This window comes from Gilliamella sp. G0441, assembly GCF_050589305.1.
In the GTDB taxonomy this organism is placed as follows: domain Bacteria; phylum Pseudomonadota; class Gammaproteobacteria; order Enterobacterales; family Orbaceae; genus Gilliamella.
The window spans coordinates 115,344-313,300 of record NZ_JBNRJF010000002.1 but is presented as its reverse complement, the minus strand read 5'-3'; the positions used below and the strand labels follow the sequence as shown (position 1 = coordinate 313,300).

158 protein-coding genes, 5 tRNA genes, 1 other RNA gene, 3 pseudogenes, 1 CRISPR repeat array and 1 other annotated feature (1 of these 169 only partly in view) are annotated in these 197,957 nt (G+C 33.7%); of the genes and pseudogenes, 106 read left to right on the top strand and 61 right to left on the bottom strand.

What is annotated here, in order from left to right; genetic code table 11:
* Positions 1 to 660: 660 nt before the first annotated feature.
* From ACKJXD_RS03585 to ACKJXD_RS03555, 7 genes are all read right to left on the bottom strand, one after another.
* Entirely contained in the window at positions 661 to 5,604 is a 4,944-nt protein-coding gene (locus tag ACKJXD_RS03585) for a DNA repair ATPase (protein ID WP_430875542.1), read from the bottom strand.
* Between the two features lie 116 nt (positions 5,605 to 5,720).
* Positions 5,721 to 7,814: a hypothetical protein gene (locus ACKJXD_RS03580; RefSeq protein WP_430875550.1), complete on the bottom strand. Its 2,094-nt coding sequence runs from the start codon at positions 7,812 to 7,814 to the stop codon at positions 5,721 to 5,723.
* Between the two features lie 54 nt (positions 7,815 to 7,868).
* Entirely contained in the window at positions 7,869 to 8,522 is a 654-nt protein-coding gene (locus ACKJXD_RS03575; RefSeq protein ID WP_220217049.1) for an OB-fold-containig protein, read from the bottom strand.
* A 99-nt stretch (positions 8,523 to 8,621) separates the two neighbouring features.
* On the bottom strand, positions 8,622 to 9,314 hold the full coding sequence (locus ACKJXD_RS03570; RefSeq protein ID WP_220217050.1) for a PspA/IM30 family protein: 693 nt from the start codon (positions 9,312 to 9,314) through the stop codon (positions 8,622 to 8,624).
* 31 nt (positions 9,315 to 9,345) lie between these two features.
* Positions 9,346 to 9,990 (bottom strand): YjfI family protein, encoded by a 645-nt coding sequence (locus ACKJXD_RS03565; RefSeq protein ID WP_220217051.1) that lies wholly within the window; start codon positions 9,988 to 9,990, stop codon positions 9,346 to 9,348.
* A 329-nt stretch (positions 9,991 to 10,319) separates the two neighbouring features.
* Positions 10,320 to 12,623, bottom strand: a complete 2,304-nt coding sequence (locus tag ACKJXD_RS03560) for a TonB-dependent receptor domain-containing protein (protein WP_430875541.1) — start codon at positions 12,621 to 12,623, stop codon at positions 10,320 to 10,322.
* 138 nt (positions 12,624 to 12,761) lie between these two features.
* Positions 12,762 to 13,619, bottom strand: coding sequence for a heme/hemin ABC transporter substrate-binding protein (locus tag ACKJXD_RS03555; RefSeq protein WP_430875540.1), 858 nt, complete (start codon positions 13,617 to 13,619; stop codon positions 12,762 to 12,764).
* Positions 13,620 to 13,964: 345 nt separating this feature from the next.
* On the opposite strand from ACKJXD_RS03555, the pseudogene hutW reads away from it, so the two are divergent.
* The 8 genes and pseudogenes from hutW to ACKJXD_RS03515 form a co-directional block, all read left to right on the top strand.
* Positions 13,965 to 15,269 (top strand): annotated as a pseudogene (gene hutW / locus ACKJXD_RS03550) (heme anaerobic degradation radical SAM methyltransferase ChuW/HutW); the annotation flags it as partial.
* A gap of 125 nt (positions 15,270 to 15,394) precedes the next feature.
* Positions 15,395 to 15,895, top strand: coding sequence for a heme utilization cystosolic carrier protein HutX (hutX, locus tag ACKJXD_RS03545; protein WP_220217055.1), 501 nt, complete (start codon positions 15,395 to 15,397; stop codon positions 15,893 to 15,895).
* An 18-nt stretch (positions 15,896 to 15,913) separates the two neighbouring features.
* Positions 15,914 to 16,552: an NAD(P)H-binding protein gene (locus tag ACKJXD_RS03540; protein ID WP_220217056.1), complete on the top strand. Its 639-nt coding sequence runs from the start codon at positions 15,914 to 15,916 to the stop codon at positions 16,550 to 16,552.
* 46 nt (positions 16,553 to 16,598) lie between these two features.
* Positions 16,599 to 17,585: a FecCD family ABC transporter permease gene (locus ACKJXD_RS03535; RefSeq protein WP_220217057.1), complete on the top strand. Its 987-nt coding sequence runs from the start codon at positions 16,599 to 16,601 to the stop codon at positions 17,583 to 17,585.
* A gap of 16 nt (positions 17,586 to 17,601) precedes the next feature.
* Positions 17,602 to 18,375 carry a heme ABC transporter ATP-binding protein gene (locus ACKJXD_RS03530; RefSeq protein WP_220217058.1) on the top strand — a complete coding sequence of 258 codons (774 nt, stop codon included), beginning with the start codon at positions 17,602 to 17,604 and terminating at the stop codon, positions 18,373 to 18,375.
* Positions 18,376 to 18,459: 84 nt separating this feature from the next.
* Complete coding sequence (gene zntB / locus ACKJXD_RS03525) at positions 18,460 to 19,461, top strand: zinc transporter ZntB (protein WP_220217059.1); 1,002 nt, start codon at positions 18,460 to 18,462, stop codon at positions 19,459 to 19,461.
* 299 nt (positions 19,462 to 19,760) lie between these two features.
* Positions 19,761 to 20,072 carry a GNAT family N-acetyltransferase gene (locus ACKJXD_RS03520; protein WP_430875549.1) on the top strand — a complete coding sequence of 104 codons (312 nt, stop codon included), beginning with the start codon at positions 19,761 to 19,763 and terminating at the stop codon, positions 20,070 to 20,072.
* A gap of 39 nt (positions 20,073 to 20,111) precedes the next feature.
* Positions 20,112 to 22,004 carry a DNA topoisomerase III gene (locus tag ACKJXD_RS03515; protein WP_430875539.1) on the top strand — a complete coding sequence of 631 codons (1,893 nt, stop codon included), beginning with the start codon at positions 20,112 to 20,114 and terminating at the stop codon, positions 22,002 to 22,004.
* Between the two features lie 89 nt (positions 22,005 to 22,093).
* Here ACKJXD_RS03515 and ACKJXD_RS03510 read toward each other — a convergent pair whose 3' ends face one another.
* Entirely contained in the window at positions 22,094 to 22,801 is a 708-nt protein-coding gene (locus tag ACKJXD_RS03510; RefSeq protein WP_430875538.1) for a hypothetical protein, read from the bottom strand.
* A gap of 704 nt (positions 22,802 to 23,505) precedes the next feature.
* Between ACKJXD_RS03510 and mgtA the strand changes: the two genes are divergently transcribed.
* On the top strand, positions 23,506 to 26,214 hold the full coding sequence (gene mgtA, locus ACKJXD_RS03505) for a magnesium-translocating P-type ATPase (protein ID WP_220217062.1): 2,709 nt from the start codon (positions 23,506 to 23,508) through the stop codon (positions 26,212 to 26,214).
* 468 nt (positions 26,215 to 26,682) lie between these two features.
* Here mgtA and ACKJXD_RS03500 read toward each other — a convergent pair whose 3' ends face one another.
* On the bottom strand, positions 26,683 to 26,895 hold the full coding sequence (locus ACKJXD_RS03500) for a YdcH family protein (protein WP_294828194.1): 213 nt from the start codon (positions 26,893 to 26,895) through the stop codon (positions 26,683 to 26,685).
* A gap of 106 nt (positions 26,896 to 27,001) precedes the next feature.
* Between ACKJXD_RS03500 and ACKJXD_RS03495 the strand changes: the two genes are divergently transcribed.
* Entirely contained in the window at positions 27,002 to 28,519 is a 1,518-nt protein-coding gene (locus ACKJXD_RS03495; RefSeq protein ID WP_430875537.1) for a helicase HerA-like C-terminal domain-containing protein, read from the top strand.
* Between the two features lie 70 nt (positions 28,520 to 28,589).
* Positions 28,590 to 29,672, top strand: a complete 1,083-nt coding sequence (locus ACKJXD_RS03490) for an AI-2E family transporter (RefSeq protein ID WP_220217065.1) — start codon at positions 28,590 to 28,592, stop codon at positions 29,670 to 29,672.
* A gap of 21 nt (positions 29,673 to 29,693) precedes the next feature.
* Here ACKJXD_RS03490 and bcp read toward each other — a convergent pair whose 3' ends face one another.
* Positions 29,694 to 30,170 carry a thioredoxin-dependent thiol peroxidase gene (gene bcp / locus ACKJXD_RS03485; protein WP_430875536.1) on the bottom strand — a complete coding sequence of 159 codons (477 nt, stop codon included), beginning with the start codon at positions 30,168 to 30,170 and terminating at the stop codon, positions 29,694 to 29,696.
* A gap of 69 nt (positions 30,171 to 30,239) precedes the next feature.
* On the bottom strand, positions 30,240 to 31,535 hold the full coding sequence (gene hemL / locus ACKJXD_RS03480; RefSeq protein WP_294828200.1) for a glutamate-1-semialdehyde 2,1-aminomutase: 1,296 nt from the start codon (positions 31,533 to 31,535) through the stop codon (positions 30,240 to 30,242).
* Between the two features lie 157 nt (positions 31,536 to 31,692).
* Here hemL and erpA point away from each other — a divergent pair, with 157 nt between their 5' ends.
* The 12 genes and pseudogenes from erpA to ACKJXD_RS03420 all read left to right on the top strand — a co-directional run bounded on the left by erpA (position 31,693) and on the right by ACKJXD_RS03420 (position 38,315).
* A complete protein-coding gene (gene erpA, locus ACKJXD_RS03475) occupies positions 31,693 to 32,031 on the top strand; it encodes an iron-sulfur cluster insertion protein ErpA (RefSeq protein ID WP_220217068.1) in 339 nt (112 codons plus the stop codon).
* 687 nt (positions 32,032 to 32,718) lie between these two features.
* Positions 32,719 to 33,366, top strand: coding sequence for a hypothetical protein (locus tag ACKJXD_RS03470; RefSeq protein WP_430875535.1), 648 nt, complete (start codon positions 32,719 to 32,721; stop codon positions 33,364 to 33,366).
* Between the two features lie 103 nt (positions 33,367 to 33,469).
* Positions 33,470 to 33,721, top strand: coding sequence for a hypothetical protein (locus tag ACKJXD_RS03465; RefSeq protein WP_430875534.1), 252 nt, complete (start codon positions 33,470 to 33,472; stop codon positions 33,719 to 33,721).
* Positions 33,722 to 33,733: 12 nt separating this feature from the next.
* Positions 33,734 to 33,841 (top strand): annotated as a pseudogene (locus ACKJXD_RS03460) (hypothetical protein); the annotation flags it as partial.
* A gap of 163 nt (positions 33,842 to 34,004) precedes the next feature.
* On the top strand, positions 34,005 to 35,057 hold the full coding sequence (locus ACKJXD_RS03455; protein WP_430875533.1) for a HEAT repeat domain-containing protein: 1,053 nt from the start codon (positions 34,005 to 34,007) through the stop codon (positions 35,055 to 35,057).
* Between the two features lie 21 nt (positions 35,058 to 35,078).
* Entirely contained in the window at positions 35,079 to 35,573 is a 495-nt protein-coding gene (locus ACKJXD_RS03450; protein WP_430875532.1) for a hypothetical protein, read from the top strand.
* 142 nt (positions 35,574 to 35,715) lie between these two features.
* Positions 35,716 to 36,102 (top strand): DUF6334 family protein, encoded by a 387-nt coding sequence (locus ACKJXD_RS03445; RefSeq protein ID WP_220217074.1) that lies wholly within the window; start codon positions 35,716 to 35,718, stop codon positions 36,100 to 36,102.
* A gap of 377 nt (positions 36,103 to 36,479) precedes the next feature.
* Positions 36,480 to 36,917, top strand: a complete 438-nt coding sequence (locus tag ACKJXD_RS03440; protein WP_294828214.1) for a hypothetical protein — start codon at positions 36,480 to 36,482, stop codon at positions 36,915 to 36,917.
* Between the two features lie 50 nt (positions 36,918 to 36,967).
* Positions 36,968 to 37,408 (top strand): hypothetical protein, encoded by a 441-nt coding sequence (locus tag ACKJXD_RS03435; RefSeq protein WP_430875531.1) that lies wholly within the window; start codon positions 36,968 to 36,970, stop codon positions 37,406 to 37,408.
* Positions 37,409 to 37,430: 22 nt separating this feature from the next.
* A complete protein-coding gene (locus ACKJXD_RS03430; protein ID WP_294828217.1) occupies positions 37,431 to 37,847 on the top strand; it encodes a tetratricopeptide repeat protein in 417 nt (138 codons plus the stop codon).
* Between the two features lie 29 nt (positions 37,848 to 37,876).
* A complete protein-coding gene (locus ACKJXD_RS03425; RefSeq protein WP_430875530.1) occupies positions 37,877 to 38,017 on the top strand; it encodes a WapI family immunity protein in 141 nt (46 codons plus the stop codon).
* Positions 37,983 to 38,315 (top strand): WapI family immunity protein, encoded by a 333-nt coding sequence (locus ACKJXD_RS03420; RefSeq protein ID WP_430875529.1) that lies wholly within the window; start codon positions 37,983 to 37,985, stop codon positions 38,313 to 38,315. The genes ACKJXD_RS03425 and ACKJXD_RS03420 overlap by 35 nt, the downstream gene beginning before the upstream one ends.
* A 189-nt stretch (positions 38,316 to 38,504) precedes the next feature.
* Here the strand turns inward: ACKJXD_RS03420 and ACKJXD_RS03415 are convergent.
* Positions 38,505 to 38,592, bottom strand: a tRNA-Leu gene (locus tag ACKJXD_RS03415).
* A 425-nt stretch (positions 38,593 to 39,017) separates the two neighbouring features.
* Here ACKJXD_RS03415 and ACKJXD_RS03410 point away from each other — a divergent pair.
* The 3 genes from ACKJXD_RS03410 (at position 39,018) to plsY (ending at position 43,469) form a co-directional block, all read left to right on the top strand.
* On the top strand, positions 39,018 to 39,488 hold the full coding sequence (locus tag ACKJXD_RS03410) for a YhcH/YjgK/YiaL family protein (RefSeq protein ID WP_430875528.1): 471 nt from the start codon (positions 39,018 to 39,020) through the stop codon (positions 39,486 to 39,488).
* Positions 39,489 to 39,862: 374 nt separating this feature from the next.
* On the top strand, positions 39,863 to 42,703 hold the full coding sequence (gene uvrA, locus ACKJXD_RS03405; RefSeq protein ID WP_363317434.1) for an excinuclease ABC subunit UvrA: 2,841 nt from the start codon (positions 39,863 to 39,865) through the stop codon (positions 42,701 to 42,703).
* A 169-nt stretch (positions 42,704 to 42,872) separates the two neighbouring features.
* Entirely contained in the window at positions 42,873 to 43,469 is a 597-nt protein-coding gene (gene plsY / locus ACKJXD_RS03400; RefSeq protein ID WP_220217082.1) for a glycerol-3-phosphate 1-O-acyltransferase PlsY, read from the top strand.
* Positions 43,470 to 43,505: 36 nt separating this feature from the next.
* Here the strand turns inward: plsY and priC are convergent, their stop codons facing one another.
* Both priC and yfbV read right to left on the bottom strand, forming a co-directional pair.
* Positions 43,506 to 44,012, bottom strand: a complete 507-nt coding sequence (gene priC, locus ACKJXD_RS03395; protein ID WP_220217083.1) for a primosomal replication protein PriC — start codon at positions 44,010 to 44,012, stop codon at positions 43,506 to 43,508.
* An 11-nt stretch (positions 44,013 to 44,023) separates the two neighbouring features.
* The gene (gene yfbV / locus ACKJXD_RS03390; RefSeq protein WP_220217084.1) at positions 44,024 to 44,479 is read right to left on the bottom strand and encodes a terminus macrodomain insulation protein YfbV; all 456 of its coding nucleotides are present in this window, start codon (positions 44,477 to 44,479) and stop codon (positions 44,024 to 44,026) included.
* Positions 44,480 to 44,673: 194 nt separating this feature from the next.
* On the opposite strand from yfbV, the gene ACKJXD_RS03385 reads away from it, so the two are divergent.
* Both ACKJXD_RS03385 and pta read left to right on the top strand, forming a co-directional pair.
* Positions 44,674 to 45,879 (top strand): acetate kinase, encoded by a 1,206-nt coding sequence (locus ACKJXD_RS03385; RefSeq protein ID WP_220217085.1) that lies wholly within the window; start codon positions 44,674 to 44,676, stop codon positions 45,877 to 45,879.
* A 69-nt stretch (positions 45,880 to 45,948) separates the two neighbouring features.
* Entirely contained in the window at positions 45,949 to 48,099 is a 2,151-nt protein-coding gene (gene pta / locus ACKJXD_RS03380) for a phosphate acetyltransferase (RefSeq protein WP_430875527.1), read from the top strand.
* A gap of 214 nt (positions 48,100 to 48,313) precedes the next feature.
* On the opposite strand, the gene ACKJXD_RS03375 is transcribed toward pta, so the two are convergent.
* On the bottom strand, positions 48,314 to 49,063 hold the full coding sequence (locus tag ACKJXD_RS03375) for a glycosyltransferase family 25 protein (protein ID WP_430875526.1): 750 nt from the start codon (positions 49,061 to 49,063) through the stop codon (positions 48,314 to 48,316).
* Positions 49,064 to 49,350: 287 nt separating this feature from the next.
* On the opposite strand from ACKJXD_RS03375, the gene ACKJXD_RS03370 reads away from it, so the two are divergent.
* Positions 49,351 to 49,827 (top strand): toxin-activating lysine-acyltransferase, encoded by a 477-nt coding sequence (locus ACKJXD_RS03370; RefSeq protein ID WP_430875525.1) that lies wholly within the window; start codon positions 49,351 to 49,353, stop codon positions 49,825 to 49,827.
* A gap of 128 nt (positions 49,828 to 49,955) precedes the next feature.
* Positions 49,956 to 53,279 carry an autotransporter outer membrane beta-barrel domain-containing protein gene (locus ACKJXD_RS03365; protein WP_430875524.1) on the top strand — a complete coding sequence of 1,108 codons (3,324 nt, stop codon included), beginning with the start codon at positions 49,956 to 49,958 and terminating at the stop codon, positions 53,277 to 53,279.
* A gap of 244 nt (positions 53,280 to 53,523) precedes the next feature.
* On the opposite strand, the gene ACKJXD_RS03360 is transcribed toward ACKJXD_RS03365, so the two are convergent.
* Together ACKJXD_RS03360 and ACKJXD_RS03355 are read right to left on the bottom strand one after the other, a co-directional pair.
* Positions 53,524 to 53,988 (bottom strand): MarR family winged helix-turn-helix transcriptional regulator, encoded by a 465-nt coding sequence (locus tag ACKJXD_RS03360; RefSeq protein WP_430875523.1) that lies wholly within the window; start codon positions 53,986 to 53,988, stop codon positions 53,524 to 53,526.
* Positions 53,989 to 53,991: 3 nt separating this feature from the next.
* The gene (locus ACKJXD_RS03355) at positions 53,992 to 54,423 is read right to left on the bottom strand and encodes a hypothetical protein (protein WP_430875522.1); all 432 of its coding nucleotides are present in this window, start codon (positions 54,421 to 54,423) and stop codon (positions 53,992 to 53,994) included.
* Positions 54,424 to 54,741: 318 nt separating this feature from the next.
* Between ACKJXD_RS03355 and guaA the strand changes: the two genes are divergently transcribed.
* Positions 54,742 to 56,325 (top strand): glutamine-hydrolyzing GMP synthase, encoded by a 1,584-nt coding sequence (guaA, locus tag ACKJXD_RS03350; RefSeq protein WP_267351889.1) that lies wholly within the window; start codon positions 54,742 to 54,744, stop codon positions 56,323 to 56,325.
* 638 nt (positions 56,326 to 56,963) lie between these two features.
* Here the strand turns inward: guaA and ACKJXD_RS03345 are convergent.
* Positions 56,964 to 57,362, bottom strand: coding sequence for a cell division inhibitor SulA (locus ACKJXD_RS03345; protein WP_220217093.1), 399 nt, complete (start codon positions 57,360 to 57,362; stop codon positions 56,964 to 56,966).
* 98 nt (positions 57,363 to 57,460) lie between these two features.
* Entirely contained in the window at positions 57,461 to 57,838 is a 378-nt protein-coding gene (gene crcB, locus ACKJXD_RS03340; protein WP_220217094.1) for a fluoride efflux transporter CrcB, read from the bottom strand.
* Between the two features lie 308 nt (positions 57,839 to 58,146).
* On the opposite strand from crcB, the gene ACKJXD_RS03335 reads away from it, so the two are divergent.
* Both ACKJXD_RS03335 and ACKJXD_RS03330 read left to right on the top strand, forming a co-directional pair.
* Entirely contained in the window at positions 58,147 to 58,758 is a 612-nt protein-coding gene (locus ACKJXD_RS03335; RefSeq protein ID WP_430875521.1) for a riboflavin synthase subunit alpha, read from the top strand.
* 87 nt (positions 58,759 to 58,845) lie between these two features.
* Positions 58,846 to 59,400 (top strand): YbhB/YbcL family Raf kinase inhibitor-like protein, encoded by a 555-nt coding sequence (locus ACKJXD_RS03330; RefSeq protein ID WP_220217096.1) that lies wholly within the window; start codon positions 58,846 to 58,848, stop codon positions 59,398 to 59,400.
* Positions 59,401 to 59,542: 142 nt separating this feature from the next.
* Here ACKJXD_RS03330 and mmuM read toward each other — a convergent pair whose 3' ends face one another.
* The 6 genes from mmuM to mfd form a co-directional block, all read right to left on the bottom strand.
* Positions 59,543 to 60,484 carry a homocysteine S-methyltransferase gene (gene mmuM / locus ACKJXD_RS03325; RefSeq protein ID WP_220217097.1) on the bottom strand — a complete coding sequence of 314 codons (942 nt, stop codon included), beginning with the start codon at positions 60,482 to 60,484 and terminating at the stop codon, positions 59,543 to 59,545.
* Entirely contained in the window at positions 60,477 to 61,874 is a 1,398-nt protein-coding gene (gene mmuP / locus ACKJXD_RS03320; RefSeq protein WP_220217098.1) for an S-methylmethionine permease, read from the bottom strand. The genes mmuM and mmuP overlap by 8 nt, the downstream gene beginning before the upstream one ends.
* Before the next feature lie 53 nt (positions 61,875 to 61,927).
* Complete coding sequence (locus tag ACKJXD_RS03315) at positions 61,928 to 63,472, bottom strand: DUF945 family protein (RefSeq protein WP_430875520.1); 1,545 nt, start codon at positions 63,470 to 63,472, stop codon at positions 61,928 to 61,930.
* A gap of 336 nt (positions 63,473 to 63,808) precedes the next feature.
* On the bottom strand, positions 63,809 to 65,341 hold the full coding sequence (locus ACKJXD_RS03310; protein WP_430875519.1) for a DUF945 family protein: 1,533 nt from the start codon (positions 65,339 to 65,341) through the stop codon (positions 63,809 to 63,811).
* 218 nt (positions 65,342 to 65,559) lie between these two features.
* Positions 65,560 to 67,095 (bottom strand): YdgA family protein, encoded by a 1,536-nt coding sequence (locus tag ACKJXD_RS03305; protein ID WP_430875518.1) that lies wholly within the window; start codon positions 67,093 to 67,095, stop codon positions 65,560 to 65,562.
* Positions 67,096 to 67,506: 411 nt separating this feature from the next.
* Entirely contained in the window at positions 67,507 to 70,974 is a 3,468-nt protein-coding gene (gene mfd, locus ACKJXD_RS03300; RefSeq protein WP_430875517.1) for a transcription-repair coupling factor, read from the bottom strand.
* Between the two features lie 158 nt (positions 70,975 to 71,132).
* Between mfd and lolC the strand changes: the two genes are divergently transcribed.
* Genes lolC through lolE form a run of 3 tightly spaced genes read left to right on the top strand, consistent with a single transcriptional unit; the run spans position 71,133 to position 74,286 of the window.
* Positions 71,133 to 72,335 (top strand): lipoprotein-releasing ABC transporter permease subunit LolC, encoded by a 1,203-nt coding sequence (gene lolC, locus ACKJXD_RS03295; RefSeq protein ID WP_430875548.1) that lies wholly within the window; start codon positions 71,133 to 71,135, stop codon positions 72,333 to 72,335.
* The gene (gene lolD / locus ACKJXD_RS03290) at positions 72,328 to 73,035 is read left to right on the top strand and encodes a lipoprotein-releasing ABC transporter ATP-binding protein LolD (protein WP_294826612.1); all 708 of its coding nucleotides are present in this window, start codon (positions 72,328 to 72,330) and stop codon (positions 73,033 to 73,035) included. Before lolC ends, lolD begins: the two co-directional genes overlap by 8 nt.
* Positions 73,036 to 73,038: 3 nt before the next feature.
* A complete protein-coding gene (lolE, locus tag ACKJXD_RS03285; RefSeq protein WP_363317370.1) occupies positions 73,039 to 74,286 on the top strand; it encodes a lipoprotein-releasing ABC transporter permease subunit LolE in 1,248 nt (415 codons plus the stop codon).
* Between the two features lie 64 nt (positions 74,287 to 74,350).
* Here the strand turns inward: lolE and ACKJXD_RS03280 are convergent, their stop codons facing one another.
* Both ACKJXD_RS03280 and ACKJXD_RS03275 read right to left on the bottom strand, forming a co-directional pair.
* Complete coding sequence (locus tag ACKJXD_RS03280; RefSeq protein ID WP_430875516.1) at positions 74,351 to 75,085, bottom strand: rhomboid family intramembrane serine protease; 735 nt, start codon at positions 75,083 to 75,085, stop codon at positions 74,351 to 74,353.
* A 53-nt stretch (positions 75,086 to 75,138) separates the two neighbouring features.
* Positions 75,139 to 75,633 carry a GNAT family N-acetyltransferase gene (locus tag ACKJXD_RS03275; RefSeq protein WP_220217107.1) on the bottom strand — a complete coding sequence of 165 codons (495 nt, stop codon included), beginning with the start codon at positions 75,631 to 75,633 and terminating at the stop codon, positions 75,139 to 75,141.
* A 562-nt stretch (positions 75,634 to 76,195) separates the two neighbouring features.
* Positions 76,196 to 77,204: direct repeats of the CRISPR family, unit length 29 nt; unit sequence GTGTTCCCTGTATACACAGGGATAAACCG.
* 77 nt (positions 77,205 to 77,281) lie between these two features.
* On the opposite strand from ACKJXD_RS03275, the gene ACKJXD_RS03270 reads away from it, so the two are divergent.
* On the top strand, positions 77,282 to 77,545 hold the full coding sequence (locus ACKJXD_RS03270; RefSeq protein ID WP_430875515.1) for a hypothetical protein: 264 nt from the start codon (positions 77,282 to 77,284) through the stop codon (positions 77,543 to 77,545).
* A 321-nt stretch (positions 77,546 to 77,866) separates the two neighbouring features.
* Here ACKJXD_RS03270 and ACKJXD_RS03265 read toward each other — a convergent pair whose 3' ends face one another.
* A complete protein-coding gene (locus tag ACKJXD_RS03265; protein WP_430875514.1) occupies positions 77,867 to 78,448 on the bottom strand; it encodes an IMPACT family protein in 582 nt (193 codons plus the stop codon).
* A 54-nt stretch (positions 78,449 to 78,502) separates the two neighbouring features.
* Between ACKJXD_RS03265 and nfi the strand changes: the two genes are divergently transcribed.
* Both nfi and ACKJXD_RS03255 read left to right on the top strand, forming a co-directional pair.
* Positions 78,503 to 79,174, top strand: a complete 672-nt coding sequence (nfi, locus tag ACKJXD_RS03260; protein ID WP_430875513.1) for a deoxyribonuclease V — start codon at positions 78,503 to 78,505, stop codon at positions 79,172 to 79,174.
* Complete coding sequence (locus ACKJXD_RS03255) at positions 79,164 to 79,910, top strand: tRNA1(Val) (adenine(37)-N6)-methyltransferase (protein WP_430875512.1); 747 nt, start codon at positions 79,164 to 79,166, stop codon at positions 79,908 to 79,910. Before nfi ends, ACKJXD_RS03255 begins: the two co-directional genes overlap by 11 nt.
* Positions 79,911 to 79,923: 13 nt before the next feature.
* On the opposite strand, the gene ACKJXD_RS03250 is transcribed toward ACKJXD_RS03255, so the two are convergent.
* From ACKJXD_RS03250 to apt, 3 genes are all read right to left on the bottom strand, one after another.
* Positions 79,924 to 81,333, bottom strand: a complete 1,410-nt coding sequence (locus tag ACKJXD_RS03250) for a basic amino acid/polyamine antiporter (protein ID WP_430875511.1) — start codon at positions 81,331 to 81,333, stop codon at positions 79,924 to 79,926.
* A 45-nt stretch (positions 81,334 to 81,378) separates the two neighbouring features.
* Positions 81,379 to 82,149, bottom strand: a complete 771-nt coding sequence (gene ddaH, locus ACKJXD_RS03245; RefSeq protein WP_267359862.1) for a dimethylargininase — start codon at positions 82,147 to 82,149, stop codon at positions 81,379 to 81,381.
* Positions 82,150 to 82,432: 283 nt separating this feature from the next.
* Positions 82,433 to 82,984 carry an adenine phosphoribosyltransferase gene (gene apt / locus ACKJXD_RS03240; protein WP_220217113.1) on the bottom strand — a complete coding sequence of 184 codons (552 nt, stop codon included), beginning with the start codon at positions 82,982 to 82,984 and terminating at the stop codon, positions 82,433 to 82,435.
* A 305-nt stretch (positions 82,985 to 83,289) separates the two neighbouring features.
* Between apt and ACKJXD_RS03235 the strand changes: the two genes are divergently transcribed.
* The 12 genes from ACKJXD_RS03235 (at position 83,290) to yegQ (ending at position 93,351) form a co-directional block, all read left to right on the top strand.
* Positions 83,290 to 84,627 (top strand): vWA domain-containing protein, encoded by a 1,338-nt coding sequence (locus tag ACKJXD_RS03235; RefSeq protein WP_430875510.1) that lies wholly within the window; start codon positions 83,290 to 83,292, stop codon positions 84,625 to 84,627.
* Between the two features lie 7 nt (positions 84,628 to 84,634).
* Positions 84,635 to 86,104: a sensor histidine kinase gene (locus ACKJXD_RS03230; RefSeq protein WP_430875509.1), complete on the top strand. Its 1,470-nt coding sequence runs from the start codon at positions 84,635 to 84,637 to the stop codon at positions 86,102 to 86,104.
* Positions 86,085 to 86,768: a response regulator transcription factor gene (locus ACKJXD_RS03225; RefSeq protein ID WP_430875508.1), complete on the top strand. Its 684-nt coding sequence runs from the start codon at positions 86,085 to 86,087 to the stop codon at positions 86,766 to 86,768. Before ACKJXD_RS03230 ends, ACKJXD_RS03225 begins: the two co-directional genes overlap by 20 nt.
* A gap of 129 nt (positions 86,769 to 86,897) precedes the next feature.
* The gene (recR, locus tag ACKJXD_RS03220) at positions 86,898 to 87,503 is read left to right on the top strand and encodes a recombination mediator RecR (RefSeq protein WP_220217117.1); all 606 of its coding nucleotides are present in this window, start codon (positions 86,898 to 86,900) and stop codon (positions 87,501 to 87,503) included.
* 123 nt (positions 87,504 to 87,626) lie between these two features.
* A complete protein-coding gene (locus ACKJXD_RS03215; RefSeq protein WP_430875507.1) occupies positions 87,627 to 88,445 on the top strand; it encodes a pyridoxal phosphatase in 819 nt (272 codons plus the stop codon).
* 13 nt (positions 88,446 to 88,458) lie between these two features.
* Positions 88,459 to 89,166 (top strand): tRNA pseudouridine(65) synthase TruC, encoded by a 708-nt coding sequence (truC, locus tag ACKJXD_RS03210; protein ID WP_430875506.1) that lies wholly within the window; start codon positions 88,459 to 88,461, stop codon positions 89,164 to 89,166.
* Positions 89,167 to 89,285: 119 nt separating this feature from the next.
* Positions 89,286 to 89,693, top strand: coding sequence for a DUF4878 domain-containing protein (locus tag ACKJXD_RS03205; RefSeq protein WP_220217120.1), 408 nt, complete (start codon positions 89,286 to 89,288; stop codon positions 89,691 to 89,693).
* Between the two features lie 271 nt (positions 89,694 to 89,964).
* Positions 89,965 to 90,375 (top strand): DUF4878 domain-containing protein, encoded by a 411-nt coding sequence (locus tag ACKJXD_RS03200; protein WP_220217121.1) that lies wholly within the window; start codon positions 89,965 to 89,967, stop codon positions 90,373 to 90,375.
* Positions 90,376 to 90,614: 239 nt separating this feature from the next.
* Complete coding sequence (locus tag ACKJXD_RS03195) at positions 90,615 to 91,073, top strand: hypothetical protein (RefSeq protein WP_363317368.1); 459 nt, start codon at positions 90,615 to 90,617, stop codon at positions 91,071 to 91,073.
* A gap of 242 nt (positions 91,074 to 91,315) precedes the next feature.
* Positions 91,316 to 91,389: transfer RNA gene (locus ACKJXD_RS03190), tRNA-Cys, on the top strand.
* Positions 91,390 to 91,529: 140 nt separating this feature from the next.
* Positions 91,530 to 91,721 carry a hypothetical protein gene (locus ACKJXD_RS03185; protein WP_220217123.1) on the top strand — a complete coding sequence of 64 codons (192 nt, stop codon included), beginning with the start codon at positions 91,530 to 91,532 and terminating at the stop codon, positions 91,719 to 91,721.
* 286 nt (positions 91,722 to 92,007) lie between these two features.
* Entirely contained in the window at positions 92,008 to 93,351 is a 1,344-nt protein-coding gene (gene yegQ, locus ACKJXD_RS03180; RefSeq protein ID WP_430875505.1) for a tRNA 5-hydroxyuridine modification protein YegQ, read from the top strand.
* Between the two features lie 47 nt (positions 93,352 to 93,398).
* Here yegQ and proA read toward each other — a convergent pair whose 3' ends face one another.
* From proA to gpt, 7 genes are all read right to left on the bottom strand, one after another.
* Positions 93,399 to 94,652: a glutamate-5-semialdehyde dehydrogenase gene (proA, locus tag ACKJXD_RS03175; RefSeq protein ID WP_430875504.1), complete on the bottom strand. Its 1,254-nt coding sequence runs from the start codon at positions 94,650 to 94,652 to the stop codon at positions 93,399 to 93,401.
* 11 nt (positions 94,653 to 94,663) lie between these two features.
* Entirely contained in the window at positions 94,664 to 95,194 is a 531-nt protein-coding gene (locus tag ACKJXD_RS03170; RefSeq protein WP_430875503.1) for a hypothetical protein, read from the bottom strand.
* Between the two features lie 192 nt (positions 95,195 to 95,386).
* On the bottom strand, positions 95,387 to 95,806 hold the full coding sequence (locus tag ACKJXD_RS03165; RefSeq protein WP_430875502.1) for a hypothetical protein: 420 nt from the start codon (positions 95,804 to 95,806) through the stop codon (positions 95,387 to 95,389).
* Positions 95,807 to 95,843: 37 nt separating this feature from the next.
* A complete protein-coding gene (locus tag ACKJXD_RS03160; RefSeq protein ID WP_430875501.1) occupies positions 95,844 to 96,134 on the bottom strand; it encodes a hypothetical protein in 291 nt (96 codons plus the stop codon).
* A gap of 428 nt (positions 96,135 to 96,562) precedes the next feature.
* The gene (gene proB, locus ACKJXD_RS03155) at positions 96,563 to 97,681 is read right to left on the bottom strand and encodes a glutamate 5-kinase (RefSeq protein WP_430875500.1); all 1,119 of its coding nucleotides are present in this window, start codon (positions 97,679 to 97,681) and stop codon (positions 96,563 to 96,565) included.
* 24 nt (positions 97,682 to 97,705) lie between these two features.
* Positions 97,706 to 98,962, bottom strand: coding sequence for an esterase FrsA (frsA, locus tag ACKJXD_RS03150; RefSeq protein WP_430875499.1), 1,257 nt, complete (start codon positions 98,960 to 98,962; stop codon positions 97,706 to 97,708).
* Between the two features lie 30 nt (positions 98,963 to 98,992).
* Positions 98,993 to 99,526, bottom strand: a complete 534-nt coding sequence (gene gpt, locus ACKJXD_RS03145; protein WP_220217131.1) for a xanthine phosphoribosyltransferase — start codon at positions 99,524 to 99,526, stop codon at positions 98,993 to 98,995.
* 150 nt (positions 99,527 to 99,676) lie between these two features.
* On the opposite strand from gpt, the gene ACKJXD_RS03140 reads away from it, so the two are divergent.
* The 6 genes and pseudogenes from ACKJXD_RS03140 (at position 99,677) to serC (ending at position 107,476) form a co-directional block, all read left to right on the top strand.
* Positions 99,677 to 101,140 carry an aminoacyl-histidine dipeptidase gene (locus tag ACKJXD_RS03140; RefSeq protein ID WP_267378789.1) on the top strand — a complete coding sequence of 488 codons (1,464 nt, stop codon included), beginning with the start codon at positions 99,677 to 99,679 and terminating at the stop codon, positions 101,138 to 101,140.
* A gap of 182 nt (positions 101,141 to 101,322) precedes the next feature.
* Entirely contained in the window at positions 101,323 to 102,333 is a 1,011-nt protein-coding gene (gene argC, locus ACKJXD_RS03135; protein ID WP_267359836.1) for an N-acetyl-gamma-glutamyl-phosphate reductase, read from the top strand.
* Between the two features lie 71 nt (positions 102,334 to 102,404).
* Positions 102,405 to 103,184: an acetylglutamate kinase gene (gene argB / locus ACKJXD_RS03130; RefSeq protein ID WP_430875498.1), complete on the top strand. Its 780-nt coding sequence runs from the start codon at positions 102,405 to 102,407 to the stop codon at positions 103,182 to 103,184.
* A gap of 121 nt (positions 103,185 to 103,305) precedes the next feature.
* Positions 103,306 to 104,523 (top strand): annotated as a pseudogene (locus ACKJXD_RS03125) (argininosuccinate synthase); the annotation flags it as partial.
* A gap of 291 nt (positions 104,524 to 104,814) precedes the next feature.
* On the top strand, positions 104,815 to 106,191 hold the full coding sequence (gene argH, locus ACKJXD_RS03120) for an argininosuccinate lyase (RefSeq protein WP_430875497.1): 1,377 nt from the start codon (positions 104,815 to 104,817) through the stop codon (positions 106,189 to 106,191).
* A gap of 199 nt (positions 106,192 to 106,390) precedes the next feature.
* Positions 106,391 to 107,476: a 3-phosphoserine/phosphohydroxythreonine transaminase gene (gene serC, locus ACKJXD_RS03115; RefSeq protein ID WP_430875496.1), complete on the top strand. Its 1,086-nt coding sequence runs from the start codon at positions 106,391 to 106,393 to the stop codon at positions 107,474 to 107,476.
* A 53-nt stretch (positions 107,477 to 107,529) separates the two neighbouring features.
* Here the strand turns inward: serC and ACKJXD_RS03110 are convergent, their stop codons facing one another.
* The gene (locus ACKJXD_RS03110; RefSeq protein WP_065557704.1) at positions 107,530 to 107,889 is read right to left on the bottom strand and encodes a DUF4156 domain-containing protein; all 360 of its coding nucleotides are present in this window, start codon (positions 107,887 to 107,889) and stop codon (positions 107,530 to 107,532) included.
* Between the two features lie 221 nt (positions 107,890 to 108,110).
* Between ACKJXD_RS03110 and ACKJXD_RS03105 the strand changes: the two genes are divergently transcribed.
* The 23 genes from ACKJXD_RS03105 (at position 108,111) to ACKJXD_RS02995 (ending at position 134,976) form a co-directional block, all read left to right on the top strand.
* Positions 108,111 to 108,187 (top strand) — tRNA-Ile (locus tag ACKJXD_RS03105).
* 719 nt (positions 108,188 to 108,906) lie between these two features.
* Entirely contained in the window at positions 108,907 to 109,734 is an 828-nt protein-coding gene (locus tag ACKJXD_RS03100; protein ID WP_430875495.1) for a hypothetical protein, read from the top strand.
* Positions 109,735 to 110,126: 392 nt separating this feature from the next.
* A complete protein-coding gene (locus ACKJXD_RS03095) occupies positions 110,127 to 111,470 on the top strand; it encodes a hypothetical protein (RefSeq protein WP_430875494.1) in 1,344 nt (447 codons plus the stop codon).
* An 841-nt stretch (positions 111,471 to 112,311) separates the two neighbouring features.
* Positions 112,312 to 113,853: a phage tail tube protein gene (locus ACKJXD_RS03090; RefSeq protein ID WP_411622966.1), complete on the top strand. Its 1,542-nt coding sequence runs from the start codon at positions 112,312 to 112,314 to the stop codon at positions 113,851 to 113,853.
* A 37-nt stretch (positions 113,854 to 113,890) separates the two neighbouring features.
* On the top strand, positions 113,891 to 114,310 hold the full coding sequence (locus ACKJXD_RS03085; RefSeq protein ID WP_267352273.1) for a hypothetical protein: 420 nt from the start codon (positions 113,891 to 113,893) through the stop codon (positions 114,308 to 114,310).
* A gap of 26 nt (positions 114,311 to 114,336) precedes the next feature.
* The gene (locus ACKJXD_RS03080) at positions 114,337 to 114,642 is read left to right on the top strand and encodes a phage tail assembly chaperone (protein WP_430875493.1); all 306 of its coding nucleotides are present in this window, start codon (positions 114,337 to 114,339) and stop codon (positions 114,640 to 114,642) included.
* Between the two features lie 246 nt (positions 114,643 to 114,888).
* Positions 114,889 to 116,505, top strand: coding sequence for a hypothetical protein (locus ACKJXD_RS03075; protein WP_430875492.1), 1,617 nt, complete (start codon positions 114,889 to 114,891; stop codon positions 116,503 to 116,505).
* Positions 116,506 to 116,735: 230 nt separating this feature from the next.
* Positions 116,736 to 117,914: a hypothetical protein gene (locus ACKJXD_RS03070; protein WP_220217142.1), complete on the top strand. Its 1,179-nt coding sequence runs from the start codon at positions 116,736 to 116,738 to the stop codon at positions 117,912 to 117,914.
* Complete coding sequence (locus ACKJXD_RS03065; protein WP_220217143.1) at positions 117,898 to 118,683, top strand: phage BR0599 family protein; 786 nt, start codon at positions 117,898 to 117,900, stop codon at positions 118,681 to 118,683. Before ACKJXD_RS03070 ends, ACKJXD_RS03065 begins: the two co-directional genes overlap by 17 nt.
* 9 nt (positions 118,684 to 118,692) lie before the next feature.
* Positions 118,693 to 118,932, top strand: coding sequence for a hypothetical protein (locus tag ACKJXD_RS03060; RefSeq protein WP_065557716.1), 240 nt, complete (start codon positions 118,693 to 118,695; stop codon positions 118,930 to 118,932).
* Positions 118,932 to 119,150, top strand: a complete 219-nt coding sequence (locus tag ACKJXD_RS03055) for a hypothetical protein (protein ID WP_430875491.1) — start codon at positions 118,932 to 118,934, stop codon at positions 119,148 to 119,150. The genes ACKJXD_RS03060 and ACKJXD_RS03055 overlap by 1 nt, the downstream gene beginning before the upstream one ends.
* Positions 119,120 to 121,933 carry a phage tail protein gene (locus tag ACKJXD_RS03050; protein WP_430875490.1) on the top strand — a complete coding sequence of 938 codons (2,814 nt, stop codon included), beginning with the start codon at positions 119,120 to 119,122 and terminating at the stop codon, positions 121,931 to 121,933. Before ACKJXD_RS03055 ends, ACKJXD_RS03050 begins: the two co-directional genes overlap by 31 nt.
* Before the next feature lie 8 nt (positions 121,934 to 121,941).
* Positions 121,942 to 122,772 (top strand): carboxypeptidase-like regulatory domain-containing protein, encoded by an 831-nt coding sequence (locus tag ACKJXD_RS03045; protein ID WP_220217146.1) that lies wholly within the window; start codon positions 121,942 to 121,944, stop codon positions 122,770 to 122,772.
* A gap of 249 nt (positions 122,773 to 123,021) precedes the next feature.
* Complete coding sequence (locus ACKJXD_RS03040; protein WP_430875489.1) at positions 123,022 to 123,867, top strand: hypothetical protein; 846 nt, start codon at positions 123,022 to 123,024, stop codon at positions 123,865 to 123,867.
* Positions 123,868 to 124,631: 764 nt separating this feature from the next.
* On the top strand, positions 124,632 to 126,227 hold the full coding sequence (locus tag ACKJXD_RS03035) for a hypothetical protein (RefSeq protein ID WP_430875488.1): 1,596 nt from the start codon (positions 124,632 to 124,634) through the stop codon (positions 126,225 to 126,227).
* A gap of 161 nt (positions 126,228 to 126,388) precedes the next feature.
* Positions 126,389 to 127,387, top strand: coding sequence for a 3-oxoacyl-[acyl-carrier-protein] synthase III C-terminal domain-containing protein (locus ACKJXD_RS03030; protein ID WP_430875487.1), 999 nt, complete (start codon positions 126,389 to 126,391; stop codon positions 127,385 to 127,387).
* A complete protein-coding gene (locus tag ACKJXD_RS03025; RefSeq protein WP_430875486.1) occupies positions 127,384 to 128,400 on the top strand; it encodes an NAD-dependent epimerase/dehydratase family protein in 1,017 nt (338 codons plus the stop codon). Before ACKJXD_RS03030 ends, ACKJXD_RS03025 begins: the two co-directional genes overlap by 4 nt.
* Entirely contained in the window at positions 128,393 to 129,199 is an 807-nt protein-coding gene (locus ACKJXD_RS03020) for an MBL fold metallo-hydrolase (protein ID WP_430875485.1), read from the top strand. The genes ACKJXD_RS03025 and ACKJXD_RS03020 overlap by 8 nt, the downstream gene beginning before the upstream one ends.
* Positions 129,196 to 130,488 (top strand): F390 synthetase-related protein, encoded by a 1,293-nt coding sequence (locus ACKJXD_RS03015; protein ID WP_430875484.1) that lies wholly within the window; start codon positions 129,196 to 129,198, stop codon positions 130,486 to 130,488. The genes ACKJXD_RS03020 and ACKJXD_RS03015 overlap by 4 nt, the downstream gene beginning before the upstream one ends.
* Before the next feature lies 1 nt (position 130,489).
* Positions 130,490 to 131,098, top strand: coding sequence for a phosphatase PAP2 family protein (locus ACKJXD_RS03010; RefSeq protein ID WP_430875483.1), 609 nt, complete (start codon positions 130,490 to 130,492; stop codon positions 131,096 to 131,098).
* A gap of 14 nt (positions 131,099 to 131,112) precedes the next feature.
* The gene (locus tag ACKJXD_RS03005) at positions 131,113 to 132,207 is read left to right on the top strand and encodes a sterol desaturase family protein (protein ID WP_430875482.1); all 1,095 of its coding nucleotides are present in this window, start codon (positions 131,113 to 131,115) and stop codon (positions 132,205 to 132,207) included.
* A gap of 37 nt (positions 132,208 to 132,244) precedes the next feature.
* Positions 132,245 to 133,345 carry a fatty acid desaturase family protein gene (locus ACKJXD_RS03000; protein WP_430875481.1) on the top strand — a complete coding sequence of 367 codons (1,101 nt, stop codon included), beginning with the start codon at positions 132,245 to 132,247 and terminating at the stop codon, positions 133,343 to 133,345.
* Between the two features lie 116 nt (positions 133,346 to 133,461).
* On the top strand, positions 133,462 to 134,976 hold the full coding sequence (locus ACKJXD_RS02995) for a tannase/feruloyl esterase family alpha/beta hydrolase (RefSeq protein ID WP_430875480.1): 1,515 nt from the start codon (positions 133,462 to 133,464) through the stop codon (positions 134,974 to 134,976).
* A 259-nt stretch (positions 134,977 to 135,235) separates the two neighbouring features.
* Here ACKJXD_RS02995 and ACKJXD_RS02990 read toward each other — a convergent pair whose 3' ends face one another.
* Entirely contained in the window at positions 135,236 to 138,217 is a 2,982-nt protein-coding gene (locus tag ACKJXD_RS02990; RefSeq protein WP_430875479.1) for a DEAD/DEAH box helicase, read from the bottom strand.
* A gap of 738 nt (positions 138,218 to 138,955) precedes the next feature.
* On the bottom strand, positions 138,956 to 139,927 hold the full coding sequence (locus ACKJXD_RS02985) for a helix-turn-helix transcriptional regulator (RefSeq protein WP_430875478.1): 972 nt from the start codon (positions 139,925 to 139,927) through the stop codon (positions 138,956 to 138,958).
* Between the two features lie 126 nt (positions 139,928 to 140,053).
* Here ACKJXD_RS02985 and ACKJXD_RS02980 point away from each other — a divergent pair, with 126 nt between their 5' ends.
* From ACKJXD_RS02980 to ACKJXD_RS02960, 5 genes are all read left to right on the top strand, one after another.
* Positions 140,054 to 140,434 (top strand): VOC family protein, encoded by a 381-nt coding sequence (locus tag ACKJXD_RS02980; protein WP_430875477.1) that lies wholly within the window; start codon positions 140,054 to 140,056, stop codon positions 140,432 to 140,434.
* Between the two features lie 476 nt (positions 140,435 to 140,910).
* The gene (locus tag ACKJXD_RS02975) at positions 140,911 to 142,731 is read left to right on the top strand and encodes an AAA family ATPase (RefSeq protein WP_430875476.1); all 1,821 of its coding nucleotides are present in this window, start codon (positions 140,911 to 140,913) and stop codon (positions 142,729 to 142,731) included.
* Entirely contained in the window at positions 142,732 to 143,379 is a 648-nt protein-coding gene (locus tag ACKJXD_RS02970; RefSeq protein WP_430875475.1) for a 4Fe-4S single cluster domain-containing protein, read from the top strand.
* A 10-nt stretch (positions 143,380 to 143,389) separates the two neighbouring features.
* Positions 143,390 to 149,647 (top strand): protein kinase domain-containing protein, encoded by a 6,258-nt coding sequence (locus ACKJXD_RS02965; RefSeq protein ID WP_430875474.1) that lies wholly within the window; start codon positions 143,390 to 143,392, stop codon positions 149,645 to 149,647.
* Positions 149,644 to 150,993, top strand: coding sequence for a hypothetical protein (locus ACKJXD_RS02960; RefSeq protein ID WP_430875473.1), 1,350 nt, complete (start codon positions 149,644 to 149,646; stop codon positions 150,991 to 150,993). The genes ACKJXD_RS02965 and ACKJXD_RS02960 overlap by 4 nt, the downstream gene beginning before the upstream one ends.
* Positions 150,994 to 151,201: 208 nt before the next feature.
* Here the strand turns inward: ACKJXD_RS02960 and ACKJXD_RS02955 are convergent, their stop codons facing one another.
* Positions 151,202 to 151,603, bottom strand: coding sequence for a hypothetical protein (locus tag ACKJXD_RS02955; protein ID WP_294829193.1), 402 nt, complete (start codon positions 151,601 to 151,603; stop codon positions 151,202 to 151,204).
* A 746-nt stretch (positions 151,604 to 152,349) separates the two neighbouring features.
* On the opposite strand from ACKJXD_RS02955, the gene ACKJXD_RS02950 reads away from it, so the two are divergent.
* The 4 genes from ACKJXD_RS02950 (at position 152,350) to ACKJXD_RS02935 (ending at position 156,759) form a co-directional block, all read left to right on the top strand.
* The gene (locus ACKJXD_RS02950; protein WP_430875472.1) at positions 152,350 to 153,216 is read left to right on the top strand and encodes a hypothetical protein; all 867 of its coding nucleotides are present in this window, start codon (positions 152,350 to 152,352) and stop codon (positions 153,214 to 153,216) included.
* Between the two features lie 569 nt (positions 153,217 to 153,785).
* Positions 153,786 to 154,445 (top strand): hypothetical protein, encoded by a 660-nt coding sequence (locus tag ACKJXD_RS02945; RefSeq protein ID WP_430875471.1) that lies wholly within the window; start codon positions 153,786 to 153,788, stop codon positions 154,443 to 154,445.
* A gap of 387 nt (positions 154,446 to 154,832) precedes the next feature.
* On the top strand, positions 154,833 to 155,402 hold the full coding sequence (locus ACKJXD_RS02940) for a DKNYY domain-containing protein (protein ID WP_430875470.1): 570 nt from the start codon (positions 154,833 to 154,835) through the stop codon (positions 155,400 to 155,402).
* 670 nt (positions 155,403 to 156,072) lie between these two features.
* Positions 156,073 to 156,759, top strand: coding sequence for a DKNYY domain-containing protein (locus tag ACKJXD_RS02935; RefSeq protein WP_430875469.1), 687 nt, complete (start codon positions 156,073 to 156,075; stop codon positions 156,757 to 156,759).
* 102 nt (positions 156,760 to 156,861) lie between these two features.
* Here ACKJXD_RS02935 and ACKJXD_RS02930 read toward each other — a convergent pair.
* From ACKJXD_RS02930 to ACKJXD_RS02865, 14 genes are all read right to left on the bottom strand, one after another.
* A tRNA-Gly gene (locus ACKJXD_RS02930) sits at positions 156,862 to 156,937 on the bottom strand.
* A 19-nt stretch (positions 156,938 to 156,956) separates the two neighbouring features.
* Positions 156,957 to 157,044 (bottom strand) — tRNA-Leu (locus ACKJXD_RS02925).
* A gap of 226 nt (positions 157,045 to 157,270) precedes the next feature.
* Positions 157,271 to 157,822 (bottom strand): CDP-diacylglycerol--glycerol-3-phosphate 3-phosphatidyltransferase, encoded by a 552-nt coding sequence (pgsA, locus tag ACKJXD_RS02920; RefSeq protein ID WP_220217166.1) that lies wholly within the window; start codon positions 157,820 to 157,822, stop codon positions 157,271 to 157,273.
* Between the two features lie 108 nt (positions 157,823 to 157,930).
* Positions 157,931 to 159,766, bottom strand: a complete 1,836-nt coding sequence (uvrC, locus tag ACKJXD_RS02915; protein WP_294828056.1) for an excinuclease ABC subunit UvrC — start codon at positions 159,764 to 159,766, stop codon at positions 157,931 to 157,933.
* A gap of 1 nt (position 159,767) precedes the next feature.
* Entirely contained in the window at positions 159,768 to 160,445 is a 678-nt protein-coding gene (gene artM / locus ACKJXD_RS02910; RefSeq protein WP_430875468.1) for an arginine ABC transporter permease ArtM, read from the bottom strand.
* Positions 160,446 to 160,454: 9 nt separating this feature from the next.
* Positions 160,455 to 161,186, bottom strand: coding sequence for an arginine ABC transporter permease ArtQ (artQ, locus tag ACKJXD_RS02905; RefSeq protein WP_430875547.1), 732 nt, complete (start codon positions 161,184 to 161,186; stop codon positions 160,455 to 160,457).
* 134 nt (positions 161,187 to 161,320) lie between these two features.
* Positions 161,321 to 162,055, bottom strand: coding sequence for a transporter substrate-binding domain-containing protein (locus ACKJXD_RS02900; RefSeq protein WP_220217170.1), 735 nt, complete (start codon positions 162,053 to 162,055; stop codon positions 161,321 to 161,323).
* Positions 162,056 to 162,078: 23 nt separating this feature from the next.
* On the bottom strand, positions 162,079 to 162,807 hold the full coding sequence (gene artP / locus ACKJXD_RS02895) for an arginine ABC transporter ATP-binding protein ArtP (RefSeq protein WP_220217171.1): 729 nt from the start codon (positions 162,805 to 162,807) through the stop codon (positions 162,079 to 162,081).
* Positions 162,808 to 162,951: 144 nt separating this feature from the next.
* On the bottom strand, positions 162,952 to 163,599 hold the full coding sequence (locus ACKJXD_RS02890; protein WP_294828043.1) for an ElyC/SanA/YdcF family protein: 648 nt from the start codon (positions 163,597 to 163,599) through the stop codon (positions 162,952 to 162,954).
* A 1-nt stretch (position 163,600) separates the two neighbouring features.
* Positions 163,601 to 164,290, bottom strand: coding sequence for a CidB/LrgB family autolysis modulator (locus ACKJXD_RS02885; protein ID WP_220217173.1), 690 nt, complete (start codon positions 164,288 to 164,290; stop codon positions 163,601 to 163,603).
* Entirely contained in the window at positions 164,287 to 164,742 is a 456-nt protein-coding gene (locus ACKJXD_RS02880) for a CidA/LrgA family protein (protein ID WP_430875467.1), read from the bottom strand. The genes ACKJXD_RS02885 and ACKJXD_RS02880 overlap by 4 nt, the downstream gene beginning before the upstream one ends.
* An 80-nt stretch (positions 164,743 to 164,822) precedes the next feature.
* Entirely contained in the window at positions 164,823 to 166,256 is a 1,434-nt protein-coding gene (gene sbcB / locus ACKJXD_RS02875) for an exodeoxyribonuclease I (protein ID WP_430875466.1), read from the bottom strand.
* A gap of 346 nt (positions 166,257 to 166,602) precedes the next feature.
* Complete coding sequence (gene ubiT, locus ACKJXD_RS02870; RefSeq protein ID WP_220217176.1) at positions 166,603 to 167,109, bottom strand: ubiquinone anaerobic biosynthesis accessory factor UbiT; 507 nt, start codon at positions 167,107 to 167,109, stop codon at positions 166,603 to 166,605.
* Positions 167,110 to 168,738: a Na+/H+ antiporter gene (locus ACKJXD_RS02865; protein ID WP_220217177.1), complete on the bottom strand. Its 1,629-nt coding sequence runs from the start codon at positions 168,736 to 168,738 to the stop codon at positions 167,110 to 167,112.
* A gap of 157 nt (positions 168,739 to 168,895) precedes the next feature.
* Between ACKJXD_RS02865 and recO the strand changes: the two genes are divergently transcribed.
* Positions 168,896 to 169,588, top strand: coding sequence for a DNA repair protein RecO (gene recO, locus ACKJXD_RS02860; protein WP_220217178.1), 693 nt, complete (start codon positions 168,896 to 168,898; stop codon positions 169,586 to 169,588).
* A gap of 42 nt (positions 169,589 to 169,630) precedes the next feature.
* On the opposite strand, the gene ACKJXD_RS02855 is transcribed toward recO, so the two are convergent.
* On the bottom strand, positions 169,631 to 170,083 hold the full coding sequence (locus tag ACKJXD_RS02855) for a YaiI/YqxD family protein (protein ID WP_220217179.1): 453 nt from the start codon (positions 170,081 to 170,083) through the stop codon (positions 169,631 to 169,633).
* A gap of 241 nt (positions 170,084 to 170,324) precedes the next feature.
* On the opposite strand from ACKJXD_RS02855, the gene thrS reads away from it, so the two are divergent.
* From thrS to ACKJXD_RS02795, 12 genes are all read left to right on the top strand, one after another.
* Positions 170,325 to 172,250: a threonine--tRNA ligase gene (gene thrS, locus ACKJXD_RS02850; RefSeq protein WP_430875465.1), complete on the top strand. Its 1,926-nt coding sequence runs from the start codon at positions 170,325 to 170,327 to the stop codon at positions 172,248 to 172,250.
* A gap of 27 nt (positions 172,251 to 172,277) precedes the next feature.
* Positions 172,278 to 172,817, top strand: a complete 540-nt coding sequence (infC, locus tag ACKJXD_RS02845; RefSeq protein ID WP_065556355.1) for a translation initiation factor IF-3 — start codon at positions 172,278 to 172,280, stop codon at positions 172,815 to 172,817.
* 84 nt (positions 172,818 to 172,901) lie between these two features.
* On the top strand, positions 172,902 to 173,099 hold the full coding sequence (gene rpmI / locus ACKJXD_RS02840; RefSeq protein ID WP_065557738.1) for a 50S ribosomal protein L35: 198 nt from the start codon (positions 172,902 to 172,904) through the stop codon (positions 173,097 to 173,099).
* Between the two features lie 32 nt (positions 173,100 to 173,131).
* A complete protein-coding gene (gene rplT / locus ACKJXD_RS02835) occupies positions 173,132 to 173,485 on the top strand; it encodes a 50S ribosomal protein L20 (protein ID WP_024496189.1) in 354 nt (117 codons plus the stop codon).
* A 61-nt stretch (positions 173,486 to 173,546) separates the two neighbouring features.
* Positions 173,547 to 173,662 (top strand) — a sequence feature (Phe leader region).
* A 27-nt stretch (positions 173,663 to 173,689) separates the two neighbouring features.
* The gene (gene pheS, locus ACKJXD_RS02830; protein ID WP_220217181.1) at positions 173,690 to 174,673 is read left to right on the top strand and encodes a phenylalanine--tRNA ligase subunit alpha; all 984 of its coding nucleotides are present in this window, start codon (positions 173,690 to 173,692) and stop codon (positions 174,671 to 174,673) included.
* A gap of 16 nt (positions 174,674 to 174,689) precedes the next feature.
* Positions 174,690 to 177,077, top strand: coding sequence for a phenylalanine--tRNA ligase subunit beta (pheT, locus tag ACKJXD_RS02825; protein WP_430875464.1), 2,388 nt, complete (start codon positions 174,690 to 174,692; stop codon positions 177,075 to 177,077).
* Positions 177,078 to 177,082: 5 nt separating this feature from the next.
* Positions 177,083 to 177,376, top strand: coding sequence for an integration host factor subunit alpha (locus tag ACKJXD_RS02820; protein WP_220217183.1), 294 nt, complete (start codon positions 177,083 to 177,085; stop codon positions 177,374 to 177,376).
* A 144-nt stretch (positions 177,377 to 177,520) separates the two neighbouring features.
* Positions 177,521 to 177,616: signal recognition particle sRNA small type (gene ffs / locus ACKJXD_RS02815), an RNA gene on the top strand.
* Positions 177,617 to 177,860: 244 nt separating this feature from the next.
* On the top strand, positions 177,861 to 178,730 hold the full coding sequence (htpX, locus tag ACKJXD_RS02810; protein ID WP_220217184.1) for a protease HtpX: 870 nt from the start codon (positions 177,861 to 177,863) through the stop codon (positions 178,728 to 178,730).
* Between the two features lie 139 nt (positions 178,731 to 178,869).
* Positions 178,870 to 180,807 (top strand): peptidase U32 family protein, encoded by a 1,938-nt coding sequence (locus tag ACKJXD_RS02805; RefSeq protein WP_430875546.1) that lies wholly within the window; start codon positions 178,870 to 178,872, stop codon positions 180,805 to 180,807.
* 1,479 nt (positions 180,808 to 182,286) lie between these two features.
* Entirely contained in the window at positions 182,287 to 183,000 is a 714-nt protein-coding gene (locus ACKJXD_RS02800) for a helix-turn-helix domain-containing protein (RefSeq protein ID WP_220217185.1), read from the top strand.
* A 65-nt stretch (positions 183,001 to 183,065) separates the two neighbouring features.
* Positions 183,066 to 184,088 (top strand): YdgH/BhsA/McbA-like domain containing protein, encoded by a 1,023-nt coding sequence (locus ACKJXD_RS02795; protein WP_430875463.1) that lies wholly within the window; start codon positions 183,066 to 183,068, stop codon positions 184,086 to 184,088.
* Positions 184,089 to 184,152: 64 nt separating this feature from the next.
* On the opposite strand, the gene hrpA is transcribed toward ACKJXD_RS02795, so the two are convergent.
* On the bottom strand, positions 184,153 to 188,034 hold the full coding sequence (gene hrpA, locus ACKJXD_RS02790; protein ID WP_430875462.1) for an ATP-dependent RNA helicase HrpA: 3,882 nt from the start codon (positions 188,032 to 188,034) through the stop codon (positions 184,153 to 184,155).
* A 73-nt stretch (positions 188,035 to 188,107) separates the two neighbouring features.
* Between hrpA and ACKJXD_RS02785 the strand changes: the two genes are divergently transcribed.
* The 4 genes from ACKJXD_RS02785 to ACKJXD_RS02770 all read left to right on the top strand — a co-directional run bounded on the left by ACKJXD_RS02785 (position 188,108) and on the right by ACKJXD_RS02770 (position 193,953).
* Positions 188,108 to 188,527: an META domain-containing protein gene (locus ACKJXD_RS02785; RefSeq protein WP_220217188.1), complete on the top strand. Its 420-nt coding sequence runs from the start codon at positions 188,108 to 188,110 to the stop codon at positions 188,525 to 188,527.
* Between the two features lie 291 nt (positions 188,528 to 188,818).
* A complete protein-coding gene (pykF, locus tag ACKJXD_RS02780; RefSeq protein WP_220217189.1) occupies positions 188,819 to 190,231 on the top strand; it encodes a pyruvate kinase PykF in 1,413 nt (470 codons plus the stop codon).
* Between the two features lie 125 nt (positions 190,232 to 190,356).
* Complete coding sequence (gene ppk1 / locus ACKJXD_RS02775) at positions 190,357 to 192,417, top strand: polyphosphate kinase 1 (RefSeq protein WP_294827735.1); 2,061 nt, start codon at positions 190,357 to 190,359, stop codon at positions 192,415 to 192,417.
* 12 nt (positions 192,418 to 192,429) lie between these two features.
* Positions 192,430 to 193,953, top strand: coding sequence for an exopolyphosphatase (locus ACKJXD_RS02770; protein WP_220217191.1), 1,524 nt, complete (start codon positions 192,430 to 192,432; stop codon positions 193,951 to 193,953).
* 75 nt (positions 193,954 to 194,028) lie between these two features.
* Here the strand turns inward: ACKJXD_RS02770 and ACKJXD_RS02765 are convergent, their stop codons facing one another.
* From ACKJXD_RS02765 to ACKJXD_RS02755, 3 genes are all read right to left on the bottom strand, one after another.
* Positions 194,029 to 195,492, bottom strand: coding sequence for a DASS family sodium-coupled anion symporter (locus ACKJXD_RS02765; RefSeq protein ID WP_430875461.1), 1,464 nt, complete (start codon positions 195,490 to 195,492; stop codon positions 194,029 to 194,031).
* Positions 195,493 to 195,568: 76 nt separating this feature from the next.
* Complete coding sequence (locus tag ACKJXD_RS02760; protein WP_430875460.1) at positions 195,569 to 196,537, bottom strand: FAD:protein FMN transferase; 969 nt, start codon at positions 196,535 to 196,537, stop codon at positions 195,569 to 195,571.
* 17 nt (positions 196,538 to 196,554) lie between these two features.
* Positions 196,555 to 197,957, bottom strand: partial view of a flavocytochrome c gene (locus ACKJXD_RS02755; RefSeq protein WP_430875545.1) — the 3' portion only. It continues 1,372 nt past the right edge of the window; 1,403 of the gene's 2,775 nt are visible here — the last part of the coding sequence; its start codon lies beyond the right edge, outside the window; it ends in the stop codon at positions 196,555 to 196,557.

Here is a 197,957-nt window from a genome sequence, read left to right as displayed (position 1 = left end):
TCCCGACATAATAGGCAGGTTCTTGCTTGTACTGCTTTGGCACTTCAATTGCTTGCATAGTTTCTTGAATTATTTGTTTATCTGTTTTTTGTGCTTGTCCGCAAGAAAACAAAAAACAACTAAGTAGAAATAAACTGATTAATTTTTTCATGATTACCATACCTTCAACTCATTGCTACCTTGTGGCAAATATAAGAAAATACCTCATCCTCATAAGGAGACGAAATTTTTTCTAAAGATTCTTAATTATAATTACCCTTAAATTTAGATGAAAAGATATCGATAGGGACGAAAAAACCGAGGTGTCTAATATCAAAAGGTTTTCCATTGATGATTTTAAAACTTTTTGGTTGTAGGACTTGATTGCATCCGATCCTCAAAATAAGGTCATACAAATAATAAGTTTTTTTAAGTAGCTTCAATGTATTCTTTTCCGGAATTATAAATTTCTCTTTCATCATATAATGTAATTTGTTTTCTTTATATAAGTCATATGTTTTCCTTACTCATTTGTATATTTTTATCGTTATTTTAGCCCTCCCCAAATTATTGTCTGGTTTAATTGTTTATCAATTTTATTTTAACTTAACTGACTCATGATCATCATTCTCTAAGAAAAAGCGGAAATTAAATTTCCGCTTTTTTGATAAATCAACCACTTTATAATTTTAATGCCTGTACACTTTGTACTAAGTCAGCTAATTGGGTGACAATTTGGTTTCCGGTATTCGCTTCGTCACCACCTAGTGTTTTATTGCGCATAAAGTCAGCTTTGATTTGTTGCCAACGTTTAGTTTGTTCTTTTGTTAACACACCTCGAATTTCAGCAAGTTTAAGCAGATTTTCTTCTGCGCCGTTGGTCAGCAGTTGTGCCTCGCCCAAGTAGTGATCTTCAATAATTTGATTGAGTTCTTCATCATTCATTACTGAAGAGACTTTTTCAGCAAGTTTGTTCATGTTTCGATAACTACCTTGTAACTTGAACGGCGGTTCTGTTCGGTATTTATCTGATTGCGCTGCACTAATAATATATTGCTGATTGACTTTAAAGACGACCTCTCGAATTTTCAGTAAATGACGCAGTACAGCTACAATTTCGCTAATTTCCGCTTGGCTATAGGCATAGCTAAGTTCATTGCTGTTTAACGGTTTTCCTTGCGCATGGTCGATAAATTGATATAAGTCATTAAGATCACGCAGTGCCAATGGCGATAATACCGGATTTGATGTTAAGCAGTTTTCAATATAACTTGATGCGAACACTTCATCCATGCCACCTAAAACTTCACCTAAGTTGTAAATATCTGCACGGTTGGCTAGCATGTCAGGGATTTTGAAAACCTCACCTGATTCGGTATAAGGGTTACCCGCCATAATGACACAGAATTTTTTTCCTCGAAGATCATAAGTTTTGGTTTTATTTTTCCAAACCCCTTCAATACGACGAGAACCATCACATAATGAAATAAATTTTTGTAAAAATTCAGGATTAGTATGTTGAATATCGTCAACATATAACATGACATTATTACCCATTTCCAGCGCTAAATTCAGCTTTTCAAGTTCCTGGCGAGCGGTAGCATTTGGCGCTTGCTGAGGATCAAATGATAACACGCTGTGTCCTAGTGCTGGGCCGTTAATTTTCATAAAAATTAAGCCGAGCCGATTTGCAACATACTCCATTAGGGTTGTTTTACCGTAACCTGGCGGAGAGATGAGTAATAATAAGCCCATTAAGTCAGTACGACGACTTTCTCCAACTGTTCCCATCTGTTTGGCTAGATTGTCACCTATAATAGGTAGGTAAACTTGGTTAATCAACTTATTACGTACAAATGAGCTTAGAGGTTTTGCTTTAAATTCATCTAAGTGTAAAAAGTCTCGTTGTTCATCTAGTACTTCTTGACGAAGGCTTTGATAATGTTGGAATTCTGGAATGATGACTCTAGATTGTTTACGCATACGGCTAAAGAAGTCATCTAAATTAATTTTTAACACGCCTTGAGAAATACTTGAATGTTCACCTAATAAGTCATTAACTGTAATATCAAGCTCAATTTCGCTAATTTCCAAGTCTATATTACTTTCTTTATCAAACATGCATAAGATCGTTGCTTCAGCAATATACCCTGATAACTTTTGATAATCTGGAAGGGTACAGAGTCCTTTAAACCAGCTTTCAATCAGATTCCAACGATCCGCTAGTCGTTTTTTAAGATTGCATTGAGATTGGTTAAAGTCTCCGAGTATGTGAGATTCTTCAAGTCGAGCTTTTAATCCTTCATACAAATAGCTACTATATTTACTTAAAGTAAATTGTAGAGGCGTTTCAGCTAAAACATAACTTAGGTACTCAGTTGCTTGTTTGATATGATAATGCTCATGTTGAATTGGATATTTTTCCAAAAATTGAGTGAGTTCAACTGACATTTCAGCTTGTAAGTTTTTTAATCCTTCATCATGACCAAATAAAGCTTGAATATCTTTACAGGTTTTTGCTCGTTCAGGCCATAATTTGGCGATATCATTTTTTTGATTATTATGCCAAAAGAGCATTGCTAAGCTACGTGCAAGAGGGTTATAGCGTAGTAATCCAGCCGCTTCACCTAAAGGAATTAATTTTGATAATATTTTTACCGCATCATGATCATGAATACCTTTTTCGTAGCCTTCACGATATCGCATCGCTGCATAGTCACGAACGGTTTTATTTAACATATCAGGTTGAGTTAACTGACTGGATAAATCTTCGTAACTAAAATTATGTTCCTTTTTTAGCGCCGAATTGATAATTGAGTAGGCTAGGTACTCTGCTCGGTATACAGTTGGGGATTCCGATTCTAATGAAATTGTCCAGAAAGGTTTAAAACTTTCTAATTTTGGATGGTCAATTTTTTCTTGATAATCTGTACCTGTTAATTGTAAGTAAAGATGATGTTCTTTAGGTACAATAGTAAGATCGAGCTCTTGAGTGTTAACGCTAAATTTATGTCTTGGACCAAGTTTAATGACATTACCACCCGATTCAAAAATTTCAGATTTGTCACGTAAAGAACGTATTGCTTGATCTCTAGCACTTTTGAATCGAGATTCAATATCATCAGCTTTGACATTATCAAAAAGCGCACGTAATTTCTCGACTATTTCACGAATTTTGAGCGCTAAAGGATCGGCAACAAAAAATGCATTAAGTTCGTTTTGATCTGAAAATTTTGCTGTTCGTCGTGGAATACTGTCTAAAATTCTGTCAGCAGCAGTCAGTAATGTTTCGGTTCGTCTTGTTCGATCTTCAAGTAGCGCTTGTTTGTGCGTTTCGAATGATTCTAAGATTTCTTCACGTTTAGCCAGTATGTCATTTAAGAACTCTTCACTTTCGCTAAATTGGTTTTCGAGTTCTTCAAGTTGAACTAATAGCCTTGATAGTTCATCGTCACATTTTTCAGGTGTCGTGGCTAAGCTTAATGCGCTGGCAATACTTTGACTAAAGAGTTTGAATTGAGCACCAAATTGCGCAACCATTTCAACGCTGGAAAGATTTTTCCGTTTTTGGTTAATGCGTGCTTTCGTTTGGTTGAGTTTGGCATAAACTTCGGCGATCGATTCAATGATTTTTGTTTGTAATGTGACATCATCAAATTTTAATGACGCCATTAATTGAGAAAGCATATCTAAGTTTTCTGACATTTGGTCAGCGGTTTTTATCGGTTCGACAAGTTTGGCAACTGTGTCCGCTTTAGTAAGATACTTTTCAATTTCCTCTATTTTAGATATGAATGGTTCTAATGCTTTATCACTGCCTAAAAATTTGGCTGTTGCTAATGAAACTAAAGTTTGACGTTCTTTTAGCTCATTTTCCATTATATCTATTTGATTTAAATCTATATATCGATATGTTCGTAATGTAACCAAACTTCCTAATTGCAATTTTATCGCATTAAGTGCATCGACGTATTCATGAGTTTCCTGCCAACTATCTGGATATAATTTTGCTAATAAGTCTTGTTGATTGGTGATCGCTTCACGCATCGCACTATCCGATTGACGGCGTATGCTTTCAACTTTTTCATATTCATCAAGGACTAATTCACTTGTTTGCGAGATATTACGTAAAATTGGAGAGAATGATAAATTCTTTTCATCAGAAAGCCAGAAATAGCTATCAAAAAGTCGTTTAGTATCCTCACTTAATTTGCTATAAAGTTGAGATGAAACAGATTGGTTATCTATTTCACGCGATATAAAGTAAAGATCAGATATACCGCGTACTAATTCAGCGTTACCGATTTTACCTAAAAAGCTGTTATTTGTTGGTTGCGTCGCAGCATATTCGTCACTATAAAAAGGCGTTTGCCAAATTTGCATTGGATGAACTCGTGTTGGTTCATTATTTTCGCCTTCAAATACGACCATCCTTCCATCTTCAAAAACTGCATAACCGTGACCTAGAATAGGGTTATCAAGTTTTCGTTCAATCATGTTGTAATTAAATAATGCTAAACGACCAGAATTTGGATCATAAAATATATAAAGAACATCTTCACCGTTTGGGGAACGCCTGATGCGTCTAAATCGCATACCTGACATAGACTGATCAAAGGTTTTATATTCACCATTTTGCAAATAATAACCACCAGGAAAGATTACACCATGATCTTCAGGTAGCTGAATACAAGCTTGTCCAATAAAATCAATTCGTTGGGCTTTTTGGGTGAGGGTGTTATAGATTAAATAACGCCAGTTTTCTTCACGATAAGGTAGAACTTTGATCAGAATTAATGATCCAACTTTTGCGTATTCAATTTTTGCATCGTTGATCGATTGGTTTTTATCAAGCACTTCTTCACGATAAATTCCTAGTCCATCATTCGTATTGTTTTCACATTTGATGGTTAGGTCACCACCAATAGTTTCAACAAAAACAGTATCTAAGATATTAATATGTGGAAATCGACCATTGACAATATTTTCTCGTGTGGTTTCTATCCATTCAAAATCATAAGCAGGAGGAAGTGCAATATCACGTTCACCACGATTATCAATATAATTAATGGTTTTTTTATCGCTCGAAATTGACCATCGGAAAACCCGAATATCGCTAACTCGTTCACCAATCTGGAAACTTGCAAGTAGTTTTCCATCGCGTTCCACTAACTGAAGTAATTGCGCGTTTTTATAATAAGTATAAAGTTCATTAAAATCTTGAACAAATCGATCAATATTTAAAAATGTATTAGATAGATCAACTGAATCGGCTTCATAATTTCCATCCCGCTCAACAAGTTGATAAAGTGAAAATACATCTTCAATTTTGGTTTCTTTTTTTAATCCTAGAAAAACGTTATAACCGAAAAGTAACCAATCACCAAAACGGACAATATCTCTTGCTATACAGTTATTTTCAGTTCTTATACGAATTCGTCCAATGATGGACATATCACTTTTACCAAATTCAGTAAGACGCTGTAGATTTAACGCTTCTGTTTTTTGGTTTAATTCTTGTCCTAATGAGGTTAGACGTTTACGAAGGATTTCATAAGCTCCGCCTTCAGCGACCGCTTTATCAAGTGTTGTTTGTTGTTCGTTTTCTTGTTCTATTTCTGCCATTTTAAACTCATTGATCATTATACAGAAAGGGAAGCTGTTTTCGATAGAAACGTATTTTCTACCGAAAACAGATGATAGTGATAATCATTATGTACGATTATCTTTAAAGTGAAGCATTATTCACTATCACTTTGTTTTTTATTACTATCGGATGGTAAAAATTGTTGTGCTAACGCTTTTAGATCAGTATTTTTTAGCGTTTCTTTTAAATTGATATCTTTATTGCCTGATAAGCGTGATAGCACAGATTGCAATGCTGATTGGAGGACAGGGCTTTGATTAACAGTTCCTTCAATTGCTTTACCAACACTAATTGCTTTGGAGAAACTATTAAAGAAGTTGTCATTGCCACCGACAATTTCAATGTTTGCTTTACTGAATGCAGCAGCAAGAACTTCAGCTTGTTCTTTAGCAATTTCTTTATTAGCAGCAATTGCAGCCATAGCTTGTTCAAAGCCTTTTTCAAGTGCCAAGCGGAACTCTTCATGATTTTTAGATTGCTCATTCATTGTGCCCATTGCTTGGAATTTCTCAACTAAACCATTCGCTTCAGCAGTTAGGCGTTCACGAATAACTAAAGCTTCGGCAAGACCTTGCTCTTTGGTAGCAGCTGCTTTAGCAAAACCAATTCGCTCATCACCACGAGCTTGAGCTGATAGTTTTTCTTCAAGAACTTTTGCCTCAGTTAAACCTTGTTTTTCGGTCGCTAAAGCTTTTGCTTCAATCACTTTTGCTTCGGATAATCCTTTTTCTTGATTTCCTCTGGCTTCTGCTAATAAAGTTTCGGCTGTAATGTTAGCTTTGACTAATCCTTCTTTTTCTTCAGCTTCTGCACGTGCTTTACGTACTTTTGCTTCAGCAAGTCCAATTGCGGCTTCTTCTGCTTCAATTCCTTGAGCAAGTTGTTTTTTAGCTTCAGCTTGTTTAGCAGCAGCTTCAAGCTCTGCTTGAGCCATAGTACTAATTTCAATAGCACGATGTTTTGAAGATTGCTCATCGGCTTCTGCTTGTTTAACTTGTCTTACTAATTCTTGTTCAGCTCTAGCTTCAGCTTCAATGATTGTAGTTTGTTTATCACGATCTGCTTTTGAAACTTCTCGGACTTCTTTGATATTTTCTTCTTCAACGGCTACTGTTTTTTCAACAGCGACACGTTCACGAATAACGTTAGCAATTATTTTCTTTTCTTCTTCAAGAACTTTGTCTTTTTCGATACGTTGTAATTCAACTTCTCGTTCACGAGCAACTACTTCTAATGATCGCGCTCGTTCTACACGTTCTTCTTCAATTGCGATTGCTCTTAGGCGATTTTGTTGAGCAACTTCAACTTCACGCAAGCGATTTTCTTCACGCACTTCAATTTCTTGTTGTGATTGAATTCTAGCTTGTTCTGCTTTTAAACGTTCTTCTTCTTGAACTTTAAGTGTTTCAGCTTGTTCACGGGCACGGATTGTTTCGATTTCACGTTTTTGACGAGCCTCGGCATCTGCTTGTTGGCGTTCAAGTTCCAATTTAGCTTCAATTGTTTCGGTATCTTTCTTTTTTAAAGCTAACTCCAAATCTCTTTCACGCTTATTTGTTTCGTCTTTATGAACAGCAGTGATAGCGGTAATTTTATTAATACCTTCAGCATCAAATATATTATCTGGATCAAGTGATTTGATAGGTGTTTGTTCTAAGTAATCAATAGCAACATCTTCTAAAGCATAACCGTTAAGATCTTTACCAATGACGTCGATAATACGTTCACGGAAATTCATACGATCTTCAAAAAGTTTCGCTAATTCAAATTGTTTACCAACTGTTTTTAATGCTTCAGAGAATTTAGCACTGAATAGGGTACTAACCGCTTTTTGATCAGATGCACGATCTACACCAATCGATTTTGCTACTTTTAATACATCTTCAGTGGTTTCATTTACACGAAGGTAGAATGCTACACAAATATCTGCTCGAAGGTTATCTTTACAGATTAATCCATCTTTACCACGACGTTCTACATCGAAAGTAATTAATGAAATTTTCATAAATTCTTTTTTGTAGATGACAGGATAAACTAAAGCACCGGTAAAATGTACTTTAGGCTTTGAGGTCATATCATTTACGATAAGAGCCGTACCTTGTGGAACTTTTATATAAAATGCTTTAAATAATAAGAAAAATCCGATAATTACAAGGAATGCTATTCCTACAACTACCAGAAAAAACATTATAGTATCAGAATCGATTGACATAATTTACTTTCTCCAAAAAAATATACTTTACTAACCATTAAATTCTTCTATGCTAATTATTTCATAGCTGTTATTTGTTTGATCATAACGCAATAAGATGGCTTTATCTCCTCGTTTGAATTGATGAGAATCATGACATCTTACTTGCAGAATTAGACCAGCTCCTCCGTCTTCATAAATAGCTTCACCTTTGGTTTCATTCACAGAACTTGTACGAATTTCAACGGTTTGACCCAATAATGATTTGTGATCATTGGCAATATTAAGTTTAGTAAAAATGGGACGGAGAGGTTTTATGATATAAGCAGTAAGATAAACTGCAGAAATAAAGGCAATTATGAAAATGAAGGTACCCATTATGTAATAGTACAATGTAATATGACATAGCGGTAGGACTAAAAAACGAAAGGAAAAATAACTAATAGAAAAGCCTAACAAAGATATTAGTGTAATTACTAATGTCATTGGAACTTCATTAAATCCAAATTTCATTAATAAACCACCAAATCCTGATGTTGGCATATCAGTTGGCAGATCATCTATATCAAAATCAAAGTCGAAATCTAAACAATCGACACTTAATATACCAATTGCCGCGACTAACCAATACAAGACACAAAGTGTTAATAGCCCACTAAAGATAATCACAGGAAAAGAAAAAAATATTCCCCAGAAAAGCTCCATTGTAATTCCTTATATTTATTTCCAAATTAGCTAAAAAACTTAGTTAATTATATAATTGCTTTTTGTATTCTAACTTAAAAATTATCTTTGCTAAATAACTTATTTAGCTTGCTTTTCTTTTAATCTAGCTAATATAGCTGCTGCATTTTGATTACCAGGTTTTATTCCTGCTGCTTCAAGTTTATTATCTAGTGAGCTTTTGTTTTCATCAACAGCCAGTTCATTTTTTGCTTCAATAATTGCTGCTGTTTTTTCTTGACGTTTTTTGATACGTTCTAAAGAATCTAAAGCAGTTTGTAATTTAGCTGTAGAACCACCATAACGCTGTGCAATAGCTGACTGCGCTTTTTGTACACTTTCAGTTGCTTTGACGATATCCACTTGTTGTTTTAAATTACGGATGTTAATTTCAGTTTGTGAAATTGTTTGACGTAAATTCTTAGCATTTTCAGTAAAATAAGTTGCTTGTTTTTTGTGGTTATCATATTCATTTTCAAGAATCGATAATTTTTCAGCTACTTCTAAAGCTAATTCTTCATTTCCTGAATCTAAAGCTTTTAAAGCGTAGCTTTCGTATTCAGCAATTTTCTCTTGAGATTTTTTAACTTCTCTATCGGCTAATTTTTGTTGAGCAAGTATATTAGCAAGAGACTCTTTTGCTTGTTTTAATTCGTTGTCAGCATCACGAATTTCTTGATCAAGTATACGTAAAGCTTGTGAATCGACAATTGATTCTCCAGCCTCATTAATACCACCTCGAAGTGCTGTTACCAGTTTTTTGAAGATAGTCATTGTTAATCTCCTTATTAATAAATTCAGTTAATTAGTTAATATTAATGTAATGATCATAAGCTTCAGTGGCTTTGATTACATTATCAGATAATGTTTCTAATTCGTAAATGATGTTACTAAGTAATGAAGACGAACTTAAAGCACCATACATAATGTAGTTCACCGATCCATCACCAGAATTTTCAATAGCAATAGTTGATAAAGGGAAGAGTTTTCGAGAATGTAAAACCTCTTCATTAAATTTTGTTTGCTCTTTTATAACTTTAGTCGACCAGAGTAACGCTTCAACAATTATTTGTTGATTTGAAACACTTAAAAATAATGGTAAATCGCCATATTCATGCATAATAATATGTAAACATGCATCTACACCATCTATAATTTCAACGGTTGCATAACCTTGCTTAACTAATTCAGAATTATTCAGTTCTTCATAAAGATCTGTAATTAACCAAATTTCTTTTTTCTTCATTTCATTATATTCCTGTATATCATTTTTAAAACACTGGTTGTTTACTAACAAAGGTTCACGAAATTTTTTTTCAATTTCTAGTAACTTTGACGTATTTTCTGGCAAAATCCAAACTTCCTTTTTTATAAAACCTTGGTTGCGCAGTCGCTCACGATACTGCTGTTGGTAAAATGCTGAACTTTTGGTTTCTTTAGTTTTTTTCATAGAATTGATTTTGGATTTATTTCATTAATATTGACTATATGTTAACAGAAAAATATCACATGTAAATATTACATGTGATATTTTTTATTGTCTAATTAGGCTGAATAATTTCATTAAATCTTCAATCAATTACCCGATAGATGTTGAATTGATATTTCAATTTAGGTTATGGCACTAACGGGCTTACGCAATCTTAACATAAAATTAAAAGATTTTTTAACTAAATTTAAGTTCTGTAAAGATGTGGTGTATGAATGAAGATAAAATAGTCAAAATAGTTTCATGGCAAGCCCACCTAAGTGGGCTAGTTAGAGTGAATTAGGTTTGATTTAAAAATCAATATCTAACCCAATTTGGAAAGTTCTACCTGGTGCAGTGAAGAGATCGAGATATTTGTGATCTGAGTTACGATACAATTTATTATTACTTAAATAATCCCAATATTTTTGATCTGTAACGTTATACACACCACCATTTAATCTTATGTTTTTAGTTACGTTAACATAACCTGTAAAATCAATAACACCATGTCCTGCTATTCGGAAGTATTCTTCTTTTGAATCAGTAATTGGTTTGCCTTCGTTGTTATATGATTCACGTGAAGTTGGCTTGGTCTTTTTACCTTTTTGGAAAGTTGCAGTTAAGGCCAATCCATAATATTTATTAGGATCATCCCACGCTAGTCCTATGGTACTTTTTAATGGAGCAATGCTATCCATTTCTATATATTTATCACCTAAATAGCTTGATTTTGATTTACCTTGATTATAACCAATTCCCAATCTTGCACTTAGACCATTTACTTGTTCAAACCATGATCCAAAGTTAAATTCACTACTCAATTCTGCACCATATATATATGCTTTATCACGGTTTTCAGCTTGATACACAAGTCGGTTGCCAGTTCCAACAAAATCTTTTTTATACCGTGTATAAGCGATAAAATTTTTGTATTTATTGTAAAAAGCCGCTGTTGATAAGGTTATCCCTGTTATTGGATGACCCTTCAGACCTAGTTCAAAATTATCACTTGTCTCTGTTTTAAGATTCGAATCACCTACTAGAACATACATGGTGCTATGAGCTAAGTATGAACCGTATAATTGATTCTGATTAGGCATCTGAGCACTTCGTTTGTATTGCAGATAAGCGGTAAAAGTCGGATTGATGTCATACATCAATGCTAAAGATGGTAAAAGTTGAAAATCACTATTACTGTTATATTGCTTACCTAATTTAGAAGCATCAGCGATAGTAACTGCCATGTTTTCTAAATTTCGAGGTTTAGTGTTTTGATATATTGCTCGAATGCCAGGCACGAGGTAATAATTATGATCTCCATTGAAATTGAAACTTATTCTATCTTCAAAAAAACCACCTATTTGATAAGTACGACTGTCAGCTTGTGGTTTGGTATAATCACCATCAGGGAAAAGCTTTCCATACCTTGGTTTAGCAGAAGTATAAAAAGGGGATTCATCTTCACTCCATTTTGCATTCAAACCAGCACTAATTCTATGATTATCATGGTTTTTTAGCAGTGTGGAAATAAAATTATAAGCTTTGGTATTATAATTAGTTTGGATGTTATAGTTACCATTAGTCGTATGTCGAAGATACGTGCTGTCATACACATTAGTGCGTTGATAATTAAATTGAGTCGTTAGACTATCGATCCAGCTAATGTTAGTTGGAATCCATTGATCTTTGATTGCTAAATTAAAACGGTTATTTTTACTACGTTGGTGATCGTAGGATTCAATTTTTTTACCATACTTATCCCATGTATCATAATGGGAATTTTTTGTTTTATTGTTGTAATCAATAGTGGCATTTAAAAGATGCTCATCAGTCATTTGCCATCCAAAACCAGCAAGTATTGAATTAGAATGCCAATTTTCAGGATAATTATTAATTGAATCACCATGATTTCTACCTTGTTGTCCATCACGACGACTTAAAACAATAATACCATTTAGATAATCATCTCCGCCAGCCATCGTTATTCCTTGATGATAACTTCTATCGGAGCTGTCATAGTTATTTTGAAATCCAAAATAGCTCGTTTTTCCAGGATAAAGATAATAACTTGCTGTTTTAGTTTGGAACGATACCGACCCCCCAAGTGCATTGTTTGCGTTACTAACAGAAGTAGCACCCGATTGAATATCAACTTTGTTGTACATATAGGTATCGATGTAATCACGTCCTATCCCATAGGATCCAAAACCGGCTCGACCAACTGAATTTACACGACCTTGTGCAATGGGTAATGGCATACCATCAATGTCGATAGATACACGGTTTGCATCTAATCCTCGAATGTTGTAACCCGTAAATCCACCTCTATCCCAGCTACTTTTGCCACTGCCTGAGCCAGATATGTTAACTGGAGCTGATATCAAAGGTTGATAGCGCATGAGGGTACCGAAATTTGTACCACCATTTCGTCTGATATCATTTTCAGAAATTTCGGTATTGGTACCCGGTTGTTTAATCGATTCATGTGCTGTAATTGTCATGATATCACTAATTTTTTCATCATCATGTTTTTCAGTCGCTAATGCTGGCATTGTTAGTGTTAGACCTAAAGCTAACGTGCCAGTTTTTTTCAAATTTTTAATGTATAACATTTTTAACCTTCAATCTTAAAAACTAAATAAACTAAATTTTTTCAATATTTCATACAGATTTGATAATGTATTTAACTTAGCTGTATTGATTTTCTAATCGTTAATTAAATTTCACTTAAAATTTTTTTAACTTTTGGATTATTTATTTTCTGGGTAAAAACTTTGATAAAGTATATCTGCAACTTGATCCACTCTAGGTCCAATACCAAAAAGATAGCTGTCATCAATTGCTTTAATTCTCTGATTTTTATATGCTGAAGTTTCAGTTATTCCTGGTATAGTCTCTATTTTGTCAATTCCACCTAATTGCGTAATGGAATGAGAATTAAGTAAAATAACGTCAGGATTCATCTCGATTAACGATTCAGCACTGAATGTTTTGTAGCTATTGTGCTTGGCTAAGTTTTCGCCTCCAGCAATGGTTATGAGGGCATCAGCAGTGGTATTTTTTCCTGCAACAGAGTTACTTCCCCCCATACTCATCATAAATAATACTTTGGGCTTTTGAGGGTGAGCTGAGATTTTGTTTTCAAGCTGAGAAAGATTTGTTTTTATTTTTGTAATAAGTTGTTTACCTTCATTTTGCTTATTCAACTTTTCTGATATTTTTTCAATGTTTTGGTAAAGTAAATCAACTGTTCCTGGCACTCGTTGTAATGAAAGTATATCGACGTTGGTTTGAGATAATTGAGAAAATATGTAGTCTGGCTCAATATCGTTAAATGCAATAAATAAAGTTGGGTTAAGAGAGAGAATTCCTTCAATATTGAGTAGTTTCCAATAACCGATCTGAGGTAAATTTTTTGTTTCACTTGGATAATTACTGGTTTTATCTACGCCAGTAACTTGATTACCATCGCCTAATGCAAAAACAATTTCAGTTAATGAACCACCCGCAATAACAATCCTTTCCTTGGCATAACTTACATTAAAAAAGCCGTTAAGTGTAACAACAAGTAAAGCTAGACAAAAGGTTGTATATATTTTTTTAATCATTACAAAATCCTTATCACAAAAATACATCTATATAACACTATATTGAAAATGAGAACTATTATCAATAGAATTCTGATGATATTTTTATGATTTTTTTCGTTAGTCTTAACTTAGAATTGAAAGCTTGCTTCAAATTTCAGGAAATAAATAATTTTGGAGATTTTTTAAGCGCTAAAAAACAGACGAACCGTTTAAAAATTAGTTTATACTCTTGAAAACACCGATTGGTATACTAGTAATAATCATCAAAATATCAAGTAATTACAAAATAATCAATAAAATATATTGATAAATGATAATAATTATTATTTAATCTTTACAGTTTTTTTAATTAAAATGGTTGTTATGAAATCACTTGATGTTAGTCCTTTTTATGCGTTAAATTCCGCTCTTCCTTTCAAAGATCGCTGGGCAGTAATGCCTTTACAAGCTAGTTTACCAATAGCTCCCCCTGATATTGAACAAAATTGGCAAATTATTCAAAATGCAGATTTAAGTGGGCGAAAACGACTTATTTACATTCACATTCCTTTTTGTGATATTCATTGTCAATTTTGTGGCTTTTATCAAAATCCTCTACGCAAATTCGACACCAAAACTTATATTGACTATTTGTTACAAGAGATATCACTTGAGATTAATAATAATGCAATGCAATCGGCGCCAATACATGCGATTTATTTTGGTGGTGGCACTCCCTCAGCCTTAGCCGCAGGGCAATTAGCACGAGTCATTCGTTATTTGAAGCAACATGCACCATTAGCGCCTGACTGTGAAATCACTGTAGAGGGACGAATTTCGGATTTTGATGATGAAAAGGTGGATAGTTATATTGAGGCTGGTGCCAATCGTTTTTCAATTGGCATACAAACTTTCAATACGACTATCAGACAAAAGTTAGGACGCCAATCTACAGAACAACAAATTATCAAAAATTTTGAGCGTATAGCCTCACGTGATAGCGTTGCGTTGGTGTGCGATTTAATGTTTGGATTACCTAATCAAACCGTTGAGACTTGGCAACGTGATTTAGAAATAGCAAACAATCTTCCTTTAGATGGTGTCGATCTTTATTCACTAAATTTACTTCCAACTACGCCGTTAGCAAAAGGTGTCGAAAATAAACGGATTGAATTACCATCAGTGAGTGATAAATGTAATTTTTATCATCAAGGTGCAGAATTTTTAGCAAAACAAGGTTGGGTTCATTTGACGAATGCTCATTGGTCTAAAACTAGTCGAGAACGAAATTTATATAATTTCTTAATTAAGCAGGGCTCACATTTTTTTGGTTTTGGTTCGTGTGCAGGAGGAAAATTAGATACACATTCTTATATGTTACACCGTGATTTAAATCAATATTACGCCCAACTTGATCAAGGTAAAAAGCCGATAATGATGTTAACCGGAAAATCATTATTAGGTGATTGGTTACATCAGCTACAAGCAGGTATTGAGAAGGGGAGAGTAGATCTGACTAAATTGACAAATTGTGCAGATTTATTTGATCCATTAATTAAGCAATGGCATCAAGTTGGTTTGTTGCAAGATGAAGATCATTGTTTACGCCTAACATTATCTGGACGTTTTTGGTCAAGTAATATTTTACAGGCTCTACAACAATTACTACTACAACTCAACAATCCAGAACATATTGAGTTACAGCAAAAAATGGCTCAGGCAAAACAAGCTATGAAGGGGCATCCTGTTATGCCTGGTGCGCATTCTGACAAGAAAAATAATCAACATACTTCACATCAATAAAGGATAACAAAATGGTAGATAAGCAAACTCATCTCACTAATCTTTCAACTTATATGCAAACTAATCCAGAGGAATTATTGGAAAAAATTGCTCAAGATTATCAGGTAACATTAACGCAAGTTATTCAAGCCTTACCAGATGCTAAAATTGTTGATGGTTCTAATTTTGATATGATTTGGGAAGAGGTGACCACTTGGGGAGATGTGCTTTTTTTAATACATACTGGTGATATCATTGCTGAAATCTCGGGTGAATTACCACCAGGTAATCACAGCCAAAAATATTTTAACTTACGCCATCAAAAAGGATTAAGTGGGCATATTAAAGCTGAGCATTGTCAATATATTGCTTTCATTGAACGTAAATTTATGAAGATGTCAACAGCATCAATGATTTTTCTAAATCATATGGGACAATCAATGTTTAAGATTTTTGTTGGTCGTGATGAAAAACATCAATTAAAACCTGAGCAATTAGAAAAATTTAGAGCTCTAGCCCAAAAAGTCAATTAATTTTGAGATGATAATAGAATGAAAACAGTATTAGTTTTTGGCGTAAGTCCAAAATTAGGAACAGGTTATCAGATTTGTCAGTTAGTTAAACAGTGCCAACCAAGTTGGCGTTGTATTGCATTGGTACGAGACGAAACATTTGCCAAACAGTTAACTCAAGAAGGTATTGAATGTCACGTCGGTGATGCGACCGATTCATCCATGGTTAGCCAGCTTTGTGCATTAGCCGGATCTGAAGCTACAATTATTTCAACGTTGGGTGGAGAAACCGGAAATTATCTAGCACAACGTATCATTATTGATTGTGCTGAACAAGCCAATATAAAGCAGATGGTATTAGTTACATCATTAGGTTGTGGTGAAACATGGTCAACATTATCTCAGCGAGCCAAACACGCTTTTGGGCATGCTGTACGTGAAAAATCATTAGCTGAAGTTTGGTTACAAACTAGTGCACTGAATTTTGTAATATTGAGACCAGGTGGATTACAAAATGGTGAACTGACAGGAAATGCAAAATGCTACTATCAACAAGAAGTTCATGGACTGATTCATCGTATTGATTTAGCCAAAATTATCATCGAGAAAATAGCCAACCAACAATTTGATAATAAGGCTTATAGTGTTATTGATCCCAATCTTAAATTTGAACGTTAAAACAAGATGAGTGTAATTACAACAATATTATCGGAGAGGATAGTTAGTGCAGCGTTATAGTCATCGTTTTTTGTTATGGGGACTATTTGTCATTCTTTTGGTCTTAATCATTATTTCATCTAATGCTGGGCCATTGAAATCTCCATTTTCACAATTATCTTCATTATCATTGGATTTTAATTCATTAAACATCTGGCTAAATATACGTTTACCTCGCATCCTTTTAGCCGTGATTGTCGGTATGGCATTGGCAACCTCGGGTGCTGTTATGCAAGGATTATTTCGTAATCCTTTAGCAGATTCTGGTTTGTTGGGTATAAGTAGTGGGGCTGGATTGATGGTTGGTTTGTCAATTTTGTTCCCGGCAATCTTCCCTCCAATTATGATGTTATATGGTAAAATGGTTGCTGCTTTTTTAGGCAGTTTATTCATCTGTTTACTCATCTATATCTATAGTCTCAACGCCCAGTGCAATTTGGCAAAAATGGTATTATTAGGTGTGGCAATAAATGCAATCCTTGGCGCTGTTATGGGATGCCTTAGTTATATCAGTGACGAAGCTCAATTACGTCAAATATCATTGTGGTCGATGGGGCATTTGGGCAAGGGATCTTGGGAATTGGTCTTTGTTGCCGCATCTTTAATTATTCCTGCCTTATGCGTAGTTTTTTTGCTTTCTCATCAACTTAATATCTTACAGTTAGGAGATGAAGATGCCCATTACTTAGGTGTTAATGTCCTTCGCCTAAAACGATATTTATTGGTGCTAAGTGCTATATTGATAGGAACTTCGGTTGCGGTAAGTGGCAGTATTGCCTTTGTTGGTTTAGTGGTTCCTCATATGATTCGTTTACGTATTGGTGCAAATCACGCTGTGTTATTGCCTGCGTCTGCACTTGCTGGTGCAAGTTTGCTTTTATTAGCTGATACTCTGGCTCGAACAGTGGTTGCACCCACTGAAATACCCGTAGGACTATTGACAAGTTTAATTGGTGGTCCCTATTTTCTTTGGCTTATTTTAAGACATAAATAACGGTTAAAAGTAAAAGATGTTAACAGCTAAAAATATCACGTTTTGTTCAAGTAATCGCCGATTGATTGATGACGTTTCTTTAGAAATCAAAGCAGGAGAGATAGTCATTATTATTGGTCCAAATGGTGCAGGAAAATCAACCTTATTACGCCTTTTGACCGGTTACCAAATGCCATCATCTGGCGAAATTTACCTACTCGATAAAGCTGTATCACAATGGCGAGCCAAGCAACTTGCAAAAGTGCGAACGGTAATGTTACAAAATAGCCAATTAACCTTTCCTTTCAGCGTAAAAGAGGTGGTCGCTATGGGGCGAGCACCTTATGGTAGGTTGCATTGTGATAAAGCTATTAACGAAACCATGAAGCAAACGGATTGCTTAAAATTGGCAAACCGTGATTATCGTAGCTTGTCTGGCGGTGAACAGCAACGCGTACAATTAGCTCGAGTGCTTGCTCAATTATGGCAACCCGAACCTTCGGAAAAACTATTGTTTTTAGATGAACCTACTTCTGCATTAGATCTGTATCATCAACAACACACGTTGAGATTATTGAAACAACTTGCTAAAGACCAAAGATTAGCTGTTTGCTGTGTATTGCATGATCTTAATCTTGCAGCATTGTATGCGGATAAAATAATTTTACTAAATCAAGGCAAAATAGTTGAACATGGTACACCTTCTGAAGTATTGACCGTTGAAAAAATTAATCGTTGGTATGGGGTCGAATTAGGTATTATTCCTCACCCTAATAATGCTTTGACTCCGCAGCTCTATTTAATGCCTTAATTTTGATAAATTAAGTTAATCAATTGCTCCATTTTTAAGCAATTTCGGTATATAATTAAGAAAACTTAACAAATGGGGCTTATAATGACGAATGAAAATAGTGAAAATTCCGTTCCTGTTTCAGATCTTATATCAGCAAAACCTGTTTTTAGTTGTCAATTTGATGGTAAAGGTAAAGCCAATCCTTTAAGTAATGATTGCCAAGCGACGGTGCAAAAGCCTTGTTGGATCCATCTGGATTTTGCTAAATCCGAAACAATAAAGTGGATCAATCAGACAAAATTGATTCCAGATTTAGTTAAAAATGAGTTAATTAAACCCAACCAAATATCAAAAGAAATCCGTTTTGATACAGGTATTTTAGTCGTATTAAAAGGTGTAAATTATACGCCAAATGAATTACCCGATCCGATTGTTACTTTCCGTTTTTACATTACCGATAATTTAATTGTTTCGACCCGACATCAACAAATCGATGCGATTTTCCAATTAAAAGATAATTTAGAAAAAGGGATAGGGCCGGTTGATGTTGCTGATTGGTTAATCCAAGTATCCGAACTCATAAGTGATCAAGTCAATTTATCCTTTGATAGTGTACATAACAAGATTGTTAAACTTGAAGATTTAGTATTAAATCAACGGATTCTTTCACATAAAGAAATTGGTCGAGTACGTAGACAGTTGATTATACTTCGTCGATTATTATCACCGCAGCGGGATATTTTTGTTAAAATCTCAACCGAAAGGATTTCTTGGATTGATGATAACGATCGCCAACGTCTACATGATATTTCAAATCAACAAAGCCATTATGTGTCTGACATTGACAGTTGTTTATTACGTTTAGCATCGATTATGGAACAGATTAATAGCTTCTTAGCCGAATCGACCAATAAACGAATCTATTTAATGTCACTGTTTACCATTATATTCACACCGATCACTTTTATAACGAGCTTACTGGGTGTCAATCTTGCTGGTATACCGTTTAGTGAGCATCCATGGTCTTTTGTTGGATTGATTTTAATTCTTATTGTTATTTCCATCGTTTCTGCCATTTGGCTGAAGTACAAAAAATGGTGGTAGAAGTATTGGATGATTTTTTAACATGAGTAAATAAAAACAATCTTATTTAACGTTACTGATGATCAAACTAGTAACGTCATTGTGAATGTTTTTAATCAAACTTAATTGTAAACTTATAGGCAAAAAACATTATTTATGCATTCATCTGTATTTTTTTACAACCGAGTTTAGTAGTGAACTAACTTGGCTATTTCTAGTTTGATGGGTTGATTAATCAGGATTGGTTTAACCCTGTAATAGTCTCAGATAATAACCATTTTGCTTATTTGTTTGTAAATAATGAACACTACCATCAATAGATTATTACGCTTGAATGTGCTAAAGACTTATGTAACAATTTTCAACTTCATTTAGCATTTGTGACACTGTCATCAGGATTAATAATTATAAAGGATAATATGATATTTTATAGTGCGTTAACTTATTTGGCATATCACTATAGTATTGAATTTGAACGGGCAAAAGTTATACCAAAAAGCCAAAAACAACTGGTTGCAATTTGCTTTTCAAAACTAATTTCAAATTGTCTGTATCGTCAAAATTTGGCTTACTTGAATGGTTATAATAAGTTTTCCATGAAGATAGATTATAGACTGAATAAATCCTGTTAAGCTTCTAAAGCTTGAATTTTATGATTAAGAATAATAATTATGCAATCTAATCAATCCTATCGTCTGTTTATTGCAGAAAAGCCTAGTCTAGCTAGGGCAATTGCCGATGTTTTGCCTAAACCGCATCAAAAAGGAACGGGTTTTATCAAAGCCGCTAATGGCGATATTGTGAGTTGGTGTATTGGACATCTTTTAGAACAAGCGACTCCAGAGGTGTATAATGAGCGCTTTAAAAAATGGGTGATTGATGATCTGCCCATTGTTCCAGAAAAATGGGTCTTGATGCCAAAAGGCAGTACAAAAAGCCAATTTGATATTTTGGTTGAGTTGATTAAATCTGCCGATCAGATTGTACATGCAGGCGATCCAGACAGGGAAGGGCAATTATTAGTTGATGAAGTTTTAAATTATTGTCAATTACCACCAGATAAACGCAAAGCAATTAAGCGTTGCTTGATTAGTGATTTAAATGCCAGCGCAGTTGAAAAATCACTTGAACAATTACGTTGCAATCAAGATTTTATTCCGCTCTCTACGTCAGCGCTAGCAAGAGCCCGTGCTGATTGGTTGTATGGTATTAATATGAGCCGTCTTTGTACATTGGTGGGGCAACGAGGTGGGTATCGAGGGGTATTATCCATTGGACGTGTACAAACGCCTATTCTTGGTTTAGTAGTAAGGCGTGATTTAGATATCGAAAAGTTTGTGCCAAAGCCGTTTTATGAAGTTTTTGCTATTCTTCAAACTCAGCATAATGAAACATTTAAGGCTAAGTGGCAACCTAGCGAAGCCTGTGCACCCTATCAAGATGAAGAAGGGCGAGTTTTAGTTAAAGCATTAGCCGAAAATGTTTGTAGAAGAATTAAAGATCAGACAGGTATTGTTGAAAAAGTCAGTAACAAAAAGAAAGAGGTTGCGCCACCAATGCCATTTAATTTATCCGCTCTTCAAATTGAGATGGCTAAAAAAAATGGCTTAAGTGCACAAGATGTACTGGATATTTGCCAGTCATTATATGAAAAGCATAAACTAATCACTTACCCGAGATCCGATTGTCGTTTTTTACCTGAAGAACATCTTACCCAAATAACCAGTGTAAAATCAGCCATTGAAAATAATTGCTCTGATTTGAAGTCTGCTATTGAAAATGCTGATTTTAGTTTGCGTACCAAAGCTTGGAACGATAAGAAAGTTGAAGCGCATCATGCCATAATTCCAACACAGCGCAAGGCAAGAATGGAAAATTTAAATGATAATGAAAAATTAGTTTATCAAGTGATTGCAACCCAATATTTAGCACAATTTTATCCCGTATATAAATACGCTGAACTCCAAATTGATGTCGATATCCAAGGCGGAAAATTTATTGCTAAAGCTACGCAAATGCTTGATGCAGGCTGGAAAGTGTTGTTTGGAACGAAGACTTTACAAACTGATCAAGCCGAAGCGGATTTAGAGAATAATGGATTGTTAACTAAATTAGTGAAAAAAGGGGAGGCAGTACAATGTATTGATGCTGAACTACTCAGCAAAGAAACTCAACCGCCTAAACCCTTTAATGATGCAACCTTACTTTCTGCAATGACGGGCATTGCAAGATTTGTTAAAGATCCGGAGATCAAAAAAATATTACGTGAAACTGATGGTTTAGGCACAGAAGCAACTCGAGCAGGTATAATAGAACTGTTATTTAAACGTCAATTTTTAACACGACAAGGCAAATCGATTCGTGCCACCCCTGTTGGACGTAAATTAATTTTATCTTTACCGGATATTATGTCTATTCCAGACATGACCGCGCATTGGGAACGGCAATTGGATGAGATTAGTAAAAAGGCATTTTCTTATCAACAATTTATGGGGCAGTTAAATCATTCCTTACTTGATCTTGTTGAAAAGCTTAAAAATACACGATTGAATATTCGTTCTTAATACCCATATAAAAGGATGACTTAGTCATTGTCTTACCTTGTCATCCTTATAATACTTATTAATAATGAAAAAGGTTACTTTTAAGACTATTAATCTTGTTGTTTTGTGTCTTGTTCATTCATTGCGTCATCACTTGTGACTTCATCAGAACTCAAAGGTGTAACTTGGTTACATTCTTCAATTATCATCGATAATTGAACGTTTGCTCGCTTTAGAAAATCACGATCTTTCAAAATTAACCAATATGTTTTAAGTCTTTTCAACGGGCTAATACTAAATAATCCCGCTATCACAGTGACTATAAGTATTGTGATTATTGCAATGACAATGTTTACTAAATCTGTCGATCTAAATAACGTTTTTAGATTTGAGATAATAATCAACATTCCCAATAGCAATGCTATACCCCCGAAAAGTACTTCTTTTATCAAAAAAAGGTTAATTGGGATGATTTTATTTTGTTTTATTTTAAAGTAATGTGTAAGTAAATTTAATTGTGGTAAAGCAATAATATTATGCATATCTGCATTGATTAACGATATCGCAATTCTTTCTTTATTGATGTTACCTGATTGATAAAAACAAACCTTTTCCCAAAGTAATTTCTTCTTAAGATTATTTATATAATCTTTTTGATATTTTGGCTGTGGTGTTTTTTCTAGAATATCGGCGTATTTAATAATATTGTCAAAATATTGTTTTTTTGTCCTTTTTCTGTAAACAAACCCGATAAATGAAAGTACAAAAATTATAATCAAATTTAATGCGTTATCATTCAATAATGTTGTTATGTCCATTTTTTATATTCCTAATTTTCCAATGAGATGATAATTGTAACTGATATTCGATAAAACATGTATTAATTCTAGACAAAATAGAACTTTGTTGGGGCTTTAAGTGCTTTTTTTAAGCATTTACAGGGGATATTTAGGATATTGGGTTGACATGTTTTGTTTAAAGGCGTATAAATTGCCCGCCTTTGAGCTTTTCTTACTTTTTTAACTATTAGGTGGTTAAAAATGAGGGCTGAGAAAAGTTGAAATACAAAGTGTTGAGTTCAATTTTACAGGAGAACTATGGACGCTCAATCGGGTCACCCCATATATGGGGAGATAAATTCAAAAACAAATCATTATCGGTTAATGAACCTGTCTAAATAATCATTTTTTCAGTTCACGGGCCGAAATTGATCGAACGGTAATGGTGAACGATATGCAATTTTTTTCACGCTATCACACAAATTCAAAACATCATTGCGCACACATTTTAATGTTGTGTTCATTACATATTTCAGAAAAGCATTTAGAACCACCGAGTTGTATCTAATTCTTAATTACTCTTTTTGCTAATTTAATTTTTTTAAGCTCAGCAATTGTTTTTTGAGCAAGCTCTGCTTTGCATTAAATCCTTAGCAAATTTACTCATTTAAGTTCTTGTTGTTATTAATTAACAATGAGTAGGCATATTTTTGTCTAAAATATTATGAATATAGGTACATAAAATGACCAAAAACACAACCAATGTTAACACAGAAGATCGTTTAGAAATAAAAGCGATTACTGAAGCTCAAAACAGCTTAGATAGTATTTTATCTAAATTTCAATCTAGCTTATCAGGCTTAACCCAAGAAAATGCAAAATCCAGATTAGAACAATATGGCAAAAACGAAGTAGCTAGAGAAAAAGTTCCATCAGTTTTAATACAATTATTGATGGCTTTTAATAACCCCTTCATTTTTGTTTTATTAATACTTGCTATCGTCAGCTTCTTTACTGATTTTTGGTTACCTTTACAAAAGGGAGAAGAGACAGATCTTACCAGTATTATCATTATTCTAACGATGGTTTCGTTGAGTGGTTTGCTTCGTTTCTGGCAAGAGTTTCGTTCAAACAAAGCAGCTGAAGCACTTAAATCCATGATTCGGACAACTGCAACTGTGTTAAGACGTCCACACAAAGATGTGAATCCTGAACATATTGAAATTCCGTTAAGCGAAATTGTCCCTGGTGATATCGTTTATTTATCTGCCGGCGATATGATTCCAGCGGATATTCGATTGATTGAGTCTCGAGATCTTTTTGTTAGCCAAGCCGTACTGACAGGCGAATCCATACCTGTTGAAAAATATGATACTTTAGGTGCGGTATCCCAAAAAACAACGGAAGAAGTTAATGTCTCGAACATAAATAAAGACAATATTTTAGACGTGAATAATGTCTGTTTTATGGGGACAAATGTTGTCAGTGGAACGGCTAAAGCAATTGTCGTTGCAACCGGAGCCGATACACATTTTGGTTCGTTGGCAAAATCGATCGTAGGTTCACGTGCAGAAACATCGTTTGATCGCGGTGTCAATAGTGTCAGTTGGTTACTGATTCGCTTTATGCTTATTATGGTGCCAATCGTTTTTGTTATTAATGGTATTTCGAAAGGGGATTGGGGTGATGCAGCCTTGTTTGCTTTAGCCGTTGCAGTAGGCTTAACACCTGAAATGTTACCTATGATTGTCAGCGCAAATCTTGCTAAAGGTGCGGTTGCGATGGCTAAACGTAAAGTGGTGGTTAAACGATTAAATGCCATTCAAAATTTTGGTGCTATGGACATCCTGTGTACTGATAAAACAGGCACATTGACCCAAGATAAAATCATATTAGAGCACCATCTTGATATTAACGGGCAAGTGGATCCCGCTGTGTTGGAATATGCATGGTTAAATAGTTATTATCAAAGCGGTATGAAGAATCTTATGGATAAAGCGATTATTCGTTTTACAGAAGAAAAAACCAGTGTCAAAAAAGTTGGAATTGGACTCTATAAAAAAATCGATGAGCTGCCATTTGATTTTGTGCGTCGTCGTTTATCTGTTGTTGTTCAAAATGGAGATGATAACCATTTAATGATTTGTAAAGGGGCGGTTGAAGAAATGCTGTCGATTTCAAGTTATATTTATGAAAATGGTGAGTATTTGCCACTAGATGAGCAACGAAAACAGGCATTAATTGAACTTGCCCATAATTATAATAAAGATGGTTTCAGAGTTTTAGCCGTTGGTTTAAAAAATATTCCTGCATCACAAACTAAAACACAATATAGTGTTCAAGATGAACAAGCGCTTGCAATACGCGGATTTTTAACCTTTTTAGATCCCCCTAAAGAGAGTGCTTATGAAGCTATTTCTGCGTTGAATGAGCATGGTGTCGGGGTAAAAGTACTCACTGGCGATAATGAAATTATCACGATTAAAGTCTGTCGAGAAGTCGGTTTGGAACCCGGTATTCCACTTCTGGGTACTGAAATTGAAAAAATGGATGATGATGAACTCAAAGAACAAATTGAGCAACGTACTATTTTTGCTAAATTAACACCTTTACAAAAATCACGAATCATCCGTTTATTACAAGAAAATGGTCATACAGTAGGCTTTTTAGGCGATGGTATTAATGATGCGCCAGCATTACGTGATGCTGATGTTGGGATTTCGGTTGATACAGCAACTGATATTGCAAAAGAATCCGCTGATATTATTTTACTTGAAAAGAGTTTAATGGTTTTAGAAGAGGGTGTAGTTTGTGGTCGAGAGACTTTTGGAAACATTATGAAATATCTCAATATGACTGCAAGCTCAAACTTTGGAAATATTTTTTCTGTCTTAGTTGCTAGTGCATTTTTACCCTTTTTGCCAATGCTTGCTATTCATCTGTTAATACAAAACCTATTATATGATATTTCCCAATTATCATTGCCATGGGATAAAATGGATGATGAGTTTTTACAAAAGCCACGCAAATGGGATGCGCAAAATATCAAAAGATTTATGATTTGGATTGGACCAACTTCATCTATTTTTGATATCACAACTTATGCATTAATGTGGTTTGTTTTCAGTGCAAATAGTATTGAAGCACAATCATTATTCCACTCTGGTTGGTTTATTGAAGGGTTACTTTCACAAACATTAGTGGTGCATATGCTAAGGACACAAAAAATTCCATTTATACAAAGTACAGCCGCTTTCCCGGTTATTGTGATGACCATACTTATTATGGCTATAGGAATTTATATTCCATTCTCACCAATAGGAAATTTAATTGGACTACAGCCTTTACCTTGGTCTTATTTTCCGTGGTTAATTGCAACACTATTGTCTTACTGTTTTGTTGCTCAGTTCATGAAGCGAATCTATGTGAAACGCTTTGGTCAATGGTTCTAAATTCCATTATTGAAAAGAAAAACGACAGGGATGTCGTTTATAAAATCGTCAAAATAATTGGTAATGTCTAAAATTTATGCTAAAGTAACCGCCAGCTAAAAATTATTGGAATTTAATAAAGAGTTCTCGCGTTAGAGAAAGCTAATAACTTTTTTTGAAAACCAAAATCTGGTGGTGTAATAATAACAACAAAAAGAGGAAATCTAATAATGAAAACTCCACACAAAAATATTATTGTATTAATTAAAAGCCGTAAGAAAAAAAGTACGCAAGCGGAAAAAAATTAATCACAAGTTCGAATTTTTTCAAATCAATTATAATTAAGTTAGTTAGATTATATAAATAAACCCCTTTTTGGGGTTTATTTTTATAAAAGGTCAAATTTAAGTAATTTTAATCACTTTAAATGTGCTAAATTACCCAATAATAGTGTTCAGCTAAAAGTCCTTAAATAAAAACATAAAATATTTATTCATTATTTTTTAAGATAGTGTGTATTTCATCTTTAAGTTTTAATTTCTGTTTTTTTAGATTTTCAATTGATTCTGATGTATCGACTTCAATCCCAGATTCAATATTTTTTATTTTCTGATCTAAAGCATTATGTTGATCAAACAGTTTTTGAAAACGTAAATCATTATTTTTCAATTTAGAAATTAATTCTCGATATTCTGGAAACATAGTCACTCCTTATGTTGGCTAACAAATGATTAAATAGAAGTTACTGCTATTTAAGCTTACAGTATTACTGATTGTTTTAATAGCAATTTTAATGAGGATTTAATATATGACTGAATCTATCGTGATTGCCAAAAGTAATGGTAAAGACCTATCTATTATAACCGCCTTAGCTAATCGTCATGGTTTAATTTCAGGGGCGACGGGCACTGGCAAAACAGTGACACTTCAAAAGATGGCGGAAAGCTTTTCTAATATAGGTGTGCCAGTATTTTTGGCCGATGTTAAAGGAGACCTTACCGGTTTAGGAGAAGAAGGGATTTTAACTGATAAACTTAAAGATAGGTTAATCAATATTGGTGTCACTAATTGGCAACCAAAATCATCGCCAATCGAATTATGGGATGTTTTTGGAGAAAAAGGAATTCCTGTTCGAAGTACGGTATCAGACATTGGTCCTATCTTACTAGCTCGTCTTCTCAATCTTAATGACATTCAATCAGATGTATTACAATTAGTTTTTAAAATATCGGATGACAATAATTTATCTTTACTTGATTTTAAAGATTTACGTGCCTTAGTGCAGTTTATTGGTGATAATGCAAAAAAATTTACTTCGGAATATGGCAATATATCGCTATCATCGATTGGCGCCATTCAACGTAGTTTGTTATCGCTTGATCAAGAAGGAGCTGAATATTTTTTAGGCGAACCAATGCTAGATATTCAGGATCTGATACAAACCAATTCTGATGGGCGCGGTATGATCAATATCTTGTCAGCTGATAGATTATATAATTCCCCAAAATTATATTCAGTTTTCCTTTTATGGTTATTATCAGAACTGTTTGAACATATGCCTGAAATTGGCGATCCAGATAAACCAAAATTAGTATTCTTTTTTGATGAAGCCCATTTATTGTTTAACGATATTTCACCTGCTTTACTTCAAAAGATTGAGCAGGTGGTAAGATTAATTCGTTCTAAAGGGGTTGGCATTTATTTTGTTACTCAAAATCCTACCGACATTCCAGACACTGTCTTGGGGCAACTTGGTAATCGTGTACAACATGCTCTAAGGGCATTCACCCCTAAGGATCAAAAAGCGGTAAAAGCAGCTGCCCAAACAATGAGAGCTAATCCTAATTTGGATACCGAAAAAGTGATTATGGAATTAGCTGTCGGTGAAGCGTTGATCTCTTTTTTAGATGAAAAAGGGCGCCCTAACATGGTAGAGCGAGGCTTTGTGATTGCACCAAATTCGAAAATAGGCCCAATTTCACCTGAAAAAATTCCAGAAATTATTCATCAATCGCCATATTACAGTAAATATGCTAATACCATTGATCGGCAATCTGCTTATGAACGAATAAAAGCGGGATTTACATTAAATGAGGGGAGTGAGACTCAATCATCAGATAATGAAAACTCGACAACATCCACAGAAAAATCAAGTAGCGGTAATTGGTTAAATATGTTAAGTTCTCTTTTTTTTGGGACTAAAGGACCACGAGGTGGGCAACAAGATGGTTTTGCCCAGAAAGTTGCAAAAAGTGCAACAAGACAAGTCGCTAATGAAATAGGTAGACGGATTACACGTGGTATTTTAGGGGGATTTAAAAAATAAATTAACCCTATCTTAGGATTAATCCGATATAGATATTAATTAAAGTAGAAGCAAAATAGGAGTGTTTGCAATGTTTAAATTATTTTTGGACTGGTATAAAAGACGATTCAGTGATCCTCATGTAGTCTCTTTGATTATGGTCATTGTTTGCCTTTTTTTTGTCCTTTATTTTTTTAATAAAATACTATTACCCGTTTTAATTGCCATTGTCCTGTCCTATTTGCTTGATACACCTGTTAATTACCTACACAAAAAAAGAATTCCAAGAACATTGGCAGTCATTATTGTATTGTTTGTTTTTCTGTTTTTTGTTTTAGCTGGATTTATGATACTTGTTCCTTTAGTTTGGAATCAAAGTATTAGCTTAATAACGAATATTCCGAAAATGTTAAATTTTGCCAATAACTTTCTCAGTTCACTGCCCGAACACTATCCGGAACTTATTGACGTAAAATTATTTGATTCTATGATTCAAGGAATAACCAGCAAAGTAGTACAAACGGGTAATTCTTTATTACAATTCTCTATCGTTTCACTTTTTGGGCTTGTTTCGGTTGCAATCAATGCTGTTCTTGTGCCGATTATGATGTTTTTCTTTTTGAAAGATAAAGCAAAAATATGGGGTTATTGTTCTCGCCTCCTTCCTAAAAATCGTGGTGTCTTAAATAAAGTTGCCGCAGAAATGGATACGCAAATTGCTAATTATATTGTAGGCAATGTCTTGCATATTCTTATTCTCGGGATTAGCGTGTATATTCCATTTTGGTTTTTTGGTTTAGATTATGGATTATTATTAGCCGTGATTGTTGGGCTATCGGTTCTAATTCCTTATATTGGCATAATTATTTCCAGTATTCCGGTTGTTCTTATTGCGCTGTTTCAATGGGGAATTAGTCCTGAATTTGGATATTTAATGCTCTTTTATGTATTGATTCAAGCTTTAGATGGTAACTTGTTAGTGCCTTGTCTGTTTTCTGAAAAATTGAATCTTCATCCTTTAGTGATAATTTTAGCGGTCATTGTTTTTGGTGGGTTATGGGGATTTTGGGGAATATTTTTTGCTATCCCTCTGGCTACTTTGGTCAAAGCCATTATAAATGCATGGCCTAATCCGGATGAAATAAATAGTCGTAATAAGGTAAAAGCAGATTAGGCTAATCTGCTTTTGCGAATTTTATTTTGGGTGGTTTTTGAGATAATCTAAAACCACTTCATGATGATTACTGGTTTTAAAATCATCAAAAACTTGTTCGATTTTTCCATCTGTATCAATTAAGAAACTGATACGGTGAATACCATCATAAGTTTTTCCCATAAACTCTTTTTCACCCCAAGTACCAAAAGCCTCACATAATTCGTGATTTTCATCAGAAAGCAAAGTAAAGTTTAAAAGCTCTTTTTCTGAAAATCTTGATAATTTTTCGGGCTTATCTGTACTAATACCAATGATTACAACATTATATTTTTTTAAATCCTCGGCACAGTCTCGTAAATTACAGGCTTGCACGGTGCACCCTGGTGTCATGGCTTTGGGATAGAAATAGATCAACATACGCTGACCTTTAAAGTCTTTAGAGCTTATTTGCTCTCCATCTTGGTCAGGCAACGAAAATTGAGGTGCTTTTTCACCTTTTTTAAGTGGATTAACCATAAATTAATTACCTATGTTAATAGTTTAATATTCTAATCGCTAAAGGTATCAAAACTTTGTGTCATCAATTTAACTTATCTTACTAAAAAAACGACTTGCTGCTTCAATCGTATGATTGATTTCTTTATCTGAGTGCATAAGTGACATGAAACCTGCTTCAAAAGCTGATGGTGCAAAGTAAACACCTTCAGTGAGCATATGATGATAGAATTTTTTGAATAATTCAATATCACAATTCATTACATCTTGATAACTGCTTACTTCGAAAGCATTTGTAAAGAAAAATCCGAACATAGCACCAGCTTGATTGACAACAAAAGGGATTTTATGCTGTCTGGCAGCCGATAAAAGCCCATTGGTTAGCGTTTTGGTTTTCTCCTCTAATTCTTGATAAATACCTACATCCATTAATTTGGTTAAGGTTGCATAACCTGCTGCCATAGCTACTGGATTACCCGAAAGCGTGCCTGCTTGATAAATTGGGCCTGTCGGAGCAAGTTGTTGCATAATATCGGCTCGACCACCAAAAGCGCCAACTGGCATCCCTCCACCAATAATTTTACCTAGACAAGTCAAATCGGGGACAATGTCATAATAATCTTGCGCTCCACCTAGTGCTACCCTAAAACCTGTCATCACTTCATCAATAATTAACAATGCCCCATATTCATCACAAAGCGCTCTTAATCCTTGTAAAAACGATTTTTTAGCAGGTATGCAATTCATGTTGCCGGCTACAGGCTCAATAATAATTGCTGCAATATCATTTGGGTATTGTTCGAATTGCTTTTTGACCGATTCAAGATTGTTATAATCACATACTAAAGTATGTTTTACAAAATCATTAGGAACACCAGGTGAAGTAGGGTGACCGAAAGTAAGCGCTCCCGATCCAGCTTTGACTAATAGATAATCTGCATGTCCATGATAACAGCCTTCAAATTTAATGATTTTATCTCGCCCCGTAAAGCCTCGAGCCACACGTATTGCGCTCATTGTTGCTTCGGTACCAGAGTTTACCATACGGAGCATTTCAATCGATGGCATAATCTCTGTGACTAAATTTGCAACTTTAGTTTCGATTTCGGTTGGCGCACCAAAACTGAGTCCATGATGAACAGCTTGAATAACTGCGTTAGCAACATCAGGATCATTGTGTCCAAGAATCATTGGCCCCCATGAACCTACATAATCGATATAAGCATTTTGATCAACGTCATATATATAAGCACCATTGGCACGTTCAATAAATAATGGCGTTCCACCAACACCATTGAAAGCCCGTACCGGTGAATTTACTCCACCAGGCAAAACAGATAAAGCTTGGTGAAAATATTTTTCGGATTTTAATGACTTTGTTAACATATTCTGTGTTCTCATTGAAGAAATATGGTGGTATTTATTCATAGTTTTAAAATTATTTCAAGCAACCTAACAAAAATTTAAATAATAGAATTTTTCATTTTGTAATTTCATTTTTGGACAGTATATAATAAGCAGATCTAGATAGTAGGAGAAGAAAATGAGCAATGCTTTACCAATTAACTTTACTGATGCTGCTGCAAATAAAGTAAAGACTCTAATTACTGAAGAGGAAAACCCAAATCTTAAGTTAAGAGTCTATATCACTGGCGGTGGATGTAGTGGGTTTCAGTATGGTTTTACATTTGACGAAAAAGTAAATGAAGATGATTTGGCGATCGAAAAAAATGGTGTCTCATTAGTTATCGATCCTATGAGTTTACAATACTTAGTTGGCGGAACAATAGATTACGTAGAAGGTCTACAAGGTTCACGCTTTGTTGTCGATAATCCTAATGCAACAACGACTTGTGGTTGTGGCTCTTCATTTAGTGTCTAATGACTAGACTACTTGTATTGAATTTTCTAATCAAATTTATAAAACATTGATTTAGAAAAGTGACAATGTCACATTTGACTGGTTATCTATTCAAATTTTATCTCATATCAACTGCCATATGGCAGTTTAGCCAAAGTTTATTAAGTTTTTATCCAGTAATTAAAGTAAATTTTGTAGGATAACTTAAAGCGAATGGTTATGGGCAGCGCTGTTTTCTTAGAAGAATTAAATGTAATCAATATCTAATTAGTGGTTAGAAATATCCGCAAACAGATAGACACCACCTTACAAATAGAACCGGAAGACGAAACCATTTAAATCACCGCCGCCCCCTTTTTACACAAAAGATGGCTGGAAAGACGCCACCGACCTCACCGAACAAGACCAAATACAAACCAAAATAAAAAAATGGTACCGCGTAAAAAGACAAAACCTTTTTTATAAGTCTATAATTTTGAAGTAGAAGAGTGGCACACCTACTTTGTTGGCAAACTCGCTTGGCTAGTGCATAATGCGCAGCCTTGTTTTTCTACAATGATAAGAGAATCCCAAACATGGTATCTCTTGGTGATAAGGTTTACCTCCATGTAGATAATATGAAGGGGTATCGGGGGATATTTTAAAATATGCATCTAAAAAGGTGTAAGTATAATTGATGATATTTCAGTATTATTCAAAAAGTGATTAATGATGAGCAAATATAACTTTCAGTTTAAAGAATACAATTGGATAAAGAAGAGTTTAAATTCAGAAGAAAACACACTCAACAATATCAAAGAAAACTATTTAGATAATAATCTTAACAAAGAAGAATTAGAGTTAATTAAAAATCCTAAAAAATGGGCTGAATATGCCTTTTCAAGCCACAATCATCAACAATATTATGTGACAATCTTAGCCGGAGAAACTCCTTTAGCTTGCATAAACAATTCATTTTATGGAATTGACATTAGCTTTTTAAAATATAATCACGAAGGAGAATTGGTAAAATATTTATGGATGGTATACAACAGATACAATATGGATTTATATTTTAAAACAAATAAATTAATAAATTGGGATGATAATAATTTATTTTTATCTCAAGTGGAGGTAACAAAAGAAGATATAAAAAATAAAATCCATAATAAAGCATTATTTAAGTATAGTAAAAAATTGCTAAAATGGACATCAGTTCTTAACAATAAACAAGATGGTACTTATAAACGAGAAGATAAAGAAACAAAAGTCAATTTGACTGGTAATTTTATTCGTTCACCTAAACATTATTTAGATTACGAATATTTATTAGATTATCAAAACATTTTAAAACCTGAATATTTAAATTTACCATAATATTTTATAGTGCATTCTTTTAGTTATTAAAAAAACCGAACGTAATGCGGAAAAATTTTCAAAGAAGTTTTAAAATGAACTAAAAAGAATTAAGAAAATCATTATGATAAAGGTTGAAAATTTAATAGGATTATCCATAACGCAGTTTTTCTGTAAAAAATTTGATTCCAATTCGACAGGTTATACTGAAATAGTCGTGCAAATATCAAACTATTATCTACAAATTACTGTGAATGATTATACTGATGAACTTATCGTTCATATTCCTTCCCTAATAGAAACTAACCAATATTTTATTCCAGATTGGTCAAATAATTTCACAAATAAATCCCTAATGCAACTTTGGGGCATTTAAAATGAAAAAGGATATTCTGATTTAGTCTGTCTAGGTATTGATGAAGTCATACCTAGTATCGTTTTTTCTTCTTTAGCTTCTGAAATAAAAGTCGGATTAGTCAATTATGGTTCAGTTTAATGACAGCAATTAAAGAACTGATAAATAATACAAAAACTGAATTTTATTTCCTCGATCAGCCAACTAAAGTGATTTTGGAGAAGAAAGATCATCACCTTTCAATAATAATATATAATGATAAGAAAAATTTTGAATTTCTTAATCCTTTTAGGACACCAGTGGTATGAATATAGAAGAATTAAAAGCGAAGTATGAAAAATACATTGGAACAGATGAGTTTATGGATCATGTTTTTGAATTAAAAAAAGATTTGTTAGCGTCAGATTCCAATGAATTTTTAGAATATCATTATTTATTAATGAACAATAAGAATTTGGATAGTGGTGAAAGAGACTTAATAAAATCTTTCTTTTACTCAGAAGTCGTTAATGAAAGAGATAAAACTAAAGTCGGTGAGTTTCTATTAAAAAAATTTGAACAAGAAAAAACACACCAAAAGCAAGCAGAATTGATTAAAATTTTAGGACATCTAAGATATTCTAAAGTCAAAAAACTCGCCATCCAAGAAATAAAATCGCCTGAATATGAGTTACGCTTTGCCAGTATCATTGTATTGGGCTGGATTGGTAATTCAAAAGACTTAGGGTATTTGAATGAACGTATGTTAAATGATCCGGAAGGAACATTACGTCAATGTGGCGCTGCTGCGATGAGGCAAATTTGGTTTCGTCATAAATCAACGAAATTAAAAATAACCCAATATATCAATAGTGCGATAAGAAATGAAACAAATCCCGATGCTTTAACCGGCATGATTATCACGATTCAAGATTTATATAGAAAGAAATTAGGAATTAAAGAAAGTCATTATGGCGATCTATCGGGAGATGTTACCAAAGCAAAAGAAAAATGTATTAAAGAGTTAGATAAAATTGAGTTAAAGATGAAATTATTTTTATATGACATTGAAACAGACGAAGAAATAGAACCCGAAGAATATACATTAGATGAAGCATTAGATGAATTTTATTACCTGTCGGAAGAGGAAGACTCTTTTTTAGGAATTATAGATGATGAAGATAGATGTATTCAGTTTCTATTTGTTTCCGACAATAAATGGTTGGTAGACATTCCGCGAGTTGCTGAAAATTATACCCTACAAAAATATGCAGATTATGATGAATGTGTAGATATGATTGAAAAAGTATATGAATTAAAAGAAATAGTCCAGTTTTCGGGAATGAAAAAAGTAGAATTAAGGAAAATCAATGATTAACCTTATATTAAATACATCATTATGAAATTTGATTTAATCATTGAAAAACCATTAACGAAACTAACTGACTTTAAGTTTGAGTTATATGATAAAGATTCCTTAACAGAGGCACTTTCTATCATTGAAGATGCTATTTATGAAACTCATAAAATAAAGTTTTATTTCAATTCACTAGGTGAAGCATGGAACGTTACTGTATTTGGTGATCTCTCTGTTTTTCTGGAACAATTAGATGATATATTAAAAGTCACAAAAGGTATTAAAAAACAACATATCTTAGATTTTTACGAAGTAGGAACAAATAGAAAATTACTTTTAATTCATGATAAAAAAATAGTTGAAATTAAAAACATTTCAACTACTGGTTGGACCCCTTCTATAACCGCTGAAACACAAGATAATTTAGATATTCAAATATTATTTTTTGTTAACAAATTGAAAAGTATTATAGAAATAATATGCCCAGAAGTGAATCAAATAGCTAAAATAAAAGAATGGTATAATTCATTTCAATAAAATGAAAATACAAAACATAAAATATATTGATGAACTCACTAATAAATATGCTTCCGGTACGGTTATTTAAAATACCGAACATAATGCGGGAAAAATTCTGGAGAAGTTTTAAAATGTGCTAAAAAGAATTAAGAAAATCATTATGATAAAAATCGAAAACTTAATAGGATTATCCATAACTCAGTTTTACTGTAAAAAATTTGATTCCAATACCACAGGTTATATTGAAATAGTAGTACAAATATCCAAATATTTTTTACAAATTACTGTGAATGATGATACCGATGAACTTATTGTTCATATTCCTTCCCTAATAGAAACTAACCAATATTTTATTCCAGATTGGGCAAATAATTTTACAAATAAATCCCTCATGCAACTTTGGGGCATTGAAAATGAAAAAGGATATTCTGATTTACTCTGTCTAGGTATTGATGAAGTAATACCTAGTATCGTATTTTCATCTTTAGCTTCTGAAATAAAAGTCGGATTAGTCAATTATGAAATTGAGAATTGTAAAATTAAATGAGACAAGTAGAAAATTGGCATACCTACTTTGTCGGCAAACTCGCTTACCCGGTAAAAACAGCAAAACCGGCAGGGAGGTATTTGAAAGGATGATGCAAGGATTAGAAAGGCAGGAAATCAGCGAATTAAAGAATTTTGGGATAAACATTCTAATAAGTGGAGAAATATAAAAGATGCGGATATGTCCCATATAGAAGATGCCGTAAGTTGGTGGAACAGAGAAGGACGAAAATTTGGCCCCAAAAGCAAAGAAGTACGCAAATGGATGTTAGACAGCAAAAATTACGAACTCGAATATTATAGAATTAACCGTAGCAGGGGAGGAATGTTAAACGAAACGTATAAACCTCCGCTAAAATAAAAACAGAAATAAAAATTATGGCAAGTATAGAATTACCGGAAGAACTACAAAGTAAAATTAATACATTAGTTTTAAAAGCAAGAGATAGCATACAAAAGAAACACTATTCAGAATTTATCAAATTCCAATATGAAAAGTGGGATCTATTACCTGAACCTAAAAGTCAATGGGAAGAAAGTTATAGAATAGCAAAAACAATGATTACATTTTTCATAAAATATAATATTAATTTTTCAGAAGCTAAAAAATGGTTAATGACGTTAAAAAAACTAGATGATATCCAAAAACAACATCCAGGTGAATTTTTTTTAATGAAAGGTAAAATTGAATATGAGGAAAAAAAATATGATGAAGCTTTTAAATCTTTTTCTATTGCTTTTACAAAATCAGAAGGTCATTGTTTTGGACAAGAAGATGGAATTTATCAAGAGTTTTATTTAGAATACAAGAAGTAGTAACAAATATACCTACAAACCTCCGCTAAAATAAAAAAGGGATAAAAATTATGGCAGTATTGGACAAAAAATTACAGGATGAAATTGAAACATTAACCGATTTGGCCTATGAAAAGTTTCTAAACAATGAAATTGAAGAATCTTTTATTTTATCAGAACAAGCATGGGACTTATATCCAGATCCCAAAGAAAATTGGAATGAGGCTTATAATACAGCTAGTTCAATTGTTGATGATTGTCTTAAAATTAAAGATTTTGAACGTGCAAAAAAATGGCTTAATAATATGATTATGGTTAATAACAACTTGCATCTTAATGATGAAGACTTAAATTTCTATCTTGGAAAGTATTTTTTTGAAATAGGTGATTATTTAAAAGCTAAAGAAGAATGGGATAATGCTGTATCTTTAGCAGGATATAGAGTTTTTGAAGGTGAAGACCCTAGATACATAGATTTTTACCGACATCCTGAAAAGTATATAAAAAATTAGACATATAAAGGATATAAACGATATGGAATTAACAGATGAATTATACATTCAAATTGTTTCTGAATTAGAAGAAGGAGACCTATACGCCGAAGCAGGAAAATTTAAAAAAGCGATTGAAAAATACGAATCTGCTTTAAATTTAGTTCCTCTCCAAAAAGAAGACTGGGAAATTAGTTTACATATTTACACGGCAATGGCAGATAGTTATTTCAATCTAGGCAATTTTCAACAAGCCAATAACAACTATGAACAAGCTTTAAAATGTCCTGACGGATTAAGAAACGGCTATGTATGGTTAGGGCTTGGAGAAACGTATTATGAATTAAATAATATAGATAAAGCTAAAGATGCATTGATGAGCGCTTATATGCTTGAAGGAAAAGAAATATTTGAAGACGAAGACAATAAATACTTTTCTCTAATACAAGATTATATTTGATAAATAATTTGTTTATTAAACTCTGGTAAATGGTAATTCTAAAAAATAAGAATAAAGACCCTAAACTAAATGTAGAAGATTATGGTTATCCATTTTCCAGAGAATATTGGGATTCTAATTGGCTCAGTATTAATATTGAAATTAAAGATTTCAAGACAATCTTTTTTTGATAATAAAGACAATTGTCTTTTAACAATAGAATTAGTTAAATTAAAAGAATGGTTAAGTTATTTGAAAAATATCAATTTTGATGAAGCTGATGAAATTCTTTTTATGGAACCCATCTTATCGATTAAATTTAAGAATAATCAGCTTGAAATAGTTTTAAGGTATAAATTAAACCCTAAATACATAGAGGATTTTGATTCGGAATATTCATTGTTCTTTAGCGTTAATCAAAAAGAAATACTGAATATCATTGCACAACTAGAACGCTATATTAAAAAATATCCGGAAAAACAAATATGAACTATTCAGAATTTAAAGAAAACCTAAAAAAATAACGAATTAAAATGTACCCGTATTTGTACCCGTAAAAAATTTAGATTGATAGAAAAGTGATTAAATGGATTAGGATAGTCGAAATCTACAACGCTTTATATAATATAAGTTTTACAGAGATATGGATAAAAGTGAAGAAAAATAAGAAAATTATAATGGTGCCCGGGGCGAGACTTGAACTCGCACGGCCAAAAAGGCCGAGGGATTTTAAATCCCTTGTGTCTACCGATTTCACCACCCGGGCTCGAAACTGATTACTAAAAAGTAAATGCGTTTTGAATGGAGAGCATTTTACCCATCTTAATTTTAACGTCAATAGAAAAATAAAAAAAATTGATTAATTGCACAATGTTTATCATTTTTTCGGTTAAGGATTGAAGAATTTTCTAATCTGGTTGAATTTATGAGCGATAAAAAAAGATGAACAATGTTAAGAAAATAAACAATAGCTTTCTAACAAACAAAGGAATGGCAAAATTAAAAAAAGAGTTTTTGAACTTTAATAATTGAAAGTGTCATCAATTATAAATATTTATTGAAACTATAGTTATTTTGAACCTATTCATCGAGTGATTTAACTATAAATAATCGAGAGTAAAGTATATACTTCTAAAAAATTTATATTATTCCAGCTTGTAAATTATCATTGTTCAACAAGGATCAATAAATATGATTATAGGTAATATTAACCATTTAAATTTAGTCCCTTATTTGCCCGCTAAAATAAAACAATCGATCGAATATATCAAAGATAATGTTAATCAAAATACGCCTATTGGACGTTATGAAATTGACGGTGATAAAATATTTTTTATGCTATCAGATAGTACAACACGTCACATTGATCAGGCTAACCCTGAATATCATCAAAAATATATTGATGTACAAATTGTTCTAGATGGTCCAGAAGGTATGGCGATTAATACCTTACCACCTTATACCAACATGCTCGATGATCAACTTACAACCAATGATATTGCATTTGTTGAAACGCCGAAGGAAGAAACATTACTCGTTTTGCATTCAAACGATTTTATTATCTTTTTTCCTAATGAGGTACATAAGCCTTTGTGTGCGTTGGTCAATGAAATCACCAACGTACGTAAAGTTGTAATTAAAATTGCCTTAGATTGTCTCTAAATTAGGATTAATGCTCTAAATTGATTTATTTGGAGCAGGCTAATATCAGATGACTACTTAAACCTCATCTAAACAGATAAATTTATGATATAGAGATAGCGCGTTAAATATTATGCTAACCACGGAAAATAAGCTTATATAGGCACATTTAGCTTAAATGTTTAGATACGATTATCTTATTATGAAATTTAGCATTGTGTATTGCATATTGATTTTATTTATTAAATTAGTTGTTCAAATATAGATTTTGCATTGCATATTAACTTATCAAATATCAATTAGTACTATATTTCATCACTCATTACTGGTATAATATACAGTTAATTTTTCATTTGAATTGTTCAAAAAACATACTTAAGAAGAGATCTATGTCAATTAAAGATATCGATATTCGAGGTGCGAGAACGCACAACTTAAAAAATATTAATGTCATTATTCCACGCGATAAACTTGTCGTTATTACCGGGCTTTCAGGTTCTGGTAAATCTTCATTAGCATTTGATACGCTTTATGCAGAAGGGCAACGGCGTTATGTCGAGTCGTTATCTGCTTACGCACGACAGTTTTTATCATTAATGGAAAAACCCGATGTTGATCACATTGAAGGATTATCACCAGCGATTTCAATTGAACAAAAATCTACATCGCATAATCCTCGTTCAACGGTCGGTACGATTACTGAAATTTATGATTACCTCAGGTTACTTTTTGCCCGAATAGGGGAACCTCGTTGTCCGAATCATAATTTACCGTTAGCAGCGCAAACAGTATCGCAAATGGTCGATAGCATTATGGCATTACCAGTTGAAAATCGGTATATGCTACTCGCACCGGTGGTGACTGAACGTAAAGGTGAATTTGTTAAGCTATTTGAACAACTTTCAGCAAGTGGCTATATACGGGTAAGGGTAGACGGTGATGTATATGATTTATCTGATCCTCCACAACTTGAATTACAAAAGAAACACACTATTGAAGTTGTCGTCGACCGTTTTCGTATTCGTGACGATCTAAAATTACGTCTGGCAGAATCAATTGAAACAGCATTATCCATTACCAATGGTATAGTTAAAGTAGCCAACTTGGATGATCCAAAAGCTGAAGAAAAAATATTTTCGGCTAATTTTGCCTGCCCTATCTGTGGTTACAGCATTTCTGAATTAGAACCTCGTTTATTTTCATTTAATAATCCAGCAGGTGCATGTCCAGAATGTGATGGTTTAGGTGTTCAACAGTACTTTGATCCTAAACGCATTGTACAAATGCCTGAAGTTTCATTAGCTGCGGGGGCAATAAAAGGATGGGATCGTCGTAATTTCTACTATTTTCAGATGTTAAAATCGTTAGCAGATCACTATAAATTTGATATTGATAAGCCTTACGAAAAATTACCTGAAAAAATAAAAGATATTTTATTAAATGGTTCAGGTAGTACCGAAATTACGTTTGTTTATACCAATGATCGTGGTGATGTTGTTAAACGTAAACATACTTTTGAAGGTATTATAAATAACTTAACGCGTCGCTACAAAGAAACCGAATCACAAACGATTCGTGAAGAGTTAGCTAAATACATCAGTAACCGCCCATGTCCTTGTTGTCATGGTTCAAGGTTATGTACAACCGCAAGACATGTATTTATTAACGATACAAATTTACCGACAATTAGTGATTTAAGTACTCAACAAGCAAAAGAATTTTTTGACAACTTAGTGTTAACAGGTCAACGCGCCCAAATTGCAGAAAAAATTCTGAAAGAAATTAATGACCGATTGCAGTTTTTAATTAATGTTGGACTTAATTATTTAACGTTATCACGTTCGGCAGAAACCTTATCCGGCGGTGAAGCGCAACGTATTCGCTTAGCCAGTCAAATCGGTGCCGGTTTAGTTGGTGTAATGTATGTACTTGATGAGCCTTCTATCGGTCTCCATCAGCGTGATAATACTCGCTTAATTGATACATTGACTCATTTACGTGATTTAGGTAATACCGTCATTGTGGTTGAACACGATGAAGAAGCGATTATGGCTGCCGATTACGTGATTGATATTGGTCCAGGGGCAGGGGTTCACGGGGGCGAAGTTGTGGCTCAAGGAACACCTAAACAAATTATGGAAAATAATGCATCGCTAACAGGAAAATATTTATCCGGTAAAGAAAAAATCGAAATCCCCGCAACACGTACTAAAGTTGATAAAAAACGGATGTTATCGCTTATTGGGGCAACGGGTAATAATCTTAAAGATGTCACATTAAATATTCCGGTCGGACTTTTCACCTGTATCACTGGGGTATCGGGATCGGGCAAATCCACTTTAATTAATGATACTTTATACCCACTCGCTCAAAATGAACTCAATGGCGCTGAAAAAAGTGATATTGCACCTTATAAATCCATTAAAGGTCTTAACTTTTTTGATAAAGTTATCGCGATAGATCAAAGCCCGATTGGACGAACGCCACGTTCAAATCCTGCTACTTATACCGGATTTTTTACATCGATTCGTGAGCTTTATGCAGGGGTACCTGAAGCACGAGCCAGAGGGTATAATCCGGGGCGATTTAGCTTTAATGTAAAAGGTGGACGTTGTGAGGCTTGTCAAGGCGATGGCTTAATTAAAGTTGAGATGCACTTTTTACCTGATATTTATGTGCCATGTGATCAATGTCATGGTGCACGCTATAATCGTGAAACGCTTGAGATTAAATACAAAGGTAAATCTATCAACGAAATTTTAAATATGACCGTTGAAGAAGGGCGTGAATTTTTTGATGCGGTTCCAATGATCTCTCGAAAATTACAAACCCTGATTGATGTTGGTTTGGCTTACATTACCATTGGTCAATCAGCAACGACATTATCGGGTGGGGAAGCTCAGCGAGTTAAATTAGCTAAAGAACTATCAAAACGTGACACCGGTAGTACGCTCTACATTTTAGATGAGCCAACAACTGGTTTGCACTTTGCCGATGTTAAACAATTACTTGCACAATTGCATACTTTACGTGACAAAGGTAATACTATTGTCGTCATTGAACATAATTTAGATGTCGTCAAAACCGCTGATTGGATCGTGGATCTTGGGCCAGAAGGGGGAAATGGTGGCGGTGAAATAATTGCCGAAGGTACACCAGAAGAGGTTGCAAAATCGAAAATATCTTATACAGGACAATATTTAAAACCTCTGTTAGAAAAACAAAAAAATAAGTAAAATAGTCTGAACATAACTTAAAGTATTTATCAAAGTTGGGCGTTTCAACCCAACTTTGTTTTTTTGTTAATGTGAATATTAGGCTTATAATGAACGGTATTGATTGATTGTGTTATAGCTTGTAATTTTATATTTTATTTGAAAGTTGTTATATCTAAGGAGGGGTAATTTGACTTTGCAAGTTTTAATAATGATTATGATTGCTTATTTTTGTGGTTCCCTTTCTGGTGCTTTGATTGTTAGTCGCATCATGAAACTTCCTAATCCTCTCCAACATGGATCGCATAATCCAGGCGCTACCAATATTTTGCGGTTAAATGGAAAACTACCAGCCATAATTGTATTATTATTCGACATGCTTAAAGGCTCCATTCCAGTCTATATTGCTTATCGATTAAATATCTCACCTTTCTTTTTAGGTATTATTGGTATTGCTGCTTGTCTTGGTCATATATTCCCTTGTTTTTTTCAATTTCATGGTGGTAAAGGAGTGGCGACTGCTTTGGGAATTATGATGCCGATAGGTCTTGATTTTTCAGGGTGCTTTATTCTTACATGGGTACTAGCTTTAATCATTACAGGATATTCATCTGTTGCTGCAATTGTTGGGTTTTTATTAGCACCATTTTATGTTTGGTTGTTTAAACCTGAGCTTACCTTACCTGTAACAATGCTTTCGTGTTTAATCATTATTCGTCATAGTAGTAATATTTTACGGTTATCTCGAGGTGAAGAACCGAAAAGTAAGTTTTTTAAAAAACACTAACCGTGTTCTATAAAACTTGTTTAACAATATCATTATTCAAAGAGTATCATCTTCCATTTCTAATTCAATCGCTTTAATCGCTCGTTCACACCGGTAAATACGGTTATCGAGAGTCGCAATTTTGACAGGGTCTATAGACTCAGCAGAAAGTTCAAATTCGTATTTCATCTCTTGTAATCGTCGTAAATAATCTAAGTGTCTCGAATGTTTTTCATAGAGGGTTTCTTGAAATGATAGTTTAGATTTCTCTTCTTTGCGAAGTTGATGCGTCGCTAATTCACGAGTCAGGGCGGTGATTTGATTAACTATCATTTCAGATAAATAAGTAATTTGTTCATCTTTTTGAGACATTACATTATTGACTAATGACTGATAAGTTTGTTTGATTTTTTCTAAATAAAATGTGTTATCAGCGGTAATTTTGGTGGTATTAAACAAATGTTCATCAAAATAGTGTTCATGATAATTTTGTCGTTCGGATATATTGACTTGTTGTTCAAGTATATCAATTTGTTTTTTTAATGATGCCAGCTGTTTCTGCATGAATATTGATCTTAATTGTGAGTTTCTGAATTATCATCTTGAGCGAAGTAGTTGCCAAAATGCTTTTTGGATAAATTTATCAGCTTCATAAAAGATTCAAAGGTTAATTTTTCGTTCGTTTCTTTATTTTCTACCAAAATCTTTTTTTCAATTAGTTTTGATTGAATATGATTATAGCTATCGACTAAATTGAGTGGTAATGGAGATTGTGAACGTTTACCTAACCAATAGATCCCCTGAATGGGTAAACTTAACGCAAACAAGATAGTGATAACTGTCACGGCTAATTGTGCTGGCATATAATATTGCCAAACAGCTAACGCAATAATTATTGGTGGTAAATACTTTTTCGCGGTTTTTATGTGGTTTATGATTTTTAATTCCGGAAATGAATACGAAAGCGCTTTATCTTTTGGACAAAGTTCCATATATCGTTGACCAGACTTAAATGCTTTAATTAAATTCATAAATTTGTGATTCCTCGACATTCACCTATTATTGTCTTAAAATAGTGCCATCCAAATTAGGGGCTTTCTTTATTTTATCTCAAAATGCAGAATATCAGAAGCCACCTTGTATATTCACATCGATTATTAAATCATGTGTAGAGTTACCAATTTTGATTGGTATATATCTTTTTATTCAATTTATAGGAATTACTATGTCGTCAAGTAACAATGTTCTTGTTCTAAATTGCGGAAGCTCATCTTTAAAATTTGCTATTATCAATCCTGAAAATGGCGATGAATTTTTATCTGGGTTAGCTGAATGTTTTAATCTTCCTGATGCACGTATTAAGTGGAAACTTGATGGAAGTAAAAACGAAGCATCTTTAGGCGCAGGAGCTGCACATAGCGAAGCAATTAAATTTATTGTTAATAGCATCTTCCCACAAAAACCAGAATTATTAGATAGTATTAAATCTATTGGGCATCGAATCGTTCACGGTGGCGAAAAATACACGCAATCAGTTGTAATTGATGATTCTGTTCTAAAAGGAATTGAAGAAGCATCAGCATTTGCACCATTACATAATCCAGCGCATTTAATCGGTATTCGTGAAGCATTTGCTGCATTTCCTCATTTAAAAAATAAAAATGTAGCTGTGTTTGATACGGCATTCCATACAACCATGCCAAAAGAAGCTTATTTATATGCAATTCCTAACGAATTATATACTAAACATGGTGTTCGCCGTTACGGTGCTCATGGTACAAGTCATTACTATGTTAGCCGTGAAGCTGCAAAATTATTAAATAAACCAGTTGATCAAACCAATGTGATCACTTGTCACTTAGGTAACGGTGCGTCAATCACAGCAGTTAAAAATGGTAAATGTGTTGAAACCTCAATGGGTCTAACTCCGTTAGAAGGTTTAGTGATGGGAACTCGTAGTGGCGATATCGACCCTGCAATTATGTTCTTCTTACACGACAATTTAAAAATGTCTGTTGCTGATATCAATAACTTGTTAAATAAAAAATCAGGTTTATTAGGTTTAACTGGTGTAAGTAGCGATTGCCGTTATGTGACAGATCACTATGATACTGATGAAAATGCGAAAAATGCCCTAGATGTATTTGTTCATCGTTTAGTCAAATACATTGGTGGATATGCAATGTTATTAGATGGTCGTTTAGACGCGATTATCTTTACAGGTGGTATCGGTGAAAATGCAGAAGAAGTTCGTCGTATGGCGCTTCAAAAATTATCAATTTTAGGATTTGAACTTGACCAAGAACGCAATTTAGCTGCACGTTTTGGTAAAGGCGGCACAATCACTAAAGATGGTTCAGCAATTGCAATGGTTATTCCTACAAATGAAGAACTCGTCATTGCTCAAGATGCTGCGCGTCTAACAGCTTAAAAGACAAATAAAACCGCCTTTATGGCGGTTTGTTTTTATATTTAATAAAGAATTAAGAGGAAATTGATTATGTCTCGTACTATTATGCTAATCCCAACCGGAACCAACGTCGGGTTAACAGGTGTGAGTCTTGGTGTTATTCGAGCAATGGAGCGTCAAGGAATTAACTTAAATGTATTCAAACCTGTTGCTCAACCAAGAGCAGGTGGGGATGCGCCCGATAACACCACCACTTTAGTGAGCAGCAACACATCTATACCAGCATTAAAACCACTAAAAATGAGCCATGTTGAAAATCTATTAGGTTTAAATCAACAAGATGTGTTAATGGAAGAAATTGTCGCGCTATATGCTGAAAATACCAAAGGGGCAGATGTTGTTTTAGTTGAAGGTATTGTGCCTACCAGTGATTATCCTTTTGCTAACGAACTAAATAATAATATTGCTAAAACATTAGGCGCTGAGATTATTTTTGTTGTTAATATGGGCAAAGATACCCCAGAACAATTAAAAGAACGAATCGAAATTGCTCGTTCTAATTTTGGTGGTATCAAAAATGAAAAAATTGTAGGTGTTATTGTCAATAAAGTGAATGCACCCGTTGAAGAACAAAGCCTTGCACGTCCAGATGTGGCAGAAATTTATCACACACCAAAATTTGATGATAAAAAAATCACAATCGACGATTTAAATGCGCACAGTCCTTTACCGGTACTTGGTTGCATTCCTTGGAACATGGATTTAAGTGCATGTCGTGCAATTGATATCGCCAAACATTTCGATGCAAAAATCATTAATGAAGGTGGGATCAAAAACCGTCGTATAAAACACATCTCATTCTGTTCTCGCAGTGTGCCAAATATCGTTAACCATCTACAACCAAATGCATTACTTGTCACATCAGCTGACCGTGTAGATGTTTTAGTTGCAATCAGTTTAGCTGCAATGAATGGTGTGGCAATTGGGGGGGTATTATTAACAGGTGGTTATGAAATAGATGAAAAAATCTATAAATTATGCCAACCTGCATTTGATACAGGCTTACCGGTATTTACGGTGAAAACCAATACATTCCAAACTTCAATCAGTTTACAACAGTTTAATTTAGAAATCCCTGTTGATGATAAAGAGCGTATGGAAAACACGCAAAACTTTGTTGCTGATCATATTGATAGCAATTGGATCAAATCGCTAAATCAAGTGGTTAATTCTGTTCGTCGCTTATCTCCTCCAGCATTCCGTTATCAATTAACTGAACTTGCACGTAATGCGAAAAAAGTGGTGGTATTACCAGAAGGTGATGAACCAAGAACAGTTAAAGCAGCTGCTATTTGTGCGGAGCGTGGCATTGCAAAATGTGTATTAATTGGTAATCCAGATGATGTACGTAAAGTTGCTGCTTCACAGGGAGTGACATTAGGTGAAGGTGTTGAAATTGTCGATCCTGAAAATATTCGTGAAAAATATGTTCCGCGTTTAGTTGAGTTACGTAAAAACAAAGGTATGACCGAAGTGATTGCGCGAGAACAATTGGCTGATAACGTTGTGCTTGGAACCATGATGCTTGAAGCAAACGAAGTTGACGGCTTAGTGTCTGGTGCAGTACATACTACAGCGAATACAATTCGTCCACCATTACAATTAATTAAAACAGCACCAGGTAGCTCTTTAGTCTCTTCAGTATTCTTTATGTTAATGCCTGACCAAGTATACATTTACGGTGACTGTGCAATTAATCCGGATCCGAATGCGCAAGAACTGGCTGAAATCGCAATTCAATCAGCTGATACTGCTATTGCCTTTGGTATTGAACCAAGAGTTGCAATGATCTCTTATTCAACCGGTAGTTCAGGTCAAGGTGCTGATGTTGAAAAAGTGAAAGAAGCAACCCGAATTGCTCAAGAAAAACGTCCAGATCTCATGATTGACGGGCCTTTGCAATATGATGCGGCTGTCATGCCTGATGTAGCTAAATCAAAAGCACCTAACTCTCAAGTTGCAGGTAAAGCAACTGTATTTATCTTCCCAGATCTTAATACAGGTAACACGACTTATAAAGCCGTACAACGTTCTGCTGATCTTGTTTCAATTGGCCCTATGCTTCAAGGTATGCGTAAACCTGTTAATGACTTGTCTCGTGGTGCATTAGTGGATGATATCGTTTATACCATTGCATTAACGGCGATCCAATCAGCACAAGAACAAAACGTCACTAAATAAGCGTTGTTTTAAGTTCTAACCACAAAAAGAGGTGATTATGTATTGCCTCTTTTCTTATCATTTAAGTGAAAAAGTTTTTATAGAAAAAGCACATCAAATCGTTTTATTACTATTCAAATAATCAATTTTAAGGGAATTGTGTGCTATTTATAAAAGTGTAGGTAGACAAAAGATAATTTGTCATCTTATGTAAACAGTAAAAATAAGCTCTATTTTAATCTATATAATAATTGGTTTTTTCAGACCAACTAATAAAATGCTTCCAACACCAAAGTGCTATTACTCTGCGCTTTTTATCCTTTTTAAACAATTTTTTTCTATAATCTGAACGTTGTTTGATAACAGGTGCTCTGTCAGTATGTAGTGAAGAGTTTAAAAGATTTTTATCACTACTTGATATAAGATATGGTAATGTTGCATATAATTTGATGTTTGCACATAGTCTAAATATTTTAAACATATCTGCTTCATAACGAATCGGTAGTAGAAAATTAATTAGTTTTTTTGCTGCATCATTAGTTATGATATAACCGTTAGCTCTAACAGCTTTGGTCACCTTAACAATTTCGAAATTATCCAATTCATAACTACGATTAACAAGATAATGAAAATCTGCCGTTAATAAAAAAATTCCTTTTTTAGTATTTTGGGTTTCAAAACTATGTAAAAAATTGGGCAATTTTTCATCTAATAATGCATCATCCTCAAGAATTAACGCATAGGCTAAGTTATCTTCAACAATTTTTTTATAGATATTGTAATGGCTAAGCGCACACCCAACTTCGCCTTTAGTTAAAAAACTATTAGAGAAATCATAGACATTATTCTCAATGAATTTATCTGACAGCTTATTTCCATCTATAGCCTCAAAAAATTCAAAATTTAAACGATATGTTTCGCACTGTTTTCTTATTTTATTGCGTTTTACCAAGTCACTAGCTAAATTAATGATAAAAACTTTCATTATTTTCTATCTTTTTACTTAAATTGTGCAAAGTATAGCATATTAAAAAAAATGTGTAATTTATAAAAATTAAAGAGATAACAGCATAAGATATTAAGGAATTACAACTTAACAGGTTTGAAAACAGTCTAATATCTTTTAGGATTTTAATGATCATGAGTTTTGCTATTAATCCAAAGTAAAAACCTTTAGTTAATTACATGAAAATAAGAACAAAAAATAAATTGATGAATTTTTATCTTTTATGTAATACAATTGTATGTAAATGTTAACAAAGGTAAAGCTATATGAAAAGTCTTGAGCAAGACTTGATTAGAGTTATCGCGCCGAGTTTATATCATGATACCTCATGGAATGAAGCTGAGGTATTAGGGGCTATGATCTGGTTATGGAATCGAAACCCTGAATACAAAAAAGCGGAATTAAACTCTGCTTTAACCGTTTTGTTACCTATTATCCAGTCTAAAAATTTTGCTCTATTTATTCACAATAACCAACCGTTAGGTTATTTAAATTGGGCTTATCTCAATCGAGAACAAGAGCAACTCTATTTAAACAAAAAAAAGCCTTATATCAATTTTGTTCAATGCAATCAGCCAATGGAATCTACACGCTTGTGGATATTATCTTTTTTTTGCCCATTTGGACTGCATGAAGTGTTGTTAACCAAATCGTTAGGAAAAAAAGTCCTCAAAAATAATCTTTGTTTTTTTGGCTATCATAAGTCAAAAACAGAAACAGTCGTTAAAAAAGTTCAATGCTAATCATTAATATGCAGTTTAAATCTGTTTTTTCTCTATAGTTTCAGATGGTTCTTAAATAAATCGTTGTCATTCTCGATAGTAATTTGTGGTCGTACTTATTTTTTATCGTTAATTTGAAGGAAATTAATATGAACCAAATTTATCAAACGAAATTTAATGTTATCACGGGTACTACTATAGTGTGTTCTGAATTAGTACGACGAGCAAGTAAAGCAATGATAACGGTATGCGTTTTAGTTACCTCTGCTTCTTCGTTTGCTTTAGACTGTACCGCCAGTGCCGATGGCTCTTACTTGGTCGGTCAAAATAGCCCAAGCTGTAATAATATTAATGCAGCGACCGTTAACCAATCGGGTAATGCCAGTTTTTATATTCTTACTCGAAGCCGATTACATGAACAACTCAATGTCGGTGATACAACGCTTACCGCCAATGTAAACGGTGATTACACTGGTCTGGCTAATCAATATACCTATGGCGTGTCGGGCGGCTCAATTAATGCAGGTAATTTAAATTTTACATTGAATAACAACGGTAACATGCTAGGTCTTGCCACTTATCACAATGTTAATCTGACTGCAAAAAATGTGGAATTAAATATCAATGATAACTATACGCGTGGTGGCAATTCAAGTGGTACGGTTGCCTCTTATGGTTTATTAGCTGGTTCGTCCGTTAATGCCGGTGAGAGAGATACGTATAATGGTAAATACAGTACAATCACAGTGGATAGTTTGAAAATTAATCAAACAGCAAAGGGGGGCAAAACCCAGCCAATTTTAAACAACGGTATTCGAGCAATTCAAGGCGCCTATGATAATTCAGGCGATGGTTCAGCAGGACAAGTTATTATCAATGATAATTTAGATATGACATTAACGGGAAATCGCTCAATCGGTATTTATGTTTCGGGCAATCCAACCAATCATGGGGTTGCAGAAAATAAAGGACGAAACGGTCAGTTAACCCCAAAAGTAATTTTGAAAGGAGAGAAAAACACTATCATCATTAATAAAGGTAATGATAGCTCAAGGTTAAACTGGGATAGTGTGGGGATTAAACTGGGTAAAACCCGTAATACAGGTGAGGGGCCAGGTATTTTAGAATCACATGGGGAGTTGACTATTGATACCACTAACGCTTTAAATGGTAGTGGTATCAAAATGGTTAGGAATTCTTCATTAACAGCAAATTTTGATAATAGTAAAACGATCATTAAAACCAATGGTTATGCATTGGAAATTGGTACCCATGATGATGCGACTTCAAGTGGACAATTTGAACAAGCTGCATCACACAATATGAGTATCAGTTTAAATAATGCAATATTTACCACAACAGGAACAAGTGCTGATCCCGTAATTGAAGGTTCTGTTGCACGCAAAGATTTAATTTTTGTTGATCAAGGTCAACAAAATGTTAATTTTACAATTATGGGTGATGAAACCGATCTCCATGCTCATCAAGACGGCTATATTCTCAACGTCAGCGGTAATTACACTGCACCTAATTATCAATTTTTTTCTAATACGTATGATGCTAACGGTGTTGAACAAGGACATGATGACTATGAAGTTTCCTCTGTCAGCTTTTATGCTTATGGTAAAGGAAGAATGACCGGGTTAATTTCCAAAGGGCAAGTAAAAGCGGAGGAGGGTCAAGTTCTTGATGCAAATACAGAACCAGGAGTTTGGTTAGATTTAGCTTATGACTTTCGTTGGAATTTGCAAAAAAAAGGTAATGATAATATATCAAAATTAAATACGATTCTAATTGAATCTGGTGGAACAATCAATGCAGCTTATAATGATGATGGTGGTAATGATTTTATCATACAAGCTGATGTTTATAGCAATTCAGGCATTATTAATTTAGATAATTCCTCTCATCAAAAATATAATGATATATTAACTATCGAGGGTAACTATACCGGATCTAATGATGCTCAAATAAGATTAAACACATCGTGGAATAATGCCAGCGATACTTATGCGATGAATTCACAATCTGATGTGTTAAAAATCACAGGTACTGCATCTGGTTGGACTAAAGTGATACCGATAGATGCGAATGGCACAGAAAACGTGATTGATGGTAATATAAGCCAAATTGACGCAGTGATAAATACTGTTCCCGTGATTTATGTAGGACAAAGTAAAAGTGAACTTAATTTTCATGGTGAAGCGCACACAAACGGCGCGACTGAAATTCAACTAGCAAAACGTCAAACAGCTGATGGTGACGAATATTTCTGGACTATGCAAGCAGGTATAACACCACCACCACCGCCACCACCGCCGCCGCCGCCACCACCGCCGCCGCCACCACCACCGCCACCGCCAGAACCGCCGACGCCAGAACCGCCGACGCCAGAACCGCCGACGCCAGAACCACCGACGCCAGAACCACCGACGCCGCCAGAACCGCCGACGCCAATTAAACCTAAACCCATTTTTGCCAGTCCGGTAGCAGGCTATGTTGCTATGGCGAGAGTCAATCAGGAACAAGGATTGTTAAGTATTGGTTCTTTACATGAACGTCGGGGAGAATACACCAATTTTGATTTAGCAAATTGTAATACTTGTGACGAGTTTTTAAGTGAAACTTGGGGAAGGATTTTAGGCAAACATATAAAACAAGATGGCAAAGATCGATTAAATTTAGAGAGCGATATATATGGATTCCAATTCGGTCATGATTTGCTGAATAATGTAAGTGATGATGGAAGCCATAATTATACAGGTATCTACTTAACCTATAGCAAAGCGTATACCGACTTTTCCGATAAATATCGAGCTGTACATGGGATAATTGACCATAATAAACGAACAGGAAAAGGCAAATCAGAATCATTGAGCTTGGGATTAACCAATACTTATTTTTCAGTAGAGAATAACTATTTAGATTTAGTTGGACAGTTTTCCTATTTACGTAATAAATATGAAGCTCGTAATGGTAATAATCCACATACTCAAAATGGGTGGGCATTTGCCATTTCGGCGGAAGCTGGGCACACCTTTAAAATAAATCAGAATGATCTTGATAAAGACTATTGGATAGTTGAGCCTCAAGTTCAATTAGTGTACCAATATGTTGATTTAGATAGTTTTAAAGATAAATATCGTCGTGTTGATCAAAATAATCAGGATCTATTACGGGGTAGAATCGGTATTCGTTTGGGTAATAATAACCGAGCAACAGTTGAGCAGCATACCACATTCTATGCAATTGGTAATATTCTGCATGACTTTATCAAGCCAAGCCAAGTTACCATAGGTAGAGATAAACTGCGTGAAAATTATGCTCGTACATGGGGAGAATTGGGCGTTGGGTTAAAAACGCCTTTATTTGAAAAGACTTATCTTTATGGCGATGCTCGCTACGAACACGATTTTGGAAATACCAAACGGCAAGGTTATCGAGGAAATATCGGTATTGAACATAAATGGTAAGTGTAAATTAATAATGTAAATTATGATTTAGTTTCAAATTGTTATCAATGTTACACTCATCTTATACGTAATGGCTTGTTTAGCATTACGTATATTTTTTATCTAACATAATAGTCAGTTACATAATAAAAAATATTGATTTTTTTAGACTTATTAATCAACTAAGTTTGCAGCAAGATAACTCAATAATCATAATGAATAGCTTAAAAAAGCAAATACTTAAATTTTTAACTCAAGCTATTCTTCAATCAGTTTGGTTTTTTAAGAGTGTTAAAAGCATCGTCATAAAGTGCTTTTTATCCTCTTTTAATATTGAAAAAAATTCATGATCCATTTGTTCAACTAAAGGAACGGTTTCATTTGCCTTATCAAGCCCTTTTTGCGTTAATACAATTGATTTTGCACGACTATCTTTGATTGAACAAGTGCGTTTAATGTAATCTTTTTTTTCTAAATTCTCTAATATTTGAGAAATAGTCATGACATCAATATTCGTTTTATGGGATAGAATAACTTGTGTTATCTCATCAGGATATTGAGATAAATAAGCTAGGGTCGCTAGCACAATAAATTGGGGATGTGTGATAGACTGTTTTTTTAAACAATTTTTTATATTTGTATGCCAGGACGAATAAGTTTTCATAAAAAGAAAACCAACAGATTCTGAATCAGATTGGAATTGCGTCAAAAACTTATTGTCCTTTGCCATAACTTACCCTTCAACTAAACTATTTAATTTGTATGTTTTATCAATAATATCATCCGAAATCTGTTTAATAAAATTATAAGATGCATGAGTATCCATTTTCGGATCCGGTTTTAATGAAATTTCTGACTTCAATGCATATTGATTATGCGATAATTCAATAATTTGATGTGAAAAATAGAGTAAACCTATGTCAGGCATATCAAATTGTTCGGTAAATTCTTGTTCATTAATTATTTTAGATAACGTCACGTCCATTTCTGGCATATTTTGTAATTTAAAAATACCTTTAGAACCAGTTTTTAACTCGCCAGTGATACGAAAATCTTCAAGATCGGTTTCCCATAATTTTCTGAAATTAAGATCTGTATAGTATGGCCATATTTTAGAAGGTTTAGCCTTTGTTGGTAGTACAAAAGAAATTGAAATAGTATTCATCGTTTTTTCCTCTTTTTGATAAGTTGGCTTATTATAAGTATACTTATTAAATAAGTAAAGAAATTTTATTTATTAAAAAAATTTATATTCATTATTAAAATCAGTTGGTTAATTCAAAAAGAAAATAATTAAGATCTGACTAATTCATATAAGGATTGCCGTTTTATCAACATAATAAAATGCCGTATCAGGATATGTTGAAACTTGCAAAGTTAAAATATTTACAATTGTTTTTTTATTTAACCCGTTCAATTTAGTCGGTAAATGATACAATACCACCTTGATTTTGTAATAGACCATAGTTTAGGAACAAATTTGATGAAAAATGACATCCACCAGCAACGTATTTTAATTCTTGATTTTGGTTCACAAGTTACCCAATTAATTGCACGTCGGATTCGTGAAATTGGTGTTTATTGTGAGCTTTGGCCGTGGGATGTATCGGAAGAAAAAATTAAACAATTCAATCCTAAAGGGATTATTTTATCGGGTGGGCCAGAAAGTACGACAGCACAAAATAGCCCAAGAGCCCCCGAATATGTTTTTAACGCAGGTGTACCTGTTTTAGGTATCTGTTATGGTATGCAAACTATGGCAATTCAAGTTGGTCAAGGTGGACAAGTCACCGGTTCAAATCAACGTGAGTTTGGTTATGCTAAAGTCGACATTATCGGACGCTCAAAATTAACTGACGGCATTTTAGATAGTACTAACAACGATGGTATAGATCAACTTGATGTCTGGATGAGTCATGGTGATAAAGTCACAACTTTACCGGATAGTTTTACGGTCATTGGTCGAACAGAAACCTGCCCATTTGCCATCATGGCTAATGATGAAAAGCAATTTTATGGCGTTCAGTTTCACCCCGAAGTCACTCATACAATAAAAGGGTTTGAGTTGCTCCAACGGTTTGTAATCGATATTTGTCATTGTGAAAAGCTATGGACACCATCTTCTATTATTACCGATGCAATTACCCGAATAAAAGAAAAAGTCGGCAAAGATAAAGTATTACTAGGGTTATCGGGTGGCGTTGACTCTTCTGTTACGGCATTATTACTCCATCAAGCCATTGGTGATCAGCTGACCTGTGTTTTTGTCGATCATGGTTTATTACGTTTGAACGAAGCGCAACAAGTTATGGACATGTTCGGCAATAAATTTGGGTTAAATATTATAGCCGTGAATGCCGAAGACCGCTTTTTAGCAGCCCTAAAAGGGGAGGCCGATCCCGAAGCTAAACGCAAGATTATAGGGCGTGAATTTGTTGCTGTGTTTGATGAAGAAGCGGCAAAACTCAAAGATGTGAAATGGTTAGCACAAGGTACTATTTATCCTGATGTGATCGAATCTGCGGCAGCTGATACCGGTAAAGCACATGTGATTAAATCGCATCATAATGTCGGTGGTTTGCCAGAAGAGATGAAAATGGGGTTAGTGGAACCACTACGAGAACTTTTTAAAGATGAAGTACGTAAAGTTGGGTTAGAGTTAGGTTTACCATATGACATGTTATATCGTCATCCATTCCCTGGACCGGGTTTAGGCGTTCGAGTACTTGGCGAAGTGAAAAAAGAGTATTGTGACTTACTCCGTCAAGCTGATGCGATCTTTATCGAAGAATTGTATAAAGCCGACCTATACCACAAAGTCAGCCAAGCTTTCACCGTATTTTTACCGGTACGTTCAGTCGGTGTAATGGGGGATGGGCGTAAATACGACTGGGTTGTCTCGTTACGTGCAGTTGAGACTATAGACTTTATGACTGCTCACTGGGCACATCTGCCATATGACTTCTTAGGACGAGTATCAAATCGGATCATTAATGAAGTAAACGGAATATCTCGCGTTGTTTATGACATCAGCGGTAAACCGCCAGCGACGATTGAGTGGGAATAAAGCCCGATACTTTTATTCACATCTTTTAAAATTTATAAAAGCCAGTGATATCTATTTTGTCACTGGCTTTTTTTGTCCGCAAAAATGCGTCTTGTTTTAGTGAAATAATTAATTTTTACCGTTTAGTATTAGGGTAAAAAATTAAATAGCATTTAGGCAAGTATCTAAGTGTTAGCAGAAACCAAATTGTAGCGAATAAATAGGAAAAATAAAGTTTATCAAAACCTATATTGTATTCATTATCTTTTAGCGTTGAAAAGTCAGGTTTAGTAACATTAGGTTTGATTTAAAAAAATAAACGGCATATCACTAGAATATTTGGTGAGTACCATTTATTTCTTTAGTTGAGATGAGGAAGTAGCTCGATAACTGATAAGTAATGTTTGCCTAAACCTGCTCTTTATGGAAAGCAATGCATAATAAATCAGGAAAGTTTTGTCTATAAGTTGAAGTGATTTTCCCCCAACTCCTTTCATTATAAAAGCAGAAAAAGGGGGGATTGGTTTAGCTAAGATTGAGCTTTTTAACCTCTATTTTAGAGAGTATGATAAAAAAGTAAGCTAAAGTTATGCTATTTAAGATAGTTATTAGAATCCCATAAATGAATCTAAATTTACCCAAAATTTTACTTTTAACGATTAATGATATTGAGTAAATTGTTTTCCTGATTCATCATTTACTAAAAATAGTGTCGTATCACTGGCTAACACCGCTTGATGCAAACGTATTTTATCTTGTTCATTAAGATGCTTAATGCAAGCAACAACATAGCTACAATTTTTATTTTGTAAGGCTTTTTCAATAGTTGCTATTAGGTTTTCATTTTTGATATTGGTAATATGGATCACTTTTTGCTTATCTAAACCTGCAAAGTTAATCCAAGATCGTTTTAACATCGGTCTATCAGATAACCAAAGTTGCCATTTTTTTGCTTTATTAAATGATCGTAATAGCGGGCGTTGTTGTTGTATGACTTGTTGAAAAGGAGATTCAAACTCAAACGCCATCATTTGTTGTGTTGATTGTTCAATAAGCATAACGCCCTCTTAACTGTATTAATATACAGTGTATATTAATACAGTATTTTTAGGTTGTAAATATAATTTGTGGTAATTAATTATAACTAGCATTATGATTACGATCGAAAATATTGAAAAGTCAATATTCCTAAAAAAGTCATCAACACAGAACCAACAACATGAATACCTATTGTGGCTAGTCCCCAGGCTATTCGTCCTTCTTGCAATAGATTAACAATTTCAGCGGAAAAACTAGAGAAAGTTGACAATCCCCCACAAAAGCCAGTGACAATTAGTAAACGCCATTCAGGAGGAAGATTTGAATGATTAAAAAAAGCGATGGCAAAACCAATAATATAGCCAGCAATTAAATTAGATAATAGTGTCCCTAATGGAATAGTAAAGGCAATCACATTGCATTTAAGCGATAAAAACCATCGAAGTAAACCACCCGCTACAGAACCGAATGAAATGGCTAAAATAAGTTTTAGCATCAACAATCCTTAATAAAATGTGAGAAATAATCATTACTCAGTTAGAGAGAATGTCATTATAGAATGACTTAATGAATATTGGCTAGTTCTTGTCAAACAAAATCTAAAAACGCTACTTAAACAACTGAATTTCAATAGGATATTAAAAAAATAGAGTCGTTAGGGTATATCCAATAGTCATTAACATATGTTATTCAAACCTATCTTAACCGATTAAATTGATTTGTTAAGGAATGAATGATAATCATAGAAATTTATTATTAGATTACGATAGAATGGAGATCTCAAAAGATTCAAACGGAAATAATATGTTTACGGGTATTGTACAAGGTGTTGGTCAAATAATTGATATTAACGATCAAGATAAATTACGAACTTATAAAGTTAAACTTCCAAGTCAGCTAACGCAAAATATTGAAATTGGTGCGTCAATTGCGAATGATGGATGTTGTTTAACGGTAACCGGTTTTGCAGATGATTGGGTCTCATTTGATATCATGCAAGAAACGCTAGCTTTAACCACATTAGGCGATAAAAAACTGAATGATTATGTCAATATAGAACGTAGTGCAAAATATGGTGATGAAGTCGGTGGACATATCATGTCTGGACACATCTCTTGTTCAGCAATGATTGTTGATATTCAAAAAACGGCAACCAATTGCCAGATGCAACTCACACTACCCAAGCAGTTTATAAAGTATGTTTTATATAAAGGTTTTATCGGCATTGATGGCGCAAGTTTAACCGTGGGCGAAGTAGATGAAAATAGTTTTAAAATTCACCTTATTCCTGAAACATTAGCGATAACAACGTTTAAACATAAAAAAGTTGGTGATAAAGTCAATATTGAAATTGATTCACAGACTCAAGCGATAGTTGATACGGTTGAGCGAGTATTAGCAACTAAGTTTAAATGAGGTTGAAATAGAACATTGTGATGTAAACTGTCGATTAGTCAATAAGTTGGTTATTTATTTTATTCATTTAAAACATAAGGAGTAAACATGCGTCATTCTACTAAATTGAAACCCTTGTTTTACGGAGTATTATTGTTATTTACTAGTTACAGTTATGCATCTGAAATGCAGATATCCAGTCCTGACCTAAATAAAAATGGTTTTACAGATCAATTTATTTACAATCAATTTGGTTGTCAGGGTAAGAACCTTTCGCCAAGCATTGTATGGAATAATGTACCTAAAGAAGCAAAAAGTTTAGCATTCACCATGTATGATCCTGATGCGCCAACCGGATCAGGATGGTGGCATTGGACGGTTGTCAATATTCCGGTTGATACAACAGAGTTAAAGCAATCAGCAGGTAATCATATTGATTTATTGCCTAAGGGAAGTCAGCAAGTTCGTAATGATTTTGGTACGGCAAATTATGGCGGACCTTGCCCACCAGAAAACTCTAATCACCGTTATCAATTTACACTCTATGCACTTGATATAGACAATATCAATGTTGATGATAAAACAACCCCGGCTTTAGTTGGTTTTATCATCAATTCGCATCAAATTGCTAAAGCTTCCATTACCTTTAATTACGGTCGTTGATGAGAAAGTTATTAATCAACATAAAGCCTTATATTGGTTGAAAAATATAAAAGAAAAGGTTGATAATAGTAAAATCAACTAATCAAAAGAAAGTATACAAAATCAACATTATTTGGTTTTGTATACTAACTAAAAAAAAATTTTATTTGTCTTGCAGGAATCTAGCAATATTAGCAATATCATTAGGCGTGGTTTGACAACAACCACCAATTAATTTAGCGCCAGATTCGATCCAGTTTGTTAACTGATTAGCAAAGGTACAATTATGTTGCGAGTTAGGGTGCCATTGCTTGGTCAAAGGATCATATACTTCGCCAGAATTTGGGTAAACGATTAATGGTTTTGATGTGAGTTTATTTAACACATTTAGTGACGATGTCACTTTTTCTAATGCAATGCAATTGATGCCTACACTGGCAATTTGCTCAATATTATTTAAATATTCGACAACTAAAGATAAGGGTGTTCCATCACTGAGATGCTGATCATCTTTCAGTGTAAATGAAAACCAGCAACTTATTTTAGGAAATTGTTTAATCACTTTTGTTAATGCTTTTATTTCAGTAAAAGAAGGCAGGGTTTCACAAGCGAGTAAATCCACATTGGCATCGATAAGTGCTTTTATGCGGACATAATGAAACTCCATAAAGGCTTCTTCACTCAGTTGATAGTTGCCCGTATATTCGGAACCGTCAGCTAAATAGGCGCCATAAGGCCCAACAGACCCCGCTATGAGTAAAGGTCTAGGTTGGACTAATTCGCTTAAATACTGTTGCTTAGCTTGTTGTGCAAGTTCAACACTTTTTTGTATTAACGCAATAGAATCATTGAGATTAATCCCTTTTTTGGAAAATCCTAAGGGTGTTGCTTGATAGCTTGCTGTAATGGCACAGTCTGCGCCAGCTTTAAAATAGTCATAATGAACTTGCTGAATCAATTCAGGCTGCTCAAATAATACTTTTGCTGACCATAAACTATCATTTAAATCACATCCACGACGTTGTAACTCGCTGGCAAGTGCACCGTCAACAATGATAAAGTTTTTTTGGTTTAATAAATTCTTAAAAGGATTGTTATTAATCATTTTGAGTTACTCGAGTTTGATACTTATGCGTAAAATGGTAAGCAATAAAACAAACAATGACAAAAGGGATGCCACAATATAGCGCTATTCGTTGCTCAGGATCAAAAGCCAATCCAATACAGGCAATCACGCACAAAATCGTGCCTAGAATCGGGACTAAAGGGTAGTAGGGCGCTTTATATTTTAAATTAATGATTTGTTCTTGAGAAAGCTTTTGTCTAAAAAAGTAATGTGATACACAAATACTTAACCAAACAGCAACCACGGCAAAACCTGAAATAGCCGTTAATGCAACAAAGACTGTATCAGGTGCAATCACACTGGAGAACAGCGCCAGTAATCCACCTAACATACTCACTGTTATTGCGGTGGTTGGAATCCCTTTAGCGGTTAATCTTGAAAAACATTTTGGCAAGGTACCTTGATTTGATAACGACCATAACATTCGACCCGATGCATAAAGTCCTGAATTCGCCGCAGATAAAATGGCAGTTAAAATCACAAAATTAAAGATATCGGCAGCATATGGGATACCAATATTTTCAAAAACCATCACAAAAGGACTCTTAATGACGCCTGCTTGTTCCATGGGCAATAAAGCCGCCAGTACAAAAATAGTGCCAACAAAAAAGATGATTAACCGTAAAATGGTTGTTTTTATGGCTAAAGGAATACTTTTTTCAGGCTGCTTAGTTTCACCCGCGGCAATACCGATTAGTTCAGTACCAGAAAAGGCAAAATTAACCGATACCATTGTCATGATGATAGGTGTCAATCCATGTGGAAACCAACCATTATCTGTAATATTGTGTAGAAATGGGGCTGGCATATCGTTTTTCATCGGTATAAAACCAAAAATAGCTGCGCTGCCCGCAATAATAAAAACAATAATCGTGATGACTTTGATTATTGAAAACCAAAATTCACTTTCCGCAAAAAATTGTGCAGTCACAATATTCAAAACAAATATAACTGCACAAAAAATTAAACACCAAACCCAAACAGAAATACTCGGAAACCAATACTGCATACACATACCCGCAGCGGTTAGACTTGAACCCAAAGCAACTGTCCAGGTTAGCCAATATAACCAAGCAACGGTATAGCCAGTAGCGGGGCTAATGAAACGGGAAGCATAGGTATGAAAAGCACCGGTTTCGGGCATAGCAACCGCAAGTTCGCCAAGGCACAACATGACTAAAAAAACGACCAAAGCACCAATTAAATAGGCAATAATCGCTCCCACGGCTCCAGCGGTTGCAATAATATAACCGGTATTAAAAAATAATCCTGTGCCAATAACGCCACCTAACGATAACATAATTAAATGCCGAGTTTGCATAGTACGTTTAAATTGATTCTCAGGTGATTTAGGTAGATGATTGTTCATAACATGATATGTCCGCTAACGTATTAAAAAATTATTTATTGTCTCAATTCACATCAAAAATGAGTGAAAAAATATTTTTCACTATAAATTTTACCATTCACTTCTGCTTGATGTGTATCACTTGAATAGTTGGCATCTGAATATATCCCTTCCATTCCATTTTTTTCAAAAGTGAAAAGAATTGATTTATCTAACCACGATTTTATATCATTTCCTAATACTATTTTATCAATTTGTTCTTGTGTAACAATGTTTTGTTGATAATTTTCAAATTGAGCTGCAATATAATTTATAACGTCAAATGGCATATCAAGTTTAAGTTTGAAAAGATGAAAATTATCGTCACTAGATAATCCACGAAAACTCTCATTACTATCATAATCAATTAATAAATCAGCATTAATATCGCCGACATTAGTATGCCAATTAAATTTATAGGACATGCTCCTATTAAGTTTATCAGGATTAACATAATGAGGATCGCTCGATTCGAATCCATATCCAAATTTGCCTAATACAAACGACAGCATACTGATTCCATCCATATTTATAAATTCATTATTCGATGAGATTGAACCAAGGTTTTGGTTTCCATACGTTAATGAACCTATCTTAATGTCTATTGAATCATAATAATCCTCATCAGTTTGATTTATAGATTGATTTATTAATATTTGGTTTAATATAGCGGTTGCGTTGTCATTGAAAATATTCTGGGATATAACTTTATTAATGGCTAAATTGTTTTGTAATATTCCATTTTTGAAATCACCATTTCTGAAAGCTTTCACATCCTGAAAATTTAGCTCTTTTTTATATGTCATTTCATTTTTATCATTTCTGTCAACAAGATCATAATTTTCTTCTGAATAATAAAGATTTTTCAATTCCAATACATAATTTAAAGAGTTATGACTGCTTTCGGGCTCAGTTTTGATAGAAACTTGATCAAGTTTTAAGGATAGGTTTCTGAATTCCGATGTTAATTCTAATTTGTCCCAATGTGAATTTATGCTGACAGTTGAAAAATCTTTAGAAACGTTGAAAAAGCATTCACCTTCAGATAGGTAGAAATTATTTTCGCCAAACACATGATTGACCAGATTTATATTAATAGGGTTATTTTTCAAATAAATATTGAACTCTTTTTGAAAACTTAAACTGGCATGACCAGTGATGAATGATTGGTTATTCGACCATTTCCAAAGCTCGGGAAATGCTTTTTCAGTCATTTGATAATCTATCGTTGCGACTTGAGGCGTGAAATCACCTTTTGCGATATTGACGAAAGGAAAAGGGCCGTGATAAATCGTAATATCATCACTAAAGAGGATATTTTTATCATTATCAAGCTCCGTTTGATAATCTAATGATTCGGTGATAGTCAGGTGTAATTTCGTTGAAAATAGACCTTTATCATAATGACTTTTGGTTATATTGATCTTACTCATATCATTGCTGCTATTAATGTTTTCACTAATTAATGACAGGGTATTATCAATTTCTTTTTCAATTTTATTGCCAATGTACCAAGTTGAACCTAAATATCCTATGCTTAAAACTGTCACTATTCCTATCGTAAATTTAATTTTTTTCATTGTTTTCTCGCTTTAATTGCAATAATAACTGTTTATTATTGCATCGTTTATATTAATCTTGAACACAGAATAATAGTAGTTAATTCTAATGGATATGGTTGATATAACCTAATGATTTATTATAGCCTAAAGTATGAATAATTGAGGAATGATAAGTTGAAAAGAAGTTATTACAAAAAAGTATTTGCAATAACTTACAAGAAAAGAAATAGATTAGGTTTGCCCAAATTATTTAAATTAAACTAGTTACTATCAACAAAAATCTTACTGCTAATATCACTTTGCTGAATCTAAAATTGTAACCAATTTATTGGCTACATGTTAGTCACTGACTCATTAAGGCAGACGTTTGTTAAGATTGTTAAAAAAATCATGTTTACTTATTTCCTTTCCATTAATTAAGACCTCTTCACGGTTTTGGTCATAATCAATATCAGTATAAAACCCTTTATCGTTATCATTATTACTGAAAACTAAAAAAGGATTTTTTCGAAGAAAAATTATTTCCATTAATGTCAAATTTCGATATGTTTTCTTAAATTCTTCAGGAGAGATATTTTCATCACTATAATACTGAAATTGAGTTAGCAGGCGAGCTAATACTTTAAACGGTACATCAAATTTTAATTTAAACGTTTTAAGTTGGTTAAAATCGGTATTTAACGTTAATTTTTTATTATCTAGCAACTCAATATAAGCTTTAGCTTGTATGTCGCCTTCATCATTATGCCAATTAAAATTATCTAATGAAAATTTAAAATCAACGGGGGAATTAGTCGCTGATTCCTCTTTTTCAGAAGATGAAAAGATGGGATAGCCCATAAATGTCTTCTCTATTCCTTCATAATTTAGTGATAAAACTCCCGCTCCTAAATTTTGTTTACCCATACTTAACGAGCCAATATTAGTATTTATCAATCCGTTTATGCTATTTTGTGAATTTAAATAATTGTCCTGAGTGATTGATAAATTATCTATTTCAACCGCAGGTAGTTTAATGAAAGGTAAATTTGTTGAGTTGATTTTTATTTTATCAATACTTGTTTTGCTATTAGCAGGTAAAATATCTTTATTGTTTAAAGTATAGTTTCCATTGTTTTCAAAATTTTGGATTTCCAAACCAGAGATGTAATATTCAAGGATGTTAGCTTGTATCTTTTCAGCTGATATTTTATAATTTACCCCAGAACCATCTGGAGTAGGGGCTGTTGAAATATTGAAAGAATCTAATGAAATATAGTTATTATTATTTAGCATATAATTTAATTTATCAAATTTTGCTGTCGAAACAAAAGTTTGTTTTGGATTCGCTTCAACAATAAAATCTCCTTCTGAAATATCCAGTTTTCCTTCTAATGCATCTAACTCTGATTTTGTTGCGCTAATGGCTTTATTCATTAATTTTACCGTTAGATAATTTCCATAACTAAGACCACCATGCGCTGTAATAAAAGGTTTGTTACCGGATAATTTCCAAAGTATAGGAGATGTTTGTTCTTCCATCTCGTATTCGAACCAAGCCATTTTAGGTGTGAAAGACCCTTTAGCAAGTGCTGCAATCGGAAAAGGCCCATGATAAATGCTGATATTATCATCAAATATTTTTTGATGATGTTCCTTAGCATTGTTTGGATCAATGAAGGTAAGTGTCACTGTCAGATGAGATGTCGTCGAAAATAAACTTCTTTCATAATGATTTTTCGATATTTCGATACTAAATAAATGTTGATTGTCATTAATTTTTTGTGTTGTTTCTTGCAATAAATGATCGAAATTTTTTTCAATAACATTTCCTGTATACCAAGATGCACTAATATATCCTAAACTTAATAATGTAACTATTCCTAGTGCTAACCTACTTTTCTTCATTCATCATCCCTTATTTCGCTATTTAATATATTTGCGATGGTTATCATAATGTAACCGTCTATTTAATAATTAAAATTGTGACATATTATTTGTCAAATCGTATGGTTAATTATTGTAATAGAATATGTAAGGATAATCGAACAAATTTAAATGAATGATCTGAATATGCCTATTTTATTGTTACTCAAACAAAATAGGCATGTAATAAGCGTATCTGATTAGTTTAAATATTGTAATCCCCTAAAGAAATTCTCTTTATTGATATGTTTTCCGTTAAGAATAACTTCTTCTCGATCTTTCGCATATTCTAACTGTAAAGATAAATTTTTATCTTCATCCCCCTTGATATCGATATAAGGATTATTACCTAGAACCATTTTTGCCATCATGACAAGATTATTGTACTCATTGGCCATCTTTTCTGCGCTTACATCATCAAGATCTTGGTTCGTGCTGTCTAGTTGGGCATTAAGACGAGCTAGTACTTTAAAAGGGATATTTAAGTCAATACTTAAATTTTTTAATTTCTCGATATCGAATTCTTCTGAGAAATTAATATCATTTTGTGCAATTATGTTTGTTTTAGCGTTAATGCTTCCTTCAGCATTTTTCCATCTAAAATAATCTAAGGATACTTTTATATCTTCATTGGAAGGGGGATTTGAAATGTATTTATCTTTAGGATCTAATGCATAGCCTATTTTCTGAGCATCAATGCCGGAATAAGCAAGTGCTAATTCTCCAGAACCTAAATTTTGTTTACCATAATAAACTGATTCAATATCCGATCTTATTGATGCATTGATAGTATTATTTTCATTTAGTCTATAATCTTGATCGAATGACATATTATTTATTTCAACTGAATGTTGCTTTGATGGAGTAATGCTAAATTTTTCCATTTTGGTGTTGACTCTAATATTTTTAAATTTATAAATTCCTTTTAAATCAATATCGATATCATAAAAACCATTTATGTTTAAATTATTTATTTTGGCTTGAGCATCCATATCGTTATTTACATCGATATCAATATTATCAACTCCAGCATTTAATTTCACCTGATTGACTGAATCATTTTGGCTTAGTTCATAAATTGCATTAATATTATTCAATACTACATTTGTTTTATCTTCTGAATGATATTCTAATTTATCAACTGTTAATGTAAAAATTGGTAACGTTTGGATTTCATCTTTCTTTATCGTAAACATCAAACTACCTTTTGAAATATCTAACGTATGTTTAATGTTGCTTTTATTATCAAGAATCTTTATAGGTTTTGACTCAAACTTACTGGTAATAAGACCATCATAATTAATACTGATATAACCACTATAAAAAGGTTGGTTTCCAGCAAGTTCCCATAGTTTTGGCGATGTTTGTTGTTTCATTTCATTTTCAATCCAAACCATTTGTGGGGAAAATGTGCCTTTTAATAAGGCCGCCAATGGGAATGGACCATGGTGAATGGTGATTTCTTCATTCGTTAAAATATCAATTTTTTCATCAGGATTATTTTTAGGGATAAGCTCGATGTTTAAATTCAATTTAGTGGAAAAAATGTTTTTTTGATAATTATTTTTTTTAATTACAATATCAAAATCTTTTTGTTTACGACTCAACTGCTCATTAAATTGCTCAATAGATGTATCAACATTTTCTTCAATAACATTACCTGTATGCCATGATAGTCCAGTATATCCAATTCCTAACAATGCAATAATGCCAATAGCGAGTTTACTTTTCTTCATCGATTTTCTCTTTTAATTCATTATATTTAAGTTATTGTTTCTAATTCAAAAACAAGTTTTATTAATATTATTCAGAACCTAATTTTCATTAGGGGGGTTAAGTTTAATCGATTTTTATGGGATAAGCGACAATTTATGTAGGTGAAAAAGGTTTATCTATTGACATGTTAATGATGGTTAATTTTTAACTAATACATGGTGTGAGTATATTTATGCTAAATACTAAATACTAAAACGGCACTATTGATAATTTTCAATTAACAAATTTACAGCATTTTATCTGATAAATCCTATTTCCAAGTTATACTAAAACAGGTTGACTAATTAGGTTGCAATTAATCACCAAATTCTTATTATAAAACTTGAGACAAATAGCATTTAATAAGAATTTGGTTAATTATTGATTTTCGATCACTCTTTTCTATCTTGGTGCGCTGCAAAATCTGATAACAAACTTTTAATGTATTCAATGCGCTCGGTATGTTGTAAACCGGATTTTTGTAGTTTTAAACGGTTAGATCCCTCAAGACGGTAATTTTTTGGTTCTTTTTGAATTATTTCGATCAAATAATCTATTGATATTGTATTTTTGCTACCAAATTCGATGAATCCACCTTTTTCACCAAATTCAATCTTAATAATGCCTAACTCTTTGGCACAATAGCGAATTTTGGTTGTTTCTAATAAAAATAGGACTGCATCCGGTAATTGTCCAAAGCGATCACGCATTTCAACTTGTATATCGGTCAGTTCATCTAAATGATCAATGCTGGCAATTCGTTTATATAGTGACAAACGAGTGTTAACATCAGGAATAAAATCATCTGGAATTAATGTAGGTAAGCGTAATTCAACTTCCGTTTGCTGACTGGTCAGTAATGATTCAAGAGTTGGTTCTTTTCCTTCTTTCAACGATTTTACTGCATCTTCAAGTAGTTCAATATAAAGGTTAAATCCGATAGTTTCGATTTGCCCACTTTGATCGCTGCCTAACAATTCACCCGCACCTCGAATCTCAAGATCGTGCGTAGCTAAAGCAAAACCAGCACCTAAATCTTCCAAAGAGGCAATCGCATCAAGACGTTTTTTTGCATCTTTACTTAATAATTTAGGGTGTGGTGTTAATAAATAAGCATACGCTTGGTGATATGAACGACCGACCCGACCACGCAACTGATGCAATTGCGCTAAACCAAATTTATCTGCACGCTCGATAATAATCGTATTAGCGTTAGGAATATCAATGCCGGTTTCAACAATGGTGGTACAAACCAAAATATTAAAACGTTGATGATGAAAATCATTCATCACTCGCTCTAAATCCCGTTCATGCATTTGACCATGACCAACAGCAATACGAGCTTCTGGCACCAATTCGGCTAACTTTTCACTTACGGTATTTATATCAGAGACATCATTATGCAAATAATAAATTTGCCCACCACGCAAAATTTCACGTAATATTGCTTCTCGAATGACTAAATCATCGTATTCCCTGACAAAGGTTTTTACTGCTAATCGACGAGCAGGTGGGGTAGCAATGATTGAAAGATCACGCATGCCACTCATCGCCATATTCAATGTTCGAGGAATAGGGGTAGCAGTTAGAGTCAAAATATCGATATTGGCTCGCATTGCTTTGATACGTTCTTTTTGACGAACACCAAAGCGATGCTCTTCGTCAACGATTAATAGCCCGAGATCTTTCCATTTCACATCTTCTTGCAACAATTTATGCGTGCCAATAATGATATCAATTTTACCCTCACTAAGCGCCTGAATAATGGATTGTTGTTGTTTCGCTGTTTTGAAACGTGACAAGCATTCAATTCTTATTGGCCAATTGGCAAATCGGTCACAAAAACTTTCATAATGTTGTTGAGCAAGTAAAGTTGTTGGCACCAAAACTGCGGCTTGTTTTTGATTAATAACGGCTAAAAAGGCAGCTCGAATTGCAACCTCAGTTTTACCAAAACCAACGTCACCACAAACTAACCTATCCATAGCATAAGGCGAACACATATCACCAATAACAGCGCCAATAGCATTTTGCTGATCTTCTGTTTCTTGGTAAGGAAATGCTTGGCAAAACAACTCATATTGATCCCGATCTTGCTTAAATTCATAGCCCGGTTTCGTTTCACGTTCAGCATAAATATCCAATAGTTCAGCGGCGACATCACGCACTTTTTCGGCTGCTTTTTGTCTGGCTTTACTCCAAGCATCGGTTCCTAACTTATTTAACGGAGCATTTTCTTCATCGCCTCCTGAGTAACGACTGATTAAATTAAGTGATGAAACAGGCACATAAAGCTTTGTATCGTTGGCATAGAGCAAAATAAGATATTCAGCTGTAATTCCCCCTGTTTCTAAAGTCGTTAATCCCGCATATCTTCCTACGCCATGTTCTAAATGTACTACGGGTTTACCGGGTGTAAGCTCTGCTAAGCTACGAATTAAACTGTCGGTATTAATGGCTTGTTTACTCTCTTTTTTACGACGGATGACGCGTCGCCCAAAGAGTTCATTTTCAGTAATAAAAGCATAATGATGATGTTGATCAATAAAACCTTGTTCGCTGGCACCAATCATAACGCAAAAGCGATTATCCACATTATTTAGTTCATCCAATTGGTGAATTTGAGTAGGATGTATACGAATCCGACCTAGAATTTCCTGTAGTGCTTCTTTGCGACCTTCTGATTCGACCGAAAAGATGATTTTCCCATTAAATTGCTCAGTAAATAGGTTAAATTGTCGATAAGGATCTTTTTGTTGGATCTCAATTGCGATATCCGGTAAAGCAACAAATGGTAAATTGATACTTTTTGTTGATTCTTTGATTGATGAACTAGATAGGATCATCCGTGGATAATGCTTAAATTCGGTAAAAATTTCATCTGTTTTAGACCAAATGACTGAGGGAGCAAGAAGCGGTCGCATTGGATCAACTTTACGACTTTCAAATCGCTGATTAATATCTTGCCAATATTTGTTAGCAAATTGCTCAATATCAATTGTATTGATGATAAGTGTATTATCTAAAAAATAAGAAAAAAGCATTGTTAACGGTTCGTTAAAAAACAGTGCTTGCCAATATTCTATACCGGTCGGTAAAATATGCTTACTTACTTGCTGATAAATACTTTCGGGTTCTAATCTTACTTCAAATTTTTCACGCCATTGACTGCGAAATAGTTCGATTGCTGCTCTATCAAATGGAAATTCGTGAGCAGGTAAAAGTTCAATTTTTGTGATTTCTTCAAGTGTTCGTTGGCTGTCTACATCAAACGTTCGGATGCTATCAATTTCATCATCAAAAAAATCAATACGATAAGGTCTATTGCTACCCATCGGAAAAATATCAAAAAGTGCGCCACGAGTTGCATATTCACCGTGCTCCATAACTTGGCTTACAGAACGATAACCCGCATTTTCCAATTGCATTCTTAAATGTTCACGGCTAATTTGTAAACCCTTTTCCATGATAAAAACATGCCCGCCTAAATAACTTTTTGGGCAAACTTTTTGCATCAAAGTATTAATCGGTAAAATCAGAGCGCCTTTCTTTAAATGCGAAAGATGATACAGACAAGAAAGGCGTTCAGATACAATATCTTGATGAGGTGAAAAACTATCATAAGGCAAGGTTTCCCAATCAGGAAATGTAAAAGCCGTAAAATCGCTAAATTGCTTTAACTCTTCATAAATACGAGTAGTTTGTTGCATATCATCTGTGATAATGACAACTAATCCATTATATGCAGCAATAGCTTGTGCACATACTTGTGAAAGCGATGATCCTACAAGTTGACCAAACTGTTTTATTTCACCTGATTTTTGTGGAATAAGATCTGAAATATTAAGTATTTTCGACATGATAAGTTTTATTGATTTCGCAGCAAAATTATTGTTAGATTATAACGTAATTACTTGGTTGTTTTCTATAACTGTTTAATCCTGTATGATAAGCATCTTGCATTTAACTAGCAAAACTTTATTAAAAGTTTTAGGTATATAAATAATTTATGTCAAAAATATTTCGTCCATTAGCCTTTTATATCGGTCTTCGTTATGTTTACGGTCAAAAAACTGATGGTTTTGGTCGCTTTGTTTCATGGTTATCTATGATTGGTATTTTGCTGGGATCATTAGGTTTAATTTTAGTTTTATCGGTAATGAATGGCCTTGAAGATCAGATGCAAAATAGTATTTTGAAATTTTTACCACAAGCGCAAATTACGACTTCTCAAGGAAGGGTTAATGTTAATAACACGCCGAGTACGCCATTTGAAAAACTTAAAGGCGTTGTTCATGTCACAGAATTAGTTACCAGTGATGTTGTTTTACAAAGTGAGCACAGTATCACCGTCAGTACCTTAATGGGCATTAAACCTAACGAAGGTGATCCTATCACTGATTTTATTTACAGCGGTTCGATTTCTGATTTACAAGCTGGAAAGTATAATGTCATTTTAGGGCAAACATTAGCCAATCAACTTGGTGTTAGTGTGGGGGATAAAATCCGTTTAATGGTTACTGATGCAAGTCAGGTCACACCGGTTGGGCGTATACCTTCTCAACGTCTTTTTAATGTTGCAGGTTTGTTTTCAGTCAATCATGATATCAATCAAGCGCTAATTTATGTTAATCAATATGATGCAAAAAATTTGTTACGGTATCCGGCCGATACAATTACCAGCTGGCGATTATTTTTAGAAAAACCGCTAAAAATTGCTGAAGTAACAAATACCCCTTTACCCGAAGGGTTACAATTTAAAGATTGGCGAGTAAAACGAGGTGAATTATTTCAAGCGATCAAAATGGAGAAAAATGTAATGGGGCTTCTAATTAGTCTCATTGTAATAGTTGCTGCTTTTAACATTATCACTTCCTTAAGTTTACTGGTAATGGAAAAACAGGGCGAAGTGGCTATTTTAAAAACACAAGGTCTTTCTCGGTTTCAAATTATGTCGATTTTTATGATTCAAGGGGCTACATCTGGTGTAATTGGAACTATATTAGGTAGCGTTTTTGGTCTTCTTCTTGCTTATTACTTGAATGAAATTATGCAAGCGTTAGGTCTGTCATTTGCAGGGATAAAACTACCATCATTGATAGAACCAACGCAAATTGTGTTTATTATTATTGGATTACTTATGTTATCACTATTATCAACTTTATATCCTGCATATCGTGCAGCCAAAATTCAACCAGCCGAGGCTTTACGTTATGAATGATTTGCAACCACTTCTTTCAGCAAAAAATCTTTATAAGACTTATAATGAAGGCAAAATGGTGACAGAGGTTTTAAAAGACGTTTCATTTGATATTTATCCTCAATCATTATTAGCCATTATTGGTAGTTCCGGCTCAGGGAAAAGCACACTTTTACATCTGCTTGGCGGGTTAGATAAACCAACATCTGGCGAGATTACTTTTCAATCACAGCATTTAAGTCAACTTACTGAAAAAGAAAAAGCTCGATTACGCAATCAAAAAATTGGTTTTGTTTATCAGTTTCATCATTTATTACCCGACTTTACCGCACTCGAAAATATTGTTATGCCATTGTTGATAGGGGGGGTATCGCCTAATGAGGCTAAAAAACGCGCAATGGCAATGTTGGAATCGGTTAATTTGGTTAACCGTGCTAATCATCGACCATCTGAACTATCTGGTGGTGAGCGTCAACGTGTAGCAATTGGGCGAGCTTTAATTAACAATCCTGCACTAGTGATGGCTGATGAGCCGACAGGTAATTTAGATAAATCAACTGCAGATTCTATTTTTGATCTGCTAATAAAATTAAATCGAGAACAAGGTACAGCATTTTTAGTTGTAACACATGATTTAAATCTAGCTAAAAAGTTAGATAAACAACTCGTTATGAGCGATGGAAAACTTTCCGAGAGTAAATTAACAGACAACCTATTTTAGCGGATAAGCATTATGAATTTATCTTTAATGACGGCAATACGATTTCGTAAAGGACGCCGCAAGAGTGGTATGGTTTCTTTAATATCGATTATCTCAACGCTAAGTATTGCGATTGGTATCGCTGCACTTATCATAGGTTTAAGTGCGATGAATGGCTTTGAGAAAGAATTGAACAATCGTGTATTATCAGTAGTGCCACACGCTCAACTATATTCACAATATGGTAATTTGGATGATTGGAAACATATTCAAAAGGAGTTGAAAGGTGCCAAAAATATTGTTTCATCAGCTCCGTTTGTCAGTTTTACTGGGCTTATTGAAAATGGAAGCAAACTAGCTGCTGTTGAAGTTCAAGGCGTTGATCCTGAACAGGAGAAAGCAATCAGTACCTTGCCTAATTTTGTACTGAATAACAAATGGCAAGCTTTTAAAGCAGATAACCAACAAGTTATTATTGGTTCAGGTTTAGCCAATACTTTATCTGTAAAAGAAGGCGGATGGGTATCATTACTGATTCCTGTTTCAAGTAATCCCAATCAACTAAAACCCCCTAAACGAGTGCGATTACAGGTAATTGGTATTTTGGATTTGAATGGTAGCTTAAGTAATAATGTGGCTTTAGTACCATTATCAGATGCGCAAAAATTATTAAACATAGGTGACAGTGTCACGGGGTTAATGGTTAATGTTGAACACGTTTATCAAGCCAGCCAAATTATAGGTCGAGCTGTTTTAAATCTTGATGAAGATATCTCATTCACCAGTTGGGAAAACTCTTATGGTTTTATGTATCGCGATATCCAAATGATAAGGCAAATAATGTATTTAGCTATGATAGTCGTTATTGGAGTAGCATGTTTTAATATTGTGTCGACATTAGTTATTGCTGTAAAAGATAAACAACGTGATATTGCAATATTAAAAACGCTAGGCGCAACAAATGGCTTAATAAGAAATATTTTTATTTGGTATGGGGTCATATCAGGATTAGTGGGAAGTTTACTTGGCGTAATCCTGGGAGTATTGTCAGCCTGGCAACTTTCAAACATTATGAAATGTGTTGAATCCCTTTTGGGTCATAAGTTTTTAAACAGTAATATCTATTTTGTGGATTTTCTTCCTTCCCAAATTTATTTTTTTGATGTCGTAATTGTTTTTGTTACTGCAATGTTACTAAGTTTAATTGCTAGTTATTATCCGGCAAGAAGGGCATGTAAAATAGAACCGGCCAAAATATTAAATAGTTTTTGATTGGTGTTTTTGTCCTTTAAATCAAGGCGCTGGGTTTCATAATACTATCAGCGCCTAACAGTTTTTAGTTATATATTTGTTGAATTATCTCTGGCAGTTTAAAATGTTCATACACCAGATAAATACACCCTGTAGTAGCAATAAACACTATACTAATAAGAAAAGATGTTAATTTTGTAGAATAGTAGAACCATTTTATCAATAATGATATCAGAGCCCCTAGAATAAATCCTGCAAGTGCACCACCTAAGTGAGCCATGTTATTTATTGATGGCAGTAAACCTAACCCAGCGGTAAGAATTAAGCTTACTATGATTGCTCTAACTGGCATCTCTTTCAAACTTTCTCGATTAACCAGACTGTAAGCTAGTAAAGCAGAAATAATGCCTAAAATTGCGCCTGATGCTCCACAACTAATTACATTGTTATTAATGGTTGCGATATCACTGGTTAAACTACTGATTATGCCAGATAAGATATAAATTCCAAGAAAAGCAAACCAAGGTATTTGTCTTTCTAAAATGTTACCAACACTGAATAGAGCAAGCATATTCATTGCCAGATGAGTAATACTTACATGCATAAAAAGGCAGGTAAACATTCGCCAATATTGACCGGAAAAGGTTAATTGTGAGACATCTGCTCCCCACCGAATAAAAAAAATGCCGTTCAATGAATCGACAAAACTCAAGGGGTAAGATAAACGAGATATTGCAAACCATACAATATTAATAATGATTAATAAACTTGTAACTTTGGTTTGACGTCCTAAATAAATTAGATTTTTTAAAATGGTCATTTAAACTTGTATCCTCTAAATAAATTGAAAAACTTATTTGTTATGTACAACGTTTAGATAAGTGATTTCCCTAAAATGATTAAATCACGCTTAATACCATCAAGTTCGGCAACTTTTGGAAAAAATCCCCATTGTTGATACTGCATTTTATTAAAAAGACCAATACTAGGAATATTATGTCCAAATACATAACTTAATATTACGTTGATACCGATTTTGCGGGCATATTCTTCAATTTGAGCAAGCATATATTGCCCAATTTTTTTTCCTCGAAAATGTTCATGTATATATAAACTTACTTCAACCGTGCCAGAATAAGCGGGGCGCCCATAAAACGAAGATAAACTAATCCAACCACAAGACTGATTTTGATATTTAATTAACCAAAGAGGTCGGTTATTCGAATTATGTTGATGAAACCATGCCAATTTACTTTCTAAAGAAACAGGGGAAGTATCCGCAGTAACCATCCGACTGGCAATAGTGGAATTATAGACATCAACAATGAAAGGTAAATCATCTAAATTTGCATCGCAATAAGTGATCATAAATATTATGTGTCAATGGATAAGGGAAGGTATTGTAATGAGATTAAGTACAACAGACAACAAATTAATTATCACAATAGAATCAATTGTCATTTGGGTGAACTTAAAAAAGAATAACGAAACAATACGGGAAAACAGCGGAGATAAGGTACTTTTTTTACGCAGGGATAACCGTTTTTTGAATGATCAAAAAAAATTAATATATTGATCAAACTCCAAACTATTTTTTTACTATCACTTCTGTCAGCGTGTTAATAGTTATAACGTTCAGTATAGAGCTAATAAAACAGAGGAGCAATGGTGAGATCAACCTTCAGTAGTTCGTTAAAATCAACCGTCAAAAATTAATATGTTACGTTGTTATGAAAAATTGCTCGGTACATAGGAAAAGTTGCCAAGAAGTGTACCGCTAAAAAAACTAAGCAAACATAATTAACTATATGATAAATATGAAATTATATTTATAGAGCGTATTAAAATTAATCGCTTAAAAAAGCAACAAAAAATCGGTAGAATTTTACATCTAACTATTTTAATTAATAAACAATAGGTTATAATTAGAGTGTTCCCTGTATACACAGGGATAAACCGCGTCTTGATCCGACAAAAGATGATGGTCGTGCGTGTTCCCTGTATACACAGGGATAAACCGCGGATCGTATTTGTAATCCGAATGACCTGCCGGTGTTCCCTGTATACACAGGGATAAACCGGGTATCACTAATCACCCACATACCAACCAAGTGTGTTCCCTGTATACACAGGGATAAACCGGACTTTTAAGCAACAGTGGTTGCAGGCGTTTAGTGTTCCCTGTATACACAGGGATAAACCGGATGGCGGGCTATAACAGCCCCGCCGATTTTTGTGTTCCCTGTATACACAGGGATAAACCGAGCGGTTTTTACATCAAAAATTCTCGCCTCATGTGTTCCCTGTATACACAGGGATAAACCGGGGGGCTTTATTTATTTATTGTGCAATTTAACCGTGTTCCCTGTATACACAGGGATAAACCGGGGGGCTTTATTTATTTATTGTGCAATTTAACCGTGTTCCCTGTATACACAGGGATAAACCGAGCGAAAAAAATCAGGTAAAAATGGGTCAATTGTGTTCCCTGTATACACAGGGATAAACCAGGGGACGTATCCATTTTTTTCGGAGATAACCCGTGTTCCCTGTATACACAGGGATAAACCGTTCGGGGCGAATCGACGGCGTTGTCTCATTAGCGTGTTCCCTGTATACACAGGGATAAACCGCGCCCTTTATATATCAATAAATAAGCCCCTCATGTGTTCCCTGTATACACAGGGATAAACCGGGGATCGGTATATTGTTGATTCTATTTTTGATGTGTTCCCTGTATACACAGGGATAAACCGATACGGGTTCGCACCTTTAAATTCAACGAGGTGTGTTCCCTGTATACACAGGGATAAACCGTGCCGTCCACAGATATAACGATACTGCCTCGGGTGTTCCCTGTATACACAGGGATAAACCGCGGAGGAGGCGGCTTTTCAACAGTATTTACGAGTGTTCCCTGTATACACAGGGATAAGCCGATCAATGGTTCAAAGATCCTGACCCTGTTCAAGATAGTATAAATAAAAAAGAAAACTAAATTAAGGAGAAATCAAAAATGAGTATTAAAGCTATTCTTTTTTCGATTATATATATAAGTATTGCGGGGGGGGGGGTGATATGGTATTTAATTTTTAATAAAAAATATCCTTTATCTTTTAAAAAACAGGGAGATAATTGGATTAAAGATCAAGCAAAAGATTCTACGTTTGATGTAACTAATCCTAATGCTATTTTTTCACAAGGATATATGCAAGGGCTATGTTCGCCAGAACCTGATATAGAAAATCCACCTAGTACAACAAATATATTAGATCATTAGAAATAAAAATAAATGAGTTTTAACAATAAACACTTAACTCAAGGTGGGCAAGTCATTTTTTATATGATAAGCATGTTCTTGCAAATAAATAAAATCATATTTAGTGTTTCCTATATACACAGGGATAATCCAGCATAATAAATGAAAAACACATTCTATATTGCTTTATTTCTTGCTTGCTCAGAGTATAGAGTTATCGGTAGTGCTCAGTAATAACTTAAGAATTTCGTAGCAACCATTTTTTAATAAAAAAACTTTAGCAATATTAGAAAAAGAGTGACAGTTATGACTAGGTAAACATCCAACGCAAATTAATAGGATTTATACTGGTATTATCACTCTACCACGAGTAATATCACTGATGCTTTTTTGTAGTAAAAGCAATTTATCTTGCGTAATGGCAATATTGACGTTTACCCCAATGGCATCAAAATCTTGATTTTCAATTAGTGCATCCAGTTCTTTTAAGCGATTTTCAATAATTGGCCATTCATTATAATAGCAGTGAAATTGCAAAGGTATTCGGGCAATAAGTTCAATCAATTCTGCTTGTTGTAGACAATGACTTGCTGACCCACCATAGGCTCGTATCAAGCCTCCTGTGCCAAGTTTGATTCCGCCAAAATAACGAGTTACCACCACCACTACTTGATCACAATCTTGTCCTTCAATCGCTGATAGAATCGGACGCCCTGCGGTGCTGGTTGGTTCGCCATCATCATTAAATCGATACTGTTGACCAATTTTCCATGCCCAACAATTATGGGTTGCGTTAGGATCGCTAATTTGATCGATAAAATCCGTTGCTTGCTGGGCATTAATAACGGGCACCGCATTGACAATAAAGCGGCTTTTTTTAATTTCTTCTGTCAGTTCGGTCGGATTTGCTAATGTATATGGCATACTAATTCTGGTAAAATCATTTTATTGCCGTTAATAATACTCAGCAGAAAGAAAATGTCTATTAATTTAGAACAATTGAAACTAACCCAGCAGCAATTAGCTGAACAAGTAAACCTAACCGATGATTTTAATTCATCAATCACTTTAATTGGTGGTACCGACGTAGGCTTTGAAGATGAAGGTAATACCACCCGTGCTGCTATTGTGGTTTTAACGTATCCGGATTTTCATGTGATTGAATATCATGTTGCGCGATTGAAAACCGAGTTTCCTTATATCCCTGGTTATTTATCTTTTCGTGAGTATCCTGCTTTACTTTCTGCTTGGGAGCAGGTCGAACATAAACCTGATTTATTGTTGGTTGATGGTCAAGGCGTTGCGCATCCAAGGCGATTAGGTATTGCCAGTCATCTTGGTTTACTATTGGATATGCCAACCATTGGTGTCGCTAAAAAACGCCTTTGCGGTCATTATAATCCATTACCTAAAGTCGCCGGTCAAGTGACGCCACTCACCGATAAGCAGCAACAGATTGGTTGGGTATTACAAAGCAAAAATAATTGTAATCCGTTATTTATTTCATCGGGTCATCGTATCAGCCAAGATAGTGCGTTGAAATGGGTCAATTTATGTTTACGTGGTTATCGTTTGCCTGAACCTACACGCTGGGCGGATGCGGTGGCATCGAATAAACCGTTATTTAAAAAATTTATCCATGAAAAATAAATCACAATCGTTAAAAAAAGGGGGCTTTACGTTTAAACGCTTTTTTGTTGCGCATGACAAAAGTCCGATGAAAATCACCACTGATAGTTGTTTACTTGGGGCATGGGCTCCGATCTTGTCTTCAACTCATAAGGTGCTTGATATCGGTTGTGGTTGTGGCGTGATTGCGTTAATGCTTGCACAACGCCTTGAACATCAAGCTTGTCAGATTGATGCTATCGATATTGATTTACAAGCCGTTAACCAATGTCAACAAAATAGCCAACAAGCAGGCTTTACATCCATATCAACAATACAAGGGGATGTGAATCATTTTAATAGGGATGATGCCAATAGCTATGATTTGATTGTGACTAATCCGCCTTATTTTGAGTCGGCCGTGGATTGTCGAACGAACCAAAGGCAATTAGCCCGTTATACAGAAAGTTTAAACTACACACAGCTTATTGATTCAGTCAAACGATTATTAAAGCCAGACGGTCTGTTCTGTTTGGTGCTGCCTTATCATTTAGCAGATCAATTTAGGCAATTATGCGAATCAAATCATCTATTTTTACAACAGTTGTTGCAGGTGAAGTACACGGCAGATAAACAATTTTCTTTATCATTAATGGCGTTTGCTCCAAAGCCTAATGCGAATGTCATTGAACAACAACTGTGTATGCGTTGTGATGATGGGCAGTATTCGCCTGCTTTTAGAGCGCTATTAGCAGATTTTTATTTGTTCCAAAAATAGCGCCAAGGGTTAGTTAATCCAGTATGACATAAAAATGCATAACGGCAATAATGGCTAATATTATGATTGCGATTGCATAGATTTTGTCATGAACATAACTGAAGGCAGATAGGGATCGCTGCTTGCGTGCGTATAAATAAAATAGGAGTCCTATCGCATACAGTATCATTGATAATAATAGGTAAGACATCCCGCCAGCATAAATTAACCATACCCCATAAATCGATCCCGCAGCCCCAATAAAAATTAGGTAAGCTTTGCGAGATTTTATGGCTAATTTAAAGACGAATAGTGCTGATAATAAATAGGGTATCAGTACCATTGAAGTCGATAATTGGATTAAAGTGTTATAACCCGAATGGTAGAAATGTGCAAGCACAATCAATAGGCTGATCAAGCTTGATGTTAAGTATAATGCATTGGCAGGCGTGCCATTTTTATTTAATTTGCCAAAACAGCGTGCAACGGTATGATTATTGCCTTGTCCGGTTAAAAATAGCATTTCAGCGGCAAGCATTAACCAGGATAATAATCCACCACTAACCGAAACAATCAGCCCAATATTAATTAACGTTGCTCCCCAACTGCCAACTACATGCTCAATGACTAAAGCCATTGAAGGATTTTTCATTGCAGCCAGTTCTTGTTGAGGAACAATACCCAGCGACAAAACAGACACACAGATGAGCAATAAACTGGTAATCGCAAAACCAAAAAAAGTTGCCCGGCTTATGCTTAAAATGTTTTTGGCTCGTGAAGCATAAACAGTTGCGCTTTCGATACCTAAGTAAACCCAAACGGTATAAAGCATAGTATGCTTTATTTGATCCACGATTGAGCCAAGTTGTGGCGTTCCCCAAAAGTCAATTTTGAATGTTGAAACCTTGAAAGCAAGAATAATGCAGACAATAAACAGACCAATCGGAATAATTTTTGCTAATGTGACTAAGCAATTTAATAAGAAAGCATGATAAATCCCTTTTAGAACAAGGGCATTAACCAGCCATAAAAAGATGAGTCCGGCGATGACTGCTGGCAAGGTGGTGCCATTACCAAAATAACTAAAACAATCAAATGATCCTAATGCGCTAAATAAGATAACTAAATAACTGGCACACGACATCCATGCAGATATCCAGTATCCCCAAGCTGCGTTGAATCCTATATAATCACCAAAGCCTTCACGGACATAACCATATAAACCATCATTAATCTTATAAAAACGAATCGAAAGATACTGAAATATCCGTGTCAGCATTAACATGCCAAAAAGCGTTATGATCCACGCAATTAAAATAGCGCCGGCACCAGACGCTTCAGCCATGTTTTGCGGTAAACTAAAAATACCACTTCCAACAATACTGCCAACCACAAGTAAGGTTAAAGGGAGTATGCCTAGTTTTGTACGGGTAGGTGTATTCATAATTTTGTCTTATTTTATGTTTTATTCGGCTTTGGCAGCGTTTAATTAAAATCGTAATGACATGCAGCTAACACCACCATCGACTTTGCGATATTCTGATGTATCCACCTCAATGACTTGATAACCTAAAGCTTCGATCTTAGCTTTAGTGATTGGGTAACCAGCAGGCATGATGACCCGATCATTAACCCAAATACAGTTAGCGGCATAGCTTTCTTGTTCAGGAATTTCAATAATGTTCAGATGTTGAAATTCGGGTTTGGTAATAAATTCGCCGGCTGCTAATAAATTGTTGTTTTCCAGATAAGCCAATCCTGTTTTTAGGTGTAGAACTTTTTCAAGCGTGACCACCGAACCGGTTAAGCCATATTTTTGTAATATAGCAATCATTTGATTAGCACCTTCTTGATTAGTACGTGCCGATAATCCGATATAATAGTGATCTTCCACCATCATAATATCACCGGCTTCAACCGTGCCCGGAGCCGTAATCTTTTCGACTTTATTTGGGTAAAATCGTTCAATGGTATCGATGATGATTTCAGTCTCGTTACGTCTACTTTCTGCCCCTGGTCTGGTGATAATGGCACAGTGTGGCGTACACAGTGCAACATCTTCAACAAAGACCGAGTCAGGAAAGCGTTCATCGGCGGGTAATAGGGTGATATCAACATCACATTGCTGTAAGGCTCGGATATAGTTATTGTGTTGGTCTAAGGCTTTTTGATAATCAGGCTTGCCTAAATTTGCTGAAGTTAATCCATGAATCAGGGATTTGGCAGGCGTTCTGGCAATGATATGGCTAAATTTTTTCATGTTTGATTTATTTCCTATTTAATAATTATGCGGTATTTTTGAATAATAATTCACATTAAAATGTAAATCAAGCATTAAGTTGATTTTTTATTCACTTTTTAATGAGCGACTTTTTTAGGCGTGTGGTTGATTTAAATTGAATATTATTGCGTAGCGTCAGTTGTGGTAGTTGGCGATCAGTATTGAATAAAAATGAAGTTGATATACAACATGGACAAAAAGTGAAGGGAGGAGTTAGCTCGTAGCATGAGTAGGGCGACAACATCGCCCCAGTAGACTAAGATTATTCACCAGCAAAATCAACGAGGGTAAAACAGTTGATACCCAGATCGGTTAATTTTGTTTTACCATGCAGATCAGGTAAATTAATAACAAATGCGGCATCTTCTGCTATACCACCTGCTTTTTGAATTAATTTAGCGGTTGCAGCAACCGTTCCACCTGTTGCAAGTAAATCATCAATAATCAGTACTCGTTCATTTGGTTTAATTGCATCTGAATGGATTTCAAGTGTATCGGTTCCGTATTCAAGTTGATACTCTTCTTTAAATACGTGACGTGGTAACTTATTGGGTTTTCGAACTGGCACAAAACCAACGCCTAACGCTAATGCAATTGGTGCTGCAAAAATAAAACCACGCGCTTCAGTACCGACAACTTTATCGATTTTTTTATCTCGATAGTGATCGATTAACAATTCGACCGAAGTTCTAAATGCGACAGGATCTTCAAGCAGACTGGTAATATCACGAAATAAAATTCCTTGCTTAGGATAGTCTGGAATGGTGATAATGCTGTTTTTGATAAGCGCAAGTTTTTCTTGTAACTGAGTCATATTAAATGTTCTCTAAATATTCTCTTTTTAAGAATGGCTAATTTTGTATTATATACCTTCGTTCTTTGTGCTTGCAATAAACAAACCGTAACAATGCAGTAAAATCGGTCGATTGTTCATCATTTGATTGATATATATTGCAAGTGGGGATGAGATGATCTGTTTTTTATAAAAGAAAATTTTATTGGCGTTTTCCTGTTCTAAAATGGTATTTTTTACAACTTTTTACAATTAAATACAACTATCTGACAGTTTGAATGATCAAATCAATATAATGACATAAACTTTTTATATAAGGAAAAACAATGAAATTAATTAAAACAGTCCTATTAGCAGGGCTTTCAATATTAAGTTTATGCAGTCATGCACAAGTCAATAAGCAAATTGAAATTCGCTCGGAACTTGCATCGCCAATTGTTATGCAAAATACCCAAGAGAAAAATTATTTAAAAATTTCGTTAACCGGCCATGAATTTGATTCTGCAAAACGGGTTCCCATTAATTTGGCAATAGTAATTGATCGCTCAGGCTCGATGTCAGGTGATCGTATTGTTAAAGCAAAAGAGGCGGCTATCTTTGCCATTAACATGCTTAATGAGAATGACACTTTATCTGTCGTTGCTTATGATAATGATGCAAAGGTAATTATTCCTTCTACCAAAGTTAACAATAAACAAAAATTGATTAATTTAATAAAAGAAAATATTGTTGCAGGTGGTGGCACAGCGTTATTTGCCGGATTAAGTAAAGGTATCTATCAAGTTGAAAAACAGTTGTCTAAAGATAATGTGAATCGCATTATTTTATTATCGGACGGGCAGGCGAATATTGGTCCGACATCCGTTCAAGAACTTTCTGAACTTGCCATTATTGCCGCCAAAAAGAATATTTCTGTCAGTACTTTTGGTATCGGTGAGGATTATAATGAATTATTGATGTCATCAATTGCCAGTTATAGTGATGGTAATCATGTATTTGTTAATGATTCTTTAGATCTTGAAAATGTATTTGTTCGTGAGTTCAAGGATGTAATGTCGACGGTTGCCCAACATGTTAAGATCAATATCTATTTAAAAGATGGGGTAAAACCGGTTCGTTTATTAGGTAGAGACGGCATAATCAAAGGTAATCAAGTAACGGTAACAATGAATCAAATTTATTCTAATCAAGAAAAGTATATTTTGTTAGAGGTCGAGCAACCACAAGGTAAAGTAGGCGAAGAAAAAACATTAGCGGAAATTGATTTAGTGTATGATGATTTGTTAGATAAGAAAACTCAAAAAGAAAGACAATCAGTAAAACTTGCTTATACCGATAATCTGGAAGCCGTAAAAAAAGCCTTGCGCCAAGATGTCGTTACTGAGATTGAAATACAAGAAGTGAATGAAAATAGCGTTAAAGCATTAGAATTCTATAATAAAGGCGATCGAAAAGCTGCGCAGAAAATTCTAGAGGATAACAGTAAAAGACTTGAAGCAGTTGCAAATATGTATCCAGAATATGCGGATAGAGTGCTAGATGATATAAAATGGAATGAAAAAATGGCAGCAGATGCAGTTAATGAAAGAGGGAATAGCAAAGCTTATCGTAAAGGAATGACCGAAAAGCAACAAAATACTAAACTGGGTGTAATTAAAAAATAAGGAAAGTATGAAAAAATTAGCAGCGATTCTCTCTTGTATAATATTTGTAATGGCACTTAGCTATCTTGGTTGGCGTAGTATTGAACATGAAGTTTTAATGCGTCAACATCAGCAAAGATCGTTAGCACAAAGCCGATTGGAGAATATAAAATCATCGATTGAATCGCTGTTAAATCAGCGTTCCGTTTATTTGATTAGCTTAATTCAACTTTTGGAAAAGGGCGCCGGTACGTTTGATAATCTGTTACAATCGCAATCAGATATTAAAAATGCTTTCGAAATTCGCCATAATAACATTGTTTATATCAGTAATAGTAACGATCTGCAATGGGTTAAATTTGTTGAGTCGATTAAGTATGATAATGCAATTTTAATCCCCCCCAATTCGTCGAATGAATTATCTCTGCCAACCTCGGGTTGGTATCAGTCTTATGATCATCTGATTTTTTGGTCTAAAAAGGGTAATATTATCAAGGGATTTGAGCTATCAACGATTAAATTTGCGTTAGATATTATTCGGTTATTTGAAGATCAATCTATCGATGATAATTTCAGTCTCTATGAGGGTTCAAAACAAATCTATGTTCATGGTCACTCTACAATCAATGACATTAATGTGATGCTTGACTATCCACTACAGAATTGGCAATTAACTTATTATTATTCATCACCAAACTTTGTTACCTTTTATTGGTTAGGTGGTGGAATATTATTTTTGTTTATTGTGTTAGTTATTGGTATCGTTTGTTATGTTTATCGAGAATATACACGAGCGATTCGTTTAGCTAAACAACAAGTTAGCTTTGTTGGTCAAGTTTCACATGAGTTTAAAACGCCATTAACTAATATCACACTTTATTCAGAAATGTTAAAAGAACAGTTAACCGATGAACCTTTCCCTGTACCTGAATATTTGGATGTGATCACCAGTGAAAGTCAGCGATTAACTCGCTTAGTGCAAAATGTACTTAATTTAAGTAAGCCAGCTAAACAGAATTTTAAAGCCGTTAATTTAACGTTGCTCATTGAGCGAGTTTATCAAACTTTCAATCCCGTTCTTAAAACAAAATCTTTACAACTAAATTTGATTTTAAATTCGAATAAAAATCACACTATTTTTACCGATGAAGATAGTGTGATGCAAATCATAAGTAATTTTTTAAGCAATGCAGAAAAATACGCTGTAGATGGCAAAAAAGTTGATTTATCACTGACGACCCAAAATAATCAGACTATTATCACCGTGCGGGATTATGGTCGTGGTATTCCTAAGCATCTACTAAAGAAAATATTTAAACCCTTTTATCGGATAAATTCATCCATTACCGAAGGCGTTTCGGGAACAGGAATTGGGCTTACTATTGCCAACCAATTAGCGCAGCAATTGCAGGGTACTATCAAGGTAACCAATGAAAATCCGGGTACTGCGTTTTCATTAATTTTAACGGAGCATGTGCATGAAGATTTTAATCGCTGAGGATGATCATAACATTCGTAAAGGAATGTCGGATCTTTTACAACAAGAAGGTTATACCATTCTTCAAGCTGAAAATGGGAAAACTGCGCTTAAATTGTTTAAACATGATAAACCTGATTTTATCATTTTAGATATTATGATGCCCGAAATGGATGGGTATTGTGTTTGTCGTGAGATTCGAAAATTAGATGATGATATACCGATTCTTTTTTTATCGGCTAAAGATGAAGAAATCGATCGCGTTATAGGTTTAGAGCTTGGCGCTGATGACTATATGAGTAAGCCTTTTGGCATTCATGAACTACGAGCAAGAATCAAAGCCATCGCTAAACGCTATTTAAAATCAAAACATGCTAACCAAATAAACGATGAATTTTTTTATTTTGGTGATTTAACCATTTATCCAATCGAGTTATGTGCAAAACGTAATCAACAAGTAATTGAGCTTTCACTTCGAGAAATCAAAATTATATCGTGCCTGTATCAACATCAAAATCAAGTTGTGACAAGGGACATGCTTTTTGATTATGTATGGGGATATGATTATTCACCAAATAGTCGAACACTTGATCAGCATATCTCTAAATTACGTAAACAAATTGAACTCGATCCATTGAATCCTGTTTTAATTAAAACCATTCATGGCGTCGGTTATCGACATTAAAATCGGGTGATTTATTAAATCGTTTTGCCTGAATTGAAATTTAAAAGCGATGTAATTGTTGTTTTATCAAAGCTTGAAAAGAGGTATTATTAACGCTAAATGTATTTATTGTGATAACTAAACGAATTTATGCAAATTAGCCCATTATTAGAATCACTCATGGAAGCATTACGTTGCTTACCTGGCGTTGGTCCCAAATCTGCACAACGGATGGCTTTCCATTTATTACAGCGTAATCGACAAGGCGGTATTAAATTGGCTCATGTACTTCATGAAGCGATGATTAATATCGGTCATTGCCAAGAGTGCCGAACTTTTACGGAACAATCCATTTGTACCATTTGTGCCAATGCTCGTCGTCAAAGTAGCGGTCAACTCTGTGTTGTTGAAACCCCAGCAGATATTGTTGCTATTGAACAAACAGGTCAATACAGCGGTCGTTATTTTGTATTGTTAGGTCATCTTTCTCCTTTAGATGGTATTGGTCCAAGTGATATTGGTCTTGATCTATTAAAGCACAAACTATCTTCAGAAACGATCAGTGAGGTTATTTTAGCGACGAACCCAACAGTTGAAGGGGATGCAACCGCCAACTATATTGCTCAAATGTGTGCAGAGTTTGATGTAACGGCAACCCGTATCGCTCATGGCGTGCCAGTTGGTGGAGAACTTGAAATGGTAGACGGTACAACGTTATCGCACTCGTTTGTTGGTCGTCAAAAAATTGAATGGTAAATCGGTTGTAGATAAAGCATTAGTGTTTGCTAATTAGTTACCAAATCATTCGTTAAATTAGCCAAAATCGAATGATGTAAAAGGGTGTAAGAATCGTTATTTGAAGATAGAAAGAGGAATAAAATGAAGTATAAAGCCGTTGCCTTTGATATGGATGGTACTTTACTTGCCAGTAATCGTCTAATTTTACCTGAGACAGTTTCGATGATTGAAAAAATCAGTGCCAAAGGTGTTAAAGTTATTTTAGTTTCTGGTCGTCACCATTCTGTTATTTATCCGTATTATTATCAACTTAAATTATCAACACCTGCTATTTGTTGTAATGGATCTTACCTGTATGATTTTGAAAAACAGCAATCATTTGCTGGTAAACCCATGACAAAAGAGCAAGCAAAAACATTGCTTAATTTGGTCAATCAATATGGTATTCATACGCTTATTTACACTGACCAAATGATGACTTATGAAGTGCTCGATGATCATTTAGAAGGTTTTTTTAAATGGGTAAATTCGTTGCCTTCATTTTTACAACCTGAGATTAAAAAAGTAGATAGCTTTGATAAGGTAATTGACGAAGCAGGAGCGGTTTACAAATTTGCCACAAGTAGTCATGATCTGCCTGCATTACGACAATTTTCGGATGCTGTTGAAGCACTTAATCAATTTTCGTGCGAATGGTCTTGGTCGAATCGCGCTGATGTCGCCGTGAAGGGCAATACTAAAGGAAATGGATTAATGCATTGGGCTAAACACGAAAATATCGATCTTAGTGAAATAGTCGCATTTGGTGATAGCTATAATGATATTTCAATGTTGACGTTGGCGGGGATGGGTATTGCGATGGGCAACGCAGATGATGAAGTGAAAGCCAAAGCCGACCATGTTATTGGTGACAATAACAGTACCAGTATTGCGAGTGAACTTGAAAAACTGTTTTTATAGTATTTGTTAAATAATGTTCGAAATTCTTTATCAAGATGATGCTTTAATTGCGATTAACAAGCCATCCGGTTGGCTTGTGCATCGCAGTTGGTTAGATAAACATGAAACAACGGTCGTCATGCAAACTTTGCGAGATCAGATTGGGCAACATGTGTTTCCTATTCATCGCTTGGATCGTCCTACATCTGGGGTATTATTGTTTGCTTTATCTAGTGAAACCGCTCGCTTAATGTCACAACAGTTTGCAACTAAACAGATTGAAAAAACGTATCATGCGATTGTTCGGGGTTATGTTGAAGGTGAGGCGATAATTGATTATCCATTAGTTGAAGAGCTGGATAAAATTGCCGATAAGTTCTCGACACCGAATAAACCCGCACAAGATGCAATTACTTTTTATCGGAGCATCAGTAAGATTGAAGTACCGATTAAAGTTGGTAAATTTGATACAGCAAGATTTAGTTTTGTGGAATTAACCCCCCAAACCGGTCGAAAACATCAATTACGCCGCCACATGAAACATATATTTCATCCTATTTTAGGTGATAGTAAACATGGCGATCTTCATCAAAATCGAGCTTTTACTGCTTATTTTGGTATTAAAAGACTGATGTTACATGCAAGTTCACTAAATATTATTCACCCTCTAAATCATTCACCAATAACCATAAAAGCTGAGTTGGATCACAATTGGCAAAGTATTTTGGAAAATTTTAATTAAACGCTTAAATTTCTTTATTAAATATAAATTAGTTATTATTATTTATAATGCTTTAATTGATAATTTAAAGTAGAGTAAATTACAACGTTTATTGATCAATTTAAATAGGAAAACTAATAATGAAAATAGCCTCTAAGATAATTGGATTGTTTTTATTTGCATTCGTGCTTATCGCTTGTTCAACAGCTGAAAGTACACCAGAAAAATTAGCGGAAACATATGTAAAGGCTATGTTTGATGGTGATGCAGATAAAGTTTATAAATTACTATACATTCAAAAGAATGATGACAATTCAGAAACAAAAACCTTTATTAAAGGTAAACTCTCCCAGATGATAGCGAAGACAGCAGAACAAGCAAAAAAACATGGCGGTTTTGATAAAACTGAAATATTAAATGTCAATTACCGAAACGAAGCGAAAGATGCTGCTATAGTTATCACATCTATCATTTTTAAAGATGGTACAAAAAAGGAAGAAAGAATAAAGGTTATTAAAATTGATGACAAATGGTTACTTAATTTTTAATTAAATCTTTTCAAAATTAAAATGTCATTTTAGTTTTGATAAAACAGTTTCAATTTAATAACTTTCAATATAGAGTTCTTCAAACAAAGGGTAAGAAAAGTTACCCTTATTTTAAATAAAATATTTTTATTTAAACCAAATAATAAGCGGATCATTCTAAAAAAGCTACTTTAAAAAAAAATGATTAAATAGTATTATTTTCATGCCTTTTCTTAATTTATAAATATAGGGAAAAGCCAATTAACTATAATCAAAAAAGGGTAAAGAAAAAATGAAATTAGCATTAAAATATTTAAGTATTTTTTTATTAGCTATTATTGTTACAGCATGTTCTTCCGATAATAAACCTGAATTGGTCGCTCAAGAATTTGTAAAAGCTGGTTATGATGGCGATTTAGATAAACTTTTAAAGTTACTGTACATCGATGAAAAACAAAAATTCGATGAAATTGACACTAAAGAGTTAATGAAAAGCAAATTTAAAGAGGTTATTAAAGAAGCTCAAGCTATTTCTAAATTACATGGTGGTCTAGATAAAATTGAAAATTCATCAGTAAATTATAAAAGTAATAAAACTGAAGCAGATGTTGAATCAGTTATTCTTTTTAAAGACGGATTTAAAGCTGATTCTAAATTATCTTTAATTAAGATCAATGATGACTGGCTTATCAATTTTTACTAAGTATTTAGAAAGTTCTCATCAGCTAAAAAGGGTAAATGTAACAATAATACCCTTTTTAATTAACACATTAGTTAAATTTAAATATGCTATCTAGTCGCTATCTTTTTATTGTTCTTTTTTTGGGGATTTCATCTGTTTTTGCCAATCCGCCCAGCAATGTTTTTGATAAAACTTTCGACTATCGTTCGAAAATAAGAGTGGGAGATTGGATTTTTAGAAAAGGGGTGAATATTGATAGTATGATCATTAATCAATTAGGGGGCGGAGAATTTTCCCATATTGGTATGGTCATTTCGGTTGAGGATGAAATTAAAATAATTCATGCGACAACAGATGATGATGGAAATAACATAAATCAAGTTATTATATCAACGCTAGCAGAATTTATAACGCCAGAACTTGCACAAAAATATGCAATAGCAAGACCTAATTTTATTTCAGATACACAATTTGAGCAAATTATTGCTGAACTAGTTAGCAAACAAGGCGCACCATTTATTTTAGCGCCTCGTGATAAAGAACATTTATACTGTACGACTTTCCTTTATGACGCTATTATTAAATTTCAACCTAATTTTAAAGTCGAATGGAAATATGCAAATTTCCCATTACTTAACGGTGTTTATCTTTTTCCAAGCGCATTTGCTAATCACGAAAATATTTCGTGGATCTACCGATATCCAGAAGAAAATCAATAAAAAAGTACTTGTTTAATCTTTGTATTAAATAGGAACTTATATATTATGTCTTCAAATTTTAAATCATGCTCAATGATTAACCTAACTGAATTGTCAATTCATGTCTATTTTGTGTCAGGATAAGTGCGAAAAATGACTAATTATGTTATAAGATAAATGATTGCTGTAATTATAATCTAATTGATCTTGACGTATAAACATGCCAATGCTAATATTTGCCACCTATTCAGTTAGACCTCAACGGCGCGTTGGCAGAGTGGCCATGCTGCGGATTGCAAATCCGTCTACCTCAGTTCGATTCTGGGACGCGCCTCCATTAAATTCCTAAAAAACCCATATCCCTTTCAAACTTAATCTTACGTTATTTTATTAAATTTTATTTTAAACTAATTGCTATATTGTTTAAAAAAGAGTACAAATAATAGTCAATTATAGGTATTCTTTAGTTGACTAACTATGAGCTACTTTAATTATCATGCAAAAGCAAAAAAATTAATCAAAGATGGTTTTCTTCTTGGCTATGAGTTTGTAGATAATTGGAATGGAATTAAACCCGCTTTGGTGTTGTATTTTGTGAACGAGAAGCCTATGCCAATCAGAGAGTATCGCTGGGAAGAGTATTTCCCCCTTATTGATAAAGAAATCTAAAACGGTTAGTGGTTAGCTAGATAGCTATCCATTCACTGTTAAATGATTGGTAACATAATAATTACATTTGGTTGGAAAATTTAATAATTGCGTATTTAAATAATCAGCTATGAATTTAATCGTATTTTTAATGAAATTCCCTTTTAAATTCTATCAAGTTAGGATTTGTTAAGTTCATCTTTAAATAAATTTGCCAAGCTCTAGCCTAAAGCGTAAAATGCCCACCTATTTTTGCTTAACCTATTACTGCTGAGTAATACTGACTTGAAATCAGAGGCATTTTTTAATGACAAATTTATACCCAAAACCTGAGTTACTTTCGCCTGCCGGTTCTCTTAAAAATATGCGTTATGCGTTTGCTTATGGTGCAGATGCTGTTTATGCCGGTCAACCTCGTTATAGTTTGCGTGTTCGCAATAATGAATTTAATCATGAAAACTTAGCTATCGGGATTAACGAAGCCCACGCACAGGGTAAAAAGTTTTATGTGGTTGTGAATATTGCACCACATAATTCAAAACTCAAAACGTTTATTCGTGATCTTGAACCCATTGTTAATATGAAACCCGATGCCTTTATTATGTCTGATCCGGGTTTAATTATGCTTGTTCGTGAGCATTTTCCAGAAATGGAGATTCACTTATCGGTGCAATCCAATGCTGTGAACTGGGCAACGGTCAAATTTTGGCACAAAATGGGATTAACACGTGTTGTGTTATCTCGAGAGCTGTCTCTTGATGAGATTGCCGAAATACGTGAAAAAGTTCCTGAGATGGAATTAGAAGTGTTTATCCATGGTGCACTTTGTATGGCGTATTCTGGGCGTTGTCTGTTATCTGGTTATATTAATAAACGTGATTCTAACCAAGGTACATGTACTAACGCATGCCGTTGGGAATACAAAGTTGCCGAAGGAAAAGAAGATGAAGTAGGACAGATCGTTCATAAATGTGAACCCATACCGGTACAACAAGTTGAACCTACACTTGGTATAGGTCAAACAACAAATAAACTATTTATGTTAGAAGAATCAGGTCGACCGGGTGAATATATGCAAGCATTCGAAGATGAGCATGGAACTTATATCATGAATTCTAAGGATTTAAGAGCGGTAGAACTAGTAGAAGATTTGACTAAAATAGGTGTCCACTCGTTGAAAATTGAGGGGCGTACCAAGTCATTTTATTACTGTGCAAGAACGGCACAAGTGTATCGTCAAGCGATAGATGCTGCAAGTGAAGGTAAGCCATTTGATCCTCGTTTGTTGGCTGAACTCGATTCTTTAGCGCATCGCGGTTATACCGAAGGCTTTTTGCGTCGTCATAAGCATGAAGATATGCAAAATTATGTTCACAGTCATTCTGTATCCGACAGACAACAGTTTGTGGGGGAATTTAGTGGTGAACGTCTAAATGGTTTAGCAGAAATTATTGTTAAGAATAAGTTCTCAGTGGGTGATAGTGTTGAGATGATGACACCAAAAGGTAACATGACTTTTACTATTGAACGTATGGAGAATAAAAAAGGGCAACCAGTACCTGCGGGATTAGGTGATGGGCATATTGTTTATATCCCTATCCCAGAAGAAATCGACTTAAATTATGCACTATTAATGCGTAATTTTGACTAAATATTGAAGTATCAACTGTCAGGTGTTACTGAACAGTTGATACAGATTTATTGACGAATTAAATCATCCCCAATACCTATCCACTTATAGGTTGTTAATGCTTCAAGTCCCATAGGGCCTCTGGCATGTAATTTTTGAGTACTTACTGCTACTTCAGCGCCTAAGCCAAATTGTCCACCGTCGGTAAAACGTGTCGAGGCGTTGACATAAACCGCAGCTGCATCGACTTGATTAACAAATTGTTCAGCATTAGTTAAGTTACGGGTTAAGATTGATTCTGAATGACCACTTCCATATTCTCGTATATGTTCTATTGCATTTTCGAGGGAATCGACGATAACAACATTAAGGTCTTTTGATAGCCATTCTTGACGTAACTCTTCATCTTTTATCGGAAATACATGAGCTTTATTTGAGTTTAACATTTCAATTGTGCGCTTATCTGCATGTAAGGTAACCTCATTATCTGTCATTATTTGACTGAATATCGGCATGAACATTGGCGCAATTTTATGATGAACTAATAATGTTTCCAGCGTATTACAAGTACTAGGCCGCTGTGTTTTGGCATTAATAATAATGGCTAAAGCTTTATCAAAATCAGCACTTTCATCAACAAAAATATGACAAACACCAATTCCACCTGTAATGACAGGGATAGTAGATTGCTCACGGCATAACTGATGGAGTGCCACGCCACCTCTTGGAATAATCATATCAATGTACTTATCGAGTTTAAGTAATTCGTGAATATATTTTCGTTCAGGATTGTCAATATATTGTATGGCAGTTTGTGGTAATCCAACTTGTGATAAAGCTTGTTGAATAACGGAAATAATCGCCATATTAGTCTTGAGCGTTTCTTTGCCTCCTCTGAGTATCGCCGCATTGCCTGTTTTTAAGCAAAGCGAAGCGATATCTATGGTTACATTTGGACGAGCTTCATATATTACACCAATTACACCTAATGGCACTCTGTGACGTTGTAACTTTAAACCACTGTCTAACGTTGACCCATCAATAATTTCACCTATAGGATCCTTCAATGTGATAACTTTACGAACATCATTGGCAATCGATGATAATCGTTCAGGGGTTAGCAGTAGTCGATCAACGATGGCATCACTTAAGCCTTGTTCTTTTGCTAATTTTATATCGTGTGCATTAGCTGTTAGAATCAGGGTACTTTGTGCTTCTAATAAATCGGCAATGACCGTAAGTACTTTATTTTTTGTAGCAGTAGGGCATTGTGCTAATTGGTATGCAGCTTGTTTTGCTGATTTTCCGATTTTATTTAACATTCATTAGACCTTTAAAGATTACTTTTTAAACTTTGCTTTATAAGCTCAATTTTTTGCAAAAACAATTGTTTTTCATCGTCTAACATCATATCAAGATCAACTGAGTAAAGTTGAGCTTGATTATTAACAAAATGATGAATGATTATTTCATTGCGATTTATATTATCAACATCAATAATATTTTTAAATAAGATACAACTCATTTTGTTTTTATTTGAACTATTAATAAAAATATAAACTATAAAAAACAGGGTAAAGAGTAATAAATCGATTAATCTAAACCTATTATCATTAATTGTTATAAATGTATCACCTAAAATAATATATTTTTCCGTCCAGCGTAATAGTAAATAAATTATCATTAAAATAATGATATAACCAAATTGTAGGGATATTTTTATAAATGGTGCAACCAAAAAGAAAATGACATATAACGCAATCAAAATTATGATAAAAGTTTTAATATATCGACGTCGGTAGAATATTATATCTTTTCCATCTTTTTGCCAATTTTCACGATAACTATCGATTTGAATACTCATTTGATATAACCTTATTTGATTATTTTTATAGAAAATTAAACTAAAAATAATGCTAACAATATACTCTATTTATACAATTTTTTTGAGAGTCAATGAAAAAAGGAAAGATAACTAAATATTCTGATATAGTGATTGGAATATAATTAATTTTTCCAGCAAAGAATGGTTGTTCTTTACTGGAAAGCATTTATTTTATACTTCTTTATCTTTGAAAATGGTATGTAAAGTCTCTAAAAACTCTTGTCTGTCATCTTTTTTTAGCACTTGTAAAGATATTTTCAAAGTTGATTCTTCACCAGTTATTTTATTACAATAATCTATAAACACTTTTTTGGGGTCATATCTAACTGATTTTACTTCATCAAAAAGCACACTTGTTTTTCCTCTTGCAATTCCTGGTTGATGAGAAATGAAGTCTTTATCTATAATGACATATTCCATAAAATATTGTACAATCAGTAAAGTTAAAACTATTATGAATATAACAGTATTAAACCATAGCTCTGGGGCAATGCTTAGTAAAAAAAACATAGCAATTAAGATAAATATAATGCGGAATATAACTAAGTTTCGTGCATAAAAGTATTTTATATTTTGATCTTTGGTTTCCATTTAGTATCCTCCTTTTCTAATAATATCCTTATTAATCCTAAATATTGCGTCGTTCATCTAAAGATTTGTCAACCCCTTGATCAGCAATCTTTTTACCACCGAATACACCTATTAATCCTAAAGGAATGAAAAAAATACTGCCAATAATGATTAAAGTACCACTTAATTTTTTATTGCTTCCGGTTAGAAATATCCCGATTGTGCTGATTGTTGCAAATATTAATGCTACAGGTGTAAAAGTCCTATATAAATCATTAAACTCCCCATTTAATGCAATTATTAATGTTCCTAACCAATTCACTATTAATCCTGCTATAGCTAATCCCATAATTTTATTTCCTTATTGTAATTATCTGATAATCATATCATTCCGATTTACGGTGACTGATCCATATTTATAGCGAATAATCTGGCAAATTTTTTGTGAGTGTTGCCCTGCATTCTGTCTTAATATATCGCAGCTATAAAAGCTCACAAAACGAGCAACATTTTCTATTAATTTATTATAATTATCAATAAGTTTCAAAAAATTCTTCTCTATATTGATAATACATCTAAGTGATAGTGCACGGTTATCGGGCTTGTTTTCTTAACTTTTTCGATTTTAGAGGTGGTAATCAATTTCAATACAAAATTTTATAGTCTTTTAATATAATCTATCTTCTTTATCACTAAATATGCAGTGTAAGATATTCAAAAAGTCAGTTTTAGTTTTATTTATTAAATTAATTATAGAGAGGCTAAATGTGAAATATTTTATATGTTTAATTTAATAATCATATCATTTCGATGAACGGCAACTGAACCATATTCATAGCCAATAATTTGGCTAATTTCCAATGAGTGATGTCCTGCGATCTGTTGTAGTGCATCGCTATTATAACGACTGACTCCTCGGGCAATGGATTTGCCTGATTTATCGCATATATCAACCACTTCACCACGTGAAAAGGTTTGTGCAACTTTTGTAATTCCTTTTGGTAAAAGCGAACTACCATTATTTAAAATTGCATTCACTGCACCGTCATCTAATATAAGTTTGCCTGCTATCGGTGCACCAAATATCCAATGTTTGCGATGTTCTAATGGTGTTTTTTGAGCAAGAAAACGGGTGCCAACCGATTTATTATTCATGATATCGATAATTACATTGGGTCTGTTTCCTGCCGCTATCACAACTTCGATACCGGCACTTCCTGCGACTTCGGCAGCTTGTATTTTTGTGCACATTCCACCGGTACCTAACCCTGAAACACTATCGCCTGCGATACTACGCAAATGATCGTCGATCTGTTCGATTTCTGAAATTAATTTAGCGTTTTTATCTGATCTAGGATCGGCAGTATATAAACCTTCAATATCAGTTAATAAAATAAGTTTATCGGCTTCTGCTAAAATAGCCGCAAGTGCAGATAAATTATCATTATCGCCAACTTTAATTTCTGCTGTTGCTACCGCATCATTTTCATTGATAACGGGTACAATTTGGTTATCCAGCATCGCTTTTAACACATCTTGAGCATTTAAGAATCTTTCACGATCTTCTAAATCTGCACGTGTTAATAGCATTTGACCAATGTAAATTTTATAAATTGAAAACAGTTGTTCCCAAAGTTGGATGAGTTTACTTTGACCAACAGAAGCAAGTAATTGTTTTGATGCAACCGTATTAGGTAGGTTAGGGTAGTTTAAATACTCTCGTCCGGCAGCAATCGCACCTGACGTTACAATAATAACTTTATGACCTTCTTGATGTAAGATTGCACATTGTCGTATTAATTCTACTATCCGTGCACGATCTAGCTGTTTTGTCCCACTTGTTAATACGCTTGTACCCAATTTAACCACGACAACTTGCTGTTTTATGTTAGTCATAACAATACTCATTTTATACTGGTATTACAAAATAGACTTCATCCATGTTACTGATTGTGTTAATGCTTGATGTAAACTTTTTTGTAATGGTGTTTTTGGAATAGTGATAATTTTATTTTGCTTGGCTGAATGAATAAGTTTTGCTTCAGTTAAGGTACTAAGCACATCATTTTCGAAAATAATATTCATCACAGGAACTGGGCAAGCTCGAGTTAAAAGACCCTGATTTTTTAGTGAGAAATAATTTAATTCGGCGGCTAATTGTTGGTTGGATATTAGCGGTAATCCCAAACGGCTAGCTAGCATATCTTTGTAGCTATTAGGTAGATTCTTTTGTAGTTCTTTATCAGTGAAAATTTGATGAACAAAAGGTGTAAAATTAAATAATCCTTTTATTTTATTTGGCATCAAATAGGTTAATCGTGTTGCAATATGCGAACCAAAACGAAAACCTGCCACAATTAAACGATTATTATCCACCCAAGGCACGGTAGAAAGTTGCTCAATAATGGCTTGATGAATCTGACTACTATTTTGAGTTAAAGTGAAGTTACGACTGTATCCAACACTGGGTAAATCCACAGTTAACATCGCAATGCCTTGCGGTGCTAAATATTCACTAAAATATCGATAAAAATCAATTTGCAAATTACCAAGTGCATTACAGATCACAACGACAGGGCAAGTACCTTCAGTTTTAGGTAAATGAAGTAGCGTTTTGACATTCCGATCATCAACTTTGAATTCAAGTTCTTTAATCTTATAAGGGGAATAATTGAGTCCTTTTGTATAAGCTTGATATGCACATGTTTGGGCATACATCGCTAACTCGTCATTTTTAAAATGAGGATAGCTTGCAATACTTGCATATTCGCTTGCAATCAAATAAAAAGTATTTAGGTTTTTTTTATCGTCTTCGCTTAAATTGGTGGGATCGATAGCATCGGCTTTTGCTGACCATTCAGCAGCTTGATTCAAAAATTCGTAAATCCAATTACCAGGTTGATAACCAATAACTGAATCTAACCATTTATCATTGGTGTGTTTTTTAGTTGAAGCAGCAATTCGTGATAAAACTGCTTCAACTTCAAGCTTTGGCAAACCACGCCAAAACCACAAAATGGGATTGATAATTCTATACCATCTTGAATCTAGGTCGCCGTCTAACGGACTAATACTACTACCGTCACTGTAATCAATACGATTAATAAGCCCCGAAGTTTCTGGATAATCATATTGCTGTTTAAATATTTGTTCTGATAGATTTTTAGTCGCTGACATAACAGCCAATTATCCCTTATGGTAGATTAATTATTCATGATCACTAATTGGTTTAACAAACATGACACCGGTATCCCAAGGCTGTTCAATCCAAGTATCTTGTTCAATATCTACAACATAATCATCAACAAGAGGTTTACCAGCCGGTTTTGCAAAAATAGTGACAAATCGTGCTTTAGGATACATATCACGAATGGTGTGAGCGGTGTTACCGGTATCAACTAAATCATCAACAACAATAAAACCTTCACCATCACCGTTAGCTTGTTTAAGAATCAGTTTTTCACGCTGATGATCATGATCATAGCTTGAAATACAGACAGTATCAACATAACGAATGCTTAATTCTCGAGCAAGAATCGCAGCTGGTACTAAACCACCACGGCTTACTGCAATAATGCCTTTCCATTGATTTGCGGGTAATAAACGTTTTGAAAGTTGACGTCCATAGGCTTGTAACATTTCCCAGGTAACGTTGAATTTTTCTTTTTCAGCGATGATTTCAGCTTTATGCTGTTTTTTAGCTTTAATTTCTTCTTCAGTTAAATTTTGTTCTATTGACATGAGTAACTCGCAATTTTAATCGAATGTGTAAATATAATAAATTAATATTAATGGACTAAAAATAGATGTAAAATTGCACCTTATTATAGAGCGATTACACAAAAAAAACCACTCATTAATTAATTACTCACTTAATATTGAGGATATATTATGCTTTCCACATTAGAGCCAAAATTTACTTGGCAGATTTTTAATGATATTTGTAAAATTCCACATCCTTCACATCATGAACAAATGATAACTAAATATATTGTTGATTTTGCCAATTCTCATCATATTGCTTATCAAATCGATAAAGCAGGGAATATTTTGCTAACAAAACCAGCAACCAAAGGTTTGGAACATTGTCCTTCAATTGCATTACAAGCCCATATGGATATGGTTCCTCAAAAAAATGAAGGCACAGTACACGATTTTTTGACTGATCCTATTCAAGCTTATGTTGACGGTGAATGGGTCAAAGCTAAAGGAACAACTTTAGGAGCTGATAATGGTGTTGGGCTGGCTTCGGCATTAGCTGTTTTAATAGATCCCACTGTTGAGCATGGGCCGTTAGAAGTGCTTGTTACCACATCAGAAGAGACCGGTATGCATGGCGCATTTGGTCTTCAACCTAATTGGCTTAAAAGTAAATATTTAATTAATACCGATTCTGAAGATGAAGGTGAAATATTTACAGGATGCGCTGGAGGCGTTGATTTTACCACAACGTTCGCGATTACTTATGCTGTTATGCCTGAAAAACATGATTGTTATATGCGTATCTCATTAAAAGGTTTAAAAGGTGGGCATTCTGGGTGTGATATTCATCTTGGGCGAGGTAATGCCATTAAACTTATGGCAAGGTTTTTGGCTGAGTATGCTCAGGATTTTTCATTTCGATTGGCGGATATACAAGGTGGATCATTACGAAATGCAATCCCAAGAGAAGCATTTGCGGAAATTTCATTGAATAAACAAGATTTACCTAAGCTTGAGTCAATCATTCAGCAATACAAATCGACCTTAAAAAACGAATTAGGTAGCGTTGAACCAAATATTGAAATAAATTTGAGTGATGTTGATGAAACTAAAGTTAGACGTGTGTTAACAACCGAGCATCAAAACAAAATCATCAATTGGTTGAACTCAGCACCAAATGGTGTGGTGAGAATGAGTAATCAAATACATGGCGTCGTTGAAACATCTTTAAATTTAGGCATTGTGAATATCAAAGAGAATCAACTCTATGTAAATTTTTTAATCCGTTCACAAGTAGATTCTGCTAAAGATGCGGTTGTTTCGACCTTAATTTCATTGAGTCAATTAGTCAATGCAAATTATGAAATTAGTGGCGGTTATTCTGGTTGGGAACCGAAATTAGATTCTAGTTTGTTGCAACTTGCAAAAGACAAATATCATGAACTTTTTTCGCAAAAAGCAAAAATTATGGTAATACATGCTGGGCTAGAATGTGGTCTATTTAAGCAATCTTATCCTGATATGGATATGATTTCGATTGGGCCAACAATTGTATCTCCTCATTCTCCTGATGAAAAAGTGAATATTCAAAGCGTTCATCGTTATTGGGATCTACTTATTGCAATTTTAAAATCAGCAACACTTTTAAAATAGTATCAATTTAAAAAACCTGCGGATCGTCGTCGGCAGGTTTTTAACTGTCTTAAACATTACTTTAAATCGATAAATGAAATTAAATTCATAAAAAGTGAATAAAAATTCATTTTAGGGCTTGTGTCGGTTTAATAAATAACCTACTATATGTTCATTATTTAATAATAAATTATAGGAATGGTATGTTAAAAGCGGTTATTGTTGGAGCGAGTGGTTATGCAGGTGCAAAATTAGCCTATTACTTGACTAAACACCCACATGTTGAACTTGTTGCTTTAACGGTTTCAGAAAATAGTCAAGATGGGGGAAAGCTTATCTCAGACTATAATCTTCATCCTCAATTAAAAGGGGTGGTTGATTTACCTTTGATTGCAACCTCAGATTATTCTTTTTTAATTAATGATATCGATTTGGTATTTTTGGCAACTGAGCATGCTGTTAGTCATGCTATCGCCCCTTATTTTTTAGAGCACGACTGTACGGTTTTTGATTTGTCGGGTGCTTTTCGTGTTAATTCTTCCTCATTTTATCAAGATTTTTATGGTTTTACTCATCAACATCAACAATGGTTAGACCAAGCAATTTATGGTTTAGCCGAATGGAATTTTAAGGCAATTAAACAAGCAAAATTAATTGCCGTTCCCGGTTGTTATCCAACGGCCAGTTTGTTACCTTTAAAGCCATTAATTGAAGAAGATTTAATAGATAAATCGCAATTACCTGTCATCAATGCGGTAAGTGGAGTAAGTGGTGCAGGGCGTAAACCTTCACATAATAATTTATTTTGTGAAGTCAGCTTACATGCCTATGGATTGTTTACTCATCGTCATCAACCTGAAATTGCAACGCATCTAGGTCAAGAGGTCATTTTTACTCCTCATTTAGGATGTTTTAAACAAGGTATTCACGCAACGATAACCTGCCTTGTAAAAGCCAATGTGTCTTCTAATGATATTCTTTCAGCTTTAAATAAGTATTACAGCGATAAGCCTTTAGTTAGAGTTTATCAAAAAGATTGGCCAGCTTTAAAAGCTGTCGTTGGATTACCTTATTGTGATATAGGATTTGTTTTAAAAGGACGACATTTAATTTTAATTTCAGTGGAAGATAACTTATTAAAAGGTGCAGCAGCACAAGCTGTGCAGTGTATGAATATTCGATTTGGTTTTGATGAAACAACGGCGTTACTTTAAAAATTGGGATATTTATCGATAAATTAAGATGAATAGCGGTTAACGATAATCTAAGTTAATAGGGAATTGAAATGAAACCATTAATTATTAAGCTTGGCGGCGTACTACTCGATAATAAAGATGCACTCAATAAATTGTTTTTAGTTATTCGTGATTATAAACAGAATTTTAACCGTCCTTTAATTATTGTACACGGTGGGGGCAGTGTCGTTGATTCCTTAATGGATAGGTTATCGATCCCCGTTGTTCGTCGTAATGGATTAAGGGTCACACCGGCAGATCAAATTGATGTGATTGTTGGTAGTCTTGCTGGAAGCGCAAATACCACTTTACTCTCTGAAGCTAAAAAACAGCATATACCAAGTATAGGGCTCTGTTTAGCGGACGGTGATAGCGTCAAAGTTAAGCAGATTTCGGAAGAGCTTGGGTATGTTGGAGAAGCTCAGGTAGGGGATCCAACTTTAGTGAATCTTCTAATAAAAAACGGTTATTTGCCGATCGTAAGTTCAATTGGTATAACAGATGAAGGCCAAATGATGAATGTCAACGCAGACCATGCAGCAGTGGCGTTAGCTAAAACATTAGATGCCGATTTAATTTTGCTTTCTGATGTGATTGGCGTTTTAGATGAAAATAAACAGCGCATTGAATCATTAACTCAATCACAAGCTGATCAACTTATCGCTAATGGGGTGATTACTGACGGCATGATAGTTAAAGTTAATTCTGCATTTGAAGCTGCTAAAGCGTTAGGAAGGGGAATTGATATAGCAAGTTGGAAAGAACCGGATAAACTGATTGAATTATTTAATGGAAAATACGGTATTACGGGTACAAGAATTATTGCTTAAATAGCGATCAAATATTATATTACATCGGTTATCATTATAACTGTTTTGAGAAAAAAGTGATGTAGGTTTCAAGATTTTTTAACTTATTCGTCGATCGTCGTTCATTAAGAAAGGGTATAACATGAAAAAAAGTAGCACAAAAAAGGTCGTTTTAGCTTATTCAGGTGGTTTAGATACATCCGCTATCATTCCTTGGTTAAAAGAAAATTATGGTGGATGTGAAGTTTATGCGTTAGTGGCTAATGTCGGTCAAGATCCAAAAGAATTGAAAGATGTAGAAAAGAAAGCCAAAGCTTCTGGCGCTGTAGCATGTAAAGTGGTCGATTTACGAGAAGAATTTGTTAAAGATTATGTTTACCCAGTCTTAAAAACCGGTGCTTTATACGAAGGAACTTATTATCTTGGTACATCAATGGCACGTCCAATTATTGCTAAAGCACAAGTCGAATATGCGTTAGAAGTTGGCGCCGATACGCTTTGCCATGGTGCGACAGGTAAAGGTAATGATCAAGTCCGTTTTGAAACAACTTATACTGCGCTTGCTCCCCAATTAAAAGTGATAGCACCTTGGCGTGAGTGGGATTTACGCTCACGTGAAGCCTTAATTGACTATTTAAAAGTAAGAAAAATACCAACAACCGCAACGGTCGAAAAAATTTACAGTCGTGACGAAAATGCTTGGCACATCTCAACCGAAGGTGGCGTTCTTGAAAGTACTTGGAATCAAGCAAACGCAGATTGTTGGGCTTGGACGGTTTCTCCTGAAGATGCACCAAATAAACCTGAACTTGTGACTATTGGTATTGAAAAAGGTGAGGTAGTTTCTGTTAATGGTAAAAAACTTTCGCCTTACAACTGTGTTGCCACATTGAATAAAATTGGTGCTAAACATGGAGTAGGTCGGGTCGATATTATTGAAAATCGTTTAGTAGGAATCAAATCACGTGGTTGTTATGAAACGCCTGGTGGTACCATTATGATGACCGCTTTGCGAGGGCTTGAGCAGTTGATTTTAGATCGTGATAGTTTCAAATGGCGTGAGCAGTTAGGTCTTGAAATGGCTTATGTTGTTTATGATGGTCGTTGGTTTGCCCCTTATCGTCGCTCTATTCAAGCAGCAGCCGATGTATTAGCTGAAGATATGACAGGTGAAGTTGTGGTGAAGCTTTATAAAGGCAGTGCTACCGCAGTGCAGAAAAAATCACCGAATAGCTTATATAACGAAGAGTTTGCTACATTCGGAGAAGATGAGGTTTATGATCACAGCCATGCTGGTGGTTTTATTCGATTATTTTCTTTATCTTCACGCATTCGAGCATTGAATGAAGAAAAGAAAAAACGGCCAGCTAAAAAAGCTAAAGCTGCTACAAAAACATCTGATTCACCAAAAAAGGTAAAAACGGAGAGTAAAGCTAAAGCAGCAACCAAAGAAGTAACTAAATCTAAAACAACAAAAAAATCGGAAAAGTAATTTTTTGATATTGATCTAGATAAGTGAGATAAAAGATATATATAGGCTATGTCCTGTATATATCTCTTTTATAGTCTGTTAGCTATTTTATACAAAATAAGAACAATAAATTCAGATTGTTTAGCAATTAAAATTGATTAATAAATATTTGAGGTAGGTATGGCATTATGGGGTGGGCGTTTTAGCCAAGCAGCAGATCAAAGTTTTAAACATTTTAATGATTCTTTGCGCTTTGATTATCGTCTTGCTGAGCAAGATATTATTGGATCTATAGCTTGGTCTAAAGCATTGGTCACGGTTAGTGTCTTATCCTATGATGAGCAAAAAAAACTCGAAAAAGCCTTAAATGAATTATTAGTCAGTGTTCAACACAATCCTCATCAAATTTTAGAAAGTGATGCTGAAGATATTCACAGTTGGGTCGAACAAAAATTAATTGAAAAAGTGGGCGATCTTGGTAAAAAATTACACACAGGACGAAGTCGTAATGACCAATCTACTACCGATTTAAAATTATGGTGCAAATCTGAAATTCAACAGTTGATTTCAGCCATTAATCACTTAAGACAATCTTTAGTTAATACGGCTGAAAAGCATCAAGAGACTGTGATGCCAGGTTACACCCATTTACAACGAGCACAACCCATTACATTTGCGCATTGGTGCCTTGCTTATTATGAGATGTTAACGCGTGATGTAAGCCGTTTACAAGATACGTTAACACGTTTGGATGTGAGTCCATTAGGTAGTGGGGCACTAGCCGGTACCGCTTATCCAATGGATCGGGAGGAGCTTGCAAGCTGGTTAGGGTTTGCTCAAGCAACAAATAACAGTTTAGACGCTGTTTCTGACCGTGACCATATTCTGGAATTATTAAATAACGCTTCAATTGGTATGGTACATCTATCACGTTTTGCAGAAGATTTGATTATTTTTAATAGCGGTGAAGCTAATTTTGTTGAATTGTCTGATCGTGTTACATCGGGTTCTTCATTGATGCCTCAAAAGAAAAATCCGGATGCTTTAGAGTTAATTCGAGGAAAAGTCGGACGAGTTGTGGGGGCTTTAACTGGTGCAATGGTCACTTTTAAAGGATTACCGCTAGCTTATAACAAAGATCTACAAGAAGATAAAGAACATCTGTTTGATGCTCTAGATACATGGCTTGAATGCTTAGATATGGCCGCTTTAGTATTGGAAGATATTAAAATTAATAATGATAGATGTCGAGAAGCCGCCAAACAAGGCTATTCAAATGCGACTGAACTGGCAGATTATTTAGTTGCTAAAGGTATACCATTTCGTGAAGCCCATCATATTGTGGGTGAGGCCGTGGTCGGTGCTATCGCTAAACAAAAAGCTTTAGAAGAACTCTCATTAGAAGAACTAAAAGCGTTTAGTTCGGTAATCGACAATGATGTTTACCCAATTTTGTCTTTAGCATCGTGTCTTGCCAAACGTTGTGCAAAAGGGGGCGTATCACCAGACCAAGTAAAAATGGCGATTGAAAATGCTAAACGACAATTAGCAATTTAATTGCTCATCCCACCTGTTGAGCCAGTATTTTGCTGGCTTTTTATATTATCACTGTTTTTATTACTCAATAATCTTATCAAATATACAAAACAAATTTGACGGCGATTATTCAAAAAATCTTGATAAAAATCTGATTGTATATCTTGCCAGACAGTGTAAAAATGTATGTCTATTTTTTGAAGGATTAAAGTGAATTGCAATGAGTAAGAGTTATAACTTTAGTGCAGGTCCGGCTAAAATACCTGCTGATGTTTTACAACAAGCACAGGCTGAATTATTAAATTGGCAAAATACGGGCGCTTCGGTGATGGAATTAAGTCATCGAGGCAAAGAGTTTGATCAATGTGCGATTGAAGCAACTAATGATTTGCGTGATATTTTAAAAGTACCCAATAATTATAAAATATTATTTTGTCAGGGTGGGGCTCGCGCACAATTTGCAGCTGTTCCTTTAAACATTTTAGGGAATAAAACCAGTGCTGATTACATCAATAGTGGATATTGGAGTGAATGTGCAGCTAAAGAAGCAAAAAAATATTGCAATGTTATCGAACAAAATATTGTTATTAAACAGGCAGGAATTACATCAGTTAAACCTATGTCTGATTGGTATTTAAATAGTGATTCGGCATATGTCCATTATTGCCCAAATGAAACCATTGATGGTATCGAAATATTTGAAGAACCTAATTTTGACGATAAAATTGTAGTGGCTGATTTTTCTTCTTGTATTCTATCTCAACCTATTGATGTTAGCCGTTATGGTATCATTTATGCAGGTGCCCAAAAAAATATAGGTCCTTCAGGTATTACCATTGTTATTGTCCGAGAAGATCTTCTTGGTCATGCTAAATCTATTCTGCCTTCCGTTTTAGACTATAAAGTGTTGAACGATTACGATTCTATGTTTAATACTCCGCCAACCTTTGCTTGGTATATGTCAGGTCTAGTTTTTAAATGGATTAAAAAACTTGGCGGATTAGAAGCGATGGCAAAACGCAATCATGCTAAAGCGCAAAAACTTTATCAATTTATTGATCAGTCAGACTTTTATCGAAACACTGTGGCAAAAAATAATCGATCCATCATGAATGTAACGTTTTTATCACCCAATGAAGAGTTAGATAAAAAGTTTGTTAGTGAAGCAACGCAAGCCAATATTATTGGTATAAAAGGGCATCGTATTGCCGGTGGAATGCGAGCATCAATTTATAATGCGATGGATATTGAAGGTGTGAATTACTTAATTGAGTTTATGAAACAATTTGAAGCTCAAAATGGATAATTAAAATTTATTTTGTGAATAAAAAAGGGGAGTACTTCCCCTTTTAATCAATCTTAATTACAACGATAAACATCACCAACCATAACCGCATCAGTTGGAGCAACATCAGAGATATATTGTAATGATGCATCTTGAGCATCATATATCACATTTCCCCCCATAGCGGCAGCTTTGTTCATCAAATCAGATGCAGCATCACGTATCAGTTCGCTATGTGTTTTTGTACCAGAAAAAAATGTTCCACGACGTCCTTCTGCTTTACCTAACAGTTGGCAATTAGCCGTTGGTTTAGTATCAACAAACTGAACTTGACGCCCAGCTTGGGTAAGCTCATATTGAGAATTACTACATGCATTTAAAAATAACGCTGTAGACACTGTTAAACTAACTAATAATAATTTTTTGCAAGACATAATATTTCCTCAGCCATTAGAACAACAGAACATTAATTATAACCTAAAACATTGTAACAGGTTAATGGGTTTAAAAATATCAGTTATTAAAATCCAAAGTATCCAATAGATTAAAGATTAAGAAATAAGCAAACCGACTTAATTTATGCATTTAACTATAGCAAAATCGATTTAAGTCTATTATAATCGCAACCCTACTAACTTAGTAGCACATCACTAAAGGCCCCTTAGCTCAGTTGGTCAGAGCAGTCGACTCATAATCGATTGGTCACTGGTTCAAGTCCAGTAGGGGCCACCATTACAAGCAAGTATAACCAAAAGCATATTATAAAAATAAGTAAATTTTATTCAGTAGCGGTAAAATGGCGCTTAGTTTTTTATTTTTGCATGATTTGCACCATTCATCAACGTAGTTATGTGTCCGTTTGGCTTCTCAATCCAACTTTTCGGATTGTGTCTATAAGTCTGAATATAAATTAAAGTCGAATTATTAGCCGACTTTGGACTTAAATAGATTGCGTGGCTCATTACTTATTCCTCTTTAATATTTAACTAAGGATTAAAGGTTTTTGCTCCCTCAAAAGTTGAAGCCACCATATCGATAAAAGTTGTAGAGCGGTCGTACCTGCTTGTGATTTGCTTTTTACGGATAGGAAACTTGCCTACACTAATGTTTTTTTTTTACTGTGCGAGGATTTATGCCTGATACACGGGCAAATTCATCAACAGTGACATAAGGCGCTAAAATAGCTATTGATATTCTTGGCGTCTTAGTGCATTATTCCTAGTTAATTGTTTATATGTGTTTTTATGTGAAATCTTTAATCTGAAATTGAATTAATTTAATCTAAAAAAATGTCAATTATTTTTTCTTATTTGAGATTAAATTTATGTAGGTTAATTTTGATCTTGGCGGAGCCGTCGTAATAGCTCGAATAATTAAGGCCTATGGATTTCGTACAAAGCTACAACTTAAACTTTTATAGAAACTGGTAACATATTGTTGGGGGAGTGATTGTGGATAAAAAAAATAAATCTAAGAAAACAACTTGTGATAGTGTATCAAGTTCTATATTACCAGAAAATAATGATGTTCAAAAAGATGGTGTTTTATTTAAGGAAATAGGTTTTTTTGCTGTTATTTTAACTGCTTTACTATATATGAGTGCATATGTATGTGAGGCAATAACGGCAATTTATTTTGGATTTGATATTGATTTAATATCATTACCTATATCTACTATTATAAAAAATAACATAATATCTTTATTTATAATAATTTCATCATTATTGCCAATTATATTTGATTATTTATGTAGTAAAAAAAAGCCCAGTAAACTAATCAATTTTAAATATAATTGTTTAGTTACAGCTTTTGCTGTACAAATTGTTGGAGTCACATGTTTCTTTCTCTACAAAATTAAAGGGATTGAATCTTGGGGGGGGATTTTTACTACTATAATTATTGCTATTTTTATACTTCTTTTTATTTTAGTTTTATTTAAAGCAAGTAATTCAAAGGCGTTTATGCAATTATTTTGTTATCTTTCTATATTATTTCTTTTATATTTTTTTTTAGTTGGATTTATATTTTTTACTTTTAATTTAAAAGAAAATAAATCTCATCAATCTTTTGAATATTATAAACAAAATTATATTTTATTGAGAAAGTATGATGATAATATAGTCGCAAAAAAGATTATTTCAAAAGAGTCAAATGGTCAAAAGGAAAACTGTTTTGACAGTGAAATTTTATTTTTACCTGTCAATATTCTTGAGAAAGGGATAATTTTTACAACTATAAATGTTGAGGGTAATTGTAAACAATTAAGAGTTGAAAAATGACATTACATAAGAAAAACGACAAGTCGCTATTCAAAAAATGTCTTTAAGAAAATCGTAAGATTTGTAATACCTTCGCAATCAAAGTTTTAACCTTGGTTTATTAGAATTAATTTGAGAAAAAATAGGCTATGGTGGAAAGATTGATAAACACCATTTATTGGGTATGGTATTCATTCATTTGTCAGGCTGGTATAGAAATATCTTATTGTCAACCAACGAAAGTTTTACGTCATACTTTCGTTAGCTATTTTATGATGAATTCAAGTAACATTGTTGCATTTATAAAAATACTCGACCACATCTATAACAAAATCATCATGCTATATGCTTATTATATATACTTTGTAATATTGAAGCAGTTAAGTTGAATACATTTAGAGAAATTATGAATAATGAAAAGTAATTTTATTTTTACTCCTGAAAAATTTGATAGTTATCCAATACATACTAATGCATGTGTTGGTAACAATGGTAACTCGGATATATTTGAATATGCTAAAGGATTTGCATCTGCAGCTAATATTTTGATAAAAATTTCCACTACTCAGGATAGTAGCTTTGGAAACTTGTTTCATCCTGATTATGCAGTTTATCCTATTTGTTTTAATATGAGACATTCTATTGAATTATTTTTAAAAAGTTATATTAAATTTACAATTCATTTGGCTGAATTAAAAAAAATAAAAATAAATCATTCAGCAGCAATGATGAAAGCTCATGATATTAATAATTTATGGGATTACTTGACTAATAATTATAAAATTTTAGATAAAAGGTTAATTAATAAGGCTAACGTTATAGCTCCTTATATTGAGTGTTTTGGAAATATTGATGCTACAGGTCAAACATTTCGATACCCTTATGATATTGAAAATAAAAAACACCTTATATCTCAGTCAGTTATAAATATAATGCATTTAGGTAGACATTTTAATGAATTAGAGCAGTTATTAGAATCATTTTATAATTATCATCATTCAATTATTTTTGAGTATGAAATGGGAAGTTTTACAAGAAATTTATCTAGAGATGATTTGTTAGCCATTGCTAAAATGTTACCCCATATTAATGAATGGAAAAATAATAGTTTTAAAAAGCTAAAAAATGAAATAATAGCTATATTTAACATAAGCTCAAATGAACTTACTAATGCAATCAATATTATAAAAAATCATTATGAATTTGGATATTTCATTGGAAAAGTTCCATTACTATCTGATTTTAATGAAGAAGAATTTTACTTTTTTATGGATAAATGGTACCAATTACATGATTTATCCTATATTTATAACAAATCAGATGATCTAATTATCGATTCAAATAATATTGATTCCAGTATAGATGAAAATAATAAAAGAAGCTTTAAAAAGAGAGTAATTAGAGGAACAAATAAATCTTATGAAATAGCTAAAACAACAGATGAGTTAATAAACTACATTGAAGCAAAAACAGTAATAAATATAAATACGCTTTATTATTTTTCACGAGAATGTGTTTTTTCTGAAGAATATAGCTTAACTTATCCTTATTATGAAAGAGATTGCAAACAAGATATAAAACAGGCTATAAGACATATTTTGAATAAAACCATATTATTACCAGAGATTATAATTAGCTTATTACGATTAAATCAAAACCAAATTGCTCTAACTTTAATTGATAAATATAAGCTTAAAAATTACATAAAAGAGCAATTAGAGCAAAGGGATATCAACATTTCAATTAGTTTTGACTAATTTTTATGACATTAAGAATATTTTTTAGATAATGAAATGTGACAATATAGTTTAAATGTAAATTATCAGTTTTCAAATTTTAATTTTGTATGTTCAATTAGTTACTGGTTCATGTTTAGTTAAGTTGACTATTAAATTATAAAATTTTTTACTTTATACTTATGTTAAATCAGAAAAAATGAACATGATCATTTCGGTACCTCCTTATTTTTTTATTAAGACACAGTTTTTTATTAAGCAAAACCGATAATTTGTCCTGATTAATTGACACCATACATTTTTGGTGTATAATTAACCTAAACTAAGATAATTTTATTTAAAGCCCCGCTATAAATAGTGGGGCTTTTTTATTTCTCGAAAACATTAATGGGTTACTAAAATAATAATTTCCCGTTTTTTAGTTGATAGAAATGAAATTGATAGTTTATAAAATATTTCAGATTTATTTTTTATATGATCAATGCCAAATTATTTAAAAAGGAGGTTTTCAAAAAACGTAAACAAATAATTAATTTTATCTTACTCACAGTTTCATCAGTATAAAAAAGATGTCATATCTTTTCTTACAACTTTTTAAGTTAACATAAGTAACGTTTTCAATTTTTAGGTTTAAACCTTAAACATCATCTCCATCGTGAGTTTATTCAAACTCTCAACAACTTTCTAATAATACAATCTCAAAAAATTAAATCAGAAATCTCATCAGTATATTAGATGAATTGATAGCCTCAATTCTAACGATTTATTTAGAAATTCTGATAATCAACCACCGCAAAATAGCAATATTTTCAATTGTTATTTTGCAAATACAACTAAAACATTTAATTAATTAGGAAATAATATGAATACAACAAAAACAATTGACAGTAATGTTACAAGTTTATACATCGCAGAAGAAGATGATTTAAAAATACTTCCTAGCAATCCTGTTTGGCATGGTATCGAAGTAAATAGCTATAGTGATTTCGGCGGTTCTACAACCTTACTACAGCGAGAAACGATCAATCCTTCACGACAAAATCAAAAGGGTAAAATTGTTGATATTGATGCTTCAGCAGGTTTTAGCCTTGATATGACTAAAAATATTTTTCCATGGCTAATGCGAGGCTTCATGTTTGCAGAAGCAAGAGAAAAATTTACAACTCAATCACTTAGCGGTAAAACATTACCTATTAAGAGTGTATCAAAAGGTTATAATTTTCCAGATAGTCATAAATTACCGCAAAAATTACTGACAGGCACGATTATTCATGCTTCAGGGTTTAGCAATTTTGCAAACAATGGTTTAAAAATTGTATCTTCTTGCTCTGATAACAATATTTCAACTAACTCAAGTACACCACAAATAGAAGAATTGAATCCGCCAGCTAGCGCAAAAATTTCTGCGGTAGGTTTTAAATTCAGCTCTGGTAGTTGTTCAATGGAAGTTAAAAAAGGAACATTACCTAAATTAGTTTCTACTTCGACTGATTTAACTAAGCTCGGATTAATTGAAGGTGAATGGATTTGGGTTGGTGGTGATGCATCGGACTCTTATTTTCCAAAAAATAGAGGTTGGGCAAGAATAACCGAAATTACTGCGAAAACAATAACTTTTGATGATACCGACTTTGTGCCTGAAAATGATACCGGTGCTAATATTAAATTAGAAATCTATTTTGGAACGGTAATTAAAAATGAAAAAGAACAAAATAAAATTGTTAAAAAAACCTATTGTTTTGAACGAACACTCGGTTCAGTTAATAACGAAATTCAAGCCCAATACGTTAATGGGGCAGTTGCAAATGAATTAACCATTAATATGGGGTCAGCGCAATATGTTACTGCAGATTTGAATTATGTTGGATGTAATTCTTTCACGAAAAAAGGGAAGGATCGAATTATAGGTGAACGTTTAGAATGTGATAAATCATCACCTTTTAACGCAACTTCTAATATTTATCGACAAAAATTAAGTATCAATGATACCAAAAGTTCAACACCAAGTGCTTTATTTGCTTATGTTACTGATTCCAGTTTAGCTATTTCTAATGGTGTTACAGGAGTTAAAGGACTTGGAATTTTAGGAAGCTTTGATGTATCAGTTGGTAATTTTAGTGTAACCGGATCAATTACCGCATACTTTTCTTCAGTTGATGCGATTGAAGCGATTCGAAATAACGCCGATGTTGGCTTTTCGACAATTTTAGCTGCGGAAAATTCAGGGGTCATTTTTGACATTCCTTTATTAGCGTTAAGTGGTGGTATGCCTAATATAGAAAAAGATCAGAAAATTACGATACCACTTGAGAAAACAGGGGCGGAAAACAAACATGGTTACACAATGATGTATCAAACATTTGAATACCTTCCTGATTCTGCAATGCCATATGTTAACGCTTAATTATATTAATCATAATTGCGCTTTTTAGGAGAAAAAAATGAGTTTATTTGAACAATTTGAAACAGATAGAAATAAAGAAAAAGATGGGGTTCCAGTGACTTATGGAGCCAATAAAGACGGAACAATTCCAACGTTCTATTTAGCCCGAATGGGAGGCGTAAATTCTAAATACTCAATGTTAATCAAAAAATTAACTAAACAATACAAAAGACAAATACAGTTAGATTCTTTGCCAGAAGATAAAGTCATTGAAATTTCGATGCAAGCTTTTGTTGGTGGTGTACTAAGAGGCTGGGAAAACATACAAGGACGTGACAATAAAATTATACCGTTCACTTCTGACAATGCAATTAAGCTCTTAACTCAGTTGCCAGATTTATTCAATGATTTAATTGCACAAGCAAGTGATATTGATTTATTTAAAACGGTTGAGCTGGAAAAAGATATAAAAAACTAATTGAAGTCCTTGAATATCAACTTGATATGAATGGAAAGGACGAAGATATCATCAGAATGTCTCAACAAATGGGACAAGCACTTCCAGATAAAATCAAAAATAAACCCGAACTTGACGAACATCTTGAATTTTACTATCAAGCTTTTCTCGATTTAGATACGACACGTTCACATTCAATGGGCCCAACACCTATTTCATGGTTAGCAATCATTGAATACGCTCGGTTTTATCAATTAGATAATGAAGATACGAATGATTTTGTTTATCTAATACGTGAAATGGATAAGGTAAATTTAAAACATGTTAATCGGGCTTTTAAAACAAAAAACTAAGTAACATTTTTTAAAAGTAGATGATTATTCATCTTTATTAAGCTTAGTTCATTAAATTTTTTATTGAAAATAGAGTGGTTATATAAGGCTAAAATGAACTTGTATAACTACTACTATTTTGTAAAAAGTTTACCTATAAATAATTTAAATCAGCGCTTTAAAAATATATCAACATGAGAGACAGACTTATTAGTTAATAAATATTGTACCTCAATTTGATTATATTTAGGCAAAAAAGGGGTTTATATGCCAATTGAAACATTACAGTTTTCAGAGAATATTCCTTCCTCAATCAAAACAAAGCTAAAAGGTATCGATAGTGCTTCAGTTTCAGCAAGAATAAATTTAAACAAATTAAAAACATTGTTAAAAAATAGTTGGAATACAGATCCGTTTAAGAAAGCTGAAGATAGTATTAAAAACTTAAGTAACGAAATATTAAAAAGCTTTGAGGTTGTAATAAATCGTACAAAAATATTGAAGAATCCAAATGAAAATTTCAATACATTGACGACAAAAACAAAAAATACAGGGATAGCACAACATCAATCAACAGCTAAAAATACAGATAACACATTAATAACTCCAGATGAACAACTTTTACTAAGTTCGTTAAATCCAATAAATGATAAACTAACAGAATTCAACAAAAAACAATCAGAATTGGCAGGCATCTATCAAAAAGCAGCAATTAGTCAAAATGAGTACAGTGACTATATGACATTATTGAATCAGCAATATGATGAATCAATAGATCCACTTGGTAATTATAATAAAGAGTTAGAGCGAACATGGGAACTGATGAAACTCTCTTCTCAAGAAAGGGCTATAGAAAATGAATTTAATCGTATCACTCTAGATCTGATGAATAAAGGTTTAATATTAAATCAACAGCAAAATGCTGAATTAAGAAAAACAATCGAATTGAATCAGGAATATTTGAGAATACTTGCGATTAAAGACGGCTTAGAGAACAATTCAAAAAAACAAAAGCAACAAGATTTTGGTGATTTGGTTAATGCTTTAAGTCTGTCCGAATTAGATGATAATGAAATAATCAACGTGTTGAACACAGATAGTCGAAGTCCATTTACAGGAATGTTCGAAAACTCTTGGAGCTTATTAAGTTTGCAGATTGAACAATATCAATCGATGTATGATCAAATAAATGTTCTTACAGAAAAATTCAATCTTGATCAGTCGGTTGCCGCATCATTAAGAGCACAAGTTTGGGCCAAACAAAATGATGTTATTTTAAGTCAGGCAGATAAATTTTTTGGCAATGTGGCAAAATTACAAAGTTCAAATAATGCTACGATGGCTAAAGTTGGTAAAGCAGCAGCGATTGCACAGGCCATTGTAAATACTTATCAATCTGCTAATGCTGCCTATGCATCTATGGCAGGTATTCCTTATATAGGCCCGGCTCTAGGTGCAGCAGCTGCGGCGGCGGCTATTACTTCCGGTATGGCGAATGTCGCAGCCATTCGATCTCAATCAACAGGCTTTATGAAAGGTGGTTATACGGGGAACCTGGCACGAACTCAGGTAGCAGGTCTAGTACATGGTCAAGAATTTGTGATGAATGCGTCAGCAACGCAACGAATAGGGGTTAATAACCTTGAAGCCTTACAACGTGGAGATATGAGTAGCATACAAGTTCCTCAAATTACAAATCAAAGTTCAACATCTGAAAAAGCTGAAAGTAGCTTACAAACTATTGCCCCAATCATTAATATTGCTTTAGTTAATGACAATGACAGTGCACAGCAATGGTTATCTACTCAAGAAGGTGTCAAGCGAATAATGCAAATAAATCGAGAAAATGGTGATGAACTAGCAACAATAGTGAAAGCTTGTTAATTAAAATGTCTAAGTAAGACCAAATTGCATCAAAATTGAAAATCCCAAATGATATAGTTATAAGATCAAAGTGGATTTAAAACTTGAGTAACTAATAAAATTAAGCGCCTCAATTGGCGCTTTTTCTTTATAAACATTCAAGAACAAATTAACAAAAGCGCATTTAGCTAGCCTTTCACTATTGTCAACATATCAAAAATTGCTTAATTCTTATTTTAAAGAAGGCCAACATGTCAAATATCATTACAGAACAACCCATAAAAGGGGCTAAAGAAACATTTTCCTGGCTAACTGATATCATCGAAACAAAAAACGGTAGAGAGCACAGAATAGGTTTACGTGCTTTACCACGAGTTTCTTATGAATACTCATTTTTAACTCATATTCATAATCGTAACTATTATTTAAATTCACTCAGAAATAATTTTACTGAGATATGGTTGATACCAGATTGGTTGTCAGGAATATATCTTGGTGAACTAGAATTAGGTCAGAAAACTATACCTAATATCTTAAATCAAAAAGTGGGTGATAAGTTTTTGATTTATCAGAATGCTGAACATAGTGAAGTAAATGAATGGCTACAATTACCAAAACAAAAGCCATTAGAATTTGTTTTCATAGAACCCAAAAAAACCAAATTAGTGTTTGAACTAAAAAAAAGAGTTCCTGTTGAAAAGCAGGTCAATATAAAACCGATAAATTATCATTATAAAGCAGCGTATATTCTTCCATTAATGCCATGTTATCTTACTAATACTAAATACACGACTTCAGGGTATGAAAGTCAAATAGATATTAGTGTTGAGCTAAGTCATGAATTGAATTTTAGCAGCGGCGCTAATTATGGTATCAAGTATCTTGGATTAGAAGTATTGCATAATTGTTATGGAGTGAATGAATCAACAATTCAAAAAGATATTGAAATTGTTGATTATGATCTAGGTAAAATTACCCGAATTGAGAATTGGCAATATTCAAAGCTGTCTCGATCTTTGACTTTTTACCTTGATGGACTGAAAGAAATCCAGGCTTTTAAAAAATTTATTTATCGAATCGAAGGAAAACTTAACGCATTTTGGTTATGTGATAACGATGAAAATCTTGTTAAAACACATATATTAGGCGATAAGATTTATATAGAAAATCAATCATTTAACCCATCATTCAAATATTTAGCATTATTTCATCCAGATAGTGTTTCGTATGTGAAAATTATCAATATTAAAAATACGGGTAAAAGTATTCAATTAACGATTGATCAAGTTATCACTAAGCCTATAACAAAAATTAGTCACTTAATGTTATGTCGTTTTGACACCGATGATATACAAATTGAATACGATACCTATTTACAAGCTCAATCTAACATTCCAATAATCGAGGTTTTCGATGATCAATATTTTTAAACAAGCTGAATTATATGTTTTTAATGATGGAATCAATACATATCGTTATACCAATGGTATGCGTGAACTAAATATTGATAATCAGACATATAAAAAAGAGTCTATCAATCGCACAGCGATAAAACGGGATGCCGCTATTTCCAAAAATAAAATTGATATAACCATGCCAATTACTAATGAAGTCGTGAAATCATGGATAAACCCGGATATCACGAAGCATTTACTTGTTGATATCTATATTCTCGATAAAAAAAATATGACTACTATGTCATGGAGTGGACGTTTAACTCAGACATCAACATCAGAAAAAGAGATGGTGATGACATTTGAATTATTGATTACACGCTCAGGGCAAACTGGTGTAAATGAAAAAATTCAGCGTAATTGTCGTTATTCTCTTTATGGCGAACATTGTGGTCTAAATAGAGAGGATTTTAAGGTAAAAGGCACTGTGTTAGCTTATGAAAATGATATCGTCACGGTTGAATTTGAACGTGAAATTGAAAATGGTTATTTCACGGCAGGTATTTTAAGGACGCCTGAAGGCGAACAGACGTTTATCAAAGAACATAATCAATCATCAATAGTCCTAATCAGAAAAAATCAGCAATTGTTGGACAATTTAAATAAAGGGATATTACAAATTACGCTGTACAAAGGTTGTTTAAGAACCCTAAATTCTTGCCATTCATTTAATAACACCATCAATTATGGTGGATTTCCTTATTTACCTTTAGAACCGTTAAATAACGGTAATTCAATTGTTTAGGAGCGAAATATGTTTTTTTTAATTTCTGCATTAGTTGCTGTTGTTGTTGGAATGGTCGTTGGGATGGTGTCTTCAAAAGGCAAAGCAAATCAACAAAAAATAGAAGCTGATGAATTTAAAACGGGAACTTCAACAGAAGGAACGGGAATACCCATTGTATTTGGTACCGTTAAGATAACCAATCCAATTTATACCTGGATTGGAGATAAAAAAACGTCAGCTATTAGAAAAAAAGGTGGCAAAAAATAATGAAAATAATTGTAACCAGAGACGATATGATTGCAGTAAAACAATGTAGTCGTGGTGGACGGGAGTTTTTTAAACGTCATGGACTCGATTGGAACCAATTTTTGAAAGAAGGAATAAATGCTGAAATTTTAAAATCAACCAATGATGCAATGGCAAATCAAGTTATAGAACATGCGGAGCGTAGAACATGGGCGGAAGTAAGAAAAAGCAAACTGTAGGTTATAAATATTACGCTGGAGTCAGTATGGTTTTATGTCAAGGCACTATAGATAAATTGACTAATATTAGCGTAGCAGACAGGACAGCATGGCGAGGTGCTGTGCAAGATGGACAAATAGCCATAAATAAACAAGGATTATTCGGTGGTGACAAAAGGGAAGGTGGTGTATCAGGTACAGTTGATGTGTATTCAGGTCATCATCAACATAATCGAAATAGTTATTTGGCAAGTAAATTATCAGCTATTGTACCGGCTTATCGTCATGTCGCGGGTCTTGTATTCCGACAATTTTATTGGGGAAATAACCCTTATATGAAAGATATTTCGGCAGTTGTTCAGCGTATACATTATCAAGACTCCAAAAAAACACGACAATGGTATGACAGTAAAGCAGAGATAAAAACTGAAAATGGAAGTGCAAATACAGCTATCCATTTTATATTGGATACTTCAATGAGTATGAGTGGAGGGCGAATCCAAGCACTTAAATCAGCGATGAAACGTGCTATACAAAATCTTTCAACTTCAATCGATTTGATGACATTAAGATTAGATATTCTGATAACCACTTATCAAGGCGGAAATCCACAAACAAAACTAGTTAGAAAAGTTTCTCAAAACGATATTGTAGGTCTTTTATCTTTTATTGATAATTTAAAAATTGTTGGCGGAGAAAATCTTGAAAATGTGTTATCTCATTCTATAAATTTCTTTAAAGACACATTCAATCAAACAATGAATCGATGTTGTATTTTTGTTAGTGATGGTGAACTAGAAAACGCTGACCATATCAAAAATGAAGAAATTCATAATATGATTGATAAAAAAGGTCAATTTAATGAACAAGATGAACATGATGTCAATATATTTTGTATCAATGTTGATAATACCAATAAATCATTAAGTTCAAAAATTGATAATACGCCAGAAGATGGGATACCAGTAATAAAGGGAACCGATTCGAACATTATTTATGATACCATCATGAATGCAATCAATAATCTCAATGCAGATATGAATCCCGCTCACATACTAAGAGAATTAGTACTTAATCAGCAAAATGGTTTTAATTCGAGCCTAATCAAGAACAGCATTAACGAAGATTCATTTAGACAAGCTGCTGATCTCTTTTATCGAGAAAAACTTGGTCTTTCTTATATATGGAATGATCAAAGTAAGTTTGAAGATTTGAAGAAAAATATTGAAAATACTGCAAACTGTGTTTTATATCAAAATGCTAAAACAAATCAATTTGAAATAAAAGTAATTCGAAATGACTACCATATTGAAAAATTACCTCTTTTTGATAAAACGAATATAGTCAAAATTTCCGATATTAAAAAAAATATCATCACTGAGATGATTAACTCGGTTACCGTCAATTTTATAGACAGAACAAATGACTATAAACAAGGTTCGGTGACTGTTCGGGATGATGCTTTAATTTTGATGGCTGGACGTGAAAATAATACGACTGTTACTTATGATATGGTTTACAATCGTTCATTAGCTTCTAGACTAGCACTTCGTGATTTAGCCGCATTATCTTCAGATTTAGCTTCTGTTTCATTAACCCTTAATTTAGACGGAAGAATGCTTAATCGTGGTGATGTTTTTGTATTGGATATGCCACAGCTAGGGCTAAATAAAGCCGTAATGCGTGTAACTTCACTTGATTACGGTACTCAGAAAAGTAATCAAGTTACCGTTGAATGCATGAGAGATGTGTTTTCATTGCCATCATCGACAGTGGTAAGTAATCAACCCGTCATTATACCCACAACCGATATAAATTTAGCTAAACCAGCTGAACATTACGCTATTATGGAATGTCCCTATTATGAACTGGTTTATAATTACGGGCAAAGAGAAGTTGATTTTATGATTCAAGATGATAAGTCGATCGGTCAAATAGCTGCAACAATTGCATCGCCACCAGAGGGGACTTTTCATAGTGAATTAGTTACCTCTCTTTCGAATACTTTTGAGAATCCAGAAAATATCATAGATTGTGAAATGAGATTAATAGAGCATGAACTTGATCAAGTTACATCAATTATTACACTCAACTTTAATCCACCAGAACAAGACTATAACTGGATCTTGATTGGAAACGAAATTTTATATGTTCAATCTTTTTCTAACAATCAGCTGACCGTCAAAAGAGGGTGTCTTGACACATTACCAGAAAAACATGAAAAAGGGAGTAAAGTCTATTTTTGTGGGGGACAATTATCATTAAAAAGTGATGAATATTATCAAGGTGATAAAGTTGATTGCCGAATTATTACAAACACTTCTACTGATTCATTAGATCCTTCATTAGCGACAGGTGCAATGATTAATATTCAAGGTCGAGCTGCAAAACCTTATCCTCCTGCAAATGTTACGATAAATAATTTTTATTTTCCCGATAAACTCAGTACCGACCAACTCTACATCAAATGGTCATCGAGAAATCGACTTCAACAAACATCAGGAGAACTTATTGGATGGTATGAAAGCGATATTACACCAGAAAGTGGTGTTAAATATCATCTGACCATCAAACTCAATAAAAGAATAATTGTAGATCAAATTATTGATGTTACTGCATTTGAATTGGATGTTTCTGAATATCTTCAGGGAACGCTAGATATTCAAATATCAAGTATTGTCGATAATATTTATTGTTTTACACCATTTTCTCATTCGATTGAACTTCATAATGACTTAATTTTTAAAATTCATGAAGAACAATCAGCAATTGATAAAAATAATCTACTAGTCAAAATTAAATAGGAAAAATTATGGCAAAAATAGCAATTATATCTAATAGCACCTCTCGACAAGACATCAAGAATGTATTTGAAGGGTTAGGTCACCAAGTTGATTATCTGATAGATGACAATATAACTTATAATCAATTGATGACCTACGATTTAATCGTATCAACAAACCAATATTCGCGTAAAGAGGTAATTAAACAGTGTGTGGATAATGGTATTCCTGCAATTGTAGCGGAAGGAAATTCATCGTCAGTTTCTTTAGGTAAAGATTTAGGTATGTTTGATCAAAATGAACATCAAGTTCGTGATTGGAATTACTTAAGACCATTAAAAATATCTTTAATAACACAAAAGATCCCTAAATTGGGTTGTGCCCCTTATTTGAAACCAACATGGTGTACGTCTTTTCCTCTTTCTTCAATGGCACCTGGGGGTGAAGCACTGTGCGCCTTGTATCATGACCGTGATGATTTTATCATTTGTGCACAATTTAAAAAAGGAACGGTCGATAAATATGGGGGAACTTTTGGCGCAAATTGTATTTTTATGTCATTCTTAGATCGTGAATATTTAACAAGAAATGCGATAAAAATGCTCGATAATGCTATCAATTTTTGTTTTCAGAATTATACAACCCTATCGGGGAAAGTGGTGGATGAAACAGATCAACCAATCTCAAGAGAGGTAAAAATATATGATCAGAAAACAGGAGAATTAGTTTCGGAAATAACAAGTAATGAAGACGGTTTATTTTCTGCTGAAGTATTTTCTGGACAAAGCTACTATGTCATTGCATTTGATAAAGATAATGGTAAGAAAAATGCAGTAATTATAGATAATATCAAAGTTTGATTAATCATAATAATAACATATCAATATAAATCCCATAAAATTAACCTATTAAATAATTTTAAATAATACTTAAAACCGAAATTCTAACCAATTATATCATCTCAATTTAACCATTCATTTTATCATGATATTAAAACGACGTTTAGAACTAAAAATCACTTGTACATGCTAATAATAGATTTTCAATGAATGGTTAATTGTTTTTATCAATCTTTTAAATTTTATAATTACGTTTTTCAGGAGGTCAACATGGCCAAAATTGTTATATGCAGTGAAGAACTTATAAGAGTGCAATCAATGATAGATGCACTAAATCCCTATCATGACATTACTTTTTGTATAGCAAGCTCGACAGATTACAATGAACAGTATTTATCGACATTCGATCTAATTATGGATTATCGTAATGCAACAGAATATACCACATCATTTTGCATTAAAAACTGCTCTAAAAAGGGTATTCCAGTTATAGCGGGTGGAACCAGAAATAGTACGGGTAGTATTATGTCACTGGGAATGGCAAAAAAACCTATGTATTATTCAAGTGGAAATTTAAATAGGATAATCAATGTTAGCGACGTATTAACCTGTGATAAAAAAATCGAAACAGGCGCAATTATCAATAGCGGTGACACGTTTATGATAATAGAAGATTTAAAAATAGAGTATGGAATTGAAATTTTATCAGTCAATCAAATGTATAATGGTGTTTATTATATTAATACTGCCATATTCCGCCAAGGCAGTTTGAATGTCAATGGTGAAGTTTTTGGTAGCGATTGTGCTTTTATCGGTTTTCCTTTTAGCCGCCCCTTAACGGAAGAAGCAATACAGATTGTCAATGATATTATTAGTTGGCTTGTTGATCGTAAAGATGTCGTCGCACAAGTAAAAGATGAAGAGGGTAACCTTTTATCGCATTGCGAAATTCAGCTTTGTTTAAGAAAAACGGGAGAAGTCATGACGACTTATACCACAGATGAAAATGGGCAAGTGAGTTTAAGAATAAGACCTAATCATGAATATTATGCTGTAGCCTTTGATCAAACAACCGGTAATAAAAATGCCGCTGTTATAGATAATATTAAGGTTTGAGCCAAAGAATATAGAGTATTTTTTATAAATCAAATTAATCAATTAAATAATAAATTAGCCTCAACACGAGGCTGTTTTTATCATTGAGCATACATAGAAATTGTTACTTAGCTAAATTAAGTTTTATCACTGTTCATCTTTTAATTGTTAACGTATTAAGTTCATTCGAATCAAATGCGGTTATCTCTCATGAAGTTCTATAAAAAATAAAAATACAATGCAATATATTTATTTGTTTTATATTTAAAACATTGTATTAACAAATATGTGCGTTAATTTAACTTAAAAGTAAAAATATATCTAATTTAGATAACAAAAACATTGACTATTGAAAAAATAATATTATTTTATGTTTAGCTATTTATATTTTATTAAATATTTGTATGCTAATGTTTATTGGTTTTTGAATGAGTAAAAAGAAGTTATATGGATTCAAACAGGGATTGGAATTAGATATAGGGATAATAGATTTGATGGTAATTTACTTTACCATTGAAATAAAAAATTTGTAGTTTAGTAATGATTTTTGAATAAATGATAATATTTTATATTTTAAATCAATAGGTAAAATTATTTACATATACGGTTAATTTAATTGAAATTAATGTTGATTTGCCAAACTGATTAAAATAGAAAATATTTGAATTAATTTCATAATAGGTAAACGCAGATAATATAGTCTTCGCAAATAGAAATTTTCCTTCTAAAAGCTTATATAAAATTAGCATGTTATAAAGTTTTGGTGAAATAAAGGAAGATTTTTAATGCTAAAAAAACCAGGAAAAAAATTAATTTGTGATTTCCCCAAAGCCAGTTCAGCCGTGGAAACCCCGTCTTCAAGTTGTTTAAAAAAATTTATCATTAATTTCAGAAGACCTGACAACATTAAGCAAAAAAATAATGTTCCCTATGATGGTGAATATGGGTTTGATTGGTTACGAGATGAATATATCTATCCGATTGAAATGGTTTATAACCGATTTGGAGTGAATTTGGGGAAATACTTACCCGTATGTCTTGAACCTTTACGAATTCGTCAAGAATATTTGAAAGATGTAAAAAATCCCATAAAACCTTATAAAAAGGATTACTATCCTGCTTGGCTATCCATTTTTGCTTGCGGAGTAAAATCCAATGCTGCTTCTAATATGCATAGTAAAGGTGTTGATTTAAACTTGCAATTAGATGAAATTGATGTGATTCATAACGATGAAACTGAAATTATTTTAGAATCAAATAATCCTTTTTTAAAAATAAAACCGAAAACAATTCCCATATCAGAATTTTTAAAAACAAAGCGTAAAACGAGATATCTAAATGAGTTTGGTAGTGCAAAGATCAATTATTATGAACTTGAAAATGCCGTAAATGTCATTTGTCATGGCGGTTTACTAAAAGAACATGAAGAGATAAAAGTATTTGCTAAATTAGGTCAATGCAAGGTAGAAGTTGGTAAACTTATGGTTTATAAAAATAGCCATGTACCTAAAATGAAAATTGGTATAATCGATGTAATAACAGAACGTGATGACGAAGGCAATAAGATCCGACCGATAGATCAAATCATATCACTAAGCAATTTATTGAAACGTCATGCATTTAATCAAGCACTAATACAGCCTGAAATAATTGTTCAGGAACTTGATTTATTGGCGTTAAAAAATCAACAAGATGACTACGTTGACGGTTTTTTTAAGCAAATTGAAGATCGAAAATTTATGAATGGTGATTATGATAAGTTGTTAGGATTTTCAGTTGTAAGGGGACTTTTAATCCAATTGAACCATATTTACGATGATGAGATTTCAAAAATTAATAATTCAGAACAAAAAAACAATACGCCAAATTTTTATGAACATGAAGATATTATTCCAACTTTTTTAACCACATTAAAACCTTACTTTGGTATAGTTAATGGGGTAACAAGCTTTGACAAAAATAAAAGTCTTATTCTTGAAAATAAAGTTTTCCCAAGTAAGCCATCAAATCGTGCGGATATTATTTTTTTTAAAAATGCATTAAACAAAAATCACACAATTATTCATGAAGTAGGTCATGCATTATATTTAGAACATATATTTGATACTGAAGAAGCAAAACCTGGAGTGTTACGTACATTTAGTTGGTTCAATGTTGATTTTCCGATAACTAATGCTCTCATTCAACCTAAACATTATACTTTTTATCAAGGTTATACTGATAATGCAATGGATTATACGTACAAATTTAAAAATATGAAGGATGAAAATAATAAACTTAATTTTGAAGAAGTATCAAGTAAATTTGAAAAGCAAATGAATTCATTTTATAAATGGCAATGGGATATTATGAGAGCATATCCTTTTTTAATAAACGAATAAATAAGCCTCTGTTAAATGAATTCAAATAAAAGTTTATACAAAACAATTATATATTTTTGATATAGTTACGTTCAAGAAACTTATTTACATTGTTGATTCAAGATACTATGATGTCTTAGGTGACAAAATAAATGATTTAATTTAAAAAGTAATAATCAGTTATGAAAAAGAATTTTGAATTTTTGCCTGTAAAAATAATTGCTACAGCGATAGCTTTGCCTAATCTGAAAGTAACATCAGAACAAATTGATAAAAAGCTTAATAAGTCAATTGGTTATTGTTACAAAAGGTCTGGTATAGAGTATCGATATCATGCGGATTTGCAAATTCAACAATCAGACTTGGCGGCACAAGCTATTGCTAATGCTTTGAATTGTCACCAGATTTCTCCAGATTCGGTCGATTTACTCATTTCTGCAAGCGCTATACCTGTTCAAGCCCTTCCATATACTGCATCTCATATTTTACAAGCGAGCTGTTTACCACAAGGTATTGCCACTTTAGATATAAACGTTAGTTGTGTTAGTTTTCTCGCTGCATTAAATATCGCAGCCAGTTTATTGAATTCTAATACTTATCGACGTATTGTCATTGTATCTGCTGATTTGGCATCACGAGGCTTAGATTGGCAAGATGAAGAGTCGTCATTTATTTTTGGCGATGGGGCAGCTTGTGTCGTTGTGGAAAAAGGTGATGGGCAAAGTGGAATAATAAGTTATCTTCTAGAAACATATACAGACGGTATAAATTATTGTGAAATAAGAGCAGGAGGAACACGCTGTAACTTTCATACTGGTTTAGAAAATGATGATTTATTATTTCATATGCAAGGTAAACCATTGTTTAAAATGGCATCTGCAATTGTAGAACCTTTCATTGAACGTTTACTTGCTTTGGCAGATATGTCAATAAATGACATTGCGACAGTAATACCTCATCAAGCAAGCCATCTTTCTTTAGAACATATGCGAAAACGATTAAATCTTTCAGAAGAAACAATAATCAATATATATCGTTATAGAGGCAATCAAGTGGCAGCATCAATACCAAGTGCTTTGCATGAAGCTATCATTACTGAACGATTTAAAGCTGACTTACCTGTCATGCTTATAGGTACTGCAGCGGGATTAACTTTAGGTGGAATGATTTTATTACCATGAGATTTCTTGTTACCGGAGCTACGAGTGGTTTAGGCCGAAATGCTGTTGAATGGCTTTTAAAACAGGGTTTTGAAGTTCATGCTACTGGTCGGAATAAGTTTGTAGGAAGAGAACTTATGGACTTGGGAGCACGTTTTACTGAACTTGACTTAGTTGATGCCGACGAACATGATTTGCGTAATTTATTGAAAGATTGTGATATTATATGGCATTGTGCCGCTCTTTCATCACCTTGGGGTAAATATAAATGGTTTTATCAGGCAAATGTGGCTGTGACAGCTAAATTAGCCTATTGGGCTGGAAAACTGGCTATTAAACGATTTGTACACGTATCAACGCCTTCTATCTATTTTGATTTCCAATCACATATCGATATTCCTGAAACTTATTTGGCAAATAAATTTGTAAACCATTATGCTGCAACAAAATATTTGGCCGAACAAAATATTCAGCAAAATGTAATTAATTTTCCTAATACGACTTATCTTATTTTACGACCTCGAGGCATTTTTGGACCACATGACCGAGTCGTATTCCCTAGAGTTTTAGCTCAAATAAAAAGTCGTAATGGTGTTTTACCGTTACCCAATGGGGGACGAGCATGTATAGACCTAACTTTTGTTCTGAATGTTGTCTATGCTTTATTTCTTGCAACAACTAATAATTCTTTGTCATCCGGTGAAGTATTTAATATCAGTAATCAGCAACCTTCTTATCTTTATGAAATGACTGAAAAGTTATTCAAAGATAATCTTAAAATGGACTATAACATCCGATCAATACCATATTCTTTTTTGTATAGTATTGCGACTGTATTAGAATTGAGTTCTAAATTCACTGGTCAGGAACCGTTGTTAACTCGATACAGTGTCGGTACCATTTATTTTGATATGACGCTGAACCAACAAAAAGCAATAAATCGACTTGGCTATAGACCAATGTATACTCTAAATCAAGGCTTTGAAATAACCGCTAATTGGTTACGCAACAATTTGGATGACTTGAATGGCTAAAGTGACGACATTTGAAGCAGGTTATTGTACCCATCTGGCTTGTATGGCTCAAAAAGGGGCAGGATTTAATGTTTGTAAATTTCCAGCGCGTGCTTGGCTAATCGAAATAGGCGTGCATCGTTGGTTATGGGATACTGGTTATGCTGACCATTTTGAACGTTATACTCAATCAGGTATTTTCAAGCTTTACCGCAAAGTTACTCCTGTTTATTTAAATGAAGGGGAATCTTTAAAACAACAATTCTTATCTAACGGTATCGACTTAGCAAGTATTGAGCATATTATATTATCCCATTTTCATGGCGATCATATTGCTGGATTAAAAGATTTTTCGTTTAGTTCATTCATATGCTCACACAAAGGATGGCAAAAGATTAAAACATTACGAGGTTTTTCTGCTTTAATGCAAGGCTTTGTGCCAGATTTAATACCTGATAATTTTGAGCAAAAACTGACGTTTATCGAAAGCTTTGAAAAATGTAATTTACCGTTGGATTTAGCTCCATTTACAGAAGGATATATCGTACCCAATAGTCAAAAACAGATAATACTAGTTGATTTACCAGGTCATGCAATTGGTCATATTGGTGCATTTATTGAAACGGATCAAGGTTGGATACTATTAGCAAGTGATGCAGCATGGACACCCGCCAATTATAAGCAACTTAAAGGACCGGCAAAATTAGCTAATTTTATTATGGATGATCCCATTGCCTATTATCAAACGTTGTCCAAACTTAACCAATTATCACTTAATCCAAATGTGACCATTTATTTAAGCCATGAGGGATATTTATGAGTTTATTTAACCTGTTATGGTCTTATTTTAAAACTAAGCGGTTAAAATTTAAAACTCGTCAAGCGTTGGAAGCTTACCAATTAAAGCAATGGAAAAAATTCAAAAATAAAGTATTAATTAAAAGTTCGTACTTTAAACGTTTTATTGATCTTCCTTTAGAGCAATGGCCTTTGATGGATAAGCAAATCATGATGACGTTTTTTGATGATATGAATACTGCTCAACTCAAATGTAAACAGTTGATAGCTTGCGCAATTGAGAGCGAATCTTCAAAGGATTTTAGTCCAAAAGTAGGGAAATTTAGTGTTGGTCTTTCATCTGGTACTTCAGGTCAACGAGGAGTCTTTGTGGTTAGTCCTAAAGAGCAATCAATCTGGGCTGGGGGAATGCTTGCCAAAATGTTACCTCGTGGACTTATGGCTAAAGAGCGAGTTGCTTTATTTTTAAGATCAGATAATAATCTTTATCAAAGTGTAAATAATCGTTGGCTAACGCTAAAATATTTTGGTCTATTTGAAAATTTTCAATTATTGTTGTCTTCCCTTATAGAATTTAAACCGACTATTATTGTCGCACCGGCTCAAGTTCTAACAACAATTGCACACGAAAAACTAGCGAAAAATTTACCGATAAATCCATATCAAGTCATCTCAGTTGCCGAAGTATTGGAACCTCAAGATAAGCAGGTTTTGAAAAAAGCATTTGAACGGATTGGTGAAGTGTATCAGGCAACAGAGGGATTTTTAGGGTCAACTTGTCCTAATGGTGTATTACATCTGAATGAAGAGTTTTTACTTGTTGAACAAGAATGGCTGGATGAAGAGCGTTTTATTCCGATTATTACTGATTTTACTCGACAAACTCAGCCTATAATTCGCTATCGCTTAAATGATGTGTTAGTAAAACGAAAAGAACCTTGTTCTTGCGGTCGTCAAGGCATGGCAATTTCACATATTGAAGGGCGTCAAGATGATCAGATCATTTTAAATGACGGGCAGGGAAAACCTATCACCATCTTCGCAGATTATTGTAGTCGTATTATTACAAACACCTTACCCTTGACTTGTGATTATCGCTTAATACAACGCTCATCAACTGTTTTCGAATTGATTGGATGCTGTGAATCACTGTATTTAGAAAAGTTAAAAAACCAACTAATGAAACATTTTGAGCAGCAAGGAGCAAATACTGAACATTTAAGTTGGAATATCAATGCTGTTAACAAACTTCCCGATGAATTTAACCAGTTTTTGCTAAAGCGTCGTCGAATAATTCGTCAAAGGCATTAATATGAGTGAGCTACTTAAACGTTTAGCATATTTAGTAAGTGGATGGACTTGTGTTGGTTTAGTTTATTGTGGCTCGCTTCTTTTACAAGGTAAGCCTACTTTAATAAATTATAGTCAAATTGATTTACTCATACCTTTTAATTATCACGTTGTATGGATATATCTCTCTTTTTTTGTGATTATTCCATTTGGCTTTTTTTATGCGCCTTATACAAAAGTTCGTTGGATGTGTTTTAGTTTCATTGCAATTGCATTCATAACAGGTTTATGTTTTATAATTTATCCTACAGTGATAATGGTACCGCCTGTTGATACTTCCTTTTCATTAAGCAGCAAAGTATATCAGCAATTAATTGAATTTGATGTCAATCAGAACTGTTTCCCTTCATTACACGTTTCATTAACAACAATTGTTGTTTGTGGGGTATTAAATATAAAACATCCTATAATCACAATTGTAATGATAATCTGGGGGACAATGATTTGTCTTTCAGTTATCCAATTACGCCGTCATGTATTTATGGATTTAGTTGGCGGCATCACGCTAGCCATCATTTTAGGATGGTTGATCCACTGTTGGTTGAAAAAACATAAGGAAATGAATTTATAAAAGGAATTGAGAATATGGAATTAATCGTACCTATCATTATAATGTTAATCATGGTTACAGCAGAAGCTTTGATACTACAATTTGTCAAAAAACAGACTGTAAATTGGACAGATATTATTTTTAATTTAAATTCAGGTCATTTGGTATTATGGTTGTTTCGCGGTTTAGAATTAATCTGTTATCAATATGTTTTTTCACACTTTAGTTTTGATTTGTTTATAAATATTCCTGATTATTTCCTCTGGATCTTTGCTATTTTAGCTTGGGACTTAGGCTTTTATTGGGAACACCGCTTAATTCATAAAATTCCTTTTTTATGGGCTGTGCATATTGTTCATCATCAAGGTGAGCATTTTAATTTATCTTTAGCGGTTCGTAACTCTTGGTATTCTTCATTAACTTCAATTCCTTTTTTTGCTATATTAGCAATTATTGGTGTGCCAACACCTGTTTTCTTTGCCGTTTCATTGTTTCATTACAGCATTCAATTTTTTAATCATAATGCGTTAACACCCAAATTAGGAATATTAGAATATATTTTTGTCACTCCTCAGCATCATCGAGTACATCATTTGAAAAACGAGTATTATTCAAATCATAATTTTTCCGGCTCATTTATTTTCTGGGATAAATTATTTGCCAGTTTTGCACCGCACCCTAAAGATGAAATTAATCATTATGGCAGTTCAGGAGTAATTTCTTTAAATCCTTTTTGGGCGAATAATCTACCTTTCATGAAATTACTTAACATTAAATTTCGTCCGATAGAAAATCGAAGTTATTGTATTTCAAATCTAGCTTTAGTCACTGGAGGACTACTTCTGTTTGCCTTGACTATTTGTTATATCTATGACTATGGATATGGGTATCATGATGTAAATTTAGATCAATATTTATTATTTATAGTTCTAGTGCTCGGTACGATAGCATTAGGGGGAGTATCAGAAGGTAGAAACTGGGGAATTTATTGTTGGTTATGTGTTAGTTGGTTTTTACCACTTTATTTTATTTTACATCAACATTGGGGTGCTTGTTATTGGCTAATATGTATGTGGCTAATAGCGATGCACAGTATTTTTATTTTAATAATGTGGTTTAAAAACAGATAACTAGCAGCAAAGATTCAAGCTATCGAGAGATAATGGTATGCGAAAATTAACCTCATTACAATTCGATGATCAGCAAGATCAAGCATTACTTAAAGATATTCAGGATGCGGCAACAAATTATTTAATCAATAATCATGATCATCGTTATGCAGATGTTGGTATGTTTGCTAAGTTAATATTATTGAGCCTTTTAACTTTTGGGTTTTATGTCGGATGTTTGTTGTGTGAACACGCCTTATGGTACTTTGTAATCTGTTATTTTTTATTTATCTTTATGGCAATGCTTTTAGCGGTTAATGTTGTTCATGATGCTTCACACAATGTTTTTTTTAAAACACCTCAAGCAAATCGATGGCTAAATCGAATTATTACCATACCGCTAGGTATTGATCCTGATTGTTGGCAAGTAAGACACGTTGCTCAACATCATCCTTATACTAATATCGAACACTATGACTTTGATATTGACTATAATGGTTTTCTTAGACAAACACCTTATCAACGCCGTCATTGGTATATGCGTTATCAACAGTATTATTGGCCTTTTATTGCAGCAATGACCTTTCCTACAATTATTTGGTTCTTTGATTGGCAAGATAGACTGGGAATTAAATTTGAAAAAAATAAATTTACTGAAAATGGTGCTTATAATGGACTAGTTGGTTGGTTGTTATTTTTTATCCCTAAAATGTTACATTTAACTATCACGATTATTTTGCCGATTTTAGTCTGTGAATGGTTAAACTTTGGGATAATGTTGATTATATATTTGCTAAGCCAAATGTTCTCTTCAATGATATTTGTGATGTTATTACTTGGTACGCATTGGGCTAAAGCGACATTTTATCCCATTCCCAAAGACGGAAAAATGCAACATAGTCAAGTTAGGCATACGTTTGATACCTCGCTAAATTGGCGTTTAAAGCATCCGTTATTTGAGTATTGGATTGGTGGCTTAAATTTACATTTAACTCACCATCTTTATCCAGGATTTTGTCATCGTCACTATTATGAGTTAACGATTATCATTCATCAAATAGCTAAAAAGCACGGTATCCCTTGTCAGGATATTACCTTATCAGAACTCTTTTATTACCAACAAAAATTTTTAAAAAATATGGGTAAAAAGCAGCAATAGATTTAACCAAATTTCTAACTAACTATAGCGTAGTAAAAATGATACTATCGTTTATAAAGATACTCGCGACCAGAGATCTAAAAAAAATGATTAAATTCATAGGGAGATAGGTAAAAATGAAACATTGTCTATTATTTTTGACGATATTAAGCTGTTTTAGTACTTCCAATTTTGCAAACGCCAATGATAACGAACGTTGCCAAGCATTAGTAAACCTTAAATTTGATGATGCTAAAATTATCAAAACAGAACTTATTGCCGGTCATTTTACACCGCCGTCTAATTTAGCTGATTCATTGCGCAATGCGGATACAAAAGAGATATCTCAACTTCCTCAGCTTTGTCGGATTGAATTGGTGATTCAACCTAAGATCAACGTTGAAGTTTGGTTGCCAACTCAATGGAATCATCGTTTACAGGCCATTGGGGGAGGGGGATATGCTGGTTTTATTCCTTTTGACGAATTAGCTGTTGCAGTTCAAGGAGGGTACGCAGCAATGGGAACAGATACCGGACATCGTGGGAATCTGTTTGAAGGTGATTTTGTATTCAAGAATGATCAGTTACAAGCCGATACGATAGCGGATTTTGCTTATCGTAGTGTTCATGAAATGACAATTAAAACTAAACACATTATTCAAGCATATTATGGTAAACCAGCTGACTATTCTTATTGGAATGGTTGTTCAACGGGTGGGCGACAAGGATTAATGGAGGCGCAAAGATTTCCCGCTGATTATGACGGTATCTATATTGTGGCACCAGCAATTCAATGGGACAAATTTATCCCTTCTGAATTGTGGCCTCAAGTTGTTATGCAAAAGGAGTTAGGGCATCCGATTGACACTCATAAACTTATAATGTTACGAAAGGCAATAATTCAATTAGCTGATGAACAAGATGGAATTAAAGACGGTATAATCAATGATCCAACAGCATTAGAAATTTCTGATAACTTTTTAAAAGAACATAATTTTAATGATGCTGAAATTATAGCATTACGAAAAATTTGGCAAGGTCCGACGAATCAACATGGAGAATCCTTATGGTTTGGTGTGGAAAAAACCGCACCGCAAGAGGCACTTGCTGGTAGTGAACCATTTCCAATCCCTGTTGATTATCTAAAATATTGGATAGCACAGAATCCAAATCTTGATTGGAAAAACATGGACTACCAAAGCTTTGTCGATTATTTTAATGAATCAGTCGATTTATTCAGACCTATTATGGGTACGGATAATCCAGATTTGAGTCAGTTTAAAAAATCTGGTGGAAAAATGATTATTTGGCATGGTTGGGATGATCGTTTAATCCCACCAAAAGGGACGATTCATTATTACAATCACGTTGTAAAATTAATGGGGGGACAGAAACACACGGATGAATTTGTTAAGCTTTATATGGCACCTGGCGTTGATCATTGTAATGGTGGTGATGGTGCAGACCAGATCAATGGTTTTGAATCACTGGTAAATTGGGTCGAAAAACAACAACCGCCAAAAAACCTAACAGCCAAAAAAATAGAGAATGGTAATCTTACTTTGCAACGACCATTATGTGCATATCCACAAAAAACAGTTTACAAAGGTGAGGGTAATACCAATAATCCTGCTAATTTTGAATGTCAGTAAATGCCTTAGTAGTTCTATATAGGTCTGGAAATTGACTTAATGACATAAGTTTAATCTAACAGTTAGCTTTTTCTATAAGCGCTCTGTTAGATTAAATCCCATCTTTTTAAACAATCCAGAAACTTTCACTCCTTTTTAACAGCTATCATCCATGATATTTAATATATTAGTGATTTCAATAGTTGCTAGTTTTTTGTTCTTTTAATAATTTGATAATTCCCATTGTTTGATTTGGTTAAATCTTTCTCTAGCGATATATTTAAAAAAACAATTTATTATCTTGTTTAGCGAATATGTATTTGGCTAACACTCCTCTCGGTGATTTTGAAGAAGGATCCAATATATCCATATCACCAAAGACTAAAAAGCTATCTTTTGCCCGTGAAATTGCGACATTCAACATGCTCGGTTTATCATCAATAAAATTACCATTGGCATGTTTTGAGTAAACTGTTGAAAAGATGATGATCTTTCTTTCTGCTCCCTGTAAGGAGTGAATTGTACCGACAGTTAATGAATCCTCTTCATCATCAACGTTGATTCCACATTCTGACTCCTTAATCACTCTCTTTATTTCTGCAACTTGTGCTCCAAAGGGGGTAACAATGCCAACAATTTTATTTATTGGTTCTTTATACTGATTTTCTAAAATGTCTTTATTTTCGACAAGCCATTTCACAATAACTGTCGCCTCCAATTTATTGAAACGACTGCCGGTATGGGCCTTTTGACAGACACCATCAATATGCAAATAACCTAACGCCGGAAGGTTTGCTTTTTCAGGTGAGCTACCCCGCATTGGTTTGAGTTTTCCTTTATAGACTAATTCGTTGCAAAAACCAATGATTTCATCGTAACATCGGCGATGCTCATATAAGAACATTCCGGGCTCCATATCTGGATCATAATGATAATTGGAAGCTTGTTGTGCAATTCTCATCACACTACCGAAGGATGCCGTTTTTCCTAGTTTTTTAAGATGCTCATACTCCTCTTCAATATCTGAACTGCAAATAATTTTAGCCTTTTGCAAATTACCAATATCGACTTTAGGAGGGACAGACCATATAGGTTCAATTTGGAATGTATCACCAATAACCAGTGCTTTTTTACTTAAAGAAAATGATGCCCCTGCAACCTCGGGTAATACCTGACCAGCCTCATCCACAATAAGTAAATCTGCAAAGCTATATAAGTAATTTTTCTTATATTCTGCCCCTGTGTAGATAAATTTATCAGGTAACATAAAAAATGTGGAAACAATACAGGGTGTTAACTTCATACGTAAATGCCAACGCTTTTTAGTTGGTGCAGCACCATTTTTTCTTTTCCAATTTTCTAGGTCTGGAAGCAGCTCTTCCATATCCATTAACCAACGTCCTTCCCAATAATGGGTTGTCAGTAAGAATACATGAAAGCGAATTTTAATATCTGTAAGCTTATCAACTTGAGTGAATGTTATTTCTTGGTCTTTATCAGTTATACCCAAAGGCTGTAATGCAATATGCCAATCATTCAAAGATTGATTTAACTTTAAAATAATATGATCTATCTCTTTGAGCGTTTTTTGATTTTTTTGTATTGTTAGTTCGAGTGTGTTAAGTTTATTTTCAACAAATTGGGAAATACTATTTATCGTTTGCCATTGTTGTTTTTGTTCGGCCGGCCATATTTTTTTAAGGTGAAGTTTGGCGTTTGATAAGCGTTTTTGAGCTACTGCCGGTATCCATGAAAATAGTGGAAGCCATATGCTTTCATTCGCAAGATATTGTAGCCAAGATGTTTCCACATTTTGCCAAAGACTTTTGCTTGCTTGTTCAGTTTGTAACTGTTGATCATATTTATTTTTTGTATCTGTTAGAGAATCTCCATAAAGCTGCTTTACCTCTTGGCGTAGGTTGGATAAGTTTTGCCATGATTTTTCAATATATTCTAATTTATTCGCTTCTTTTTTTAATGCTTGGTGGAGTTTATTTACGATATCTTTGACAGAGCAATCTTTTAAATCTAACTCAGGGAAGGCTTGTAGCGCACAATTTATATAGTGTTGTTTTGCTTTTTCATAGTATTGTTGAGTTTCAATTTGAGTAAAAAAAGATTCTGTTTGATATGTTTTTTCAGCTTTCTCTGATTTACTTCGAGAAGGGTAATAGGCACCAAAGCTAGCAATATCAGGTAACCATCTACCTGCAAAAACGCCTTCTCCTATAGAAAAGTCTTTCCCAAACGCATCTATAACGTTAGTAACGGCTTGATTGTTGGTGGAAGCAGCTACAATGACGGGAGGTTCACTTTCATCCAGTGCATGTTGTGCCCATATTGAGGCCACCACAGAAAGTAGCATGGTTGTTTTTCCTGTTCCGGGTGGACCATTTACTGCTAATATTTCACCATTTTCAGTACTTAACAAATGATTCAATGCATCTCGTTGCGCATCTGCTAAAGGAAATTGATCACCTGAGTGAGCCAACCGTTTTGAAAAAAGACTATTGCCTGCTAAACAAGGTTGTTTCTTCGTTGAATGTATTGAGGCGAATTTGCTAAAAAGTGGGATGTCATCTGTAGAATCACGTAACTTGTCATATAAAGAAACTATGTGCATAGCTGCATTTTTGATAACATCTTTTTTGATGATATAGCCGTAATTTAATGACTCAAAAGTATTATCACTTTCAAGCCAATCCTTAGCGATGGCTTTAAGCAGTGAATCACAATCTTTTAAATAGGTTTTCCAAGCTACGATATATTCTTCTTCTGTTAATTCACAATTTCCTTGCTCATCTTCCTGATAATTAATACCCGACACAATATTAGAGGTTAAATAGCGGTCAAGGTTATCTACCGAACCTACTGAAAATGACCCCTTTACCAGTGGCTCTAAAATATCACGAGATATAATAGTTTCATTGTTCAAGGGGTATAGTCTGCCATTTCTTGCTAATAATGCATTGGTTGCTACTGGCACAACAAACTCAGGGATATCTTTTTTGGCAAAAGTATGTTCAATTATATTTCGATAAACTTTAGGTCTTAAAACGACCTCAATAGTTTTGCGATCTTCTGGCTCATTTTGAAAAAGTTGTTGAGTTAATTCACTGCTAATTTGACCGTTTTCCAATACCACCGAGTCACATATTAAAAACTGTTCAATGTCTTTGCTATCCAAGCCACCTTTTGCGAAAATAGAATCCACTAAAGAATTGCGCCAATAACCGGCAAAAAATTGAGCATTTTTGTCCATAATTTATCCCTTATTATTTCGCTTCCCTTAAAAAACATCTACGATAGTAGATAAACTTTGTTATTTATCATAATTAGCAAGTTATCTATTAGGTTAGATATCAATAATTTTTGAAGAATGTAAATATATTCATTTTTATAATTTAGAGCTTCGAGAATTTGTTTTCTGTGCCTTTAGCCTCATCATATCCCAAAAGCTTTTCCGTAATTATAAACACTTTAAGTTATCTGTTTATTATGACTATTAGGTTTGTTGTTTGTCGTTCGACAACAATCTATATCTTAATTTTTAGAGTTTTTTTACAAAAAAAGATAATAATTATTATTCTATACCGTGTTAAAACTTATATGATATTAACTATCAGATCTAATGTAAAGAGTATAAAACTCGATATCTTTTGGCTTTTTTAAAAGTCGTTTTTGTTTAATGTTTTTGAATCTAATTGGAATAATTAGGTATATCCGATTGAATAATGAAAAGAGGGGGCTTAATTATACTTTTAGTATCTGTCAATATGTACTAGGGTAAAGTCTTGATATAATTTTATTGAATTTGATAAGTTTATATATTTTTATGGATATTGAAATTGGAACGGAAAACGAGGTACGTAATAAACTTTATAACTTATTATATATAAAAGACAGACACCAATATTGCTTTTGCTAACGGTCTAGTTTCTTGTAGTACTCAATTGACTTTTACGGACTTGAATTACCATAACAACTCATTGATGATAAGTTATTTAATAGAACAATTTGACATCAATGAATTGACCGATTTTTTATAAGATTTAATTATTTTTTCTGCTCGTTCAATGAGTTCGTGACGTATATGTTCAGGCTCTAAACAAATACATTGATGACCTAAGCCCAGCAAAATGCCATAACTGTAGTCATCATCAATAAAGTCAAAATTTACAAGATATTGTTGTTCGTTTAATTTCTTAATATCTTTTTCGTCACAAAAATCTAAAATACGTTCCAAAAGCGATTCATCTATTAATAATTTTATTTTAAAAATCTTTTTTTTCATCTCCGTTTGGAATAGATAAAATGCTTCAGGCGTTGTTTGCCTAATAAATTTAGTGTTAGTTTCTCTAATGTTTGACATTTTTGACAATTTAAATACACGAAAGTCATTTTTAGTTAGACAAAAAGCTTGTAAATACCATTCTTTTTCCTTAAAAATAAGTTTATATGGCTCAATTAAACGTGTCGCTTGTTTATTCCTAATATTTAAATAATCAAACGATAAAAGCAGTTGTTCTTTCAGTGCCAGTCTTATAATAGATATTTTGTTATCAATATTTTGTTTGGAAAACCAAGGCGATAAATCAACAATAAGTTGATTTAAGTTATTTGCTACTTCATCAAGTTCTTGTTCTGATAAAAAACTCTTTATTTTCTCGAATGTTCTTAAATTTTCACTTTCTTTTAAAACCGGTGAGGATAATAAGTTAAGGCCTTTTAATAAAACAATGACATCTTCTTTAGTGAATAGACCTTTACTAATTTTGTAGTTTTTTAAGATACTTATTCCACCGGCACTTCCTTGATAGGTAATAATGGGGATTCCCGCTCCTTCGATAACTTGTATATCTCGGTAAATAGTACGCAATGATACATTTAATTTTTCGGCTAATTCTTTACCACTGATTTTTTCTCTTTGAAGCAATACCATGATGATAGTAATTATACGATTAATTTTCATGTGTTTTGTTTGCAAAATAATTTAGATTGAATTTTAAATATGACATACAGTTGTCATTAATGCTACATCATAATATTGATCACTAAAATTAAGTAAATCAATTTTCACATTAAAAGGAAAGCAAAAATGTTTAAACCTAATAGCGTTATTGTTTATGTCAAAGATGTCGATGCTAGCACAGAGTTTTACGCAAAAATACTAGGTCGCCCACCTGTTAAAACTTATCCTGGCTTTGCTGTATTTTTATTGAATGATAATTTTATTTTGGGGCTGCAAGAGGCTGATAAAATAACGCCAAAGGCTCCCAATCATTATGGGGGATTTGAGCTGTCATTTAGTGATGTAACAAAAAATGATGTAGATGCGATTTATTCTGCATGGAAAAAACTAAACGTTAAAATTGAACTTGAACCCCAAATGCTCGATTTCGGATACACATTTGTAGGAAATGATCCTGATGGTCATCGACTCCGTGTTTGTGCTACCGATACCTCAAAGTTTGAGTAGAATAATATCTTAAGAACTTAAAACCATGAGTGCTTTAAACATTTTACTTAAGTTATCGTTCTCATTAAAATTAAAAATAGACGGAGAAACCTATACCGTCTTAAAATGCAACTACAGCATTAAAATGCCGACTGACTTCACTACCAAGCGATTTTTTAGATGAATAGGTGCTTTACAAGTAGGGGCTTTAATTATTGGCTCATTCATTATCTAAAATATCCTAGCCTATCTAAGAATAGCATATTACTTAATAGTATCAGATAATCTTCTAAGTAGAAATTAAGCATTTTTCTTTACATTCTGTAATTAATATTAATGACATAAAATGTCAGCCAATTTCCTCTCACGCACTAAGTAGTTTTATTTAAGTAGTATCAACATTACATATCTTTAATTATTAAGGCTAGTTATATCAATATGTTTCTATATAATATATGGTAGTGATTATTGGAGGTTTATTATTAAAGGATTTGGGCATGACTTATCAGTTTAATAAGCCACGCTGGATGCGTGATTTAATTAGGTTTTTACATTTAAAGAGCCAGTTTGTATTGTCAGGTAATATCAGGGATTTACAAGCGTGTGAAGTGGCTCCTGGGGTTATTACACCACAAACATTTGAGTTGGCGTTATATCGTGCTCTCCGCAATGTAGGGTATAGTCAAGTACTGATTTGGGATCCTTTATCGGGGTTTTATGGTTTACAAACGCCAGATTTACCAGCTATCGATATTGATAAATTATTACAACAAGTAGGATTAACGCCAGAAAAAGGGCGGGCTGCTGCAGGCATTGATTTATTGGGAAATGCATTAGAAAATTTTGTTAATCTTAATGACGAGCCTGTTGCATTAATTATTGATTTTGCCTCACAACTGACCATTCGTGCAGATAACTTAAGTGCAGCAGAACATCAGCTGTTTACGCGGGCATTAGTACTCTCTCATCGAGTGAATGCAAGACCAGCTGGTACAAATCGTACGCCCTTTTTTAATACTGTACTTTGGTTGGTAGAAAAAGAAGGGGATTTACCTGACTGGTTATTAGTAAATAATCCACGAATTCGTCATATTCCAGTTTCTAAACCAGACAGCGCTGCTCGTCGAGCATTAGCCTCTGGATTAATAAAAGGTATTCCTGGTTCACAACAAACTTCGCCAGAATTGATGGCAAAAGCGGAAACAACTTTTGTTAACAGTACAGAGGGGATGTTATTGCTGGATATGAATGCCATTACGACATTGGCAAGAGTAGAGAAACTGAGCATTGATGATATCAATGATGCCGTAAGGCGCTATAAAGTAGGTGTAACGGAAGATCCTTGGCAGAAAATTGATCGTGAAAAAATAGCACAAGCAGATAACTTTGTGTATCAACGAGTTAAAGGACAAAATCATGCGGTTGTCCATATGCTCGATATTATAAAGCGAGCAATTACAGGTATTGGTGCTAACCGAAGAGGTAATAGACCTCGTGGCGTAGTTTTTTTAGCAGGTCCAACAGGTGTAGGTAAAACAGAGCTTGCCAAAACAGTTACCAGTTTGCTCTTTAATGATGAAAGCGCATACATTCGCTTTGATATGTCTGAGTTTAGTTCAGAATTTTCCGATCAGCGTTTAATTGGTTCACCTCCCGGCTATGTGGGCTATGATGTAGGCGGGGAGCTAACCAATGCAATACGTGAAAAACCGTTTAGTGTCGTATTATTTGATGAGATTGAAAAAGCTCATCCTCGGGTTATGGATAAATTTTTACAAATTTTAGATGATGGTGTTCTAACTTCTGGTCGAGGTGAGCGTGTTTATTTTTCAGAGGCACTCATCATTTTTACATCCAATCTTGGAATTTATAAACTGACCGAAACAGGTGAGCGCATTCCTAACGTTACTGCTAATGTTCAATTTGATGATGTTCAAGCAAGAGTAAAAAATGAAATTGAGCGGCATTTTAAATTTGTTTTAAATCGCCCCGAAATATTGAATAGGATAGGCGAAAATATTATTGTCTTTGACTTTATTCGTCCTGATGTGGCGGAGCAAATATTCCAACAAATGATTGATGGTGTGATTGAAGATTTACTATCACAAGGGTTAATTTTATCATTTACCCCAGAAGCATTAGACAGTTTGAGAAACATTGCTTTAGCTGATTTATCAAATGGTGGTCGAGGAATACGTAATCACATAGAGGCTTATTTATTAAATCCATTGGCTCGTGAGTTGTTTAAGTTAAACCCTCAAACAGGTCAAACATTAGTGGTAACTCAGTTGCAAATAGGGCAATTAATTTTGGAGTAAATGGTGTTAACAGTTGGTATCTCGCGTATTCATTTTCCAGTAACAACACTAGGACCAGGTAGGCGACTTGGTATTTGGTTTCAAGGTTGTAGTTTACGTTGTGAGGGTTGTATTTCAGTTGATACATGGGCAACAGCAAAAACGTTAATTTCAATTGAACAACTGATGATGAAGCTTTCCTCTTACCTACCTTTGATTGATGGGATTACTATCTCTGGCGGGGAACCGTTCGATCAATTTGAGGCGTTGTTGGCTATTGTGGTTCAGTTACGCGAAAGAACAAAGGTCGATATTTTAGTGTACACAGGGTATGGCGTTGAAGATATTACCGATCAGTTACAGCAAATTAAACCTTACATTGATGTGTTAATCAGTGACCCCTTTCAACGGCAGAGTTCACAAACTTTAAGGTTAAGAGGTAGTGATAATCAAAGGTTACATTGTTTTACCTCACAAGCTGTAGAAAAATTTGCCTATTATCAGCAAGCAGTTACAACTGAGGATAAAGTATTAGATGTCATGTTTGATGCAGAAGGTGTTGTCTGGTTTGCCGGCATTCCTAGGCGCGATGATTTCGTAAAATTACAAACTCTTTTAAAGCAACAAGGGCACCAGATAAAAGTGACCGCTGATAAAACAAAGTATTAAGGATTTCAGAATGGCAATGATGCGGTTTTGTCCTAATTGTCAAACAGAGCGATCTCTTCATGAGATTTTCTGTGAAGGGACTATTAACGATGAACCCTGTGGTTGGGATTTGTCATCAGTAACTATTAGTGAAACAGGATGGCGCCCCCAGAGCGTTGTAACGGTCAATGATGTGTTGCCAGAAATCACTGTTTCACATTGTGTTAATGGCCATATCATGGATACAGGTGATTTAATTTGCATGGAGTGCGGTGCTGATTTAGCCGAGATAGATAATTCAGAAAATCCAGAACGAATATCTTCTAACCATGAAGAAACCATAACAGAGTCTGATATTACAACCATTGATGATTGGCAGTTACTGCAACTTATTAGTCAAACAGATGGCGTGCGTGAACGTTATTTGGTCAAAAGATTACATGATGAAAAACGTGCAGTTCTAACGCTCTATCATACTGGTGCTGAGCCAAATATTGATGTATATGAAGTCTTGCGTAACCTTCCTCGTGAGCATGTGCCAGAAATTATTACTAAAGGTCGTTGGAACGACCAAGCTTATGTTGTGGCTGAAGAATTAACAGGTGGTGTATTAGCTGATCTGGGGATGGTCATTAATGATATGGATACTATTCGCCATGTCATGACAGAGCTAGGTCAAGCACTAAATGCTTTTACCGCAGCCGGTTTACGTCATTGTGATTTAAGACCTAATAACTTATTAGTGCGAACAAAAGAACCTCTGGATTTAGTGATCACGGGGTTTGGTTCAGCTAGGCTCTCAGAGTTTGATCTAGAAGTCATATCGCCTTTGGCAACTACTTTTTATACTGCGCCAGAAGTTGTAGCAGGTGGTGTGAGTGTCGCTTCTGATTGGTGGAGCTTGGGCGTTATTCTACTAGAGCAATTGACACAAGGTAAATGCTTTGAGGGCGTAAATACACAAGCGTTTATCATTCAAGTACTGGCTAGTGGTGTAGATATTCCAACCACATTGGACCCTCGGTTACAGTTGCTATTAAGAGGGCTATTGACTAAAGATCATCATCGTCGCTGGCAATGGTCTGAAGTTCAAGCGTGGATTAACGGCGAGGATGTAGCTGCTCCAGAAATTGTGCAAGCGGCTGCGCAAGAAGTTGATCTCGATAAGAGTATTTCCTTAGGTGGAAAAAGTTACCATAGAGTTAAATTATTTGCATTAAATGCAGCTAACCCTGTTAATTGGCAAGAGGCGACAGAGCTTTTGTCTCGAGGTAATTTGGTGACATGGTTAGAGCAAGCAGATTTTGACGCCACGAGTCTAGCCACTATCAGAGAGGTTATGCGTAAGCCGGATTTAACATCGGATATGCAATTGATGGTGGTATTAAAGATTTTAAATCCTGACATCCCACTCATTATAGCCGGTAATATTGTGACGCCAAATTGGTTATTGCAACATCCTAGTGATGGATACCAGCTTATTTCAGGGGTTATTCCAAGTTTACTAAAAGCGTCTGAGGTGTGGTTATGGCATTTACATGAGCGAGCTAATACAGTTCGTCAGCGTGCTTTAAACTTACAAATAAAACTTGATGAGGAAGTTTTAAGAATCCATTTGTTATCTGCTTCTCGAGCCCAATTAGCAGCCATATGGTCGGAAAAAAGTGCCCTGTTTCCGGATGCAAATAATGCAGGGCTACTGTCATTATTAGAGCGACGTATCATTAGCGAAGAGGATTTTATTGTTTTACTCAGTGCTGAGCTTGGACAGTTTAAATCATTAGATACAGTACTTAAAGAGTCACTCAAATTAGGAAAGAAATTAAACATTGATATGGTTGATGATGAGGCGTTAAGAAAGTTAATCGCGCAACCACGTTTGACTCTTTATCAACAGTTAAATGAACTAATAGAGGGGTTTGCCAGCACGGGGGTGGATGAAGTCGACCAATGGGCAGAACAATACCGTCTTGAAAAACGCATGCCATTACCGAAATTGTTGGTTTTATTAAGTATTGGACCTGAAAAATGGGTTAAGCCCCACAAACGGCAGTATACCTCTCAGATTATTGATTTTTTCCATAAAAAAGTCACTACGTCTATATTAAAAGGCCCTTTGGTGAGAATGCGTCTAGGAATGCACACTGCGCGTGTCGATATTAATTTATTAGGTACAGAAAGAACGTCTGCCAATAAATTGTTAGATCATATTGTACAACGCAATAGCCGACCGCAAACTATTGATCTGGAAGCCTTTCAAGCCAACAACTTTATCGAGTATCAATTGCGTAATTTATACCGTCAATCTAATCTCTGTAGAAGAGATACGGGGATTAATGGATTGTACATGGGATTCCCTTTTTTGCTTTATCAAGAGCCTAATAGCAATCGATTACCTCGTATTGCTCCGCTATTACTTTGGCCCATTACACTTAATTATGATATGGGCGTTCCCAATCGTATTACTTTAGCATTTGATAATGAACGTGAAGAAATCAGGGTTAATCCTGCATTAGAAGGTATGTTGGGAAAGGCGTTGTATGAAGATTGGAAAAGCGTTATAGATGAGTTATTAGCGAGATCTGCGCTGACGACACTCGAAGTTATGGATACATTAACTAATTTGGGGAGTGTATCGTCTAGGCAAGTGCAAAATCTACCTATTAATTTTGACACTGAACTTAGTGAAGTCTGCATTGCATGTTCGGCTGTGTTATTTGATGTAAACTTTTTAGGTCAATCCATCGGTGAAGAACTTAACCGTTTAAAGAAATTATCACCTGTTAATACTGCGTTAGAAACAGCACTACGTTTAAAGCCTTATCAAGCAGTTGCTGAAATTCCTGAAAAGCCGGCAGAGTTAGATCGCTATTTTTCAGTGTCCAGTGACCCTTCGCAAGAAAATGCCGTTTTGCAAGCACGACAAGACTCAGGACTCTTAATTGAGGGGCCTCCAGGGACAGGGAAAAGCCAAACCATTGTAAATATGGTGGGCGATGCGATTGGTCGAAATAAAACTGTGTTGATTGTTTGCCAAAAAAAAGCTGCCTTAGAGGTGGTATATAAACGCTTAGCTGCTGAGGGGCTAGATTCTCGAAGTATTATGGTCAATGATGTTAATGCAAATAGAAATTCGGTGATTAGTAGTATACGAGAACAACTGGGATTATTATTTAAATTTCCTGAAAGAACGGATTGGATCGAAAAGCGTAAGCGAGTTGCAGCCAAAATTACAGATTTAGAAAATCGTTTAGATAGTCATCACGAGGCACTACATCAACAAGATCCTCAAACGGGGTTAAGCTATAGAGAATTGATTGCTGATTTAATTGGTGTTAATAAAAACTATCAGTTATTTGCAGCACCTCAAATAAGATCAGTGATAAGTGATTGCGATCCACAACAGTTAATAGCATTAGAAAATGAGTGTGCACCACTAGTGCGTTTTTGGTTGCCAGCCTGTTATGAAAATAGTCCTCTAATTCATTTAAAAGCATTTTCCCATGATTTAGCGACACTAGAAGATTTTAAAAAATTCTTTACCCATTTTTTAAGTGTTGAACAGCTAAGAATGGGTAAGTTAACTAATTGTACGCGCTTTGAAGTAGACAACCCAAAACCTTACCAGCAATGGATTGAAGCAGAGGGGGATCATTTTCTGACGATCTCAGAAAGTATTCGCGCACGTTTAGTAAAATGGTTGACTTTTTTTAAGTTGGGTGCTGATTCTTCCGCTGTATTAGAAGGCGATTTACTGATTAACCAACTGACTCTATTGAAAGAGCGCTTAGCACTGTTAAATGAAAGCTATTGGTGTGATTTATCCCTTAAACTTTGTTTGTTAGAGTTAGATGTATTAAATGATTTATCAAATAAAGCTCGACTGATGTTAATGCCTAGACCATGGTATAGTTTCTTAAGTATTAAACGTTATAGATCAAAACAGGCGTTATTAGCATTTTTAGCATCACAAGGCGAACTGCCGAATTTGGAGGGCATTCCTAAGCTTTATAATGCATTGGTGCTTGAGCAAGAATATCGCCCCATTCGTCAAGAAATACAGACTATATGCGCTACACTACAATTGCCTGTGCCTGATAACCGTACAAACCTTAATATAAAAAATGTCGTCAATGAAACATTAACAAGTTTGCAAGAGGTAAAAGAATGGGCTAAAAGAATTATGTCAGCACCTCACTGTGAAGAAGTTGAAAAGTCAGTCCTACAAGGTAAAGTGGCATTCGAACACTTATTAAATGATTATCATACCGCTTTTGAAAGATATGCTTCACGTAAAGCTTCTTTAGAGGCATTATTGCCGTTAGTGAGTTATTTTGAAGATACTCTCTATGGAAACTGCAAAACATCTATCGAAAAATATGAAATTTCTCCTCTGTTGCTGATAGAAATTAACCGTGTACTCGATACCATGGAAGCTTACCAATATTTTAGAAAACGTGTTCCACAATTATCAACCAAGGCTATTAAGTTGTTTGAACGTTTAAGGCTCTATCAGGAAGAATTAACTCATTTACCCACTACAGCGCTTGATAAAAGTTTTAGACAATTATTAAATTATGAGGCTAAACAGACATGGAAAGCGCGTATTGAGCAAGATAACCCTGTATTGCTAACCAATGAGGATGAAATTCAACAACAAATTCAGGCTTTAGCCAAAGCTGACGAAGAGATCCGTGAATTAAATAAAACCTTATTTACGCACAATATTCCTGTCGGTAAGTTAGCGAGTGCTAGAGAATGGGAAGATATTACACGATTAACCGGGCAGCGTGCAAGAAGATTGCGTGAGTTTGTAGAACAAGGTGTGCAGTTAGGGCTTATGAGTTTAAGACCCATTTGGTTAATGAATCCTGATATTGTGAGTCGGCTATTGCCTTTAAAAGCAGGCTTGTTCGATGTGGTCATTTTTGATGAGGCTTCACAAATGCCTGTCGAATATGCAATACCATCACTTTATCGCGCTAAAGTGGCTGTCGTGAGTGGGGATGAAAAGCAAATGCCACCTAGCTCTTTCTTTAGTGCTCAAGCAGAGCTTGAGGAAGATTTAGATCTTAATTTAAGCGCTGAATTAACCGATGAAGAACAACAAGAGGTATTACAAGGCAAATGGGACTCAAAAGAAATTACGGATTGTCCTGATTTATTACAGCTTGCTCGTTCAGTATTACCAACTACAGGCTTGCAAATTCACTATCGTTCGGAATATCGAGAGTTAATTGATTATTCGAATGCTGCTTTCTATATGAATCAACTAAATATACCCGTTCGGCATCCGTTAGAAACGATTAAACAAGCACAGCCTTTAGAGTATATATGGGCTAATGGAGTATATGAACAACAAACAAATTTAAAAGAGGCCAAAAAAGTTGTTCAAGTGGTGGACAATATTTGGCAGCAGTCATCGGGCAAACGTCCTTCTATAGGCGTCGTTACATTTAATAAAAAACAAGCAGACTTAATTGAAAAGTTCTTTTATGAAAAAGCAGCTGAAGATGAAACGTTTGCCACCATCTTCAAAGAAGAAAATCAACGTATGGACAACGGCGAAGATATGTCCATTTTTATTAAAAATGTTGAAAATGTACAAGGCGATGAACGTGACATTATTGTGTTCTCGACAACTTTCGGATGCAATGAGAAAGGAATCTTTAGACGTAATTTCGGCGTATTAGGACAACAGGGTGGAGAAAGGCGGCTTAATGTGGCCATTACACGAGCTCGTAAGAAAATAATTTTAGTCTCCTCAATGCCGATAGACGATATTTCTGATATGTTATCTGGCAAACAGAGCCCAACTACACCTAGGGATTATTTACAATGCTATTTAGCTTATGCTAAAGCATTGTCAGAAGGTAAATTTGACTACAGTAAAGATCTACTTAATCGAGTTACGGGTTATAGCCAGTTTGTTATTGATAGAACAGAGACTATGCAACAAGATGCTTTTCTTGATGATGTAGAAGCCTATATCCAGTCTTTGGGGGTAGGATATATGCGTCAATCAGGAAATGGGGTATTCGCATTAGATTTTGCGATTGAAGACCCAGCAACGAAACTATACAGTATTGGGATTGAATGTGATGCACCTATTAACGCATTGTTAAATCATGCTAGATCGCGTGAAATTTGGCGACAATCGGTTTTAAAACGTGCAATTCCTAATATCATACGTATTTCATCACATAATTGGTATGAAAATAAAGAACAAGAAAAGAAACGTTTAAAAACGTTGGTTGAAACTGTATTAACATCCGAGGTAAGTCAATGAGTGGCCCAAAAGTTGTCAGAATTGTTACGCTAGAAGAAATGATGGCTACCAGCAAAGGGCATTTGGCCCGTCTGGATCAATCAATTAAGCAATGGCAAAAAGCAATGGATAAGCTGAATGAAACAGATGAAAAGTTTTATGAAACAATCATTGCAAAACGAAAAACCTTTGATCAAATGTTAGAAGAGCAACGTTTCTCAGACATACAAAGACTTGTAGCGATTGAAATAACCAGTCTAAGTGACGATATCGCACAACGTCGACAATTAAAGGTCGCTACAAAAAGTCAGCAAGCTATTGAAGAAAAGCAAGCAAAAGAAAATATCAAAGCTCTAATTAATTTATTAAATAATAAACAAGTTGAACTCACCGATCAATTCAATAACGAATTACAGCAAGCGATTAAAGGTAAATATCAGGGGAATGTTAATCAGCTTTTAACGAAAGCCTTTAATTTACTCACGCCTAAAAACACCAAAGAACTTTCAGAAAAGCAACAAGCTTTGCTGGATCGTATGGTGGTTGATGACACCACGCAAACCTTTGCAAGCTGGTTAGAACAACAAAATATTGAATTGCAAAAAGACCCTTATATACAAAAAATTGAACACTATCTTGCAGAATTATCACTTGAACAAAAAGAAGTTTATGATGTATTTATTGAGCGCTTAAACAACATTGAGCAGGAGTTACAACCTAACCGTAAGAAACTACTACTGGATAGTATTATTCTAGACTTAGCTCAAGCGGTTAATGAGGCCAAGGAACGTGGAGTTTTACAAGCACAATTGGAATTATTAATCGCTGAATTACAACAAAAAACAACGGAGCCTTTAGATTTTGATTTTAATAAACTTGACACGATGAGTGTTAAAGAATTGAAAATATTAATAGATAATTGCGAACATACGCTGGCAAAAATCACAGAAAAAACAGAAGCGATGTACAGACAACAAGTTATTTTACAGGGACTGGCTAGCTTAGGATATGAAGTACGACACGGAATGGATACACAGTGGGCGAAAGATGGGCGATTAGTTTTGCGTAATCCTTCTACACCTGGTTACGGCATAGAGTTAGCCGCAAACGCTGAGGTGGCACGCATGCAGGTACGAGCAGTTAAATTGACTTCCGAAAATAATCAACAACGTGATAGTGATATTGAAACCCTTTGGTGTAGTGATTTTACCAAGTTACAGCAATGGTTAGCCAAACAAGGTTCTGACTTAATTATTGAAAAAGCATTGCCGGTTGGTGCCGTTCCTTTAAAATCTGTTATATCAGAGGAAATTGATTCTTTACAAAAAACGACGGAGCAAAAAACTTTATCTTCTAAAAAAATCTAAAAACAGTATCTTCTGGAAAGTTATTTTGTTTTTGTGGCAAGTTGAACATTAGGTAAATTATTAGATAATTCTGAAGATTTTTGGGTTTATGATGATAATACAATGGTGAAGTAGACGTAATAGAGCATTAATTATGCTTCCCTGTCTTTGCTTAATTGGTCTAATAATCCCTTTTCTTGGCGAAGTATTTCTTTTTCATTAATTTTTATCAAAATATTTTAAAATACACCCTCGTCAGCCCACTTTTCAAAAATTTATAATCGTGTTCTAATTCCTGCTCTGTGTTATAAAAATAAATACTTTTGTATCTTTCCTTGAATTCTTCCAGTTTTTCTTTATCTTTCATTAAATAATAAAATTTGTAAATACTTCCATATTTATTAATAACCTCCAGAGTATTTGGTTTTTTACTACTTGAGGTATCAAACCGGATATATTCTTCATATACTTCGATAGCCCTTTCATATTTACCTTGTCTTGCTAATGCTTCTTTTAGCCTTAAATAAACAAAGGCATACCAATCTAATATAATGCTAAGCTTTTTCTTCATAGAGTAAGTATCTTTATCTGAATCTCTGTGAGCGATCATATATTCACAATTTATTTCCATCTCCTGATCATTTTTTAGATGTTTATCATATAATCGGATTAAACTCATTCTTACATTATGAAAATCAGGATCAGTGTTTTGGTTTTTTTTAAAATAAGATTCTTTTCTTCATATTTGGCATTTTTTACACAAATTAATCCTAATAACTCAAATGCTTCTTTTGAATTGGGTTCCGCTTCGATAATTTCTTTAGCATAATATTCCCCTGAATCTTCACTTCCTGCTTCAAAATACGCAGATGATAATAAATATTTATATTGAAAATTATTCGGATACTCATCTACTATCTGATGAAGATTTCCAAGAATCTCACCAAATAGTCCTTTTGCACCTAATCATTCTTTTTCTTTATATGCTTTAATTTCTGCTAAAATTTTTTTTATATTTCTATCCATTACAAATCTAATTTTTAACCTAATTTACTATTTCCAGGAGGAAGAGCTTCATGTCGATTTAAATAAAATGATATTAACATTTTTCCAATATTTTTACCTTCCAAAATTCATGTACTCGCGTATCATTATTGAATGATCTTTGTAGATAAAGAATATAAATAAGATTTTGAATCTCAAGAAAAAGGATTTTTTTAGATACTTAAAAAGAAGCAAAGCTAGAAAATTATAATCACGGAAGTATAATTAATCAAAAAATCGAGAAAATGGGAAATTTTATAAATTTACTAAAGACAAAGATCCTTTAGAAATTGAAAAATAGATTGATATATCAAGATTAATAAAAGACGCACAATGAAAAAATTAAAAATAATATTTTTACTCTTATTACCTCTATTTGTATTTTCTTGTGATTTAGAATCTAAAGAAAATGATAGTCCTGTTAATACGATTACTTTTAAACAATCTAATTTTGATGATACTGATATTATTTATAATATTTTATCTGAAAAACAAGGTTTTATAGAAAAGTTACAACTTATTGTAAAAATTGATAGTAGATTAAAAAATTTTAGCAAAATAGCAGATATTAAGCATATAGATCTAACTATAGGTAATATGGAAAAATTAACTCATCTACAGTCTGATGCGGATGAAATAAAAACATTTACCAATATTCGAATGGATAAAGAGCATGAATTATTAATTATTGATATAAATTTACAAACTCCAATTTCAAAAGACATTGATATTATTACCATATTTTTTCTACTAGATAATAGAGAAAAACACGTTTTAGAAAATACTGATCCTTTCTATTATAAAAATAGCGTTAAATTACTGGGAGTAGAAAATACATTTCTAGATCAAACTAGTTTCAAAAACGCAAATGTACTTATAAAAAAAATAATAAAAAATAAAAATATAAAGGAAATTGAATTAACTATAAAAGTTACTGATCAATCTATTGATGATATTAAAGATATCAATGTTAACCTCATATCAAATGGTGAATTATATAATTTAGATTTTATTCATAGTATTTATATAAATAGTGTGGCTGAAAAAAATAAAAGTCATGGTTGTAAGTTACTTGGTTTTAACAGACCAGACAGATCATATATTGTCTACTTTATTGATATTTCTAAATTAAAAATACAGAGAATTGACTCGATTGCAATAAAACTTAATGATCACCATTATTATTCAAATAAGTTATAAGTCATAGCCAGTATTGCGTGTCATTAGGTCATTAAATCAAATTATTGAATGCGCGATACGCTGTGATAATGGGGCTGAATATTTTAGCCATCAATTAGAGAGCAGGTCTAAAAAACACAAAATAATATTATGCTTTATCCAAATGGATAATCCTTAGCAAAATGCTTGTATTTAACGTTTTACTCGTACTGTTTGTATTATTTTCTAAACCAATATATTTACAACAAGATTAGTAAATTACAAGGTAAAGCGACTCGTTGATTATGGATATATAATTATGAATGACTTAACATAAAATTGTGGGATCAAACCTATGCAAAAATTTAAATTAATACAATAGCAAAATTCTACGTCGAACTTCCATTAAAAATAGGGGAATTACCGGAATAACTTGGCGATTTGAAACATATATTACGGCTAAAAAAGGGGTAAGCTAATATACAAATAATTGTAGACGGAGAAAAATTAAATACTATACAACTGACAACTAAACAAGTGAGTTGGACTTTTCCTAATGATTTCAATTCTAAAGGGGGGGGGGGCAGATATGAATAAATACGGACCAATAAATGAAAAACTATGGAAAATGCAAAAAAATAATTTTTATATTAATGTTACTAACTATTTCATGTAACACCCGTTCAAATGATATAAAAACACAAAAAATACATTTTGAACAAGTGAATTCTGACTATATTCAGGTAAAAGATATCCTATATAAAGATAAACAAGGTAATTATTACTTACAATATAAATATCCTGGATATCCCAGAGGAACAATTGCTTATGGTTATCAAAATAGAGTTTACGATTTACACTTTCCTGAATTGAAAATAAAATTACTCAATGATGTTTTGCATGAAAGTAGTTTTCATCGTATAGATTCAACTGAATATTTTTCTGATAATAAAAATATTTATGCTATTGCTGATTTTGCTACAGATATTAATGTCTATATCTTACCTCTGCAATTTTCAAACTATAAAGTTGTAGGGCAATATATTAAAGATAGCCAGACCGTTTTTTGGAATGCAAGACAGTTATTAGACGTTGAAGCTAAATATTTTAATGTTATATCAGCAAATGCGAATCATCCAGAATTAGGTTATGATGAAAAATATCTTTATATAAGGAATGAACGATTATCCTATTCTGAATTTAATTCTTTAGATATAGAAAGTACTATTAAAAATAAGTTAAAACAACATTATTTTCCAGAAGAGAACTAATCTATTAGGAGCTAATCCAAATGATTTTTCATTATCATATAAAAATGGAACGAATGACTATTATTGTAAATGATATTAATAAAAGATTAGGATGCAATTTATATTAAAATTCTGTACTAAACGATGTACATGTATTGATTTTTATTAATTGATAGTACTGATTTTTGTAATGTACAATTTGAAGTGTTTGATCAAGGCACTCTGTGGAAAACTGAAACAAAGAAAATTATTAATGCAATAGACAATTACTTTTTAGAAAGTACTATTAGTTTATTTAAAAGGGCTGCTAATAATATTACAAGGCTAGCTGAAATTAAAAACATTATGAAATCAATATATTATATTTTAATCAGTTGTTTGCTCCTTTTTTCATGTGAAAAAAAAACTGTGCCAGTTATTACAAATACTTTAGAAAGTCATCAATATATTTTGATAAAAGATGATCTTTTATTTAAAGATAATATTAATAATATTTATTTAAGAGTGAATGAAGTCTTTCCTGGTACAGATTCTTTATATTCAGCGTATTATGATTACCTTACTAAAGATGGTCATTATTTTGCTCTTAAAGATATCATTGATATCGACTCATTTCACCAGATTGATAATACACAATATTTTAAAGATAAACGTGCTGTTTATGCATACCAACAATTCCCTCCCAGATTTGATCCAATTACCATTATTGAAATTAATCCTGAAAAGTTTGAGTTGTTACCTGATAATTACATTAAAGATGATAAAAACGTCTATTGGTTAACCAAAAAACTTGATGCTGATGCTAAACAGTTTCATGTTATAAAGGTTGGTAATATGATGCTAGGCGTTGATAATAATCATCTTTTTTGGTCTCAAGGCGATATTATGGAATATAAAGATTTTGAGCCACTAAAAAATATATTAAACGCGACTAAGTTTGAAAAATTAAAACAACAATATTTTCCAGAAGAAAACTAATCTATTCCTAAATGTGATGAAAACTTCTCACCCTATTCTTGCCCATCTTATTAGTATCTTGTCATCTAAGCGAAGAAGTAGTATTGATAAAAGATGATCTCTTTCAAGATAAAACCGGAAATCTAGATATACTTTCACACAATAATGATCTTAAATCCCGCTATTTATCAACTATTACCCATAATGAGACCAACATCCATTAAAAGATAATATCGATACAGAGAGTTATGAACATTTAGGTGCGTACTTTTATGCTCAAGATAACCATCACTTTTATTATAATAATGGCAGTAGTTTAAAAACGGTCACAAAGATACCTTGCTTAAAAGAAAGTGCCTATTATAAAAAAATTAAAGATAATTTATATCGTAATATGAATAATAATTTATTTATTCGTTCAGTAGATTCCACCACAGTATCATGCCCCAAATGTGTCTATATAGAAGTGAGTAATATCGATGCCAACTCATATGAAAAACTTGAAAATAGCAATTATTTTAAAGAAGACAGCAGGTTAATTATCTTCAAGATACATTAGCAGGGGGATACATAAAAAATGTAGCAAAAACTAATCCAAATGATTTTTCATTATCATATAAAAAGGGAATTTGATTTGGTAAAATAGAAAGGATGACTATTATCAAGGAGAGATATTTAATATCAACCAATTATGAAAAATAAAAAAATAATCATCTATCTACTATCCATTTTTTTGGTAACAGCCTGCGATAATGCGGTTACAAAAACTCGTTCTACATTTCTTGTTAAGAATGGTAACGAATGGAATATTCAAATTCCTAATTCATTGTGTGCAAAAAAAACAACAGATACACTCTATTATTCAACAATTTATAATCCAAAAACGAAAATGTATCAACCAGTAAGCAAAACAATTGATATAGAAACGTTTGATTTGCTGTTTAATGACATAGAGGATAGAAAAAAGATTAATAATAATTACTATCTAAGATATAACGAAGGTATGCAAAGTGAGTATTATTTCAAAGATAAACACTATATCTATATTTATACCTGCTATTCTCAAGTCGATAGTGAACTTTTTATAGCTGGCTCATCTTCAGATTATGCAGTATTAGGAGGAGTTTACTTACGTATTGAAAATGCAATCTACTCCGGTGGAAGAAAAATAGAAGGCGCCGATGTTAATACGTTTAGAACGAGAAAAGAGACGCTACGTAAGTCCGAATGGCAAGGAACAATCGGTTTAGATAAAAATTATATTTATATTAATGATAAGCCTATAAAAAGTCGTGAAGAGTTTAATAAAATATTTGACGATAGATTCCTTTTTACAGATCCAGCATTGAGAGAACAATATTTTGGTGATGGAAAATAACATTTCTTACATTAATAAAAATTTCCGCAGACAGAAAAAAACGTAAAATGCTCTATTTATCAATGAATTAAAGATATATTGAGATTTGTTTATACGCGATATTGGAGCGGGAAACGAGGTTCGAACTCGCGACCTCAACCTTGGCAAGGTTGCGCTCTACCAACTGAGCTATTCCCGCATAAGAGAAGTGTTGTAAATGGTGCCCGGGGCGAGACTTGAACTCGCACGGCCAAAAAGGCCGAGGGATTTTAAATCCCTTGTGTCTACCGATTTCACCACCCGGGCTCAAAACTTAGTTACCTAAAGGTAATTGCGTTTCGGATGCTGTGCATTTTACCTGTCTTATCATTTCAGTCAATAGAAATTTTAGATAAATTGTTTGATTGATTAATGTTTAACTTTATTCTGAATGCAAATTGCACCATTGCGTTAATAATCATCAAAATAAGCCGTTTTATAATGGTAAATTGCTTTAATCATTTATTCCTTGAAACGACCAGTTTGAAACCTATTAATTATCGAAAAAGTCATTGTGCGCAATCCATAAATATTGCACCATTGATATTAACGTTAAAACTGTAGCAATAAGTAGAGCGACAAGTCCAGCATATATTACAATATCACAAGGACGCCAAAGGAGCCACGTTAGGGCTGTCATTTGGGCGATAGTTTTATACTTCCCTATAGATGAAACTGCGACATTACTCCGTTTTCCAACCTCAGCCATCCATTCACGCAAAGCAGAGATAATGATTTCACGTGAAATGATAATTATAGCAGCAATAGAAATCCACCATGCTTGATAATATTGAGTGATCAGAATTAGGGCTATTGTGACAATAATTTTATCTGCAACTGGATCTAGAAACGCCCCAAACTTGGTCGTTTGTCCTAAACGTCTAGCTAAATAACCATCAAACACATCGGTTATTGCTGCAATTAGAAAAATTAATGCCGAAAAAAAACCAGACCATTCAGTTGGAAATAAGTAAAAAGCTAGCACAAAAAAAGGAATTAAAATAACTCGAAATAACGTTAATAAAGTAGGAAGATTGATTTTCATGTGACATAAGCTCTTTTTTTGTTTAATTAATCAATAGATTAACAAAAATTAAAAAAACGGGGTTTCTTAATGCTTATGTTGCCTGAAATATCATAATTTTTCAATGTGTTATTGTTGTAAATTTAAATAAATTTTTTCAGCTAACGATTTAGAGATTCCTTGCACTTGGGCTATTTCATCAATACTGGCATTTTTTAATTCTCTTAAACCACCAAAGTGTTTAAGTAATGCTTGCCGTCTTTTTGAACCGATTCCTTCAATATGTTCTAAAGCACTATCTGTAAGCTGTTTTACACCTTTTTTACGTTGCCCCACAATGGCATGATCGTGTGATGCATTACGAATTTGTTGAATAAGCAATAAAGCAGGCGAATGGTCATCAAGATAATGTCCGGTTCCATGCGCTTCAAAAAACAATGTTTCAAGTCCTTCTTTGCGCTCAGCGCCTTTTGCCACCCCCACAAGAATAGGGTGATGTTTATCCCAATTAACATTGAGTCCTTCAAATACTTGTAAGGCTTGGTTTAACTGTCCTTTACCACCATCAATAAAAATAACATCAGGTATTTTTTCATCGGGCAGATCTTTTTTATTGTAACGTCTTGTTAATACTTGTTCCATTGCTGCATAGTCATCACCCGGTGTAATACCCGTAATATTGTAGCGGCGAAATTCCGATTTTACCGGACCTTTATCATCAAAGACAACGCAAGAGGCTATTGTGTTTTTCCCCATGAAATGACTGATATCAAAACATTCCATACGATTGATTTTATCAATGCCCAAAAAGGTTTTAAGTGCATCGTAACGTTGTTTATTTGTCGAATTGGTTAATAATTTATTCTTCACTTCAGTTTGCGCATTGACGGTTGCAATATTGAGTAACTTTAAATTATCGCCTTTGGGCTCATCAACCAATTTGACTTGATGCTCAGCAATAAGTGACAGTGTCTCTTCCATGGGTTGTTTATCCGACAACGAAAAATTGAGTAGGATCTTTTTCGGAATATTACGATTTTGGTTGCCTTGCAGATAAAATTGCCCTAAAAAGGTTTCTATTACTTCTTCCAATTCAGTATTTGATGGTACTTTAGGAAAATAAGAGCGATGCCCAAAGGTTTGTCCATTTCGGATAAATAATACATAGATACACGCTATACCAAATTCGTAGTGGAAACCAATAACATCTAAATTATCATTATTGTTGTAAATGGCTTGTTTTTCGTTGATATGTTTGATGGCTTGTAACTGATCGCGTAATGCTGCCGCTTTTTCAAAATTGAGTTCATTACTTGCTTTTAGCATATCTTCAGTAATTTTTTGTAAGATCTGATCGGATTGTCCAGATAAAAATAATCTCACATAATTGACTTGTTCGTTATAATCTTCATCACTCACTAATCCAGGCACACAAGGCCCTAAACAGCGTTTAATCTGATATTGCAGGCAGGGGCGAGTTCTGTTCCGATAGGTGGTGTTCAAGCACTGTCTAATCGGAAACGTTTTTTGTAATAGCGATAAAATCTGTTTAACCGCATAACCACTAGGGTAAGGCCCAAAAAACTCATCTTTTTTGCGATTAATCGCCCCACGATAAAGTGACAATTGTGGATGTCTTTCTTTACTTAATTTTATAAAAGGATAGCTTTTATCGTCTTTTAAAAGAACATTATAACGTGGTTGATGTTTTTTAATGTAAGTCTGTTCTAATAGTAGGGCTTCGGTTTCGGTATTTGTAATCGTAAATTCAATACGATGGATATGGCTAACTAACATATCCGTTTTCAGTGTTTTTTTACTACTATTAAAATAGCTTTTTAGTCGGTTATTCAGATCTTTAGCTTTACCCACATAAATAATCGTCTCTTTATCATTAAACATCTGATAAATGCCCGGTTTATGTGGGACTGTTTTTAAAAAAGATGTTGAATCAAATTGGCTCATATTAGTTTTCAAATGTGAGGGCTTTTTTCTCTATTATCCTCATAATGGTGCTTAATAACCCATTTATCAAGAGGTAAACGAATCCTGCAACAATAAATATAGAAAAATCGTAATAATCACCATTAAGCTGATTACTATACCCCATAATATCCATTACCGGAATCATCGAGGCTAGGGCGGTGCCTTTGACAACAAAAACGACTTCATTGGAATAGGTGGATAAGGCACGTTTTAATGCATAAGGCATGACAATTTTTAAAGTTTGTCGTTTATTCATACCAAGAGCCTCACAAGCTTGCCATTGTCCTTGTGGAACTGATTTTAATGCACCATAAAAAATTTGCGTGGTATACGCAGCACTATTTAGCGTTAAAGCTAAATAAGCACAAAACCAAGGCGAAGATATGAGATCATATAATCTCGGAAATTGGCTTAAAAAGTCAGCAAACTGTGAAGGTCCATAATAAATTAAAAATAACTGAACTAATAGGGGAGAACCCGTGAAGATAATAATATAGGCACGTATTACTTTCGTTAATACAAAATGATTAAGTGACAATAAGCATGAAAAAACGATAGCCAAAAGCCCCGCAGTTAAAATACCTAAAATTCCCAGACTTAACGTGTCAGGAAGACCTTGTAGGATGATTTTAAGATAATAAACAAAATTATCAGACATAATGTAACCTTACAAACTTTTGGCAGAAGAGGGTTGTTCAAAATAAGTCGCACGTTTTTCAATTCGTTCAATCACTTTTTGACTTAAGATTGAAATAATCAAATAGATTACCATTGCGATCGCATACCATAGAAATGGTTGATTGGTTCGTGCAATAATCGTTTTGGTTTGCATCATTAGATCATTAATTGCAATGGCTGAGACTAGAGCGGTATCTTTTAATAATATCAACCATTGATTACTTAATCCTGGTATAGCATGGCGCCACATTTGTGGCATGATAATACGAAAGAACGTTCTAAATTTACTTAAACCAAGCACTTGAGCGGCCTGTTTTTGTCCGCTTGGTATTGCTTTAAATGCACCTCTGAGCGTTTGGGATGCATAAACTGCATAAAGTAGCGATAATGCAATGACACCACATAAAAACGGATCGGGCTGAGTATTGGCAATATGTATTTGGATATGAATTGAGGTAAATATCAAAGACATATCAAATCCATCATCTAGTGCCATTAAAAGAAATGGTAAACCATTATAGATTGCAACGACAATTAATAATTCAGGTAGTGCTCGAATCGTAAGGCTAATTAAAGACATTAGCCATGCAACAGGTTTAAATGGAACGGATTCTAGAATTGTGAAAATAAAGGCAAAAACTATACCAACAATCACTGATACAAAAGCTAATGACAATGTGATGGATGTTGCTTTTGTTAAAGGCACGATAAAGCCGTCCATTGAGGACATTACCCAGTTTATTATATATGTTGCTAAAAAATCTGACATAAAAAAACCGCATTTAAATTAAAAAATAAATTCGCCGCATTTTAAGCGGCGAGTTCACAACAGTATCAAATTTGATAGTGTATTTGCTATTTGTTAAACCATTTTTTATAAATGGCATCAAGTTCGCCATTTGATTTCAATTTATCAAGAGCTTGATTAAACTGTTCTCTTAACTGATCATTACCTTTACGTAAGGCAATGCCTAAACCTTCTCCAAAAAAATCATGATCGGTAATTTTATCACCTAAAGCAACAATATCTGTTTCCTTACTTAACCAATCACCCGCAACAAAAGAGCTGGCTACAATCGCATCGATTCGTTTAGCTTTTAAATCTAAAAATGCGTACTGATAGCTATCATAACTAACAGGTTTAACGTCAGGATATTTTTCATTCAAATATTTTAAATAGGTTGTTCCTTTTTGGATACCAATTCGCTTACCTTTTAGTTGTTCAAGATCTGTTAAAGTGTCTTTCAATGTAATAAATTGAATTGAGCTATCATCATAATAAATGTTCGTAAAATCAACTTGCTTTTGACGTTCAGGCGTGATGTCTATCCCAGCAATTGCCGCATCGATTCGACGCGTTTTTAAACTAGGAATTAATCCATCAAAAGATTGATTAACAATTTTACAAGAAGCGTTAATCTCTTCACAAATTTTGTTGATCACATCAATATCAAATCCGACAATTTCGTTTTTGTCATTGGTGAATTCGAATGGTGCATAAGTGGCTTCTGTACCGATAGTTAAATTTTCAGATGCTTGAGATGTCATTGCAACGCTGGCAAGTAAAATAGCAAATAATGTTTTTTTCATATTTCCACCCAATTTTATAATCATTAATGTGATAAATAAGCTTTAAATTCTTCGGTTTTAGGATGAGCAAAACATTCTAGTTGTCCTTGCTCAATAATTTCACCGTGTTCCATATAAATCACTTGTGAAGCGACTTTACGAGCAAAATCAACTTCGTGAGTTACAATGATCTGCGTTATTCCTGTTTGTGAAAGTTCGTTAATAATTTCAGCCACTTGCGATGTAATAGCCGGATCTAATGCAGCTGTAGGTTCATCAAACAACAAAATTTGTGGTTCCATCATCAGCGCTCTGGCTATAGCTACTCGTTGCTGTTGACCGCCTGAAAGGTGCAGGGGATAGCGATGAGCCATTTCATCGATTTGCAAACGTTGCAATATCAACATTGCTTTATCGGTCGCTTCTTTTTTAGATAAATTCAGTACTTGGCAAGGTGCTTCAATTAAGTTTTCGAGCACCGTTAAATGGGGCCATAAATTGTAGTTTTGGAAAACCATACCCACATTTTTACGTAAATGTCTGATGGTGGCATCACTGATTTTTTTCGAAAAATCAAAATGTGAATTAGCTATTGTCATTTCACCTGATGTTGGAATTTCAAGTAAATTAAATACTTTTAATAAAGAGCTTTTTCCGGCACCACTTTGACCTAATAATACAATGGTCTCACCTAGAGGGTAGCTAAGTGAAACATCTTTCAATGCATGATGAGTACCATAAAAACAGTTAATATGGCTTAATTCAATATTCATTATAAATTTTGGCTAAATTAAAAAAATTGACTAAATATTACTTTTTTTTGCATAAAAATGCAATCTAAAATATTAGACAAAGATGACTTAAAGGCATTTTTTAGCAAACTTCATGAATTTTATGATTTTTATTTATTGATATCACTAATTATTATTTGAAATAATCGGAATGACAGGGCCTAAATATTTAGGTTCTTTTTTTAAAATATATAAATCAATAAAAGCACCGACTCGAGCTAATGTCTCACGAATTCTAACTAATTTCATGCTATTTGGTGCAGGAACAGCAAAACATTGTGCTTGAATATTTTGTGCTAAAGCGATAAAAATAGCTCTTTCGCAATGAAACTCTTGAGTGATAATAGTGAAGTCATTTGCGTCAAACACTCTATTTGCTCTAACGACAGAATCTAATGTTCGAAATCCAGCAAAATCTAATACAATTGCTTCACGAGGTATACCAGCTTTTATAAGGTCTTTTTGCATGGTAATTGGTTCATTATAGCTCTGTAAAGCATTATCACCACTCAGTAATAAATAGTCTACCTTTCCTTGAGAATAAAGTGAAATTGCTCCATCTATGCGATTACGATAAAAATCATTAATACCGCCACCTCTGACATATTTTGACGTTCCAAGTACCACGCCAATAGCTCGGTAAGGCACTTTATTTTCATCATGGTAAATATAAGGTTTAGTTTTATAACTTATCCATAAATCTAGACAAATAATTACACTTATCATGACAGTGCAAATAGCAAGAAAATAGGTAATCAGTCTTTTAAAATTCATGTTAAAGCCAATCAAAAATAAATACCATTATTGGAAATATAAAAGGAGCGGTTAATGATGTCATAATACCACATAATACTAAAGATAAAGAACTATAAGCACCTTCATTGTAATCAACTTCAATGCATCGAGCAGTACCGACTGCATGTGAAACTGCACCTATTGATAATCCTCTAGCCGAAGCGGATTTTATTTTTGCTATATTTAATATTTGATGACCAAAAATCCCCCCTAATGTGCCTACTAATATAACACAAAGGGCAGCGATTGAAGGCACACCTCCTTCGTTATTGGCAATCGTCACTGCAATAGCCGTAGTGACTGATTTGGGTAAAACCGACGCAGCTATTTCGGTATTTCCACCTAACCAAAATACAATACTGACACCAGTTATCATTGAAGCGATTGATGCGCTAAAGGTGATAATGATAATTGACTTCCAACGAGCTTTAATTTGTGGAATGAGTTCGTAAAGCGGAAAGGCTAAAGCGACAACGGAATAAGGTAATAATTTATTTATGATATCGACATTATTAACATATTCTGAATAACTGGTCTGACTCATTATCATAATAGGAACAAGCACCATTACCGAAATGACCAAAGGATTAAATAACGGAGTTTTTATTTTAAAAGCAAGTTTTCGAATAATAAGAAATACACATACAGTTAACGGTAGCATCCAAATCATAGCGGTTGTTCCTCATTACTATCTGATAACAAGGCAGTTTTGGTTGTTTTTTTATGAAGTTTTTCTGTTAACCAAGCTGTTAAAAGCAATACCAACAATGAACTACCAATACTTCCAAAAATGATGGGTACCCAATTATTTAATAGCAATGTGTAATTATCCATTATCCCCATTGCAGCAGGAATAAATAGTAACGTCATATAGCGCATAAATAAATTACAACTGTTTTTTATCCAACAAGTGGGGATGATTTGAAAAGCCAATAAGAAAAACAAAATTAATAGACCGATAATACTACCAGGGATCATGATAGGTAATCTTTCAGAGATGAAATTACCTGCCCAAAGACTAAGCGTTAAAATTAATAATCCTCGACCATAACTAAACAAAGTATAGTATAAAGAATATAATCGATGTTTGATTGTGGCATGTTTAGCTAAAAAATGTTTCATAGTCTAAAATTTAATAACTTGTTTGATTGTTTGTATAAGACTTGTTTGTTTGACGTCTATAATACGCCCCTCAATTTTAATTATCCAACTAAATAATGACAGTAATGATAAAGCTGTTTTAATAAAGCCAATTTTTCAGGTTGTTGAATATAAGTTTCAGCAAGTAATTCTAAAGTTAAGATGTAATCTTGAATCTTATGGGCATTTAGTTTATCGCGGCAATAGTCTTTCCAGATCAGCTCTTCATGATGTTTTAGGATTTGTGGAAAATTTCGAGCTTTGTATCGAAAAAAAAGTGTACTTAAACGAGGATCTTCAAATTTTAGAGATAAACTATCTAATAACTGTACTGGCGTTGTTTGTACCGTTTCACAATGAAGCTTATCTTGATTGTTCAAAAATCCATTGTATATTTGTGCATCCACATCCGTACTGATAGGATAATCATGACTTAAACTAAATAAGTCTCGCATTTTATCTTGTAATAGAATTTGATTTTGTAATAGTTTTTGTTGTTTGTTTAAGCATTCTTCTATATTAATTGCAAATCGATTTGCATTTTCAGGCAGTAAAGTTTTAATCGGAGCAAGGATAGGGCATTTATTAATATGGACTAGTTTTAATGGAATGCGAGACTCATCAAGCTCAAGATCTTCTGTTTTAGTATATAGCTTTTCATGTATTATATTTACTGGCAAATCAATAATAGAATCAATATCGCCAGTGAGATCACAAACAATGACGGCATTATTTTGTTGTGGATGCCAAGCAATAGGGCATACCAATGACATATTTCCTCGATAACTCCCTAACATACCAGAGACATGTACCAGTGGGGTCATATTGATAATATCAATAAGTTCGGCAACCTTATTTTTATTACGTAATGAAAAAAAATAGTTAAATAATTTTGGTTGTTTTTCTTTAATTAATTTTGCTATGGCGATAGTGGCATACACATCTGACATTGCATCATGAGCATGTTCATGCTTAATATTATTTGCTTTGGTTAAATGTTCTAAACGAAAACTTGGAAAACCCGAATCGTTAGTTGGCCAATGAATGCCTTCAGGCCGAAGAGCATAACACGCTCTTACAACATCTAAAAGATCCCATCTTGAATTACCATTTTGCCAACTGTAAGCGTAAGGGTCATAAAAATTACGGTAAAGGATATTACGGGTAACTTCATCATCGAAACGAATATTATTATAACCTAAAATGCAAGTATTTGGCTCACTGAATGCTTGATGAATTAATTTGGTAAATTCAGCTTCATTCACTCCTTTCTGATTTGCTTCTTGGGGAGTGATGCCGGTAATGAGAACTGCTTCAGGATTAGGCAAATAGTCAGGTGCCAGCTTACAATATATAACTAAAGGTTCTTCAATAATATTTAGTTCAGCATCTGTACGGACACCGGCAAATTGAGCAGGTCTATCCAAAGCAGGATTAATACCAAATGTTTCATAATCGTGAAAGTAAAAAGTAGGTTGTTTGGTGTTATTTTTCATTTTATCGTTTTACTCGTGATTATCTTTGATGAGTGAATTTAAATAAACTATAACAACATTTTACTTAATTTAATTGAAATTAAATAACATTATTTATTTTAGAATTAAAACAAACTAATTTTTAAGACTTATATATTTCTTGTCATAATAATTATCTTGATGAAATTAATCATGATGTTAAGATTGATCTTAAAGCATGAATATAATGATTCTAAACAATTGATATTTTGTATTAACCAATCAGTGGAGTAATAATCATCCATTTATGAAGATTCTAGAAATAAAAATTGCATAATATAATAAAAAAAGGGGAATCAAATTCCCCTAAAATATTTAAAAACAAAAACTAATCTTTTGGCGCAGACTCTATAATATTCGCTAATTTTTCAAGCGTAAGTCTTAATAATTTAGGCATTGATTCCAGTTCTATTGAGTCCATCAGATTTTTTACATAAAGCCCTAACTCTGTATCTCCTTCAACGATTAATCGGCGTTGAAAGAATAGGGTATCAGGATCTTGTCGCCGAGTGGCTATCATTATCAAATCGTTTGCATTACCAATAAAACTTACATCAGCAATTTCTTCCCGACTTACAACCAATTTATTATCTATCAAGCTAACAAACCAAGTAAGTTGAAGATCAGTAACTTCAATTTTTAACCAACGATTTTCTAAAAAATCGAGATCGCCATCTTCTAAAGAATGTTTAAATTGTAGTTGTAATAATTGTTCAATTGCTTGTTTTTTCAAATTGAACGGAATACAACGTAAAGTTAGCCCCAATATATGAGGGGCTTTGTCAACAAACTGTGAATGAATATGGCCAAAAAACTGATGTTTGTTTGCTATCATTTATGAATCTCCAGATATCATTTTTTCATAAATATCGAGGTCAGTATTTAAATGCTCAAATGTTTCTTCACTCACTTCATTACGAACTTTCATTTGTAGTAAAGCTGTACGCTCAGCACCAATTGCCACAAGACGCATACGTCTTTCAAGATTTTCTGCTTCAAGCGCTTTTTGTTCTAAATCTTTAAGTCCTGTTCGACGTCTCAAAGATCCAATAACACGTGAACCGACTTCTTGTATTATTTCTTGATCTAATCCCGCATCAGAAGTTTCTTGAAGTAAATTATTTTGCATTTTTTCAAGGCTTACAATTGCTTCTTCAGCCATTTGACCTTTGACTGTTAAAATTTCATTATCTTGTTCAGAATTGTCTAAAATAACACTTCCGCGCAATAAAATAGGTAAGACTATGACTGCGGTAACCAATGATATTAAAATAATTCCAGCAGCAATAAACACCAACTGATAGCGACCGCCAATTGTTAATGGAATCGATAATACACCAGCTAAGGTAATCGCTCCACGCACACCAGCAAAAGTTGAAATCCAAAGATCACGAGTGGTATATGAACGGAACGCTAATGGGCGTTTAGTACCAAATGGCATTGTAGGCATATGCTTCATCGCCCATAACCAAGCAAATCGAGTTCCCATTAGTACGATGAATACAAATACGACAATTAAGCACAATTGCCACACTTCGATAGATGAGTCATTTTGGTTTTCAATAAAAGTATTATCTAAAATACTTGGTAATTGAATACCTAACAAAATAAAGACAAATCCATTGAAGACAAAGGTTAACATCGACCAAGTACTATCTGATTGTAAACGTGTGGTTAACGGTGCATTACGCATCATACCAGAATGGTTAACTGTCATACCCGCACTTACTGCTGCTAAAATACCAGAGCAATGACATTCTTCAGCAATAATATAAGCTGCAAATGGTAGTAAGAATAATAAAACAATTTGTATTGCAGGATCATTGTGAGTTAATTTATTGATTAAACGTAAAATACGAGCATATAACCAAGTAAATAATACCCCAATAGCTAACCCACCAATGGCAACAACAAAGAAGGAAATACTGATTTGCAGCAAGTTAAATTGAAGTAAACCAGTTGCAATAGCAATAGCAAATTTTAAAGATACAAGGCCAGAGGCATCATTCATTAAAGCTTCGCCTTCGATGATTTCCATTTTTTCTTTTTCTATACGTCCTTTACCAACAATTCCTCCTAGAGCAACAGCATCCGTTGGTGAAAGAACAGCAGCTAATGCAAGTGCAGCAGCTAATTGAACATCAGGTAACATCCAATAAAGAAGATAACCTAATGCAATAATAGAAATAACGACTAGAACTAAAGCAAGTCCGACGATCTCTCTAGCATTGTGAATAAAATCTTTTACTGATGTTTTACGTCCATCTGCAAAGAGCAATGGCGGTATAAACAGGACAAGAAATAATTCAGGATCAAATTTTACATGCACACCAAAAGCCGCAAGCATGCAACCAAGTAAAATTTGCATAAGTGGTAGCGGTATTTGGAAAGGTAGTAATTTTATAACGACCCCAGAAAGTGATACAATTAGTACTATAAGTAATATTATTGGAAAAAGTTCCATGGTTTTCTATTAGTTTCCTATAATCATCTCATTAGTTATCTATTGATTATATCGGAAATTTAGTTTAATTTCAGTTGAAAATTAAAAAAAATAATCTTTTTTTGATCAATCTCTCTTTTTAATGAAATTAATTGTCGTATCTTAAAAGGCGTTTTAGATGGAAAATTGGCAAAGAGCATTTGTCTTACATACTCGTACTTATAGCGAAAGTAGTTTATTGGTCGATTTATTTGTCGAATATTCAGGAAAAATAACGGTATTAGCTAAAGGTGCAAGGCGAAAAAAATCCTCATTAAAAGGAGTATTACAACCTTTTACACCTATTATTGTTCAGTATTCAGGTCAAGGAGAAATCAAAACCTTGCGTCAAGTTGAAGGTATTTCCTTAACACTTCCGCTTTTTTCTATTTCATTATATAGTGCTTTTTATTTAAACGAACTTCTACATCGAGTTTTAGTTGCTGAAGTTGAAATCCCAGCACTTTTTGATCATTACCTTAAAAGCTTACAACAATTAGCCCAACAAATTCCTGCTGAAAATGTACTACGTTCTTTTGAATTAGCCTTATTAGAAAATTTGGGTTATCACGTCGATTTTTTTCATTGTAGTGCTACCGGCGATAAAGTCATTGAATCTATGAATTATCAATATCAAATAGAAAAGGGGTTCATAAGCAGTTTGCTTGTAAACAGTACTAGCTTTACAGGTAAACAGGTTTTAGCATTAGGATATCGACAATTTAATGATGAGGATACATTAAGAGCAGCAAAAAGATTTACTCGTATTGCATTAAAACCTTATGTAGGTTCAAAGCCATTTAAAAGTCGAGAACTATTTTTAAAGATTTAAAATATTATCTCAAAAAATCTAATTTTTAATCCCAAATAGCTGTCAATCTTTTAATAGGCTATTGATTAATATGTCTAGTTGATTAGCAAATTTTTCTCTATCTTTTGTTGAAAAAGGAGATGGGCCTTTAGATTGTATACCACTAGCCCGCATAGTTTCCATAAAGTCTCGCATCACAAGTCGCTCTTTTATGGTTTCTAATGTGAAAGGTTCACCTCGTGGTGTTAGTACAAAAGCGCCTTTATTTAGCACATCAGCAGCTAATGGAATATCTGAGGTGATCACTAAATCCTTTTTTTCAACTAATTCAACTATTTTATTATCAGCTTCATCAAAGCCATTCGCTACCTGTAATCTTTTTATAAACGGAGAAGCGGGAATAATTAACCATTGGTTTGCAACTAAAGTTGTGATAATTGATTTACGAATCGCTACCCGATATAGGATTTCTTTAATAGGGTTAGGGCAGGCATCAGCATCAATCCATATTTTCATCATTTTTCACAATCAAATTTTTATATAAATACAAAGTTATAAACTTTAATCACTCTGCAAAGTAACTTATTTTTAATTAAGTTAACTAATTTTTTGGTTCTCGTGATTAATTGATAAAACAGTGACAAGTTATAGCATATGTCTATTTGAAAAAAAGCACATAAATGATATTATACACGGTCAATTTTTTATGTACGCATGTGCGCTTTCGTGTGGCGCACCACTGTTATAAGGATTATATATGCCAATTATTACTCTTCCTGACGGAAGTCAACGTCAATTTGATAAGCCTGTTACTGTTTTAGAAGTTGCTCAAAGCATAGGTGCTGGTCTAGCTAAAGCGTGTATTGCTGGACGAGTCAATGGTGAACGTAAAGACGCTTGTGATTTGATTGAGCAAGATTCAACATTAGCGATTATCACATCAAAAGATGAAGATGGACTTGAAATCATACGTCACTCTTGCGCTCACTTGTTAGGTCATGCAATAAAACAGCTATGGCCAAATACGCAAATGGCAATTGGGCCAACAATTGATAACGGCTTTTATTATGATGTCGATTTAGATCACTCTTTAACTCAGGAAGATCTTGATGCATTAGAAAAACGTATGCATGAATTGGCCAAAAAAGATTATGAAGTAAAAAAAGAAGTGGTGAGTTGGGAACGAGCAAGAGAGGTTTTTTGGGAACGACGTGAACCTTATAAAATTGCAATCTTAGATGAAAATATTCCTAAAGATTCTACTCCAGCACTTTATCATCATGAAGAGTATATTGACATGTGCCGCGGTCCTCATGTTCCTAATATGCGTTTTTGCCATCATTTTAAATTACAAAAAGTTGCTGGTGCTTATTGGCGTGGTAACAGTGATAATAAAATGTTACAACGCATTTATGGCACAGCTTGGGCAGATAAAAAACAATTAGATAGCTATCTGCAATTTTTAGAAGAAGCGGCTAAACGGGATCATCGTAAAATAGGTAAGCAGCTTGATCTTTACCATATGCAAGAAGAAGCGCCAGGAATGGTGTTTTGGCATAATGACGGTTGGATTATTTTCCGTGAGCTTGAAGTATTTGTTCGTACCAAATTAAAAGAATACGATTATCAAGAAGTGAAAGGGCCTTTTATGATGGATCGTGTTTTATGGGAAAAGACAGGGCATTGGGGTAACTATAAAGAATTAATGTTTGTTACCTCTTCTGAAAATCGTGAATATTGTATCAAACCAATGAACTGTCCGGGACATGTTCAAATTTTTAATCAAGGTTTAAAATCTTATCGTGATTTACCATTACGTATGGCTGAATTTGGTAGTTGTCATCGTAATGAACCTTCTGGATCTTTACATGGTTTAATGCGTGTTCGTGGTTTTACCCAAGATGATGCCCATATCTTCTGTACAGAAAGTCAAATTCGTAGTGAAGTAAATAGCTGTATTAAAATGGTTTATGATACTTATAGTACTTTTGGCTTTACAGACATAACGGTAAAATTATCAACTCGTCCGGAAAAACGAATTGGTAAAGATGAAACATGGGATTTAGCAGAAAAAGACTTAGCTTCGTGTTTAACTGAAAATGGCATAGAATTTGAATATTTACCGGGTGAAGGTGCTTTCTACGGACCAAAAATCGAATTTACTTTACATGATTGTTTAGGTCGTGCATGGCAATGCGGAACAGTTCAGCTTGACTTCATGTTACCTGAACGTCTTGATGCAACTTATGTCGGTGAAGATAACGAACGACATGTACCCGTAATGATCCATAGAGCTATTTTAGGTTCAATGGAACGCTTTATGGGAATTTTGACAGAAAACTGTGCAGGATTCTTTCCAACTTGGCTTGCTCCACTACAAGTTGCGGTGATTAATATTACCGATAATCAAGCGGAATATGCAAAACAATTAACCGAGCAACTGCAAAAAGTTGGAATTAGAGCAAAAGCAGACTTGAGAAATGAGAAAATTGGGTTTAAAATTCGTGAGCATACTCTAAAACGAGTACCTTATATGTTTGTCTGTGGAGACAAAGAGATGGAATCAGGTACAATTTCAGTTCGAACTCGCCAAGGTAAAGATCTTGGTAGCTTTGAAGTGAAACATGTTATAGAATTGTTGCTTAACGAAATTCATAGTCGTTCATTAGAACAATTGAATTGATGATAAATTACTTTGGAGGAATGAGATATTAAAGTCAGTAAACGAATTCAGTCAACACGTGCACATAAGATCAATGATGAAATTACAGCACGTGAGGTGAGGTTAACGGGGGTCGATGGTGAGCAGCTCGGTATTGTTAGCTTAGATGAAGCGTTAAAGCAAGCTGAGGAAGCAACTTTAGATTTAGTTGAAATTAGCCCAAATGCAGAGCCGCCTGTTTGTCGTATTATGGATTATGGCAAGTTCCTCTATGAAAAAAGTAAAGCAACAAAAGAACAGAAGAAGAAGCAAAAGGTTGTTCAGGTTAAGGAAATTAAATTCCGACCTGGTACAGACGAAGGCGACTATCAGGTAAAACTCCGCAGCCTGATACGCTTTCTTGAAGATGGCGATAAAGCCAAAGTCACACTACGTTTCCGTGGACGTGAAATGGCTCACCAGCAGTTAGGTACTGAAATGCTTGATCGCATTAAAGAAGACTTAGCTGATTTGGCGACTATTGAATCTTATCCAACTAAGATTGAAGGACGTCAAATGATCATGGTGCTTGCGCCGAAGAAAAAATAATGGTTTAGCAAGCTAAATTTTAATTTATTGAAATTTACACCATTATTTTATTGTCATTAACAATGCGAAGTAGGAATTAGTAAAATGCCTAAAATTAAAACGGTAAAAGGCGCAGCAAAGCGCTTTAAAAAAACAGCTTCTGGTGGCTTTAAGCATAAGCAAGCTAACAAGAGTCATATCCTAACTAAAAAATCAACTAAGCGTAAACGTCATTTACGTGGTTTGACGACTGTGTCAAAAGGTGATTTAGGTTTAGTTGTAGCGTGTGTTCCATACGCTTAATTTATTGGTTAATTATTTAGAGGATATAATTTATGGCTCGTGTTAAACGTGGTGTTATTGCTCGTGCACGTCACAAGAAAATTTTAAAACAAGCAAAAGGGTATTATGGAGCTCGTTCACGTGTATATCGTGTTGCTTTCCAAGCAGTAATCAAAGCTGGACAATATGCTTATCGTGACCGTCGTCAACGTAAACGTCAATTCCGTCAATTATGGATTGTGCGTATTAATGCGGCAGCTCGTCAATGTGGTCTTTCTTACAGCCGTTTCATTAATGGATTAAAGAAAGCCTCAATTGAAATTGATCGTAAGATCCTTGCTGATATTGCTGTTTTTGATAAAAATGCTTTTGCAGCATTAGTTGAAAAAGCTAAAGCCGCACTATAAAAGCTTGTAAAAGCCGAGTTATCTCGGCTTTTATCATTCTGAATCATAATGTTTAAGGATTGATAAAATGAAATTAGTTATTTTTCGTTTCTTTTTTAGCTTCGTTAATAATATCTATTAGTGAGGCAAAACAAAAACGAAAAATAATTATAAAGCCTCAGAAGAGGCTTTTTTTATGTAATGAACAATAAGCAGGAGAATTTTATGTCTCAATTAGTTGAACTGGTAAGTAACGCCAAATCCGCTATTGAAAGTGCTAATGACATTAATACGATCGAACAGATCCGAGTGGAATATTTTGGTAAAAAAGGCTATTTTACATTGCAAATGGCTTCATTACGTGATGTTCCAGCGGAAGAGCGCCCAGCCGTCGGTCAAAAAATCAATGATGCAAAACAAGAAGTCGTTGAAAAATTAAATCAAAAGCGTAATTTATTAGAACGTCAAGCGCTTGATGCAAAACTTGCCAATGAAACGATTGATATCACTTTACCTGGTAAATCACTTGAATTGGGTGGATTACATCCAGTGACAAAAACAATTAACCGACTCGTTGAGTTTTTTGGGGAATTAGGCTTTGTCGTTGAAACTGGCCCAGAAATTGAAGATGATTATCACAATTTTGATGCGTTAAATATTCCTGCTCATCATCCTGCTAGAGCAGATCATGATACATTTTGGTTTGATGCTAAACGTTTATTGCGTACCCAAACGTCTACTGTGCAGATTCGTACTATGGAGAATCAAAAACCACCAATTCGAATCATTGCACCGGGCAGAACTTACCGTAATGATTATGATCAAACTCATACACCAATGTTCCATCAGATGGAAGGGCTATTAGTTGATAAAAATATTAGTTTTACCCATTTGAAAGGGCTATTACATGATTTTCTTCACTGCTTTTTTGAAGATGATATGGAAATTCGTTTTAGACCTGGTTATTTTCCGTTTACCGAACCCTCTGCCGAAGTTGATATTAAAGCTAAAAATGGAAAATGGTTAGAAGTATTAGGTTGCGGAATGGTACATCCTAATGTCTTACGAAATGTTGGTATCGATCCTGACGTATATAGTGGTTTTGCCTTTGGTATGGGAATCGAAAGATTAACTATGTTACGTTACGGCGTCACAGATTTGCGTTCTTTCTTTGAGAATGACTTACGTTTTTTAAAGCAATTTAATTAATTCTGGAGATCAAAACATGAAATTTAGTGAAAGTTGGCTACGTGAATGGATCAATCCAGAAATAAGTAGCGAGATGTTAGCTGATCAATTAACCATGGCTGGTTTAGAAGTTGATGAGGTTGAGGAAGTGGCTGGTAACTTTTCAGGAGTTGTAGTCGGGAAAGTTGTTGAATGTAAGCAACATCCAAATGCAGATAAGCTACGAGTCACCAAAGTAGATATTGGTAAACCAGAACTACTCGATATTGTTTGCGGTGCTCCAAATTGTCGTCAAGGTTTAACCGTTGCTTGTGCAACCATTGGTGCAATATTACCCGGTGATTTTAAAATTAAAGCTGCTAAGTTACGTGGAGAGCCATCAGAAGGGATGCTTTGTTCTTACTCAGAACTTGGTATATCAGAAGATCATAATGGCATAATTGAATTACCAGATAATGCACCTTTAGGACAAGATATTCGTGAATATCTAAATCTTAACGATGTTTCAATTGACATCAGTGTAACGCCAAATAGGGCTGATTGTTTTGGTATTATTGGTGTTGCTCGTGATATTTCAGCAGTGAATAATATTCCAATGAAATCACTCCAAGTTGAAAGCGTGCCTGCAACTATCTCAGATACATTATCCATCCAAATTGATGAGCCTAAAGCTGCGCCTCGTTATTTAGGGCGTATTATTAAAAATATCAATGTAAACGCATTAACACCTCTTTGGATGAAAGAAAAACTACGTCGAGGCGGTATACGTTCTATTGATGCTGTTGTCGATATAACAAATTTTGTTTTGTTAGAGCTTGGCCATCCAATGCATGCTTTTGATCTTGCCGAAATAGAAAAGGGCATTATTGTGCGATATGCTCGCAAAAATGAGAAAGTTGTTTTACTTAATGGCAATGAAACTGAATTAAATGATCAAACTTTAGTTATTGCTGACCATAATAAAATACTTGCCTTAGCCGGTATTATGGGTGGCGAAAAATCTGGTGTTACTCAATCAACGAAAGATATTTTTCTTGAATCGGCTTTCTTTGCACCGTTAGCAATTACAGGAAAAGCTCGGGAATATGGTCTACATACCGAAGCTTCTCATCGTTATGAAAGAGGGGTTGATCCTGCTTTACAAAATATTGCTATGGAAAGAGCAACACAACTTATTATTGATATTTGTGGTGGTGAGGTAGGACCTATTATTGAGAAAATAAGTCCAACTGAACTACCAAAACCAGCTAACCTACAACTTCGTCGAAATAAAATTGATAGTATAATTGGTTATGCAATTGATACACAAAAAATCACGGATATTTTAGAAAGACTTGGATGTAAAGTTAATTATAAAGATGAAATTTGGTCAGTTGAAGCACCTAGTTGGCGTTTTGATCTTCAAATAGAAGAAGATCTGGTTGAAGAGATTGCACGTATTTATGGATACAACAATATCCCAAATGCAAACTTAAAAATTGAATCAATAATGAAACCAAAACCAGAAGGTCAAGTTTCATTACGAAGAATAAAAGATTTATTAGTTGATAAAGGTTATCAAGAAGCTGTTACTTATAGTTTTGTTGATCCTAAAGTTCAACAAATTTTGCATCCTGATTTTAATCAAATTCAACTGCCTAATCCTATTTCTAGTGAAATGTCGGCAATGCGATTATCATTATGGACAGGTTTATTAGATGCAGTGTTATATAATCAAAATCGTCAACAATCTAGAATTAGATTATTTGAAACCGGTTTGCGATTTATACCTGATGAAAATTGTGAATTTGGTGTTCGACAAGAACAAATGCTATCGGGTGTTATAACCGGTAATTTGTATGAAGAACATTGGACATTACCGAAAAAAAGTGTTGATTTTTATGATCTGAAGGGAGATATTGAATCAATTCTTGCAATTTTAGGTTGTGCAGAAAAAGTCCGTTATGAAAAATCGGAACTGTCTGCGTTACACCCAGGTCAAAGTGCAGCAATTTACATAAATGATGATATTATCGGTTATTTTGGTGTTTTACACCCAGAAATTGAAAAAAAATTATCTTTAAATAGTAAAACGCTTGTTTTTGAAATAAATTTAGCTAAAATTAGCAATAAAGAAGTACCTTTAGCTCAGGACATATCAAAGTATCCGTCAAACAAGCGAGATATTGCTATTGTCGTTTCAAATAAAATTCCAGCAGCGGAAATTATTTCTGAGTGTAAAAGGGCTGGTGGTGAGCACCTAATAAAAGTTAATCTGTTTGATGTTTATCAAGGCGATAACATTAAGGAAGATGAGAAAAGCCTTGCTATCAGTTTGATTTTACAAGACAAATCACGTACACTTGAAGAAGAAGATATAACAAACATTGTAAGCAGATGTGTTACTGCTTTACAAATTCGTTTTAAAGCCCTATTAAGAGAATAATAAATATGACATTAACTAAAGCTGATATTGCAGATCGTCTTGCCGATAAATTTGATATTGATCGTCAAGAAGCTAAAGTCCTTGTTGAACTTTTTTTTGAAGAGATTCGAGTGGCTTTAGAAAAAGGGGAGCCTGTAAAACTATCTGGATTTGGTAATTTCACTATTCGTGATAAAAATTCACGTCCAGGGAGAAACCCAAAAACAGGTGAGAGTGTGGATATTTCTGCTCGCAGGGTTGTTACTTTTAGACCGGGTATTAAATTTAGAGCTCGTGTAGAAAAAAATCTAACAATCTAATTGCTAGGTGACTATTCTATCATCAACTTTAACGACCTTTCTTTTGCCGTTGGCTAAAGAAAGGTCGATTAGATTCATTATCATAAAAACTAATTGTATTATTTAACTTAATCAAGCATAATACAACCACTTCAATGGAGGCTCTATGGGTCCTCTTGCAACATTTCTTTACTCAGCAGGTCAGGTCCGGAAGGAAGCAGCCAAAGTAAATAATATGTGTGTGGGATGTGGCTGATAGAGTCTCCTCCAAACTAGCTCTGACAATATCATTAATCTTATCAAAAGAAATTAATAATATTTCATATCAATCATCTTTAGTTACAATGCTTAATAACTTTTCCTGAATGTCTCTAACAAATCTTTTAGTCAATCTGAACAATATAATCGCCTTTATTTCAGGTATACCTATTTTCAGCAAGATATCAAAATTAAAAATAGCCATTCTATCAAAAATTAATTTAGTTAAATTTTAAGGAGAAAATATATGTTGCGAGTTGGATTATTTATTTTAACTAACTTAGCGGTAATGTTTGTATTTGGAATTATTCTTAGTATATTGGGTGTTGATGCTCATAGCACTTTAGGTCTTTTAATATTTGCCGGTATATTTGGCTTTGGCGGTTCATTGATATCACTATTACTTTCCAAAACAATGGCATTAAAATCGGTTAATGGAAAACTGATTAATCATCCAGCAAATACCCAAGAACAATGGTTGTTGGATATTGTTCACCGTCAAGCATCGCAACTGGATCTAAAAATGCCTGATGTGGCTATTTACCAGGCTAATGATATGAATGCTTTTGCAACAGGCGCAAGTAAAAATAATTCATTAGTCGCAGTGAGTTCAGGTTTATTAAATACAATGTCACAAGATGAAGCAGAAGCTGTCATTGCTCACGAAATGAGTCATATTGCTAATGGGGATATGGTCACAATGACTTTATTACAGGGTGTACTTAACACTTTTGTTATTTTTATTGCTAGGCTATTAGCATCATTTGCTACTCAAGCAACGGATGATCGTAATCGTGGTTCATCTCAAATGTTTTATTATCTAATTGTTATGGTATTTGAAACGGTTTTTGGTATTTTAGCGAGTATTATAATAATGTGGTTTTCCCGTCACCGTGAATTCCATGCAGATGCTGGTTCAGCAAAATTGGTAGGTGCAAATAAAATGATTGCAGCGTTAGAAAAGTTAAAAACAAGTTATGAACCTGAAGAAGATTCATCGATAATGGCATTTTGTATAAATGGGGCGAAAAAAATTAAAATTTCAGAACTGTTTATGTCTCATCCGCCATTAGATAAACGTATTTCTGCTTTGAAAGCACAAACTTATCTTAATTAGAAATCAGCAATTAATATTTCATTCAATAAAAGTATTTCTTTGATGTTATTGACAAGCTTTAATGAATTCACTATAACGCTTGTCAATAAATTAGAACACCAAAATTATAAGTATTTTTGAGAATAAAACGATGTCACAAATGGATCAATATCATCATAAAAACCGATTAGAATTACTTAGCCCTGCAAAAAATATTGAAATTGCAATGCAGGCAATTTTACATGGCGCAGATGCGGTATATATAGGCGGACCAAGTTTTGGCGCTCGTCATAATGCAGGAAATTCGGTAAGTGATATTGCAAAATTAGTTGAATTTGCTCATCGCTATTATGCTAAAGTTTTTGTGACATTAAATACGATTCTTCATGATAATGAATTGGAATCAGCAAGACAATTAATTTGGCAATTCTATCATGCCGGGGTTGATGCTTTAATTGTTCAAGATATGGGTATTTTAAATTTAGATATTCCGCCTATAGATTTACATGCCAGTACGCAAATGGATATTCGAACGCCAGAAAAAGCTAAGTTTTTATCCGATGTCGGTTTTTCACAAATTGTCTTAGCAAGGGAGTTAACCTTAAATGAAATCTCAACTATTTTTAAACAAATAGATGCCAATATAGAGTTTTTTATTCATGGTGCCCTCTGTGTCGCATTTTCTGGTCAATGTTATATTTCACATGCTCAAACAGGTCGTAGTGCTAATCGTGGAGATTGCTCGCAGGCTTGTCGTCTACCTTTTACTTTAAAAGATGATCAAGGTCGTGTAGTAGCTTATGAAAAGCATTTGTTATCGATGAAAGACAATTATCAATCCGATAATTTAACGTCGCTAATTCAAGCAGGAGTAAGGTCGTTTAAGATAGAAGGGCGTTATAAAGATTTAACTTATGTAAAAAATATTACTGCATATTATCGACAAAAATTGGATGACATTATTTCTAATTCATCAAATTTAACGGCTGCTTCAAGTGGGAAAACAGAATATTTTTTTACACCTGATCCAAAACGCACATTTAATCGTGGTAGCACTGATTATTTTGTTACAGGTCGAAAACCTGATATTGGTGCATTTGAATCACCTAAATTTATTGGATTACAAGTTGGTGAAATAACTAAAGTAACCACCCAATTTATTGATATTAAATCCGAAAAAATGTTAACTAATGGCGATGGATTAAATGTCCTTATTAAACGAGAAGTTTTTGGATTTAGAGCGGACAAAGTTGAAAAATTATCCGCTAATCAATATCGGGTTTATCCAAATGAAATTCCTAAATTGCTTAATTCAATCAAATTACCTTGTATTGTTAATCGTAATTTAGACCATTTATGGCAACAAAACTTACTCAAAGATTCAAGTGATCGTCGTATTGGAATATCTTTTGAATTATCCAATATCGATAATGGGATTCAGTTGAAAGCAAAAAGCGAAGAGGGAGTTTGTGTCGAATTAGATCTGATTGGTCAATTTGATTTGGCGAATCAAACTGATAAAGCATTAAAAAATATTCAAGATAATCTATCTAAACTTGGGCAAACCATTTATTACTTATCTGAGTTTAAGATAAATTTATCTATCATTTATTTTATTCCTAGCAGTCAACTTAATCAACTGAGACGAGATATTATTGAAAAATTAACTATAGCAAGATTAGCAAATTATCAAACCAATAAGCGCAAACCAGAAACAAACCCAAAACCAATTTATCCGGATAACCAATTAAGTTATTTGGCTAATGTCTATAATCATCAAGCTCGTGAGTTTTATAAACAACATGGTGTTCAGTTAATTGAAAGCGCATATGAAGCTCATGAAATCAAAGATGATGTTCCTTTAATGATAACTAAACACTGTTTGCGATTTGCGTTCAATTTATGTCCAAAACAAGCTAAAGGTATTCAAGGAGTCAAAACCAAAGTCACGCCAATGAAGTTAATACAAAATAATAATGAAGAACTCATTTTAAAATTTAACTGTAAAGCGTGTGAAATGCAAGTTTGGGGAAAAATTAAAAATCACGTTTTGAAAATGCCATTGTCAGGTAGTGAAATTATTTTTATTACCGAATAATAACATTATTATTCGGTAATAATATTTCAATACTAATACTGTATGTTCAAATGGCTTTTCGTACAAAATAAAGAAAAGAATGATTTTGATGATTCTGACATTAAATATTAATGTCCAATGAAGAACTGCCATATTAACAGTGGAATAGGTTATAAAACAATGGGTCAGTTAACTCATATAAAATAATAAGATTTGTAATATTCTATATCCATAAATTCTATTTAACATAATATACATTATGCGCACTTAAATAGATTTATGAAGATTCTATGTAGTTAATCAATAGAATTATGCTACTAATTTAAAAATTTCTGGCGTTTTAAACCAATCCAGGCTCGAACAATATTCACGAACTTTCATAGGACAAAAATATAAATAGATTCACTAATGTTATTGGTACTAAAAATATAATTGGTAAAATTAAAATGATGCAATCATGTTTTTATGAATTAATTAACCTTAATTAAGGTTAAAATATAAAATGTGAAATAAATGAATATCAGAATATCAAAGAGTTTTTACATCTCGATAAATTCCTCCTATGCTCAATGACTAAAATGCTTACTTGATTGAATTGCTTTAAATTTAAAGTTTTACTAAAAATATCCTTTATTTCCTATAAATCAAAATAAATAAAGTATCTAATCATCTTCCTTCATTTGACTATTTTATATAAAGAACGATAATAATTACGTAGAAATACTATCAATAATAGGATTCAGGTTATTCCAATAATATTTTTATGGGTTATTTAGGAATCGTTTTAGTTCTATGTGGGTATGGGTAAAAGTTTTTAATAAATTTGTGGAAAATCTGATCAAAAACACTGTGTTTAAAATATTTTTTACAGCATTAACAGTTGTATCGGGATGGTAAACATAAGGTTTAATGTTTATAATTTAATTATATTTAAACCTACTCTTTTATGGGTATACAGTAAGTTATCAACAAGTTATCGGCAATTTAGACTAATAAATAAAAAAATTTAAAAAACATTTTTATAAAAAGCTCACGGTTGCCCTTCTCTGTCTAAAATAAATAAGATAATTAATCATATAGTTAAAGTTTGAATAATGTATATTATGTTAAATAGACTTGATTATTACGAACTGAAATTTTAATTTTTTTATCTTCTTTCTCTTTTAAAAAATTTGGCAGACAACTTGATAGATTTGATCTATTAACTTGTCATATAAATTTATAAAAACTTTTTCAAATAATGGTTATACCTCTTAGAGCGATAGCTGATTCAGTGATATTAACTTGATAACCTTTAGTATATAATTAGTTTTGCCTATGAATGCTTTTCTTTGTTAAGCTTGCTTTAAAAGTTTCAATACATACCTTTTTTAAAATTTATAATAAATAGACATTTTGTTGATTAATATTTTAAACAATCTGAATGGGCCAATTGTTGTTTTCTAAGAAAATTATGTTACTCTTGGCTAGAACTGAACTTGGAATAATGATTAATTTATTATGCAAACTATCAATAAGAATTTACGATCAAAAAGTTATTCAGTTCCTTGCGAATTATGCAGTATTGGTTCGTTATGTTTACCGATGTTGTTGAATAATACTCTTCATACAGTTTTAGAACGTAAAAAAACTTATGCCAAAGATGAGCTTATCGTATCCAAGAATACTGACTTTTCTAAATTTTATATTATCCATTCTGGTGCCGTAAAAACATATGTTACAACATCAGATAATAAAGAACAGATAAATGGTTTTTACTTACCCGGTGATATTGTTGGTTTAGATTCTATTTCGACTAAGATGTATAACAATAATATCAAAGCGCTGACTAATACTTTAGTTTGTGAATTACACTATGATGAACTCATGTCTTTAGTTGAAACCAATACGTGTGTAAGAAATATGGTATTCAAGCTGTTGAGTAATGATATCTATAATTATCAAAAATTGATTTTATGTTATTCACAGAAAAAAGCGGATGAACGATTGGCTTACTTTATCTATTCTCTTTATCGACGATATGAAAATCGCGGCCACACCTCATTAAATATAAAATTATCAATGAGTAGAAGTGATATTGCTAATTATTTAGGCTTAACAATTGAAACGGTAAGTCGAATATTATCTAAATTGCAAGAACAAGAAATCTTACAAGTTAAAGGGAGATATATTCATATTAAAAATTTAAATGCGTTAATTAGTTTAGGTAACTGATTATTTCATGCTAGAATAGCAAAAATTTTAATATGCGGTTTTAAAAATTGTAAGGTTTATAGAATATGATGACTTTAAAGAAAACACTTATTGCTGCTATTATTGGAATGGTTCCAGTGTATTCCTTTGCAGCTCAGCAGTTAACAGAAGATCAGGCTAATAGTTTGCAATCTTTTAAACAAATTTCCGTCCGTGGTGCTTTTTATACTGATAGTGATTATTTGACAGCTATGTCTAAAGCCGCCGACAAAGAAGGGGCTGCATCTTTCTATATTACAACGACCAACATAAGTCCTTCCAATGATACCCTGCGCATTGTTTATGCTAATTTATATAAATCTAATGCGCCTAAAGCCCAAGAAAAAACAGAAAGTTTACGTCGCTTTGAAGGAATTTATGAATATCCTAAATCAAAAGCCATCCGACTTGAGCCCTATGACATAGTTCGAATTAGAGGTTATTTTCCTAGTGAACATGATATCAATCAAGCAATAGCCAAAGAAGCTTCAAACAAAGGAGCTTATGCTTATTTTATTGATAATCGTTCGGAATTAGGAAGTAATTTACAAGTTGTTGCCTATTTATTCAAAAAAGATGCTCCAGAGCGTAAACTACAACCCGAAAATGCGATTCCTTATGATTCTGAAGCAGGACAATTAGCATTAGCTCAAGGTGGTGAAGCGGCAATGCAAGTTGAAAAACCAGGATATTATTCACCCTCAGCATTTAACGAAAAATTCTATGCAGAAAAGTTTAATAACAAAGTCAAAGTCGTTGACAACAATGTTTCTTCTAAAAATACTACAACTACATCTGTTGAAAAGGTAGCGGAACCTCAGCGCGTTAATCGTTACACTGTCACGTTATCTGATGGTCGAAAAATTCAAGAATTAAATGATGCAACCGCAGCAAAAATGGTACCATTCAACACAATTAAATTCCGAGGATACTACGTTACAGATCAAGAAATTTCATATCAAGCAGGTAAACGAGCTCTTGATGGAGGAGCTAAGTATTATCATATTGCTAGAATAGCTCAAGATACAAACGGTCCTAACATCACCGTTTTTGTTGATTTATATCGTTAATGTCTGACAGGGCGCACTAGCGCCCTCTTCTATTTCGCTTAATTTACTTTCACTAAAATTATTTTCATAATTCGGATTTTATTGACTCTATCTGTTGCTTAATTCGTTTGGCTGAAATTGGATAACGAGTACCAATTTGCTGTGCGAATAAATTAACTCTCAATTCCTCTATCATCCAACGAATCTCAACAACACGATTTTCTAATTGCTGATTTTTTGAAAGGCTACTTAAAAAGTGATGATAATAATTCTGAATTTCTTCGATAATATTCATTGATTGTCTATCTTTTGCCGTATTAAGCATTAATTTTTCAATTCGCTTTTCAATTGCGGATAAATATCGATAAATATCATTCAATTTGTCATAACCTGATTGTGAAACAAATCCCTTATAAACGAGATGATTAAGTTGATTTTTAATATCTGATAAGGCAAAAGCTAGCGATAAATCGACTCGACCTTTCAACTTTTTATTAATATTAAAATGAAGCGTAAGTATAGATTCTACTTGTTTAGCTATCTCAACAACAACTTGGTTAATATGGGCTTTTGTATAATCAAGTAATTGTTGATACTGCTCAGCAGTTTGAATAGATTTATCATTTTTTTCGATTAAATAATCAATTCCACAGGCTATACAATCATCAATAAGGGACAGTACGGTACCAAATGAGTTAAAGTAAAGACCTAACTTAGATTTATTCGGTAATTTTTCATGTAAATATTTGATAGGTGAAGGAATATTCAAAATGAGCAAACGCCGTAAACCAAGCTTGGTTAATCGCTGTTGCTCGATTTGGTTATCAACTAACTTAATACTAACTGATTTATGATCGTCTACAATAGCTGGGTAAGCCTTAACTGTGTAATTTTTTTGTTTCTCTTCATAAACAGTTGGAAGCGTACCAAATGTCCAATCGGTTAGGTTATTTATCTCAATTGGATTTGCTGATTTTTTAGCAGTTAATGAGGATAACGCTGATTGAATTTTTGCTTTTAATTGCTCTTTTAGAAGATCGAGATCTTTACCAAAAGCAATTTCTTTACCTTGATTGTCTGTAATACTAAATGTCATTTTCAGGTGTTCAGGAACTTGATCTAATTGCCAATCTTCAGAAGTAATTTGGACGCCAGTCATTTTTCGAAATTCATTTTGCATAGATTCAAGTAAAGGGAACTTCATAGATGTAACTCTAGTTAAAAATGCTTCAGCATAATTTGGGGCCGGAACTAAACTTCTTCTTAAAGATTTAGGTAATGACTTAATTAATGATATTATCAAATCTTTTCTAAACCCAGGCACTTGCCAATCAAACCCTTCATTTTTAATTTGATTTAATAAATCAATCGGAAGCGTAACGGTGACACCGTCACGCTTATGGCCGATATTAAATTCATAATTTAATGGAAGTTTTAAATGATTTTGTGACCAAAAATCAGGGAACTGATTCAAATCAATCAATTGTGCTGATTGGTTGATTAACATCTGTTTTTCAAAATTAAGAAAATCAGGTGAAGATTTTTGCTTTTGTTTCCACCAATTATCAAAATGCTTAGCTGAGACAACTGATTTATCAATACGCTGCTCATAAAAAGTAAACAATTCATCATCATCAATTAAGATATCTTGTCGACGAGATTTGTGTTCAAGGTCTTCCACTTCATTAATCAATTTTTGGTTTTGCTTATAGAATTTGTGGTTAGTAATCCAATCACCTTCAACCAAAGCATGTCTAATAAATAAGGAGCGCGACAATGTTGGATCAATCCGGCTATAATTGACTATTCGATTTTGGACAATAGGTAATCCAAATAATGTGACTTTTTCATTAGCAATCGTTGTCCCTTGCTTTTTAGACCATCTAGGTTCACTGTAACTATATTTAACTAAATGTTTCGCTATTGGTTCAATCCATTCGACTTCTATTTTAGCAACTGTTCTACCCCATAATCGGGTAGTTTCAACCAGTTCACTTGCAATACACCATTTAGGTTGCGTTTTGAATAATACTGAATTAGGAAAAATTGCAAATTTGATATTACGAGCACCTAAATACTCATTTTTTTCAATTTCTTTTTGACCAATATGGGAAAGCAGTCCACTCAATAAAGACACATGCAACGACCGATAATCTGCGGGTTGACTATTGATTGGAAAAGACAACTGTTTAATGGTTTGACGAATTTGCGTATAAACATCTTGCCATTCTCGAATACGGAGATAATTCAAATATTCTTTCTGACATAATTTTCTAAACTGATTACCCGATAACAAATTTTGTTGTTCTTGAATATAATTCCATAAGTTAATAAGTGATACAAAATCAGATTCCTTATCCGCAAAACGCTTATGTTTTTCATCAGAAGCTTGTTGTTTGTCAAAAGGTCGTTCCCTTGGATCTTGAATTGATAGCGCAGCTGTCACTATCATGACTTCTTTTGTACACCCTAATCGCCTTGCTTCAACAAGCATTCTGGCTAATCTAGGATCTATAGGTAATTGTGCTAGTATTTTACCTATTTCAGTCAAATGATAATGGTGATGTTTGGTAAAAATTGCACCCAGTTCTTCTAATAAACGAATTCCATCACGAATATATTTTGAATCTGGAGCTTCTACAAAAGGAAAGGCAGCGATGTCACCCAAACCTAAAAATGTCATTTGTAATATGACTGAAGCAAGATTTGTACGCAAAATTTCGGGTTCAGTAAACTCAGGTCTGGATAGAAAATCTTGTTCATCATAAAGGCGTATACAAATACCATCTGAAGTACGTCCACATCGTCCTTTTCGTTGATTAGCTGATGCTTGAGATATAGGTTCAATAGGTAAACGTTGAACTTTTGTGCGATAGCTATAACGACTTATTCTGGCCAATCCAGAATCGATAACATATTTAATACCAGGAACTGTCAAAGAAGTTTCCGCAACATTGGTAGCAAGAACAATTCGTCTTTTTGAGTGTGGTTGAAATATACGATTCTGCTCAGAAGCCGATAACCTAGCGAATAAAGGTAAAATATCTGTATGGCGCAATTCAAGCTTATTGAGCGTATCAGCTAAATCTCGAATTTCTCGTTCACCCGTTAAAAATATTAAAATATCGCCTGCACTCTCTTTTGATAATTCATCAATTGCATCAATAATAGGTTGAAAATCACTATTTTTATTGGCCTCTTTGTCATCCTCATTATCATAAATTGGAGGACGATATCTCACTTCCACAGGATAAGTTCTTCCAGATACTTCAATTATTGGAGCCTGATTAAAATGTTCAGAAAAACGTTCAACATCTATAGTTGCAGAAGTGATAATTACTTTCAAATCAGGACGTTTAGGTAATAATTGTTTCAAATAACCAAGAATAAAATCGATGTTTAAACTACGTTCATGAGCCTCATCAATAATGATAGTATCGTATTGCAATAAAAGTTTGTCTTTTTGAATTTCAGCTAACAAAATACCATCAGTCATCAATTTGATTAATGTAGTATCACTAACCTGATCCGAAAATCTGACTTTATAACCAACTAACTGCCCTATTTCAGTATTTAACTCTTCAGCAATACGATTGGCAACAGAACGGGCTGCAAGCCGTCTTGGTTGGGTGTGACCAATATATCCTTTTACACCGAGACCTAATTCTAAACAAATCTTAGGTATTTGTGTCGTTTTACCGGAACCTGTCTCACCAGCAATAATGACAACTTGATTTTTTTCTATAGCATTATAAATTTCCTGTTTTTTTTCAGTTACAGGCAAATTTGAAGGAAACACAATCTTCGTTGGTAAAGAAGCCAATCTTGCTTGATAATGAGAAACAGCATGAGTAATCGCTAAATCGATTTTTGCAGGCTCTTGATCATTCTTAGCCAGTTTTAATATTTTGTGTTTATCTAAGAAAGTCATTGATTTTAGAAATTTTATTTGCTGTTGAGATAACATAAATAGTAAAATATAAGTAATTATTTTTAATTAAATCTATTATAACAAATTTAAACTGTCATTAGGAGTTAAGATGAAAAAGACATTACTATTAACAACATTATTTGCAGGAGCATTAGTTGTGACGGGATGTGGAGAATCTAATAAAGTTAAAGCTGAAGATTTAATGCATCATCGTTTTTTATTGGTAAAAGCAAATGGGCAAGATGTTTCTGAAGATAAGGCAGCCGAACTTGAATTTGGCGAAAACATGAATGTAACGGGTAAAATGTGTAATCGTTTTGTTGCTAAAGTTAATTTAGAAAATGAAACAATCAAAGGTGCCGGTGTTGGTATGACAAGAATGCTTTGTAATGACGAACAATTAGATAAGTTAGATGGCATTATTTCCCAACTGATTACTGAAGGTGCTAAAGTAACTTTAGACAAAGATCAATTGACCTTAAAAAATGAAAGTAATGAACTCATTTATCAACTTAAAGATCTAATGTAATATACATTAATATGATTCTTCTTTTTTCGTCAAATATAATCTAGTTTTTTGATAAAAAACTTTATTTAAAGTGTGGTTAAGACTATAATAAACACAGATTTTTAAGGATATATATTTTTTGATGAAAATATTTAATTTTTCAAATATTGCAGTTAATACAAGTAACTTTTCAGGTTACTTTTACCTTTTTATATACCAATGCATGGGCATTGGTTTTTTTTTGTGTGAACAGAATTGAAAATAGTTTATTTAAAATTTGAACTTTAACCTTAACAACTAGTAGATAATATTATGAAAAAGACAAAAATCGTTTGTACTATTGGACCAAAATCAGAATCAAAAGAGATGCTAGCTAAATTATTAAATGCTGGCATGAACGTTATGCGTTTAAACTTTTCTCATGGTGATTATGAGGAGCATGGAAATCGAATTAAAAACCTCCGAGAAGTCATGCAAGAAACGGGTTTAAAAGCGGCTATTATGCTTGATACAAAAGGTCCTGAAATTCGTACAATTAAATTGGAAGGTGGGAATGACGTTTCACTAGTTGCAGGTCAAACATTCACATTCACAACTGACGAAACTGTCGTTGGGAATTCTGAGCGTGTTGCTGTAACTTATAAAGGTTTTGCTCAAGATCTTAAACCGGGTAATCGTGTTCTTGTCGATGATGGTTTGATTGCAATGGACGTGAAGGAAGTTAAAGGAAACGAAGTTATTTGTACTGTTTTAAATAACGGTGATTTGGGTGAAAATAAAGGTATCAATTTACCCGGTGTTTCAATTAAATTACCAGCACTTGCAGAAAAAGATAAAAATGACCTTATTTTTGGTTGTGAACAAGGTGTAGATTTTATCGCTGCATCTTTTATTCGTAAACGTTCTGATGTTGAAGATATCCGTGCACACTTAAAATCACATGGTGGAGAAGAAATTAAAATTATCTCTAAAATTGAAAACCAAGAAGGGTTAGATAATTTTGATGAAATCTTAGAAGCATCTGACGGTATCATGGTTGCTCGTGGTGATTTGGGTGTTGAAATTGCGGTTGAAGAAGTTATTTTTGCTCAAAAAATGATGATTCAAAAATGTAATAAAGCATCTAAACCAGTTATTACTGCAACTCAAATGCTTGATTCCATGATTAAAAATCCACGCCCTACTCGAGCAGAAGCGGGAGACGTGGCAAATGCAATCATCGACGGTACTGATGCTGTCATGCTTTCTGGTGAAAGTGCGAAAGGAAAATATCCTTTAGAAACCGTAAATGTTATGGCGACTATCTGTAAACGTACTGACATTACTATTCCTGCTTCTTTAGAGCTTACCGCTAAAGAAGAAAAATTACGTATTACTGCGGCTGTTTGTTGTGGTGCGGTAGAAATTGCAGAACGTCTAAGTGCACCTTTAATTGTTGTTGCAACTCGTAGCGGTAAATCTGCTCGTGAAGTCCGTCATTATTTCCCTAAAGCGCGTATTTTAGCCTTATCATCAAGTCAAAAAACGGTTAATCAATTAGCCCTAACAAAAGGTGTTGAGCCAATTTTAATCGATGCAATTAATTCAACAGATGATTTCTACCGTTTAGGTAAAGAGTTAGCTGTAAAAATTTGTGGTTTACAACAAGGTGATACTATTGTCATGGTTTCAGGTGCTTTAGTACCAAGTGGCACAACGAATACCACTTCAGTTCACCGTATTTAAGTAAAGTTGCTTTCCAGCAAAAATTATTTATTATATTTAGATTAAAAGCTAGCTATATGCTAGCTTTTTTTTTAAGTTAAGTTATCCTGTATTAAATTTCATTATTGTATTTTAAGAGATAAAGAATGCTACAAGAAAAAGTGTATTTTCCCAAAGAACTTAGTTGGCTTGCTTTTAATCAACGTGTATTACAAGAAGCCGCTGACAAGACTAATCCACTTATTGAACGTGTTCGATTTTTAGGTATTTATTCCAGCAATCTCGATGAATTTTATAAAGTACAATACGCCAATCTAAAAAAATACGTATTAATTGAAGAGGAACAAGGGCATTCTGCTACCTCTAATGCTAGGTCATTATTAAGACAAGTTAATCAAAAAGTGATACAGCTTGAACTACAGTTTGATCAGCTTTATAACGAATTACTTCTTGAAATGGCAAGAAATCAAATTTTTCTCATTAATGAAAGACAACTCTCATCTTATCAAGAAGATTGGATAAAAAATTATTACAAACAGAATTTAAGACAGTACATTACACCGATATTACTTGATAGTCATACAGAACTTATCCAGTTTTTGAAGGATGATCATGCCTATTTAGCTGTCGAAATTATTTGTGAAGAAAAGATAAGTTATGCCCTGCTTGAATTACCGACAGATAATGCACCTCGATTTGTACTTTTACCTTCAGAAGTATCAACTAAAAATAAATCCATTATCTTTTTGGATAACATTTTACGCTATTGTTTATCTGATATCTTTAAAGTCTTTTTTGATGCTACTGAATTAAATGCCTATTCAATCAACATTAACCGAGATGCAGAATATGAATTAAATACCGAGTTAGACAGTTTATTAGAATTAATGTCACAAGGATTAAAGCAGCGATTAACTGCTCAACCCGTTCGCTTTACTTATCAGAAAGATATGCCAAAAGCATTATTTGAACTGTTAATTAACAAATTACGATTAACTGAACAAGATGCCATGCCTGGTGGACGTTACCCTAATTTTAAAGATCTGGCTAACTTTCCTGATCTTGGTGGAAAAAATCTTTTGAATAAACGATTACCGAGTTTGGCTTATAATCGTTTTAAGAAGTTTAGAAATGCGTTTGCAACGATCAAAGATCGTGATGTACTTCTTTACTACCCTTACTATTCATTTGGGCATGTATTAGAAATTATGCGACAAGCTTCATTTGATCCTGCTGTAACCCATATCCGCATGAATATTTATCGGGTAGCAAAAGATTCTCGATTTATCCATGCTGCAATTAATGCAGCGAATAACGGTAAAAAAGTCACCGTGGTTGTGGAACTTCAGGCTCGATTTGATGAAGAAGCAAATATCAAATGGGCAAAAAGACTAATAAGTAGTGGAATTAAAGTTATCTATTCACAACCCAAACTCAAAATTCATGCCAAACTATTTTTAATCGATCGTCGAGAAGAAAATAAAATTGTCCGATATGCACATATTGGATCGGGTAATTTCAATGAAAAAACTGCCCGTGTGTATACAGACTTTTCACTATTAACTGCCGATCCGGCCATTACCGATGAAGTCATCAAGGTATTTAATTTTATTGAAAATCCATTCAAGCCGGTTTCGTTTAATCATTTGCTTGTTTCTCCTCAAAATACGCGTTTGCGTTTTCATGAATTTATTGAAAGAGAAATTCAAAATGCAAAAGCAGGAAAACCTTCTGGCATCTATTTAAAGCTTAATGCGATCACTGATAAAGAGATGATAGACCAGTTATACCGAGCCTCATGTGAAGGTGTAAAAATTAGAATGATTGTTCGTGGAACCTGCGTATTAGAGCCACAAATTCCAAATTTAAGTGAAAATATTTATGTGACCAGTATCGTCGATCAATACCTAGAACACGCACGGGTGTATATTTTTGAAAATGACGGAAAAAAGGATACTTTCATCTCATCTGCTGATTGGATGCCACGTAATTTAGATAACCGCATAGAAGTTGGTGTGAAGATATTTGACCCTATTTTAAAATCAACTATTCATGATATTTTTAATATCCAATGTAATGATAATGTCAAAGCACGAATTATTGATAAAGAAAACATGAATAACTATGTTCAACGAGGTAATAAGAAAAAAATTCGAGCACAGCACGCTATTTATGATTATTTAAAACAATTAGAAGCTAAACAATAAGGATATCTAACAGTGAAGAAATCTAATGAATATGCGGTTATCGATTTAGGTTCAAATAGTTTTCATATGATCATCGCCCGAATTATTAATGGCGCAACACAAATAATTTATAAAAATAAGAAGAATATTCATTTAGCGACAGGATTAGATGAAAAATATCAATTAAGTGAATCGAGTATTAAACGAGGCATTGAGTGTCTGGAACTATTTGCTGAGCGTTTAAATGGATTTCCTCCAGAAAATGTGAGAATTGTTGCAACTTACACTCTACGTGTTGCCGCCAATAGAAATAAGTTTTTAAAGGCAGCAGCTAAAATTTTACCTTATCCTATAGAAATTATATCGGGACAAGAAGAAGCGCGTTTAGTCTATTTAGGTACCATGACAGCTGAACCCACTTCTGCAATCGATACTAAATTTGTTATTGATATTGGCGGAGGATCAACGGAAATTGCGATTGGCAAAGGCAATGATCTAAAACCCATACTCGTGGCTAGCCGTCCAATGGGCTGCGTAACCTTTAATAAACGTTTTTTTCCACAACAGAAGATTGATGTAGATTCATTTCAACGAGCAAAACTTGCGGCCGAACAACAAATTGAAACCATGATTAGCACCATAAAAAAACAGAATATCACGGTTGCTTTTGGTACGTCAGGAACCATCAAATCTATTCACCATATTTTATTAGATCTTGGGGTGAGTGACGGTATTATCACCCCCAAAAGATTAGATGATTTAGTTAGTTATGTTTTAGATTTTGATACATTTAACGACATTAACTACCCTTCTCTATCTAATGAACGTAAACAGGTTTTTGTTAGCGGATTGGCAATATTTTGTGGGGTCTTTAACGCATTGGGATTAAATGCCCTACAGTATAGTTCTAATGCTTTACGTGAAGGGGTTTTGTATGAATTAATCGGAGGTCCTAATTATCGAGACATACGTCAAACCACTGCCGAATCTTTATCTAAACACTACAATATTGATCAACGTCATGCTATGCAAGTTGTCAAAACAGCAAAATACTTCTTTTTGCAATGGAAAGAACAAGCTCAAATCGATATTCCAATCTGTGTTGAATCCATTTTATATTGGGCGGCACTTTTACATGAAGTGGGATTAAAAATTAATTTTACGTCTGTACATAAGCATTCAAGTTACATTTTGCAAAACAGCAATTTGCCAGGATTTAACGAGGAACAACAACTATTATTATCGACACTTGTTCGTTATCATCGAAAATCGATTAATATTGAAGCATTTCCTTATTTCAGCCTTTTTGAATTTAAACACATTATTTCATTATTACAAATTCTCAGACTTTCCATTTTGATTAATAACCAACGCTCCACACACATTAATTTGAATGCATTTAGATTAAAATTGGTTAAAGATAAATTAACTAAAGTTACATTCGAGATTGATACCAGTTTTGTTGAAGCTAATAAATTGATTTTATTGGATCTAGAGCAGGAACAAAAATATTGGCAGGCAATTAATGATTGGAGTTTAACGATTATTTTGTCTTAGATTTTTGTATTTTGAGAATTAAAAACCGCCAAAAAATCGGCGGTTTTTTTGTTTAATGTTGAAGATACGTTATTTTTAACCTAAATCCAACATTTTCCACCACAAAAGACCAACGGTAAACACAATGGTTAAGTTAACAACGCTACAGATAAATCCTACTTTCCACCATGTTTTGACTGGAACAAAACCTTCAGCAAATAACAACGGATTTCGAGCATTGGCAAATTGGGTAATGGAACCAAAATAGTTGGTACAAATAACTAATGCAAATATCGCAATCATTGGTGGAACATGAAGTGCCACTGCTACAGATAAGAATACTGGAAATAGCGCCGCAATATGCGCATTGCCACTAGCAAAGAAATAGTGTAAATAAACATAGGCAACACACAAAATAATGATAACAAATACCCAGCTACTATCACCTAAATGCCCCTCTACTGCACTACCGATAGTATCACCTAACCATTTTGTAACACCTAGCTTATTAACTTGTCCTGCTATCATTAATAATGCCGCAAACCAAATTAAGGTATCCCAAGCAGCTTTTTCACCTTTCACATCCTCCCAACTTAGCACACCACTTAAGATTAAAATCGTTAAACCAATAAAAGCAGTCGTTGTTGCATCAATACCTAAATAGTCTTTACCGAAAATCCAAAGACCTAATAATAAAATTACCGTACCACCCATAATAATTTCTTTAGCGGTAATTGGTCCCATTTTTTTCAATTCTTCAACGGCTAATCTTGGCGCATCAGGTGTCTTTTTAAGCTCTGGATTGGTTAAGAAATAAATGACTAATGGAATCACAATAAAAGAAACTAAACAAGGTACGATAGCTGCAATAAACCACTGTCCCCATCCCAATGTCACGCCTAATGTTTCTGTGACTAATTTAGCGGCTAATAAATTACCGGTAAATGCAGTCAAAAACATTGCTGAGGTAATATCATTGATATGACTAATGGTTAACATTAAAAAAGTGCCAATTCGATTTCTTGATTCATCCTTCGGATTAGAATTAAAGTTAATCGATAACGCTTCAGCGATTGGATAAATCACACCACCAGCACGAGCTGTCGTACTTGGAATGGCAGGCGCCAATGCCACATCGGTTACAGATAAACCATAAGCTAAGCCTAAAGTGTTTTTACCTAAAATTTTTACTAAATAATAAGCAATACGTTTGCTTAAACCAGTTTTAATAAATCCTCGCGCAATCATAAAAGCAACAACGATCAACCAAATTAAGCTACTATTTAATTCACTTAATGATATCTTGATAGACTCAGTTGCATTAGCTGCACCAGATGGTCTTAAAATAGCAAAAACCGTAATGGCTAATAATCCAATTGCGCCAATTGGCATAATTTCTGCAACAATACAGGCAATAGTTGCCACAAAAATAATGCTTGTTCGCCAACCTTCTGTACTTATTCCTTGTGGAGGCGAAACAAATAGCCATAATATTGCTGAAATAGCTGCAATAATTATGAGCGGTACCCATTTTACTGGCGGTTTTTTCACTGCGTTCATAATAATTTCCTTCTTAAATTTAAAAAACGTAATTAATTCATTTAGAACAATAAAAGTTTAGCAATTTCATTGATTCTTAATTCAGATTCGTTTCATAGTGTTTATCAATCAGATCAAATTTAAAATTATTTGGATTGATCAGGGTCATCGTTTTATCTTTCAATAAAAAAATAGCTGAAATATCCTGATGCTTCTTTAAATATTCACAACTGTTATTCACCCCTAATCCATACAGAATTGTTGAGTAAATATCGCCTTCAAGAGAAGTATCTGAAATAACGGTAACACTCTCAACTTCATTATCAAGAGGATAACCAGTTAACGGGTTAAAAATATGATGATAAAGGCGATTATTTTGAACAAAATAGCGTTCATAAATACCAGATGTGACGACTGATTTATTTTTGACTTTTATTATACCTGCTAACTCGTCAGATAAAGAAAAGGGTTTTCTTAACCCTATACACCAATAACCTGACTTTTCTATTGGGGAAGATCCTAACGTTAGTACATTTCCGCCTAAATTTATGATGCCATAGTGAATGTTATGTTCAAGTAACAGACTTTTAATAACATCAGCGATATAACCTTTTGCGATAGCACCAAGATCTATCTCCATTCCTGCCTTTTTTAAAAAAACAGAATGGGTTTTATCATTTAGTTCTATATCTAGTGGATCGGTTAATAATAGTTGTTGCTTGATATAATCATCGGCAGGAATGCTATCCCCTTTAAACCCTATTTTCCAAAGTTTGACCACAGGACCGATAGCCAAGTTAAAACAACTATTGGGATTCAGGCTTAGTTGCCAAGCCTGTTTAATAAGTGAAAATACTGGTAAGCTTACTACTACCGGATGTTTTCCTGCTGCAAGATTGATTGACATAACCTCAGATACAGGGCGGTTGACAGTCAATTTATTTTCAAGCAATTTAATGGTAGCAAAAACAAGTTTTGCGACGGTTTCATTCTGCTCAAGTAGCGTCAATGTCACCGTCATACCCATCAATGTTTGAGTATACTCGAAGGTAGTAGAACTTACCATTTTGAAGCCAATTTCAATTAACTGTTAATGTAATCAGTGGCTTTTTTACCTGCTTGCATACCAAAAATAATGATATCTGCAACAGCATTACCACCAATACGATTTGCTCCATGTACACCACCAACAACTTCACCCGCAGCAAAAACACCTTTAATCACATGTTTATCATTGTCAAGTACTTGTGTCTCAGTGTTAATCGTTACACCTCCCATTGTATGGTGAACACCCGGTGCAATTTTAATTGCATAAAACGGGGCAGTATTAATTGGATGACGCATTCCCGTCGTTCGACCAAAATCTTCATCTTGTTTGTTCATTACAAACTGATTATAACGTTCAATCGTTTTTGACAGATTATTAGCATCAATAGAAAGTTTGTTAGCTAATTCAGTAATTGAATCGGCTTGAACAACCAGATCATTAGAAACATACTCTTCAACGGCTTTGTTTTCGTCACGAACTTGTTGATCGAATAAAATATAGGAATAGTGTTCAGGTAATTTGATAATATCCGCTGAAACTTTATCTCGGGTATCTAATTCATTAACAAAACGTTTACCTTCTTGAGAAACAAGAATTGCGCCACCGCCACGTATAGATTCTGAGATCAAATATGAGGTAGTTTGTTCAACAGTTGGATGGATTTGAATTTCGCCCATATCAACAGTGCCAGCCCCAAGTTTTTCTAAGATCATGATACCAGAACCTGTTGCCCCTTTATGGTTGGTTGTCACAAAACCTTTTAAGTCAGGACGATATTTTTCAACCATTTCACGGTTAGCACTAAATCCGCCCGTTGCAATCACAACCGCTTTCGCTTTAATGATATAATTTGTGCCGTCTTCTTCAACGACTTTAACGCCAACAACTTTATGATTTTCGGTAACGATTTCAGTCACATTGGTATCTAACATGACTTCAATACCACGTTTATTAAGATTTTTTACCAATCCACTAATCAAAAATCCGCCAACAGCTGCACCACTTGCTGGTCGATGTGTACGGTCAATACTCATTCCACCTGTTGTCGTAATACCACTTAGTTCAATACCGTTTTCATCTAACCAATCAATCGCATCGGGGGCATTTTCAACAAAGTAACGAAGTAATTCCGGATTATTTTTATTTTTACCACCAGCCAAAGTTTCTTTATAGAATAGATCCTTACTGTCAACAATGCCTTTAAGTTTTTGGAATTTAGTTTCAGCTGCATTCATACCAGCAGACGCTTTATTGGTATTTCCGCCAATAACAGGCATTTTTTCAACGACAACAACGCTAGCACCTAAATCATGAGCTCGTATTGCAGAAGCCAGCCCTGCTCCCCCGCTTCCCACAACAACAATATCGTAAGATTTATCATTTGGATCACCACCTTCAGCAATAATGGCTTCTTTATTCGACTGTGTCATAGCCTTAG

What these genes read in the sequence shown, in the direction of transcription:
- ACKJXD_RS03585 (WP_430875542.1), bottom strand. Translation starts at nt 5,604, where the DNA reads ATGGCAGAAATAGAACAAGAAAACGAACAACAAACAACACTTGATAAA.
- ACKJXD_RS03580 (WP_430875550.1), bottom strand. Translation starts at nt 7,814, where the DNA reads ATGTTTTTTCTGGTAGTTGTAGGAATAGCATTCCTTGTAATTATCGGA.
- ACKJXD_RS03575 (WP_220217049.1), bottom strand. Translation starts at nt 8,522, where the DNA reads ATGGAGCTTTTCTGGGGAATATTTTTTTCTTTTCCTGTGATTATCTTT.
- ACKJXD_RS03570 (WP_220217050.1), bottom strand. Translation starts at nt 9,314, where the DNA reads ATGACTATCTTCAAAAAACTGGTAACAGCACTTCGAGGTGGTATTAAT.
- ACKJXD_RS03565 (WP_220217051.1), bottom strand. Translation starts at nt 9,990, where the DNA reads ATGAAAAAAACTAAAGAAACCAAAAGTTCAGCATTTTACCAACAGCAG.
- ACKJXD_RS03560 (WP_430875541.1), bottom strand. Translation starts at nt 12,623, where the DNA reads ATGTTATACATTAAAAATTTGAAAAAAACTGGCACGTTAGCTTTAGGT.
- ACKJXD_RS03555 (WP_430875540.1), bottom strand. Translation starts at nt 13,619, where the DNA reads ATGATTAAAAAAATATATACAACCTTTTGTCTAGCTTTACTTGTTGTT.
- hutX (WP_220217055.1), top strand. Translation starts at nt 15,395, where the DNA reads ATGGTAGATAAGCAAACTCATCTCACTAATCTTTCAACTTATATGCAA.
- ACKJXD_RS03540 (WP_220217056.1), top strand. Translation starts at nt 15,914, where the DNA reads ATGAAAACAGTATTAGTTTTTGGCGTAAGTCCAAAATTAGGAACAGGT.
- ACKJXD_RS03530 (WP_220217058.1), top strand. Translation starts at nt 17,602, where the DNA reads ATGTTAACAGCTAAAAATATCACGTTTTGTTCAAGTAATCGCCGATTG.
- zntB (WP_220217059.1), top strand. Translation starts at nt 18,460, where the DNA reads ATGACGAATGAAAATAGTGAAAATTCCGTTCCTGTTTCAGATCTTATA.
- ACKJXD_RS03515 (WP_430875539.1), top strand. Translation starts at nt 20,112, where the DNA reads ATGCAATCTAATCAATCCTATCGTCTGTTTATTGCAGAAAAGCCTAGT.
- ACKJXD_RS03510 (WP_430875538.1), bottom strand. Translation starts at nt 22,801, where the DNA reads ATGGACATAACAACATTATTGAATGATAACGCATTAAATTTGATTATA.
- mgtA (WP_220217062.1), top strand. Translation starts at nt 23,506, where the DNA reads ATGACCAAAAACACAACCAATGTTAACACAGAAGATCGTTTAGAAATA.
- ACKJXD_RS03500 (WP_294828194.1), bottom strand. Translation starts at nt 26,895, where the DNA reads ATGTTTCCAGAATATCGAGAATTAATTTCTAAATTGAAAAATAATGAT.
- ACKJXD_RS03495 (WP_430875537.1), top strand. Translation starts at nt 27,002, where the DNA reads ATGACTGAATCTATCGTGATTGCCAAAAGTAATGGTAAAGACCTATCT.
- ACKJXD_RS03490 (WP_220217065.1), top strand. Translation starts at nt 28,590, where the DNA reads ATGTTTAAATTATTTTTGGACTGGTATAAAAGACGATTCAGTGATCCT.
- bcp (WP_430875536.1), bottom strand. Translation starts at nt 30,170, where the DNA reads ATGGTTAATCCACTTAAAAAAGGTGAAAAAGCACCTCAATTTTCGTTG.
- hemL (WP_294828200.1), bottom strand. Translation starts at nt 31,535, where the DNA reads ATGTTAACAAAGTCATTAAAATCCGAAAAATATTTTCACCAAGCTTTA.
- erpA (WP_220217068.1), top strand. Translation starts at nt 31,693, where the DNA reads ATGAGCAATGCTTTACCAATTAACTTTACTGATGCTGCTGCAAATAAA.
- ACKJXD_RS03470 (WP_430875535.1), top strand. Translation starts at nt 32,719, where the DNA reads ATGATGAGCAAATATAACTTTCAGTTTAAAGAATACAATTGGATAAAG.
- ACKJXD_RS03465 (WP_430875534.1), top strand. Translation starts at nt 33,470, where the DNA reads ATGATAAAGGTTGAAAATTTAATAGGATTATCCATAACGCAGTTTTTC.
- ACKJXD_RS03455 (WP_430875533.1), top strand. Translation starts at nt 34,005, where the DNA reads ATGAATATAGAAGAATTAAAAGCGAAGTATGAAAAATACATTGGAACA.
- ACKJXD_RS03450 (WP_430875532.1), top strand. Translation starts at nt 35,079, where the DNA reads ATGAAATTTGATTTAATCATTGAAAAACCATTAACGAAACTAACTGAC.
- ACKJXD_RS03445 (WP_220217074.1), top strand. Translation starts at nt 35,716, where the DNA reads ATGATAAAAATCGAAAACTTAATAGGATTATCCATAACTCAGTTTTAC.
- ACKJXD_RS03440 (WP_294828214.1), top strand. Translation starts at nt 36,480, where the DNA reads ATGGCAAGTATAGAATTACCGGAAGAACTACAAAGTAAAATTAATACA.
- ACKJXD_RS03435 (WP_430875531.1), top strand. Translation starts at nt 36,968, where the DNA reads ATGGCAGTATTGGACAAAAAATTACAGGATGAAATTGAAACATTAACC.
- ACKJXD_RS03430 (WP_294828217.1), top strand. Translation starts at nt 37,431, where the DNA reads ATGGAATTAACAGATGAATTATACATTCAAATTGTTTCTGAATTAGAA.
- ACKJXD_RS03425 (WP_430875530.1), top strand. Translation starts at nt 37,877, where the DNA reads ATGGTAATTCTAAAAAATAAGAATAAAGACCCTAAACTAAATGTAGAA.
- ACKJXD_RS03410 (WP_430875528.1), top strand. Translation starts at nt 39,018, where the DNA reads ATGATTATAGGTAATATTAACCATTTAAATTTAGTCCCTTATTTGCCC.
- priC (WP_220217083.1), bottom strand. Translation starts at nt 44,012, where the DNA reads ATGCAGAAACAGCTGGCATCATTAAAAAAACAAATTGATATACTTGAA.
- yfbV (WP_220217084.1), bottom strand. Translation starts at nt 44,479, where the DNA reads ATGAATTTAATTAAAGCATTTAAGTCTGGTCAACGATATATGGAACTT.
- ACKJXD_RS03385 (WP_220217085.1), top strand. Translation starts at nt 44,674, where the DNA reads ATGTCGTCAAGTAACAATGTTCTTGTTCTAAATTGCGGAAGCTCATCT.
- pta (WP_430875527.1), top strand. Translation starts at nt 45,949, where the DNA reads ATGTCTCGTACTATTATGCTAATCCCAACCGGAACCAACGTCGGGTTA.
- ACKJXD_RS03375 (WP_430875526.1), bottom strand. Translation starts at nt 49,063, where the DNA reads ATGAAAGTTTTTATCATTAATTTAGCTAGTGACTTGGTAAAACGCAAT.
- ACKJXD_RS03370 (WP_430875525.1), top strand. Translation starts at nt 49,351, where the DNA reads ATGAAAAGTCTTGAGCAAGACTTGATTAGAGTTATCGCGCCGAGTTTA.
- ACKJXD_RS03365 (WP_430875524.1), top strand. Translation starts at nt 49,956, where the DNA reads ATGAACCAAATTTATCAAACGAAATTTAATGTTATCACGGGTACTACT.
- ACKJXD_RS03360 (WP_430875523.1), bottom strand. Translation starts at nt 53,988, where the DNA reads ATGGCAAAGGACAATAAGTTTTTGACGCAATTCCAATCTGATTCAGAA.
- ACKJXD_RS03355 (WP_430875522.1), bottom strand. Translation starts at nt 54,423, where the DNA reads ATGAATACTATTTCAATTTCTTTTGTACTACCAACAAAGGCTAAACCT.
- guaA (WP_267351889.1), top strand. Translation starts at nt 54,742, where the DNA reads ATGAAAAATGACATCCACCAGCAACGTATTTTAATTCTTGATTTTGGT.
- ACKJXD_RS03345 (WP_220217093.1), bottom strand. Translation starts at nt 57,362, where the DNA reads ATGCTTATTGAACAATCAACACAACAAATGATGGCGTTTGAGTTTGAA.
- crcB (WP_220217094.1), bottom strand. Translation starts at nt 57,838, where the DNA reads ATGCTAAAACTTATTTTAGCCATTTCATTCGGTTCTGTAGCGGGTGGT.
- ACKJXD_RS03335 (WP_430875521.1), top strand. Translation starts at nt 58,147, where the DNA reads ATGTTTACGGGTATTGTACAAGGTGTTGGTCAAATAATTGATATTAAC.
- ACKJXD_RS03330 (WP_220217096.1), top strand. Translation starts at nt 58,846, where the DNA reads ATGCGTCATTCTACTAAATTGAAACCCTTGTTTTACGGAGTATTATTG.
- mmuM (WP_220217097.1), bottom strand. Translation starts at nt 60,484, where the DNA reads ATGATTAATAACAATCCTTTTAAGAATTTATTAAACCAAAAAAACTTT.
- mmuP (WP_220217098.1), bottom strand. Translation starts at nt 61,874, where the DNA reads ATGAACAATCATCTACCTAAATCACCTGAGAATCAATTTAAACGTACT.
- ACKJXD_RS03315 (WP_430875520.1), bottom strand. Translation starts at nt 63,472, where the DNA reads ATGAAAAAAATTAAATTTACGATAGGAATAGTGACAGTTTTAAGCATA.
- ACKJXD_RS03310 (WP_430875519.1), bottom strand. Translation starts at nt 65,341, where the DNA reads ATGAAGAAAAGTAGGTTAGCACTAGGAATAGTTACATTATTAAGTTTA.
- ACKJXD_RS03305 (WP_430875518.1), bottom strand. Translation starts at nt 67,095, where the DNA reads ATGAAGAAAAGTAAACTCGCTATTGGCATTATTGCATTGTTAGGAATT.
- mfd (WP_430875517.1), bottom strand. Translation starts at nt 70,974, where the DNA reads ATGTCGAAAATACTTAATATTTCAGATCTTATTCCACAAAAATCAGGT.
- lolD (WP_294826612.1), top strand. Translation starts at nt 72,328, where the DNA reads ATGAATGATTTGCAACCACTTCTTTCAGCAAAAAATCTTTATAAGACT.
- ACKJXD_RS03280 (WP_430875516.1), bottom strand. Translation starts at nt 75,085, where the DNA reads ATGACCATTTTAAAAAATCTAATTTATTTAGGACGTCAAACCAAAGTT.
- ACKJXD_RS03275 (WP_220217107.1), bottom strand. Translation starts at nt 75,633, where the DNA reads ATGATCACTTATTGCGATGCAAATTTAGATGATTTACCTTTCATTGTT.
- ACKJXD_RS03270 (WP_430875515.1), top strand. Translation starts at nt 77,282, where the DNA reads ATGAGTATTAAAGCTATTCTTTTTTCGATTATATATATAAGTATTGCG.
- ACKJXD_RS03265 (WP_430875514.1), bottom strand. Translation starts at nt 78,448, where the DNA reads ATGCCATATACATTAGCAAATCCGACCGAACTGACAGAAGAAATTAAA.
- nfi (WP_430875513.1), top strand. Translation starts at nt 78,503, where the DNA reads ATGTCTATTAATTTAGAACAATTGAAACTAACCCAGCAGCAATTAGCT.
- ACKJXD_RS03255 (WP_430875512.1), top strand. Translation starts at nt 79,164, where the DNA reads ATGAAAAATAAATCACAATCGTTAAAAAAAGGGGGCTTTACGTTTAAA.
- ACKJXD_RS03250 (WP_430875511.1), bottom strand. Translation starts at nt 81,333, where the DNA reads ATGAATACACCTACCCGTACAAAACTAGGCATACTCCCTTTAACCTTA.
- ddaH (WP_267359862.1), bottom strand. Translation starts at nt 82,149, where the DNA reads ATGAAAAAATTTAGCCATATCATTGCCAGAACGCCTGCCAAATCCCTG.
- apt (WP_220217113.1), bottom strand. Translation starts at nt 82,984, where the DNA reads ATGACTCAGTTACAAGAAAAACTTGCGCTTATCAAAAACAGCATTATC.
- ACKJXD_RS03235 (WP_430875510.1), top strand. Translation starts at nt 83,290, where the DNA reads ATGAAATTAATTAAAACAGTCCTATTAGCAGGGCTTTCAATATTAAGT.
- ACKJXD_RS03230 (WP_430875509.1), top strand. Translation starts at nt 84,635, where the DNA reads ATGAAAAAATTAGCAGCGATTCTCTCTTGTATAATATTTGTAATGGCA.
- ACKJXD_RS03225 (WP_430875508.1), top strand. Translation starts at nt 86,085, where the DNA reads ATGAAGATTTTAATCGCTGAGGATGATCATAACATTCGTAAAGGAATG.
- recR (WP_220217117.1), top strand. Translation starts at nt 86,898, where the DNA reads ATGCAAATTAGCCCATTATTAGAATCACTCATGGAAGCATTACGTTGC.
- ACKJXD_RS03215 (WP_430875507.1), top strand. Translation starts at nt 87,627, where the DNA reads ATGAAGTATAAAGCCGTTGCCTTTGATATGGATGGTACTTTACTTGCC.
- truC (WP_430875506.1), top strand. Translation starts at nt 88,459, where the DNA reads ATGTTCGAAATTCTTTATCAAGATGATGCTTTAATTGCGATTAACAAG.
- ACKJXD_RS03205 (WP_220217120.1), top strand. Translation starts at nt 89,286, where the DNA reads ATGAAAATAGCCTCTAAGATAATTGGATTGTTTTTATTTGCATTCGTG.
- ACKJXD_RS03200 (WP_220217121.1), top strand. Translation starts at nt 89,965, where the DNA reads ATGAAATTAGCATTAAAATATTTAAGTATTTTTTTATTAGCTATTATT.
- ACKJXD_RS03195 (WP_363317368.1), top strand. Translation starts at nt 90,615, where the DNA reads ATGATCATTAATCAATTAGGGGGCGGAGAATTTTCCCATATTGGTATG.
- ACKJXD_RS03185 (WP_220217123.1), top strand. Translation starts at nt 91,530, where the DNA reads ATGAGCTACTTTAATTATCATGCAAAAGCAAAAAAATTAATCAAAGAT.
- yegQ (WP_430875505.1), top strand. Translation starts at nt 92,008, where the DNA reads ATGACAAATTTATACCCAAAACCTGAGTTACTTTCGCCTGCCGGTTCT.
- proA (WP_430875504.1), bottom strand. Translation starts at nt 94,652, where the DNA reads ATGTTAAATAAAATCGGAAAATCAGCAAAACAAGCTGCATACCAATTA.
- ACKJXD_RS03170 (WP_430875503.1), bottom strand. Translation starts at nt 95,194, where the DNA reads ATGAGTATTCAAATCGATAGTTATCGTGAAAATTGGCAAAAAGATGGA.
- ACKJXD_RS03165 (WP_430875502.1), bottom strand. Translation starts at nt 95,806, where the DNA reads ATGGAAACCAAAGATCAAAATATAAAATACTTTTATGCACGAAACTTA.
- ACKJXD_RS03160 (WP_430875501.1), bottom strand. Translation starts at nt 96,134, where the DNA reads ATGGGATTAGCTATAGCAGGATTAATAGTGAATTGGTTAGGAACATTA.
- proB (WP_430875500.1), bottom strand. Translation starts at nt 97,681, where the DNA reads ATGACTAACATAAAACAGCAAGTTGTCGTGGTTAAATTGGGTACAAGC.
- frsA (WP_430875499.1), bottom strand. Translation starts at nt 98,962, where the DNA reads ATGTCAGCGACTAAAAATCTATCAGAACAAATATTTAAACAGCAATAT.
- gpt (WP_220217131.1), bottom strand. Translation starts at nt 99,526, where the DNA reads ATGTCAATAGAACAAAATTTAACTGAAGAAGAAATTAAAGCTAAAAAA.
- ACKJXD_RS03140 (WP_267378789.1), top strand. Translation starts at nt 99,677, where the DNA reads ATGCTTTCCACATTAGAGCCAAAATTTACTTGGCAGATTTTTAATGAT.
- argC (WP_267359836.1), top strand. Translation starts at nt 101,323, where the DNA reads ATGTTAAAAGCGGTTATTGTTGGAGCGAGTGGTTATGCAGGTGCAAAA.
- argB (WP_430875498.1), top strand. Translation starts at nt 102,405, where the DNA reads ATGAAACCATTAATTATTAAGCTTGGCGGCGTACTACTCGATAATAAA.
- argH (WP_430875497.1), top strand. Translation starts at nt 104,815, where the DNA reads ATGGCATTATGGGGTGGGCGTTTTAGCCAAGCAGCAGATCAAAGTTTT.
- serC (WP_430875496.1), top strand. Translation starts at nt 106,391, where the DNA reads ATGAGTAAGAGTTATAACTTTAGTGCAGGTCCGGCTAAAATACCTGCT.
- ACKJXD_RS03110 (WP_065557704.1), bottom strand. Translation starts at nt 107,889, where the DNA reads ATGTCTTGCAAAAAATTATTATTAGTTAGTTTAACAGTGTCTACAGCG.
- ACKJXD_RS03095 (WP_430875494.1), top strand. Translation starts at nt 110,127, where the DNA reads ATGAAAAGTAATTTTATTTTTACTCCTGAAAAATTTGATAGTTATCCA.
- ACKJXD_RS03090 (WP_411622966.1), top strand. Translation starts at nt 112,312, where the DNA reads ATGAATACAACAAAAACAATTGACAGTAATGTTACAAGTTTATACATC.
- ACKJXD_RS03085 (WP_267352273.1), top strand. Translation starts at nt 113,891, where the DNA reads ATGAGTTTATTTGAACAATTTGAAACAGATAGAAATAAAGAAAAAGAT.
- ACKJXD_RS03080 (WP_430875493.1), top strand. Translation starts at nt 114,337, where the DNA reads ATGAATGGAAAGGACGAAGATATCATCAGAATGTCTCAACAAATGGGA.
- ACKJXD_RS03075 (WP_430875492.1), top strand. Translation starts at nt 114,889, where the DNA reads ATGCCAATTGAAACATTACAGTTTTCAGAGAATATTCCTTCCTCAATC.
- ACKJXD_RS03070 (WP_220217142.1), top strand. Translation starts at nt 116,736, where the DNA reads ATGTCAAATATCATTACAGAACAACCCATAAAAGGGGCTAAAGAAACA.
- ACKJXD_RS03065 (WP_220217143.1), top strand. Translation starts at nt 117,898, where the DNA reads ATGATCAATATTTTTAAACAAGCTGAATTATATGTTTTTAATGATGGA.
- ACKJXD_RS03060 (WP_065557716.1), top strand. Translation starts at nt 118,693, where the DNA reads ATGTTTTTTTTAATTTCTGCATTAGTTGCTGTTGTTGTTGGAATGGTC.
- ACKJXD_RS03055 (WP_430875491.1), top strand. Translation starts at nt 118,932, where the DNA reads ATGAAAATAATTGTAACCAGAGACGATATGATTGCAGTAAAACAATGT.
- ACKJXD_RS03050 (WP_430875490.1), top strand. Translation starts at nt 119,120, where the DNA reads ATGGGCGGAAGTAAGAAAAAGCAAACTGTAGGTTATAAATATTACGCT.
- ACKJXD_RS03045 (WP_220217146.1), top strand. Translation starts at nt 121,942, where the DNA reads ATGGCAAAAATAGCAATTATATCTAATAGCACCTCTCGACAAGACATC.
- ACKJXD_RS03040 (WP_430875489.1), top strand. Translation starts at nt 123,022, where the DNA reads ATGGCCAAAATTGTTATATGCAGTGAAGAACTTATAAGAGTGCAATCA.
- ACKJXD_RS03035 (WP_430875488.1), top strand. Translation starts at nt 124,632, where the DNA reads ATGCTAAAAAAACCAGGAAAAAAATTAATTTGTGATTTCCCCAAAGCC.
- ACKJXD_RS03030 (WP_430875487.1), top strand. Translation starts at nt 126,389, where the DNA reads ATGAAAAAGAATTTTGAATTTTTGCCTGTAAAAATAATTGCTACAGCG.
- ACKJXD_RS03025 (WP_430875486.1), top strand. Translation starts at nt 127,384, where the DNA reads ATGAGATTTCTTGTTACCGGAGCTACGAGTGGTTTAGGCCGAAATGCT.
- ACKJXD_RS03020 (WP_430875485.1), top strand. Translation starts at nt 128,393, where the DNA reads ATGGCTAAAGTGACGACATTTGAAGCAGGTTATTGTACCCATCTGGCT.
- ACKJXD_RS03015 (WP_430875484.1), top strand. Translation starts at nt 129,196, where the DNA reads ATGAGTTTATTTAACCTGTTATGGTCTTATTTTAAAACTAAGCGGTTA.
- ACKJXD_RS03010 (WP_430875483.1), top strand. Translation starts at nt 130,490, where the DNA reads ATGAGTGAGCTACTTAAACGTTTAGCATATTTAGTAAGTGGATGGACT.
- ACKJXD_RS03005 (WP_430875482.1), top strand. Translation starts at nt 131,113, where the DNA reads ATGGAATTAATCGTACCTATCATTATAATGTTAATCATGGTTACAGCA.
- ACKJXD_RS03000 (WP_430875481.1), top strand. Translation starts at nt 132,245, where the DNA reads ATGCGAAAATTAACCTCATTACAATTCGATGATCAGCAAGATCAAGCA.
- ACKJXD_RS02995 (WP_430875480.1), top strand. Translation starts at nt 133,462, where the DNA reads ATGAAACATTGTCTATTATTTTTGACGATATTAAGCTGTTTTAGTACT.
- ACKJXD_RS02990 (WP_430875479.1), bottom strand. Translation starts at nt 138,217, where the DNA reads ATGGACAAAAATGCTCAATTTTTTGCCGGTTATTGGCGCAATTCTTTA.
- ACKJXD_RS02985 (WP_430875478.1), bottom strand. Translation starts at nt 139,927, where the DNA reads ATGAAAATTAATCGTATAATTACTATCATCATGGTATTGCTTCAAAGA.
- ACKJXD_RS02980 (WP_430875477.1), top strand. Translation starts at nt 140,054, where the DNA reads ATGTTTAAACCTAATAGCGTTATTGTTTATGTCAAAGATGTCGATGCT.
- ACKJXD_RS02975 (WP_430875476.1), top strand. Translation starts at nt 140,911, where the DNA reads ATGACTTATCAGTTTAATAAGCCACGCTGGATGCGTGATTTAATTAGG.
- ACKJXD_RS02970 (WP_430875475.1), top strand. Translation starts at nt 142,732, where the DNA reads ATGGTGTTAACAGTTGGTATCTCGCGTATTCATTTTCCAGTAACAACA.
- ACKJXD_RS02965 (WP_430875474.1), top strand. Translation starts at nt 143,390, where the DNA reads ATGGCAATGATGCGGTTTTGTCCTAATTGTCAAACAGAGCGATCTCTT.
- ACKJXD_RS02960 (WP_430875473.1), top strand. Translation starts at nt 149,644, where the DNA reads ATGAGTGGCCCAAAAGTTGTCAGAATTGTTACGCTAGAAGAAATGATG.
- ACKJXD_RS02955 (WP_294829193.1), bottom strand. Translation starts at nt 151,603, where the DNA reads ATGGAAATAAATTGTGAATATATGATCGCTCACAGAGATTCAGATAAA.
- ACKJXD_RS02950 (WP_430875472.1), top strand. Translation starts at nt 152,350, where the DNA reads ATGAAAAAATTAAAAATAATATTTTTACTCTTATTACCTCTATTTGTA.
- ACKJXD_RS02945 (WP_430875471.1), top strand. Translation starts at nt 153,786, where the DNA reads ATGAAAAACTATGGAAAATGCAAAAAAATAATTTTTATATTAATGTTA.
- ACKJXD_RS02935 (WP_430875469.1), top strand. Translation starts at nt 156,073, where the DNA reads ATGAAAAATAAAAAAATAATCATCTATCTACTATCCATTTTTTTGGTA.
- pgsA (WP_220217166.1), bottom strand. Translation starts at nt 157,822, where the DNA reads ATGAAAATCAATCTTCCTACTTTATTAACGTTATTTCGAGTTATTTTA.
- uvrC (WP_294828056.1), bottom strand. Translation starts at nt 159,766, where the DNA reads ATGAGCCAATTTGATTCAACATCTTTTTTAAAAACAGTCCCACATAAA.
- artM (WP_430875468.1), bottom strand. Translation starts at nt 160,445, where the DNA reads ATGTCTGATAATTTTGTTTATTATCTTAAAATCATCCTACAAGGTCTT.
- artQ (WP_430875547.1), bottom strand. Translation starts at nt 161,186, where the DNA reads ATGGACGGCTTTATCGTGCCTTTAACAAAAGCAACATCCATCACATTG.
- ACKJXD_RS02900 (WP_220217170.1), bottom strand. Translation starts at nt 162,055, where the DNA reads ATGAAAAAAACATTATTTGCTATTTTACTTGCCAGCGTTGCAATGACA.
- artP (WP_220217171.1), bottom strand. Translation starts at nt 162,807, where the DNA reads ATGAATATTGAATTAAGCCATATTAACTGTTTTTATGGTACTCATCAT.
- ACKJXD_RS02890 (WP_294828043.1), bottom strand. Translation starts at nt 163,599, where the DNA reads ATGAATTTTAAAAGACTGATTACCTATTTTCTTGCTATTTGCACTGTC.
- ACKJXD_RS02885 (WP_220217173.1), bottom strand. Translation starts at nt 164,290, where the DNA reads ATGATTTGGATGCTACCGTTAACTGTATGTGTATTTCTTATTATTCGA.
- ACKJXD_RS02880 (WP_430875467.1), bottom strand. Translation starts at nt 164,742, where the DNA reads ATGAAACATTTTTTAGCTAAACATGCCACAATCAAACATCGATTATAT.
- sbcB (WP_430875466.1), bottom strand. Translation starts at nt 166,256, where the DNA reads ATGAAAAATAACACCAAACAACCTACTTTTTACTTTCACGATTATGAA.
- ubiT (WP_220217176.1), bottom strand. Translation starts at nt 167,109, where the DNA reads ATGATAGCAAACAAACATCAGTTTTTTGGCCATATTCATTCACAGTTT.
- ACKJXD_RS02865 (WP_220217177.1), bottom strand. Translation starts at nt 168,738, where the DNA reads ATGGAACTTTTTCCAATAATATTACTTATAGTACTAATTGTATCACTT.
- recO (WP_220217178.1), top strand. Translation starts at nt 168,896, where the DNA reads ATGGAAAATTGGCAAAGAGCATTTGTCTTACATACTCGTACTTATAGC.
- ACKJXD_RS02855 (WP_220217179.1), bottom strand. Translation starts at nt 170,083, where the DNA reads ATGAAAATATGGATTGATGCTGATGCCTGCCCTAACCCTATTAAAGAA.
- thrS (WP_430875465.1), top strand. Translation starts at nt 170,325, where the DNA reads ATGCCAATTATTACTCTTCCTGACGGAAGTCAACGTCAATTTGATAAG.
- rpmI (WP_065557738.1), top strand. Translation starts at nt 172,902, where the DNA reads ATGCCTAAAATTAAAACGGTAAAAGGCGCAGCAAAGCGCTTTAAAAAA.
- rplT (WP_024496189.1), top strand. Translation starts at nt 173,132, where the DNA reads ATGGCTCGTGTTAAACGTGGTGTTATTGCTCGTGCACGTCACAAGAAA.
- pheS (WP_220217181.1), top strand. Translation starts at nt 173,690, where the DNA reads ATGTCTCAATTAGTTGAACTGGTAAGTAACGCCAAATCCGCTATTGAA.
- pheT (WP_430875464.1), top strand. Translation starts at nt 174,690, where the DNA reads ATGAAATTTAGTGAAAGTTGGCTACGTGAATGGATCAATCCAGAAATA.
- ACKJXD_RS02820 (WP_220217183.1), top strand. Translation starts at nt 177,083, where the DNA reads ATGACATTAACTAAAGCTGATATTGCAGATCGTCTTGCCGATAAATTT.
- htpX (WP_220217184.1), top strand. Translation starts at nt 177,861, where the DNA reads ATGTTGCGAGTTGGATTATTTATTTTAACTAACTTAGCGGTAATGTTT.
- ACKJXD_RS02805 (WP_430875546.1), top strand. Translation starts at nt 178,870, where the DNA reads ATGGATCAATATCATCATAAAAACCGATTAGAATTACTTAGCCCTGCA.
- ACKJXD_RS02800 (WP_220217185.1), top strand. Translation starts at nt 182,287, where the DNA reads ATGCAAACTATCAATAAGAATTTACGATCAAAAAGTTATTCAGTTCCT.
- ACKJXD_RS02795 (WP_430875463.1), top strand. Translation starts at nt 183,066, where the DNA reads ATGATGACTTTAAAGAAAACACTTATTGCTGCTATTATTGGAATGGTT.
- hrpA (WP_430875462.1), bottom strand. Translation starts at nt 188,034, where the DNA reads ATGTTATCTCAACAGCAAATAAAATTTCTAAAATCAATGACTTTCTTA.
- ACKJXD_RS02785 (WP_220217188.1), top strand. Translation starts at nt 188,108, where the DNA reads ATGAAAAAGACATTACTATTAACAACATTATTTGCAGGAGCATTAGTT.
- pykF (WP_220217189.1), top strand. Translation starts at nt 188,819, where the DNA reads ATGAAAAAGACAAAAATCGTTTGTACTATTGGACCAAAATCAGAATCA.
- ppk1 (WP_294827735.1), top strand. Translation starts at nt 190,357, where the DNA reads ATGCTACAAGAAAAAGTGTATTTTCCCAAAGAACTTAGTTGGCTTGCT.
- ACKJXD_RS02765 (WP_430875461.1), bottom strand. Translation starts at nt 195,492, where the DNA reads ATGAACGCAGTGAAAAAACCGCCAGTAAAATGGGTACCGCTCATAATT.
- ACKJXD_RS02760 (WP_430875460.1), bottom strand. Translation starts at nt 196,537, where the DNA reads ATGGTAAGTTCTACTACCTTCGAGTATACTCAAACATTGATGGGTATG.